Below are 223,030 nucleotides of genomic sequence, written 5' to 3'. Positions count from 1 at the left end.
TCTCCCGCAGGAAGCCGCACAGGACATCAAGGCGGTCCTGGCCCTGCAACTCCCACAGGTCGACATCGAAGTCGACTTCATCGTCAGCAAGGAAACGGAAGATCGCCAGCACATCGGCCGTCGGCCAGACCCGCAACTCCGGGAACTCGGCATCCGCCGGACGGGACAGCACAGCCTCCGCCCGGGGAACCGGAAGCACCGTTTCCCCTTCGGAGTACTGGCACGTCCAGCCCTTCTCCGCGACCAGGTCGAGGACCTCCTGCCACTCCCCCACCGAGGCGTTCGGGACACGCACGTCCGGCAACGACCCCACCAAGTCAACGTCGAAGAAGCACTTCACGTCATCCCACAGCAGATCAGCCACCCCGCCATGCTCCCCGGTTCCCCGACCCAACGCACCCCGTTTCCCCGCACCTCCGGCCTCTTCGGGCCCTTCGAGCTCTTCCACGATCGCAGGCGGGCGAAGAGTCAGAACGCGAGGAGAGAGATCACCACGCGGACATCCAGGTTGAGCAAGGCGTCCACCAGTCGCGGTCGGCTCGCCGCTGACCGGCAGACACGTCGAACCGCTTCGGCACCGTATCGCTGATCGTCACCTCGATGACCTCCTCGCCCCTCGGTTACCTCTGGTTCGTGGCCTGATCCTCCTCGGCGGCGGCTTCGCTCGGGTACAGCGCGATCATGGCCCAGGCCACCGCGGGCATCGACGAGTCAGGGCAAGGCCTTTTGTCCGGCCTGGTACAGATCTCCGGCCAGGTGGCCGCCGCCGACTTCACGCCCGGCCGGCCCGGCCTGGACCTGGTCACGGGTGTCGCGGTGGTCGGGCTGCTGCTGAACCTGATCCCCGTACTGCGGCCGCGGCGACGCCGAGACCCGTCAGCTGTGGGGTACGCCAGTGTCTGCTTCGCGGCGTCGTGGGCGAGCTGCACGGCTCCTCGGCAGTGCACCGGCTGTCGTATGCGTGCTGATGCATCGTCCCGTCCTCGGTGGGAGGGTCAGTCGGACGACGTACGGGCCGGTGCGGGACGGGGATCAGGCGCGGGCGGCGGGTCGTCGTCCTCCCGGATGCCGTGGCGGGCGTAGAAGCGCCGCAGGGGCGCCGGCGCCCACCAGTTCGCGTTTCCCAGCAGGCGCATCGTGGCCGGTACCAGCAGCGCCCGGACGATCGTCGCGTCCACCAGGACGGCGATGAGCATCGCCACCCCGATCAGCTTGATGAACGTGATTCCGGAGACGGAGAACAGCCCGATCACGACCAGGATGAGCAGCGCGGCGCTGGTGATGATCCGGCCGCTGCGCTGCAGCCCGACCGCGACCGCCGCGGTGTTGTCGCCGGTCCGGTCGTACTCTTCGCGGATCCGGGACATCAGGAAGACCTCGTAGTCCATCGACAGCCCGAACACGACCGCGAGGACCAGGATCGGCTGGGTCGCCTCCAGCGTCCCGGTGGAGGTGAAGTCCAACAGGCCGGACAGATGGCCGTCCTGGAAGATCAGGACCAGTGCGCCGAACGAGGCTCCGAGCGACAGGATGTTCATCACGATCGCCTTGACCGGCAGCACCACGGAGCCGAAGGCGAGGAACAGCAGGACGAAGCCGGCGCCGCCGATGATCAGCGCCATCCAGGGCAACAGGCGCCCCACGGCGTCGAGTTGGTCGGTCAGCTGGGCGGTCTGGCCACCCACCAGCGCCTCACCACCCGGTGGTGCCGGTACGGCCCGGATCCGGCTCACGAGATCCCGCGACCGGGGAGATATGGGGTCACCCTGGTACATGACCGTGACTCGGGCGACATCGCCCGACCTGCCCGTGACCTCCGCTCCGGACACCCCGTCGACCGTGCGGACGGCGGCGGCATAGCGCTCCAGACCGGCCCGGTCCGACGAGGTCACGATCGCCTCGATGGGCACCTGCCCGTTCCGGACGAAGTCCCGGTCGAGGGTCTCCGAGACCACACGGCTCTCGGTACCCGTCGGCAGCACCCTCGGGTCGATACCTCCGAACTCGACGCGCAGGAACGGTGCGGCGGCCAGCAGCAGGACCGCGAGCACCCCGGTCGCATAGCCGACCGGGCGGCGCATGATGCTGTGCGCGAGGCGGTACCAGAACCCGTGCGCGCCCGTGTCCTCGTCCCGTGGGAGAGCCGGTGGCGGGCGGCGGAGCAGCCGCCGTACCGAAAGTGCCTCGACCCGGGGTCCGAGGACGGCGAGCAGGGCGGGCAGCACGGTCAGCGCCGCCGTCATCGCCACCACGACCGCGGACAGACCGCCGAGGCCCATCGAGCGGAGGAAGGACATCGGGAAGATCAGCAGTCCGGCCAGGGAGACGGCGACGGTGACGCCGGAGACCGCGACCGTACGGCCGGCGGTGGCCATGGTGCGGGCGACGGCGTCCTCGACATCGAGCCCGCGGGCGATCTCCTCCCGGAACCGCCCGACCATGAACAGGCCGTAGTCGATGGCCAGCCCCAGCCCGAGAATCGTCACCACGTTGACCGAGAAGACCGAGACGTCGGTCAGGTAGGTCGTCACGCGCAGCGCGGTGAACGCTCCGAGGATCGCCAGCGCGCCGATCGCGAGCGGCAGGCTCGCCGCGGCCACGCTGCCGAAGACGACGACCAGGAGCACGAGCAGCACCGGTATGGAGATCGTCTCGGCGAAGGCGATGTCCGCCGCGACCCGCTCGCGGATGTCGCGGTCGACCGTGGTGGCGCCGCCGATCCGGGTGCGCAGGCCGGGCGCGGCCAGTTCGTGCTCGATCTCGTCCAGCGCTTGGCCGCGCTGTGCCTCGTCGTCGCCGGCCAGGGTCAGCACCGCGTAGGTGGCGTGCCGGTCGTGGCTGACCAGGGCCGGGTTGCCGGTGCTCCAATAGGTGACGGTCCGGGTCACCACGGCGCGGGGAAGCGCTTGGACGGTCTCCGTGACGGCTCGCCGGAACGCCGGGTCGTCGACTGTCGTGCTGCGGCTGGTGTACAGGACCACCGCGTCGTTGCCGGTCCGGCCCAACGTCGCCTCGGCACGTGCGGCCGCGCGTGAGCTCTGGCCGGCCGGATCGTCGAACCCTCCGGTGGTCAGCGAGCCGAAGACCCGCGTGCCCCAGATGCCACCGAACGCCAGGAAGACCGCGGCCAGGCCGATCACCCACCACCGTCGGCGGACCGTCGTCCGCCCCAGCCTCTCGAACATCGCCGTCTCCTCCTGGCTTCGTCGGCTCGGTGGTGTCAGCGCGCGGCGCGCTTGACGAGGGCGGCCGTCGCCGCGGGCTGCGCGATCATCGCGACATGTGAGGTGTCGGCCTCGAAGGTGTGTGCGCCGGCCCGGCGCGCCATGAACCGCTGCGCCGCCGGGGGCAGCACCTGGTCGTCGCGGCCCACGAGGTACCAGGACGGAATGGTCTTCCAGGCCGGGGCGCCGGACGGCTCCCCGAGGGTGCGCACGTCCGCCGGCCGCTGGCCGGCCCACATCAGCTCGGCGGTTCCCTTCGGCAGGTCCCCGGCGAACACGTCGTGGAAGACCTCCTTCTTGATGTAGCCGTCGACGAGGCCCTCACCGTAGGGACGGAAGTCCAGCGCCTCCTCGCTGAGCCTGCTTCCCGGGAACTTCGTCTGCAGTCCCAGCAGCGTCTCCCCCTGATCGGGCACGAACGCGGCCACGTAGACCAGCGCCTTCACGTTCGGGTTGCCGGTCGCGGCGTTCGTGACGACGATCCCGCCGTAGGAGTGCGCGACGAGGACGAGCGGGCCACTGAGCGTCGCGAGGATGCCGGCCAGGTAGGCGGAGTCGGAGGCCACGCTGCGCAGGGGGTTGGGCGGTGCGATGACCGGATAGCCGTCGCGGATGAGCCGGGAGGCGACCCCGTTCCAGCCGGAGGCGTCGGCGAACGCGCCGTGCACGAGCACCACGGTGGGCTTCTGGCCGCTGCCGCTGCGGCTTCCGGTGTGTGCCTGCGCGGCGGGCGCGTCGAGCGCGGCGCCCACCACCACCGCGGCGGATCCGGCCAACAGCCCCCGGCGAGTTGTCGTCATCAATGTGCACCCTTCGATATCCGGTGTTCTCAGTGGTGATCGCGGGTCAGCGTAGAACCGGCTACTTGACGAGCACTGAACAGAAATCCGGGCGCCCTCCAGGGGCCGCTCCACCATCAGTTCCGTTGTTGTCAAGCACGTCGAACCAGCCTGCGGACACGAAGCCGACAAAGAGCGAGGCCGCCTTCGCCCAAAGCCGGAATTCGCGTCGGGGAAACACCCGTCGGCGAATTGAGCGGCAGGCATACCGCTCGATTCGTGCCTGCACATGGGGCTGTCGGTCACGAGCGGTACCGGGACGGGTCGACGCCCTGCCCTCCCGCTTCGCGGCCCAGACCCAGTCGCACACCGCGGCGGATCCGCGCACTGGCGAAGACGGCAGGCACGCGACCCCGTCGTCGAGGCCCTGCCACGGCTGCGCCGATGCCTGGCCGATCGCCTCGGCCGGCAGAGCCTCAGGCGAGGGGATGCCACCCAGCAGGCTGATCGTTGCGGGGGCAGGGGCGGTCAGGTCGGTGTCGACGCAGCCCTTCGGGGCCGAGAGCCCACGGGCCAGGGCTGTCAGGCCGCGCCGCCCCTCAGTGCCTGCGGTCAGGCGTGGTCTCCGGGCCCTGAGAGGAGTCGTTCGGCGCGTCGCGCGAACAGGTGCGCCCCGCACGCGGTGGAGTGCGTGCGGGCCCTTTGAGCGGCGGCCCGGACAGCGGTGAGGGGTGCACCGCGGGCCTGCAGCAGGCGCGCCCTGAGCAGCAGGAGCAGCCCTTCGGCGTAACGCTGGCCGTAGTCCCGCATTGTCTGCTCGGCTCGGTCGAGAGCGGCGTCGGCTCGATCGGGCGACCCGGCTGCCAGCCACATCTCGGCGATCAGTGCGTAGTGGTAGGTGATGCCCCACTGCGGCGGACGGAGCAGGTTGGCGGCCAGGAGTTCCTCGGCCTCGGCTGCGGCCTCGGCCGGATCCTCGCCGGTGAGGGCGCGTGCCCAGCACCAGTTCTGCCGGATGTAGTGGTCCCGCTGGGTGCGGAGTCGGGCGAGGCCTTCGGCGGCCCACCGCTCGCCGGCCCGCCGTGCCGCTTCGGCGTCCCCGGCCATGGAAGCGATCATGGTCGTGTAGTAGACCCGGACCGAGGCCGCGTACGGGTCTCCCGGGGAGTCCCAGGTGTTGACGAAAGCCAGCGCCGCGTCGACATCACCGTGCAGGGCGGTCATGACCGCCCGCATGAAGGGCCCTTCCCTGATGGTGCTGCCGTCCCGCCGGAGCGGTGTCTCTTCGTCCGGGGCGACGGTGCTGTCGGCAGGGGCGACGTCCGCCTCGGTGAAGGACCGGTACGCCTCGCCTATGTTGCCGATGTCCCACTGATGCAGGCCCCAGGCCAGCCGGCCGTTGCGTCGGACGACCGGATCGGAGGACACCTGACCGAGCTCGTGCATGCGGCGGGCCAGCTGCCTACGGCCGTTCTCGATGGAGGTGTGGGCACCGATCAGACGGATGAAGAGGAAGTCGGCGGCCTCCGCCTCCCGGCCGAGGGTGCGGGCCAGGTGTTCGGCCCGCTCCAGCAGATCGAAGGTCGAGGCGTCGTACCCCGCCTCTCGTCTGACGACGATGGCGAGCAGTGTGAGGGCGGAGAACTCCAGCTCCATGAGTCCTGAAGCCCGGGTGACCTGTACGGCCGAGCGCAGCTGCCGACTGGCGGACTCGAACGCGAGTTTGGCCGCCGCGCGGCGCCCGGCGCGGATGAGTGCCTTGGCGGTGCGATCGGGCTCGGCGAGGGGGCCTGCGGCCCACAGGTGGTAGGCGAGGCGTTCCGCGACGTCCTCGTCGTCGGCATGGATCCGTTCGAGCGCGTCCGCGAGGCGCAGATGCAGCTGAGTGACCTGCTGTTTCGTCGCGGTCTCGGAGACCGACTCGCGCACCAGGTCGTGCGCGAAGCGGAGCGAGGACGGGTCCTGCGGCCCGGGTTCGAGCAGCCCGAGAGTATGCAGCGGTTCCAGGCGATGGAGACAGTCCGCGACGGCTACGCCGGTGGCACGGGACAGCAGCCTGACGTCGACGTCGCGGCCGATGAGCGCGGCCACCCGCAGGAGGTCTCGGGCGTGGTCGTCGAGCCCGGCCATCCGGTCGCGGACGACGTCATGGACGGTGGACGGGACCCTGGTCGATGCGGGCGGGTCTCCGTCGCCGATCGCGCCGACCCCGCTGAGGAGCCGGGAGAGTTCGCGGACGAAGAACGGATTGCCGGAGGTACGGGCGTGGATGGCGCGGGCTACGTCGTCGCCGGGATCCTGGCCGGCCTCGTGGCGGATGAGTTCGGCCACGTCGGCCGGACCGAGCGGGCCGAGCCGGAACCTCCGGTGACCGGGCCGTCGGCTGGCGGCGGCCAGCACCCGGGAGAGGTCCGGGCCGAGTGTGGGTGCGCGGTCACGCAGCGCGCCGATGATCGCGGTGCCGTGGGGCAGCCGCCCCGCCAGGTGCTGCAGCAACCGCAGGGAGGTGGCGTCGGCCCACTGGAGATCGTCAAGCAACAGAAGTGTCGGCCGCCGCGCAGAAGCCTGTCCGACGAGGGCGACGACCTGTTCGAACAGCCGGAACTGAGCGTGCCCGTCGGGAAGTTCCCGGGTTGCGTCGTCCCGCGCCGCGAGGAGGCTTCCCAGCTCGCCGGTGAGCCACTGGTCACTCGCCGGAGCGGGCAGGCTGCGGACGATCTGGCCCAGTGCCTGCTCCCATGGCCACATCGCCGGTGTCCCGTCACCCTCCAGGCAGGAGCCCCAGACGGTGAGTGCGCCAAGCCGACCCGCCACCCCGGCGGCCTCCTCCAGCAGCCGGGTCTTGCCTGCGCCCGGTTCACCCTCGACGATGCCGATCGCGGTGTCGCCGGCGAGTGCGCGCTCCAGGATGCGCCGCAGCTTGGCGAGTTCCTCGGTCCGGCCGATCAAGGTGGCCGCCGTGGTCCGCCCGACCCCTTCGTCCGCCTCCCCTACAGGCGGCGACGCCAGGGACTGGGTGAGAATCCGCCGCTGTGCGTCCTCCAGCGCCGGACCCGGGTCGATGCCGAGCTCGTCGGCGAGCCGGTCGCGGACCTGACGAAACACCGACAGCGCCTCCGCCTGGCGGCCGGCAGCGCCGAGAACGCCGACGAGACAGGCCAGCACGGGTTCGTTGAACGGTGCCGTCGATGCGGCCAGTTGCAGAGCCGCGAGCACCCGCTCCGGTCGGCCCGTCGACAGGGCAAGCTCCGCCGCCGCCGTGCACGCGTCGTAGAACTCGTTGTCGAGTGCGGCGAAGACCGTCCTGGCGCTGGTCCCGTCGGCGATGCCGCCGCCCGCCGGGCCGTGCCAGAGCCCGAGCGCTCCGACGTAGTGATCGAGGGCCGCCTCGCGATCGTGCCCAGTCAGCGCTGCCCTGGCGGCGTCGACGCGTTCTCGGAAGGCGACGAGGTCCAGCGTGGCGGGGCCGGCGGCGAAAAGGTAGGAATTGCCGCGCCGGTGGAGGAAGGATCCTGCTTCACGGACGGGCAGTTGAGGTTCGAGCAGCCGTCGCAAGGCGCCGATGTACTTCTGAAGTACGTTCAAGGCGCTGGAGGGGGCGCTTTCGCCCCAGATCAGGTCGATCAGCTCGCTCGTGCTGGTCGGCCTGCCGGCGCGGGTCAGCAACAGAGCCAGGAGGTACGCCTGTTGCCGTGGCCCGGCCCCCAGTTCGACACCGTCGCGCCAGATCCGTAACGGACCCAGGATCTGCAGATACGGCGAGCCGCTCCCGGCCGGCTGATCTCCATCGCCGTACCGGGCTGCAAGGACTGGCACCGCTACCCTCCTCGATCCCGGGACGCACACGACCCGGTCTTCGCCAGTGCGGGCTTTGTGTGAGTGTACGTGAACTGGCCTAATTCCACGGCGGGGTGCGGCAAGGCTCGGCCGCCCGCCCCCCCTACGACCGCCCCCCACGATCGCCGGGTGGGCGTAGCGAAACGGACTTGACGCACGGTGGAGCACCCCCCGCAGACGGTTCACTCCGCGTCAAGTGGAGGGCGCCAGTCTTGCGGTGTGCGGCGGCGCCCATGCCTGCCGCGTCGCTCACCTCGCTGACGCGGCGACCTCGCATGCCCAAATACGCTGGAAGCAGGAGAACTTACCACATGAGCCCAGTGCAACCGTTCCGGAGAATCGTGACCGGCCATGACGCGTCCGACCGGGCGGTGATCACACAGGACGCACCGCCGACTCGCGTGGTGGAGATCGGCGGACCTGGTGGGCCGACCTTCTACGAGGTGTGGAACACACGCCAGACGCCGGCCGTCATCGACCGGCAGTCGGGTGAGCCGGCGGAGGAGGGTCTGGTGCTCGGACCTCCCGAGCGCGGCACTCGCATCCGGGTGATCGACTTCCCTCCGGAGGACGACCGGATCCGGAACCTGACGGGGGCCGAGGCGGCCGAGAAGTTCGGGGAGATGGGCGGTGCCGACGCCGCGCGGTCCGCTGTCGGCGCCCCGCATCCGTTGATGCACCGCACGCAGACGATCGACTACGGGATCGTCGTCGAGGGCGAGCTCACGCTGGTCCTCGACGATGGCGAGACCGTCGTCCGCACCGGGGACATCGTGATTCAGCGCGGCACCAACCACGCATGGGCGAACCGGTCGGCTGCGAACTGCCGGGTCGCCTTCGTGCTCATCGACGGCCAGTACACCGACGGACTCTGAGGAGGAGCATCACATGCGTATTCGACCCATCCCGCCCGGTGAGCTCAACCCTCGACTCCGCGAGGTGCATGACGGCATCGCCGGTCTCGTCAACAAGGAGCAGGACCGTGTCGTCATCCTCGACGACGACGGCGCGCTGGTCGGGCCGTTCGCGGCGATGCTGCACTTCCCCACGTTCGGGGTTCCGGCTCTGTTCCTGCAACGGGCGGTCGCGGCCGAGGCTCGCCTCGATCCCCTCGTTCGCGAGGTGGCGATCCTCACCGTCGGCGGCGCCTACGGCGCCCGGTACCTGCTGTACGCGCACGAGCAGACGGCGGACGAGGTCGGCCTTCCGGCGGCACAGATCGCGACCTTGGCGGCGGGCGGACGGCCCTTTGGGCTGAGTGACGAACAGGCCGTCGCCCACGACGTCGCGATGGCGTTGACGTCCGGGCGCATACTGCCGGACTCCACATACGACCGGGCCACGCAGTTGCTGGGCCATGACGGGGTCGGCGAGCTCGTGTTCCTCATCGGCAGCTACTGCCTCATCGCGATGGTGCTGAACTGCTTCGACGTGCCGGTCCCCGATGAGGATCCGTCAACTGCCCGGCCGTGACGACGACAAGGGGTCTGCCCACGATTGCGGCTTTGCGTGCGTCGTCGTGGGACACCCCCCCGGCTCCGTCGAGCGGATCGGGTCGAGCCGCGGGGCGTCCGCCGACGTCCGGGGGTGCAGCCGCGCAGATGTCGCGGTACCGGTGTGGGTGGGGACTGTCCCACGGGTTGATCGCCGCATCAGCGTGTGACTCGGCCGCACCTGTTCGGGCAGCGGCGCCGGCCGGGCGGGCGGCCGAAGCGGCCGGAGCACATGTTCAGGCCGCCCACCGGCCGTGGACGTGGATGTCAGCGGGATGTGCTGTCGGCAAGCTCGGCCATCAGTTCCTCGGCACGACGGGCGAACAGATGGGCCTCGCGGTCGACGGACAGTGCGTGCGCCCGCTCGGCGACGGCCCGGAGGGTGGCGACCGGCTCGCCGCGCGCCCGCAGCACCCGTGCCCGGAGCAGGAGCAGCAGGCTTTCGGCGTAGCGCTGGCCGTACGTCTCGATGGCCGAGTCCGCCCGGTCGAGCGCCGCGTCGGCCTCGTCCAGCTTTCCCGCTGCCAGCCACATCTCGCCGAGGAACCCGTACCAGGTGGCCAGACCCGAGCGTGGCGGGTCGGAAAGCGAGGCGACGATCAGGTCCTGCGCCTCCGCGGCCGCACCGGCCGGGTCCTCGCCGGTCACGGCGGTCGCCCAGCACCGGGCCAGCCGTTGGTAACTGCCGAGGAAGCCGAACGAGAACACGGGATCCACGGCGATCCCGCGCTCAGCCGCGCGCCGTGCCCGCACCGGGTCGCCGATCAACGCGGCGACCCGTGCGGAGTAGGTCGCCCAGACCGTGATCACGTAGGGGTCGTCTCCTGCGGCGGCCTCCATCGTGTCGAGCTGGGCCAGCGCCGCGTCGGTGTCACCGTGCAGCGCGGTCATCATCGCGAGCATCCCGGCCGCCATCAGCCGCAGATCACGCCGGAGCGGGTCCTCCTCCTGATGGGCCAGGTCGTCCAGCACGGTCCAGTCGGTCCGGCTCAGGTATTGGTACGCCTCGCCGATGTTGCCTACACCCCACTGATGGATGCCCCAGGCGTACCTGCCGTAGGCGCGCACGACCAGGTCGTCGGACGTCTCGCCCTGCTCCAGCAGCCGGCGGGCCAAACGGCCGGCGTGGTCCAGTCGCATGCCTTGGGCGTACGCGGCCCAGCGGGAGAAGAGGAAGTCGGCGGCCTCCCGTTCCCGGCCGAGTCCGCGGGAAAGGAGTTCGGCCCGTTCCAGCAGGTCCACGGCCGACCCCACGTATCCCGCCCGCATGCCGTCCACCGCGGTGAACAGTGACAGGGCAGCCAGCTCCAGCTCCGCCAGGCCCGCTGTCCGTGCCACCTGCGCGGCCGAGTGAAGCTGGCGCGCGGCTGCCTCAAGAGCCAGTTTGGCCGCCGCGCAGCGGCCGGCGCGGACGAGCGCGGTGGCGGTCCGGGCCGGATCGGCGAGCGGGCCGGCGGACCACAGATGGTGGGCGAGGCGCTCGGCCACCAGTTCGGTGTCCGTGGCCCGGTGCTCCAGGGCGTCGGCAATCAGCAGGTGCAGTCGGGCCGCGCGCGGCGGCGGTATGTCCTCGGCCACCGATTCGCGGACCAGGTCGTGCGGAAATCCGAACGAGTAGGGGTCCCCGGGCGAGGGTTCGAGCAGGGCGAACCCTTCGCACGACTCCAGGCGGTCCAGACACGTCTGGTGGTCCAGGCCGGCGGTGCGGGCGAGGAGGGCGAGGTCGACGGTACGGCCGATCAGCGCGGCGATCTGCAACAGGCTCCTGGCGTCGGCTCCCAGTCCGGTCATCCGGTCGCGGACGACATCCCGGACAGTGGCCGGTACCGCGGTCCGGGCCGCGGTGGCCTCCGTGAGGACATCGCCGTCGGCGAGCAGCCGGGACAGCTCGCGGGCGAAGAAGGGGTTGCCGGCGCTGCGCGTGTGGATGAGGCGGGTGGCACCCGGGCCCGGGTCCTGCCCCGTCTCGCGGCGGACAAGTTCGGCCACCTCGACCGGGCCGAGCGGGCCGAGCGGGATCCTGCGGTGACCGGGCAGCCGACTCGCCGCGGCGAGCATCCGCCCCAGCTCCGGGCTCGGCGCGGGCGCACGGTCGCGGAGCGCCCCGATCACGGCGGTGCCGCCCGGCACCCGAGCCATCAGGTGACGGAGCAGATCCAGCGAGGTGGCATCGGCCCACTGGAGGTCGTCTATGACGAGCACCACGGGTCGCCGCGCGGATGCCTGGCGGACGAGCGCGACAGCCTGCTCGAAGAAGCGGAACCGGACGCCGCTGTCCGGCAGCACCGACACCGTCTGACCGCTGTCGCGCGGTGTCACGAGACGTCCGAGTCCGCCCGCCTGCCAGTTCCCCCGGGCCACGACCGGCACGTCGTCCAGGAGCACGCTGACGATCTGCGCCCACGGCCACATCGACGGTGTGCCGTCCCCCGGCAGGCAACGGCCCCAGACGACGAGCGCGCCACGCCGGTTCGCCTCGGCACCGGCCTCCTCAAGAAGGCGGGTCTTGCCCACTCCGGGCTCTCCTTCGACGAGCACGAGCCCCGTCGCTCCGGCGAGGGCCGATTCCACCGCTTGCCGTACCACCGCCAGTTCCTCTGCCCGGCCGACCAGACAGTCGGCAGTCGGCGCTCCGGTGCCGGGCGCCGCCGACGGTTCACGGGGCTCTTCCTCGGCCGGTACCCGTTCCAGCACACGCAGGTGAGCGGCCACCAGTGCCGGGCCGGGGTCGACGCCCAGTTCCTCGGCCAGCCGGGCGCGGACGGTCCGGAACACCGACAGCGCCTCGGCCGGTCGGCCGGCGGCAGCCAGGGCGGCGACGAGACTCGCCTGCACACTCTCGTCCAACGGTGCCATCCGGGCGGCCATGTGCAGGGACTGGAGCACACGTTCGGGCCGGCCGAGGCTTGTCGCCAACTCGGCCGCCGCGACGCAGGCGTGGTGGAACTCGTTGTCCAGCCCGGCGAAGATCGCCATACCGGTGGAGCCGTAGGCGACCCCGTCACCGGCCGAGCCCTGCCAGAGCCCCACCGCTTCCAGGTACCCGTCGAGTGCCGCGACGGGCCGCTGCTCCGCGACGGCGCCCTCGGCCGCGTCGACCAGCTCACGGAACCTGACGACGTCCAGCGTCCCGGGGGCGGCCACGAACAGGTAGGCGCTACCGCGGCGCTGGAGGTACGAGCCGGGTTCACGCGCGGGCAACGCCGGTTCCAGCAGCCGCCGCAGCGCGCCGACGTACTTCTGGAGAATGTTGACCGCCGAGGCCGGAACATCCTCGGCCCAGATCAGGTCGACCAGCTCGCTGATGCTGACCGGCTCGCCCGCACGGGTGAGGAGCACGGCGAGCAGATACGCCTGCTGCGGAGGACCGGCGTCCAGTTCCACATCGTCCCGCCAGACCCGCAACGGGCCGAGAACCTGCAGACGCAGGGACGCGTCGGAAGAGGCCATTCCTTTTTCCATTCCCAGTACCGGCGCGCCCTCGCTGCTATCCGCCGCACGTGGCGACCGAAGTCACGCGACAGGGCAGCGCCTACTGCTAGTCACCGGCCGGAAGGGCGGAGCGAACGACCAGGCTGAGCCGGACAGGCCGGAGTCGGAAGCGGCCGCGCGTCGTGCTGCCGACGGGACGACGCGGACGCCGACCGCGGCCGGCCCGTCCTGGAACATCCCCCGGTCGTCGGTCTCTTGGGCGCCGGAGAGCACCCGCACCCGGCAGGTACCGCAAGCGCCTTCGCCGCACGACTGGGGCAGGGCGCCGCCGACCGTGCCGATCATGACGAACCGGGCGATCGTGCGCGCCGCCGCGAGACCGCGCATACCCGACCCGGTCACCACCACGTCGGCTTCCTCGTCCGACACCATCTGCCACCCCCAGTCATGCGTCCCCCGCGGGCTCAGACTGACCGAACCGGCTTGACGGCGACTGAATGACCAGTGAAGGCCATCCGCAACCAGGCCCCGGACTCGTTCCATTCCCGTCCAGTGCGACCTCATAGCTTTGCGCCGAGCGTGAGGGTGTGGAGACGTGTCGTCCTTCGCTGCATTCAGGAGAGGCGGGTCCATGGCGAGCGGGAATCCGACGATCGTGCTCGTACACAGAACCTTGCAGACAGCAGCGGCTCCAACGCCGTCGCCAAACGGCTTGTCGCCGATGGTCATCCGGTGGTCGCCGCGCCGAATCCCCTTCCAGGGCTCACCTTTGACGCGACCGAAGTCAAGACGCTGCCGGACAGCAACAAGGGACCGATCGTGCTGGTCGGTCCCTCGTACGGCGGTGCGGTCATCGTTCGGGGCGATTCGCTAGAAGTCCCGATCACTCGTCCGCCCATGACCTGAACCATCACAACGAGGACCAGAGGAGGATCATGCCCGAGAAAGTGCTTCCGGGTCGCAACACCGCCGCCGCCGAAGGCGACGTCGTAGTCTTCCACATCGGGCTGCGGATCAACCGGCTGCGAGCACTCTCCAGCTGGCTGCCGGCATTCATGTCGATGCCGCGAATGCTCCGCGAGCTGTCACAGGAAAAGGGCAGCGGACTCCTCGGCTTCAAGGTGCTTTACGGCAGCCTCCGAGACTTCTACGTCGTCCAGTACTGGTCCGACAAGGAACGGCTCCTCGCCTACGCCCACCAGCAGGACAAGCAGCACCGGCCCGCATGGACGGCGTTCAACCGACGGGCACGCGCCGCGAAGGGTCATGTGGGCATCTGGCACGAGACGTTCATCGTCCCGGCAGGCTCCTACGAATCGGTGTACGTCGACATGCCCGCGTACGGTCTCGGCGCCGCGACAGGAGTCGTACCGGTCGGCCGGCGCGGCGACACCGCGGCCCAGCGGCTGAAGGCGGCGAAGAGGTAGGCGCCGGTTCGGCGAGGACCGCGCGGGCGCGCGGGCGCCTTCGGGTCTCTCCGGGCAGACCTGCTCGACGAGGTCGCGGTTCTCCGGCCGACGCTTGGACACCCCTGTCGCGTCCGCTGCACTTTGGGCAGCCACTTCTCCTGTCCGAAGCCCCACTCGACCGGCGTCAGGACGTCCTCGATGCCGTACAGGCAGATGCCCGGGACGTCGAACTTGTCGAGACGGCCCTTCGTCGAGAGCCGCGCCTGGAGGCTCGCGCCCTCCCACGGGGCAAACCCGCTGTACTGCAGCAGCGACGGCCAGAACGACACGTGCCCGGCCTTGCCGCGCTCGGCGGCCCGGTAGCGCATCGCGACCAGGTCGTCGCTGCTGGCCTCGACCCGGTGGCTGATCGACTCCATCATCCGGCGCATGCCTTCCGGTGTCCCGTCGCACCGGGTCAGTTCGACGTCGGTCTTCGGCTTGCCCGTCGCCTGCACGACATCGCCGATGGCGCCGGCGATGAGCACGAAACCGATGACCCGGTCCGGGTGGGCGACGGTGTAGTTGGCGGTGTTCATGCAGCCCATCGAGTTCCCGGTGAGGTGGAACCGGTCGAGGCAGAGCGCCGAGGTGAACTCGTGGACGAAGTCGACGAAGTCGACAAAGTCGTGGATGACCCGGGGGCGGTGCTCCTCCCGATCGTCGGACAGCCCGAACGCCGGCATGTCCTGGCAGCACACGCGGAGGCCGTTCTCACCGAGGAACGGTGCCAGGAAACGCCATCCCGCCATCCCGCCGTACCGGACGAACCGGGCAGCGCGTCGTGGAGCAGCACCACGGCGGGGCCCTTCGCTGCCGGAACGGTGAAGAGGTCGTCGCTTGGCCAAGGGCATAGAGGCTCCCACACACATCGTCGACATGGTGGGGTTCACACGTTGAAGAACGTCCACCACGAAGCTCCCGCCACCGGGGCGGCGCCGCGTCACAGCCTCAGCGTGAACCAGGTCGTCTTGCCCTCGTCGGTAGGACGCACGCCCCAGGTGTCGGCAAGGGTGCGGACCAGGAACAGGCCGCGGCCCGACTCCTCGTCCCCCGAGGCGTTGCGGGGCTGGGGCAGGTGCGGGCTGCGGTCGCTGACCTCGACGGTGAGGTCGGTGGGGGTACGGCACAGGTGCAGACCGATGGGGCCCTCGGCGTGCTGCACGGCGTTCGTAAGGGTCTCGGACAGCAGCAGAAGCGCCTCGTCCACCGGACCCGCGCAGTCCCAGGAGAGCAGCGCCTTGCTGAGGAACGCGCGGCCCTCGGGCACGGATGCGGCGACGGCCGGGAGGTCGGTCGTGACGGCCGCCGGAGGTGAGGCCGGCAGTTGGGCGAGCAGGAGCGTCACGTCGTCGTCATGGCTGTCGGCCTCCGGCAGCAGCCGCGTCAGAACGTGGTCCGCGGCGGTCTCCAGACACGTCGGGGTGGTGAAGAACCCGCCCAGCACCGAGGTGAGTTCGGAGATCCGGACCTCGATGTCGCTGCCGGGCGTCTCCACCAGGCCGTCGGTGTAGAGGATGAGCGTGGCGCCGGGCGGTACGGACGTCGACGACTGCTCGTAGAGGACGTCACCGACCCCGAGCGGTGCGTTCACCTGCGCCGGAAGCCTGCGGACGGCGTCGCCGGGGGCGGCCACCAGGATCGGCAGGTGACCGGCGGAGCAGACGGTCACCGTGCCCGTGTCCGGGGCGATCGTGAGATAGCAGCAGGTCACCAACTGGTCGGGCACGTCGAGGTCCTCGACACAGGTGTCGAGGGCCTGCATCAACTGTCGGGGCTGCATGCCCGTCTTGGCCAGCGCGTGCGCCGCCGAGCGCAACTGGCCCATGACCGCGGCGGCGTCGAGGCCCCGGCCCATCACATCCCCGATGAGGACACCGACCCGGCCTGCCCCCAGCGGTATGAGGTCGAACCAGTCGCCGCCCACGCCCGCGCCCTGCGTGGCCGGCCGGTAGCGGCTCGCGGTGGCCAGGCCCGGGATCGCGGGCGGCGTGCCCATGAGACTGCGCTGAAGGGTGAGCGCGATGTGCCGCTGCTGCTCGTACAGCGCGGTCAGTTCGGCCTCCGCGCGCTTCCGGTCGCTGATGTCCCGCACGATGGCGCACGCCCCGACGACCGTGCCGCCGGTGTCCCGGGTCGGCCAGAGCGTGACGTCCACGTCCAGCAGACGGCCGTCCTTGGTCACCCGAAGCGTCTCGAAGTGCTCGACCTTCTCGCCGTGCAGCAGCCGCTCCAGGAGCACGCTGATGTCGCCGCGCAGTTCCGACGGGGAGAGCAGCGACACGTGCCGGCCGATGACCTCCTCGGCCGTGTAGCCGTACAGCCGTTGCGCGGCCGCGTTCCAGTAGGTGATGTAGCCGTCGAGGGTCTTCGCGAGGATCGCGTCCTGGGACGACTCGACGAGCGCGGCGAGTTCGTTGATGCGGGCCTCGGCCGCCTTGCGATCGCTGACGTCACGGACGGCGGCCGAGACCAGCAGTCCGTCCGCGGTCTCCAGCGGGCTGAGACTGATCTCGACGGGAAACTCGGTGCCGTCCTTGCGCAGCCCGTGCAGATCGAGCCCGGCGCCCATCGGACGGACCTGCCGATTCGCGGCGTACCCGTCGCGGTGCACCGTGTGCTGGCCACGGAAGCGGTGTGGCATCAGCAACTCGACAGGACGGCCCAGGAGTTCTTCGCGACCGTAGCCGAAGAGGGCCTCGGTCTGGGCGTTGACGAGTCTGATGGTTCCGGTGTCGTCCACGATCACCATGGCGTCGGGTGCGGCCTCCAGCAGGCCACGGAACCTTTCTTCAGCGGCCTTCGGCCCGTCCACGCCGACAGCCTCGCCACACCGGCAGGCCTTCTGGTCCGCTCCGGTCGCCGAACAAGCCAGACCTGACCCGGCAAACGTGTCCATGTCCGCCCCCTCCCGCCGATTGCGATGAATCAGGTCATCTGAGCACATCGGGACGACGAGCAAGGTGGCATGTCGGTTACTGCCCGACGTACGGCCGAACCTGTCCGCCAAGGGCTCACTGCGGCGCGGTTCCATGAGAGGACACGAAACAACAACGCTGCCGTGCGTGCCCGGCAGCGTCGCACACCCCCGCATCGCGCTGGACGCCGTCCCGCCCTGATCGCCGCACTGCGGGCCCGGCTCGCCGCCTCAATCGTTTTCAGTGCGGCCAGGGCACACGAACCCCGGCCGTGTCCTCGTCCCGGAAGGCCTGGCCGACGACCGGGCTACCACACCACGGGCCAGTACCGACTCCGAAAGAGCTCAGCGCCGGCAACGGGGGAAACGAGCCGACAGACCTCGCGGGCCGCCCCCTGGTGGGAAACGGCCCGCAGCCAGGGGCGGTGGTGTCTGCGCTCATCCCAATTGCTGGGCGTTCAGGCTCTTGAGGTGTTCGTTGGCAGGACTTTCCTTCGCGTAGAGGACCTGGATGTCGATCGCGAGGTCGGTGCCGGGGTCGATGCTGTGTCCGCCGCCCGCCGGGGAGCCGAGCAGGACGCTGCCATCGGTGCCGTCCCGCAGAATCTGGCCCCAGAAGACATCCGTGAACCCCTTGTACAAGGAGGTCCCCTCGGGCAGGTCACCGAAGCCGAGCGCCCATTTCACGACGCGTTCCTCGGCGGCGCGCACCGTGATCCGGTAGGAGTAGATCCACTTCTGGGTCTCCCAGTCCTGCCACTTGCTCAGGAAGTCCTGATCGACGATCAGGTTTCCCAGGAAGGGAGCCGCCAGCGCCGATCGGGCCTGGTCGTTCCAACTGCCGTTCGGACTGTCGGCCATGGCGATCTTGGCCAGGTTGCCGACCGAGGACCTGCGGCCCACCGGCAACGAATGCCCCTGCTGGTCGGCGGCCGAGAAGAGCGCGTTGTCCTCGTCGGTACGGTTGACAACGCTGCTCACCCCGTCGGCACTGTGGTCGAAGCCGTACACGGAGAAGTCCTTGACGGACGTGCCCACCGGAATGGCCAGGATCTTGTCACCGACCCCCGGGGTCTGGCCGCTGTTGAAGTTGACGGCGCGGTAGAGGCAGAAGTTCCCCTCGGGGCACGCCGCCTCTCCCTGACCGTAGATCAGCTGGGCGCTCTCGTCGCTCACGTATGTGCCTTCCTGATTGACGGCTGACGGGCCCGGACAGGAGGCGGCCGGGCCTCCCGCATCTGCTGAAGCCCCTCACGCCGTGCTGTATGGCCTGCCGGCCGGGCCGATGCCTGCCGACCCGGAACATGGTGCGGTCACGTAGACCCGTTCGATACAGTGAGCGATCGTAGCGTCACTATTCGTAGTCGAATGATTCGACTCGCGCGGCAGATAGCACTGCGCCCCACCGGACGACGTCCGATGGGGAGGAGTGGCATGAAGGCCCCTACTGACCTTGAGCGCGCAACGCGTGCCCGGCATCACTCCGCGGCGCTGCCATCGCTTGGTGTCCCGGATCAGGATCCGGACCCGAGCACCAGTTCTGTAGTTGAATCGGCTGATGGACATGTCCTCCCGAGAGATCCGCATGCCCCTCGACGAGGTCGTCGCGATGCTGCGGGACCTGAACGAGTTCGTCGTTTCCCTCGACCGACTTGGCTCCCGCCAAGCATCCGGAACCGCCGACGAGTACACCGTCGGCAAGTTCGTCGCAGACTGGGACGTCGCCCGGCGATTGGCCCGCGCTCGACGCATCATCAGCGTCGCGCTGGATGCACAACTGAATGAGGATGACAACGCCGAGATCGACGCCCTGTGCGACCGAGGCCGCTTCTACGGCACGGACGACGCCACCGGCCCGCACTGACCAGTCCAGCTGAGACGGCAAGAGCCCGATCATGTGCTGGAAAGCCCTCCTGCGCCTCCGGTCAGCTTCGGCAGATGCAGAAGGGATGGCCAGCCGGATCGGTGAGAACCCGCGCCCTGGTTGCCTCATGAGGTTGGTGGCCAGGCTTTCCCGCGCCCAGCTCCAGCAGCCGGGCCTCGGCCTCGTCCAGATCCACGACGTCGAAGCAGAGGTGCAACTGCTGGGGAACGGTCTGGTCAGGCCAGCACGGAGCCCGGTAGCCGTCAACCCGTTGAAAACCGATGAAGAGGCCGTCCTCACGGCTGAGGCCCGCGAAGTCAGCGTCCGACTTCGGGTGGGGTTCCAGGCCAGTGGCCTGCTGATAGAACGCCGCCAGGGCCAACGGATCAGGGCAGTCGAGTGTTATCGCGCTCAGCTTCATTTGCAGGGGCATGACACCTCCGGAGTGATCACTGGACTTGCGCAATGCGCATCCTAAGTGGCGCATCCGGCAACGTTCGCCCTGTAAAACCCGTGGTTGTCGGTAGGCTGTGGCCTGCCGCCGCGGGCAAAGGCGTGATGGGAAATCCGCTTCAATTTTCGAGATTGTGACCGCAAGGTCTGAGCCGGTTCGAGTCCGGTAGCCCGCGACGGTACGCCTTTCACCCGGGCCGATGCCACGGCGTGGGGTGGCTGTGCCCGGCACCTCGTCACCGTCAGGCTGCGCCCGTGGCAGAGCGAGTACGCGTACCTGAGATCGGCGGTGCCGAGGGCGGGCTGCTGCTGCGGATCATCCGCAGCGGCAGCGGGTGGTGGTGACCCGGCGTGGGCCCCAGATGGTGCTGTTGTCCGCACAGGGCAGGCCCGTGGCGAAGATCGCCGAGGTGACGTTCAGCAGCCCGGACCAAGTCCGAGGCGTCCTGCACCACTTCAACACCGACGGCTTGGACTCGCTCCACCCCAAGTACAAGGGCGGCCGGCCGAGAACCGTCACCCTTCCGGAACGCCAGGAGATCAGGAAGACCGCCAAGCCCGGGCCGACCGAGCGCGGCCTGCCGATGTCGTACCCGAGGAAGGTGAGCCCCAAGTCGTCCTCCATCTGGACGAGTTCGGGCCGCTCAACCTCCAGCCCGCCCCGGCCGGCAGCAGGCCGAACGGGGCGGGAAGCTCCAGGTCCTCGCCGTAGACGTCCAGGGAGGTACTCGTCGTCGTCTCGCCGCGCATGAGATCGCCCCCGGCCGCGAGACGCAGCTGCGCGAACTCCTGCTCGCCCAACTGCGCGCCCCGCGGCCAGGTCATCGGCGCCGTGGTCCCAGAGGTGCCCGCCGCCGCTGCCCTCCAGGTCCCTCACCTGCGCGAACGCGACCCAACTGAGTACTTACAGCCCGCAGGTGGCCTGCGGCGCACGGGCACCTGTCTCACCTCCCTTGCGTCTCCCGCCCCTCAAGTTCTCGCCTCGCGGCAAACGCCTTCGCCAACACCTTGGTTCGGTAGGGATTTGCGGCAGCCAGGGCCGACGCCACCGCAATCGCCTCGTCCAGCAGCGCCAGCCGCTGCTCGGGCAGCTCTCGCACCAGCGACGACGCGCTGGCTTCCACCAGGACGTACGCCAGCTTCGACCCGTACACTTCCGGCTCGACCTGTGTCAGCAGGCGGTAGATCCGCAACCCCTCGACGCCGCGTACCACCCGCTGGTTGGCACTGAGCAACTGGACCCTCGCCCGCAAGACCATGTCCTGATCCATCGATCCCCCTCCGTTCGCTCACCCCCCACCTGCACCCGTCCCACGACGAGACAGCACGACGAACGTGTCGACACCCGAGAACGGATGCCGACACGGACGTCGGAGAGTGGATGACGACGAGTCTGCGGGCAGGCCGGCACCTGGGACAAGCTTGAACGGACGTGCGCTCCGTCCTACCGCAAACCACGTCCGAGCAGGCATGATGGACCTGACACTCGCTCACACCCCTGCCACCTCGGCACGATGCCGAACGATGACGTCCCGCTGCTTGGAGGGAACTGCAACCAGCCGGTGGTCCGTCTCAGCGCAGAACACCGCGGACGGCACATGCGTTGCGCTCTTCCGGCTGTTCGGCCAGGTGGAAAGCGGTGTACGCATAATCGACCGCGCCCCGTTGCGGGTGGCGTAGCCGTTTGCGACCGCTGTGCCGGGCCCGCACCTCGTACTACGGCCACCAGTCCTGCACCTCTGGGCTGCCCTCGTTCAGGTCCTCGATCAGCCGGGTGTACCGCGGGGCGCCGGAGTGGCGTGCCGCCAGCGTCCGAAGTCGACCGAGCAGGCCGCGTGCTTCGGGTTCCCAGTCGACCAGGATGTCCCGGGCCAGCGGTTCGAGGAACACCCAGCGGGCGAAGCCGGCGGGCCGGTCCACCTCAGTGATGAGCCTCGGGAACAACTCGTGGGCTGTCTGGTTGTGACTGAGGACGTCGTAGTTGCCGCCGATGATGTACGCCGGGTTCGGCTGGAGCAACAGGGGGACGGCACCCGCCGCGGCAGAGAGCGGCTCGCGTTCCTCGGCTTCGGCCGCAGGTGTGTGACCGGCGAACTGGAGAAGATGATCGCGCTCGTGCCGGTCGAGCCGCAGCACCGCGGCCAGGGCGTTGAGCACCTGTTCGGAGACGCGGATCTTTCGCCCCTGCTCCAGGTACGTGTACCAGGTGGCGCTGATCCCGGCCAGCAGTGCAGTTCCTCTCGGCGGAGTCCCGGAGTCCGACGGCGGCCGGTCTGGGGCAGGCCCACCTGGTCAGGAGTCAGGCGCTGTCTTCAGCTGCGCAGGAATTCACTGCTCAACAGGGCCCGCCGCCGAGGTCGGACTGGCCTGTTCGTCCAGGTTGACCTGCGTGACCCTATCCGCAGCATGTCACCCAAGTGGTGCTCGGTGTCCGTCAGGGAAGGTGACCGCATGCTCTGCAGCGTGGACCGTACCGACCTCAGAAGGATTCGTTTCGTCCCTCTTCCTCCGGGCCCGCACTTGCTGCGACTTGAGACCCTTCGGAGCCGCAAGCGACGCTCCACACACGCCGAGCGCGGACGGTCATGCTCGTCCGCAGAAACATTCTGCTGGTGACATGTGACCCGGTTCAACCGAACGCCTTCTACCGGCGCAGTCCAGAGGCCGACACCTGGAGTCTGCAGATCCTTCAGTAACATCGCGTTGGCCGGATACGTCACGCTCCCTGTCGCCACCTGCCTCGACGGCCAGCCGCTGACGGGCGGCTGGCCGTCCCGCGTTCAGGGACTCGACGGTGCCGTCACTTCTCCGGCGGGTCAGGTCAAGCCCGTTGGCCGACCCCAGGTGAGCGTTATTCCGGCATGGTCGCCCGTGGAGGCGGCGCGGTAGCGTTCTGGGCATGGTGGGTGGTCCTGACGTGCCGGTGGCGCCAGAGGACGGGGGGAACCGACCGCTCGCAGGCCTGGGGCTTTGTACGCTGGTTCGGTGGTGAGTGGATCGGCCGCCCTCTGCGGTCCGGGGACGGTTGTGCTGCGGACTGGATGACAGCCGCGGAGAGTGTTCTCGGCTTCGAACTCCCTGCGGCCTTGCGCAAGGGGTACGCACGGTTGGGCCGCCGAGACGACCTGCTCCGACGGCAGGACCCCTTGGTCCCGTCGGCCGGGCTCTCTGCCGACGACGCCCATGTCGCACAGTCCTGGTTCTCCGCCGCGAGAACCAGGACTGTGCGACATGGGCGACTCCCCTCACCGCGATCGAGCAGGACGACCCTCCGGTGGCGGAGTCGCGCCGGGGCTGGATTCCGTTCCTCGACCGGATGTCCCTGGCGTGGGTCGAGTTGGTGCCGAGCGAATCGAATCGTTCTTCGCCGTCGGCAGCCTGTACGACGCCCGCGAGCTGCCGGACCCGCTGGTGCCCCGCCTCCAGGCTCGCTGCGCCCGCATCGATCTGACTGACCATCCGAGGGGGCCGAGCGAAGAGGACTCACCTGTTCGCTGGCATGCGGCTCCTGGCGGGTCACCGCCGGGAGCGTCGGCGCCAAGACCCTTCACCATCGGGTCGCCGGCGACAGCGCCCGCGACTGGGACACCGTCACCGCCGGCACCGACCCCGACCGGCACCTCACCGTCTGGAACGCCGAACACGGCTCCCCGAGCCACGACGCACTCCGCCTGCCGGCCTCGTGTGCTGCCAGGACCCACATCAGCGCCTCCACCGCGATCAGGGGAGCCCCTCAAGGCGCTCCCCGACGTGGTGGCCGACCTGGGCGCCGACCCAGATGTCACAGTGCGCATACGAGAACAGTCGGCGGACGGGAAGCAGACGGCCAAGAAGTCGGCCTCCCGCGAGCCCAGGCGCAGCGCGTAGCCACACGCGGCCACTTCACTCTGCGCGCGGTATGTGAGATCGGCCGCGTGGACGTGTTGTCAGTGGCTCGGGATACGGTCCGAGGCGATGGGCCGGACGGAGATCGTGAGGGACTCGCGGCCATGGGGGGTGGGCCGTACAGGCCCCGGCAGCCAGCTCGGGACTGGAGATGATTTGCCGTGTCCCACCCCCCACCCCCGCCCCCCTCCGTGCCTCCCTGGAGAAGCGAGGCTGGTCGAGCCTGCGCCCGGCGGATGTGACGCCCGTCCCCGGGCGCCCTCGCGGGCGGCCGGGGCTGGGCGTGCGGAGTGGGTTACCTGGTGATCTCGTTGGTGAGGCGTCCGGTCCAGGGGCACCAGTACAGGCCGGGGAGGAAGGCACCGCCGGCTTCGTCGAGGTGGTCTTCGACGTAGGGGATGGTGGCGTCGCAGACCTCGATGGTGTGGTCGGCGAAGTTGACGGTGTCGGGGTTGTAGTGGAAGTCCCACTGGGGGTTGTAGCTGGCCGACGTCTTGATGATCCGGCCGATGACGATCTTGCGGTCGCCGTTGCGGATGATGTCGCGGGCTTCCTTGATCAGCTCCGGGCGGGTGATCTCGATGACGAAGTTGTGGCCGGTGATGTCGCGCAGGTTGAAGTACGCCGCGTCGGCGGCGGCTCCGGCCTGGGCGCCCGAGCCGGCGGTGAGGGCGAGCAGCGTGGTGGCCGCGAGGGCGCTGATCTTGGCGGTGATGCGTCGCATGAAGGCAGCTCCGTGCCTCGGGTCATGATGACCATGACCGTTCGATCACAGAATGTAACCGTATAATTACTTAAAGTGAACAACTGGATTGGGCGTGGCGCCCCCAGCGCAGTCGCCGACCGCGCAAGTCGCCAGTCGCAAGCCAGTGAACAGGGAGAACGGCTCGGCACACCGGAGTTCCGCACCCGCCCCGCCAGGCCCCCGGACCGACGCCCTGTTCGCGATGCTCCACAACGGAACCTTCCACGAACCGCAGCCGTCGGCCATCGTCGGGCCGCCACGGACGTCCACCGCGACCAGCACGCACCCCCCTCTCCTCACCCGAGCGCAAACACGGCATGATCAAGGGATGGATGCCGTGCAAGACCTGACAGGCGGTGGGGACGTGGACGAGCGAGCGGAGATCACGTCGCCGACGGAGGCCGCGAACGACCCACTGGTACTGGCCTTCGGGAGACTGCAGGGCGCGGCGAACCGACTCGGGTACATCCTGGGCCGCGACCTGGAGCAGCAGTGCGGCATCACGCACCTCACGTTCGAGGTGCTGCTCATCCTGGGCCGGGCCGGTGGCACCGGGCTCTCCATGCGGGCCATCGCCCAGGAACAGGTGCTCACGACGGGCGGCGCGACCCGGCTGGTGGACCGCATGGAGGCGGCCGGGCTGGTCGAACGCGTCGAGGATCCCGACGACCGGCGCGGGAAGCTGGTGTCCCTCACCGAGTTGGGAGCACAGACCAGCGTCCGCGCCGCGCGGCTCCACTCGGAGAACATCCGCCGATACTTCCTGGAGCCGTTGCCCGCCGAGGACCGGGAGCGGTTCGCGGAGGATCTGCGCATCCTGAGCCACTCGGCCCGGGACATGCTGCCTCGGCTGCCCTGAGGGCCAGGACTCCCGGACTACCGGACTCCCAGGCTCCCGGACGATCAAGTATGTGGCCGGCGTCACACAAACAACGAAATACCTGACTAGTCAGTTACTGTTCTCTCAGGCGAGCTGCTCGCATCCGGCGGGCGCAGCACCACTTGCCGAGGTTCTCCGATGAAGCTGGTCTATGTCTTCGACGCCTACTGCGGCTGGTCGCACGGGTTCTCCGGAACTCTGCGCGAAGTCGTCTCCCGCCACCCCGAGCTGCCGGTCGAGGTGGTCTCCGGTGGCCTGTTCACCGGGTCACGCCGGGTGCCGATCCGGGAGTTCGGGTACGTCCAGGGTGCGAACGCCGACATCTCCGAGCTCACCGGAGCGGAGTTCGGCGAGGCGTACGAGCAGCTGATCGCCGACGGCTCGTTCGTGATGGACTCCGAGGCCGCCGCCCGCGGTGTCGCCGGCCTGCGCCAGGCCGCCCCCGACCGTGCGGCACACCTGGCCACCGCTGTTCAGGACGCCTTCTACATCGACGGACTGAGCCTGTCCGACCCCGCGACCTACCGCAAGGTCGCAGAAGAGGCCGGACTGGACGCCGACGCGGTGGTCACCGCCTACCACTCCCCCGAGGCGCAGGCAGCCGCCGACACCGACTTCAACTGGGCCGCCGGTGCCGGTGTCCGAGGCTTCCCCACCCTGCTCGCCGTCGACGACGGCCGCGTCACCCTCGTGGCCCAGGGTCGCGCCACCCCCGACGAGATCGACCGCCGACTCGCCGCTCTGCACAGTCACTGATCGCACCGATCCCCTCCCTCGCCCCCAACCAGCCAACTCCCGTCAAGGAGCCATCGTGAGCACCCTCTCCTTCAAGGTCCTCGACCTGGACTTCCCGGTCGGCAGCAAGAACAAGACCGCCACCCTCGTCACCGGCGAGACCGAGGCCCTTCTCATCGACGCCGCCTTCACCCGCGCCGACGGCCACCGTCTGGTCGCCGAGATCATCGACTCCGGCAAGACCCTCACCACCGTCTTCGTCTCCCACGGCGACCCCGACTTCTACTTCGGCGCCGAAGTCATAGCCGACGCCTTCCCCGACGCCGTCTTCGTCGCCACTCCCCTCGTCATCGAACACATCAGGCATTCCTACGAGGGAAAGCTCAAGGCATGGGCGGCCCTCGGCCCCAACCTCCCCACCCGCCTCGTCGATCTCGAACCGCTCACCGGCCACCTCACCCTCGAAGGCCACCGCTTCGAACTCAAGGGCGGTCCCGCGGCGCTGCCCGACCGTCACTACCTCTGGCAGGCCGAACACCGCGCGCTCCTCGGCGGCGTCCTGCTCTTCCAGCAGGAACACGTCTGGGTCGCCGACACCCCCACCCCGGGCGACCGCGCCGCCTGGATCGACCTCCTCGACGAAATGGCCGCACTCGACCCGGAACTGGTCGTCGCGGGACACCGGCTGCCGGGTACCGCGGCCGATGCCTCCGCCATCACCGCCACCCGGGACTACCTGCTCGCCTTCGAGGAAGAGCTGGCCAAGGCCGCCGACGGCGCGGCGCTCAACAACGCACTCGTCAAGCGCTACCCGGACAACGGCATGTTGATCGCCGCCCAGATCGGCGCGAAGGTCGCCAAGGGCGAGATGAAGTGGGGCTGACCATGACCGACTTCGCCACGTCGACCGCACCCGCCGACGTCGTCCGCCGCCAGTACCTCGCCTCCGCGGCCGGTGACCTGGCGGCGCTGCGGGCCACTCTCGCCCCCGACGTGGAGTGGACGGAGATGGCCGGCTTCCCACTGGCCGGCACCTACCGCACTCCCGACGGCGTCACCGCCAACGTGATGGAGCGGCTGGACCAGGACTGGGACGGGTGGACCGCCCACGACGACACCTATGTCGTCGACGGCGACAACGTCGTCGTGCTGGCCCGCTACACCGCCGCCAACAAGGACACCGGCAAGCCGATCGACGTCAGGGTCGCGCACCACTTCGTCGTACGCGGCGGACTCATCGTCCGCTTCGAGCAGTTCGTCGACACCGCCCTCGTACGCGAGGCCATGCCCGACTGAGACAGCTCCGCGTCGCCCCGCACCGACCGGTGCAACCGCGGTGACCGCGTCCGGCCCGGCCCCGTCCCCTACGACGTCCAGACCCTGCCGAGCCGAACGCGGCCGTCACGCTCGGGTCCACGCCGAACCCGCCCATGAGCGCCTCGAACTCGCTTGTCGCTGTATCCAGGCCTTGTCCGGAGTGACGGCCGAGCATGGCTTTCATCGTGGCAGCATGTGGTCGGGGTCAGTCCTGCGGCTCGGGGTTTGTCAAGAGCCACTCTTGGAGTTCTCGGTGCCGGAACTGGTAGGCGATACCGGAGATGCGTAGCAGGCCACCTGTGTAGGCCCAGTTCAAGAACAACCCCAGACGTAAGGGCAACATGCCGCGGCTCCGGGCGCAGCATACGAAGACGACATACCGTCGGCCCGCCCCCGTGAACATGTAGAGACCTCCTACGACACCGCCGGCCAGCCCGACGCTGAGTCCGGTCGAAAGACCAGTCACCAGGCTGACCGCGAGGCCTGTTCCGAGACCGGCCGCCAGTCCGTAGGCGAGACCGGCCGCGAGGCCGTAAGCGAGGGCTCCGGACAGCCCAGCGGTGATCCCGCCGGCCAGCCCACCGACGATGCCGTGTGTGAGCCCGATGGTGAGTCCGGTGGCAAGTCCCGCCAGGAGCCCGGCTACGAGCCCGATCACAAGGTCCTCGTGCACGGGTCTGCGGGGGTCAACGAGAAGGGGTTGCTCGTTCCAGTCGAAGGCATGCGATGGTCGGTACAGGCTCACTGCCAGACCCGCTGCAAGGCCATAGGCGAGTGCCGTTCCGATCCCGTAGGTGAGTCCGCCTGTAGGCGCGATCGCGATTCCTCCGGCGAACCCTCCTACCAGAGCGACCGCGATATTGCGGGCGAGCCGGCGTCTGCGCGCAGGGGTACGAGCACCGGGGCGACGCAGCCTCGCCAGGATCGGTGGGGCCACATGGGCGGACATGGCTCGCAGGATGACAAGCACTGCCACCGTCGTGAACCCTGCCGTTCCGAGTAACAGCCGGAGAGAGATTTCCATGGGAGTTTGCGCGAGGAGCACTACGCCGAAGATCAGTGTCACCAGAGCAGCGAGCGTGGCATCGACCACGCGGACGAGGCGTGCTCCGGCCAGCGGCCACAGACGGTGTGGGACCAGATCGGTGCTCGGCACCGAGCTTGAGGTGGCGGAGGGCATGGCGGCGAGAGCGGCAAGCCAGTGATGGACGTCGGCAGGTTGGTAGCGGTCCGGGCGGATGGGATGTCGGTGGGTGACAGCAGAGACATGCAGAGCCAGGAGGTGGTCACGAACCTGGTGGGGGGTAGCGAGACCGAGTAGGCGTGCGGGGTCACGCAGGTAGTTGTGAGTGCGGCCGTGGCGTTCCTCGTAGGCGGTGGCAGCCAGGTTGAGGCGCCAGGGCACGGCCAGAGCCGACGCGAGCGGATGTCGGGGCAGGTGGTCCGGTTGCCGGAAGGTTTCCAGGACGGGGCGCCAGCGCGCCAGATTGGCACCCCGAGCGGTCAGATATTCGCCGGCCTGCTCGGTGGTGACGCTGTCGAGAGCGATATGCGCGGCACGGCGCATGCGGTGGTCCAGGACTCCGAGCTGTGCGTATTCGGCGGTGCGGCACGTGAGGATCAGTGGAGCGCTGCCTGCCTTGTCCTGGTAGATGTTGAGGGCTTGCAGGATGCGGACAGCGCGAGGTCGGCGGTCCACTGTCGTGTCGGCATCCGTCTCGTCCAAGCCGTCCAGCACGGGCAGGATCCGACGCTCGGCAACCAGTCCGCGAGCGTAGGCGAGATTGGCGCCTCGGGGGCGTAGGTGATCGTGGACACGGTTCGCCAGCCAGACCTCGAAGGGCGTTGACGTGTCCCACGAGGAAAGGGAGGCGCGGAGGGGCACCGGCTGACCTTCCTGGGCATCGTGAAGCAGTCCCAGAAGCAGTTCCAGAGCCAGCATCGTCTTGCCGGCTCCTGCCGGACCGGTGATGACTAGACGGGCCGGTCGGAGGGCTCGGTAGTAGTCGACGATGCCAGTCAGGCAGCCGGTAGAGCTTGCCCCTTCGGCGTCATCGCCGCCGGGCAGGTAGCGATAGGTGAGGTCGATACGATGGGCGCCTTCACCGATCAGCTGAGTACGCTGGGCGGTTTCGCTCACGCCGACCGCATTGGCCAGCGCCTCGGCCCAGGGCCCGAGGTCGGGTGCAGCCACTTCAGGCTCTCTGTGGATGGCTCGCCAGGACTGGTACGCGGCCGGTATGCCGGAGAGCAGGGCGACAGCAGTGCCAGCCAGCCAAGCGGCGTGGAAATGCCTGGACAGCCAGAGCGCACCTCCCCCACAGCCCACCGAGAGCAGCAGATACACCAAGCCAGACCAGCGGGTGCGCGATCCCATCACGAGAAGAGTCTTGGCGAACGCGGCTACGGTACGCGAGATAATTCCTCTTGTGCACGAAAACGCCAGACCCCGCTTCCTTCTGGCCGCCGTTCAGCCTGTCGCCTGTCCACTGTCCGTTCTCAGCTTGGCGTTCATGCAGCTTTGCTGCTGGTGCGAGGCGGCGAAGTCCGCGACGTCCGGCCGCGACCAGTTGCTGGCATCGACGACCAGGACCGGGAGGCCACGGTTCGACCCGCCGTGCAACGGCACTGTGCCGACGCTGATGCTCAGACGAGGAGGACAGCTCGACCAGCGTCGTCACCGGGACGCCGGACCACGGCAAGGCGTCCCTCAGCTCGAACAAGGCGCCGGGGCGCCGGGGCAGGCAGAGGGGGAACTCCGCCCGGGAGCACGCGAGTTCAGCGAACGCACCTCGCGGGGCATCTCGCTGCGGCGAACTCATCGCGACGACCTTCGTGCTGGTCAGGTGTCAGGAATGCCTGTGGAGGGCAGCGGGCGGTCAGGCGTCGACTTCGGGGTGCGTGAACCGCACGGGCTTGCCCAGCGACCGGGCGTAGGCGATTTCGGCTCGGGTGCTGTCTCCGATGTAGTCGCCGACGACGAGCACCTCATCAGCGAGCCGGATCTTCGCTCGGTGCAGATCGTCGAGTCGAGCCTTAAGCGCCACGGCCTCGACAGGATCGGACCAGAGTTCGTGCGGCGACTTCAAGTCACAGCCCGGCTTGACAACAATCCTTCCGGCTTCGGTCTCCCGCAGATCGGCCTCGGTCATCTCGGTCATGAAGCGGGTGGAGCCGCAGATCACGACGATACGCGGGAGGCTCAGCTGCTTCTTCGCGTCGGCGAGTCTCTCCTCAGGGGTGAGCAGGTGCGGGTACGACACTGATTCCTCCTGGTGGTGTGGTCCAAGGGGTGCCTGCGGAGACGAGGACGAGGGCATCCAGGATCGTTTTGTTACGAACGACGTGGACACCCTCGTGACGGCACTCTATGCGGCGACCGACGGCTTGCTGAAGAAGCATCCCGAGCCGGCGCCGTCTCTTCCCTGCCTGCCCCAACAGCTCGGCTACGACCAGCGGCTGCGCAAAGCCGCCGGTCTGATGCGAAGCGTCAACCGGATCGGCGCAGCGGCGCCACCGAATACCGGGGGCGTACGGCTACTACTGCCGGCCGTGGAGGGACACCTGCGGGCCGCACGTGAGGTAGCGCCGCAGGGCACTGGCGGTGGCGTCGACGAAGTCTTCGGCGATGGTAGCCGTGCCGACCCAGCGGCCCTGGGCGTGTTTGCGGGGTTCGATATGGGCGGCTGTGAAGGACTCGGGTGTCACGGTCAGGCCGGTTTCTTCGTGCAGCTCCCGTACCGCGGTCTCGGTGATGGGCTCGCCGGGTTCACTCCTGCCGACAGGGAGGTCCCACATGCCCTGGGCGAACTTGGCGTGCTGGCTGCGCTGGAGGAGGACGACGCGCTGGGTGGCCGTGTCGTGGACGATGACGGCGGCGGCCGACAGGGTCATGGAGTCGACTGCCGGGGACAGGGCTCTGGGCTGGTCGTCGATGCTCCGCTGAACCACGCCTGGGGTGCCTCCGTCGGCCGGTCGGTGGGCGGCATGCGCCAGTGTCTGACGTGCGTGGTGGGCGAGGGGTGAGTTCGGCGGGGGGGCCACCTCGTTCGGCGAGGGCCCATCACGCCGCCCCGGCTGCCTGACACCTCCGTGCCGGTTCCGGGGTGGGCGTTGATCGAGCCCGTCACCGCCTCCTGGAAGGCTCAGCATCCCTCCGCCAGCCCCGCACCGGATGCCAGTGGGGCCTCCTCCTCTCCCCCCCACGGCCTGCCTGCACTCGGTCGGAGCTAGGTGGGAGCATCGAGCCGCGCCCTCCGCACGGTCGTGCGGCTTTCCCGGGCCTGTCGCGCCTTCCAGCAGCCGCTGGGTTCAGCAGCCGCTGGATGTGGACCACGTGGACTGCCCTCGGCGCCCGTCGTTGCCGGCGCGGTCCCGGATGCCGAGCGGCGCCCCAGGCCGGACGGGTGGGCCGCCTGCCGCGGTGGCGTGCCTGGGGACCGGCGCGGTGGGTCCGGATCGGCTCAGGGGTTCCAGAAGAACGAGACGTGCGCACCGTCGAAGCGACGCTCGGCCAGGTCCTGCCTCGGGATCACCCAATGCAGGGTGGAACACTCCCGTCCTCGGAGACCGATGTCCCACTGGGCGAGCGGCATCCAGTCCTCGGAGGACGGCAGTTCCACGGCGTGGCCGGGCTTGTCCGACCCCGTGATGCTCACCGGCCCGCTCCACCTGTACGTCAGCCGCGGCCTGCACCCCTTCACCACTTCACCCGCACCGAGGCGGAAAGGATCACGGATGTGGTCCTGGCCGGACTGCGGCACACAGCCGGATAGCTGGGGTCGACCGTGCCGACCGTGGTCATCGACAAGTGGTGGCGACCCGTTCGAGACCTGCCCTAGACCAGCCACTTCCCGTCTCGCATCAGGGTTCGTCCGGCCATCTCGGGAACCGTTCCCCATGCCTGCAGCACCTGCGGGGTGACCTGGAAGAAGACGTACGAGGGATGGTCCTCGCGAGGGTCCCAACCGTCCTTGGCGGCGAACGCGTCGCCAACCTCGGCCGGAAGCTCCTCGCGAGTCAGCATGCGCGCGGTGCCGTGGATCAGGACCACGTCGCGGCTATGGCCGAAGCTGAGCCGGACCCGGCCCGAGGAGCACAGGTTGCGCCCGGTCGGGTTGGTGTCGCGGGTGGACAGCCACACCGCCTCGCCGTCCCACCAGAACGCCAGCGGAACGAGACACGGCTCGCCGACAGCGTCGGCCGTGGCGACCCATGCGTCGTTGTCCCGCGCCAGCCGTCCAAGCGCCTCGCGCTTGCGCTGTTCCGAGTTACGCGGGCCGCTGGAATGAGAGTCAACTGTCGTCATGTGTGGTGAGGTTATGGCGTGCGACGCCCTGCCGCATCCGGCGGCGGACCTAGGCCGCATGACGGAGGGCCACCCTCGTACGGGGCAGGCTGCGTCAGGTTGTGGTGCGGCTCAGCCACTCCTTCGCTTCGCCGGGTTCGGGCAGTACGCGGCCGCCTTCGACGGCGGACCGGGCCGGGCCGTCCTGGAGCACGACCATGGTCCGGCTCTCGTCGAGTCCGGAGAATCGGGCGGGGTCCGAGGCCCCGCAGAGTCCCCGGGTGCCGCCGGTGACGACGTACACCAGGCCCTTCAGTCCGAAGTCCATTGCTGCCGTTGTCGAGGCCGGGGATACCGGGTGTCTCCTCCAGCACCGCGAACGACTTGAGGATCGAGTACTTCTGGATGTGCATGACCGCGTAGACCGGTCGCCGAGCGCGACACCGACGGCGGTGGGGTGTCCCAGCCGATGCCGCCGCTGGCCGTGGCGAAGAAGGTCCCGGTGCGGGTGGTGGGCAGCCACTGAACGTCAGACTTGCTACCGGACAGGCTCCGTTGGCAGCCCGCGCCGTCATCCGCCGGCTGCTCACCGCCCCAACGCCCTTCATCACCACCTCTCCGGTTGCGATTTACTATTCCCGCTGTACAAGGGGCATGTTCGTCAGGGCCCTTGGGTGATGTGTCGTCAGATGGCGGGAGTTCGCGACTTCGGGTGCGGCGACGGTAGTGGCAGCGGCGTGCGGTGGCCTGGTGACGGCGGCGCCAGTGGGACCAGTCCAGTGCGTACGTCAGCGTGGGGCCGCCAGTTGGCCGGTGTCGCCGCATCTCTACGACCCTGAGTCGGTGCGAGATCGCCGGCACCGACTCACTCTGCTCACCACCGGCCGTGGCCGGTACCGTCCATCCGGCTACCGGGGCAGAGGCGGCACGGTCCGTCCCCCATTCCGAGGCCGGTGGCGGAACTTGTCCGTCGAGTACCAGGCTGTCAATCGGTCCCACGCGAAGATCCGTGCACTGGTCGAACGAGCCATCGCCACCCGCAAGTCCGGGCGGCCCCCGTACACCGCGCTGCTCAACGACCCGAATCACGGTCAGGGATGTTGTTCGAAGTCTGCGTCATGAGGCGCCTGCGATTGGCTCGGCGTCCCAGTTGATCTGGTTCACCAGGACTGTCAGCAGGTGTCGGATCCAGGCAGTTCCATGAGGTGCGCGGCATGGGAGTCGCTTCGCTTGGAACGTGCCAAATCGGAGACGTGTCGTGCCTGTTCAGCGGAGAGACGCCGCATCTCCCAGAGCAGCGCCGCGGCATCCACGGCCCGCGGGGGCTGAGGCGGTGGCACCTCGCTCAGGACGACCCCCGTCAGGGCGGCCAGTTCGCGGGTGTCGATCCCCAGCAGGGCCGCGAAGTCCGTCACCAGGCGCGGGGTCAACTCCTTGCGGCCAGAGCCGATCACCCCGTAAGTGGCGGCAGACAGGTACGTCGGCGTCACGAGCGCAAGCGTCATCGCCATGCCGCTCCAGTTCAGATTGCGGTACTGGAGCATGCGGACGACCCAAGCGCCCGGACCGCCGGTGAGAGGCATGAGCGGCTTCGGGGCGAAGCTGGAACACCGTTCCTCCTGCGGCAGTGAGCGGACCAGCCGCAGAAGTTCGTGGCGCCCCGCTGCGGGGAGATGTACCGCATTCGTCACCGTGCTCCTCACCCAGGTCGCGGCTGTGGCGTCCAAGGGCGCCATGTCGTCCGGGACCGCCAGCCTCGCGAGGATGAACAGGTCGACGGCGTGGAAGCCCAGCGCGGGACCAAGCCGTCGAAGGAGTTCCTCGCCCGGGCTGTCCCCTGCGAGCACCGCGCGGACCTCGTCTGCGTTCGACCCAGCGCGGTCGGCCAGTTCCTGCGCGCCGAGGTCTCTGTGGTCCAACAGCCACGCCAGCATCGCCCCGAACCCTAGATCCTCCGTCATGCCCGCAGACTAGTCAGAAGTGCGAGTGGGACACAGCCGTCGTCGATGAGCGCAGGCATCTGGGGCTCGCGTGCGAAGTTGCCGCTTGGTGCCGCCCACGCCCCGCGGCAGTCCGGGGTCCGCGAGGCTCAGGCCGTCTGGGACGAACTTCCGCCCGTCTCCTGGTCTCCTGCGTCCTGGCGGCCGTACTCGGCGCGCGCCGACTCCAGTAGCAGGCGCCATGAGGTCACCGTCGGCCGGCGGCGCAGCAGCGCGCGCCGTTCCCGCTCGGTCATGCCGCCCCAAATGCCGTACTCGATACGGTGGTCAAGGGCGTACGCAAGGCATTCGGTGCGCACCGGACAGCCACGGCACACGGCCTTGGCCCGGTTCTGTGCCGCTCCCTCGACGAACAACTCCTCCGGATCAGCACTCCGGCAGACCGCCCGCGCACCCCACTCCTGATCATCCCCGGCCACCCCGACGCCGTCCTCTCCCCGGTACCGCCCGCCGCACTCCCCCGGGCAGGCGCAGTGCGAGAACGCTACGACAGACGCGCGGTACATGGCACATCGTGGCGCGACAGCAATCCCTATGAGTGAACGAAGACCTGACGACACCCCCCACCGAGCCCGGCGGCCGGGCATGGACGGCAGCGGCGCCTTGCCCGTCATCGCACCGGCGTGCTGACGGATCGCTGCGAACAAGCCGGCGTGGGACTTCTCGATGGGGTCGTCGATCCTGCCGGTGATCTCGTCGCCGTTGACGAAGGCGTGAGCGATCCACAGGTCGTCGTTTGTGTGGAGTCACCCGCACTCGCCGTCGAGATCCGCCGCCACCTCGTCGAGGCCCCGGCCGGCCCAGTTCGTACGCGAAGCGCGTCGGCTCGGTGTTGCGAGTCAGCGGTGGTCGACGTAGGCGACGAGTCCGCCGACGGTCAGACCCACCGCGCATCCGTGGCGGAAGGACTCGTAGCGCATGCCCGGGGTGTGCTGCGCGTCGGACATCGCGTACGGTGCGCGGATCCCCAGTTCCACGCCGCACAGGCACACGACGTATCCGTGGCGCAGGGCGGCGGTCGCCCACTCGGGGTCGTGCGGGACCCAGGTCCGGGAGTAGATCTCACCGTCGGGCGTCCGCAGTTCCAGCCGGGAGTAGGTGTATCCGAGGCGTCGCGCCAGTTTTGGCTGTTCATCGGGAATCTCGTGCAGCTCCCATCCGGGGATCGAGCGCAGGTCGACGTAGCCGGGCGGCCTGCGTCTCATGCCGAAGCTGACCTCGTCGGGGTCGCGTCGCAGTGGCTCGCGCATGCGCAGTTCGTCGAATATGGTGGGCCGCTTCTCGTCGAGGTGGACCCCGTCATCGCCGGATCCTGGCCGGTCGGGCAGGCGCAGGTCGGAGAACTCGGGCGGTAGGCGCCTCATGCCGAACAGGATGGCGCTTTCGATCTGCGGTTCCTCGGGTATCCCGTCGAGCGAGGCCCCCTCCGGCACGACGTACCCGAACTCGCCCACGCCCAGGGCATGCCTGAACTCGAAGAGCGCAGTGGGCATGTGACGTGTCTGTGCGGGATCGAGGGTGATCGTGCCTTCCGCGGTCTCCAGAACCATCAGCACGCACTCAAGCCGCAGCGCGGGGTCGTCGCTGAACAGGATCCGCCCGTTGTCGTCGACCTGTTCGAACTGATGCCAGCTCATCTCCTCCAGCCCTCCGGTTGGTTACCGTTCCGCGTCCGCGAAGCAGACGCCCGAGCGTTGAACCATCCTATTGAAGGATCGTTGAACAATCCATAGATTGGAACGCGTGCACCACCAGGCCGGAGGTTTCATCGAGATCATCGAGATCAGGGGTGAGGTTGAGCGTGGAGGAAGTACGCGCAGGGCGGGTACGCGTGGGCCGGCGGGTACTGGTGGGCGCCACGAGCATCGGCGCGGCATTGGCGCTGTGGGCGATCGTGCGTCTGGTCGTGCGCACGGCCTTCGTCACGCACGCCCAGTGGATCGACGTGCTGGTGACACTGGTGATCCTCCTCGGCTGCGTGATCTTCTGCTCCTGCTGGTACTCGGACATCCGGTGGCTGCTGTGCGCGCTGTGCCTCCTCGGGGTCCTGATCCTGCAGAACCTGGAGCTGGATCAGCAGGTACTGCACCAGTACGGGCGTACCGAACACGTCAGGGTCCGACAGATTCAGTGGTCCGCCGGCGACGGCATGGGGGACAGCGCCCACCTCTACACGGTCACCGTCGTCGACGGCCCGCCGCTGGCTCCGTTCGAGGAGAACGGGCTCATGGGCTGGAAGTGGGTGGTAGGCGGCACCTACACGGTGACCGTCGATCCGCTGGGCAGTGTCCCGCTCAGGCGGGGGGACAAACCCGGGCCTCCGGTGATCCAGCGGCTCCTGCAGATCCCGCTCGCCCTCGGCCTGGCCTTCGCACTGTGGCGGCCCGCATGCCTGCTCGTACGCCGCCAAGGCGTCCCGTCAGCCCGCCCCGCCCAGCCAGAGGGGTGGTGATCGAGCGGCGCCCTGCCGCCGACGAGCGCACCCGCGCCGGTTCCGGGAGGGTGGATGGTCGGCGTCGGTTCGGTTCATCTGGTCCCGCGACCGGTATGTGCTCTACAGCGATATCGGGATCGGGATCGCCCTGCTGCCGGGCGCTGCGCAGCTCACGCTGATCCCGACGGGAGAGCGCGTGGAGTTCGTGCTGGGCGGTGCTGAGCTGCCTCTCGGCTGCGGTGCCGGCCGGCCGGTGTTCTCGCCGCCCCGCGCACCGGCCAACCTGCCGCGTGCGTACGCTCCGGAGAAGGTACCGGGCCCGACGCTAGGACTGCTGAGCCCTGGTGGGGAGTTCATCCAGCCCTGAGGCGAACGCCCCGCATCCTCGGAGCTCCGCCGGGCGCCCGCTGATTCAGCACGGAATCCGGTCCGCGTGGCCGGTCCCGCGCCGCCGGCCGAAGCGGCGGCGGCACAGGCCAACCGTGTTCACCGTCCTGGGCGAGTGATGAGGGCAGCGGTCAGCGAGTGGCCGGGGTCGTGCGTCTCACTGCTCAACTTCCTTGAGGATTCGGGCGGTCGTCGGGAAGTCTCTGTCCACGTGAAGGGCGGTGTGCCCACGGTGTGCGGCAGTCGCACACACCGCCAGGTCGATGACTCCGTGGCGCCCAGAGGGTGTGCCGCAGGGCGACCGGGTCAGGGAACTGATCGACTCAGCCACCGCTCTTGCGCCGGAACGACCGCTGGCTCGCGGCCGGGCCGTTCGCCCTACGGACCTTCGACGCGTCGACGTTCGAGGCGAGGTCGGCGGAGTCCGCCTGCTCACCGCGCTTGCGCGCCAGGGCTTCCCGGAACTTGCGCTTCAGGTCGTAGTGGCCGTCGTCGTCGGGCGCCAGAGCGGGCGTCTCGGGGGCAGCAGGCTCCGAACCTTCTTCGGATGCGGACTCTACGGTCATGGTGGCCTCCTGGGTTCGAGCGGTGGGAAGCACAGCTTGTCATGCCGGGCGCGCTGCGGGGCGCCAGCAACATCGTCTTGGCCTGGCTTCGGCGGGTATCGCCTCCTGGCCGGGCATCCCGTGAGGGCGTTCGTCTTGTAGGCGCACGGCCGAGCAGGGCTTCGAGCCGTGCCGGATGTTCCGCACCGCGTGGTCAGGAACATTCGGCCGGCAGGGAACGGCTCTCAGCCGCCGCGACGCACCATGGCCGCCTTGCGGGCCTCCGCGAGCTTGCGGGCCTCGCCGGCCTTTCGGGACCTGCCGCCGGCACCGCGGGAGGTGTCCTTGCTGGTGCCCAGCCCGCGGAAGGGAGCATTGGTGTTCTTGGGCCGGGGCGCGGCGGGACCGCCGTCGAGGGGGGTACCGGAGGGGGCCTTGGCCCCGGTGATCCGGCTCAGTTCCGCCTCGCCCGAGCGCACCTTGGTGACGGTCGGCTCGATGCCGGCCTCTGTCAGCAGTCGGCTCATCTCCCGGCGCTGGCCCGCCAGTACCAACGTGACCACGCTGCCGGACTCGCCGGCTCGGGCGGTACGGCCCGCACGGTGCACGTAATCCTTGAGGTCGGTGGGCGGATCGACGTTGACCACGAGATCGAGGTCGTCGACGTGCAGGCCACGGGCCGCGACATTGGTCGCCACCAGAACGCCGAGCTGGCCGCTCTTGAACTGTGCCAGGGTCCGTGTGCGCTGCGGCTGGGACTTGCCGCTGTGCAGGGCCGTGGCGTCCACTCCGCTGGCCCGCAGGTGCCGGGTGAGCTGGTCGACGGCGTGCTTGGTGTCCAGGAACAGCAGTACGCGGCCGTCGCGGGCGGCGATCTCCGTGGCGACGGCGTACCGGTCGGGGCCGTGGACGAGCAGGAGATGGTGGTCCATCGTCGTGACCGCGCCCGCGGACGGGTCGACCGAGTGGACGACGGGCGCGTGGAGGTAGCGGCGGACCAGCTGGTCGACGTCGCGGTCCAGAGTGGCCGAGAACAGCATCCGCTGGCCCTCGGGGTGCACCTGGTCGAGCGCCTCGGTGACTTGCGGCAGGAAGCCCATGTCGCACATCTGATCGGCCTCGTCCAGGACGGTGATCCGTACTCGTCCCAGGCGGCAGGCCTTGCGCTCGATGAGGTCGTGCAGACGGCCGGGGGTGGCTACGACGACCTCGGCGCCCTCGCGCAGCGCAGCGGCCTGTCGGCCGATCGACATGCCGCCCACGACCGTGGCCATCCGCAGCCGGAGCGCGGCGGCGTACGGCGCGAGCGCCTCGGTGACCTGTTGGGCCAGCTCCCGGGTGGGCACCAGGATCAGCGCGAAGGGCTGCTTCGGTTCCGCGCGCCGCCCGGCCGTCCGTGCGAGCAACGGCAGGCCGAAGGCGAGCGTCTTGCCCGATCCGGTGCGCCCGCACCCCAGGACGTCGCGTCCCGCGAGGGAGTCGGGCAGCGTGGCCGCCTGGATCGGGAAGAGCTCGCGCACACCGCGTTCGCCCAGCGTTCGCAACACCGCGGGCGGCAGCTCCAGACCGGCGAAGGAGGCGACCGAGGGCACCATGGGAGCGGTGGTCACGGGCGGGGCGACATCGCCGTTGGCGGTGCCGGGACGGTCGGGGTGATTCATGGAGAGCCTTCCGCATGGGGGACGTACCGAGGAAGGCCCGGTAGGAATGAGCAGCCGGCGAACAAGGGAAACCGAACAGCCGGAATCGCCGACCGCCACGAGCACGCAAAGATACGAGGGTAACACAAAGTGACAGCCCCGCGTCGTGGGGCTGATCGCCGGTCGATGAACGCGGTACCCAGCGTGGGCCACGACCAGTGCATGAGATGCGCCCGCCGGTCCACGAGGACATCGTCCGGAGCGAGGTCGGTGTGCGGCAGGGCCGCTCCAGCGAACGTCCGGGCGGTGCCCTCGTTCGTGCAGGCCGCCCACCTCCGCTCGGCCTGCTCTTCACCTCCGCCGGGACGGGTGGTGATCTCTCGGTCCTGGGCGACGACCTGCGGGTGCTCCCTTGGGATGCCGTTACCGAAGGCCCGGCGCCTCTCGGACTCCGCTACGTCGTCGGGCAGGCCTCCGCCCTGCTCCACCAGTTCGGACGCCTGGCCGTGTGCCGGGAACACCACCACGAACGTGGCGACGCCTTCGCCTCGTCGGACCGCAGCCTCATCCGCTGGCGACGACTCAAGAAGGCCGGGTCGTGGGCACGTCACGAGCTCATAGGATGACCGCGGTGTTCCCGGGTGATCCGTTCTGTCTCCAAGTGATCGGGCGGCGGCGGTCTTTCGGATGCGCTGGAGAGAAGAAGACAGACGCAACGACTGGCATGGCGGTGATTCTTTGCCCTCGCGTGTAGCCCTCGTCGGTGCAGGGCGCATGGGGACACCTCTGTGTGGACGCCTCGTTTCGGCGGGCCACAGGGTGACCGTTTCCGATCTGCGTCCCGAACGGGAAGAAGCGGTGCGCTCGTTGGGCGCGGAGTGGGCACCGGACGTCACGTCCGCCGCGGCCGGGGCGGACGTACTGGTCACCGTGGTTCCTGGGCCCGACGAGGCTGCGGCAGCGCTTCCGGACGCCGTGTTCGCCGCCCTGGCTCCTGGGGCGGTGTGGATCGACATGACGAGCAACGCCCCTGCGGTCGCACGGGAGTTGCGGGAACGGGCCGGTACCCACGGCGTCGAGGTCCTCGAAGCGCCCATGGGCGGCAGTCCGGACGACGCCGAACACGGGCGTCTGCGCCTGTTCGTGGGCGGTTCTGCTGAAGCCCTCGACCGATGCAGGCCGCTGTTGGAGGCGGTGGCGACATCGGACCGGATCCACCATATGGGCGGCCCGGGAACCGGCTACACGACGAAACTCCTCATCAACCTCCTCTGGTTCGGGCAGGCCGTGGCAACCGCCGAGGCTCTGCTTCTCGGACAGCGAGCGGGCATCGGCCTCGCTGCCCTGCGCGACACGCTGGCCGGCAGCGCGGCGGGGAGCGACTTCATCCGCCGTGACCTGCCCGCTCTGTTCACCGGGGACTACCTTCGCTCCTACGGGCTCGACCGCATCCACGACCAGCTCAAGGTCATCACCGATGAGGCCCAAGACCTCGGCACCCCACACGAGATGGCCGACACGGTGTTGCGCATCCACCGGCTGGCCCTGGAGCGCTTCGGCCCCGTGGACGGCGAACTGCTGGCCGTAGCCCTCCTGGAGGAGAACGCCGGTAGCCTGCTGCGCCCCTGACCGGCCCGATACCGGCTTCGGCCCTGCTGCCCGCTCGGGCGACCGCCACTGTCATCGAAAAAACGGCGACGGATCCTACGGCAGCCGGTTTCCCTCGTCTGCCCAGTGCCGAGAAGAGATCACCGGGACGGTGGTGCTCCCTCAAGGATCCGCTGCACCGCAGGTTGTAGCCCTTCCTGACCTGGACGGACGAGGATTCCGGGGATTCCGACGGCTTGCGCCCCGCAATATCGGCCACCGGATTGTCACCGACCATCCAGACATGTTCGGGACGACCGACCCGTTCAAGGGCCGTCTCGAAGATCCGGCGGTGAGGCTTTTCCCAGCCGACCAGCGGAGAGTTGACCACGGCCAGGAAATGCCGGTGAAGACCGAGACACTGAAGGAGGATGTCGAGTTCCGGCACGTGGTTGCTGACGATGACATGACGCGAATCAATGTGGGGCGCGATGACGGCTGCCCGCAGCCCCGTAAAACCAGTGGAGCCATCGGAGCATGTGTCCGTACCGTCCATGAGGTGACCTATCTGAGCCCCCTGGGATATCTGCTGGGAATCGAGGGGGCCGCCCTGCTGCGCGGCCTCAGGGAAGGAAGCGCCGACCAGGCGTTCGTCGAGGCCCGGATCACGGAGATCCGCACCCTGCTGGACACACCCTCCCTCGCGCACGCCGAGGGCGTCACGGCGAATCCGGGCACGATCACCACGGGCGATGTCTACCGCGACTGGGCGCCGCACTATGACTCCCCCGGCAACCAGATGATCGACATCGAACAGCCCCTTGTCCGACGCATCCTGGACGGTCTGCCCGTCGGCACGGCACTGGACGCGGCCTGCGGCACCGGCCGACACACCACCTACCTACAGGAACTCGGCCACCACGTGATCGGCGTCGACGCCTCGCCGGACATGCTCGCCCAGGCCCGTAAGCGCCTGCCGGACGTCGAATTCCACGAGGCCGACCTGCACCGGCTGCCTCTTGCCGACAACGCGGTCGACACCGTCGTCTGTACGCTCGCTCTGGCACATGTTCCCGAACTGGCCCCCGTGCTGGCGGAGTTCGCGCGCGTCCTGCGCCCCGGTGGAAACCTCGTCGTCTCGGATGCCCACCTGCTGGTGTCCTACCTCCGGCCGACCCTGGCCCGCCGCCCCGGCCCGGACGGCCTCCCCTCCCTCCTCGCCGAGTACCACCGCCCGCTCAGCGCCTACCTCGCAGAGGCCCTCCCCCTGGGCTTCCAGGTGCGGCACTGCGAGGAACCCCGCCGTCCGCGCAACTCCCTCAACCCCGCCACCGCCCCGGACCCACTCCCGACCTATCCGTCCTGGGACCTGCTGCACTGGTGCCCGGAAGCGTCGGCTGCGGCCCTGGACGATTCCCCGATCGTGGTCATCTGGCACTTCCAACTCGAAGGCGTCCAGGAGGGCTGAGCCACCGGACCAGATCACGTGAGACGGGACAGCAGGGTTCGATCGCGGAGGGTCGCTCCTGTGCGAGACCGCGTACACCGTGCCGTCGAACGGTGCTCGCTGACGCTCCATCAAGTAGTGCGAGTGCACCGCGCTCCGCGGCGCCCGCCCCTGACGGTACCGACAGTGAAAGCCGAGCCCGGAGCCAGGGGCGCTGACGCGTGACGCCTGGCGCAGGGTGCTGTCTCGGCCCGTCTGGTTCGGCTCCGCCGTTTCGCACAGGCAGGTCTCGTGAGGATTTCCTGATCATGGAGCCAATTACGGGGATCGAGATGATCGCCATCCCGCCGGGGCTGGTGACGCTGTCGGACCGGCGGACACAGCGCAGTTGGTCGGTCGAGCTTGCGCCCTACCAACTCGGCGCATTCCCGGTCACGCAGGCGTTGTACACACAGATCACAGGCCAGGGGCCGAGCACCTCCCAGGGTGACCAGCTGCCCGTCGAGTCCGTCTCCTGGTGGGACGCAGCGCGGTTCTGCAACGCCCTGTCCCAGCAAGACGGGTTCACGCCCGCGTACCAACTCCGCGCCGATGACGAGGGCGTCGAGTGGGACGCTTCCGCCGACGGCTACCGGCTGCCGACCGAAGCCGAGTGGGAGCACGCCTGCCGTGCCGGTACGGCGGGACCGCGTTACGGAGAGCTCGACGACATCGCCTGGTACCGCGGCAACTCGCACGGTCGCATCCACGACGTGGGCGGAAAACGCCCCAACGCGTGGGGGCTCCACGACATGCTCGGCAACGTCTGGGACTGGTGCTGGGACGTCTACGACGCCGAGGTCTACGGCACCTATCGGGTGCTCCGTGGCGGTGGCTGGTTTGATGAGCACTGGAGTTGCCGAGCCTCCGCGCGGCGCCGCAGCCACCCGACCTTCCAGGTCGACGACGTCGGATTCCGCGTCGCGCGTTCCCTCGTGTGACGACCGGTTCGTGTCCGTCCCCGGACGCAGTTCGCCGATCGAACAGCCCGGCGGATTCGATCACCTGAGACGTCGAGCGAATCGGACCCGTTCGCTTGAGACACGGCCCCGGTCGCCGGTACCGGAACAGTGCCCCTCCACGATGGATCTACAAGATCTCCGCGGGCCGGGTGGGCCCCTGCCGAGTCGACAGGGGCCCACGGTACGAACAGCGGAGGAGCGCCGGGACCTGCCCTCGACTGGCAGCGCAGCGTCCTGGCCGGCATGGCCTACCGTCCGATGATGTCCTGGGGGCCGGGCCTCACTTCAGGTGCCGGGTGAAGAACTGGGCCGCGGCGTCCCCGGCGTACTGCGGGACGCCGGTGTGCCCGCCCATATTGGCGTGCAGGGACTTCTCCTTGGAGCCGAAGGCGTCGAACAGGTCCAGGGCTGCCTGCCGGTCGTTCCCCTCGTCGTCCCACTGCAGCAGGACGTGCAGCGGAATGGTCACATGACGAGCTTCCTCGAACATGGTTCGAGGCACGAAACTCCCGGCGAAGAGACCGGCTGCCACGATGCGCGGCTCGACCACCGCGAGCCGGATGCCGATGGAGATCACTCCTCCCGAGTACCCGACCGGGCCGCCGATCTCGGGCAACGACAGGAGCGCGTCCAGGGCGGCCTGCCATTCCGGGACCGCCTGGTCGACGAGCGGGAGGACGAGGGCGTCGATGATCTCGTCGCTGACCGGCTCGCCGGCTTCCGTAACCCGGCGCAGGTCGACGCGGGCCTGCTCGGTGGCGGCCAGGCGGGGCCTGTCACCGCTCCCGGGGAGTTCGATGGTGGCCGCGGCGAAGCCGTCCGCCGCGGCGTGCCGGGCCCGCGTCACCAGCCGGGGGTGCATCTTGCGCAGTCCGAGCGGGGGGTGGCCGAGCAGGATCAGCGGCACCGGTGCGGATGCGGTTGCGGATCCGGGCGTCCACAGGATGCCGGGGATCTCACCGAGAGTGAAGTCGCGCTCGACGACGTCGTCGAGGCGTTGCTCGGAAGTGAAGTGAAGGGCCATGGTCGTGCCTTTCGGGAGTGCGTTTGAACGGCGCTCCCGGACGACCTATCGCCCGACCGTGACCCCGGAGGAGAGCACCCATGTCGATACGTTCACGGGTACCACCTCCTCGTTCTCTCGCACGGCCTCCGCGAAAGTAGCAGCGGCCACCGTGGTCCGCCAAACGGTTTTGGCGCGCGGACCGGTCGGGCAGCGATGCAAGTTGTCGCCGCCATGCCCGGAGAGAATGGCCGACTGCTTCGAGGAGGGGTCGGCCGCGCATGGCCGGGACCAGGACCAGGTCTGGACCGGCGTGCGGGTGGCGACGCTGATCGGCCGGAAGTTCCACCTCTCCTACGGCGTCTCGGGAGCCACCCGGCTGATGTGCCGGCTCGGCTTCAACCCGCAGGTTCCCGCGCGACGGGCCGCGGCACGCGACGAGCAGGCCGTCGCCGCCTGGAAGGAGGCGACCTGGGCGCAGGTAGAACCACGGGGCGGCCTGCCGGGGATGGTTCTGCTTCGAAGACCGAGCCGGGTTCACCCGTAGGCCGCCGACCGGACGCACCGGGGGACGGCGCGGGATCACCCCGGTCGTGAGAGTCTGCGGCCGCGGCTCCGGCCGGATCTCGGCCCGCCGGGATCATCGCGATGCGGCCCGGCTCGCGGACCTCTACGGCTTCCTCGCCGGAACCGGACTCCCCTCGGCCTCCCACCACCATCACCATGAGGTGCCGAAGTCAGTGGCTCCGGCCGGCCTCGCGCAGCAACTCGCGGAAGCCTGCCGTGGTCCTGGCGCGGAAACCGACGAAGAACTTGTTGGCCAGGGGGACGGCCCACCTGCTGCCCCGGCTCGCCACGTTGAAGACCCGATACGTGACCCGGGTGCGCCCGGCCTCCTCGGTGACCTCGTACTCTCCGCGGTACCACCAGCCGCCCTGACAGGCGAACCGACCGTGCTCCCGGTCGATCTCGACCCGTGCCGGATCCAGTCCCACGACTCCGCCGAACCTGCGTCCAATGAGGTCCAACACACGGTCGGCTGAAGCGTCCACCGTGTCGGTGAGCACGATCATCAGCTTCCTCGTCATGGTGCCAGTTTGCCAGGACCGCATGTCCAGGCCTGGCCCCACTGACAGGCCAATGAAGATCACCACACGTCAGCGGAACAGCTGCCCCCACCCCAAAAAGCTCATGTCAGTAATCAGGTGGCCGCTTCATCCGCAACGTCCCTAGGGTCACTGGGATGACGCACAACACTGTCGACCCGGCGGCGGTCACACCGGAGATGGCTGTTCAGATCCGGACGTGGCGATGCGATGAGGACTACTCCTGGCGCGCTGTGGCCCAGGCCGCGTCCGACCTGTGGGGTTCTGAATGGGGCAGCAACCAGCTCTTCGGCGAAGACCTCTGCGTGGCCGCAGCGAAACTGCTGGGGGAAGACCCCTACCGGGAACCCTGGAATTGACGCTCGCAGGATGATCCAGACGCCGCTCTGCTGGCCAACCACCGCGCTCAGAGGCCAACGAGCGTGCTCAATGACCAACTGTCCCGTCGGGCGTGGCCGGCGGCGTGGGCCCCAGGGACGAAGGAGCCTGACGGCAGGCGGTCGGCGTCCTGGCTCTTCCGCTTCGTACAGCGGCGTGCTCGGTGGCCGGACCCGGCGACGGGCGCGGGTCCGTCGAGTTGTCAGGGCATCGCCGATCATCCCGCACCGCCCGTGCCGCCCGCACCACCCGTGCCGCCGCTCTCGCAGCCGAGCCCCAGGCAGATCCCGCCGCGGCCGCCCGTGCCGCCGCGGCCCCCGTCGCCGGTGCCCACCGCGGCTCCGCCCGTGCCGCCCGTGCCGCCGTCGGCACTGCCGCTGCAGATTCCGGCGCAGATCCCGCCCGTTCCACCGGTGCCGCCCTCGCGTCCGGGTGCGCCGGCCGTGCCGGTGCCGCCGTTGGCGCTGCCGTTGCACAGTCCGGCGCAGATACCCCCCTGGCTGCCGTTGCTCCCGTTGACGGTCGCGTTGCAGCTGCCGGCACAGAGCCGGTCGCCGATCCGCACACTTCCGTCGCTCACCTTGACAGTGCCGAACTGGCCGCCGCCCGGCCGGGCGCTGTCGGCGGGGAGCTGCCGAGCGGCCGCCGTACGGTGCTGCTGCGCCGGCGCGGCCATCGCGGCCGGTGCCAGTGCGCCGGCCGCCATACCGACGGTGAGAGCGGTCGATACGGTGAGACCGAGGCGGATCTTCCACGAACGTATAGCCATGACATTCCTCTTTCCAAAGAATTATTTTTTGTTCGGTGGCTTCTCGTATGGGAACTCGGGGCTTGACAAGGACGCCCCGGCCCGCACCGGGCCGAGGCGTCAGGGAAATTCCTCAGGAGCCGAAGAGGGAATTCACGCCCAGCAGCGCGGCCCAGTCCCCGTCACGGAACTGCTTGTCCCAGGCGTCGAACTCCTTCTCGGAGATCTTGTACTTCTTGACGACGTCGGCCTTCTTCGCCTGCCCCGACTCGACGATCAGCACGATCCGTATCTTGTCCAGGCCCGTGAGGTCCGCCTTGGGCTTGTCGGGCAGGTCCCGGAACGTGAGGCAGCCGGGCTGGCCGGGCTTGCCGGGCTCTCCCGGCCGGCCGGGCGCGCCGCCCTGCCCTCCCGCTCCGCCCTTCCCGCCTTCCCCGCCCCGGCCGCAGTAGGACGGGGCGGTGGGGGCCGTCTGGGTGGTGCCCGTGGTGAGACCCGGCGCCGCCTGGGCGGCGCAGGCGGTGCCCGTGGCGAGGGCCAGCGAGGCCACCGCCAGGACGAGCGGACGCTGCCAGCGAGTTCTGGACATGGGGTTCTCCGTTCTCCTTGATCGGGGTGGTGGTTCTGCGTGCGCAGCGCCGGCCGTCCGGCGCTACGCGCTGGTCAATGGGGGGGGTGGGGGCATCGGCCGTTCGGGCCGTCGCCCCCACCGGGCGAGAGGGTCAGAAGATGCTGCCGCCGCCCGCACCGCCGGCTCCGCCCAGGCCACCGAAGAGGACGCCGAGCCCGCCCGCGCCGCCCTTGCCTCCGTTGCCGCCCTGGAAGACACCGAAGCCGCCGTTGCCGCCCCTGCCTCCGTTGCCGCCCTTCAGGATTCCGGAGCCGCCGGAGCCGCCGGAGCCCGCGCTGCCGCCGAACAGGCCGGTGCCACCGTTGCCGCCCGCACCGCCGTTGCCGCCGACGACACCGTCGCCACCGCCGCCACCGCCACCGCCACCACCGCCGGACAGGATGCCTGCGCCGCCGTTGCCGCCCTTGCCCCCGTCACCGCCGGTACCCAGGACGCTGCCGCCGCCGGAGCCGCCGGAGCCCCCACCGCCGCCGATCAGCCCACCGCCACCGGCACCGCCATCACCGCCGGCACCCCCGCCCTGCACGAGACCCACCACATGCGCGGGCATCGGGGCGGCCACCGCGGCGGACGCCGGAAGGACGACACCCCCTGCGATCACCGCCGCCGAGGCCGCGAGTGCCGCAAGGCCGAGGCCCCGCCGCCCGGAACGGACACTGCCACTGTTGCGAGACATACGAGTCATGATTTCTCTCCTGTCGATGAACGGGTTTTTCCTGGCTGCCCCGAAGAACTCGGACGATGAAACCGGCGAACCGTCTCCATCGGGTCATCCGAACGGGGCAATCTGCGGTTCCAGCAGTAGAAGAAAACTCCGCCGGAATTTCCTTTCCACCGCTCTGCCTCATTCAAGTTCCGGATTTCCTTTCCGGTGAGGCCCGCACTTCAAGTAAGCCCCGGGGACAGCAGAGGGTCACGTTCCGACAGGTCGTGACTTGACCCAGCCGGATGAATCGGGTAAAACGCGCAAATCGCCGCCGGGCGTCGTGCTCACCGGGCCGCGGCCGGACCGCGCCGGTCCCAGCGCGCCTCCGTCACGGTGGTCAGCGGCCGGCAGGGGCCGGGCGGTCCGGGGCGGGGTCGAGGCCGGTCATGAGCTCCGCGAAGGCCTGGGCGGCCGTCGGGGAGGTGAAGAGACGGTCGAGACGGGCGCGGGCCAGGCGGCGCAGGAAGGGGCCGCAGCGGGTGTCGTCGCCGGCGTCGTGGACGGTGCGGGTCAGCCAGTGGGAGAACTCCTGGTCGCTCCACACGCGCCGCAGACAGCGTTCGGAGTAGGTGCGCAGTGCGGTGTCGTCGCGGTCGCGGACGTGGTCGCGGACGGCCCGAGCGAACAGATCGGCGTCGTACAGAGCGAGGTTCATGCCCTTGCCGCCCATCGGGGACACGATGTGGGCGGCGTCCCCGACCAGGAACAGCCGGCCGTACCGCATCGGGTCGCTGACGAGGCTGCGCAGCCGGAAGGTCTCGCGGTCGGTGATCGGGCCGGCGGGGAGAGCAGGGTCGGCGAGACGGGTGCGCAGGGCGTCCCAGATGCGGTCCTCCGGCCAGGCGGCGGGCTGGTCGTCGGGCGGGCACTGCAGGTAGTAACGGCTGCTGTGCGGGCCGCGGGGGAAGTGCGCGGCGAAGCCCTGCGGACTGACGGCCAGCAGAGGACGGGGAGGGGGCGGGGCATCGGCCAGGACGGTCAGCCAGCCGATGCCGTGATCGAAGGTGTGGGCGGTCAGGACGCCGTCGGGGACGGAGCCACGGGACACGCCGTGCTCGCCGTCGCAGCCGGCCACGAAGGCGCAGCCGATCGCATACCGGGTGCCGTCGGCGGAACGGTAACGGACGGTGGCGCGGTCGCCGGTCAGACCATGCACAGTGACATCGGCCGCCTCGTAGCGCAGGTCTCCGCCGTCGGCGAGGTAGGCGTCGGTGAGATTGCGCACCAGGACCTGTTGGGGGCACAGACGCGCCCCCGAGCCCGCGGAACCGTCACGGTCGGCGACGAGGTGGCTCTCACCGTCGACCCGGAACTCCAGGATGCCGTCGTGCGGCGGACCGTCCAGCACCCGGTCGGCCAGCCCCCAGGACTCGAACATCCGCACGGCACGGGCCTCCACGATGCCGGCCCGTTGACGCTGTGCCACGTGCGCGCGGCTGCGGCGCTCCAGGACGACACAGTCGATACCGCACCGGCGCAGCAGCGTGGCAACGGTCAGACCGGCCGGACCCGCGCCGATCACCACAACGGTCACGGATTCCGGCACGTCATCCAACTGCCGCTCCACACCGGCCACTTGGCACCTCCCCAGGCAGCCTAGCCGAGCGCCGCCGGAACGGACACGACCCACTCCGGGCCGCGACCGCACAGCCGGAAGACGGGGAACGGGACACAGGATGTGCGGCTCTCCGCGTGTGTCCGCCGCCCGCCGGCTCCCGCGCTGCCGAGCGCGGCAGTCGAGTACAGCCGCGAGGTCCAGCCAAGTACAGCCGCGAGGTCGGCGCATGCTCCGCGCTGTAATTCGTTTGACCAGGGCACGGGTCGGCGCTGCACTGTGGCCGGACACCGCGAGTCGTGGTGCCGGTATCCCGAGGAGGCCCACGGCTATGGAGATCCGTCCCACGACCGACAAGGATCTCGACGTCTTCGTCGACACGGTCCATGCCGCGTTCGGGCGCTTCCCGGAGACCCCGGTCGAGGGCGGTGGGCTCTGGTGGTCGGCGCTCGAAATAGACCGCTGCCTGCTCGCCGTGACGGCGGACGGACGGGCCGTCGGGACCGCCGCCGCGTACTCCTTCGAGCTCACCCTGCCCGGTGAGACCCCCGTCCCGGCCGCCGGGGTGACCGCCGTCGGCGTGCTGCCCTCCCACCGGCGCCAGGGCGTACTCAGCGCGATGATGCGGCATCAGCTCACCGAGTTGCGCGACCGCGGGGAGTTCCTCTCCGTGCTGCTGGCCTCCGAGGCCACGATCTACGGCAGGTTCGGCTACGGACCGGCCACCTATACGGGGCGGCTGACGGTCCCGCGCCACCGGGCCGCCCTCGCCCTCCCCCGGGCACGCGGAGTCGCCCAGGGACCGACGACCGGCTCGGTCGAGGTGCTGCGCCGGAGCGAGTGCGGCGAGATCCTGGAAGAGGTCTACGACCGGTATCGCCGCGCCCAGCCCGGCGCGCTGTCCCGGCCGCACCGCTGGTGGGCCCTGCGCGCGGGGCAGCCCCCGATCGCGCCGGCACCGCGCCACGTCGCCGTCCACCGGGACGCCGGCGGTGTCCCGGACGGGTACGCCAGTTACTCGGTCGACGCCGGCACCTTGACGGTCGACGAGACGATCGCCTGCGACGACTCCGTCTTCACGGCCCTGGCCCGGTTCGTGCTCGGTCACGACCTGGTCGGTCAGGTCGTGTTCCACCACGTCCCGCCCCGGCATCCGTTGCGCTGGCAGCTGGCGGACTTCCGCGCCGGCGAGGTGGCCGGCGACATGGACTGGCTCCGGGTGCGGCTGCTGGATGTCCCGCGTGCGCTGACCGCGCGTGGCTGGTTCGCGGAAGGCGAGCTCGTCCTCGACGTCGCGGACCCGTTCCTCGGCGAGCACGGCCGCTATCTGCTGACCGTCCGGGACGGCAAGGCCGACTGCGTCCCGACGGACCTGCAGCCCGACCTGTCCTTGGACGTGCGCGACCTGGGCTCGGTCTACCTCGGCGGCACCACCCCGAGCACACTCGTACGTGCCGGACACGTCCGTGCCCACCACTCGGACGCGGCCGCCCTCGCCGACGCCCTCTTCCACACCGACCGCTCGCCGCACTGCCTGCACTGGTTCTGACCGTGTGGTGGCCGTGGCCAGGAGCGGGGGGACGGCGGTGACGGCGACCGGGCTGGAGCCGGCCCATGGCCGGCACCGTCACGGCTTGCTGTCGCAGGTGTGATCACAGCGTCGGAGTGCGGACAGAAAACTCCTGTGCGCCGGTTCTCGTGCCTCTGCGATCATCCCCGAATGGCGCACAGTTTCGAATCGCTGGTCATCCGGCACACCCACCGCCTTCCCTCCCCTCAGGGTTCCGCCGGAGAAGGAGCCATCGCCGCACGGCAGTTCGACGCGGCGCTGGCAACCGTGGGCTTCAAGCTCTCGGCGGAGCTGCTGGAGCGGCTGTCGGGGCTGTCCGAGGCCGCGGTCGTGCACACCGCCAGGCGGACGCTGCGCACCGTGAGCGAGATGGTGGGCGACCACGTACGGCACAACTCGTACTTCATCGACTTTCCGGCGAACGTGCCGGACACCGAGGAGTTCTGGATGCGGTGCGTGGCCAAGGCGCTCGGCGACGAGAAGTCACGCAAGGGCGTGCTGACGCAGCTGGGGCACGGGGTGCTGGACCTGCTCAGCCTTCCCACGTACGGCCGTTACCAGCACACCTACGAGGACATGCTCGCCGCGCAGGACGAACTGATCGCCTCGGCGGGCGACCGGGTCACCGTCCTGCGTCTCGGCCGCGACCTGGAGGACGAACTCACCGACCTGTACCTGGCCCTGGCCGGCAGCACGACCCCGCTGGGCGAGGACGACCTGCGCGACCTCAAGGCCCTCGCCGAACGGTGTGCGCTCGGCCCCCAGCCGGAGGCGATCCCGGTCCGGGAGAACCGGGCGGTCGTCAACGAGGGCCGCCTCGGCGTCGGGGCGGACCTCCTCCTCGACACCGTCACCGATGTGCTGCGGCTGGCCTGCGCGTTGTCGGGCGGCGACGTGACGCTGCAGGAGCCGACCCGGTTCCGGGCGTTGTCGCGACCGCGGCGACGGGCACTGCTCGCGGGTCTCGACGCCGTGGTCGCGGCGAACCCCGCGAAGCTCGCCGACGTGCACGCGCACCGCGAGCCCTTCAAGCGGCTCGGCGAGCGTCTCCACCCGCACGAGTATCCGGGCCGGCCGCACGCCGCCGAGGTGTTCGCGGTCGCGCGGGGCGAGAAGGAGGCCCGGTCCTTCGGCAGCCGGATCGAGCAGCTGCTCGACGCCTCCGACGTCCTCGGTGCGGTGAAGCTGCTGACGTCCGCGCCCGGCAGGCTGTTCCGCACCCTGGACCTCCTGCTGCGCATCGCCGCCGACCAGGACGAACGGGACGCGGTGGTGGCCGCCGCGGTGCAGGTCGCTCCCGAGGTCTCCGGCCGGGTCGTGCTCTCGGTGCGCGAGCATCTCCACAACCGGGCACGTCAGAGCGGCGAACCCCGGGTCTTCGTCAACCGCCGGGGCCGCGCCTGGGTGACCCCCGACTCCCGGCCGCCGGTACCTGCCGCCGACCGCGATCGCCTGATCGCCGCCCTCGACACCGAGCTGCGTCGTCGGCTCCCGGCACCGGGCCGGCTGTTGCTCGACCCCGATGTCCTCGACGTGGCGCTTCCGCTCAGCGGCCGGGCGACCGCGGCCGGGTTCGGCGTACTGCCGCGAGGCTCGGTCTCCGTGGTCGACGGCGAACGGCTGCGCTTCTTCGTGTACTGGAAGGAGACCAGGCACCGGACCGACTACGACCTGTCGGCACTGCTTCTCCACGCCGACTACAGCACCGACACCTGGCTCTCCTACACGTCGCTCAAGACCGTCGGGGGCAGGCACTCGGGCGACGTCACCGAGGCGCCCGACGGGGCCTCGGAGTTCATCGACCTGACCCTGGACCGCGTGCCCAGCACCTTCATCGTCCCGCAGGTCAACATCTACGCCGGCGAGGGCTTCGAGGAGGTCGAGGAGTCGTTCTTCGGCTTCATGCTGCGCGACGGCGAGCGCAAGGGCCGGCCGTTCGAGCCGCGCACGGTGCGGATGAAGTCGGAGCTGCGTGGGGTGGGCCGGGTGGCGCTGCCGCTGGTGTTCCGGCGCGGGGACGACGGCCGGTGGCGTGCGAAGTGGCTGCATGTGTACCTGAGGGGACTCTCGTCGGCCAACCGGATCGAGGAGAACCAGGCATCGGCGGCGAAGCTGGTACGCGCCGTCGTGGAGCGCGAGCAGTTGACGGTGCGGTACCTGACCGGCCTGATGGCCGACGACTCCACCACCGTGGACCTGTGGGACGGCGAACACGTCCCGGACGAGCCCGTGACGTACATCGGCCTCGCACGTCCCGAGGGACTGCATCCGGGCTCACGGGTCATCACCCTCGAAAACCTGCGCGACCTGATCCCCGGCTGAGTGCTAGCGTTGCCCGCGGCGAGGCCATGAAGGGGCTTCCTTCTCAACTCCTTTACTGAAACGAGTCCCTTCGCTTTCCTCGCCGTCGACCTCGACCGGGAGGCGCCCGTTCGGCGCCTCCCGGTTCTTCGTGTGCGCCGGTACCCGCGGACGCGGCAGCCGGTGGCTGTTCGCCTCAGGATCGGGCGGCCGGGAACTACAGCTTCCAGCCTCGCAGTTGGTGGGCGACGTCCTGGACGCTGATGCGGCTGTCGCGGACCTTGCGGACCAGGTCGGGCAGCGCACCGTAGGGGGGATCGATGCCCTCGCCGGCCTGCGCCATGTACTGGGCGGCGATGAAGGCGGCGTACAGGCTGTTGCGGTGCGGGAGCGGCTCCAGGCGCACGATCGTGTGCAGCAGGGCCGCGGCACGCCAGGCGGTGTCCGGGTCGGCGGCCGCGAGGGTGGGCAGCCGGGTCTTGTGGCGAGCGACGGCGGCCACCAGCGCCGAGTAGTCCGAGACGGACAGGTCGTCGTGACCGAGCGCGTTCTCCTGGACGTCGAGCAGCCAGGAGACGTCGATGTAGAAAGGCGGCATCAGGCGGCAGCGGCCCCGGTGCCGCGCTCGGCCGGTGGCATTTCGTCGGGGAAGGCCTCGTCGAACTCGCCGCGCAGCCGCTCGGCCCACTCGGTCGCGCCGGCGACGAACTGCTTGCGCTGCATCTCGCGGATGCCGAGGTCGTGCAGATACTGCTTGAGGCTCTTGCCCTCGGCGGCGGCCGCGGCCCGCACGCCTTCGAGTTCCTCGTCGGTGAAGGACACGTTCAGGGATGGCATACCCATGATGGTACCTACTAGGTGCCGGCGAGTGAAACCCTGCTCGGTGAAGTAGGTGCACCAGGCGCGGGACCGCAGTCGTCCCGGACACCTCCCAGCCGTCGGAGCCGCGAGTCCCGCGAGTCCGCGAGGGTTGATCACGCTGCCGCGGCGGCGGATTCCCGGTTCGGCGGCCTGGGCTCCCGGGGCAACGGGGCGGCCAGCTACCGGATGTCGGGGCCCGACACCGTCCCGTGCGCCCCGTGGTTCGCGGCGGGCCACCTCGACGGCCTGCACGAAGGCCTGTGGATCACGGTCGCCGGGCAAGTTGTGTGCCTGCCGCCGCCAGGGCGTCGATGAGCGAAGCAGGGCTGTCGTCGGCGTGCAGGTCGACCCATTCCTGGTTCGTGCGGTGGATGAACGCCTCGACCGTCTCGCCGACGGCGAAGTCGTTCCGGTGGTGGTGGCCCAGGCGGCCGTGGTGGTCGCCCAGGAGGTGGACGGTAACGGCATGCACCGTCCAGTGCCCGGCTGCCGTCCTGCTCCAGTCGGAGGCGGACAGACCGCGCAGCGTGTCGAGCAGCGACCTGAGTTCCGGACCGAACAGGGCACGCGCGTCGATCGGGTCGCCCAGCCAGGACGTGGCGGACAAGCCGTTGGACTCGGAACTCATGGCCACAGCCTGTCAGCCAGGAACCGTGGGTCGGCCATCGAATACCCTCACCGGGAGCCTGCCGGCAACCCACCGCACGTCAGCCGTCCGCGATCGGACCGGAGGGAGCCGGGCGGGCGTCCACCGGATCGGGGCGGTAACGGATCCGCTCGGCACGGCGCTCGACGGCCCTGCCGATCCGGGCGCGGACGATCGACCGGGCCCGCGAGGAGTCCGCCGGCGCCGGTCGATCGCCGGCCTTCTCGCGGACGGACCGCCCTCCATGGCGGACGAGGGTGCCAGGCGAGGCCGGTGAAGCCTTGCGCCCTGCCGCCGGTGCCGTGATGGCGGGACCGGCGCCGCAGGTGGTCGCGGTCGTGGCTCTTGCCGACGTGGGGATTGTCCGGCCGGCGGCACCGTCGGCCGCGCCAGGACCGGATCGGCGGCATGCCGCGCGGCAGCGGGTGGCACGTCGGCGAGGCCGGCGGGCGTCACTCCAGCCTCGACCCGTCGCGCACGATGGCTCTGCCGGTCGCCGGGAAATCCCCGCCGCCGCCCACGCGCCCGTATACGCAAGGGAAAATTCAGTTCATCGGTACGCAAACCGATCGCTGAATCGGTGCAATCGGCACACATGTCGCACCGCGCGGCGATCTAGCGTCGAAAGCGCACGGGGGCCACACGGACCAGAAAGCACCGAGGCACACATGCCCATCCCGGATACCGACGTCGTCTTCGCGACCGACTTCGACACCCTCGCCCCGCCCGCCGCCACCGACCTCCTCGTACCGCTCGACGAACTGCCCGAGTCGGCCTCGTCGCCGGATCTGGTGCTGCGGCGGGTGCGCGACGAGCTGATGCTCGACGGCAACGCCCGGCTCAACCTCGCCACCTTCGTGACGACCTGGATGGAACCGCAGGCACGGCAGCTGATGGCCGACACCGCGGAGAAGAACCTCGCCGACCGCGCCGAGTACCCGCAGATCACCGCCATGGAGGAGCGCTGCGTGCGGATGCTCGCCCGGCTGTGGCACGCACCGCGCCCGGAGCAGGTCCGCGGCTGCTCCACCACCGGCTCCAGCGAGGCCGCCATGCTCGGCGGCCTCGCGCTCAAGCGCCGCTGGCAGGCGCGCCGGCGCGCGCAGGGCAAGGACACCGCCCGCCCCAACCTGGTGATGGGCGCCAACGTCCAGGTCTGCTGGAAGAAGTTCGCCAACTACTTCGAGGTCGAGCCGCGTTACGTCCCCACCGAGCCCGGCTGCTACCACCTCACCCCGGACACCCTCACCGCCTACTGCGACGACAACACCATCGGCGTCGTCACCGTCCTGGGCTCCACCTTCGACGGCTCCTACGACCCCGTCGCCGACATCTGCATGGCCCTGGACGGCTACCAGGCCGCCACCGGCACCGACATCCCCGTGCACGTCGACGGCGCCTCCGGCGCGATGGTGGCCCCCTTCCTCGATCCTCACCTGATGTGGGACTTCCAGCTGGAACGCGTCGCCTCCATCAACACCTCGGGCCACAAGTACGGGCACGTCTTCCCCGGCCTGGGCTGGGCCCTGTGGCGGGACGCCGAGGCCCTCCCCGACGAACTGGTCTTCGAGGTCGACTACCTCGGCGGCCGCTCCCCCAGCTTCACGCTCAACTTCTCCCGTCCGGGCGCCCACGTCGTCGCGCAGTACTACAGCTTCCTGCGGTACGGCTTCGAGGGTCTGCGCACCCTTGCGATCCAGAGCCGTACGACGGCCCGTGCCCTCGCCACCCGCATCCGGGCCATCCCGCCCTACGAACTCGTCACCGACGGATCCGAACTGCCCGCCTTCGCCTTCCGGCTGGCTCACGGCACCCACGGCTTCACGGTCTTCGACGTCTCCCACGCCATGCGCGCACGCGGCTGGCACCTGCCCGCCTATCCGCTCCCCTCCCCCTGCCAGGACGTCTGCGTCCTGCGCCTGGTCGTCCGCACCGGATTCACCGCCGAACTCGCGGGCATGTTCATCGCCGACCTCACAGAGGTCACCCGCCAGCTCCATCCGGGCCGGTCCATGCCCGCGCCGATCGTCAAACCCCTCACCACCGCCTGAGAGTCGGCACACCCGGGACCACGTCCACACCCGCGCCGGCCGGGGGCGCGGCGGTCCGCGAGGAAGGCCTCCGGGGCAGGTCGGGCCCCCTCTTCCGGAAACGGTGTGTGGGAGGTCACAGTTGAGCGGGTCGTGGTGGGGCGTCTGGCCAGGTGGACTGTGGGGGTTGGTACGGTCAGTGGCTCAATCGGTGTGGGTGCGGGGGGTGGGGGCGTCATGTCCGAGCGCATTCGGTTCGCCGTCCTGGGGCAGATACGGGCCGTCCGGGCGGAGCAGTCGGTCAGGGTCGGCTCGCCGCAGCAGCAGGCGATGCTCGCGGTCCTGCTGCTGCGCTCAGGGCGGTCCGCCTCGATGCAGGAACTCGTCGACGCCGTGTGGGGCGACGAACCGCCCCACTCGGCAGCGGCCACCATCCGTACGTACGCCTGGCGGCTGCGGCAGACCTTCACGGAGTCGCGGTCGCAGCAGCGCACCCTGCTCTCCGTCGGAGACGGTTACCGGATGGCGCTGCCGCCGGAAGCCGTGGACGCGGTGTCGGCGGAGCAACTGGCCGTCCAGGCGGTCGAACACCGCAACGCCGGGCGGCTGACGGTGGCGGGCGAGCGGATCGGACAGGCCCTCGCGCTGTGGCGGGGCGAGCCGCTGGCCGGTGTGCCGGGGCCGCACGCGGAGCAACAGCGGCACCGGCTCGACGAGTTGCGGCTGACGTTGCTGGAGGAGCATTTCGACGTGCTGATACGGCAGGGCATGCACCTGCTGGCGGTGCCCGAACTCGGCGCCCTGGTCAGCGCCCATCCGCTGCGCGAGCGCTTCCACGCGCTGTACATGCGGGCCCTGCACGCCGCCAGCCGGCAGGCCGACGCGCTGGCCGTCTACCACCGGCTGCGCCGTCACCTCGCCGACGAGCTCGGCGTCGATCCCAGCCGTGAACTGCGCGAACTCCACCAGGAGTTGCTCGCCGACGATCCCGCCCACCCCTCGGACCGGGGGAACCGCGCCGAAGTCACGCTCCGGACGGGGACCGGGACGGGCGGCGGCGGTGGCCTGGACCGCTTATCGGCCACCGCCAACACCCCCGCCCACGCCCCCGCCCGGACCGCCGTGAGCCCTCCGGACACCGTCACGCGCCAGCCCCGGCCCTCGGTCGTCCCGACGGCCACGCTGCCCCTGTCGCCCGCACCGGCCCCGGCCCTGGTGGTTCCGGGGACGGCTACCACCCCACCTTTCGAAGACCGCCGACAGCCCGTGCTGCCCCGGGAGACCGGCGGCACTCCGGTCGGCGCCCACCCGGTCCCGGCCCAACTTCCTCCCGACATCGCGGACTTCACCGGACGGATCGCCGCCCTCGACCGGCTCATGGACACGCTGGACCCGGACCGGGCGGATCAGTCGTGCCTGGTGGGCATCGCGCGGCGGCACGGGGTGCCGCCGGTCGCCGTGATCACCGGGATGGGCGGGGCCGGCAAGACCGCCCTGGCGGTACGGGCCGCCCACCAGGTGCGGGACGGCTACCCGGACGGTCAGCTCTACGCCGACATGCGCGGCGCCCAGCACGATCCGGCCGACCCCGGTGTGGTCCTCACCGGCTTCATCACCGCACTCGGTGTGGCAGCCCAGTTCGTGCCGGACAGTCTCGACAACCGGGCCGCCCTGCTGCGCTCCCTGCTCAACGGCCGCCGGACCCTGATCCTCCTGGACAACGTCCGCGACCCGGCCCAGATCACCCCGCTGCTGCCCGGCTCCGCCACCTGCGCGGTCCTCATCACCAGCAGGTCCCGGCTGTGGGGACTGCCCACCTCCGTCCGGGTCGACCTGCCCGGATTCGACACCGACGAGGCACTCGAACTCCTGGAACGCATCATCGGCCCCGCCCGGCCGGCCGAAGACCCGGCGGCAGCACGCGAACTCGTCCGCAGCTGCGGCCTGCTGCCCCTCGCCGTACGGATCGCGGCGGCCCGGCTCGCGTCCCGCCCCACCTGGAGCGCCGCCTCACTGACAGCACGGCTGACCGACGAACGCCGCCGGATCACCGAACTGCGCGCCGGCGACCTCACCGTGGCCGCCGTCTTCGAGATCGGCTACCAGCAGCTGCCGGAGCCGCACGCCAGGACGTTCCGGCAGATCGCCATGGTCTGCGACCCGGAAATCGGGCTCCCCGCCGCGGCCGCCGTACTGGAACTCAGCGAAAGCAGCGCCGAGGAGCACCTCGAATCCCTCGTCGACGCCTCTCTCCTGGAGACCACCCACCCCGGCCGCTACCGCTACCACGACCTGCTCCGCGCCTTCGCACACCAGCACACCACCCCGGCCGAACGGCTGCTCGCGCTCGACCGGCAGCTCGACTTCCTCCTGGCCACCGCGGCCGGAGCGTTCCAGCGAGCCGTCCCCGGCGACGCGGTCGCCGCCACGCTCAGCGCCACCCGCTCGGCCGGTACCCGGCTCGAGGACGTGCGCGCGGCCCGGATCTGGGCGGCCACCGAGTCGGAAGGTGCCTTCTCCGCCGTGCTCGCGGCCGCCCGGGAAGCGCGGTCCGCACCCGCGGCCGGGCAGGGCGCCGCCGCGCTGCTGCCGGCCGCCGTCGACCTGCTGATCGCCCTGACGGCCTTCGGGCCGTATGTGCAGCGGGAGCAACTCGTGCAGGCCGCCGTGGCGGTGGCCGAGGCGGCCGAGGCGCAGGGTGACCGCCGCACCGTGGGCCGGGCCCGCTTCCTGTGCGGCAACATCGCCGTGCAGAGCACGAGGCTCGCCAACGCCAGGGAGCATCTGCGGGTGGCCGAGAGCCACTGCCGGGAGACGGGGGACGCGGCGATCCTCTGCCAGACGCTCAACGACCTCGGTCTGATCGCGCTGTTCGAGCACCGCTACGAGGAGGCCGTCGAGCGGCTGGACGAGGCGGCCGCGCTCGCCCGTGAGCTGGGCCAGCGCTCCGGTGAACTGGTGACGACGGTGAACGCGGCGCTGGCCCGGCTGCGCGGCGGGCGCGCCGAGGAGGCCGTGGTGGCCTGCGAGGCCGCCCTGGAGGCGCTGCGTGCCACGGCCGACCATCAGGGTGTGGCGTACGCGCTGTCCGTGCTGGGCCAGGCCATGCACGAACTCGGCCGGTACGAGGACGCGGTGGTCCAGTACACGGAGTGCCTGGGGGTGTGCCGGGCGATGGAACTGCACAGCCGGGAGGCACAGGCCCACTACCGGCTCGCCGACACCCTGCGGGCCATGGGCAGGGCCGTCGAGGCGGTGGCGATCGCGGAGCGGGCGGTCGCCCGGAGCTCGGACGGCCGGTCCGAGCGCGACCACGGTCATGCCCTGGTCGCGCTCGGCCGGGCCCTGGCCGAGGCCGGCCGCACCGAGGAGGCCGCACTGCGGCTCGCCGAGGCCGTCACCGTGTTCACCGGGCTGGGCCTGCCCGACGCGGCCGACGCCCGCAGGCTGCTGGACGGGTTGGGGGTCCGATAGGGACTGTCCGGCGGCCGGGCCGGGGATCAACTCGTCGGTGTCGGGACCGATCCGGTGTTGTTCCAGTCGTCCGAGCGGGGCGTCGCGTTGGACTGGATCCGGCTCGTCCCGGGGTCGCCGGTGGCGTGGGCCGGGGTCGACAGTTCCCACGCGCCCCCCAGCAGCAGGGCGACGGCCGCGCCGGCCAGGGCCACCGCCCGGACCGAGCGCCGTACCGGTCGCCGTACGTCCGCGAGCAACGCGTCTCTGGTGTGCATGCCGAATCCTCTCCGTGTCCCCGGGTGTGTCGGGGCGCCCTGGTGTGCCTGGGTGCGGCCTTGGGCTGATCACCACCGTGGCAGGACGCGCTCTACGGCGGATATACGTTTCGGATCTTTCGGATCTACGGCACCGAACCGACCCCCGTGTCGTGGAAGGTCACCTCTCCGGTAGCCGTGGAGAAGTGCAGGGTGAGCAGCCGGAAGGGCAGCCGCAGCAGGGTCGTCAGCTCCCGGACCCGCTGCCGCTGGGCCGTGTAGTAGGCGTCGAGGACGTCGAGGTGGACCGCGCCGTCGGCGGCGTCCGCGAGCACCTGACCGACGAGCGTGCGGACGCCCGGGTCCGGGGACGCCAGGTCGGTGAGTGCGGCGAACGACCCCGCCGGGCCGACCGCCGGGCCCGTCCCGGTCAGGTGCCCGCCGCTCTCGTCCAGGGCGTCGGCGATGGTCCGGTGGAGGTCCACGGGCAGTCCGAAGCGGTCCTGGAGGTAGGCGTCGAAGCGGGCGGGGGCGGTGCGATAGGTCAACAGGGCCGCCTCCAGGAGCAGTCCGCCGCCGCGGGCCGCGGCGGCGGTGTCCGCCACCAGCTCCGGGAGGGCTCCGTTGCCGAGGTCGATGAAGAGGCTGCCGCCGTGCCGCTGCACCCGCTCCCCGAGGCCCAGGGCGAGCAGCCGCCGGTAGAGGACCGCCGCGATCGCGTACAGCAGTGGGCTGGACCGGGGGACCACGCGCAGCGGCGACCGGGGCGAGCGGGGCAGCCGTAGCCGCAGGTAGGCCCGGTAGTCCCGGGGTGGCAGCCGGACCGGTGCGGAGTCGTCGTCCATCGGGGCCGTGAGCAGGGGTGCCGTCCGCTGTGCGGTGAGCAGGCGGCGCAGTACGGCAGCGCCGATCGCGACGCCGGTCTCCTGCTCCGGGCCCAGCGCGCGGTCCAGGCGTACCTGGCCGCAGGCGACGCTCGTGACGTCCGGTCCGCGGTATCCGCCGAGGAGGGTCAGGGCCCGTGCCGCCGCCCGTCGTGGCGCGGGCGGGTGGTGCCGGGAGGGGGTGGCGCACACGAGTGCGCTCACGGGCCGGCCGGTCCGGTGCTCGACGGTGACCTCGGTGATGGTCGCGGCGGCCGCCCGTACGGTGACCAGGTTGTCGTCGCCGCCGAGCAGGATCTCGCCGCCCGGGTGGATCGGCGCCACCGCGGGCAGCCGGTCACGGCACAGCCCTAGCGGATCGGCGCGTCCTGGCCAGGGGCGGTAGCGCCATCGCAGGCTCAGCGCCGTGTCGTCGTGGGTGACCAGCAGGAAGTCGACCGGGTGCGGGGGACGTTGGTGATGGATGTACGCCCACAGCGCCCAGGCCGCCTCCGACGGGGTGAGTCGCGGTCGCAGGCGGTGCAGCAGGGCGGCGAGCTCCGGGGCGTGGCCGTACCGGTCGCGGGCCAGGACCAGTGCGTAGCCGCGGTCCGGCGGGCTGACCAGGATCGTCGAGCCGCCGACCGGCTGCTCGACCGGGCGGCCCGCGCCGACGACGGGCCCCGGGCCGGCCGGGCCGCCGCCGGGCAGCCGGGCGCGGGCGAGGACGATCAGGTCCCGCAGTGATTCCAGGGCGGGTGGCAGCCGGGGCGGGTGGACGATGTCGTACGGCGGCGCCGCCGGACGGTGGGCGAGCAGCTCGCGCACCAGGCCGCCGGTGCCCTGGGCGGCCGGTCGGCCGGTGGCCAGGAAGGAGCGGGCGGTGCCGACGGCGGCCGCGGGTTCGGCCGCCAGCGCGGTCAGCAACTCCCTTGGGGCGTCGGGTCCGTGCAGCGCGGTCAGGGCCGCGAGCCGGAACAGTACTTCGGTGAGCGAGCCCCGGCCGCCCAGCCCCGCGTACGCCGCCTGGAACCGGCGCGCCGTGACGAGATCCATGACGGCGATCGTGACGGCGTGCATTCAACTCTGTCTCTACGGCGGTGAACACCATGCCTTCCGGCCGTACAGCGGACGTAGATCCCGCGTAGACCGGGGCACCGCACGATCGGTCCGTAACCACAGCGGATGAACGCCAGGAGGCTCTCCATGATCATGTCCCGGTTCCGTTCGGCCCGGTCCGTGTCCCGCTTCTCGCTCGCCGCCGTCGCCCTGCTGGCACTGCTGACCCTGCAGCCCGGCACCGGGGAGACCGGCCACCCGGCGCGGACGCCGGATGCCGTGGCGGCGGCGCCCAGCGCGGACTTCCCGCCCTGCTGCTGATGTCACTTGACTAGGCGTTGGACAGTCTGGTTACCTTCCCAGTGACATATGGGAAGGTTGACCTCTGTGTCCGACATGGTGGAACTGGGTTCGCGTATTCGAAAGCAGCGCCGACTCAAGAAAATGTCGCAGAGCGATCTCGCGGGCGACGATCTGTCGCACAGCTATATCTCGCTCCTGGAGAGCGGAAAGCGCACCCCCTCCGAGGATGTGCTGCGCCGTATCGCCGTGCGCCTGGAGTGCGAGCCCGCATATCTGCTGGAGTGCCTGGCTCCCGATCCCTCCGGCAGCCTGGAGATGGAGCTGTCGTACGCGGAGATGTCGCTGGCCGACGGCGCGCCGCAGGTGGCGCTGGACGCCTTCGTCGCGGTCCGGGAGCGGTCCGGCGAGGAGGGGCCCGCCGAGGTCCGCTCCGCCGCGGGCTTCGGTGTCGCGCGCTCGCTGGAGGCGCTGGGCCGCCTGGAGGAGGCCCTCGTCGAGTACGAGCGGCTGCGCGACGGCGACACCGACGGACCCGGATCGGTCTCCGACCTGGCCGTCGTCATCGCCCTGTGCCGCTGCTACCGCGAGCTGGGCGACCTCGCGCACGCCGTGGAACTGGCCGAGTCGAAACTGGCCGACCTGCAGCGGCTCGGCATCGCGGCGTCCGTCACCGCCGTCGAACTGACCTCGACCCTGGTGGGCCTCTACACCGAGCGTGGTGACCTGCACCGCGCCGGATACCTCGCGTCGCGCGCGATCGAGCAGGCCGAGCGGCTGACCGACGACCGGGCCCGCGGCGCCGCCTACTGGAACGCCAGCCTGGTCGCGCACCGGGCCGGCCGCGCGACCGACGCTCTGGCCTTCGTCCGCCGGGCGCTCGCCCTGTACGCGGAGGGCGAGGACCAGCGCGCCATGGCCCGGCTGCGCAACGCCTATGCGGTCGTGCTGCTGGACGCGGAGACCCCGGACGCCGTCGCGGCGCGGGAACAGCTGACGCTTGCCGAGCGGGAGTTGAGCCGGCACGGCAGCACCGTCGACCAGGCCTACTGCCAGACCGCGCTGGCCCGTGCCGATCTCGCCCTGGACGACAGCGCCGGCGCCGCGGACCGGGCCCGCTCCGCCCTCGCCCTGCTGGGAACGGGTCACCGGCTGCAGACCGCGCGGACGCTGCTGGTGCTGGCCAGGGCCGAGTTGCGGCAGGGCCGGCCGGAGCAGGCCAGGGAGGCCTGCGAGCGGGCCGCGCTCACTCTGGAGGCCTCCGAGGCCACCCGTCAGGCCGGGTTCGCCTGGGCGGAACTGGCGGAGATCCAGCAGGACGCCGGTGATGTCCCGGGCAGCCTGGAGGCCTACCGGGAGAGCCTGCGCTGTCTCGGCTACCGCTCCGGCGGGATCCCCGCGACCGCGACGGAGCCGCGCGGCGGTACGGCCGCCGCCGGCTGACCTCCGCCCTCCGGCCGTACCCTTCATCCGCCCCGTGGACCGACAGGTCCGCGGGGCTTTCGCGTTTCCGTGTGACGCACTCCCGCGTACTGTTTCCCGAACCTCTCAAAGAAATGTGACTCCAATATTGACTCCTAAGTCACGAACATGTGACCATGGTTGGGCAGGCAGACATCGGCACCACACACGGAAGGACGGGCCCGGCGTGGAGAGAACGGAATCCATATCGTTCGGCGGGCATGGCCTCACGGTCCTCGGAATGGGTGCCGGCGTGGGCAAGACCGGTGTTTCGATCGGAATTCTGCGCACTCTCCTGCGGCGCGGAACGGCGTGCGCCCCGTTCAAGGCGGTCGCCGTCGTCGCCCCGGACGAACCGGCCGGCCGGTCGCTGCCGCCCTGGCGGCGCGGCGTCGTGCAGAGCTGTGCGGCCGCCGGCGTGGTCCCCGAGTGGTGGCACAACCCGGTCCTGGTCGACCTGGCCACCCCCGGCGCCCCCGACGGCGACCTCTACGTACGGGGACGACTACTGGGACGGGCCGCGGTGACCGGGGCGGACAGCCTCGATCTCACGAGCCTGCCGGACCGGCTGCGGCGCCTGTGCCAGGAGGCGGTCGAGGACGGCTTCCAGCGCCTGACCGCTCGCCGCGCCGGGCCATGGCTGCTGGTGGAGGGAGCCGCCGGAGCCGGTGACCTGCCGGCCGCCGCCGACCTCGCCAACCAGCTCCTGCCCGAGCGGGCCGGACTGCCGGTGCTGGTCGTCGCCGACGCCCGCAACGCCGACCCCGTCGCCCTGACCCGGTTACGGGACCGGCTCACCCCCGGCCTGCGGCGGTTGCTGCTCGGCCTCGTCCTCAACCGGGTCGCCGACGGCCCCGCGGCCGACGCCCTCACCGTCCGGCTCGCCGGGGCCACCGGTCTGCCCGTTCTCGCCCGGATCGCCGAGACACCGGCGCCCACCGGATACGACGGATCACCGGAGCGACTCGACGTGATGTGCGACTACCGGGCCGACGGCGTCGGGGCATCGGGCCTGACCCGGCTGCTCGACGTCCCGCCCCTCGCGAAGGCGCCGCGATGAACGCCGTGGAGGTCCTCGGACTGCGTCGCCACTTCCCGTCGTCGTCCCGCGGCGGCCGCGGGACCCCGCGTACCGCCCTCGACGGCATCGACCTCACCGTGGGCATCGGCGAGGTGCACGCCCTGCTCGGCCCCAACGGGGCCGGGAAGACCACCCTCTGCAAGATCCTGGCCACCGTCCTGGTGCCCGACGCCGGCACCGCCCGGGTCCTCGGCCACGACGTCGTCACCGAACTCGCCGCCGTCCGCCCGCTGATCGGCTGCGTCTTCGGCGGCGACCGGGGACTGTACGGCCGGCTCTCCGCGCGCCGCAACCTCCTGTACTGGGGCGCCCTGTACGGCGTGCCGGGCCGTGAACTCCGTGGCAGGGCAGCCGGGTTGCTGGAGCGGTTCGGGCTCACCGGGCACGCCGACGAACGGGTGGAGACGTTCTCCCGGGGCATGAAGCAGCGCCTGCACCTGGCCCGCGGCCTGATGCACGACCCCCGGGTCCTGCTGCTCGACGAACCGACCACCGGCATGGACCCCGTCTCCGCCCGCGACTTCCGCACCCTGATCGGCGAACTGCGCGGCGAGGGCCGGTCCGTCCTGCTCACCACCCACGACATGGCGGAGGCCGAGACGGTCTGCGACCGCGCCACCCTCATCGACGGCGGGCGCATCCTGCACACCGCCACCCCCAGGCAGCTGGGCGCCCTGCTGTCCCGGCACGAACGCATCGAGGCGACCGGGGTGCCCGCGCGGCTGGCCGACGCGCTCCGCGCCCGCCCCGACGTCACCTCGGTACACGACGGCGCCGACGGCACCACCACCCTGATCGAGGTCACCGACCGGGAGGCGCTCGCGCCCGTCCTGCGGCTGCTGATCGACGCCGGGGTCACCGAACTGGCCACCGCCCGGCCCGGCCTCGAAGAGGTCTACCTCAGGCTGATCGGGGACCGAGGCATGGAGGTCGTCCGGTGAACGCCTTCCGCGCCGGCCTGGGTCTGCAGGCCGCCCTGCTCCGCCGTTCCCCCGGCGACCTGCACATCCTGGCGACCGTGCCGCTGTACACGCTCATCCTGCTGGCCATGACCGACGCCCCGCACCGGCCCGGCCTCGCCCCCGACGCGATCATCGCCCCGACGCTGATGGCCCTGTGGTCGACGGCCCTGTTCACCGCCGGGGACCTGATCGACCGCGACCGCTACAACGGCACGCTGGAACCCACGGTCGCGGCCCCCGCCGGCCTCGCCCAGGTCGTGGCCGGCCGCATCTCCGCGGTGACCGCGACCGGCCTGCTCGCCTTCGCCGAGGCCTGGGCGGTCGGCCGCTGCTTCGGTGTCCACCTGACCGTGCGTCATCCGCTCCCCCTGGTCCTCGGCATCCTCGCGACCTCCCTCACCACCGCCTGCACGGCGGCCGTCATCGCCGCCCTGCTGGTACTGACCCGGGGCGGGCGGCCGTACCAGAACTCGCTGAGCTTCCCCCTCTACCTGCTGTCCGGGATCGTGGTGCCCATCGGCGAACTGCCGCACTGGCTGCACCCGGTCAGCCGGCTCGTCTACCTGTCCTGGTCGGCGGATCTGCTGCGGTCCGCCTTCCGCGCCGGGCCGCCCCGCGACCTGCCGGTGCAGCTGCTGGCCCTGGGGCTGCTCGCCGCGGCCGGGCTGGCCTGCGCCGGAGTGCTGCTGCGCCGGGTGCTGGCCCGGGTCCGGGTCCTCGGCACCCTGGGGCACGCGTGAACACCCGCCCGCGCCCCGAGGCGCTCACCCTGCTGCGGCACGGCAGCGCCATCGCCGTCGCCGACCTCGCCGCCGTGTACACCTGGCGGACCTGGCTGTTCGGCTGGCTCGTCCGGATGCTCAGCCAGGTCGTGTTCTTCACCCTGATCGGCCGTCTCACCGGCGGCGACGAGCGGTTCCTCGTCACCGGCAACGCGCTGATGGTCTGCGCCGTCGAGGCCACCATGGTCGTCGCCTCCAGCGCCTGGGAACGGTCGCTCGGCACCCTGCCCCTGCTCGTCGCCGCGCCCGCCCGGCTCGCCTGGACGTTCGTGGTGCGCAGCCTCCAGTGGGTGATCAGCGGCACGGCGACCTCGCTCGTCGCGCTGTTCGCCCTGGGCCCCGTCTTCGGCCTGCGCTGGACTGCCGGCAGCGCCTGCGCGGCGGTACCGCTGGTGCTGCTCACCTCGCTCGGCACCTACTGCGTCGGGCTCGCCCTCGCCGCGTTCGTCGCCGACCGGCCGGGCCTGCGCAACGTCGTCTCCAACGTGGCCTATCTCGGCATGATGGCCGTCTGCGGAGTCCAGGTGCCCGTCCACTACTGGCCCCCGCCGGTCCGGGCCGTCGCCCAGGCCCTTCCGCTCACCCACGAACTCGACGCGCTGCGCGGTGTCCTCGACGGCGCCCCACCGGTCCACGTGCTCCTCCAGGCCCTGCTCGGCGCGGTCACCGGCGCCGGCTGGCTGGCCGTGGCGGTGCTCGGCTTCGGGTGGGTCGCACGGCGCGGCCGACGGACCGGAGCGATCGAGTTCGGTACCTGAAGCCGCCCCACCCCTGAACTGCCGGTACGCGACCGTGCTCGCCATGGAGCGTCACCGGTGGCCGACTCCGGAGGCCCCGCGCCCCCGGTCGGCCGTCCCTCGGCCCCGAACCCCGGAAGGAGGTGCACCACCATGGAGCGCAACCACGCCACCGCTCTTCGTCCCCGCCTGGACAAGGTCAAGGTGAAGCCGGTCAAGTAACGACCGCCCAGCTGCCGGGAAGCGACGCGACGCGACTGCTTCCCGGCAGCGACGCGCCCGCGGGACGGACCGCGGGTCGCACGCGCGGGACGGACCGCCGCACCGTTCGGGCCCGTCCGGCGGACCAGGTCACAGGGCGACGGTGCGCCGTGGACGCAGATCTCTTCCGAACGAAGGTGTATGGAGCGCGATGACCAGTGATCTGCCGGTCGAAGTGGTCGGTGACGGTGGCGGTGACCAGCGCTGGCGCACCAGCGTGCTGTGCCTGGCCGTCGGATTCGGGTCGCGTGACGACCCGGAGGGACAGGGCGGGGTGGCGCATCTGCTGGAGCATCTGCTGATGTCGGCGCCGCTGGACGGCGGGAGTTCGCTGAGCGAGCGGGTCGAGCGACTGGGCGGGCAGGCCAACGCCATCACCGGGCTCGACCGGATGTTCTTCCAGGTGCAGGTGCTGGGCTCCCAGGTGCCCGAGGTCGCCGGACTGCTGACCCGGGCCGTGCTGGAACCGTGCCTCGACGACGGCGTGCTCGACACCGAACGGCAGGCCGTCCTCCAGGAACTGGCCGCGGCCGCCGCCGATCCGAGCGACACCGTCCAGGACGCCTTCCTGGCGGCCCTCTTCCCGGGGCATCCGCTCGGCCGACCGGTCGGCGGCACGGCCGAGGAGGTACGACGGCTGCGGCTGCCGGATGTGCTCGCCGTCCACCGCGAGGTGTTCCTCGACCGCCGTACGGCCCTGGTGTGCACCGGCGGCACCGGACCGGAGGAGGTCGCGAAGCACCTCGCCGGCACCGCCACCACCCCGACGACCGGGTCCGTCCCGGCCGCGGTGCCGCTGTCCGAGCCCGCTGTCGAGGCCTGGCGCCCGCGGACCGGTGGCTCCGACGGGTTCTCGTGGTTCGCGACCGGCGGCCGCGCCCCCGCCGTGGACGATCCCCGCCGGCACGCCTACACCGTGCTCGCCCAGCTGCTCGGTCCCTCCCCGGCCTCCGTGCTCTACCGCACCCTGCGTGGCCGGGAGGGACTCGTCTACGCCTTCCACACCTGGGAGCGCAGCTACACCGAGAGCGGGGCGTGGCGGGTGCTGGCCGGGGTCGAGGACGGCAATCTGGTGCGGGCCCAGGAAGTCGTACGGGACCTGCTGCTGACGGTCGCCGACCGTGGTCCGGATCCGGAGGATCTCGCGGTGGCCCGGCGCCAGGCGGTCATGGACCTGGTGACACGGGCCGAGCGGCCCTGGGACCACGCGCTGACGCTCAGTCAGGAGACCGTGCTGGGCACCCGCTCCTGGAGCGTGTCGGACGGCATCCGCGACCTGGAGCAGGTGACGGCCGAGGAGGTCCGGCTGGCCGCCGCCGCGATCGCCGAGCACCAGACCACCGTGGTGCGGCCGGCACCGGAGTCGGCATGACCGGCCCGCACGCCGACCCCGCGTACCTGGCCGCCTGCCGTGACGCCGGGCTGCTGGTGCGGGTCGGCGGCGTGGACTGTGTGCTGGGCCGTACCGAGGACGCGCTCACCGGACGGGACTTCTGTCTCGTCGAGTACGCCGATCCCGCCCCCGAGTCGCAGGACGCGGCCGAGGCGCTGCGCACGCACGCCGTCGCGGCCCACCCCGGGGTCTCCGGTGTGCTGCTGCGCACCGGGCCCGGGGTGCGGCTGCGGGCTCCCTGGACGGAACACCTCACCTATCTGCGCCACAGCACCGACGGCGCCGCCTCCGGGGACCGCCCCGCGGACGTCGCCGTGGTGCCGGCCCGGCCCGAGCACGGGGAGCGGGTCCGCGGCTGGATCGCCGACGCGTTCCAGACCGGGGTGGCCGAGGGAGGCCTGACGGTGCCGCGCCCGGACGCCGAGGCGCAGGCCGACGCGGTGCTGGCCGCTCCCGGGCGGCACACCCTGGTGGCGCTGACCGCGGGCGGCGAGCCCGCCGGGCACGCCACGCTGCTGCCCTTCACCGACGAGGTGACCGGCACCGAGTACCTCGAACTCTTCGACATCCTGGTCCCCGTCCCCTTCGAGACGCGGGCCCTGACCGGGCTGCTGGCGGACGCTGCGCTCGCGCGGGCCGAGCGGGCCGGGCTTCCGCTGCTCGGCAATGTCGTGCACCGCACGGCAGGCCGGGGCCCGGACCACGGAGCCCGTGTCGTCTCCTCCCTGCACCGGCGGGGCTGGCGGACCGACCACGTCTACTGGCATGCCCCGACCGACCGCTGAGGAGCACGACATGACCACACCCGCCGTCGACCTTGCCTTCTTCCGGGGCCTGCTCGGACTCGACGAGGACGCGCCGCCGTACGACGTGGTGACCGCGGCCGGCCGGGTCTCGCAGGCCCTGCGGGTGCTGGTGATGACGGTGGCCGCCCGGGACGGCGTGGTCGGCACCGGCTCCTCCGACGAGCTGCGCCGGCGGGCCTGGCGGCTCGCGTTCTACGCCCGGGTCCAGCGCACGGCCGAGCCGCTGGGCGCGCGGCCGATGAAGGGGTTCACGCTCGCCGCCCGGTATCCCGAGGACCTGCCCCGGCCGATGAACGACCTCGACCTGGTGGTCCCGGATCCCGAGGCCCTGTGGCGGGTGGTCGGCGCGCTCGCCGCCGCGTACGGCCCGAGCGAGATGGACGTGACGATGTTCGGGGCGCGGGGCCGGCACTTCCTGGTGACCCTGGCCTGGCCGGGCCCGGATCCGCTGCTCGACTACGAGTCCCGGGTGGAGATCCTGACCTGTGCGCTCACCGGCGACCAGGGCGCGGTCCCGCTCCGGCCGCGGCTGCCGGAGGACCCGCTCGCCGCCGGTCTGCTGGCCGTGGCCGAGGAGCGCTTCCAGCGTCCGTTCAACGGCAAGGACGTGGTCGACGTGATGATGTCGCTGGCGCCGGGGCGCGACGTCGATCTGCCGCGGCTCGTCCGGTACGCCGAGGAGTTCCGGCTGGCCCCCGAACTGCTGGAGCTGCTCGGGCTGTGGGCGGGCACGGACCCTGAGCGGGCCCGTGCCCTCGGCGCGCCGCCCGCGGGCCTCGACGCCGCCGCGAAGAGCGAGTTGGAGCGGCGTGCGCAGTGGTTGCGGGAGGACACCGGGCCGGCCGGCCCGGAGGATCCGCGCACCCTGTTCTACGGCATGCGGCTCACCCCGTTGACCTGCGGCGGGCGTTCGGACCGGGCCCAGGACACCGCCGAGCTGCGTGCTTTCGCGGGTGGCACCCTGTTGCTGACCCCGGTCGCCGACTTTCTGCTGGTGACCGGGGAGCTGGTCGATCCCGAACGGTACGACGCGGCACTCGCCGCGCTCGCGGACCTCAGGCCAGAACGCTCAGACCGCTGAGGAGCGCGGCCAGGGCGTCCGCGTCGGCGGTGGTGAACGGCCGGACGGGCAGGTCGTCGCGGCGTTCGTGGGCGATGCCGCTCTTGCGCTCCGCGAACGCCGTCAGATCGCGGTTGAGGCGCACCGCGTACGCCCCGACGGACGGGCCCCGCAGCAGGAGCGACACGGTGCCCGCCGCGGCCGTCGCGGAGTGCACGGCCTCCGGGGCCAGGACGTAGAGGCTGCCCACCGACTCGGTCCGCTCCGTCAGCGGCAGGGCGGGACCGTGCGCCAGCCGTCGCTCCACGTCGGGGACGTCGCCGTAGAGCCGGTGGACGTAGCTGCCGTGCAGGATGGTGGAGGCGAAGGCCCAGCGGTGGTTGTGCGGGCGGCCGTGCGGGTCCTGGTCGCCGCCCGCCCAGTGCTGGAGCCGCAGCCGGGCGCCGGACCGGGGGTCCTCGTGGAGCACCATGCGATTGCCCCAGGGGCGGACCTCCGAGAGGCCGAGCAGCCGGGGATCGGTACGGGCGGTGCGCAGCAGCCCGGCGAGGCGGTCGGGGCGGGCGAACCGGCGCAGCGCCTCGGGCAGGGCGCGCGCGGTCTGCCCGGGGTCGTGCCAGTCGGTGTCGGCGAGGACGGTCTCGGGCGGGTCGGTGGGCAGCTGGGCTCGCGGTTCAGACATGGGCGGGCTGCCGGGGCGGTTCGAGGCGGCGGGCGATGCCCCGGGCGTAGGCGGCGGTGAGGCGGCGGCCGTCCGGGACAGTGAGCCACATGCGCATCAGGTGGCGCTGTTGGTCGGGGGTGGTGCCGTTCTCGAAGCCGTCGCGGGCGTGCAGCACGGTGTGGTTGTTGACGTACTGGATGTCGCCGGGAGCCAGGTCCATGGACAGGGCGACACCGGGTTCGGCGGCGATGGTGTCCATCAGTTCCAGGGCGGCGAGTTGTGCCTCGCTCGGCTCGGGCGGGGTGTTGCCGTCGGTCTGCTGGAGGTAGTCGCGCCGGCCGCTCGCCGCGGCCCGGCGGCGCCAGGAGGGGCGGCGGCGGAAGGAGAGCTTGCCGTCGAGCCAGGAGACGTGCGAGGCGGCGTAGTAGGGGACGCGGTCGCCGTCCTTCTCGTCCCGGTTGTTCATCCAGAACGGTTCGTACAGCGCCTCGACGAGGTCGGGGCGGCGGCCGAGCAGCTCGTTGTAGAGGGTGACCGAGCTGGCCACGCGCGAGGCCCCGCCGGCGCGGGAGGTGGTGACGCAGAGCAGGGAGACGATGTCGCACCAGTCGGTGTGGAAGGGGAGCTCCACGTTGGTCTGGTAGGCGAAGCGGTCGGGCCGAGGGGCGCCGTCCTCGCGGACGTGGGCGAGGTACAGCTCCCGCTTGTCCTGCGGGGTCGGCAGGCCGATCGCGCTGGACAGTGCCCAGTACATGAGTGCCACCCGGTCCTGCGGCACCCCGGCCACCGGCATGCCGCGCACCAGCAGCACGCCCGGCCCGTCCTCCAGATGGGCCCGCCAGGCCGCCGCCTTCGCGGCGAGCCGGGGCAGGCGCAGCTCGTCGGCGGGGATGCCGTGCAGCGGACGGGAGTTGTCGGACGGATCGGCCAGCCGGTCGGCCAGGGCGGCGAGTTCGGCGATGTCCTGGTCGTCGAGGCGGACCTGCCAGTCCCCGGGGCGGGAGGCCATCCGGGCCCCGCGCCAGGCGGCCGGGGAGTCGAGCGGGGTACGCAGGACCGCGCCTGCCTGAAGTTCGGATTCCATGACTCGAAGCTAGCCGCCAGGAAGGTTTGTGACAAGCAAATGTGACTCTCTTGTCACTAGCCCTTGATGGCCCAGTCAATGCTCTGTCATGATGAAACTCCCCGACGCATCGACGCCACCTCAGGAGCAACGTGAACGTTCGCATCCCGCTTGCGGAGCCCGTAGTCCGCCGGTCGAGTCCGGCCGTCATCGATCCGCTGGATCCCGTGGATGTCGTCGTGCGCCACGAGTTCTGTGGACCGCTCCTGTGGAGCAATCGGCGGCACGCCTTCTTCCTGCCTCGCGAAAGCCATGAGAACGCCCTGGTCACCCGGGCCGTGGAGCGCAAGCGGGAGGGACTCGACTGGGACGACGGGACACTGCCGGAGAGCCTCGCCGCCGACCTGCGCGCCCTCGGACTCGACGGCCGGATCCGGGAGATCCACTCCCCCTACAAGGACCGGCTCAGCGGACCGCTGGAAATTTATTTCGACTACACCTGGCTGTGCAATCTCGCGAAACACAAATGCGGCCAGGATTCCTTCTGCTACGCCGCCGAGTTCCTCGGTCCCACCACCATGCGCGAGCAGCGGGTACGGGAACTCATGGCGGAACTCGCCCAGTGGGGCGTCATGCGGGTCCACCTGGCCGGCGGCGAGCCGACGATCAACAAGCGCGCCCTGGCCAACTACCTGGACAGCGCGAGCGAGCAGGGTCTCTACACCTCGATGGCCACCAACGGCCTCCTCATCAACGACGAGACCCTGGACATCATCTTCCGCAACGAGCTCAAGTCCGTCAGCTTCAGCATCGACGGCGCCTCCGAGGAGACGTTCGCGGCGGTGCGCGGTCCCGGCCTCTTCGACAAGGTCGTCGCCGCCCTGCGGTACACCGTGCGGCGCAAGCGCGAGGTCGGCTCCGACATGCGGGTGTGCGTCAAGCCGACATACGAACCCGCCACGCCCTACTCGGAGTTGGAGGCGCTGGTGGAGCTGGCCATCGACGCCGGCGCCGACGTGGTCAAGTTCGCCAACCCCGAGCGCTGCCTCCACCACGAGCAGGGCTTCTACGCCAAGCAGGTCGACGACTACTACGCGACCATCGAGTACATACGCACCTTGCAGCGCGCCTACGGCTCGCAGATCGCCATCACCAACGTCAGCAATCCGATGGCCGGTTGCGGCGACATCGGCATCCCTGGGCTGACCGGCTGCATCGGCGGCCAGGAGCTGATCGCGCTCAACCCGGACGGCAGCGTCACGCCGTGCCTGATGCATCCGCGCAAACTCGGCAACATCGACGACCAGTTCAACGGGCTGCGGGACTTCTGGAACGGCTCGACACAGCTCACCGACTTCTGGAAGGCCCTCCAGAAGCCCGCCGGCTGCGACGGCTGCGACATCTACAGCTCCTGCCGCTCCGGCAGCACCACCCGCCGCATCGTGCAGATAGGCCGCTTCGACCCGGAGCGCTCCACCGGGGAGTTCAGCGCGGTCAAGGACCCGCTCTGCACCCGCGACTACCTCGCCCGGCACCCCGAGAAGAAGCTGCCGGAGCTGCCCGAGGACCCGTCGGAACTGCGGCACTTCCGCGAGATCGCCGTACGGCACTCGCTGTGACCGCCGACGCGGCCGCCCTGGGAGAAGCACCGGCGGACGGCCCCGAAAACGCGACCGCAGAAGTACCCGGAGGACCCCCCGTGAGAGTCGCGCTCGTCAGTTTCTTCGACTCGTCGCGCTTCGCCGAGTTCCCCATCACGCACGCCCTCAGCGCCATGCGGCTCGGCGCCTTCCTGCGTCAGCGCCACCCCGAGTGGCAGGTCCGGCTGCGGGCCTTCGACGAGCGGGACTGGTCGGCGCCGGCGGCCGCGGCCGCGCTGCGGGCCGAGGGGTTCGACGTGGTGGGCCTGCCGGCGTACATCTGGACGCTGGAGCGGACCCGGCAGCTCACCGCCGAGCTGTCGGGCGGCCCGCGCCCACCGCTGGTGGTGGTCGGCGGCCCCGAGACGCGCGCCATGCCGTACCCGCAGGGCTGGCCCGAGCAGACCGTCTTCGCCATGGGCCAGGGCGAGGAACCGCTGACCTGGCTGTGCGAACAACGCGTCGCCGACCCCTCCTTCACCGGTCTGAACCTGGCGAACGGCCTGGCCCAGCCCCTCTACTCGGCCATCCGCGAACGCCGGGACGCCTACCGGCACGCCGTCCCGGACCGCCGCGACCGCCGACTCCCCCACGGCGTCGAGCTGTTCGGCCCGGCCTTCGACGAGATGCTGGTGGGCGACCCGGTGGACACCGACTTCACCTGGTACGAGACGGCCCGCGGCTGCATCTACGACTGCAGCTTCTGCGGGCACAACACCCTGCCGTTCTTCGCCACCTTCGACACCGACTTCGTCCGCAACGAGATCGCCAACATGCGGGCCCGCGGCATCCGCCGCCTCTTCCTGATCGATCCGATCCTCGGCGGCAAGGCGGCCCGGGGCAAGGAGATCCTGCGCATGTTCCGCGACCTCGCCCCCGAGATCGCGCTCAACGCCTACATGCGCCCGGAGTTCCTCGACGACGAGTTCGTCGACCTGCTCGTGGAGTCCCACATCGAGGAACTCCTGATGGGTCTGCAGACGACCAACCCGAGCGTGCCCAAGCATGTGCGCGGCAACCACTTCGGCAAGATCATGAAGTACGTCCCGTATCTCACCGCCAGAGGCATCCCGTGGCGGGCCGAGCTGATCGTCGGGCTGCCCGGCGACGACATGGCGGGCCTGCGGGAGTCCCTGCGCTTCACGGTCGAGGAGCTGCGCCCCTGGTCGGTGCACTCCTACCACCTCACGGCCATCCCGGAGACCAAGCTCTTCGACCTGCTCGACCGCACCGACGACGACATCTGGATCAAGGCCGACGAGAAGCTCCGCGTCGTCTCCGCCAGCAGCTACAACGAGCGCGAGCTGCGCGACATGCTGGTCTACGCCGGTGCCGTCACCTCGCTCCACGCCCATCTGCGTGAACAGGGCGTCTTCGACACGCCGTTCGAGGAGCTGGACGACCGGGTCGCCCGCATCCTGTCCGATCCCGCGAACCGCGCCGCCCGCTCCACCTTCCTGCGCATGGGGCAGGACGCCGGACGCGCGGTCTGGGCCGCGTACGGCGCCCCGGCGAGCTGAGGAGGGACGGCGTTCGTGCACGCACACCAGAGCGGGAACGACGGCGGCACCGGGCGCACCGCCCCGGAGAGCGGGACGCGGGACCACTCGGCGGTACGGCTGCTGGTACGCCGGCACGCCGAGTCCGAGTGGAACGCCCAGGCCCGTATCCAGGGCGGCAACACGGCGCCCCCGCTGACCGGGGCCGGTGCCGCCGAGGCCGCCCGCTGGGCCGCCGGGCTCCCGGACGACGCCGCCGGACCGCGGACGATCTGGAGCAGCGACGCGGTGCGCGCCCACGCGACCGCGGGTGCCGTCGCCCGCCGGTTCGGTCTGCCGGTCGTCAGCACCGCGCTGCTCGGGGAGGTCGGGGCCGGGGTCCTGGAGGGGCTCACGCACACCGAGGCCGCCGACCGGTTCCCCGCACACCACCGGGTGTGGACGGCCCGCGGCGACCTCGACGCCATCCCCGGGGCCGAGCCGGGCGACCGGTTGCAGGCGAGGGTGATCGCCTTCCTCGCCGCCGCGACCGGTCCCGGTGGCGCGGACCTCTACGGCACCAGCCAACTGGTCGTCACCCATGCCGCGTTCCTGCGCTGCCTGGTCAACACCGCGCACCGGTGGCCGCGTTCCACCCCCGTGGCCGTCGCCCACGACGCCGTACACCATCTGGACGACCCCTGGCGCGCGTTGTCGCCCGGCAGGCTGGGGCGGACCTGGCGGCCCGCCGTCCACCGCGTCGACACGGCGGACAACACCGGGTACGTGGTCAAGGTGATGCCCGGCTTCGGCACGGGCGGCGGACTGCGCCGCTACCGCGACCTCCAGCGGACCGTCTGCGCCGCGACCGGCACTCCCCCGCTCCTGGCCGCCGCCGCCCGCGCCGACGGCTCGGCCGTCACGGTCCGCCGGTTCGTCCCCGGTGCCGCACTCGGCCACCGTCTCGGGCCGGACGCCGAATGGGAACTCCTGCGCTTCTACGACGACTTCAACGCCCGGCTCGCCGCCGCGCCGGTCGCCGACCCGGTCATGGGGCTGCGCTCCCTCGGCGACCGCGTCGACCTCGCGCTGCGCGGACCGGACGACGAAGCGGTGCGGCAGCTGCGCGCGCTCGCCGCCGACAGCAGGCTGGACGCGCTGTTCCACGAGCGCACCCACCTCACGGACTTCGACCTGCACCGCGACAACACCCTGCGCACCGACGGCGGACGGCTGGTGCGGATCGACCTCGACTCGCTGTGCCCCGGCCCCCGCCTGTGGGCGCGGGCCTGTGCCCTCGTCGGTGCCTCCGCCCTCTATCCCGCCGGTCCCGGTGATCCGGCCGGCCGCCCGCACGTCCGGCTGCTCGGCGGCGGCTCCGACCGCGCCCGCGAACTGCGGCACCTGGTCCGGGCCCGGTTGCTGCTGGGCCTGCGGTTCTTCCTCGCCCTGCCCGGCGGCGGCGAAGGGTACGCCGCGCTCTACCGCGCGGCCCTGGCGGAGCTGACCGCCCTCGACCAGCCGGACCAGTCAGACCAGCCGGACCGGTTCGACCGGCTCGATCGGTTCCACCAGCTTGACCAGCAGAAAGGCGGTCACGCCCGATGACACCCCTTGGCGGATCCCGGGAGACGGCGGAGACGGCGGAGGCGGCCGCATGAGGGCGCATCTGGAGGTCGAACGGCGGTTCCTGGTCCGCGAACCGTCGGTCGTGCACGGCACCGAAGGCATCGAGATCGCCCAGGTCTACCTGTTCGCCGACGAGCACACGGTGCTGCGGGTGGGCCGCAGACACGGCGGCTGGCGGCTCACCGTCAAGGACAGCGGCAGCGGTCTGGTGCGCCGTGAGTACCACGCCGAACTGCCCGAGGAGTTCGGCACGGCGCTGTTCGCCTCGTCGTCCGCCCGCCGTTCGGTCAAGCGCCGGTACCTGGTCCCGTACGCCGGCCGGGAGTGGCTCGTCGACGTGTACCGCGACGGCCCGGTGCTCGCCGAGGTCGAACTGCCCGCGGCGGACGCGGAGCTGGCCGTGCCCGCGTGGTGCGGCGCGGAGGTCACCGGCGATCCCGCCTACGCCGACCACGCCCTGGCCCGGAAGGCGGCCGAATGAGCGCCCGGCAGCGGTCGTTGCTGCTGTTCAAACCGGACGCGGTCGCGCACGGCATGGCCGACCAGGGGGTCGCCGACGTGTGCGCGGCCGGGCTGCGGCTCGTCAGCCGCCGCCGGTTCGAGATGACCGAGGGCCAGCTGGCCGGCATGTACTACCGGATCTTTCCCGACGAACGCGCGCTCACCGCGGGGCTGTTGCGCCGCTACCTGGTCGGCCGGCCGATCGAGACGGCGGTGGTCGAGGGACCGGAGGCGCTGGCCCGGCTGCTGGAGTACAAGGCAGCGGCCCGCGCCCGGCTCGGCGCGTTCATCTACGGCAACTTCGTGCACTGCCCCGACAGTGTCGAGGAGGCCGAGCGGCAGATCGAGGTCTTCTCCGGTGACGGGCTCGGCGGCGGTTTCCGGCCGACGACCACGCGGTGGCGGGACTGGTCGGTGGCCGGCTGCGAACGGGCCCTGGACGGCGTGTGGGCGGATGCGGCCGAACGCGGCCGGGCCCGCCCGGCCGCCTGGACACCCTGGCCGCGGGCGGCCGGGCTGCGCATCACCGTGCCGGCCCGCTGGGAGATCGCCTTCGACGACATCGCGGTCTTCCTCGCCCGCCTGCTCGGCACCGACGAACCGGGGTTCGGCGTACGGGCGACGCTGGCCGCCCTCTACGACCCGGGCGGCCTGGCGACCCCCGTCACCGGGGAACGCGCCACCGAACTGGCTGCCCAGGTGCGGGAGTTCGGGCTGCTCGCGGCGGTACCGGCCCAGGACCGCGCACTCGTCCCGGGGGAGCCACGATGACCACGGCGTTCCTGTGCCAGGGCTGGCCGCGCGGCCTGGCCGCGGTGGTGCGGAAGGTCCGCGCGGCGCGTCGGGAGCCGGGGCCGCTGGTGCTGCCCACGGAACTGGCCGGGCGCTGGCAGGAGCAGAACCCTGCCGCGGGCCGCGCCGTGCTCGGGGTGCCGTGGGCCGAGCTCGACACCGGTGCGCTGTCGGCACGGTCGGTGCGCCGGATCCGGGCCGCCGGCGTCACCGGATTCGCCGCGTTCCGGGGGGACGGCACCAGGCTCGACCGGGCCGCGGCCGTACGCGCCGCGGCCCGCGCCGGAGCACGGGAGCTGCTGCTGCCGGACGGGCGGCGGGTCGGGCGCGGGGCGCTGCTGGCGGCGCTGCTGGGCCGGACCTGGCCCGTGACCCGGCCGCCGGAGCTGTTCGACCCGGTGACCGGGCGGGCGCTGCCCCGCGGCGGCGCCTTCGCGGGGGTGGACGCCCTCGGCACGCTCGACGTCGGCCCGCTGGGCTTCCTGCGCATCCCCGGCATGGTGGAACCGGCGTCGCTGGAGCCGGGCGCCCGGCACCGGGTGGTGCTGCTCGGCGGCAGTGTCCTGTACGGGCTCGGGCAGCCGGACAACTCCCGTACCATCCCCGCCGCGTTGCACCGGCGGATGCCGGACAGCGAGGTGCTCTGCTTCGCCGCTCCCGGCGAGTGGTCTCGGGGCGAGTCAGCCCTGCTGCTCTACCGGCTGCGGCACTGCCGTCCCGATGTGGCCGTCAGTCTCTCCGGCTGGAACGACTTCAACAACCTCTTCGCCATGCGCCTGGTGAACGGGCCCGGCGCGGAGATGCTGAACTGGACCTTCCACGACCACCAGCACTTTCTGCGCCTGCACGCCCCCCGGGAGGCGCGGAACGTCGGCCTGCCGTTCGCCCGCAAACCGTCCGTCGTCCGCCGGCTGCCCCTGGACTCGCTGGCCTTCCCCTCCTCGGGTGCCGGACTGCGCGCCGGGGTCTGGCTGGAGAACCAGGCGCTGATGGCCACGGCCTGCGCCCGGGACGGCATCCGGTTCGTGTGCGCGCTGCAGCCGCACTCCCTTCTCCACCCGGCCCTGGGCGAGGAGTTCACCCGGGCCTGGGTGCAGCGCCACTACGACCACCCGTTCACCGATCGCGCCACCGTCTTCGACGACTACGCACAGACGATCGACGCGGTGTACGACACCTACCGGGATGGGCTGAAGCGGCTCGCGAAGGAGTTCCCCGGCGCCGTCTTCCTCGATCTCTCGACGGTGTTCGAGAAGGAGACGCGGCCCTGCATGATCGACGGGGTGCACCCGACCGCACATGGAGCGGCCCTGCTGGGCGACGCGCTCGCCGACGCCGTGGCGCCGGACCGGACCCGGTAGGTCCGGGCCCGGGTCAGCACGCCGTGGGCGGCGGCGGGACGGCCCCCGACACGCTGGACGCGGCCGAGGCGGCCCGGCGGATGCGGCGCGGGTGCAGTCAGGTCCCGCGCCTGTTCGGTCGCCTTCCTGTGGAGCCGGGTGTCGGTGGGTGGGCCTGCGCGTCACGCGGCCGGATCGGAGCCGACCGCGGATGCCCACGGGCGGTCCGACCAGCCGCCGGACGATCCGGGGTGCGCCGTGTCCGGGGTACGGCACGGGCTCGGCGTGGTCGGCCGATGCGGCAGGCCGGGGGTCACAGGGTCGCTTCGTAGGGGTTCCGGTTCTCGGGGACGAGGGGTGTGGTGGGGGCGGTGCTGGAGACGGAAACGGTTTCGCCGCAGGAGACGGCCTCGTCGATGGACGCCATGATGTCCAGGACGTGGTAGCCGAGGTCTCCGGTGGCGATGTGCGGGTGTCCGGCACGGATGGCCCGGGCCATGTCCAGGACGCCCAGACCCCGGCCGGCCTCGATGCCGACCGGAGTGACGGTCTCCCACTCCGGTTCGCCGCCCCGTCGCGGGACGCGGGTGATCCTGACCTGGCCGGCGAAGGTGTTGGGATCGGGCAGGACCAGTGTGCCCTCGGTGCCGGTGACCTCGACGAATCCGGTGCGGGTGAGCGGGGAGTCGAAACTGAACACGCTCTGGGCGACCGCGCCGCCCGCGAACCGGGCGAGTGCGGAGACGTGGGTGGGGACGCCCACGGTGAACTCGGCGCCGGCCCGTCCGCCGCTGCGCACGGTACGGACCGGGCGGGCGGTGGAACCGAGCGCGGCGACCCGGGCGACCGAACCGAACAGGCAGACCAGGGTGGTGAGGTAGTAGGGCCCCATGTCGAAGAGGGGGCCGGCGCCCCTGGCGAACAGGAACTCGGGGTCGGGGTGCCACAGATCCGGTCCCGCGTACTGCATGACCGTCTGCGCGGACAGCGGGGTGCCGATGTCGCCGCGGGCGACCGCCCGCAGGGCCGTCTGGAGCCCGGGGCCCAGAATCGTGTCGGGGGCGACTCCGGTCCTGAGACCGGCCTCGGCCGCCTGGTCGAGCAGGGCCCGCGCGTCGGCCCGGTCGGTGGCGATGGGCTTCTCGGACCAGACGTGCTTGCCGGCGGCCAGGATCGCCGAGCTGACCTCGGCGTGGACGGCGGGGATCGTCAGGTTGACGACGATCTCGGTGTCCGGGTGGGCGAGGACGTCCGCGGCCGTCCCCCACTCCTCGACGCCGTACTTGCGGGCCTGGGTCTCGGCACGCACGGTGTCGAGGTCGCCCACGACGGTCACCCGTATGTCGGGAAACCCGGTGAGGTTGGTCAGGTACTGGTCGCTGATGTTCCCGGCGCCGATGACACCGACACCGACCGGGCGCTGTGCCGCCATCAGACGATGCCCTTCCCGTTCAGGTAGGAGACGCCCGCCGCGACGCCCTCGAAGATGTCGCCGTCGTAGTGGTCGAACTCGATGACGGCGTACTCGGCGTGCGAAGCCGCGGCCAGTGACTCGTCCAGCCGTATCCGTCCGCGGCCGGCGGCGACCTGGCGGGTGTCGGCCGGGTCGAAGGGGGCGCCCGAGGTGAACGGGTCGTCGATGACGGGACCGTCCTTGACGTGCAGGGCACGTACCCGCGAGCCGAGGCGATCCAGCAGGGAGACGACGTCGTTGCCGCCGGCCGAGGCCCAGAACAGGTCGATCTCCAGGACGACTTCGGGGCTCAGCCGGTCGGCGAAGAAGTCGAAGGCGTTGAGGCCGGCGACCGTGTGGACGAACTCCTGCGAGTGGTTGTGGTAGCCGACGCGCAGCCCGTGGTCGGCGGCCCGTTCGGCGGCCTCGTTCAGAAGATCGGCGGTGCGGGCGATCTCCTCCTCGTCGGCCCACCGGGCCGCGGGGACGAACGGGTCGAACAGGATCTCCACGCCCAGCCGCCGAGCGGCCCGGAACGTCTCGTCCAGGGAGGCCGCGGACGCTCCGTCGGCCGACAGGAAGCCGGCGTGGCCGGTGGGCGCGGACAGGCCGTGCCGGGCGAGTGCGTCGGCGAGTTCGCCTGCGCGGTGCACGAAGGCGAAGGCCTCTACGTTGCGCAGGCCCAGGGCGGCCAGGCGGCCCAGGGTCGCGTCCTGGTCGGCCTCCAGGGCATGGCGTACGGAGTAGAGCTGGACCGACATCCGCGGTGTCGACATGGGACTCCTCTCGGGGTGGACTGCCGGGGAACAGAATACCGACAGGGGTGATGGTTTCTATAGGTCGTTAGCATCTCGTTCATGGCACGGGACACGGCGCGGCAGGGAACGGCCCCACGGAACTACCCCAAAGGGCAACGGCGGCGCGCCCAGATCATCGAGGCCGCGTTCACCGCGTTCGGGCAGGTGGGCTACCGCAACGCCAGCATGGTGCAGCTCGCCGCCGCCTGCGGGGTCTCACGCGCGGGCCTGCTGCATCACTTCCCGACCAAGGAGTCGCTGCTGGAGGCGGTCCTGGAGGAGCGCGAGCGCCAGGACGACGAGCACTTCTTCCAGTCCGGTGCGGTCACCCAGGACGGCCTGGAGTACTTCGCCAGCATGATCCGGCTCGTCGCGCACAACCAGGCCAACCCGCTGATCGTGAGCCTGTTCGCGGTGCTGTCCAGTGAGGCCACCGCGGCCGACCATCCGGCGCGCCCGTACTTCGTGACCCGCTACGAACGTGCCCGCCGGCAGATGCAGTCGGCCGTCGACGACCTGGCACGTCGCGGTCTGCTGCGTCCGCACGTGCAGGCGCCGGGGCTGGCGGCGGACCTGATCGCGTTCATCGACGGTCTCCAGATCCAGTGGCTGCTCAGCCCCGACGCCATCGACATGCCGGGGCACCTGCGCACGCTGCTGCGCAGTCTCGTCAGGGTCGAACTCGCTTAGGTCCACGGCCCGTCGGGGCCGTGATGAGAGGACGGGTGGGCGTGGACGTGTACGAGGCCGTGGACAGCCGGCGGGCGGTGCGCGCGTTCAGCGACGAGCCGGTGCCCCGGGCGGTGCTCGAACGGGTGCTGGCCGCGGCGCGGCGGGCGCCGTCGAGCGGGAACCTCCAGCCCTGGCAGGTGTACGTCGTCACCGGCGAGCCGTTGGCCGGACTGAAGCGGGAGGCGACGGCCAGGGCGCGGGCCGGCGACCCGGGCGACGAACGGGAGTACCCGATGTACCCGGCGGAGCTGGCCACGCCGTATCTGGACCGCTTCGCCGAGGCGGCGGCCCAGCGGTACGCGGCGCTGGGCATCGACCGCCAGGACCCGGAACGCCCCGTGAAGATCACCGCGTTGAACACGGAGGCGTTCGGGGCGCCGGTCGTGCTGTTCTGCTACCTCGACCGCGCGATGGGCCCCGGCCAGTGGGCGGACGCCGGGATGTACCTCCAGACGGTCATGCTGCTGCTGAGGGCGGAGGGGCTGCACAGCTGCCCCCAGGTGATGTGGACGACGTACCGCGAGACCGTGGGCCGGCTGGTCGGCGCCGATGACCGGCTCGTCCTGCTGTGCGGTCTCGCCGTGGGCTTCGAGAGGGAGGGCGCGCCACGGGTCCGGACCGGACGGGCCGAGGTGACCGAGACGGTACGGTTCATCGGGACCTGAGCGGACCCGCGGGTCCGCGGGTCCGGGTGGGGCGATGTGCTTGAATGCCGGGCATGGACGGCTCCGCCCGCATGTGGATCAGCGCGATCCCCTCGCTCGACCCGGACACCCGGGAAGTGATCCTCGACCTCGACCACACGTCCGACGATCCTGCCGAGCGGATGGTCTGCACGCTGCTGAACCGCGGCCACGAGGGCGAGGCCGGAGTGTTCTACCTGCTGCCGGAGGATCTCTCGGCCCGGTACGAGCGGACGGGGAACCGGCTCTCGGTGTCCCTGCTGGCCCGTCGGGACGTTCTCGCCCAGGACCTGGCCTCGCGTCCGGCCGCGTCGGGTGCGCACCTCGACCGGCTCCCCCGCGACCCGCTGCACGACGGCCGTGTCGTCCTCGTGCGCCGGGAGACCGTCACCGACTTCGTGCCCGCCGAGCGGGACGGTTTCCAGCAGCCCGTGGTGCTGATCGACCACGACGTCGCTCACGACACCGACCGCGGCGACGGACCGGTCACCCTGGCCGAGTTGCTGAGTCTGTTCGAGAAGCAGGAGGTGGGCGTCGCGGTCGTCGCCGCGCCCCAGGCACCGCCGGCCTGACCTGGTCGGCCGGCGTCCCGCCGTCCGGTGGGCGGGCGCCGGTCAGAGCGGGGACGTGCCGGTCACAGGTGGAACAGGCGGGCCGCGTTGTCGTGGCACACCGCCCGCAGCCACTCCTCGCCGAGGTCCAGCCTCTCCAGGGCGTGGAGCTGGTGCACGTAGGGGTAGGGGATGTTCGGGAAGTCGGAGCCGAGCAGGACACGGTCGCCCAGCGCGGCGATCCGGGGCAGGGCCCGGGCCGGGAACGGCATGAACCGCTCGGTGAAGTCGGTGAAGGCCATCGTGGTGTCCAGCCGCACCTCCTCGTACCGCTCGGCGAGGTCGAGGAACTCCTCGTACTCGGGCATCCCCATGTGCGCGATGATCAGCCGCAGCCTGGGGTGCCGCGCCAGCACCCGCGCGGTCGGACCGGGGCCGGCGTGCTTGCCGGGGACGGGACCGGAGCCGCAGTGGATCACGACCGGAATCCCGGCTTCGGCCAGCAACCCCCAAGCCTGGTCGAGGAGTTCGTCGGCCGGGTCGTACGCGCCGACCTGGACGTGCGCCTTGAACACCCGGGCGCCCGCCTCGACGGCCGCACCGACGTACGCCTCGACGCCGGGCTCGGGGAAGAGGGTCGCCGTGTGCAGGCAGTCGGGGGTGCGGCGGGCGAAGCCGACGGCCCAGTCGTTCAGCCAGGTCGCCATGCCGGGCTTGTGCGGGTAGAGCATCGCGGTGAAGGCCCGCACGCAGAACTCCCTGAGAACTGCGGTGCGTTCGGCCTCCTCCCGCCGGTAGGTGATGGGCCATTCCAGGTCGCCGATCAGCGGTCCGTTCGAGTCGAAGTAGTTCCAGACCTTGTGCAGGACACGCTCGGGCATGAAGTGGGTGTGGACGTCGATCAGCCCGGGAAGGCCGAGCCGTTCCCGGAACCGGCGAACCTCGCCGGGCTCGTCCGTCCCGCCGGGCGCCGGTGAGCCCGCACCGCGGGCGGGGCCGTGGTCGGAGCCGTGGGCGCAGGGCGGTTCGTCGGGGGCGGCGGGTTCCGTGCGGTGATCGTTCATACCTCCCACGATCGGTGCCGGTGAGCGCCGAGTCCAGTCCCTGCCGGCCGTCGCGGCGTGCGCGGCCGCCGTACCTCCCGGGGGCGGCCCTCAGGACAGGTAGCCCTCCACCTGGGACGCGGGGCGGACGTTCGCCTCGCCGGGGTCCTGCCCCACCGCGGCCCTGGCCCGGCGCTGCCGGAGCAGGTCCCAGCACTGGTCGAGTTCCGTCTCCAGACGGGCCAGGAGGGCGTGCTCGGTGGTCCCGTCGATCTCCTGCTGTGCCATGCGATCACGCAGGTCCTTCTCCTGGCTGATCATTTCCGTGATGCGGCCGAGGATCTCCTTCTCGGCCTCGGACTCTGGTCCTGTCATGACTGCCTCTTTCCGGACGGCGGACTGGATCACGGCTACGACGGGGGCGTGCACCGGTACGGCGACATCCGCCCCGGCCCCACCACACCTCTACCTTCTCTCACCCGGCCCCCGGCCGCATCGGCGGGGGGAAAGCCGTTGCGCGGGTCCCGGCCGGTGCGTTTCTGGCCTGTCGCACCGGTGACGGAAAGTCAAATTCCGTTGTGTGACGTGGAATTCAGGTGGGACGACTGGCGCTGCACGCCTACTGGCGGGTAAGTCATGGCTCTGTCATCTTCGGCAACTCGTGTCACAGCGAAGGGATATCCCGTGCGTCTGCGCCCCATGCGCATCCTGTGCTGTTCCGCCGTCCTCGCCCTGTCGGCGCCCGTGTTCCTCCCGGGCACCGCGTCGGCCGCGGTCCCGGCCTCCGCGGTCTACCTCCAGAACTACGTCACCGGCCTCGACGCCGCCGACAGCAGCGGTACCGTCGCCGCGCACAACCCCAAGGGCAACGAAGACCACCAGCAGTGGACCGCCGTCGCGGTCAGCGGTGGCTACCAGCTCCAGAACGCCGACGAGTCCGGCACCTGTCTGGGCCGCAGCGGCACCGCCGCGGTCACCGCCGCCTGCGGTGCGGACGGCACCACCTGGACGATCACCGCCGGCGCGGACAGCACCTACTCGGTCACCGTCCCCGGTACCTCCCAGTACCTCACCGGCTCCTCCTCGGACTCCGCCGCCGTACAGGTCGGCTCCTCCGGCGACCTCGCGCGCTGGTACCTCACCCCGGTGTCCTACGCCACCACGGCGATGCCCTCCGCGGACACCCGCACCCTCGACCAGGTGACCTTCCTGACCGCCCACAACGCCTTCGCCAACAGCTCCGACGGCAACTTCGCGTCCTTCCCGGTCAGCCTGTTCCCCAACCAGAACTACGGCATCAGCCGGCAACTCTCCGACGGCGTGCGCGGCTTCATGCTCGACGACTACACGGTCTCCGGTCAGGCCGTGCTCTGCCACAACAGCTGCGACGGTGTCAGCAGCCCCGTTCCGCTGGCCACCGACATCCAGCGCATCGTCGACTTCCTCAAGGCCAACCCGGGCCAGTTCGCCACCGTCTTCCTGGAGGACTACGCCTCCTCCGACGTGCTGAAGTCCTCGCTCGCCTCCGTGAGCGGCCTGTCCGACGTGCTGTACCGGCCCGATCAGGAGGGCGTGGCCGCCAAGGGCTGGCCCACCATGGCCGATCTCGCGGCCCGCGGCAAGCAGTTGCTGATCTTCAGTGACCGGACCCGGGCGAGCGACACCGCCAACGGCTGGACCACCCGGGACACGTTCGGGGTGATGTACCAGCGCGAGTGGACCGTGGAGAACTACTGGTCCATGGGCGGCGGCCTCGGTTCCTCCGACTGGTCCTGCTACAGCCGGTGGGGCACCGACAGGCCGCTCACCACGGACTCGTCCGCCTTCCACCCGCTGTACGTGATGAACCACTTCCGCGACTACCCCATCGCCTCCACCGCCGCCACCGACAACGGCAAGGTCCTCAACCGGGCGCAGAACTTCTGCACCCCCGCCGCCCGGAAGAAGCCCAACTACCTGGCCGTGGACCGCTACGACACCGGGTCGCCCACCCCGCTGGCCGCGGTGGGCACCCTGAACACGTACATCCTCACGCCGGGGCAGTGAACGACGGCCGTCCGGGGCGGCGGACCACCGCCCCGGACGGTACGGCCCCTTCGAGAGCCCACGCGACCACGCGACCACGTGCCCACGCGACCGCTCCGACGGTCGGTGGCCGTGGCGGAGCCGGCTGCGGGTCAGCCCCGGTCGGCCTCGGGCAGGACCGGGGCGACCGCGGCGCTCCGGCCCGACTCCGGCTCCGACTCCGACTCCGACTCCGTGATGCCCTGCCCGGTGATCACCTTCGAGGGGCGGTCGCCTCGGTCCATGAGGCCGCCGGTGACGGCCAGCCCCAGCCCGGCCGCCGCGAGGACCGCGCCGACCAGGTTGGGCGCGGCCCAGCCCCAGCCCGCCGAGATGACCAGGCCGCCGAGCCAGGCGCCGGCCGCGTTCGCCATGTTGAAGGCGGAGTGGTTGGAGGCCGCCGCCATCGTCGGGGCGTCCTTGGCGTTGATCATCAGCAGCATCTGGACGGGCGTGGTGATGAGCGCGCCCATCGCTCCGATGAAGGTGACCGTGACCAGGGCCGGCACCGTGCTGTGGACGGTGAAGTAGAAGGTCACCAGCGCGGCCCCCAGCAGGACGATCCCGGCGTACAGCGTCGGGCGCAGGGCGCGGTCGGTGAGCGGGCCGGCGAGCAGGGTGCCGACGGTCATGCCGACGCCGTAGAGGGCGAGGACCCAGGTGGTCGAGGCGTCGGAGATGCCCGTCAGGTGCGTGAGCATGGGGACGAGGTAGCTGTAGACGGCGAAGAAGCCGCCGAAGCCGACGACGGCGGTGGCCAGACCGATGAAGACCTGCCGGTTGCCCATGGCCCGCAGTTCCTGCCGGATGCCCGCCTGCGGACCGCGCGGCTGGTGGGGAACGAGGAGGGCGAGCGCGAGGAGCGCCACGAGGCCGATGACGGCGACCGCGCAGTAGGCGTACCGCCAGCCAAGATGCTGGCCGAGGGCGGTGCCGGCGGGGACGCCGACGATGTTCGCGATGGTGAGGCCGAGGAAGATCCGGGAGACGGCGCGTGCCGCACGGTCCGGGGCCACCAGCCGGGAGGCGACGACGGCGCCCACGCCGAACAGGGCGCCGTGCGGCAGTCCCGCCAGGAAGCGGGCGGCGAACAGCAGGCCGAAGTTCGGGGCGAGCGCGGAGGCCGTGTTGCCCACCACGAACAGCCCGGTGAGCAGGAGCAGCAGCCGCTTGTGCGGGACGCGCGCACCGATGCCGGTCAGCAGGGGGGCGCCGACGACGACGCCGAGGGCGTAGGCCGAGACGAGATTGCCGGCGTGCGGGACCGACACCCCGACGCCGTCCGCTATCTGGGGCAGCAGGCCCATGGTGGCGAACTCGGTGGTGCCGATACCGAACGTGACGACGGCAAGGGCCAGCAGAGCCAGAGGCATGGTGAGCGGGGGAACCTTTCGGGGACAGCGGGTCCGGGCAGGGGGGAAGCCGGTCGGCACGCAAGAGCGTCTCCGTCTTCCGTGGCCGGCCGCACCGAGCGCCCTTGCCCAGCCGAGCCCCAAGAACGTTGCAGCGGGATGCGGCGAGCGCGCATTCCCGGATCGGCTCGCCCAAGGGTATGACCTGCGTCACACGCAGACGGCGGGACCTACTGCTCCACGGTGGCCCGGCGGCACTCCGCGCACAGTCCCCACCAGGTGATCTCGGCCTCGTCGACGACGAAGCCCCGGTCGTCGCCGGGGGTGAGGCACGGTGCCGCGCCGACGGAGCAGTCGACGTCCTCGATCAGACCGCACCGGCGGCAGACGAGGTGGTGATGGTTGTCCCCGACGCGCAGTTCGTACCGGGCGGGCGAGCCCGCGGGCTCGATGCAGCGGACGAGCTGTGCCTTCGCCAGGTCCTCCAGCACGTTGTACAGGCCCTGCCGGGAGAGTCCGCCGGCCTCGGCCCGGTCCGCGCCGATCCGCGTCTCCAGGTCGGCCGCCGTGGAGTGCGGATGACCTTGCAGCGCGGTCAGGACGGCCCTGCGCTGGGCCGTGCTGCGCAGGCCCGTGCGCTTGAGCAGGTCACCCGCCGGCTGCTCCATGGTCATGTCGTTCTCCTACGGCATACCGACCGTTCCGCCCCCTGAGGGCACGATACAGCCAGAGTTGACTCAGTCAGCTCTACGCGGCCTCCGCCGTGCGGCAGGTGCCGCAGACCAGGCGCCGGGACGGGAGGGCGCTCGTCATGGGGATCACCCCGATGGGGCGCTGGACGGTGGTCCGCACGACCCGGGAGTGGTCGGCGCAGGCGAAGAGGCCGCAGCGGGTGCAGGCGCCGATTCCGTCGCGGTCGTGACGCCCCGCCTGGGCGCAGTCGTAACAGTGCATGTGGCTTCCCGATGAGAGGGCCCACCCGCTGGTGCGGTGGGGGTGCGTGATGGCCGTGCGCCGACGGGTCTCGCCACCTCGGCACGCATCGAACATAACCGGCCAGTTTTGACAGAGTCAAGTTTAGAGAGCGGGTCGGAGCCTCTGGACCACCCGGACTTGTTCACGCCGCGGACGACAGCGGCGAAGCCGTCGCGGCCCGGCTCCAGGGAGCCGACCGATGAGCCGCCGGCTCGTGCTCGCCGGGAACGTGATCGCCGACGTGGTCATCGAGATCCCCGCGCTGCCGGGCGCTCGGGCAGCGGCTGGCGCCCGGGGCCGGGGTGCTCGTCCGGGCCGACAAGGGCGGCTGCCGGCTGGCCGCCCCCGGTCGGGCTCCCGTGCACGTACCGGGTTTCCCGGTCACCGCCGTGGACAGCAACGGTGCGGGCGACGCCCACGTGGGTGCGTTCCCCGCCCTGCCGGGCGAGGAGTTCGACCCACTGACGGCGGCGCGCGGCGCCCACGCGGCGACGCCCACGCGGCGGCGGCCTGTGCGGTGACCCGGCGCGGTCCGGCCACGGCGCCCGGCCGGACGGAACTGGCCGCGTTCCTGGCCGGCGACCCGCCGGCCGACCGGCTTTCCTGACGTACCCGCGGATCTCGACGACGTCGTCGGCGGGACCGGGAAGAGACCGTCGCCGTCAGGTCGTTGAACGCCAGGCCGCGGTCGGTGTGTGACCGGCCGGCGGCTCGTCGGCGAAGGCCTGTCCCAGTGAGGAAGAGCGGTGATCACGCGATGAAGGCGGTCCGGTTCCACACGTACGGCGAGATCGACGTGCTGCGGGTGGAGGAGGTCGAACGGCCGGTGCCCGGGCCCGGGCAGGTGCTGGTCGAGGTGCGCGCGGCCGGGATCCAGCCCGGCGAGGTGATGATCCGCAGGGGTGCCCGGCACGGCCGCTGGCCCGCGACGTTCCCCTCCGGGCAGGGCAGCGACCTGGCCGGCGTCGTGGTGGAGACCGGGCCCGAGGTACGCGGCTTCGCGGTGGGCGACGAGGTGCTCGGCTTCACCCACGGCAGGGCGAGCCACGCCGAGTACGTCGTGGCCGAGGACGTGAACCTGGTGGTCCGTCCGGACGGGCTGCCCTGGGAGGTGGCCGGATCGCTGTACGTGGCCGGCACCACGGCGTACGCGACCGTGTTCGCGGTGGACCCCCGGCCGGACGAGACCGTCGTGGTGTCCGGGGCGGCCGGCGGCGTGGGATCGCTCGCCGTACAGCTCGCGCGGCGACGCGGTGCCATCGTCATCGGACTGGCGAGCGAGCCGAACCACGCGTGGCTGGCGGCCCACGGCGTGGTCCCGGTCGGCTACGGGGAGGGCGTGGCCGACCGGATCCGGAAAGCCGCCGGCGACAGGCCGGTCGACGCGTTCATCGACACCTTCGGCGACGGCTACGTGGACCTGGCCGTGGACCTGGGCGTGCCGCCCGAACGGATCAACACCATCCGCGACTGGCAGGCCGCCGCCAGAGTCGGGGCCCGGACGTACGGGGAGGGCTCGGCCGCGTCGGCGGTGGTGGTCGGTGAACTCGCGCGGCTCGCCGCACGGGGCGGGCTGGAGGTCCCGATCGCCCGCGTCTACCCGCTGGCACAGGTGCGGGACGCGTTCACCGAGCTGGAGCAGGGGCACGCCCACGGCAAGATCGTGCTCCGGCCGTAGTCCCGGCTGAGCGGGCGGGGCGCAGCAGGCATGCTGGAACCATGGTGCTCGCCGTGCTCTTCGCCGTCCTGGGTGCCGTCAGCAATGCGGCGGGCACGGCCTTCCAGCGCAAGGCCGCGTCCACCGTGCCCGGCCGCAGCGGGCTGCGCCTGCTGCTGGTGCTGGTACGGCGGCCCGCCTGGGCCATCGGTATCGCAGGGGTGACGGGGGCCGCGGTGTTCCAGGCGCTGGCCCTGGTCAACGGGCCGATGGCCTTGGTCCAGCCGCTGTTCATGCTGGAGCTGCCGTTCGCGCTGCTGATCGCCGTACCGCTGATGCATCGCCGGCCGAGTCCGGAGGGCTGGCGGACGATCGCGGTGGTGGTGGCCGGACTGGCCCTGCTGCTCGCCGCGGCGGCCCCGTCCGGCGGCCGTCAGCAGGCCTCCATGCAGCGCTGGATCCCGGTTCTCGCCCTCGTCCTCGGCGCCATCGCGGTCGCGGTGCTGCTCGTACGGTCGTCCTCGTCGCCGCTGTTCCGCGCGGCGGCCCTGGCCTCGGGAGCCGCGCTCGGCAACGCGCTGACCGCCGCCCTCATGAAGTCGGCCACCGGCCGCCTCGCGGACGGCGGGCTCACCGCGTTCCTCACCACCTGGCAGACCTACGGCTTCGCGGTCACCGGGATCGCGGCGCTGATGCTGCTGGAGAACGCGTTGCAGGCCGGTCCGCTCGTGGCCTCCCAGCCCGCGCTGACGATCGGCGACGCGGCGGTGAGCCTGCTGCTGGGCGTCGCCCTGTTCGACGAGTCGGTCCGCACCGGGTGGTGGCTGCTGCCCGAGGTGGCCGGTGCCGGTCTGATCCTGTGGGGCGTGACCCGGCTGACCCGGGTGGTCCCGCACCTCGTCGACGTCATGCGGTGAGGCTGCCACCGGGAGGCGGCCACCGGACGGCCGGGGGCAGTTCAGTGGCCGTTACACAGGCCGCCGTCCGCCACACCGACCGCCAGTGCGATGATCATAGGAGTGGGGCTGGAAGAACTCGTTCGGCGCCGGACGCGCCGACCCGTCACGCCGTGATCCGGCGTCCCTGACCACCGAGTCGACTTTCCACGCCTCCGGAAGGGGAAACAGAGTGTCCGTGTTCCAGCGCATCCTCGTCGCCGTCGATCCCGGCCCCGCCCGCCACTCCGCCGTACGGCTGGCCGGCGAGCTGGCACAGCTGACGAACGCCGAGGTCCGCGTCGTACACGTCATCGCCACCGCCGCCTCCATCGCCGCGGTCGTGCCCCTGGAGGAGGACACCGAGGCCAGGGCCGTGCTCGACGAGGCACTGACGGTGCTGCGCGACCAGGGCGTCAAGGCCGAGGGGACTCTCGTCAGGGGGCTGACCACGCAGGTCGCGTCCGCCATCGCCGAGACGGCCGAGGAGTTCGCGGCCGATCTCATCGTCCTGAGCCCGCACCACCGCGGCTCCGTCGAGGCGCTGTTCGACCCGCGGGTCAGCGACGCCGTCGCACACCGCACCAACACGGCGATCCTGCTGGCCCCGGAGGCGCGGGACGAGGCCTGACCACACCCCGGCCGTGCGCCGTGCCGGTGCGGTGGGCGCTGCCCGCTAGCGGCGTCGCCAGGGCAGCGCCTCCTGCCGGTCGCTGTCGGCGTCCATGCGCTGGAGGGCGGTGTTGACGGCCTCGCCGATCGCGGCGAACTGGGTCACCTGCTCCGGGGTGAGGGCGTCGAAGACGGCCCGGCGGACCGCCTCGACGTGGCCGGGGGCCGCGCGCTCCAGGAGGCTGATGCCCGCCGGGGTGAGGACGGCGTGCTGGTTGCGGCGGTTGACGGGGTCCTCGCGGCGGTCGACGTAGCCGGCCTCCTGGAGTCGGGTCACGGCGTGGGTGAGACGGCTCCGGGTGATCTTCAGGCGTTCGGCCAGCTCGGACATGGTCAGGCTGTGGTCCTTCACCGAGGACAGGTGGGCGAGCAGGGTGTAGTCGGCGTGGGTCATCCCCGCGTCGCGCCGCAGCTGGCGGTTCAGGTGGTCGGACAGGTGCGTGGAGAACTGGACGTAGGCGAGCCACGCCCGTCGTTCTTCGGGGTTCAGCCAGCGCGGCGTCGTGGTCATGGCCGCAGCCTAGCGAGGTACGTTTGAATATTCACGCGGCCGGCTTCCCGCCCCTGCCCGTGGCCCTGCTCCTGCCCCGGGGAGCGGCACATCGCCCACGACCGCCTGCCGCGCCCGGCCCGGGGCAACATGCCGACGGCGCTGCGCGCTACCCGCCGCCTCCGGGGCGTCGGGCGGGCGCTCGGCCGGGACGCGGGTTCCGGCCGCGGCCGCGGGAACGTTCGTCGCCCATGCTCCCGTCAACCCACCGGCCAGGCCGACGCGCCGGCCCGGTCGGCGTGTCCGACCGTCGCCGGGCGGGCTCGCTCAGGCGCCGACGTACTGTGCGAGGTGCTCGGCGGTGAGGGTCGAGCGGGCGGCCACCAGGTCGGCCGGGGTGCCCTCGAAGACGATCCGGCCGCCGTCGTGGCCGGCGCCGGGGCCGAGGTCGATGATCCAGTCGGCGTGGGCCATGACCGCCTGATGGTGCTCGACGACGATGACCGACTTGCCGGAGTCGACCAACCGGTCCAGCAGGCCGAGGAGCTGCTCGACATCGGCGAGGTGCAGACCCGCGGTCGGCTCGTCGAGGACGTAGACGCCGCCCTTGTCGGCCATGTGCGTGGCCAGCTTGAGGCGCTGACGCTCTCCGCCGGACAGCGTGGTGAGCGGCTGGCCGATCGTGAGGTAGCCGAGGCCGACGTCCTTGAGCCGCTGGAGGATGCGGTGGGCGGCCGGGGTGTGCGCCTCGCCCGCGGCGAAGAACGCCTCGGCCTCGGTCACCGGCATCGCCAGCACCTCGCTGATGTCCCGGCCGCCGAGGTGGTAGTCGAGGACCGACGCCTCGAACCGCTTCCCGTCGCACTCCTCGCAGGTGCTGGCGACGCTCGCCATCATCGCCAGGTCGGTGTAGACGACCCCGGCGCCGTTGCAGGTGGGGCAGGCGCCCTCGGAGTTGGAGCTGAACAGGGTGGGCTTGACGCCGTTCTGCTTGGCGAAGGCCTTGCGGATCGGGTCGAGCAGTCCGGTGTAGGTCGCCGGGTTGCTGCGCCGGGAGCCGCGGATCGCGCCCTGGTCGACGGAGACCACCCCGGCGCCGGCCGGGATCGAGCCGTGCACCAGGGAGCTCTTGCCGGAGCCCGCGACCCCGGTCACGACGGCCAGCACGCCGAGCGGGATGTCGACGTCGACGCCCTGGAGGTTGTGGGCGGACGCGCCGCGGATCTCCAGGGCGCCGGTGGGCTTGCGGACCGAGTCCTTGAGGGCGGCCCGGTCGTCGAAGTGGCGGCCGGTGATGGTGCCGCCGGTCCGCAGCGCCTCGACGGTGCCCTCGAAGCAGATGGTGCCGCCGCCCGCGCCCGCGCCGGGGCCGAGGTCGACGACGTGGTCGGCGATGGCGATGACCTCCGGCTTGTGCTCCACGACGAGCACGGTGTTGCCCTTGTCGCGCAGCCGCAGCAGCAGGCCGTTCATCCGCTGGATGTCGTGCGGGTGCAGGCCGGTGGTGGGCTCGTCGAAGACGTAGGTGACATCGGTGAGCGAGGAGCCGAGGTGGCGGATCATCTTGGTGCGCTGCGCCTCCCCGCCGGAGAGGGTGCCGGCCGGCCGGTCGAGCGAGAGATAGCCGAGGCCGATCTCCACGAACGACTCCAGGGTGTGGTGGAGCGTGGCGAGAAGGGGTGCCACCGAGGCTTCGTCGAGGCCCCTGACCCACTCGGCCAGGTCGCTGATCTGCATCGCGCAGGCGTCGGCGATGCTGATCCCGTCGATCTTCGAGGAGCGGGCGCCCTCGCTCAGCCGGGTGCCGTCGCACTCGGGGCAGGTGGCGAAGGTGACCGCACGCTCCACGAACTCGCGGATGTGCGGCTGCATCGACTCCTTGTCCTTGGAGAGCATCGACTTCTGGATGCGCGGGATCAGACCTTCGTAGGTCATGTTGATGCCCGCGATCTTCATCCGGGTCGGCTCCCGGTGCAGGAAGTCCTGCAACTCCCTCTTGGTGAACTTGCTGACCGGCTTGTCCGGGTCGAAGAAGCCGGACTCGGCGTAGAGGCGGGAGTTCCAGCCGCCGCCCTTGTAGCCGGGGACGGTGATCGCGCCCTCGTTGAGGGACAGGTTCTCGTCGTAGAGCTGGGCCAGGTCGAGGTCGGTGACGGCGCCCCGGCCCTCGCAGCGAGGACACATGCCGCCGGTGATGCTGAAGCTGCGCCGCTCCTTCACCTTCTGCCCGGCACGTTCGACGGTGACGGCGCCCGCCCCGCTGATCGAGGCGATGTTGAAGGAGAACGCCTTGGGCGAGCCGATGTACGGCCTGCCGAGGCGGCTGAAGAGGATGCGCAGCAGGGCGTTGGCGTCGGTGGCGGTACCGACGGTGGAGCGGGGGGCACCGCCCATCCGCTGCTGGTCCACGATGATCGCGGTGGTCAGTCCGTCGAGGACGTCGACCTCGGGGCGGGCCAGGTTCGGCATGAAGCCCTGGACGAAGGCGGGGTAGGTCTCGTTGATCAGCCGCTGCGACTCGGCGGCGATGGTGTCGAACACCAGCGAGCTCTTGCCCGAACCGGAGACTCCGGTGAAGACCGTCAGCCGGCGCTTCGGGATCTCGATGCTGACGTCCTTGAGGTTGTTCTCCCGCGCGCCGTGCACACGGATCAGGCCGTGACTGTCGGCCACGTGCGGTGTGGACGTGGTGGTCCCGGTCTCTGTGGCCATGCTCAAACCCCGTCTTCGTGTGCTGCGCGGCGCCCTGGTCGATGGCCGCCACGCTAGCCGGGGAGGAACAGCGGCGCTTCTCCGTTCCTGACCTGTCCTGCCACCCGGACGGTCGTCCACCGGGTCCCGGACGCCGGGCTACGAAGATTTTGCGTTCTCGCGGGCTGCCCATGAACCGGTCCCCACCTGCGCCGAGTCCGCTATGTCCGGCCGCACGCCGCACAGGTAACGGTGAGTTCACCCGGCTTCCCTTCCTCGGCAGTCTACGCGCGTGGTGTCATGCCCACGCTCACCCACCCCCCACGTGAGCGTCTATTCGACTAGGAGTCACGCACATGCTGTCGAAGCTTCTCGTTCGCGCGGGTGTCGCCCTGGCGGCCAGCGCAGCCGTGGTCGCCACCGCGGTCCCCGCGAACGCCGCGAGCTACACCGCGTTCGCCTTCTCGCTCAGCAGCAGCGAGCCGACGATCTACGACTTCATCAACTCGGCCACCAGCTCGCTGGACATGACGATGTACGAGCTGGAGGACACCACGGCCGTCAACGACCTCATCGCCCTCGAGAAAAAGGGCGTCACCGTGCGGGTCGTCCTGGACCAGGCGCACAAGAGCGCCAACAACTCCGCCTACACCTCCCTCACGAACGCGGGCGTGGGCGTGGCGTGGTCGTCGACCAGCTTCGTCTACACGCACCAGAAGACCATCACGGTCGACGCCGCCAAGTCCCTGGTCCTGACCGGCAACCTGACCTCCCAGTACTACTCGACCGGCCGGGACTACGGCGTCTTCACCGACGACACCCGGGATGTCGCGGCGATCGAGAAGGTCTTCAACGCCGACTACGCGGGCACCTCGATCACCCCCACCGACGGCGACCACCTGCTCTGGTCCCCCACCGACTCGCGCAGCCGCCTGCTGACCGTGGTCAACGCCGCCACCACGACGCTCGACGTCGAGGAGCTGGAGTTCAGCGACAGCACGGTGGTCAACGCGATCGTCGCCAGAGCCAAGGCGGGGGTGAAGGTGCGGGTGGTCCTGGAGACGCCGGGCGACTACTCCAGCGAGGTCTCCGCGATCAAGGCCGCGGGCGGCACGGTCGTCGGCTACTCCGACCCCGACGGCTTCTACATCCACGCCAAGGCCATGGTCGCCGACTACGGCCTGTCCACCCAGGAGGTGGAGGCCGGCTCCATGAACATCAGCAGCAACTCCCTCTCCAACAACCGTGAGCTGGGCATCATCCTCACGGGCACCGGGGTGGCGCAGTCGGTGGCCACGACCGTCGAGACCACGTTCAACAGCGACTACTCGGGCGGCACCGCCGCATAGCGGTCCGCGTCCGCGGGCCCGCCCGGTTCCGCGGGCCCGCCCCGGCCGCGCTTCGGCCCGCCCCGGCCGCGCTCAGGCCCGGCCGGGGCGGGTGCTCGCCACCGGGGCGGGTGTCGCCGGTCGGCGCGGCACCCGCCGGGGCGTCGCCCGGCAGGCCGTGGAGCCGCCGCGCAGACCCGATGCCGAGGCAGCCGCAGGGCACCGTGTGACCGGCCGAGCCGGTGACCGCCGGCCGCCGCCCGGGGCACGACCCGCACCTCCGGCGGGCGCCACCTGGCCGTAACCTTGCGCACGTGAACGCCGAGATCGTCCCGGAGCCCCCGGACACCCCGCAGCCCCGGCCGCAGTCGCTCCTGCTCGCCTTCTTCGGCAACCACGTACTGGAGCAGGGGCCGCTGGCCGTCTACTCGGGCAGCATCATCACGGTCCTGGGCCGGGCGGGCGTCGGCGAGCAGGCCGTCCGCTCCACGCTCACCCGCATGGTCAACCGGAACCTGCTGCAACGGCAACGGCAGGGCCGCCGGATGTACTTTGGCCTGACTCCGCTCGCCACCCAGATCCTGCACGACGGCGGGCGCCGTGTCTGGGAGACCGGCGCCGTCAACGACGACTGGGACGGCTCCTGGACCCTGCTCGGCTTCTCGCTGCCGGAGTCCTGGCAGCGCCAGCGGCACGATCTGCGCTCCCAGCTCGGCTGGTCGGGTTTCGGACCGCTCTACAGCGGGCTGTGGATCGCACCCGGCCGGGTGGACGTCTCCGCCGTCGTCGCCGAACTCGGGCTCTCCGCCCATGTGAAGATCTTCCACGCGCTGGCCGACGGGGCGACGGACATCGACCTCATGATCCGCGACACCTGGGACCTGGAGTCGATCGCGGCCCGCTACGAGGACTTCCACAGCCGCTGGGAGGCATGGCGGGCCGGTCCCGACGACGACGCCGTCGTCACCCGGCTGCGGCTGGTCAGCGAGTGGCTGGACATCATCCGCACCGATCCGCGGCTTCCCGTCCGGCACCTGCCCGCCGACTGGCCGGCCCACGAGGCGGAGACGACGTTCCACCGCGTCGCGGCCGAGACCGAGGCCCCCGCCCGCCGGATGGCCGCGGCCCTGCTGGAGACCACGCCCCTGTGACCCGTCGCGCCCCGGCAGACCGCCCCTCGGCCCGCACGGAATCCCTGGTCAGCCGAGATCATCGGGCGATCTATGCTGCTTGGAGCAAGGGGTTCGCCCGACCGTCGAAGGAGAGGGTGCTCGTGCAAGGCGACGCTCCCTGTCCGGCATCCGCACCGTGTCCGTCTCTCCCGAGGAAGTCCCGTTGAACTTCTGGTCGATCTATGAGCACGGCTTCGCGCGCGTCGCCTCGTGCACGGGCCACACCGTCATCGCCGACCCGCGTGCCAACGCCGAGGCGGTCCTGCGCCAGGCCCGCAGCTGCGCCGAGGAGGGCGTCGCGGTGGCGGTCTTCCCGGAGCTCGGCCTGACCGGCTACTCGATCGAGGACCTGCTGCTCCAGGACGCGGTGCTCGACCAGGTCGAGGAGGCCGTCGCGACGGTGACGGCCGGTTCGGCCGGACTGCTGCCGGTCCTCGTGGTCGGCGCCCCGCTGCGCCACCGCAACCGGGTCTACAACTGCGCGGTGTTCGTGCACCGCGGCCGGATCCTCGGGGTCGCCCCCAAGTCGTACCCGCCGAACTACCGGGAGTTCTACGAGCGGCGCCAGATCGCCGCGGGCGACGACGAGCGCGGCGGCACCATCCGGATCGGCGGCGAGAGCGTGCCGTTCGGGGTGGACCTTCTCTTCGAGGCGGAGGACGTCCCGGGTCTCGTGCTGCACGCCGAGATCTGCGAGGACATGTGGGTGCCGGTGCCGCCCAGCGCGGAGGCCGCGCTCGCCGGGGCGACCGTCCTGGTCAACCTCTCGGGCAGCCCGATCACGGTCGGCCGCGCGGAGGACCGGAAGCTGCTCTGCCGCTCCGCGTCGCAGCGCTGTCTCGCCGCGTACGTCTACGCGGCGGCCGGGCTCGGTGAGTCGTCCACGGACCTGTCCTGGGACGGCCAGACCATGATCTACGAGAACGGCGCGCTGCTGGCCGAGACGGACCGGTTCCCGCTGGGCGACCAGTACGCGGTGGCCGACGTGGACCTGGACCTGCTGCGGCAGGAGCGGGCCCGGATGGGTTCGTTCGACGACAACCGCCGTACCCACGCGGCCCGCACCGGGGACTTCCGGACCGTCCCCTTCCGGCTCGACCCGCCGCCGGCCGACCTGGGCCTGCGCCGCAGGGTCGAGCGCTTCCCGTTCGTACCGGCCGACGCCGAGCGGCTGGCCCAGGACTGCTACGAGGCCTACAACATCCAGGTCGCCGCGCTCCAGCAGCGGCTGGCCGCGATCGGCGGCCCGAAGGTGGTCATCGGGGTGTCCGGCGGCCTCGACTCCACGCACGCACTGATCGTGGCCGCGCGGGCGATGGACCGCGCCGGCCGTCCGCGCGGCGACATCCTGGCCTTCACCCTGCCGGGCTTCGCGACGGGCGAGCACACCAAGGGCAACGCCCACCGCCTGATGAACTCGCTCGGCGTGACCGCGGCCGAGCTGGACATCACGCCGACCGCGCGGCTGATGCTCCAGGAGATGGGCCACCCGTTCGCCTCCGGGGAGCCGGTCTACGACGTGACTTTCGAGAACGTCCAGGCCGGGCTGCGCACCGACTACCTCTTCCGGCTGGCCAACCAGCGCGGCGGCATCGTCCTCGGCACCGGGGACCTGTCGGAGCTGGCGCTCGGCTGGTCGACGTACGGTGTCGGCGACCAGATGAGTCACTACAACGTCAACTCCGGGGTGCCGAAGACGCTGATCCAGCACCTGATCCGCTGGGTGATCAGCAGCGAGCAGTTCGACGCGGAGACCGGCAGCACGCTGGCCGCGATCCTCGACACGGAGATCAGCCCGGAGCTGGTGCCGGGCGAGGAGCTCCAGTCCACCGAGTCCAAGATCGGCCCGTACGCGCTGCACGACTTCACCCTCTACCAGGTGCTGCGGCACGGGTTCCGCCCGTCGAAGATCGCCTTCCTGGCCTGGCACGCCTGGCACGACCGGAACGCGGGCGCCTGGCCGCCCGGCTTCCCCGAGGCCGATCGCAAGGAGTACGACCTCGCCGAGATCCGGCACTGGCTCGACTACTTCTGCCGCCGCTTCTTCGCCTTCGCCCAGTTCAAGCGCTCGGCGATGCCGAACGGACCGAAGGTCTCGGCGGGCGGCTCGCTCTCCCCGCGCGGCGACTGGCGTGCCCCGTCGGACAGTTCGGCGAAGGCCTGGCTGCAGGACCTGGCCCGCGTTCCGGAGTAGCCGCCCGCCCGCCGGGGGGGCGACGCGTCCCGCGTCAGTTGCCGCCCGGCCGCATGACGAGGCAGGTGGTCGTCGCGTGGGCGATCAGCTTCCCCTGCTCGTCCAGCACCTTGCCCTCGGCCGTGGCGGTGGAGCGGCCGACGTGGATGACGGTGCCCTCGGCCGTGAGGGTCTGGCCTCCGGTGTGGGCGGCGCGGATGTAGTTCACCTTGAGTTCGAGGGTGGTGTAGCCGACGCCGGCGGGCAGGGTGGTGTGGACGGCACAGCCCATCACGGAGTCGAGGAGGGTGGCCGCGATGCCGCCGTGGACGATGCCGAGGGGGTTGGCGAAGTCGGGGCGGGTGTCGAGCGAGATGACCATACGACCGTGCTCCACCTCGTCGAAGCGCATGCCGAGCAGCCGGCCGATGGAGGGAGTCACGGCGTCGGTCGGCCGCGCGGACTGTATCCAGCGCATCAGTTCGAGACCGGACAGGGCGGCGAGGTCGGTGGTGGACACGGGTGGCTCCTAGGTGTGCTGGTGTGGTGGTACGGGACGGCCCGCCGTCCGGGCAGCGGGCCACGCCGATCGTCAGGTCGTCAGGTCGTCAGGTCGTCAATGAGCGTCGATGGTCGCCGCGGATCGCCGCGGGTCGTCATCGGTCCGGGAACGCGTGAGTCAGTAGTTCGCGCAGCTCGGCGGCGGCCGCGTCCAGCGGGGCGGTGCTCTGTTCGGCACGGCACATGATCACTGCGCCTTCGAGGGCGGCGATGACGAAGGCCGCCAGCCGGGTGCTGCGTGCCTCCGGGAGGCCGTGTCGGCGGAAGTGCGCGGCGAGCGCCTCCTGCCAGCGGGCGAAGACGACGGCGGCGGAGCGGGCGAGCTGAGGTGCTTCGTCGTTGGTCTCCGCGGCCACGGCCACGACCGGGCAGCCGACGCGGTAGCCGCTCTGCGCCAGCCGCTCCCGCCACAGCGCGAAGAAGGAGTCCACCGCCTCCAGCGGGTCCTGGGCCGCCATGGCGACGTCGATCCGCCTCAGCATGCCGTCACCGGACCGGATCACCGCCTCCTCGACCAACTGGGCGCGCCCGCCGGGGAAGTGGTGGTAGACGGAGCCCCGGGGCGCGCCGGTGCGGGCGAGGACCCGGTCGATGCTGGTGGCACCGGCACCGTACTCGCGCAGCAGCTCCGCCGCACCGCGGAGCATCCGTTCCCGGCTGTCGCTGGTGCGCGGGCTCATCAGCCCACCGCCCTTCCCTCGAAGACACGGTCATGTCCTTACCGAAGGGTAAATTATGGTGTGTGCCATAGAACATGCAAGAGGGAAGCTGCGGGAGTCCAGGACGGGTCCCCGGCCGGGTTTGTGGCCGACGCCCTCGCCAGGGTAAGCTCGATCTTGAGCGAGGCACCCAACTCCGGGTGACACGCGATGCGTTGGTGGTCCAAGGAAAGACGCTCCGCTTCCTGCGGGGAAATGCAGGTGCAAGGCCTGCCCGGCGCTCCACCCGAGGAGCCCCGTCCCTGATCCGTCAGGGACGGGGCTCCTCGCATGTGCGGACCGCGCCGACGGCCGGCGTGCCGCACGCCCGGTGACCGGTTGCGGGGCCTCCCTCCGCTTTCCACGGTGGGCGCAGGACAGCACCTCTCGAAAGGAAACCCATGCGCTCCCTGGTCTCCCGCGGCCTCCCCTTCTCCCGTCCTCGACGCGGTGACCGGCCTCCTCGGCACCCTGCCCGCGCTGCCGGCGCCGCTCTCGGCGCACGGCCTCGCCTTCACAACAGCGGTCACCCCGTAGAGAGCTGACGCGGCGTCGGACCGGTCCCCGGCCGCCGGGCCAGACGAAGACCCGCTCGACCCACGGCGCTCCGGGTGCCGCCCGGGGCCGTCAGTCGCCCGTTGCCGCCCGGTCCCGCCCGGGGCCGTCAGTGGCCGTCAGTGGCCGTTCCAGCCCGGGACGGTCGGCAGCACCTGTTCCGCCACCCGCACCAGGGCCATGTCGTCAGGCGGTACGTCGTCCTGTCGCCACAGTGCGACTTCGAACGTGCCCTTGCCGTCGTCCTTGCCCTGCTTGGAGACCAGGACACAGCGCGCGGTCCCGCCGGGGCCCGTGCTCGCCTTGCCGCCGCCGAGGTCGAAGCCGATGGAGAAGGTCGGGCTGGAGTAGAGGACGGCGGGGTGTCCGAGGACGGTCGTCCTGCGGGCGTCGGTGAGCAGGCCGGCCGCCTCGGAGACGGTCATGTCGTCGTACGACGCCGTCAGCTTCACGGAATACGTCTTCAGGGTCACCGTCGCCTCGGGTTCGGCGAGCTTCTTGCCCCCGGCGAGCGTGAGCCACTCCCCGCTGCCGTCGGCGGTCTGGGCCACCTCACGCGAAGTCCCCAGCAGTACCGGCAGATCCGGGCGGTTGAGCGCCTTGCACAGCCGGGCGCCGGACACATAGCGGGCCGGCAGGTGGTCGTCCGGCTTCGAACAGGCCGCCGGTTCACCGGAGGTGTCCTTCTGGTGGACGAACTCCTTCTGCGCCCACAGGGCGCCCACGACGACCGCGAACAAGGCCACCGCCGCGATCGCCTGAAGCCCCGGTCTGCCGTCCTTTTCGGGCTCGGCGAAGCCTTCGGTCATGTCCCCCACCCCCGTTGTGCGTCCCCTGTGCGCGGTGGAGCCTAACCGATGTCCACGGGGGAAGGCACACGTCGCACATGCGTCTCGGTGGCAGGGAGATCCTCCGGGAGTGTTTGATGGCGACAGGACGCTTCGAACCGGAGAGAACAGGGGTGGACGCGGTGGCCGACGGACGGGTCGTCGAGGCGGACGGGAGCGCCCTGGTGGTGCGTCGCAGGCCGCGGGACCGCACGCGCGCCGCGGTGCTCGTCCTGCACGGCGGGCAGGAGAACGGCCATCGTCCGGCGCACCCCTGGCAGCCGGCCGCGCTGCGCATGCGCCCCTTCCTGACCGCCGCCGCCTCGGTCTCCTCGCCCCGCGACGTGCTGATCGGCCAGGTGCGCTACCGCTACCAGGGCTGGAACGACGCGGCCGACGCGCTCCAGGACACCCTGCGCGCCCTCGACGAGCTGCGCGGTCTGGCCGGCGACGCGTCCGTGGTGTTGGTCGGCCACTCGATGGGCGGCCGGGCGGCGCTGCGCGCGGCGTCCGATCCCTCGGTGTGCGGTGTGCTCGCGCTGGCCCCCTGGTGCCCGCCCGGCGACCCCGTGGACGATCTCACCGGGACGCGGATCGTCGTCCTGCACGGGGACCACGACCGGACCACCGGCCCCGCCGACTCGGCCGCGTACGTACGGCAGGCGCGTACGGCCGGCGCACAGGCCGGAATGGTGCTGCTCAGGGGCGGCGATCACGCGATGCTCCGCCGCAGCCGCGACTGGCACCGCGCCTCCGCCGCCGCCATCAGGCGGTTGCTGCGCCCCGAACGCGACCTCGACGGGTGGACGGCGCAGGCCTGCGCGTCGGACGGACCGCTTCTGCGCTGAACCGCGCCCTGGTAGGGTGCCTCGCCCCCACGGGACATCCATCCAGAGGACTGCCGATGCCGGTCGCACGATCGTTCAGGTTTGTCACGTACCTGACAGTCACGTTCCTGGTTCTCACCCTGTTCGGCACCGCCCCGGCCAGCGCCGGGCCACGGTCCGCGCCGCCCGCCACGCCGACGCCGGCTCTGTCGGCCACCGGCACCTGGCAGCCCCCGCTCTCCACCCGCGGCCGCTACATCGTCGACGCCGCCGGCAACCGCTTCCGTCTGAAGGCCGCCAACTGGGACGGCGCACAAGGCTCCTGGACCGGAAGCGGCAGCATCACCGACCCCGCCAACCACCACGCCGGCCAGGACTCCTACGGCATCCCCCTCGGCCTGGACCGCGCCCCGCTGTCCCAACTCGTCTCGGACTTCCTGGCACTCGGCATCAACAGCATCCGGCTGCCGTTCTCGAACGAGATGATCCACACGACGACTCCGGTGCCGGACGCGGCGGTCACCGCCAATCCGCAGTTGCGCGGGAAGACACCGCTGGAGGTCTACGACGCCGTCGTGTCCGCCCTCACCGGCGCGGGCCTCGCCGTCATCCTCAACAACCACACCAACACCTCCCGTTGGTGCTGCGGCGTCGACGGCAACGAGCGCTGGAACACCGGCCAGTCGACGCAGCAGTGGGCCGACGACTGGGTCTTCATGGCCCGCCGCTACGCCGCCGACTCCCGTGTGGTGGGCGCCGATCTCTACAACGAGGTGCGGCGGAACGTGCTCGACGACCCCAACTGGGGCCTGGGCGACGACCACGACTGGTACGCGGCGGCCCAGCTCGCCGCCGACCGCATCCTGACGGAGGCGAACCCGAACCTCCTCATCGTCATCGAGGGCATCAACTGGACCGGCCTGCCGGTCGACGGACTCCCCCACGGCCGTCCCGTCCTCACCCCCGTGCGCACCCTGTCCAACACCCTCGTCGACGCGCACAAGCTGGTCTACTCGGCCCACTTCTACGGCTACACCGGCCCCCACCACAGCGGCGCCACCGGCATCGGCGAGACCAGCGACCCCCGCTACCAGGACCTGACCCGCGACGAGCTGTACCAGGCCCTCGCCGACGAGGCCTTCTTCGTCACCACCGAGGGCAAGCACTACACCGCGCCGGTCTGGATCAGCGAGTTCGGCATCGGCGCCAACGAGACCGGCACGGCCGCCCGCACCTGGTTCGGCAACATCACCGACTACTTCGCCGACCACGACACCGACTTCGCCTACTGGCCGCTGGTCGGCTGGGCGGGCCACGACGACTGGGCACTGCTGAGCTACGACACCTCCGGGCACCGGTCCGGCATCCTCGACGGCGGCGACTGGCGGGCCACGGCCTGGGGCCACCTCATGAACTCCGCCGGCCGCACGGGATACATCGCACCGGGCACGACCTGGCGGATGCTGGCCACGGATCACGGTGACGCGGTCGAGTCCCTGCGCGTACGGGCGGGCGGCGACTGGGACTCCGGCGCCTACAAGGCGACCTGCCCGGACGGGCTGCGGCTGATCGGCCTCGCGCACTCCGGCGGACGCGGCCTGTGCACCGACGCGACCGCCGGCGACCTGCGCGCCACGGGCAACGCCCAGACGGTGGTCACGGACGAGCGGTACGTCCCGGCGGGCGGCGACTGGGCCTCCGGGTACACCAAACTCCAGTGCCCGGCAGGCCAGTTCGTCATCGGCTACAGCCGTCGCGGGGAGCGGGTGTCGGCGGTCCTGTGCGCACCGGCGCGTACCACGTCGAGCGCGAGCGGCCGCACGCTGTGGTTCGACCGCTCCGACAACCGCCCCGCCGACGGGGCGGGCGACGACTTCGCGTACGGCGCCTACAAGGGCCAGTGCGAAGCCGGCGAGTACATCGCGGGCGTCGCCTTCACCACCCGTGTGGGCAGCACGCAGGGGCCCGCCGCCATGCTGTGTGTCCCCCTGCCGTCCTGACCGGGCCGCGTCCGTACCGACGGCTTCACAACCGCTCGTTCACCCGTGACCCACCTGACAGGCGGGCCCCTGAGGACTCAGGGCACGCCTGTCAGTCCCCCGCCGGATGCCGGTACGGCCAGGCCGTCGTGGTGCTCGGCGGTGGCCGTGAGGACGGCCTGCTGGAGGCGGCGCAGTCGTGCCGACGGCTCCAGGCCCAGGTCCCGGACGAGCAGGGTACGCAACCGCTGGTAGACGAGCAGGGCCTCGCCGCGCCGGCCCGAGCGGTAGAGGGCGAGCATGAACTGCGCGTGCAGGTTCTCGTGGGAGGGGTAGCGGCTGGTCAGGACCGTGAGTTCGGCGAGCAGTTCGCGGTGTCGGCCGAGTCGGAGATCGGCCTCGATGCGCTGGTCCAGTGCGCACAGCCGGCTCTCCTCCAGCCGCCGTGCCTCCATGCCCAGGTGGGCGCCGGTGGGTACGTCGGCGAAGGGCGGACCGCTCCACAGGTCCAGGGCCCGGCGCAGGATGCCGGCGGCGGCGGTGAGGTTCCCGTCGTCCATGGCGCGGCAGCCCTGTTCGCGCAGTCGCTCGAACTCCTGGATGTCGCTGCCGCCGCCTCCGGTGGCGAGGAGGTAGCCGCCCGGCAGGGTCGCCAGCACGTCCTTCGCGGACCGGGCGGCCCCACCCTCGGGACCGGCACCCGGACGCAGTGCCGTCGCGATGAGCTCCCTCAGCTGGAGCACATAGGTCTGCAGGGTGGTGCGGGCGCTGCGCGGTGGAGTGCCCGCCCAGAGTTCCTCGGTCAGGGTCGGGACGGGCACCACCTGGTCGGCGCGCAGTGCCAGCAGGGCCAGTACCTGGCGGGGCTTCGGTGCGGTCGGGGCGATGGACACCCCGTTCTCCCGCACGTTCAGCGCGCCCAGCAGCCCGATGTCCACACGCGTCTCCCCGGTCCTCTCAGCTGACACTCCGCCAGTAGAAAACAGCTTAGACGGTCTGTCAACAGGCCCTTGGCCAGACCAATTCCAGCAAGCCGCCGGAGACCGGCCACGGGGCCGCACCCCTTCCCCGCCGGCCGCCGAATCAGCAGCCCAAGGGCACTTCTTCGACGACCGGCAAAGCCGGCAGGGCGGTCCGCGCCCTGGCCGGCCATGCGAATCGGTCATCGGATCAGGCGAGATCTCATCCCCGAAGAGCGCTCGAAAGAAACCATGTGGTCGGTTACTTGACGGTGGCCCGAGCCGGGTGTTCCGTCCGCGGGTGCCGGCGGGGAGAGACGGCGAGGAGCACGATGCCGAGCGCCAGCACCGCCAGTCCGCACCAGGAGACGCCCGGCAGACGCTCACCCAGGGCGGCGACTCCCAGGACCGCGGCCACGGCCGGCTCGGCCAGTGTCAGGGTCGTCGCGGTCTGGGGGGCGGTGTGGCGGAGGCCGTGCCCGAACAGGCGGTAGCAGAGGAAGGTGGTGACCGTCCCGAGGTACCCGACGACCAGCACACCCCGCACCGTCAGCAACTGGCCGCCACCGCCCCACAGCACCACGGGCAGTACGAGCAGCGCCGCCCCTGCGAACATCACGCCCATCACGGCACCGGAGGCATGCCCGCGAGCGATGAGCTGCCCACCGGCCAGGGCGTACACGGCGTACGACAGGCCCGCGAGCCCCGCCGACAGGACACCGAGGACATCGACGGCGGCGCCGTCACCGGCGAGTCCGGGCCCGAGGACGAGCAGCGTGCAGCCGAGCACGGCCGCCGCCGTCGCGGTGATCCAGCGGGCCGAGGGCCGGGACCGGCGGGTGAGCCAGGCCAGGAGGCCGGCGAAGACGGGGGCGCCGCCGAGCGCGATCACGGTGGCCACGGCCACGCCCGTGCGGGCCACGGCGGGATAGAAGGTGAGCGGGTATCCGGCCACCGCGAGGACGCCCAGGGCGAGCAGCCGGCGCTCGCCGCCGGTGCAGGCCCGGGGCAGGGAGCGGCTGCCGGGCGCGGTCAGGAGGAGGAGCAGGCCGCCGAGGACCAGACCGGCGGCGCCGATGGCGGCGGCCGGCGCTCCGGCGGGAGCGAGCGAGGCGGCGGTCCCGGTGGTGCCCCACAGCACGGCGGCCGTGAGGATCGGGAGCGGCCCGGCGAACGGGCCGGCACGGCGGGGACGCGGGCACGCGGCGGCTTCGTCCTGCGCGCGGGAGGCGGAGGCGGGGTGGGATGAGGTGTCGTTCGGCACAGTCGTGAACTTCCGTCGTCGAATACCGTCTCTGGACTGGTCTCGATGCGGGCGCACGACACGAGCCCCGGGCCGCCTCGAAGGCAGGGCCGGGAGCATTGGTCCGATCCGTCAGCGGGTGCGCCCGGTCAGGCGCAGAGCGGCGGCAGAACGACGTGCCAGTAGGTGTTCACGCAGCGATCGTACCGGAGGCACCGCGGCGGCCGCCGACCGGTCCTGTCGGATCCGTGATCATCGGAATCCGCCCGCCGCACACCGATGACATCATCGATGCCACTTGTCATATAGTTCGACCAACTTTTGGCCAACGTGCGCCGATATCGTTTTCCGGCCCCTGCCCGTGGGAGAGACTCACCCGCGGAGGGGGGACGTGCACGTCTGTTTCACGCCGGACGTGCCATCCCGCAGTGTCGCGTCGCCCAGGGGAGGGCGGCGAGCGGACCAGCGGAGGAATGCATGACGCAGTCGCTTCCGGGGCAACGCCCTGCCCAGGAGCAGACGTTCACCGGTGACGGGCGACCGCCCGTCGTCGTGATCGGCGCCGGGCCGTACGGACTGTCGGTGGCCGCCCACTTACGGGCGGCGGGGGCACCGGTCCGTGTCTTCGGTGACGTGATGGGCAGTTGGCGGCACGCCATGGCCACCGGGATGTACCTGAAGTCGACGCCGGACGCGACCGATCTGTCGGCGCCGGAGCCCGGCGGCCGGCTGGCCGACTTCCGGCGCGCGCAGAGCGAGCCGGAGCTGACGGAACTGACACCGATCCCGTGCGACGTCTTCGTACGGTACGGACAGTGGTTCCAGAAGCGGTATGTCGGTGAGGTCGAGCCGGCCCGGGTGACGGCGGTCGGGCGGCCAGCGGCCGGACCCGGCTTCGTCGTCGGGCTGGACGACGGGAAGGAGATGGCGGCCTCGGCCGTCGTGGTCGCGACCGGGCTGAACGGTCTGGCCCATGTACCGGACGAGTTGCGGCAGCTCGCCCCCGAGGGGCCGGGCCCGCGGGCGCGGGTGTCGCACACCAGTCACCACACGGATCTGTCCGTGTACGCGGGGCGGCGGGTGGCCGTGATCGGCGGTGGCCAGTCCGCGTTGGAGAGCGCCGCGCTGCTGCACGAGGCAGGTGCCGAGGCGCAGGTCCTGGTGCGCGAGCGGACGGTGCTGTGGGGCATGACGCCCGACCTGGCCCGGCCCTGGACGCAGCGGGTGGCCAAGCCGGCCTCGCCGCTCGGCACGGGCTGGATCCTGGCCTCGGTGTGCGCGGCACCCGGTGGCGTGCGCTGGTTGCCCTCGGCGGCCCGGCTGCTGCTGTTCCGGCGGGCACTCGGGCCCTCGGGCGGCTGGTGGCTGCGGGACCGGGTGGAGGGTGTCGTACCAGTGCACACCGAGCGCCGGGTCACGGGTGCCGTGGTCAGCGGGGCGGAGGTGCGCCTGGACGTCGCCGGTCCCGGGGGCGAGCACACGTCCCTCGCCGTCGACCACGTACTGGCGGCCACCGGTTACCGGCTGGACCTGGACGCCCTGCCCTTCCTGTCCGCGGCGGTGCGCGGTGCCGTGGCGTGCGTGCCCGGTTCGAGGGCGCCGGTGCTGCGGGGGACGTTCGAGTCGTCGGTGCCCGGCCTGTACTTCACCGGTTCGCTCGCGGCGCCGATGTTCGGTCCGATGATGCGGTTCGTGGCGGGCACGGAGTTCGCCGCCGTCCGTATCGCCCGGCACGTCGCGGCCGGCTGACGAGCCGGTCGGCCGCTTCTGGCGGGCCCGTCAGCCGGTTCTGGCGAGCGGGTCCGCCCTGCCCGGCGCCGGGGCGTCGTCGGCCGGGGCCGCCAGCACCGACTGCCGTATCCTGCCCAGCGCGGCCGAGGGCTCCAGGCCCTGGTCGCGTACCAGGGTGGTGTGCAGTCGCCGGTAGGCGTCCAGGGCGTCGCTCCGGCGGCCCGAGCGGTGCAGGGCGAGCATGAGCTGGCCGCACAGGCTCTCGTGAGTGGGGTGCCGGGCGGCCAACACGGTGAGTTCGGCGATCAGTTCGCGGTGCCGGCCGAGTTCCAGGTCGGCCTTGATGCGCTGGTCCAGCGCGCACAGCCGGCTCTCCGACAGTGCCCGGATCCAGGTGTTCAGGTACTCCCCGGGGGAGATGTCGGCCAGGGCCGGCCCTCGCCACAGGCCGAGCGCGGCGCGCAGCAGCCGGGCGGCCTCGGGCTGGTCCCCGGCCTCCCTCGCCCGGTATCCGGAGTCGGCGATCCGCTCGAACTCCCGGACGTCGCTGGTCCCTTCACCTCCGTCCAGGAGATAGCCGCCGGGTACGGTGCGCAGGACCTGCTTGGCGGTGCGCGCACCCGCCCCGCCACCGGCCCCTTCCAGCGCGGCGGCGATGAGGTCGCGCAGGTGCATGATGTACGTCTGGAGGGTGGGGCGTGCGCTGCGCGGCGGATGTCGCCCCCAGAGTTCCTCGGTCAGCGTGCCGACGGCCACCGCCCGGTCCGCGTGCAGCGCGAGCACGGCGAGCACCCGACGCGGCTTGGGCGCGGTCGGGGTGATGGAGACCTCGTTCTGACGTACGTCGAGAGCGCCGAGTATGCCGATGTCCATGCCGTACCCCTGCTCGTCGGCCACCGTGGGTGGCACGGGGCGATTCCTGGGCCCCCGAGTCAAAAACGGCGCGGACGGTTTGTCAAACCCGACTCCGGCCGGTTGGCGCGTCCCTGACCACGGATCAGGAGTCGGAGAGCGCGACACCCGCGAACTGGTGGCCGTGCGCCGCCAGTTGCGGGAGTACCAGGGACCAGAACTGCTCCACGTGCCGGGGTGGGATGCGATCGCGGTCCTGCGCGCCGAGCACCTCGAAGCCGACCGTGGCGGCGACTATCACCGCGGCCACCCGGTCGGGGGACACCCCGTCGGCCAGCTCCCCCGCCCGCTGGGCACGGAGCAGTTCCTCGCACACCCAGGCACGCCACCAGCAGCCGAAGCCCGCACCGTTCTTGCGGGAGGGGTCCACGCTCAGCTTGAAGCCCGCGCGGACGACGACGTCGACCGCGACCTCGGCCAGGACCTCCCGGGTCACCGTGACCAGCAGGTGCAGTGCGGAGGGGGCCGACGGCCGCCGGTCGGCGACCAGTTGCTCCACGGACCGCCGGGCTGCGCTCTCCACCTCGATGGCGAGGGCGTCCTTGCTGGGAAAATGGAAGTGCAGCGCCCCGGTGCTCACCCCCGCCCGCCGGCAGATCGCGGGCAGCGAGGCCAGTGCGTATCCGTCGGCGGCGAAGACCTCGGCCGCGGCAAGAACGAGGGCCTGGCGGGTTCGGGCCGCCCGGAGCTGCTTGACCATCGCGTCCCCCTGTTGATCCGGGCGAATCCGGAACGCGGACGGCCCGGTTCGCGCCGGGCCTGCGACCTTCCGAATTCGAGAACCATAGAAAACAGCACGATTGGTAGGTTCGTCGGTGTCTGGCTGGGTCAGGGCTGCTCGGACAGCCCCTGCACGCCGACCGGTTCGCGGCCTCCGGGAGGTGAACAAACCAGGCAGGCGGTTTGGTACGAGGCTGGTCAGGCCTCGGTGGGCACGGGCGATTCCCGCTGCTGACGTTCGACTTCCTCGACGACCCGGGCGCCCCGGTCGGGGGCGGTGTCCAGCCGGATCAGGGCGGCGGGAGTGGCTATGGCCGGCAGGACGTGGTTGTAGAGGACGGAGATGCGGTCGTTGAGATCGGTCCAGTCGGAGACCACCTCGGACATGAACTGGGTCCCGATCCAGGCCCCGAGGAAGCATTCGGCGGTCTCGCGCGGCGTGACGTGCGGCAGCACCTCGCCGCGCGCCTTGGCCTCCACGAGCTTGTCCGTCACCAACTGGGTCCAGGCCGGCCACGCGCTGCCGAACAGGGAGCGCCCCTGGATGTCGGCGGACAGCCGTATACCGGCGAGGAGGATGACCTCCTTGGGGATCCGGTGGGCCAGCGTCATGCCGATGTCCACCCACTCCTGGAGCTTCAGCTCGCGCGGCACCCAGTAGTCGTCGCTGATCTGGGCGTTGATCACGCCGCGCGCGAGCGCTTCCTTGGAGTCGAAGTGGAAGTACAGGGCTCCCTTGGTGACTCCGGCCCGCTCGAGGATCTCGGCGATCGTCGCCGCCGTGTATCCGCGCTCGGCGAAGACGGCCGCCGCGGCCTCGACAACAGCGCGTCGGGTCCGAATCGCACGCTCCTGACGCACCATGGGGACCCCTCCTCGGTCAAAACAAAACCGGACGTGACGTACCTTACCCCAATCGGGGGTCGGTATTTCGGCTGCGCAGAACCGATTCCCGGCCGGTCCCACCGCCCTTCCGCCCCCGTCCCACTCCCCTCTCCCGCACCGGTGTCCGGTGCCGGAGCCGGGGCGTCGGTGCGGGTCCTGCCGGGCAGTTCACCAGGCGGTGCGCCCACCGTCCACGGTAAGTGTGGCACCCGTGACGAAGCTCGCCTTGTCACTGCACAGCCAGGCGGCGGCCTCCGCGACCTCCTCCGGATCGGCGGCGCGGGCCTGCGGGGCGGAGCGGTGGGCGCGCGCCTCGTTCTCCGGCGACCTGGCGAACCAGTCGTCGATCATCTCGGAGCGGGTCAGACCCGGGGCGATGGCGTTCACGCGGATGCGGTGCGGGGCGTACTCGACGGCGGCGGCCTTGGTCAGTCCGATCACCGCGTGCTTGGAGGCGATGTAGGGAGCGGCCGTGGAGGACGCGACCAGGCCGCCGACACTGCTGGTGTTGACGATGGCGCCGCCGGTCTCCAGCATGGCCGTGATCTCGTGTCGCAGACAGTTCCACACGCCGCGCAGGTTGGTCTCGGTGACCCGGTCGTAGTCGGTGTCGTCGATGAGGTGCATCGGGGTCCTCGGAAGGGCGACGCCGGCGTTGTTGAAGGCGGCGTCGAGGCGGCCGTACCGCTCGACGGTGAACTCGACGGTCCGCCGCACCTGTTCGCCGTCACGGACGTCCAGGGTGCGGTGGCTCGCCTCGGCGCCCCGGGCGCGCAGTTCGGCGGCGAGCTCGCTGAGCCTGTCCTCGCGGCGGGCGGCGAGCACGACGGTGGCCCCCTGCCGGGCGAACACCCGGGCCGCGGCGGCCCCGATGCCGCTGCTGGCGCCGGTGATGAGAGCCACCCGGCCCGCCAGTGCGGCTCCCTCCCCCACGGTCACCCGGTCACCTCACGCGGGCCGGAAAGCGGGCCGGAAAGCGAGCCGGCGGGCTGCCAGACGGTGCCCGACCCGGCCTCGCGGTCGAGGGCGCGCAGGCGCTCCTCGTCGATCTCGGCGAGGCCACCGACCAGGTGCCGGACGCCGAGTTCGCGCATCAGCACCGGCTGGAAGCCGTGTTCGAAGGTACTGGGCCGACCGACGAAGGGCACGTCCAGGTCACGGGCGTGAGCGGCGAAACGGGCGACGTCGTCGATGAAGAGCACCTGGTGGTAGTCGAGGCCGAAGCGGTCCCGGACGATCTCCCGGATGCCGGGGCGGATCTCGTCGGTGCAGATGTAGTGGGGTGCGGTGAACAGGTGCTCCCAGGCGCCGAGATGGCGCTGGAAGTGGTCCTCGCCGAGGCCGCCGTAGCAGATGACGTCCAGACCCAGGGCGCGCAGCCGGTGCAGGAGTTCCTCGGCGCCGTCGAGGGTGTGGACGGGGTGGTCGCGCAGGTAGTGCTCGCGCTCGGCGAAGTAGTCGGCGACGGCCTCCTGCTCGCTCACCCCGGCCCCCGTCTCCTCCAGCAGCACCTTCGCGGCCGCGAGCCGGGACTGCGAGAAGAGCCGCTGTTCCAGTTCCCGGGTGTACGTGCCGCCGTACTTGAGGACGAGGCGGTGCAGGACGGGACTGAAACTGTCGTCGAGCAGGACGCCGTCGATGTTGACGGCGGCGAGGCGCAGGGTGCGCAGTGGTTCCATCGGGTCTCCCTCTCGCAGTCCGTTCGACAATCATGCAGGGGCTGTCGAGGAGGGGCAGGGTTCTGGCACCGCGTCAGACGGGCTCCCTGCCGGGGAATCTGGCCGAAAGAGACCGTCGCACTGGTTTCCGCCAGGGCGGTCCGGATCCCGGTGCCGTCGACAAGACGCCGTCGACATCTGCCACTTGGTCCGTTTTTCGCCGTGCATTCCGCATCGTCGAGCGCAAAAATACGTGTCCGGGCAACCACTGAGCGGAGTCATGCATGGATCGAGTCGCACCACGCTTGGTGAATCCTTTACCCGGTGGCCGACCCGAGAAAACCGGTAGGTCCGTATCTTATAGGCGTCGAACAGAGCTTCAAGCCAACGAAGAGCTTTCCGACGGGGGTTGCCGATGAGCCTGTCCGCCAGCGCGATCGGAGTCGGTCTGCCCGCACTGTCCCGGCTGACCACCACGGTCCCCAAGGAGTACGTCCACCGGGCGTCCCTGGCCGAGGTCTTCCTCAGCGGCTGCACCGCCCAGGACGACGGACTGCACTTCTCCCTCACCGGACAGTGGCCCCGCGCCCACACGTTCTTCAACAGCGCCGACGGTTCGAGCCATGACCCGCTGCAGGCCGCAGAGACGTTTCGACAGGCCGGCATGTTCGTCACGCACGCGGAACACGGCGTACCCCTCGGCCATCACTTCGTGCTCTGGTCGCTCAGCTGCCACACCGATCTGGACCGGCTGCGGATCGCCTCCCGCCCCACCGACTTCGCACTCGACGTGGCCTGCCCGGACTCCGCACCGCACGGCCGGGCGTCCACGCGCCGGATGGGCATCGGGTTCGTCCTGCGCCGGGACGGCCTGACCGTGGCCCACGGGGAGGGCCGGTACTCCATCGTCTCGCCGCCCGTCTACGTCCGGCTGCGCGCCAACCGGACCGGAAGACGGGGGACTTCGGCCGGCCCGATCGTCGAGGCCGACCCGATGCCGCCGGCCGCCGTGGGCCGCACCTCCCCCGCCGACGTGGTACTGACCGCCACCGACGCACCGGACCGGTGGCTGCTCACTCCGGACCTGGACCACCCGATCCTCTTCGACCACGACGGCGACCACCTGCCCGGCATGGTCCTGATGGAGGGCGCCCGGCAGGCCGCCTGCGCCCGCCTGGCGCCTCGCGGACTGATCCCCGCGAGCACGTCCACGTCGTTCCACCGCTATGCCGAGCTCGACAGCCCCTGCTGGATCGACGTCACCGGGGTGACGGCCGGAAACGACGGCACCGCGACCGTCGACGTCACCGGCGTGCAGGACGGCGAGACCGTCTTCACGTCCACGGTGAGCGGACCCGTCGTCCGGGGCTGACACCCGCGCCGCTCCGGCACGCCTCCGCCGCCAGACCCCCCGAGGGAGCCTGACGGCGGACGTCCCACGTGTCAGCGACGGTGCCCGGAGGTGTTCCGCTCGTCCCCGTCACGGTGCCCGGAGGTGTTGCGGTCGCCGCCGTCACGGTGCCCAGGGGCGTTCCGCTGGTCCCCGTCACGGTGCCCGGGGACGTTCCGCTGGTCCCCGTCACGGTGCCCGGGGACGTTCCGCTGGTCCCCGTCACGGTGGCCGGGGACGTTCCGGTCGCCGCCGTCGCGGTGGCCGACGGCGTGCCGGTCGTCCATGTCACGGTGGTGGTTCAGGCCCCAGGAGGCGGAGTCGACGTAACGCCCGCGGTCGTTGCGCAGGGTGGCGGTGTCGGCGTCGTGGTTCCACACGGAGGAGCGGCGGTCCTGGTACAGGTCCGTCGCGGTGTCCCGGCCCTCCCCGGTGTGGACCCGGACCGTGGCGCCACCCTCCAGCCGGTAGTGGCGGAAGGTGTAGCTGTGGCCGTCGGCGTCCGACAGCGTCCAACCGCTGAGGTTCACGTCCCGGCGCGCGTTGTTGGTGACGTCCACCCACTCCCGGTTCAGCGCGCGGCCGGAGAAGATCCCGCGGCCCTGTACGTCGTGCCGCACGGCGCTGATGACGACCCCGTCCCGGTGCGACGGCGACGGGTGCGCCGCGGCCGCCACGGCCGGCAGGGCCGCGGCACCCACCAGGGCGGCCGCCACGGCGGCGGCGGAACCGAGACGACGGGCGGTGACGGAAACGGAAACGGACACGTGGTCCCCCTTCACAGGGTTCGAGCACACTCCAGCCGCGTGCGACACGAAGCCGCAGGCCGCGAGGGGTGTGTCGGTCTGAGTGGCGGCCGGGTGGCCGCGCATCCACACCTTGCAACCCGGCCGTGCGACGTTCGGGACATACACGGCTCCTATTACGCATCCTTCGCTTTCCTATGACTCTCGGTTGTAACGTCCATTTATTAGGTGAATGCACGATATTGACGCCGTACCGGGCTTGCCGGCCCCGCAGGGAAAGGCCTGCGGCACCCCTCCCGCCCCACCGGCCGCGCACGCAACGAAGCACGGCTCACCCGAAAGTGAGTAACAGTCAACGGCCGATCGGACCCGCCGGCAGAAGTCGATCTTCTGGGCGTCATCCGGAATTTCCAAACTGGTTAGTAACAAGAGGGGGTCCGAAGAAAGCGTTTGCCGCTACGTTTTGCCATGCCTCATTGGCATGCCCACAACTCTCAGCGCACACCTCCCCGTAGGAGACACCCCCATGCGCAGACTCGTTGCCTGTCTGGCGGCCGCCGTCGCCGCTCTCGGCGGGCTCACGGCGACGGCCACCCCGGCCGCAGCGGCCGCCTCGGGCACGTTCAGCGTGCTCACGTACAACGTCGCCGGGCTCCCGGCGGCACTGTCCAGCGCCTCCACCCCGCGTGACACCAGCACCACGGCGATCGGCACACGCATCGCGCCGTACGACATCGTCAACGTCCAGGAGGACTTCAACTACCACGCGTACCTGTACGCCACCGACACCCACCCCTACCGCACCGCGACCAGCGGTGGCGCGGGCATCGGCAGCGGACTCAACACCGTTTCCAACTACGCCTGGGACACGGACGACTTCGAGCGGGACGGCTGGAACTCCTGCCAGATCGACTCCGGGGACTGCCTCACGCCGAAGGGCTTCACCTTCATGCGCGAGCGGCTCGCCGAGGGCGTCTACGTCGACTTCTACAACCTGCACACCAACGCGGGCACGAACGACGGCGACGAGGCCTCCCGGGCCGACAACCTCAGCCAGCTGACCTCCTTCATCAGCACTCACTCGGCAGGCAACGCCGTCGTGGTGATGGGTGACACCAACACCCGCTACACCCGCACCGCCGACACCATCGCCGAGTTCGCCTCGAACAACGGGCTCACCGACGCCTGGGTGCAGCTGATCCGCGGCGGCAGCGCGCCCGCCAAGGGCAGCGACGCGCTCGTCTGCGACCAGTCCGGGGCGACCGTGCCCAACACCTGCGAGGTCGTGGACAAGGTCCTGTACCGCAGCAGCAAGCTGGTGAACCTCAACGCGACCTCGTACAACAACGAGCACGCCAAGTTCCTGACGAGCGACGGCCTGATGCTCTCCGACCACGACCCGATCACGGTCGGCTTCTCCTGGTCGCAGAACGCGAACTTCCAGCTCAGCGACCAGTTCGGCGGCCCGCACGGCGACTACTACCAGGACATCGACAAGGTGGCCGCCGGTGCCCGCGCCACCAGCATCTCGCTGCGCAGCGGCTCGCGTGTCGACCAGGTCGGCATCACCCTCAACGACGGTACGACGCTCACCCACGGCGGTACCGGCGGCACCGCGTCCTCACTGACGCTGGGCAGCAGCGAGTACGTGACGACGGCGTACCTGTGCGAGGGCGTCAAGGACAGCCACACGCGGATCTTCTACGCCAAGTTCACGACCAACCTGGGCAACACCCTCGCGGGCGGTACCACGACCTCGGACTGCGTGACCCGGACCGCACCCTCGGGCTGGCAGATCGCCGGCTTCCACGGCCGCGCCGGTGACGAGCTCGACAAGGTCGGCTTCATCTACACCAAGCGCTGACCGCGCCACGGTCGGCCGGCGGACGTCACGAACGGTCCGCCGGCCGACCGGACGGGGGCGAGCGGCACATCGGCGATGATGACCGTATGGCCGCCATGGAGCTCCGCCTCGAAGCCACCGACCTGCCCGGACGCACCTGCCCGGCGCCCGCGGACAGCGGTCTGTCCGGGTACTGCGGCATCCACGTCGCCGTGCAGCGCCGCGACCGCCCCGCCGAGCTGCTCGACCCGCAGCCCGGCGACGCCGACTCCGCGGCCTGGACCCTGCCGTGCTCGACGGCGGTCTCGGCCGCCGGCGTCGACTTCACGGGGCCCTATGTCCAGGGCGGTCCCGGTGGCAGGTTCGTCTACCTGTCCTGGGGGACGGTGACCGCCGGATCCGGCTTCACGATGTTCCGCCGGGCCAAGCTGATGCTCGACGCCGTCCCCGGCGCCGTGGCCGAGGCGGCGGCGCGGAACGGGCTGCTGGTCGGCCGGCTCGGGCTGACCGACGCCCGGGGCATGCCACTGTGCGCACGGGTGGTACCGCCGGCCGTCCTCTGGAGTGCCGGGAGCGGCCCCCGCCCGAGCGCCTCGCGGTAGTCGGCCCGTGCGGTCCCGGCCAGCGCGGTCTCGGTGCCTCCAGGCCCATCCGGTCCCGGAGCTCGCCGGTGCGCGGCTGGATGCCGACGGCCTCGGCGTACGGCAGCCGGGCCGGCGCCCGCCATCAGGACACCGGTCGGGTGCGTCACGGGTGTCTCCCGGCAGGTGACCCGGACCGGTTCCGTCCCTCCATGGTCGCCCCGGCACGGGCGGCAGGCGGCAGGCGGCAGGCGGCAGGCGGCAGGCGGCAGGCGGAGCACCGGTATCGGGCACTCGGCGCGGGCGGCCTGGTTGCTACGCGTGGCTGCCGTAGGTGCGCAGCTTGCGGTAGAGCGTCGCGCGGCCGATGCCCAGGGCGGCGGCCGTCCGGGCCTTGTTCCCGCCGTGGCGGCGCAGGGCCTCCAGGATCGCGGTGCGCTCGGCGTGTTCCATGGGGCTCAGTGGCCGCCCGGCGGGTCCCTCGCGTACAGGGTCGGGCAGTTCGGTACGTCTGACCGGGCCCACCGCCCGGCGCTGCCGCGCCAACGACCGTACGACATGGGCGAGTTCAGTGACGTTTCCGGGCCACGGGTACCGTTCCAGGGCGCGCCGCGCATCGAGTGACCAGGTGAGCGTGGGCTGCCCGGGTTGCGGGGCCGGCGCCAGGGCGGTGAGCAACTCCCCGATGTCCTCGGGGCGTTCGCGGAGCGCGGGCAGGGTGACCGAGCGGGCGGCCAGGGTGTCGAGGAGCCGTTGGAGGCAGGGGCCGGGCGGCGCTCCGGGGGTGTAGGTGACCAACAGGGTCGCGGTGGGCCGGGCTTCGAGCAGGGCGACGATCGCCGCCACGTCCGGCTGTGCCAGGCGTTCGGCGTGGCGGAGCACGAGCCAGCCGCGGGGGTCGGCCGGCAGGGCCTCGGGCACGTCGCCTTCGGCCGCGTCGACGACGAGCGGCTCGCTCCCGTCGAGCAACGCGCGGGCCAGGGAGGTCTTTCCGGTGCCGCGTTCGCCGACGAGCAGCAAGGGGGCGCGGGTGACGGCCAGTTCGGCGGCGCGCTCGGTGGCGTGCCGCCACGGCACCGAGCGCCCGGCCAGCGTGGTGGGCGGACGTCCGGCGGGAACGGCGGGGGCCGTGCCGGACGCCGGTTCCAGCGAGATGACGGCGCCTGCGGTCTCGCCCAGGTGGCGGACGACGTGGAGCGCGGCGCCGTACGGGAGCCGGGCGCCGGTCGTGTCCTCGCGCAGCGCGGTGTGCGCGGCGCGTTCCAGGTCCTCGATGTCCCGGGGCGACAGCAGCCTGCCCGCGGCCTCGCTCACCAGTCTGCTGTGGCCGGCGAACGCCACCACCGGCCGGTCCGGACCCTCGCACGCCGTGAGGTAGGCGTCCAGCAGGGCCCGCTCCGGCGGACTGGCGCGCGCCCGCAGTTCCGCCTCCACCCCCGCGGCCGTCGCCTCGGCCAGGGCCGCCTGCGGGTGCGGTGCGCAGCCGCCGCACAGGGCCGACGCCACGGTGACCGTGCCGACCGGCCTGTCGTCGCCGGGGGCCCGCAGCGGCACGCTCACCGCGGAGATCTCCTGCCACACGTCGAGGAAGTGCTCGGGGCCGTGCAGCTCGGCGCGGTGGCCGGTGCGCAGGGCGAGGGCAGCGCTGTTGGGGCCGACGCTCTGCTCGGAGAGGTCGGCGCAGAGCGTCTCCCGCGGGGCGTGCCCGGCGGACCAGAGCACGCGGAGCCGGGCGTCGGTGAGCAGGAGGGTGACGCGCTCGTGGTCGAGTACCGGGCCGAGTCGCTCCAGGACCGGCCGGGCCGCCGCCAGCAGCGCGGGGTCGGGCGAGCGCCGGGCGCCGCCTTCGAAGGGGGCCGCGGAGTCGTGCCGTACGCCGTGGAAACGGGCGCGCCGCCAGGCGGCCGCGACCTCGTCCGGCACGTCCGCCGACAGCGGGTACCCGGCGAGGAAGCGAGCGCGGGCCCGGCGCAGTTGGCCGAGCGCGGGGCGGCCCGAGGACTGCCGGCCGGCCGGGGAGGGATGCTCTGCGGTGGTCATGGCGCCCCTCACCGTACCGCGAACAGTTGAAGGAGCAACGACTGATGTGCCTCGCCCGGTTCGGCCGTGCACCGGGTGTCTCGGATTGAGACACCCACGGCCGTCCGGCGCGATTCATGATCTCGGACGGTCGGTTTCCGTCCTTCCCCCTCCGGAGCGTTCCCCGTGCACACCGATGTCGTGACCGATGTCCTGATCGTGGGCAGCGGCCCCGCGGGCGCCTCGGCCGCCCTGGCCCTGAGCACCTACGGCGTACCGAACATGGTCGTCACCCGCGGTGCGCGTCTCGCGGACACCCCGCGCGCCCACATCACCAACCAGCGCACGATGGAGGTGCTGCGCGACCTCGGGGTCGAACAGGAGGCGCTCGCCCGGGCCACCCCGCAGCGTCTGATGGGGAACACCACCTTCTGCACCAGCCTGGCCGGCGAGGAGTTGGGGCGGGTGCGGTCCTGGGGGAACGAGCCGCTGGTGCAGGCCGCGCACGAGTTGGCGAGCCCTACGGTGATGTGTGACATTCCACAGCACCTCATGGAGCCGGTCCTGGTGGACGCCGCCATCGCCCGCGGCACCCTCTTCCGCTACAGCACCGTCTACAAGTCGTTCACGCAGGACGCGGACGGGGTGACCGTCACCGTCGAGGACCGGGTGCGCGGCGACGAGTACACCATCCGCGCGAAGTACCTCATCGGCGCGGACGGCGGGCGTTCGAAGGTGGCCGAGCACGCCGGACTGCCGATGGGCGGTCAGATGGGCGTGGCCGGCAGCATCAACATCGTCTTCGACGCCGACCTGAGCAGGTACACCGCCCACCGCCCGTCCACCCTCTACTGGGTGCTGGCCCCCGGCGCGACCGTCGGCGGCATCGGCGCGGGCCTGGTGCGCTGCGTGCGCCCCTGGACGGAGTGGCTGATCGTGTGGGGGTACGACGTCACGGCGGGCGCCCCCGACCTGACCACCGAGTACGCGGAGTCGGTCGTCCGCCGGCTGGTCGGCGACGACGACATCCCGGTGACCGTCAGGTCGTCCTCGGCGTGGACGGTGAACGAGATGTACGCCGAGACGTACTCCGACGGCCGGGTCTTCTGTGCCGGTGACGCCGTGCACCGGCACCCGCCGTCCAACGGGCTCGGCTCGAACACCTCCATCCAGGACTCCTACAACCTGGCCTGGAAGCTGAAGCTGGTCCTCGACGGCACCGCCGGTCCGAGCCTTCTGGACACCTACACCGCCGAACGCGCGCCCGTGGGACGGCAGATCGTCACCCGCGCCAACAAGTCGATCGGCGAGACGGCCCCGGTCTTCGAGGCGCTCGACGGTCTCGCCCCGCAGACTCCCGAGCAGCTCTGGGCCAACATCGCGGCCCGCAAGGAGCCCACCGAGGCGGCCGAGAGGCAGCGGGCCCGGCTGCGGGACGCGATCGCCCACAAGGCGTACGAGTTCAACGCGCACGGCGTCGACCTCAACCAGCGCTACTCCGCCGGGAGTTCCACCGCAGTGGTCGCCGACGGCACCCCCGACCCGGGTTTCGCCCGTGACCCGGAGCTGTACCACCAGCCCAGCTCCCGCCCGGGCGCCAAGGTCCCGCACGCCTGGATCACGTCGGGCACCCGCACCCTGTCCACCCTGGACACCGTCGGCAAGGGCCGGTTCACCCTGCTCACCGGCATCGGCGGCGCGGGCTGGGTGCGGGCGGCGGCCGCCCAGGACCTCGACATCGCCACGGTCGTCATCGGCCCCGGCCAGGAGTACGAGGACCCGTACGGCGACTGGGCCCGGCTGAGCGAGGTGTCCGACACGGGCGCGCTGCTGGTACGGCCGGACGGGTACGTCGCCTTCCGGCACCGGGCAGCCGCCGAGAACGCGACGGAGCTGCTGGGCGAGGCGCTGCGCCGGATCCTGGGGCACGGCTGACGGTATCGATGGGAGACCATGTATCTGATGGGGAGATAACCTCGTTTAAAGGTATGGTACGGAATTTTCTGCTCATGCTGGCGGGCCTTCGCGAGGCCGGCGTCCAGCGTTACTCCGAGCTGCAGCGGACGCTTGGCGGCATCAGCCGCAAGTTGCTCTCCCGGACCCTGCGCACGCTCGAACGGGACGGCCTCGTCCTGCGCACCGTCGACCCCAGGATGACCCCGCCGCTGGTGCAGTACCGGCTCACCGAACTCGGCAGCGAGATCGCCGAGGAGACCAGGGCGCTGTGCGCCTGGACCGAGAAGCGGGCCGCCACGGTGCACGAAGCGCGCGCCGCCTACGACCGCCGCCAGGCCACCGGCCAGGAGGACTGACGCCCTCCCCGACAGGACGACCGCCTTGCGCGTGCCGGCGGCGGCGCCGACGCCCCCACCTGTGCGAACTCCCTCACACACTCGGACTCCATCAGGGGGTTGGTCTCCTTCGGAAACCACATCTCAGCCGTCGAGGCACACCGCCGTCCTCGCGGAGGCGGTCCGGCGCGGTGCCGAGAAAGCCGGTGCGCGCGTCGCGTTCATCCCGGTCAGCACCATCACCGGCGAGCAGTGGAGCGAACTCGACAGCACCGACGCCGTGATCTTCGGGACCCCCACCTACATGGGCGGCGCATGGGCCGACAAGATCGCGGGCGGCTTCACGAACTCGGCCTCCAGGAGCGGCGGCAAGTCGAACACGCCGGCCTTCCTGGCCGCTTTCGCCGCCCAGCACCGCATACGGCTCGGACATCGCCACGGCCGAACACCACGGGGCGCGCATCGCGACGCGGGCCGCGGTCTTCCTCGCGGGGCGCACCGCCCTGGCCGACCGCCCGGCCGCCGCCTGAGCCACCGCAGATCGCCGACTCACCGGTCCCGTCGGCACGGCAGCGCATCGATCGGCCAAACAGCGCCACGGAGCAGTAACGTCGTCCCGTACGCAATCAGCGCGGGGGTGTGGTGAAGCTTCTCCTTACCGATTCCGGTGTCAGGAACGCGAGCATCCTGGCGGCGCTGGTCGACCTCCTGGGCAAGCCGATCGCCGAGGCCGGCGCCCTCTGCATCCCGACCGCGGGATACGGGGGCCCGTACGGGGATCCGGGCGGGCCATGGCGTTTCAGCAGCGGACGGTCCCCCAGTCCCATGACCGGGTTGGGGTGGAAGTCGGTGGGCATGCTGGAGCTCACCGCACTGCCCGGCATCGACAGGGAACGCTGGGTCTCCTGGGTCCGAGAGGCGGACGCCCTGCTGGTGAACGGCGGCGACGCGCTGTACCTGTGCCACTGGATGCGGGAGTCGGGCCTGGCCGACCTCTTCCCGTCGCTGCGCGACACGGTCTACGTGGGGCTCAGTGCCGGGAGCATGGTGCTGACACCCCGGGTCGGGAGGTTCTTCGTCGGCTGGAAGCCGCCCACCGGCGACGACAGCGCCCTGGGAGTAGTCGACTTCTCCCTTTTCCCGCACCTCGGCAGTCCGGACAACACGATGGCCGAGGCGGAACGATGGGCCGCCGAGATAGGCGGTCCGGCGTACGCCACCGACGCGCAGACCGCCGTCAAGGTGACCGACGGCGGCGTCGAGGTCGTCTCCGAGGGGTACTGGAAGCTGCTCAACCCGCCATCGCCACGCCCCGGCGGGAGACGCGGACGACGTCCTGCTCGATGAAGTGCCCCGACCTGACCGTCCGGACCGTGCCTCGCCGCCGACGGTCCGCCATGCCGGGGAAATGGGCTGCCCGTTCGTCCCATCGAACGGACCGAACGGTCCAGGCCACCTGCCCCCGCATCCGTGCGTTGACCATCGATGGTTTTGATTGAGCTTTGTACCATTTTAGAGAAACCGCTTCACCCAAACACCGGCCGATAGCGATCGCTGGGTGTTAGAACTTGGCCACATAACGTCGGGCTACGCACAGCCCTGCACGCCATCCCTGTTGTGAAATGGGACGATCTTGTCCAAGTCCAGACCACTGACCGGCAATTGGCGCGTCGCAAGACGCCTCCAGGCCATTCTGCTCATCCCCGTGCTCGTGGCCCTCGGCCTCGGCGGTGTTCGGGTGAAGAACTCGATCGACACGCTCCAGGACGCCAACGACGCGGTGCGCGTGGCGGAGTTGGTGCAGGCGGCGAACGCCTACGCCAGTGACGCGATCAATGAGCGCGACGTGTCGGTCATCCCGCTGCTCCAAGGCAAACGCAACGCGCCCGTCGTGGTGGCGGCGCGCAAGGTCACCGACGCCGACGCGAAGGCGTTCGACGCGGCGGTGGCCCGGGCGCCGAAGACAGCGGGCCTCGCACGGCGGATCGAGCTGGTGCGGGCGGGCGAGAAGCAGCTGCCGGCGGTGCGGGCCAGCGCCTTCACGTCGAAGGTGTCGGGGGTGCAGACGGAGGAGAGCTACCACGCCGTCCAGCACCCTCTGATGGAGATCTCGAACGAACTGGGCTTCGGCAGCAACAACCAGGCGAGCTTCGGGCGCACCCTCTACGCCATCTCCCTGACCCAGGCGGCCGAGTCCCTGGTGCGCGCCATCGGCACGCACCTGCTGGTCGAGGACCGCGACGCGCTCGCCGAAGGCGAACTCCAGACCCAGCTGGGCTCGTTCAGCTCCTACGTCTACCTGGAGCAGGTCGGCCTCCAGGAGTACGCGGGCGCCGGTACCGCCGGGGACATGACCCGGCTGCAGGCGGCGCTGGCGGACGCGCAGAAGAAGGGGGAACAGCAGACGGCCAAGGCCGCCGAGGACGCCAAGGCTGCCGGACAGACCTTCGTGGCACCCCCGACCCTGACGAAGATGCTCAAGGCGATCGCGGCCGGCACCCCGACCGAGCAGCTGGCCGCCCAGGGCATCACGCCCGAGTCGTTCTTCGCGGCGTCCGCGCTCTCCTTCGACGCCTACCGGAGTATCGAGGTCCATCTGACCGACACCGCTCTGGCCAGTGCCCGGAGCATCGCCGCCGACGCCCGACGGGACGCGATCATCAACGGTTCCGTCGCGCTCGGCGCCGTGCTCGTGGCCTTCCTGCTCGCGGCCTGGGTGGCGCGCTCGATGAGCCGGGGCATGCGCAGGCTGAGCGCCTCGGCGATGGAGATCGCCGAGCAGCGGCTGCCGGCGGTGATCACCCAGTTGTCGCAGGCCGTGCCCGGCCAGGTGGACACCAGGGTCGCGCCGATCCCGATCACCACCACCGACGAGATCGGCGAGGTGGCCCGCGCCTTCGACCATGTGCACCGGGAGGCGGTCCGGCTGGCCGCCGAGCAGGCCTCGCTGCGCGGCAACGTCAACACGATCTTCACCAACCTCTCCCGCCGCAACCAGTCGCTGATCGAACGCCAGCTCGCCCTGATCACCGACCTGGAGGAGCGCGAGGCGGACCCCGACCAGCTCTCGAACCTGTTCAAGCTGGACCACCTGGCCACGCGGGTGCGCCGCAACGGCGAGAACCTGCTGGTGCTCGGCGGCGAGCGGCCCACCCAGCAGTGGGACCACCCGCTCCCGCTGGTCGACGTCATCCGGGCGGCGGCCTCCGAGGTGGAGCAGTACGAGCGGATCGAGCTGGAGGGCATCCCGGAGGCCGAGATCCACGGCCGCGCCGTCACCGACCTGGTGCATCTGCTCGCCGAGCTCCTGGAGAACGCCACCTCGTTCTCCTCCCCGCGCTCGGCGGTCCGGGTCACGGCGACCCGGCTGCCGGACACCCGGATCATGGTCGAGATCCATGACAAGGGCATCGGTCTGGTGCCCGAGGACTTCGCGCTGATCAACCACAAGCTGGCGAATCCGCCGACCGCCGACGCCGACGTCTACCAGTACATGGGCCTGTTCGTGGTGGGCAGGCTCGCCGACCGGCACGGCATCCGGGTCCAGCTGCGGCCGGCCGGCGGGGAGTCCGGGACGACCTCGCTCGTCATGCTCCCGGGCACCATCACCTGGCGCAGCGGCGACGAGTCCGACTCCGACACACTGGCCCTCGCCGCCTTCAAGGCGCGGGCCACGCCGGGGCTGGCGGCGCTGCTCGCGCACGGCCCCGCCGACCCGTTCGGTGCGCACGAGGCGTGGGACGACGGCATCCCGGCACCCGGCCCCACGGCGCCGTCGGGCTTCGCGGGGCCGTCGGGCTTCGCGGGGCCGTCGGGCCCTGCGGCGCCGCCCGGTGCTCCTGCCCCGGCGGGCATGCCCGACGCCGCGTCCGACGTGCCCGGGGGTGGTCGGCGCAGGCGGGCGCAGAAGGGCAGCCGTCGCCCTGCCAAGGACGGCTGAGCCCCCCGACGCCCGAATCAGGGCGGCGGTACCGGGCGCAGGGCCCGGACCACCGCCCACACGACCGAGATGAACGGCACGGCCACGACGGCGCCGATCACCCCCGCGACGATGCTGCCAGCGATGACCGAGACGGCGACGACGAGGGGGTGCAGCCGTACCGCCCAGCTCATCACCAGCGGGTGCAGCACATGCCCCTCCAGCTGGCCGATGACGACGATGAGCACGAGGACGGCGGCGGCCGTGAGCGGACCGCGCCCGGCCAGCGCCACCACCGTGGCCACGCCGAGCGCGACCGGTGAGCCCACCAGCGGGACGAACGCGGCGAAGAACTCCAGCAGGGTGAGCGGCAGCGCGAGCGGCACCCGCAGCACGACCAGGGCGATACCGACGAGGACGGCGTTGACGGCGGCCACGATGATGATGCCCCGGGTGTATCCGGCGAACGTCCGCCAGGCCGCGTGCCCCGCCCGGTCCCAGGCGTTCCGGGCGCCGGCGGGCAGCAGTTCACGGCTCGTCCAGGTCCACAGCCGTTCGCCGGAGTGGATGAAGAAGACCGAGGTGAAGAGCGCGAGCGCGCCGCCGGTGATCAGTTCGACGAGGGTGCCGAAACCGCTGAGCGCCCTGCTCGCCAGGTTGGAGCGGTGGGACTGGACGTAGTTCACGATCTGCTGCTGGAGGTTCGACAGGGCGCCCGGTCCGAGCCGGAAGGGCGGGCGCTGGAGCCAGACCTCGATGCGGTGGATGCCGCCGCGGAACTCGTCGGCCAGGGTCGCCGACTCCTGCGCGACCGCGTTGCCCACCAGGGCCAGCAGACCGAAGAAGAGGCAGATGCTGCCGACCAGGCTCACCGCCACGGAGAGCGGTCTGGGCAGCCACCGGGCCAGCAGGTCGGCGAGCGGGCGCAGGACCGAGGTGATGACCAGGGCGAGGAACACGGCGACGGCGATGAGCTGGAAGCGGCCGAGGACGACGAAGACTCCGTAGACGACGATGCCGACCACGATGAGCCGCCAGGCGTAGGCGGCGGCGACGCGCAGGGCGGGGACGACGATGACACTGACGGAGGCGCCGACGGCGGCGGCACGCGGGGCGCGGGGCCCTCTCGGGATCCGGCCGGCGCGTGCGGTCCGGGTGTCCGGTGCCGCGCCCCGAGGACGGTGCGCGGCACGGCCTCGTCCGGCCGCCGGCCCGCCCGCACCCGCCACCGTGCCTCCCGTTGCCGGCCCACGTCGCCTCTAGAGCACGTTATGGGCATTTCGGGCGGGAGGCGGGCCGCAGTGGGCCAAGGGGGTCAGCCGGCCCCGGTCTCGGAGACGGCGGTGCGGACGGCTCGTTCCACCAGGTTCACACCGTCCGGCATGGACGCGTTGCCGTCGGAGAGGACCGCGACGAGGTAGTGGTGGCCGCCGCTCGTGATGCGTCCGATGCTGTTGATGTCCCACAGGTCGGTCGTGGTGCGCATGAGCCAGCCGTTCTTCAGCGCCCACCCGGAGTCGGCGGCGGCCGAGACACCCCAGGACTGGTCGGTGGCGATCTCGCTCATCAGGGTGCCGATACGGTTTCGGGACGCCGCGTCCAGGGGCGTGGGACCGGTGCCGAAGACCGCGCCCAGCAGGCGTATCTGATCGGCCGCGGTGGTCCGGGTGAGGCCCCAGAGGCCGCCGGGGCCGCCCTGGGTCGAGGTCAGGCCGAGCCGCTTGTTGGCCGACTCCAGGCCGGGCGCCTCGCCGATGGCCCGCCACAGGGCGGTGGCCGCGGTGTTGTCGCTGTCGCGGATCATGACCTCCGCCTCGGCGCTCTCCCGTGCGGTCAGGGCGCGCCGGTGGTCCCGGGCGTGGAGCAGCATGGCGGCGAGGATGTCGACCTTGACGATGCTCGCCGTGTCGTACGGCGTGTCGTCGCCGTAGACGACGGGCTCCCGGCCGGTGCCGTCCAGGTCGAGGACGGCGGCGGTGACCCGCGCCCGGTGCGGCGCCGCCACGACGGTGCGGAAGTCGGCGGGGCCGGAGCCCGTGTCGGCCGCCAGGGCCGCCGGGGCGGCCCCGACGAGCAGGGTCGCCACCGCGGCCACCAGGGACAGAGATCGGTTGAGCATGGCGGGAGCCTTCGCAGTTCGGGTCGGAGGGACACGGCGCCGGAGGGACACAGAACTGCGAACGTAGACAAAATGCCCGGTCCGCGACATGACGTGCGCCACGAAGCGGCCGGTTCGGGGCCGTTTGTGAGCAGAACGACAGCACCGTTCGCGAGCCGGGCGACAAGGCCGCACGCGAGGCGCGGCTTCCGGTGTGCGGAAGGTGAATTCCGCATGCCTCATCCGTCTCCATCCGGGGGAAGAATGTGGTCAGAGTGACGGCCCGGCCTCTGGGAGGTGCCATGAGCACATCGGCGGAACCGCGGGTGAGCGGTCTGGAGGTCCGGTCCATCGACTACGTGCCGCTGGACGAGCGGCACGGCAAGCTGTGGCATCTGGGACCGCTGTGGTTCATGTCCAACGCGCAGATCGCCACCCTGGCCGTGGGGCTGATCAGCATCACGGAGGGCGGCAACCTGATCTGGTCGCTCCTGGCGATCGTCGCGGGCACCCTGATCGGCACCTTCTTCATGGCGTTCCACTCGGCGCAGGGGCCGCAGCTCGGGCTGCCGCAGATGATCCAGTCCCGCCCGCAGTTCGGCTATGTCGGGGCGCTGCTGGTGTGGCTGTTCGCCTACGTGCAGTACGCGGGCTTCAACGTGTTCAACACCGTGCTGGCCGGCCAGGCGCTGGACACCACGATCCACGGCGGGGTGCAGCTCTGGGTGATCGTGGTCACCGTCGTCGCACTGGTCGTGGCGCTGGTGGGGTACGACATCATCCACAAGGCCGAGCGGTTCCTGACCTACACGTTCCTGGTCATCTTCGGGATCTTCACCGTCGGCATCCTGGTCACCCTGCACTACCCGGCGGGCTCCTTCGACCTCGGGGCCTTCAAGGTCACCCCGTTCCTGGCACAGTTCGGCGTGGTCGCCGGCTACCAGATCAGCTGGGCCATCTACGTCTCGGACTACTCGCGCTACCTGCCGCCGGACGTCACCGTCCGCAAGACGTTCTACTGGACCTACTTCGGCTCGGCGCTCGGCGGCATCTGGCTGATGGTGCTCGGGACACTGCTGGCCGCCTGGGCGGGCGACAGCTTCGACACCATCCCGTCGATCAACGCCGCCGGCGACAAGGTCTTCGACGGCTTCGGCGCGATCGTCCTGCTGTTCTCGGCGCTGGGTCTGGTCTCCGTCACCGCGCTGAACATGTACGGCGGCTCGCTGACCCTGATCAGCGCCATCGACTCGTTCAAACGGGTCCGGCCGACCCTGGCCGTGCGCCTGGTCACCCTCGTGGTGACCGCGGCGCTCTCGCTGATCGGCGCACTGGCGGCGACGTCCGACTTCCTGACGAACTTCAACAACTTCCTGCTGCTGGTGCTGTACCTGTTCATCCCGTGGACGTCCGTGAACCTGATGGACTACTACGTGGTGCGCCGGGGGCACTACGCCATCGCCGAGATCTTCAAGCCGAACGGCATCTACGGCCGCTGGGGCTGGCAGGGGATCATCTCGTACCTGGTCGGGTTCGCGGTCATGATCCCGTTCTTCTCGGTCGGCACGCTCTTCGTCGGCCCCGCCGCCAAGGCCCTGGACGGGGCGGACATCTCGCTGTTCATCGGCCTGCCGGTGTCGGCGCTGCTGTACTGGCTGCTGACCCGGTCGATCGACGTCGAGGCGGAGACCCGTGTCGCCGAGGCGGAGGCCGCGGCCCTGGAGCAGGCGGCGCACGAGCACCGCGAGCCGTAGGACCGCGCTCCGGTCCGGCCGGTCGACGTCAGGTCAGTAGGCCGAGTTGACGTTGTCGATGGAGCCGTACCGGTGGGCGGCGTAGTTGGCGGCGGCGGTGATGTTGGCCACCGGGTCGGTGACGCTGTGGGCGGTGCCGCCCACGTGGTACGCGTTGAAGGTGGGGTCGATGACCTGGAGCAGGCCCTTGGACGGGGTGCCCTTCTGCGCGTTGACGTCCCAGTTGTTCTGGGCGCTCGGGTTGCCGCCGGACTCGCGCATGATGTTGCGCTTGAGGCCGTCGTAGCTGCCCGGGATGCCCTTGGCCTTCATGATCTGGAGGGACTGCTTGATCCAGCCGTCGAGGTTGTTGGCGTAGCCGGACTTGGCAGCGGTGTGGCTGTTGTCGCCGGTGGCCGTGACCGCGGTCGAGGTGTGCGCCTGCGTCATTTCGGCAGCCTGTGCGTTCGCCGGCATCAGGGTGAGGGCGGCGGCAGCGGCACCCGTGGTGGCGAGGCCGGTGAGGCCGAGGGTGCGCAGGCGGGCGATGCGGGTGCGAGTGGTCATGGTCATGCGAATGCAACTCTCCGGTGGGGGACGGCGTCGGCGCCGGCCGCGGTGCGCGGCGGCGGTGGGCGGAGCCCGTACTACCGGCGGGAGTGGGCGGGTCCGGCGGAGTTCCGCTCGGCCCGTCGCCCGTCTCCCGGCGACGAGAGCAATGGTTAGCGGCGGCCGGACCCGAGCGCAATGATGTGACGTACTACCCGAGTTCGTAATGAATGACCGAAATGCTCACTAATAGGTGCTTTCTATCCAGTTCACGGCGTTCCGTTCCTACGATGCCGGATAGGATGTGATGTGGCTCCTATGGGGGGCGTCACGCGTTCAGGGCCCTTTTCGGGGCCCACGGCCGAGGTCGGGGCACGCTCCACAGCTCACGTACAGACCGCCGCGAGAGCATCCGTCCATGGCCGACTCCCCCACACCGGCACCCAGTGCGATCCGGGTGCTGATCGTCGACGACGAGCCCGAACTGACCGAACTGCTCTCGGTGGCCGTCAGCGCTGCGGGCTGGCAGCCGTTCGTGGCGCACAACGGGTACGGCGCGCTGCGCGCCGCCCGTGCCTGCGGGCCGCACGCCGTCGTACTGGACGGCATGCTCCCCGACCTGGACGGGATCCAGGTGCTGCGCCGGATGCGGTACGAGAACGCCAGGATGCCGGTGCTGATGCTGACCGCCCGGGACGCGGTGGAGCACCGGCTCGACGGGCTCTCCACCGGCGCCGACGACTACGTGACCAAGCCCTTCTCCCTGGAGGAGGTGATGCTCAGGCTGCGCGGGCTGCTGCGCCGCGCCGGGGCCGGCGAGGACACCGCACAGGAGGGGGTGAGGGTCCTCGGCGACCTGGTGCTGGGCGAGCGGACCCGGGAGGTGCACCGGGGTGGTACACCGATCTCGCTCACCGCGAAGGAGTTCGACCTGCTCCGGTACCTGATGGACCACCCCCGCCAGGTGCTCAGCAAGACGCAGATCCTCGACCACGTCTGGAACAGCTCGTTCGACGGCGGGGGCAACCTGGTGGAGGTGTACGTCTACGGGCTGCGCGCGAAGATCGACAAGGAGCGCCGGCCGATGATCCACACCGTGCGCGGCGCCGGGTATGTCATCAGGCCGGCGGACGACGAGGCATGACGGCCGTCCGGCGGGCCCTCACCCGGCTCCGCGGGCGCTCGCTGCGGGCCCGGATGGTCCTCGTCCACTCCCTCACCCTGGCCGCCGTCTGCACGGCGATGGCCCTGGCCACCGTGCTCGTCCAGCGCTACTACCTGATCCGGGACCTGGACCAGCGGGTCACCGACGCCGCGGAGCACAGCCAGGGCGGCCGGCAGCACGGGCCGCCCGGCGCGAGTCTCGGCTTCCTCAACGAGCGCGGCCAGCACACCGGCACCCTCGCCGCCCTCATGGACAGCGACGGGATCACCACGGCCGAGGTGGTGACGGACGAGGGCCCGCGCTCCCTGACCGCGGCCCAGTGCGCCGCCCTCGACGGCATCCCGGCCGACGGGACCCTGCACACCCGGACGATCCCGGGGCTGGGCGACTACCGGCTGACGGCCGTCAGCGAGGGCGGCACCGCCATGCTGGCCGGGCTGCCGGTGGACGGCGTGCGGCAGATGATCGACTCCCTGGTGGTGATCGAGGCCTGTATCGCCGGGATCGGGCTGGTCCTGGCGGGGTCGGTGTCGGCGGTGGCGATCCGGCGCCAGCTGCGGCCGCTGGGGCGGGTCGCCGCCACCGCCGTCGAGGTCTCGCACGCGCCGCTGGACCGGGGCGAGGTCAGCGGGCTCACCCGGGTGCCGGCGCCGGACACCGATCCGGGCACCGAGGTCGGCCAGGTCGGCGTCGCGCTGAACCGGCTGATCGACCACGTGGAGTGGTCCCTGTCCGAGCGCCAGCGTGCCGAGGAGCACATGCGGCGCTTCCTGACCGACGCCAGCCACGAGCTGCGCACCCCGCTCGCCTCGATCGCCGGGTACGCCGAGCTGATGCTGATGGGCGTGGACACCCGGAAGATCGAACCGGAGCTGGCCTGGCGCCGGGTCTCCGACCAGTCGGCGCGGATGACGGGACTGGTCGAGGACCTGCTGCTGCTCGCCAGGCTGGAGGAGGGCCGACCGCTGGAGGCCGCCGAGGTGAACCTGGCGACCCTGGTCGGGGACGCGGTCTGGGACGCCCGGGCGGCGGGGGCGGACCACCACTGGCAGCTGGTGCTGCGCCTCGACGCGCCCGCCACGGTGACCGGCGACCCGTCCCGGCTGCACCAGGTGGTGGCCAACCTGCTGGCCAACGCCCGGGTGCACACCCCCGCCGGGACGCGGATCACCGTCACGGTGCGGGCCGCGGACGGGCACTGCGCGATCCGCGTGCACGACGACGGTCCGGGCATCCCGGCCGACCTCCTGCCGACCGTCTTCGACCGCTTCACCCGGGGGGACGCCTCCCGCTCCCGCGTCCCCGGCGCCGGGGGCGGTGCGGGCGGTGCGGGTCTCGGGCTGGCCATCACGGCCGCGATCACCCAGGCGCACGGCGGCCGGGTCGAGGTGGACAGCGCACCCGGCGACACCCGGTTCACCGTCACCCTGCCGCTCGCCGACGCCACCGCCCCGCCGCCGACGCCGGCCTGACCCACCGCGCCCGCCGCCGACACGGGCACCGCTCCGGGCGGCGTCCTTGTCGCGGGCCCGGCAGCCGGGGACGCCGTGAGACGGATCGTCACACCCACCAGGTCCGACGGCTCCCTGCCGGGCGCCGTCGGCGGGGTGTGGCGGGGGTCGTCAGATCGGCCGGGGGTCGGCAGGCCGGATGGCCTGGCCGGGGTGCATGACCGCCTGGGCGTGGGCGCGGGCCGGTTCCCGGAGTGACTTGTCGAGTTCCTCGAAGAGCGCGCCGGCGGTTTCGCCCATCCAGCCCGGCGGCAGCAGGGACAGCGGCAGCCCGGGGTCGCGGTACGGGAGCCGGCGCCACTCGGTGAGCATCGGCAGGTAGATCCCGAAGGCCTCGCGGGCGGGGATCGCGCCCGCCGCCGCGCGCTCGCTCACCGGCCGGTACCGCTCCAGGAAGTCCGCGTAGAGCGCGCTGAGCTCCTCCAGGTCCCACCATTCGCGGACCTTCGCCGAGAGGTCACCGAAGGCGAAGTGGTCGCCGGTGAAGATGTCCACGTACGGCGTCAGGCCGAGGCGTTGCAGGGTGCGGCGGGTCTCGTCGGCCAGGATGCCGGGCGCCACCCACACACCGGGCGCCGCGGTGCCGAAGCCCAGCCGGGTCAGGGCGGTGCGCAGGGCGTGCCGCTTGTCGCGTTCGGACTCCGGCACGGAGAACACCACGACGAGCCAGCCGTCGCCGGCCGCGGCCCGGTTCCGCTCGAAGATGCGCACGTCGCCGTCCTCCAGCACCTCCAGCGTGCCGCCGGAGACGGCGTACCCGGCGGCACCCTCGTGGCGCTCGCCGTGCAGCACCCCGCGCCGCTTCAGCCGGGAGACCGCCGAGCGCACGGCCTGCGCCTCCACACCGAGGTCGGCCATGAGGCGTATCACGGAGGCGACGGAGAGCCAGTTGCGCTCACCGCGCGCGTACAGCGCGAAGAGGGTGATGATCAGCGGGCCCAGCCGGCTGTCCCGGCCGCCCGCGCCGACGGCGGACGACGGCTCGACGTGCGCTGTCATGCCCATCCGCCTCCGGCCGAAGTCGCCCCACTGATCGCGGAGCAGCCTATCGCGCGCGTGGGAGCCCCACCGACGGCGCGGATCAAGGCTCGGAGGCCCCGTCCGGCCGAAGGGCGGGAGACTGCCGGACGCGCGACGCGGGCGCCGTATTCATCTGCGCCACCGTTGTCCCCCATACGTCTGATACCCCTATACCGCTGGTGCCTCTTTCGTCTCTGTTGGGGAGTCCGACATGACCACACCCCGGGACCTGTTCCTCGTCACCGTGTACGACGCCGCCGGCCGGCCCGTCGAACAGGGCGACCTCTCGCTGGCGCTCGCGGGAGCGGAACTGGTCGATCTCCTCGACGCCGGGGCGGCCACGCTCGACGGCGACCTCATCGTGCCCGCCACCGCGGGCGGGACGGATGACCGACTGCTCGACGAGGCGATGGCGGCACTGCGGCGGGAGACGCCGTACGAGTCGGTCGAGGACTGGCTGTGGCGGCGCGGGCGCGGCCTGGGCGCCGTCTATCTCGACGCCCTGGAGACGGACGGGACCGTCACCCGGCAGCGGCGGCGCTGGCTGTCGCTGCCGACCGGACGGACGGAGCCGGCCGACTCGCCCGAGCGGGTCCGGGCGCACGAACGCTGGGCGACGGGCGAGCCCGTGCTGGCCGCCCTCGCGGCCGCCGTGGGGATCCACGACGAGCCGGCCAGGGACCTCACGGGTACGGCTCCCGAGGCGACCGTGACTGTGGTGGCCGCGGTGGGCGACGCCGTGACGGAGCTCGCCGCGGTACGGCAGCGCCGGGAGATCGAGGACGCGGCCTTCGACAACGTCTGGCGCGGCCTGTGACGGTCGCCGCACGCGGCTGATCCACCCACCGGCCGGCCGTACCGAGCCGTTCGCAGGGGCCCGCGCCGGACGATCCGCGCGGGCCTCATGCCCGTCCCGCGCGCCGGTGCCCAGGTCAGCGCACCCGGACGTACTGGTCGCCCTTTGAGGACGTACAGATCGCCGGTGCCGCCGGGGACCCGGCAGGCGTCGCCGACTCCCTCGGCGAAGACGCCGTCGATCCCCCGGGCCGATGTCCGGCTGTCGGGCCCGGAGGTGGTCTTCTCCTGGCCGGTGCGGCGGAGCACGTCCTGGTCGTCCTTGAACAGGTACGGACCGGTCGGCTCGTCCGGCACGCTGCAGGCCGCGCTGACACCGACGGCGAAGGCGGTGTTCTTCAGGCCGTACCAGGGTCCGCCGGCGTCTTCGTCCGGAGAGCCGCAGGGGCTGTCCGGCCGCTCCCGCGCATGACGTGGGCGGCCCTCACTTGAGGCCGCTGAGCATGACGCCCCTGATGTAGTGCTTCTGCAGCAGCAGGAAGAGGACCAGGACCGGCAGGACGCTCAGGACCAGGCCGGCCATGACGATGGGCAGGGTCCGGGTCGGATCGACGTGGTCCTGGAGGAACTGGATGCCGACGGGCAGGGTCATCACGTCCGGGTCGGCGGTCGAGACCAGCAGCGCCCAGATGTACTCGTTCCAGGCGTCGACGAAGGTCAGCAGGCCGAGGGTGACCAGGACCGGCCTGGTCTGCGGGACGACGATCCGCCACCACACGGTGAACTCGCCGGCGCCGTCGATGCGCGCGGCCTCCAGGACCTCGTCGGGGATCGAGACCATGAACTGGCGGGTCAGGAAGACCCCGAAGCTGCTGACGAGGAACGGCATGGCGAGCGCCACGATGCTGACGGTCAGTCCCGCCCCGCCACGCCCGAGCAGGTCGTTGCCGCCCGCCAGCGGCCAGTGCACCAGGATCAGGAAGTGCGGGACGAAGAAGAGGAACGGCGGGAACATCATCGTCGACAGCACGAGACGGAAGACGAAGTCCCGGCCGGGGAAGCGGAGTTTGGCGAGCGCGTAGCCGGCGAGCGACGAAGTGAGCAGCACCGAACCGGTGATCATGGCGGTGGCGACGACACTGTTGCGGAAGAGCACCGGCAGATCGAGCTGCTGGATCGCGGCCCGGTAGTTGGACAGGTCGAAGGCCCTCGGCAGGAACCGGTACGGCAGCGTGCCGGCCTCGTCCGGTCCCTTGAAGGACGTCATCAGCATGTCGGCGAACGGCACCACCGTGAGCACCGCGCCGGTGCCGACCAGCAGATACGACAGCCACGGGAAACGGCGGCGGATCATGCGTCCTCCCCCTTGCGCCGGAAGAGCCACAACTGGACCAGCGTGACCGCGAGGACCACCGCGAACAGCACGAAGGCGGCGGCGCTGGCGGCGCCCCAGTCGCCGTAGGAGAAGGCCTGCCGGTACATCTCGAGGGCGGCCACGTTCGTGGCGTCCCCCGGTCCGCCCTTGGTCATCACGATGATCAGCGCGAAGGACTGCAGCCCGGTGAGGAACTGGGTGACGCAGACGAACAGCAGGGACGGCCGCAGCAGCGGCAGCGTGATCCGCCAGAAGACGGTCCCGGGTCCGGCGCCGTCGAGGGCGGCGGCCTCGTAGTACGACTCGGGGATGGACTTCAGCCCGGCGGTCAGGACCAGGATCGCCGAACCGACGGAGGCCCAGGCCTGGACGACCACCACCGAGGGCAGGGCGGTGTCCGGGTCCTGGAGGAACGCCACCGAGCCGAGCCCGACGGCGTTGAGGACGCCGTTGACGAGGCCGCCCGGCTGGTACATGTACTTCCACACGTTGCCGACGGCCACGACGGTGGTGACGATCGGCAGGAAGTACAGGGTGCGCCACAGGCCCTGGAACCGCAGCTTGTCGATGCAGGTGGCGACGAGCACGGAGCCGGCGAGCGCGAGGACCAGGGTGCCCAGGGCGAACAGCAGCGTGTTGGTGAGGATCGGCGCCAGGAACGTCGAGCCGTCGGCGAACAGGCCGGCGAAGTTGTCCAGGCCGACCGGGTGGATGTCGCCGAGGTCGAACCCGGCCCAGCGGGACGTGGACAGCAGCACCGCGAAGCCGAGCGGCAGGACGAGGAAGACGGCGTAGAACAGCAGCGTCGGAGCCAGGAAGAGGTAGGCCACGACGGCCTGGCGGCGCCGGTGCCGGGCGCGGACGCGGATTCCGACGGCGGCGGACGTGTCGGGCGCCGCCCGCTCGGTGGGCTCCGGTGCCAGGGTGGCGTTCACCATGACCGCGACACCTCCTGGTCGACCTGGCGGCGGGTACTGCGCAGGGCCTCGTCGACCGACTGCTGACCGGTCCACAGGGCCTCGATGTTCTTGCGCAGCAGCGATTTGGCCTGCTGCGCGCCCGGCGTGTTCGGTTCGGGCACGGCATACGCCAGCGCGTCCAGGAACGGGTGCAGGTTCGGGTCGCCGCCCGCGCCCAGGAGCGTTCGCATGTCGTCGGCGCGCCCGGTCAGGGAGCCGACCGACGCCTGCACGGCGCTCATCCGGGTCGCGCCGCGCACCTTCTCGGAGTTGAGCCAGCGCAGGAACTCCCAGGCTTCGCGCGGGTGTCGGCTGGCGGTGTTGACGCCGAGCATGAAGCCGGTGGAGAGGGTGGCGCGCCTGCCGTCGGCCTCGGGGAGGGGCACGGGGGCGACGCCGACCTCCCGGTAGGCCGTGCCCATCAGCGCCTTGAGGTTCGCGGTCCACCACCCGGCGCTGATCACCATGGCGACCTGTCCGGAGGCGAACGCCTGGTAGACGTTGACGCCGGGGGCGCTCGCGCCCTTGTCGACGAGGCGGCGCTCCAGGTCGAGGACGGCGCGGCCGGCCGGCGAGTCGATGGCGGTGCTCCTGCCGTCCGCCGAGACGAACCGTCCGCCGGCGGCGCTGAGCAGCGCGAGGGTCTGGCCGACGGTCGTGGAGTCGTCGAAGGTCGACAGGCCGAACCCCTGCACCAGGGTGTTGCCGTACCGGTCCCGGCGGAGGGTGCGGTACGCGGTGTCCTCCAGTTCCCGCCAGGTGCGCGGCGGGCCCTCGACGCCGGCCTCGCGCAGCAGCCGTCTGTTGTAGTAGAGGGCGTACGTCTGCATCTCGGTGGGGTAGCCGTAGACCCTGCCCTCGACCGACGCGGAGCCGACCGCGGCGGTGCCGTAGCCGCGGCCGATCTCCTCGGCGTGCTCGGGCGGTGCCGGGCGCAGTACTCCGGCCCGGACGAGCTGGCCGTTCCACAGGCAGTACGGGTGCAGGATGTCGGTGCCCTGGCCCGCGGCCTGCCGGACCATGAAGGTGGTCAGCAGGTCGGTGAACTCGACGGCCTTCGTCTGCACCTTGACCCGGTCGTGCAGGGCGTTCCACTCGTCCACCGGCCCCTGGAGAGCCTTCTTCAGCTCCCCGCTCGCGTAGTGGGAGAGCAGGGTGAGGACGACCGGATCGCCGGGCCGTCCGGTCCCCCGGTGCGGGGCGGCGCAGCCGGTGGCGAGGAGCGCCGCGGGCAGCGCGAGCGCGAAGTGACGGCGGCTCAGCGACCGGCTCGGTGACGGTGTCACCGGGCGGTCTCCCGGCGCATCACCTTGAACACCCGGGTCGTGGTGAAGCCGCTCTTGCGGTAGAGGTGGCCCGCCGGGGACTGCGCGCCGGTCCACAGGAACCACGCGGAGTGCGCGCGCAGCGCCCGCATCCGCTCCAGGACCAGGTGGAGCAGGACTTCGCCGAGTCCGGTGCCGCGCATCTCCTCCAGGACGCCGATCGGGCCGAACCGCTCGTCCACGGAGTCGAACGCGCCGTGCATCGCCCAGCCGACCATGCGGCCGCCGGGGTCGCGGGCCACGACGATCCGGTCGAGCGGGGTGCCCGCGGTCAGACACGCCCGGATCGTGCCCGCCCAGTCCGGCCCGAAGTGGCCCCCGGCGAGGGCGAGGAGGTCCACCAGGTCGTCGTCGGACGGGGTGGTGAACCGGTAGCCCCGTGCGGTCAGTTCGGCCACCCGGAGCGCGATGTCCTCCGGGAGGCGGTAGCCGACCAGGACGCGGTCCATCGCCGCGGCCTCGTACAGCGTGCGAAAGCCCAGGGAGTCGAGAAGCCCGGCCGCCTCCGGGTAGGCCTCGGCGTCCAGGCCGGGGAAGACGTAGTTCGGGGTGTACGAGGAGAAGTCCACCCGGGTACGGCCGTGGCCGTGCAGCCAGTCGAGGGCCTCGGTCAGCAGTCGGCGGCCGAGGCCGCGTCCGCGGGCGTCCGGGGCGACGAAGAAGAACGGGATCCAGCCCTGCTCCGGTTCCAGGTCGGTGCCGGCCAGCGGGGTCAGCCGGCGTACCGCGTGGGCGGCGCCGACGACCCGCCCGCCGTCTACGGCGACCCGCAGCCCCGCCGGGTCGAAGTTGGGGTCGAGCAGCACCAGGGAGCGGAAGCGGCCGGAGGTGATCGGGTCGGCCGGGGCACTTTGCCGCCATGCCTCCACCACCTGCGGTCCGTCGCCCGCGCGGAAGCCGCGGATCCCGGCCCGAGCCGTCGTCGTGCGAGTCGTGAGATCGGTCATCGACGGGGTGTCCTTCCGATCGGGGCGGCGGGTCTCAAGAACAGAACACTCATGAGCGGAGCACTCAGGGGCAGAGCTCTCAGGGGTAGAGCACTCAGGGGCAGAGCGCTCAGGGGTAGAGCGCTCAGGGGTAGAGCAGCGCGTCGTCGCCGGCCCATCGGGCGGGCGGCGCCGGCGGTCCGCACAGCGGCAGCGGGTCGTCGCCTGCGTCGACGGCGCGCCGCAGCCGGTCCGACCCCCACAGCAGGTCGACGAAGTGCCGGTGGCCGGTCCCCTCGGTGCCACCGTCCGTGGTGATCCAGGCGAAGTCGTCCGGGTACAGCCGGCGCAGCACGGCGAGCATCGCGACGGCGGTGCGTACGGGTGCGAACGCCGCGCGGTCGGTGACATGGAGCTGGACCCCGCGCAGCGGCCGTCCGGCATGCTTGTCGAAGGCCGGTACGAATCTGACGTCGCGGAAGTGCACGCCGGGCAGGGCGAGTTCGGCGAGCGCGGGGGCGAACCGGGCGTCGAGGTAGGGGGCGCCGACGATCTCGAAGGGCTGGGTGGTGCCGCGGCCCTCGGAGAGGTTGGTGCCCTCGAAGAGGCTGGTGCCGGGGTACACGGTGGCGGTGGCCGGGGTCGGGATGTTCGGCGAGGGTGCGATCCAGGGCAGGCCGGTGGCGGTGGCGTCCATGGCGCGCCGCCAGCCGAGGGTCTCGATGACCGTCAGGTCGGCCGCGCGGCCCGCCGCCCGGGGCACGGCCGCGGCGTTGAGATGCCGGGCCAGTTCGCCGCAGGTGAGGCCGTGCCGGACGGGGATCGGGGCTCGGCCGACGAAGCTGGCCCACGCCGGTTCGAGCAGCGGGCCCTCGCTGACGAGTCCGCCGAGCGGGTTGGGCCGGTCGGCGACCACGAACCGGATGCCGGTGCGGGCCGCCGAAACCATCAGGTCGAACATGGTCCACACGTAGGTGTAGCACCGGGCCCCGATGTCCTGGAGGTCGTGGACCAGGGCGTCGACGCCGCTGTCGATCAGCAGCTTGTCGAGCCGCTCGCCGTCGCACCGGTAGGTGTCGTGGACCGGCAGCCCGGTGTCGGGGTCGGTCCGGGCGGTCTCGCTGTGGCCGGCCTGGGCGGTCCCGTGCAGTCCGTGCTCGGGGCCGAACAGGGCGACCAGCGGCGCACCGGCCGCGAGCAGCGCGGGCGCGGCCGGGCGCGGGCCGGGCAGGACACCGGTGTGGTTGGTCACCAGCCCGAAGCGGCCGGGACCGGCGAGTCCGGGCGCCGCGTGCAGCCGTGCGATCCCGGTCGTCACCGTGCCGCGGTCGTCCGTGCTCATCCCTTGCCCCGTCCGCCGGTGACACCTCTCTCAACCAACGGTCGGGAATTTACCCCCATGTCTGGCAATTCCGGCACTGAATCGCCGACGGCGCAGGCGCCCGGCGCCGCCGGTCATCCGCCTCCGGCCGCGGCCACGACCCGCCGAACGTTCCTCAGTCCTTCCAGTCGAGCTGATGCTCCGGCACACCCACACTCGCCCCATGCGCGACGGCCTCCAGGCGACGAGGGTCGTCGGCACCCGAGTAGCGGAACACACGCCCGGCGAAGACCACCACTCGCTCCCTGTCGCCCACCCGGTAGTCGGCGTACCAGCCGCCGTCGGGGGAAAGGCCGTCCGAGAGCGCCTGAGCCAACGGCGTGTCGTCCTCCGCGTCGCTCTCGAACTCCAGAATCGTCCACACCGGCGGCTGGCTCCCGCGCGCCGACCCGGCCAGGTCCACCCGGCTCACCCGGCACATCCGCAGACCGGCCAGCTCCAGCACCGCGCCCGGCCGGAGGCTCTCCGCGACGACGCAGCCCGTGATCACTGTGCCCCTCCCCATCACCGATGTGCCGACTGCCACCGTACCCAGCGGATCCGACCGCACGAGGGCGGTCCGCGTGATCCGCCGGACAGGTCCAGGGCACGAGCACCGGGACTCTGCCGGCACGCCGCCGGCACGCCGGACAACGCGTGCGCCGGGACCGGCTACCGGGGACCCTGCTCCGAGCCGTCTTCCCGCGGCCCCTAGCGGAACAGCAGCGGGATCAGCACGGGGACCGCGGGGGCGAGGAGGTAGAGGAAGATGCCGGTCATGGCCTTGCGGGTGGTGACCGGCAGCACCGGCTTCGACCAGACCTGCGCGATGGCCGCGTTGCGCGGGTCGCCCGGGGGCTCGCTGTCGTACAGGTGCCGCACGTGGTCCTTCTTCACGGTCAGGGCGGAGTGGTAGCCGATCGAGGACGGGTACACGATCACGAGCATGTCGACCAGCATCACGACCAGCACGATGAAGACCATCCACGGTCGCGCCGGCAGCCAGATCATGAAGAGGACCAGCAGGCCGGTCATGTGGGCGAGGGCGGATCCGTAGGTCCACAGCATGAACTGGCGCAGCGGGCGCAGCCCCTGGAAGCCGTCGCTGTCGTATCTCATGTTCGGGGTCACCCCGAAGCCGAGCAGGTCGGACCGGTACAGGTAGACGGTGAAGACGACACCCATGACGAGTTGCTTCGACAGGACGTAGAAGGCGTGGGTGCCGGCCACGCACAGGGCCACCGCGAGTTCCGGGTGCCGGTGCCAGTTGCCCCACCAGCCGTCGTACACCGCGGTCCGCCAGGCCGTGTCGGAGACGTCCGTGGGGTTCCAGGTCTCCATCAGGCCGTGGGCGTCGACGTAGCGGTAGAGCAGGAAGGTGCCGAGCGCCATGGCCAGCAGGAGGGTGAGGGACACCCACCAGCGGCCCAGCACCCGGAACCACTGGTTGGTCTTCCGCGCCAGCTCGTTCAGGCGCCGGACCTCCTCGTCGAGCAGCTTCTCGGTACCGCCGTTGCGTTCGTTCATCTGCACGAAGGCGGCGATGGCCTGCACCTGCTGGCAGCAGAAGACGGGGGTGACGAAGACGACGGCCAGGATGACGAGTCCGGCCGGGTCCTGGAGCAACGCCAGGCCGGCGCCGCCGAGTTCGGTGCGGCCGGAGAAGAGGTAGTCCAGGGCCCACCGCCGGCCGTCCCCGGACGACGGCCCGAGCGCTCCGGCGGCCTCGGCCAGCCCCAGCAGGGTGAGGCAGGACCCCAGGCCGATCAGCAGGATCTTGGTCTTGGCGGTGAGGGACCAGGCCCGCTCGCCGGCCGGTGTCCGGGTGGTCCGGCGCCGGACCACGGGCAGCCGGGCCGCGAGCCGCAGGGCGAGGCGGATCCCGGCGGGCACGGACTCCTGGAACACGCCCCCGATCCGCTGCGGTTCCAAGGGTTCCAACCGCGCCATCCCCCGCCCCCCAAGGTGAAACGCGCAATACCACCTTTATAACCATCGCCGCGGCCGCTGCCCAGCCCGCGGGGGTCCGGGGAGCCGATTGCCCCGATGGTGTGACGCCACCGGCCACGCCGACTCCCGCGCGCGTCAAGGACGTTGGAACAGGCATGGGTCCCAGCGACACTCCCTCCTTCGCCCGGCTGTCGGACGCCTACTGGCTGGACAGTCCCCACCTGGACGGGCACGTCCCCGATCCGGTACCCCCGGGGCCGCCCCCGCGCTTCGGATGGCGGACCGCGATGGTCGGCCTGTCGGCGCTCACCGTGGCGGTCGCCCTGGTGGTGGCCCTCGTGTGAGCCGTCCCCGCCACGCCCGCGCCGGCCGGACCCGGCGCAACGACACGCCGACGCGGGTCCCCCGGACGTGGGACGTTTCCGTGTCGTCGAGGCATTCGGGTGCGGTGACGGTGTGTGATGACGTCGGGCCTCGGTGTTGCCGTAGCCCCTTGTCACCCTTGTCACTGTTCTCGCACTTCACGAAGGACTTCACGATGCGCCTGCTCCGTCCGCTCGCCGTCGCTCTCGGCGGGCTCGCCCTCTCCGTCATCACCATGGGCCCGGCGGCCGCCGCCCAGGGGACGTTCGTCTGGGTGGGGCCCAAGGGCAAGGCGTACGCCATCCAGAACCCGCCGGACCGCAAGTGCCTCGAAATGGCACAGGAGGCGCGTGGGCCGCAGAACGCCACGAAGAAGGCGCTCGTCGTCTACAGCAAGCCCAAGTGCAAGGGCGCCACGCACCGGATCGCCCCCGGGCACTCGGCGGCCGGCAGCGTCCACTTCGCCAGCGTGGTCTTCAACCCCCGCTAGGCCGCGTTCCGTTCGACCCTCCGGTGGCGCCGATCACGTCGTGGTGAGCGGCGCCACCGGCCTGCCGGGCACCCGGACGCCACAGGGCCGAGCAGGCGACCGGCATCACACCCGGACCCCCTTGATCGATCATTGACCGGCCGGTTTACCATATGAGCGCCACCCAGCTCGATCGAGAGATTCAGGTCTGTGACTGTCAACGACGACTCGTTCACCAACTGGAAGAACCGCGAGGAGATAGCGGAGTCGATGATCCCGCTCATCGGGAAGCTGCACCGGGAGCAGGACGTGACGGTCCTCCTCCACAGCCGCTCCCTGGTGAACAAGTCGGTCGTCAGCATCCTCAAGACGCACCGCTTCGCCCGCCAGATCGACGGTGCCGAGCTCTCGGTCACCGAGACGATGCCGTTCCTGCGGGCGCTCACCACGCTCGACCTCGGCCCTTCCCAGATCGACATCGGCATGCTCGCCGCGACCCACAAGGCCGACGACCGGGGCCTGAGCGTCGAGGCGTTCACCGCGGAGGCGGTCGCCGGTGCCACCGGCGCCAACAAGATCGACCGCCGGGAACCGCGGGACGTCGTCCTGTACGGTTTCGGCCGCATCGGCCGCCTGGTCGCCCGGCTGCTCATCGAGAAGGCCGGTTCGGGCAACGGCCTCAGACTGCGGGCCATCGTGGTGCGCGGCGCCGGCGGCGAGGACATCGTCAAGCGCGCCTCGCTGCTGCGCCGGGACTCCATCCACGGCCAGTTCCAGGGCACGATCACCGTGGACGAGGAGAACAGCACGATCCTCGCCAACGGCAACGAGATCAAGGTGATCTACGCCGACGACCCGTCCGCCGTGGACTACACGGAGTACGGCATCCGGGACGCCATCCTCATCGACAACACGGGCAAGTGGCGCGACCGCGAGGGCCTGTCGAACCACCTGCGCCCGGGCATCGAGAAGGTCGTCCTGACCGCGCCCGGCAAGGGCGACGTCCCGAACATCGTGCACGGCGTCAACCACGACACGATCAAGCCGGACGAGCAGATCCTGTCCTGCGCGTCCTGCACCACCAACGCGATCGTGCCGCCGCTGAAGGCGATGGCCGACGAGTACGGGGTGCTGCGCGGGCACGTGGAGACGGTGCACTCGTTCACCAACGACCAGAACCTGCTGGACAACTACCACAAGTCGGAGCGCCGCGGCCGGTCCGCGCCGCTCAACATGGTGATCACCGAGACCGGCGCCGCCTCCGCCGTGGCGAAGGCGCTGCCGGACCTGAAGGCGCGGATCACCGGCAGCTCGATCCGGGTCCCGGTGCCGGACGTGTCGATCGCGATCCTCAACCTCCAGCTGGCCCGCGAGGCCTCCCGCGAGGAGGTCCTCGACTACCTCCGCGAGGTGTCGCTGACCTCGCCGCTGAAGCGCCAGATCGACTTCATCACCGCCCCGGACGCGGTCTCCAGCGACTTCATCGGCTCGCGCCACGCGTCGATCGTCGACGCCGGCGCGCTGAAGGTGGAGGGCGACAACGCGATCCTCTACCTCTGGTACGACAACGAGTTCGGCTACTCCTGCCAGGTGGTCCGGGTCGTCCAGCACGTCTCGGGCGTGGAGTACCCGACGTTCCCGTCCCCGGCGGTCTGACACCCCTCACCTGCGACAGCCCGGCTCCCTGTGCCCGCAGGGAGCCGGGCTGTCCGCGCTCTTGACGCGCCCACGGCCGGATGGCAGCTTTTTATCGATACAAACGGAGAGACGAACGACGTTCTGCATATCGAACAGAAGCGTCCCGAACAACGGCCTTCCTGGACAGGAGTACCCGCGTGCCCACCGCCACCGCGATCATCAACCTCGACATCGAGGGCCCGACGATCAGCCGCCACCTCTACGGCCACTTCGCCGAGCACCTCGGCCGCTGCGTGTACGGCGGCTTCTGGGTCGGCGAGGACTCCCCCATCCCCAACGAGGGCGGTATCCGCCTGGACGTCGTCGAGGCGCTGCGCGCGCTGGACATCCCCAACCTGCGCTGGCCCGGCGGCTGTTTCGCCGACGAGTACCACTGGCAGGACGGCATCGGCCCGCGCGAGCAGCGCCCCCGGATGGTCAACACGCACTGGGGCAACGTCGAGGAGAACAACCACTTCGGCACCCACGAGTTCATGGCCCTGTGCGAACTGCTGGGCGCCGAGCCCTACATCAGCGGCAACGTCGGCTCGGGCACCGTCCGCGAGATGAGCGAGTGGGTCGAGTACCTCACCCGCGACGGCGACAGCCCGATGGTACGGCTGCGCAAGGCCAACGGGCGCGAGGAGCCCTGGCGGGTGAGGTACTGGGGCATCGGCAACGAGACCTGGGGCTGCGGCGGCAACATGCGCGCCGAGTACTCCGCCGACCTGGCCCGCCAGTACGCCACCTACTGCCGCGACCACGGCGACAACAAGCTCTACCGGATCGCCTCCGGCGCCTCCGAGGCCGACTACAAGTGGACCGAGACGCTGATGCAGCAGATCAGCTGCTTCGGCTGCGAGGCCACCCCGAAGAACTTCTTCCAGGGCCTGTCCGTCCACTACTACACGCTCTCCGGCCCCTGGGAGGCCAAGGGCAGCGCCACCGAGTTCACGGCCGACGACCACTACCGGACCATGCTGTCGGCCCGCCGCATCGACCGCATCCTCACCGGCCACTCCACGGTCATGGACGTCTACGACCCCGGGCGCACCGTCGGTCTGGTGCTGGACGAGTGGGGCACCTGGTGGGACGTGGAGCCCGGCACCAACCCCGGCTTCCTCTTCCAGCAGAACACCCTGCGCGACGCGCTGGTGGCGAGCACCCACTTCGACATCTTCCACAAGCACGCCGCCCGTCTGCACATGGCCAACATCGCCCAGACCGTCAACGTCCTCCAGGCCATGCTGCTCACCGACGGCGACGCCCTGGTGCTGACCCCGACGTACCACGTCTTCGAGATGAACAAGGGCCACCAGGACGCCACTTCACTCGCCGTGCACCTCAGCGCGGACGACGCCCGCCGCACGGTGGACGGCGCCGAACTCGACACCCTGTCCGCCTCCGCCAGCGTCAAGGACGGCACGGTCCTGATCTCGCTGAGCAACCTGCACGCCGAGGAACCCACCGAGGTCACCCTCGACCTGCGCGGCGGGACGCTCGGCGAACCGGCCGCCCGGATCCTGACCGCCGACAAGCTCCAGGCCCACAACACCCCCGAGGCGTCGGCTGCCGTCTCCCCCCGGGCGTTCGACGGCGTGTCCGTGACCGGCGGCGGACTGCGGCTCGCCCTCCCGCCGCACTCGTTCATGACCGTCCAGGCCCCCCTGAACCAGCGCTGACCCGCAGGAGTGCGCACATGACCCGACCCGCACGTCCGCTGCCCGCCCGCCGTCTGCGACCGCCCATGGGCTGGAACAGCTGGGACTGCTACGGCACCACCGTCACCGAGCAAGAGGTCCTCGCCAACGCGGAGTTCATGCGCGAGCACCTGCTCCCGCACGGCTGGGACACCGTCGTCGTCGACATCCAGTGGTACGAGCCCACCGCCCGCGCCCATGGCTACAACCCGGACGCCCCGCTCGTCCTGGACGGCCACGGCCGTCAGCTCCCGGCCCCCAACAGGTTCCCCTCGGCCACGGCCGGGGCGGGGTTCGGGCCGCTGGCCGCACGGGTGCACGCCATGGGCCTGCGGTTCGGGCTGCACATCATGCGGGGCATCCCACGGCGCGCGGTCGAGGCGGAACTGCCCGTGCTCGGGACGGAGTTCACGGCGGCGGACGTGGCCGACACCGACTCCGTGTGCGCCTGGAACTCGGACAACCACGGCCTGGACCACGACCACCCGGGCGCCCAGGCCTACTACGACTCCCAGGTGGCCCAGTTCGCCGCCTGGGGCGTCGACTTCGTCAAGGCCGACGACATGCTCTTCCCGTACCACGAGCGGGAGATCGCGGCCTACGCGCGGGCGATCGAGCGCAGCGGGCGGGACATCGAGCTGAGCCTCTCCCCCGGCACCGACATGTCCCTCGCCCGCCTGGACCACCTGCGGGAGCACGCCACCATGTGGCGGGTCTGCGACGACCTGTGGGACCGCTGGGAGGACGTCGAGGCGCAGTTCGCGCGGATGGCCCGCTGGGCCCCCTCGCAGGGCCCGCGGGGCTGGGCGGACGCCGACATGCTGCCGCTCGGCCACATCGGGATCCGCGCCGAACGCGGCACGGACCGCCAGTCGGCCCTCACCCTTCCCGAGCAGGTCAGCCTGCTCACGCTCTGGCTGGTCTCCCGCTCCCCGCTGATGATGGGCGGCGACCTGCCCACCTCCCCGCCCGAGACCATCGAACTCCTCAGCAACGACGAGGCGCTCGACGTCCTGTGGCACAGCACCGGCAACCAGGAGGTGCTGCGGGAGCGGGACCTGGTGCTGTGGACCGCCCGGGACACCGACGGGCACGCCCGGTACGCGGCGGTGTTCTCGCTGGCCGACGAGGAGCGGCGCGTCGAGGTGCCGCTGGGCGCGATCGGCGCCACGCCCCGCGACGGCGTCCGGGAGCTGTGGACCCGCACCGACACCGCCCACGACGGCCGGCACCTGGTGGCCGTGCTGCCCGCCCACGGCGCCGCCCTCTATCGTCTTGCCGAGGACGATCGGCGGGAGTGACCGTGGCGACGATCCAGGACGTGGCGAAGGCCGCCGGGGTGTCGGCGATGACCGTCTCCAACGTGATCAACGGACACCCCAACGTCCGCCCGGCCACCCGGGAACGCGTCCTGGAGGCGGTGGACCGGCTCGGCTACCGGGTCAACGTGGCCGCCCGCACCCTGCGCAGGGGCCGTACCGGGACCATCGGCCTGGCCGTCCCCGAGATCAACCGCCCGTACTACGGCCGGCTGGCCGCCTCGATCATCGCGGCGGCCGCCCGGCACGGCCTGCGGGTGAGCATCGAACAGACCGACGCCCGCCGCGAGAACGAGCTCGCGGCGCTCTCCCTGTCCCGCAACCGGCTCTACGACGGGCTCATCCTCAGCACGGTCGGCATGGGACCCGCCGACGTCGGGGCGCTCGACGTCGACCATCCGGTGGTGATCCTCGGCGAGCGGATCTTCGGCGGGCCCGTCGGCCATGTCGCCATGCCGAACGAGGCGGCCTCCGAGGCCGCGACCCGCCATCTCGTCGAGCGGGGCTGCCGGCGGATCGCGATCGTGTGCGGGCGGCTGGGCGGTGAGGCCGACGTGTCGAGCCTGCGACACGCCGGATACCTGCGGGCGCTGGCCGCCGCGGGGCTGCCGGCGGACCCGGAGCTGGTGGTGACCACCGAGTCGCTCACCATGCGGGAGGCCGCCCGCGGCGTCCGGGAGCGGATGGCGTACGGACTCGGCTTCGACGGGGTGTTCTGCGTGACCGACACGGTGGCGATGGGCGTGCTGCGGGCCCTCGCCGACGCCGGGGTCCGGGTGCCGGAGCAGGTCAGGGTGATCGGCTTCGACAACGTCGACGAGAGCGCGTACCTCGTCCCCTCCCTGTCCACCGTCGACCCGGACCACGACCTGATGGCCGAACGCGCGGTCGCCCTGCTGACGGCCCGCATCGACCAGGGCGGCCCGGGGCCGGAACGGGAGGAGTTCACCGGTCCGTTCCGCCTGGTGGTGCGGGAGTCCACGGGCGGCTGAGGCGGGCTCCGTGGCGTGCCGCCGGATCGGGTCCGTCAGATCAGGTGGCCGAAGACCACCAGGTTCTCCGTGTAGTCCTTGACGTCGTGGTCGTAGTCGCCGGCGCAGGTGATCAGGCGTACCTCGGGGCGGCGGGTGTCCGCGTAGACGCGGTCGCTGGGGAAGTCGTCCTTCGCGAAGGTGTCGGCGGCGTCGACCACGAAGTTCGCGTCGGTGCCGTCGGCCCGGCTCACCGTGAAGCGGTCGCCGCGCTCCAGTTCGTCCAGCCTGACGAAGACGGCCGGCCCCGTCTTGGTGTCGACGTGGCCCGCGATGATCGAGGTGCCCGCCTCGCCCGGCGCCGCGCCCCTGGAGTACCAGCCGACGAGGTTGGTGTTGTCGGCCGGCGGGGGCTCCAGCTGACCCGTGGAGCCCATGGTGAGGGCGGTGAAGGGGGCGTCGACGGCGATCTTCGGGATGAGCAGGCGGGTCGGCGTGGACCGGGGTAGCGCCTCGCCGGACCGGAGCGGATCGGCCGAGGGAAGGGCGTCCGTGATCCCGGCCGGGCTGCTGCCCGCGGCGGCGGAGCCTTTGCTGTGTCCGCCGATCAGCGTCACGGCCAGGAGCAGGACGGCGATGCCCCACACGGGCAGCCGTCCGCCGCGCGGGGAGCCGGCGGGGCCGCCCTGACCGTCCGGGCCTTCGCGGTCGTCGGGGTTCGGGGTGGTGGGGCCAGCCGCCATCGGAGGTCACCTTTCTGGGTCACGGCAGCGGGAGGGCGGGACACGGGGGTCGCGGTGCCGTCGGCGTGTGGAGCGCCGACGGCAGCGCGGCCCCCGTATGCGCGGGCCCGTCAGGACGCCGGTCCGGGGACCCTCCTGCGCCGCAGCGCGTAGGCACCGGTGGCCGCGACTCCGAGGACGGCCAGCCCGCCGCCGGTGACGCCGGAGGTGGCGAGACCGCCGCCGCCGGTGTGCATGCCACCGTGCGGCCGGTCGCTCTCCTCGTCGCCGCCCCACGACGAGCCGCCCTCGTCCTTCCCCTTGCCCCCCTGGTCCTGCTTGCCCCCTTGGTCCTGCTTGCCTCCCTGGTCCCCCTTCTCCTCGTCGTCCTGGCCTTTGTAGGACTCGGGGTCGAACTTGCTGTTGCTGCTGCTGTAGGAGGAGTCGTCACGGCCTCCGTCGTCACCGTTCCCCGAGCCCGAGGCCTGGGCCGCGGGAGCGGAGAACGCGAGGGCCGCGGTGGCGGCCGTCGTCGCGAGGATCATGCGGGCAGAACGCATCTCGATGTCCTTCCGCCGTGGCCAGGCGCCGATACTCCATCAGCTGTAACGACCCGGCCCCGACATGAACCACCGTCAGCCCACCCCTCTCCTCGCACCATCCAGGCCGCCCATCCGTGGTGCCGACACGCCCAACACCGCCCGGCTGGGTCAATCCCGAGCCGGGACACGCCGCCATTCGGGCGGTCCTGGGCCCGTCATCGGCGTGTCGCCGCATGGCGGGCCCGCCGTGGTGTCAGTAGCCGACGTAGAAGGTGGCGTCGGCCTGGTCCGTGCTCGTGGAGATCGGGTCGATGCGCAGCACGTAGTTCGAGTGCCGGATGTAGCGCGTCGGGTTGTTGTACGAGCGGAACGAGGACCAGGAGGAGTCGGCGAGGCCGGCCGTCCGGTAGAACGTGGCGTCCTGCGCGAACGCGGTGGTGCTGTCGTTCTCGTCGAGTTCGAGCTGGTAGTTGTAGTGGCGCAGATAGCGGGTCGGGTAGTTCACCGACTGGAAGGACACCCCGCTGCTGTCCGCGAGGCCGGGGACCAGCGTCCACATGCCGTCGGTGTACGGGTCGAAGGCGTACGGGTCGATCCGGCCGACGAAGTTGCTGTGCCGGACGTAGCGGGCCGGGTAGTTGTAGGACTTGAGCCGGTTCCAGGTGGGGGTGCCCCACTTGGCGACCAGGTTGGCGTACTCGGTCGAGGTGATGGGCTGGATGCCGCAGTGCTTGGAGTTGAGCGGCTGGGTGTAGGTCTTCTGGTCCAGGGCGGTCCAGGTGCCGGCGGACAGGGCGCTGGTCTGCCAGGCGTAGAAGACGCCGTTGGGGTCCCAGGTGTCACCCCAGAGGTACCAGGTCGAGCTGGACGTGAGGGACTTGACCAGGGTCGGGGCCTCGGTGCCGTTGTGCGAGACGGCCGTGGAGAACTCGGTGAAGCTGCCGGGGTCCAGTGAGGTGGAACGGGCCCCGACGAGCGTCGAGTTCTTCTTGAAGTACAGGTAGTTGACGCCGCTGACGCCGACCGCCAGGTCGCCGTCGATGACGTCGTAGCCGGGGTCGAAGAAGACCTGGGGGTCGCCGGCGGTGATGAAGTCAGCGGTGTAGTTGATCATGATGACGTTGTGGCCGCTGTCGTTGACGGCGGAGTAGATGACGCCGTACGTGCCGCGCCCCGCGTCCCAGAAGGCCTCGGGCGCCCAGGCGTGGGTGTCCATGTCGTGCAGCTTCATCCGCCGGTACCCGGTGAAGGTGCGCAGGTCGGTGGAGTCCCAGACGTGGATGTACTGGCTGACGTAGGTCCAGTCGGTGCCGTACAGGTCGGTGGCGAGGACGACGAAGGTGCCGTCCTGCTTGCGCAGGATGAACGGGTCGCGCAGGCCGAGGGAGCCCGCGGTGGGGGTGGCGACGGGGGCGTTCTGGTTGAGCGGGGTCCACTGGAGGCCGTCCGTGCTGACGGCCAGGTGCAGGCCGTAGTTGGCGGCCAGCATGTTCGGGGACTCGGTGAAGTAGCACATCACATAGGCCGAGTCGGTCGCGGCCCGGGCCGTTCCGGCGCCGAGGGCGAGGGCGCCGGTGGCGGCGAGGGGGACGGTCGCGGCCGCACCGAGGAAGTGACGGCGCGACAGGGGGGTGCCGTTCATGTGCGCTCCAGACGAGGGGGATTGTCCGGGATTTCGGACACGGTTCGGGAAACCGATCAGAAACTAGAGGGGCGCGTGGGGCGCGTCAATGCTTGCGTAACAAGGGAGTTACTCAGAATTCGCTGTGCGCACCGGGAGCACGAGGGTCGCCGGCCGCAGACCGGCCGCCGTGGCGGTGAGCGCGAGACGGCCCGGCCGCTTCGCGGGGCGCAGCACGGCCAGGGCCCGGCCGTGCCAGGTGTGGCGGCGGGGCCGCTTGAAGCTGTCCACGTTGTGCGGATTGCCGTTGGCCACGCCGACGAGCTCCCCGGCACCGCGCACGCCGAAGTCGACCCGGAGCGTGGCGTCCGGGACCGGCAGCCCGTCCTCGTCGGTCACCTCCACCAGGACGTGGGCGAGATCGTCGCGTCCGGTGGTCAGGGACCGTACGTCGGGGACGAGCCGCAGGGCGGCCGGGGCACCCGCGGTGCGCAGGGTGGTACGGCCGATCTCCCTGCCGTCGCGGTGGGCGACCGCCGTCAACTCGCCCGGCCGGTAGGGCACGGTGAAGGTGGCCATGGCCCGCTCGGGTACGGCCGTCGCGAGTTCCTCGCCGTCGAGCAGGATTCGGGCGCTGTCGCCCGCCGTGTAGACGTGCACGGTCATCGGGTGGCCGGCGTCCACGTCCCAGGTCCAGCCGGCGAGTTCGTCGAAGTAGCCCCACCAGACGGCGACCTGCTCGGTGCCGGGCAGCACCGGGCGCTCCACCAGCAGTTCGACCGGGCTGCGCCCGGTGACCGCGGCCCGCCAGTGGTTCTGCGGCTTGCGCTGCCCGATCAGGTCCAGGTCGCCGCAGTTGCCCTGGAAGTAGGGGTACGGGTAGCCGAATCCGCCCCAGGAGTGGTGGAGGGTGCGGGCGAGGGACCAGCCAGGCATGACGCTCTGGTCGCCGATGGACGCGGCCGTGCCCGCGGGGGCCATGGGCGTCTTGCCGATGCCGGACTCGCCGAGGTAGTCCCAGGCGGCCCAGACCCAGTTGCCCACGGCCCAGTCGTTCTCCGCCACGAACCTGGTGTCCTGGTGGATGGTCGCCGGGAAGCCCTCGCTCTGGGTCATCGCCCGTTCCGGGTGGGCGGCGTGCATCGGGCCGTACGTCCGGCCGTTGGCGTTGTAGTGGACGTCGCCGACGTCGACGTAGCTCCAGGAGGGGTCGTCGGCGCTGAAGGTGGAGCCGCCGCCGAGGGTGACCGGCCGGGTCGGGTCGAGGGCGCGGAGGGCTGCGGCGAGCTGGGTGCCGCGCTCGCCGTTCGTCGTGTCGGTGATCTCGTTGCCCAGGGACCAGATCACCACGCTGGGGTGGTTGCGGTCGCGCAGGACGGTGCCGGTCAGGTCGCGTTCCCACCACTCGGCGAAGTACCGGGAGTAGTCCTGCGGGTTCTTGCCGGTGTCCCAGACGTCGAAGAACTCGTCCATCACCAGCATGCCGAGCCGGTCGCAGGCGTCGAGGAGGGCGGGGGTCGGCGGGTTGTGGGCGGTACGGAGGGCGTTGAAGCCGGCCGCCTTCAGGAGTTCGACCCGGCGTTCCTCGGAGCGGCCGAGGGCGACGGCGCCCATCGGTCCGTGGTCGTGGTGGACACAGCCGCCGGTGATCTTGACGCGCTCGCCGTTGAGCCGGAAGCCGGCCTCGCCGTTCCAGAGCAGGGAGCGGATGCCGAACGGGGTGGTGACCGTGTCGACGACCCGGTCGTGGACCAGCACCTCGGCGCGGGCGGTGTAGAGGCTGGGCGAGTCCGGGGACCACAGGGCGGCGGAGCGGACCGGCAGGTCGAGTGCGGCCGTGCCGTGGACGTCGGCGGCGGTCCGCCCCGTCGACACCGGGGCGCCGTGCGGGTCGAGGACGGTGACGCGTACGTCCGCCGGGCCGCCCTCGACCGTCACCTCGACATGGGCCACGGAGCGGTGGACGGCCACCTCGGGGGTGGTGACATGGACGCCCCACAGGGGGATGCGGACCGGGCCGGTCACGGTGAGCCAGGTGTGGCGGTAGATGCCCGAGCCCGAGTACCAGCGGCTGTTGCGGCCGCTGTTGTCGACCCGTACGGCGAGCACGTTCGGGCCGGTGCGGTCCAGATACGGGGTCAGGTCGTACGCGAACGACGTGTAGCCGTAGGGGTGGAAGCCGAGGTGGACGCCGTTGAGCCAGACGTCGGCGTTCTCGTAGACGCCGTCGAAGCGCAGCTCGGCGTGTCCGTGGGGCGGGGCGAAGTGCTTGCGGTACCAGCCGATGCCGCCGACGGTGTAGCCGGTCGACCCGCCGTTCTCGCTGCGCGCGGTGTCGAACGGACCGATCACCTGCGGCGCCGGCGGCTGGTCCGGGTCGGGGTCCTTGAGGACCAGCAGGGACGGATCGCTGGTGGCGGAGCCGTCCGTGGAGGGGGCGTAGGGCAGGTCCTCGATGCTCCAGTCGTGCGGCAGGTCCAGCGGGCGCCAGGCGCTGTCGTCGTACGAGGGTTGCGGTGCGCCGTCGGCGTCGCCGCGCAGGAACAGCCAGCCCTCGTCGAAGGACCGCTCACGCGGGCCGCCGCCCCCGCTCGCCGTCGCCGGCGACGGCAGCAGACCGCCTTCCAGCCCCGCGGCCGCTGCCGCGGCCAGCCCGAGGGCCTGACGCCGGGTCACTCCGCCGTTTCGCTGCTCGCTCATCGTCGGCTCTCCGTGGTGGCGGGGATCGAGGACGTGGGGCGAGGAGGTCCCGTTCCACGCCCCACGGAGTGTCGTTCGAGATACCGAAAGCAGTACGACGTGCTGTGCGGGAGTCCACGCTAGGGGACGGCCCGGCGCTGTCAATGACGCCTCCTCAGCCACTCCGGCCCCGCCGGGACCGGGCCGGACCGTACCCTGGTGGCCGTGGTCGACTGCGGCGAAGGGCCGGACGCGGTGGCCGCCCGGCTCACCGGGCGGCCGGTCTCCGCCGCGCGGGCGCGGTCGGGCGGCCTGGCGGAGGTGACGCTCGCGGGCGGCCGGGCGGTCGTGGTCAAGCGCGGTGACGGCCCCGGGGCGGTACGCGCCGAGGTGGCCGGGCTGCGCTGGCTGGCCGCCGCCGGGGCGGTGCCGGTACCGGAGGTGCTCGGGCACGACGAGCGGTGGCTGGTGACCGAGCTGGTGCCCACCGGGCGGCCGAGTGCCGGGGCGGCGACGCGTTTCGGCCGCGCCCTGGCCGCCCTGCACGCCGCAGGGGCCCCGGCCTTCGGGGCGGCGCCGCCGGACGGCCCGCGGGACGCCTGGATCGGCCGCGCCCCGATGCGCAACGAGCCCGGTACCGACTGGCCGCGGTGGTATGCCGAGCACCGGGTGCTGCCGTATCTGCGGGCAGCGGTCGACCGTGGGACCCTGCGGCCGGGCGAGGCCGCCGTGGTCGAGCGGGTCTGCGAGCGGCTGCCGGAACTCGCGGGGCCGCCCGAGCAGCCCGCCCGGCTGCACGGCGACCTGTGGAGCGGCAACGTCCTGTGGGGCGCCGACGACGCGGTCCGGCTGATCGATCCGGCCGCGCACGGCGGGCACCGCGAGAGCGACCTCGCGATGCTCCGTCTCTTCGGCTGCCCGTATCTGGACCGGATCGTGGCGGGCTATCAGGAGGCGGCCGCACTGTCCGACGGCTGGGCGGAGCGGATCGGCCTGCACCAGCTGTTCCCGCTGCTGGTACATGCCGCGCTCTTCGGACGTAGCTATGCCGAACAGGCTTTGACGACATCACGGAATTTCGCTGACATGTGACACCGTCATGTGCCGCACGGGAATGTGAAATCGGCCACGTGCAGGAGCGATTCGCCGTTTCTCCCTTAACAAGCTCTTAATTCGGGCTGAGATTACGCAGAGTAAGGAAACCAACCACGCGTTCGAATCGTATAAGTGCATGGAAGAACGAAACAGGGAGAGACCATGCAACCGTTCGCGCTCAACTATGCACGCCCCGCAGTGCAGTTGGACGTCACCACTCCGTACGCGTATGACTCCGGACTGCAGTTGAACGTTCTCCACGATGGCCGGATCGCAGCCACCGATCACGCAACGCTGAGAGCCCTGGGGACCACGACCTCCACCGCGGGCTCCAAGACACACTTCGACGACTGATCGCGGATCCTCACGATGACCGTGCTCATCCTGACCAGTGACGAGGACGTGACGGCGGACATGGTGGTCCTCCGGCTGCACGAGGCCGGAGTGCCCGTCGTCCGCCTCGATCCTGCCGATCTGACCAGTGGTGTGGCCCTGTCGGGCGAGTATGTGCAGGGCGTCAGCCGCGGACACCTGTCCGTGAACGGACGCCTGGTGAGCATGAACGGCCTGCGTTCCATCTGGCTGCGCAGGCCGGGGGTGGCGGCCTCCCGGGCGGCACAGCCGTCCAGCTGGCTCACCGAGGAGTCCGAACAGGCGCTGTACGGCATGCTGCGCGGGACCGAGGCGCGCTGGATGAACCATCCGGACGCGGCCCGCCGGGCCCGCCACAAGCCGTGGCAGCTGCGGCTGGCGCAGCGCAGCGGGCTCGCCGTGCCCGCGACGCTGATCACCACGTTTCCGCAGGCGGCCCGGGAGTTCGCGGAGCGGTTCCCGGACCTCGTGGTCAAGCCGGTGTCGGGCGCGCATCCGCAGGAGCCGCCGCGGGCGGTGCCGACCAGCCGGGTGGCGCCGGACACCGACTTCGCGGCGGTGGCGTTCGGTCCGACCCTGTTGCAGCGGCGGGTCACCAAGCGGGCCGACATCCGGCTGACGGTGGTCGGCGAGCGGCTGCTGGCCGCCCGCAAGCCGGTGAGTCCGGACGCCCACCCGGACGACGTGGACGTACGGTTCGCACCGTCCGACTCTCCCTGGCAGGAAGCGGAGGTACCGCCGCGAGTCGCCGAGGCCGTCCGTACGTATATGAAGGACGCCGAGCTGGCCTACGGTGCCTTCGACTTCGCGGAGGACGCCGACGGCATCTGGTGGTTCCTGGAGTGCAACCAGTCGGGCCAGTTCGGTTTCGTCGAGATGGACACCGGTCAGCCGATCGCCGAGACGATCGCCGGATGGCTGGCGCACGGCACCGACCGGTGCCGGACGCCCGTCGGCGGGGGGCGGGGCACGGCGCCGTGACGGGCTGGGCGACGATGTGGGACCGGGTACGGAGAAAGGAACGGGAGATGCGCATCGGACTGCTGGGGACGGGGCCCTGGGCACGGGCGGCGTACGCCCCCGCGCTCGCGGGGCACGGTTCGCTCGACTTCGTCGGGGTGTGGGGCCGTCGCCCCGAGGCCGCCGCGGAACTGGCGGCGGAGCACGACGTCCGGGCGTACGACGACGTGGACGCGCTGCTCGGCGACGTGGACGCGGTGGCGGTGGCGCTGCCGCCGGTCATCCAGGCGGAACTGGCGGTGCGGGCCGCGGCGGCCGGCCGGCATCTGCTGCTGGACAAGCCGCTCGCGATCGGCGTGGCCGAGGGGCGGGCGGTGGCGGAGGCGGCCGAGCGGGCCCGGGTCGCCTCCGTGGTGTTCTTCACCACCCGGTTCCAGCCGGAGCCGGAGGCGTGGATCGGTGAACACGCCGCCACGCCGGGGTGGTTCACGGCCCGGGCGCAGTGGCTGGGCTCGCTGTTCGCCGGTGCCGGCCCGCTCACCGACTCGCCGTGGCGGCGGGAGAAGGGCGCGCTGTGGGACGTGGGGCCGCACGCCCTGTCCGTGCTGCTGCCGGTCCTGGGCGACGTACGGCGGGTGGCGGCCGCCGTGCACGGGCCCGCGGACACCGTGCATCTGGTGCTCGAACACGCCGGCGGGGCGTCGAGCACGGTGACGCTGAGCCTCACCGCGCCCTCGGCGGCGGCCGGGGCCGATGTGGAGCTGCGGGGCGAGGCGGGGGTCACGCTTCTGCCGAGGAGTGCGGACGGAGCGGTCCCGGCCCTGACCCGGGCCGCCGACGCCCTGCTCACCGCCGTGCGCACGGGCCGGGCGCACCCCTGCGACGCGGCGTTCGCGCTGCGGGTCACCGAGATCCTCGCGGAGGCGGAGACCGTGCTGGGCAAGGACGTCGGCTAGGCGCTCCGCCGGGATTGCCGCGATGTGCCGTCGTTCGTCCGCGGCTCCGTCGTGGCTGGTCGCGCAGTTCCCCGCGCCCCTTCGGGGCGCTGCTCAGCTACTCCTTGTCGAACGGTTCGTCGCTCCATCTGAACCAGGCCCGGTCCCCCTCGATGTGCAGCAGGAACTCGGGGACCGGGCCGTCGGGCGAGACCAGGGACACCTGGCGGCAGATCTCGTCCTGGACCTCCCCCCAGGCGTCCCAGTCCTCGTCCTCGGCGAGCACCAGCTCCCGGGCGAACAGGTCCCGTACGCCGGCGAAGCCGGGGCCGGGGGTGAAGGTGCCGTGCAGCCAGGGGAAGTCGGCCTCGTCGACGAGGATCTCGCCGACCGGTTCCCGCCCGCCCCGCACTTGCCACACGTCACCCTCGAACCCCATGCCGGCCCCTTCCGTCAGCTGTCGGTCACCGCGCTCTCAGCATGTCACCCGGCACTGACAGCGGCCGTCGCCCAGAAGTTCACCCGCTCCCGGACGACGGGGTATCCGGCCCTGGCGAAGTGCGCGGCCATGGGCGTGTTGCCCTGGTCGGTGGCGGCGGCGACGAACTCGGCGCCCTGCTCGACGAGGAAGTGCGTGCACTCCACGAGCAGGTCGTAGGCGTACCCGTGCCCGCGCCGCTCGGGCAGCACGCCGATGAACCCGACACAGGGTCCGCCCGGATTGCGCCCGGGGATGTGGATGCCGACCGGCTCGCCGTCGGGGGTGCGGGCGATCTGCCACCACGCGCGGGGCGAGGGCATCCAGTGGAAGAAGTCCATCTCCTCCTGGGCCGCCTGGTCCACTCCGCCCTGTTCGATGGCGCGGCGGGCGTGGGCGTCCAGGGTGACGGAGTGGATCCGGCGCAGGGCGTCGAAGAACACCCCGTCGTCGGGCTCGGGGGTGAAGACGAGCCGGCCGGGTCGTTCGGGCAGGCCGCACTCGGGCGTCCAGCGGTAGTTGTACCGCTCCACCAGGAGTTCGAAGCCTGCCTTGCGGGCGGCGGCGAAGCTGGTCTCGGCGGCGGTGCGCACGGCGGCGGCCTCGCGCCAGCCCGTGGGCAGGTCGAGTTCCAGTTCCTCGACCCGCCAGGGCGCGCCGCGCAGCAGCTCTGCGCCGGCCTCCTCCTCGCCCTCGGCCACGTCGAACCAGTTGATCAGGATCGGCTCGGTGGCTCCGGGAGCCGCCCACCAGGCGGCGCGGGCGACCACGCGACCGTCGCGCAGGGCGACGCGCTTCCAGTCGGCGCGGAACCCGGCCGTCTGGTGCCTCTCCCGCATGCGCAACGGGTCGGGCAGGGTGTCGAAAAGATGGCCGGTGTTGTCGTCGAGCGTACGGATGACCGAATCGGTCACGAATTCCTCCGGGATGCGTGCTACGGGCAGCGCTCCCGGGTCAGGTCCGACCTGTCACGCCCGGGAAACGGGGAGGGAGCGCTGGATGGGTGTCATGCACATCGCACTCGCCTCCTTCCGTCCGGTCTCGGGCGTGCGCTCACACGTTAGGGGCCCGGCCGGGTGGCGTCCACGGGTTTTCCGCCCGCGCCTCCAAGATCGGGGCGGGTCCGGCGACCGGACACGGGCGTAGCTTAGGGATGTGACTTCGGTGCGCGGCTGGTCGCCGCGTGGCTACCGGGACGGTCGTGGCTGGTTGCAGGGTGCGCCGCCGCCACGCTGGGTCCGGGTGCTGCCCGTCGTCCTGCTGGCGATCGTGACCGCGGCGACGCTGATCAGCCCCGACGGGCACGACTTCGGCTTCCTCCTCGGGGCCATCCCGCCGCTGGCCGTTCTCTCCTACGGCCCGCTGGCCACGGCCGTGCTCAGCTGCCTGGTGGTGCTCCTGCTCAACGTGCCCGCCACCCATCTGAACCATCCCGGCGACACCGATCTCCTCACGGTCACGTTCGTCGCGGTGCTGAGTGTGTTCGTGTCCTATGTGCGCAGTCACCGCGACGCCCAGCTGCTCACGGAGCGGGCGGTGGGCGAGGCGGTGCAGCGGGCCGTGCTGCCACCGCTGCCGGAGCGGGTCGGTGCGGTGGGGTGCGTGGGGCTGTACCGGGCCGCGCAGCACGGGACGCTGGTCGGCGGGGACTTCTTCGACGTGCGCGACGGCCCGTACGGGGTCCGGGCGGTGATGGGAGACGTCCGGGGGCACGGACTGGCCGCCGTGGCCACGGTGGTGTCCCTGCTGGGGGCTTTCCGGGAGGCGGTCCTCGACCTGCCGGACCTGGAGTCGGTGGCGGCGCGGATGGACCGCAGACTGACGGTGGACTCGGCGGACATCCCGCACGCGGAGCTGTTCGCCACGGCCCTGCTGCTGGAGTTCTCCGCCGATCTGCGGTCGGTGCGGATGGTCGCCTGCGGTCATCCGGCGCCCGTGCTGCTGCGGGACGGGCAGGCCCAGGAGGTGGGCGTCACGCCGGGGGCTCCGCTGGGCCTCGGGCTGGTGGGGGTGGACCCGGCGAAGGAGATCACGGTCGAGCTGGGGACCGGCGACCGGCTGTTCCTGGCCTCGGACGGGGTCTGGGAGGCGCGCGACCGGGCCGGGGGCTTCTATCCGCTCCCGGAGCGGCTCGCCGGGTTCGCGGGCGTGGACGCGGTCGCGCTCACCGAACTGGTGTGGAAGGAGCTGACCGGGCGCTACGAGGTGCGTGACGACGCCACCATGCTCGTGCTGACCCCGGCCGTCCGCTGAGCCGCCGGCACCGCCGAGGGCCCGCCGCTCAGCCCACCTCCCACAGGAAGCGGTGGGTGTGGATGCCGAAGTACGGGAAGGGCCGGACCTCGCGTACGCCCTCGATCGGCCGGACCACGTCGTTGACGAGGTCGAGGAGGTCCTTCGGACCGGGCGTGACCACCTCGGCGAACAGGTCGAAGCCGCCCGAGGTGAACACGGAGTACACCACCTCGGGGTGTCCGGCGAGCTCGTCGGCGACGGCGCGGGGGTCGCCGTCCACGCCGATGCCGAGCAGGGCCATCGCCTGGCCGCCCATGGCCATCGGGTCGGTGACGCCGACGACCTGCACGGTCCGCGAGTCCAGCAGGCGCTGCAGCCGCTGCCGGGCCGCGGAGGCGGACAGGCCGACCTTCGGGCCCAGGTCGGCGTAGGCGATACGGCCGTCCGCCTGGAGCTCGCGCAGGATGGCCCGGTCGATGTCGTCCATGTGCACCGCGTCCTCCCCTCCCCTCCCCTTTCCTGTGCTCAGCCGGCGAGTTCGAGCAGGGCGGCGCCGAACACCGCGGTGTGGGTGTCGACGTCCTGCTCGGTGGTGTCGGGGCACATCAGCGCCATGTTGTGGAACGGGGTGAGGAGGATGCCCCGGTTGGCGAGGTAGAGGTGCAGGAAGTCCTCCAGCTCGGGGTCGGCGGCGGCCTCGGACGCGGTGCCGGTGCGCGGGGCCGGGTCGGCGAAGCGGTACTCGGTGCGGGCGCCGAGGCGGCTGACCGACCAGGGCAGGCCGTGCTCCTGGACGGCGGACCGTACGCCGGTCTCGAAGCGTGCGGAGAGCCGGTCCATGTGGGCGAACGCCTCGTCGGTGAGCACGTGCTCCAGGGTGGCCCGGGTCGCGGCCACCGAGAGCGCGTTGCCCGCGAGGGTGCCGCCGACCCCGCCCATGTCCACCAGGTCCAGGTCGGCACGGGCGAGGAGCCGCTCGGCGAGGTCGGCGGAGAGGCCGTAGGCGCCGGCCGGGATGCCGCCGCCGATGGCCTTGCCGATGGTGAGCAGGTCGGGTTCCAGGCCCCAGGCGGCGGTGCAGCCGCCGGGACCGGCGGAGAAGGTGTGCGTCTCGTCGTTGACGAGCAGCGTGCCGTACTGCCGGGTGAGGGCACGCACGCCGGCCAGGTAGCCGGGCTCGGGCAGGACGATGCCGATGTTGGTGAGGGCGGGTTCCATCAGGACGGCCGCCACGTCGCCGTGGGCGAGTTCGCGGGCCAGCTGGTCCAGGTCGTTGAACTCGGCGACCCGGCTGGTCAGGGTGACGTCGCAGGGGGCGCCGACGTTGCCGGGGCGGGGCGCGCCCTTGCCGTCGGGACCGACGACGATGAGGGACTCGTCGACGCTGCCGTGGTAGCTGTAGCTGTTCACCAGGATCTTCGGGCGTCCGGTGACGGCGCGGGCGAGCCGGATCGCCCACCGGTTGGCGTCGGTCGCGGTCAGCGAGAAGCTCCAGCGGGCGAGCCCGAAGCGGCGGGTCAGCTCGGCGCCGACCCACTCCGCGTCCTCCGTCGGCAGCATCGCGGTGGCCCCGCCGAGCTCGGCGAACCGGCGCTGCACCGCCTCGGTCACGGGGGCCGGCGAGTGACCGGCCATCGCACCGGTGTCGCCGAGGCAGAAGTCGATGTACCTCTGCCCGTCGACGTCGGTGACCCGGGCACCGCGGGCGCTCGCCAGGTACCGGGGGAACGCGCCGGCGGTCTTGTTCATCCACGTCATCGGGACCCGGCCGAAGAGATGGCCGGCGTCGGCATACGCCGCCCGGGAGCGCGGGTTTCGCCGCTCGGCCTCGGCGCTCTCGCGGGCCAGGAGGGCGTGCAGTCGGGTGCGGTCCATGGAGTACCCCTGGTCGAGTGCGGGCGACGACGGAACGGGCCGAGACTACGACCGAAATCGCATGCACTTCAAGATGTGACGCTCGAATCGACTGCCGTGGCGATGGAATCGAGCGTGGCCGACCACCGGGAAGAATCCAATGACCTGTACAGGATCAGCACCAATGTGCAGTGTTCGAACATTCACCCTGAAACGCCAGGGTTCGCCACCCCTTCCGCCACTTAGAAATATCTACCAGCATGCATATGCCGGGTAGGCGGGCGGCGGCGCCGAGTGCCCGGCGTCGGTCGTTCCCTGCGTCCGAAACAGGTGAGCGGAGATCCCCGGAGCGGTGCATGACGAACACGATGTGGATGCAGGGTGTGGAATGGCTCGCGGCGGCGTCTGCGGACCCCCGGACGTGCAAGTGGGAGTGGGACCACGGAGAAGGCGTCTCGCTGCTGGAGGCGGGCCGGTTCTGGGACCTGTTGAGCGTGCCGGACCGGCTCGGTCTGCTCACGCTGGACCTGCTGTGGCGGCCGTCCCTGCCGGTACCAGGGCCGACCCTGGTGGACACCGCGGCGCGCCGGGTCGGCTTCTTCCTGCCTCCCGACCCGGACGGCGGCTGGATCGGGGCCGGGCTGCGGTACGCGAACAAGGGGGCATGGGTCGCCGTACCGCCGCCGTACCGGCCCGCGCGTTTCCTGGAGTGGCTGGTGCCGCCCGACGGCAGTGGCACCCTGCACGCGCCGGGCACCCTGGAGCTGGCGTTGCGGGAGGCCAACGGCACGCTGGCGGTGCTGCGGCCGGTGTGCGAGGAACAGTGAGGCCGTGACGAGCCGGGCGCGGCTCCGGCTGCGGGGGCGCAGGGCGCTCGGCTCCGGGGGTCGTGGCCGACGGGCGGCGCCGGGCGGGCGCCCGTACCCTGTGAAGTCAGGGATCTGACGTCCGACCCCACCGCACGTTCGCTCTCACGTGCTTGGAGTCAGCCCATGCCGCACACGTCCGCCATGCTGCGCCGGGGGGCCGCGGTCGCCGTCCTGCTGGGGACGCTCACCGTGCCTCTGGTCGCGCCGCCCGCCGTCGCGCCGGCCGCGCTCGCCGCGCCTTCGGCCACCCCCTCGCCGTCCGGCAGCCCGGACGTCCGTGCCATGACCCCGGCGACGGCCCGCCGGCTCGACGCGGCCGTGCAGCACGTGATGCGCGAGGCGAACGTACCCGGTGTGACCGTCGGCGTCTGGACACCCGGCCAGAGCGACTACGTTCGCTCCTTCGGGGTCGCGAACAAGGCGACCGGGCAGCCGATGTCGCCCGACCTGTACATGCGGATCGGCAGCGAGACCAAGACGTTCACCGTGACCGCGGTGCTCCAGCTGGCCGACCAGGGCAGGGTGAGCCTGGACGACCCCATCGGCAAGTACCTCGACGGCGTGCCGAACGGTGACCGGATCACGTTGCGGGACCTCGCCGGGATGCGCAGCGGACTGTTCAACTACTCCGAGGACCCGGGCTTCTTCAAGGCGCTGACCTCGGATCCGCAGCGCCCCTTCACCCCGCAGCAGCTGCTCGCCTACTCGTTCCGGCACCCGGTGATGTTCCGGCCCGGGGAGAGGTTCTACTACTCGAACACCAACCTCATCGTGCTCGGCCTGCTCGTCGAGAAGGAGAGCGGGCAGCGGCTCGGCGACTACCTCGAACAGCATGTGCTGGGTCCGGCGGGCATGCACCACACGCTGTTCCCGACCGGAAACGAGTTCCCCACCCCGCACGCGCAGGGCTACACGGACCAGACGGCGACCGGGAAGGTCGAGGAGACTGCGGGCTGGAACCCGTCCTGGGGCTGGGCCGCCGGCGCGATGATCTCGAACCTGGACGATCTGCGCACCTGGGCGCGCACGGTGGCCACCGGCGTCTTTCCCGACGGCACGACCATGGTCGGCCCCGCCGTCCAGAAGCAGCGGCTGACCACTCCTTCGACGGGCATCCAGGGCGCCGGGTACGGCCTCGGCATCTTCGACGTCCAGGGCTGGATCGGGCACAACGGCTCGCTGCCGGGTTACCAGTCCCTGACCGTCTTTCTGCCGTCGACGGGAACGACCGTGGTCGTGCTGCTCAACACGGACATCAGCTACAAGGGCGACATCGAGCCCAGCACCCTGTTCGGGCAGGCGGTCACCCAGATCATCTCCCCGGCCCACGTCTTCGACCTGCCGGCACCGGCCTCCGCCACACGGTGACGTCACGGACCGCACGCGGTCCCCGTCCCATCCCAAATCCTCAGCCCCGCACGGCATTTCCGACACTTGCAGCAGAAGCGAACAGTCACCGGGCGGATTCGAAGCGATGTAACGATTCACCGTGCGAGGCCGGTCAATGACGGTGTGTACTGTGCTGCGAGCGCCACATGGGAGGGCCCCGGGCTCCCCCCTGCCCACTGCTGCCCTACTCCCCCTGGAAACCGATTCCATGATCGAATTGCCGGAACTGGTAGCCGGTGGTCTCGCCGCCGGAACGCTCTCCGCGCTCGCCCTCGGCGGCAGCCTGCTCAGGTCCCGGCACCAGAAGGCGGCGCTGCGGGCCGAGGTCACCGAACTGCGCGCCCAACTGGACGGCGCCGAGGGCACGTTCGTCACCGAGGTCGAACATCTCGCCGCCCGCCGGATGCCCGCGGCCGCGGCCCAGCTCGCCCATCCGCACCTGCGGGTGCCGGGCCCGGCCAGGCAGCACACGCCCGGGACCCCCACCGGGATCGCGCTGGAGTACGTGCTCACCGCGCTGCGCGAGGAGCTGACCGCGCAGCGCACCCGGATCGACGCGGCCGCGCAGGCCGGTCTCCGGGGCGCCACCCGGGAGATCCAGGCCGCCCTGTACCGCCTCCAGGACGCCCTGCGGGGGCTCCAACAGCGCTACGACGACCCCGAGCTGGCGCAGACGCTGTTCGCGCTGGACCACGAGAACGAGCAGTCGCTGCGGCGGGCGCAGGTCGCGGCCGTGGTGTGCGGGGCCTGGGTGGGACTGGCCCGCGAGGAGTCGCACGTGGTGGACGCCGTCACCGGCGGCCAGGCCCGGCTCTCGGGCTACCACCGGGTCCAGGTCCACAATCATCTGGAGCCGGGCACCGCCCTGGTGTCGCACGCGGTGGAGCCGGTCGCCATCATCGTCGCCGAGCTCCTCGACAACGCGCTGCGCCACTCGGCGCCGGACACCGACGTCGTGGTCAATCTGGAGCACGTCCACCACGGGGTGTGCGTGACCGTCGACGACGCGGGCCTCGGCATGACGCAGGACGAACGGGCCCGCGCCCAGCGGCTGGTGGCGGGCAGCGACCCGATCCTGCTGACCGACCTCGGTGACCCGCCGCGCATGGGCCTGGCGGCGATCGGCCAGCTCACCCGCCAGTTCGACCTGAACGTCGACGTCTCCTCCCCCTCGCCCTACGGCGGGGTGCGCGCGGTGCTGCGGGTGGACAGCCATCTGCTCGCCCGGATCGACCCGGAGGAACGGCCCCCGTCGGTCAGCGCGCCGCGCTCGACCCGGGAGCACGTGGTGCGCAGGGAACCGGCACGTGAGACCGCGACGCACGGGATACCGGAGCGTGCGGCGGCCGGGTCCGAGCCTGCCGTGCCCGAGCCGGCGCGGCCCGGGACCGCGGTGTCCGTCACCGCGCCGGGCGAGTCCCCGGCGCCCGCCCTGGCGCTGCCCGCCGCGGCGGCCGGCTCCGGGGCGGGAGCCGAGCACGAACGCGTCCCCGCCCCCGCCTCCGACGGCGAGGAGCCCGGTGGCCTGGGCCCGCTGCCGCAGCGGCGCCGTCGGCACCGTACCGCCGCCCCCGGCGCGCCCGAGCCGCAGCCGGCCGCGCGCCGCCCCGAGGAGGCGGCCGCCGCACTCGCGGCCCTCCAGTACGGCACCGCGGCCGCGCGGGCCCCCAAGCGGGCGAACGCGCCCGAACCCCACCGGACCGACGACGAAGGAGGAGCGGCCAGATGACCAGCCGCGATGCGGGCGAGACGGCATGGGTGCTGGACCCCGTCCTACAGGTACCGCATGTACTGGCCGCCGTCCTGCTCACCCGGGACGGCCTGGCGACCGGATACACCGACCGCCTGTCACAGGCGAGTGCCGAGCGGGTGGCCGCGATCACCAGCACCGTGCAGGGTGCCTGCCGGGCCGCGGCGGCCGCGTTCGCGGACCGGGAGCGGGCCGAGGTGCGGCAGGTGGTCATCGAGTCGGACCACGGATACGTGCTGATCGTGCCCACCGACCACGGCACCTGTGTGGCCGCCTACGGCGACCCGGAGGTGCGTCTGGACCTGCTGGCGCACCGGGTGCACTCGCAGGTGGCCCGGCTGGGCGAGAAGGCGATGGCGGCCGCGCCCAGAGGCTCCGACGGCGGCGCGCCGGCATGACCGGCCGCCGTGGCGGCCGTCCTCTGGTCCCCGCGTATCTGTCGACCGGCGGGGTGGCCCGGCCCAGCCGTCCGCATCTGGAACGGCTGACGGTGCTCACCCGCGACGGGACCCCGCTGCCGGCCGGTCTGCCGGCCGCCGAACTGGCCCTGCTGGAGCTGCTGTCCGGCGGCGCGCTGACGGTGGTGGAGGCGGCGGCGCTGCTGCGGCTGCCGTTCTCCGCCGTCCGGGTGCTGGCCGCCGACCTCGTCGACCGGGACCTGGCCCGGGCCCGCGCGCCGATCCCGCCCGCCGAACGGTTCGACCCCGACCTGCTGAAGAGAGTGGCCGATGGCCTCCGCGCCCTCAAGCACCAGTGAGCTGCCCCGCGCGGGCGGCAACCATCTCCCCGACGGGGCCCGCGACCTGGTGAAGATCCTGGTCACCGGGCCGTTCGGGGTGGGCAAGACGACCCTGATCGACTCGGTGTCGGAGATCCGCCCGCTGCACACCGAGGAGCACCTCACCGAGGCCTCCGTCCATGTCGACGACCTCGACGGGGTGCGGGAGAAGCAGACGACGACCGTCGCCATCGACTTCGGGCGGATCAGCCTCTCCGGCGGGGTCGTGCTGTACCTGTTCGGGACGCCGGGGCAGGACCGGTTCCGGACGCTGTGGGACGACATCTCCTACGGCGCGCTGGGCGCGCTGGTCCTCGTCGACAGCCGCCGCATCGACGCCTCCTTCGACGTGCTCGGCCTGGTGGAGGAGGCGGGGCTGCCGTACGCGGTCGCCTTCAACACGTTCCCCGACGCGCCGAGCCACTACACGGGCGAACAGCTGCGCGCCGCCCTGGACCTGGAGCCGGGCACCCCGCTGGTGACCTGTGACGCCCGGGACGCGCACTCCTCGGTCGACGCGCTGCTCGCGCTCGTCCAGCACCTGATCGACGACCGGCCGGCGGAGGCCCGATGACCGCCCAGCAGTCCTTCACCGTCTCCGGCCCGGTACGGCTGTGGGAGGACGGGTTCGCCCGCAACCCGCACGGCTACTACGCGGCCCTGCGCGCCCAGGGCCCGGTGGGCTGGGCGGAACTCGCGCCGGGCACACCCGCCTACGTGGTCACCGAGCGGCGCGCCGCCCTCGACGTGCTGCGGGACGTCGAGACCTTCTCGCACGACCCGCGGGGCTGGGAGGCGACCGTCCCGGAGGACTCGCCGCTGCTCGGCATGATGCGCTGGCGGCCCAACGCCCTGTTCTCCGACGCCGACGCGCACCTGCGCTACCGGACCACCCTCATCGACGTGTTCGACCTGATCGAGCCGCACGACCTGCGCCAGCTGGTGCACCGGGCGGTCCGGCTGCTGGTCGACCGCTTCGGCCCCAAGGGCGAGGCGGATCTGGTCACCGACTTCACCCGGCCGCTGATGGCCCTGGTGTTCAACAACCTCTTCGGGCTGCCGGACAGCCAGGGCGACCGGCTCAACGAGGGCCTCCTGAAGATGATGGAGGGCGGTGCGCAGGCGGCCGCGGGCGAGGCGGACTTCGTCGAGTACGTGCTGCGGCTGATCGCCGCCAAGGTCGAGGAGCGCGGCGAGGACCTGCCGAGCATGCTCCTGGACCATCCCGCGCAGCTGACCCCGGAGGAGGTCACCTGGCAGGTGTTCCTCACCCTGGGCGCCGGCTACGAGCCGACCACCAACCTCGTCTCCAACGCGCTCTCCCGGATCCTCGGCAACCCGCTCTACTACTCGACGCTCACCAGCGGCGCCCGCCCGGTCATGGACGCGGTGATCGAGGTGCTGCACCACGAGACCCCGCTGGCCAACTACGGCATCTACTACGCCCGTCGGCCGGTCTCCTTCCACGGGGCGTGGATCAGGCCGGCGATCCCGGTGGTGGTCTCCTTCGGTGCCGTGGGGCTGTTCGCCGAGCGGGAGGACACCGGCGGCCGGCGGGCCGCGGACGCCTCGCACCTGTCGTGGGGTGCCGGCCCGCACGCCTGCCCGGTCCGGCACCACGCGCTGCTCATCGCGACCGAGGCGATCGAACAGCTCACCCTGTGGCTGCCCGACCTCGACCCCGTCCTGCCCCGCGAGAGGCTCAGCTGGCGGCCCGGCCCGTTCCACCGCTCGCTGACCTCGCTGCCCGTCCGGTTCAGCCCCCGCTCCCCCGACCAGCCTGGAGAGACGTCGTGACCGTCACCGACCGTATCGCTCTCGACCCGTTCGGCTCCGACATCCCGGCGGAGAGCGCGCGGTTACGCGCCCTCGGCCCCGTCGTGCCGGTCGAACTGCCCGGCGGCATACCCGCCTGGGCGCCCACCGGCTACGACGTGCTCAAGGAGCTCATCCTCGATCCCCAGGTCAGCAAGGATCCGGGCCAGCACTGGCGGCTCTGGCCGGAGATCGGCGAACACCCCTCCTGGGGCTGGGTGCTGGGCTGGATCGGCGTGGTGAACATGCTCTCCGCGTACGGCCCCGACCACACCCGGCTGCGCAAGCTGGTGGCGCCGAGCTTCACGCACCGGCGCACCGAGGCGATGCGCCCGCGCGTCACGGCGATCGCCGGGGAGCTGCTCGACGCGCTGGCGCGGGCGGGTGCCGACGGCTCGGTGGTGGACTTGCGAGCCGGGCTGGCGCAGCCGCTGCCCATGCGGATGATCTGCGAACTGTTCGGGGTGCCCGACGAGATGCGGGACGACACCGGTGCGCTGATCGCGGCCATCATGGACACCTCCGACCCGACGCCCGAGCACGCGGCGTTCGTGCAGGAGCGGATCGGTACGGTCCTCGGCGGGCTGATCGCGTACAAGGTGGAGCAGCCGGGCGACGACATGACCACGGAGCTGATCCGGGTCCGCGACGAGGACGGTGACCGGCTCAGCGACGAGGAACTGCTGTACACGCTGCTGCTGGTGATCGGCGCCGGCTTCGAGACCACGGTCAACCTGATCGGCAACGCGGTGGTCGCGCTGCTGACGGACCCGGCGCAGCTGGCGGCGGTGCGCACCGGGAAGACCGGCTGGGACGCGGTGATCGACGAGACGCTGCGCGTGCATCCGTCGATCGCCTCGCTGCCGCTGCGGTTCGCGGTGAGCGACCTGAAGGTCGGGGACGTCACGATCCCGGCCGGGGACGCGATCATCACGACGTACGCGGCCGCGGGTGTGGACCCGGCGCACTACGGGCCGGACGCGGCCGTGTTCGACGCGGGGCGGGGCGCCGACGACCATCTGGCGTTCGGGGTCGGGGTGCACCGCTGCATCGGCGCGCCGCTCGCCCGGGCGGAGGCGCTGGCCGCGCTGCCCGCGCTGTTCGAGCGGTTCCCGGAGCTGCGGCTCGCGGTCGGGGAGGACGAGCTGCGCCAGGTGCCGTCGTTCATCGCGTTCGGCTGGCAGGAGATCCCGGTGCGCCTGGAGGCGTGAGCCGGGCCGCGGGCAGGGCGACCGGGACGGCGGGGGCCCCGACCGGTCCCCCGTTCCGGTCGTGCCCCCGCGCAACGTGAACATACGTCCGGATCAGGTCGTTGGGTATCGCGCCGGTGCCCGTTCGCGCACGCCGAGGACTCACCCGTGCACAGGTGAGTCCGGTTGGCCCGGATTCGGCCCGAGCAGGGTGGGTACGGCGAGGTCCCCGAGGACGAGGTGGGCCAGGACGACCTCGTACAGGTCGGTGCCGGCGGCCAGCAGCTGGCGTTCCAGGACGGGTTCGGCGCCCCGAACGTGCTCGCGGACGGTCTGCGCGTGTACGCCCAGGTCCTGGGCGGCGCGTTCGGCGTTCCCGCCGGCCGCGATCCAGGCCCGCAGGGTGCCGCGCAGGTCGCGGCCGTCGCGGATCAGACGGTCCAGGAGGTCGCGCGCCCAGGTCCGCAGCGCCGGACTCGCCAGCAGGTCGTACAGGCGGACTCCGGTCGGCTGCGGGACCGTGCCGGCGACGTCGTCCGTCAGGGCCGCCTGGGTGTTGAGGGCCAGATGGGCGGTGGCGCGCACGGTGAGGTCGGAGAAGTCGGCGCCCAGCAGCGTCTCGACGCGGTCCATGCGGGCGCGCACGGTGTTGCGGCTGACACCGAGGACCTTGGCCGCGCTGACGGCGGTGAACTCCAGGCCGAGCCGGGTGGTGGCGAGGAGTTCCGCGCGGGTGTGGTGGGGCAGGGTGTCCAGCGGCCGGAGCACGGTGGAGGACCAGGCGTGCAGCGCGCCGGGGTCCATCAGCCGTTCCGGGTGGGTGCGTTCGGCGTAGACGGCGGCCTGGTCGGGGCGGAAGCGGGCGACGGCGAGGGCGCTGACGGCCTGCCCGTAGGCGGTGGCCGTCTGCGCCAGGCTCTGCTGGACGCTGCCGCCGAGGAAGGTGCCGGGGCGGCCGTCGACGAGGGAGCGCAGCCGGTCCGCCGTGGCGGGCGCCGGGCTGAGGACGATGACGTGGCCGTCCATGGCGGGGCAGCGCACGACCAGGGCCTGACCGCGGGTCACGTCCAGGCAGTCCTCGGCGAGTCCGTCGCGTTCCGCCGGCCGCCCCTCGACGATGTACACACAGGCGCTGTCGGTGTCGAGCAGGCCGGGCCACAGGCCGGCGGCCACCCGGCGGGCGGAGACCGTGTCCTCCACCATCAGGAGCTGCAGGATGGCGAGGCGCAGGTCGGCGGCCGCCCGCCGGAGCCGGTGCCCGGCGGCCGTCAGTTCCCGTTCGCGCAGCAGGAGTTCGACGACTCCGGCGGTGTGGGTGACGATCTCGGCGGCGCGCCGGTCGAAGGGGGCCGCGCGGGCCACGGCCAGCAGTCCGGTGGCCGCCGGACGGGTGTCGGGGGCGCGGACCGCGACCAGCCGCAGGTGGCGGTCACCGTCCTGGACGGCGGCGGCGGAGATCCGCCCGGCCACCACATCGGTCACGAGTCCGGCGTCGAGGGGGATTCTCGTCCCGGCGAGCAGGATGCCGTCGGCGTCCTGGAGGCAGACGGTTCCCGCCACGGCGCCGGCGAGCCAGGCGACGACCCGGCGCGGGTCGCGGGCGCCGGGGCGCAGGTGGTCGAGGAGCCGCGCGGCCCAGTCGTCGCCCTGGGATACCGGGGGCCGCGGGCCCCCGCCTGCTCGGCCTGCCATCTCGCCCTGCCCCTCGTCCCTCGCGTCGGCCTCGGTCCACGGACGTTACCCGATGCGCAGGACCTGCTCCCGGCCACCGGGCACGGCTCCGCCGGCGGCCCACGGGGGACGGGCCGCCGGCGGAGAAGCCTCACCCGGGACCGGGGGGAGGGACCCGGGGTGGCCTGATCGTCGGCTGCCCCGGATTCCACCGGTCATGCCGGCCCGTTCCCGAAGCCGCCGGATCCATGATCGGCGAGGGCCGCGGCGGGGCCGCCGAACCGTGCCGCGACCGATCGCTCCGCCGGAAGTGCCACGCTGTGCCGTCTGCCGGCTGCGGCACCGTCGTGGCTGGTCGCGCAGTTCCCCGCGCCCCTTCAGGGCGCCACCGAACCGCAGCGGACCCGGCCCGGTCGGCCGACAGCCGCCGAACGGCATAAGCTCGGCGGATGGCGAAGTACTTCGACGTGCACCCCGACAACCCGCAGGCGCGCAGCATCTCCCAGATCGCCGACTCGGTGCGGTCGGGGTCGCTCATCGCATACCCGACCGACTCCTGCTACGCGCTGGGCTGCCAGCTCGGCAGCCGGGACGGCATCGACCGGATCCGTGGCATCCGGCATCTGGACGACCGGCACCACTTCACCCTGATGTGCCGTGACTTCGCGCAGCTCGGCCAGTTCGTGCGGGTGGACAACGACGTGTTCCGGGCCGTGAAGGCGTCGACGCCCGGCAGCTACACGTTCATCCTCCCCGCGACCCGGGAGGTGCCGCGCAAGCTGCTGCATCCGAAGAAGAAGACCGTCGGCGTCCGTATCCCCGACCACGTGGTCACCCAGGCTCTGCTGGCGGAGCTGGGCGAGCCGCTGCTCTCCAGCACCCTGCTGCTGCCGGACGAGGAGGAGCCGCTGACCCAGGGCTGGGAGATCAAGGACCGGCTGGACCACCAGGTGGACGCGGTGGTCGACTCCGGTGAGTGCGGTACCGAGCCGACCACGGTCATCGACTTCTCCGGCGGGGAGGCCGAGATCGTCCGCCGGGGCGCGGGCGACACCTCCCGCTTCGAGTGAGCTCGAAGGTCCCGTCCGGAGCTCTTCCGCCCCGTCGTGCCACGATGATCAGGACATGCCGCGCCGGGTGTCCCACCCCCCGACGCCGACTCCACAGAGAGGCACTTGCGCCATGACCGCCGTACAGGGAACCGACGTGGACATCACCACCGAGGACGGCGTCGCCGACGCCTACCTGGCCCATCCCGCCGACGGGCTCCCCCACCCGGGCGTGCTGCTGTACCAGGACGCCTTCGGGATCCGTCCGCACCTGAGGTCGATGGCGGACCGGCTCGCCGGCGCGGGCTACACGGTGCTGCTTCCCAACGTCTTCTACCGCCACGGCCGTACGCCGGTCATCGACCTCCCCGAGTTCATCGACCCCGCGGTGGACCCGACGATCTGGCAGCGCATCATGCCGATCATGATGTCGCTGACGCCCGAGCTCAGCGACCGGGACTCGGCCGCCTACCTGGACTGGCTGGCCGGGAGCCCGCTGGTGGCCGACGGGCCGGTGGCGATCACCGGTTACTGCATGGGTGCCCGGCTGGCCGTGCGGACCGCCGCGGCGTTCCCGGACCGGGTCGCGGCCGCGGGCGGCTTCCACGGCGGCCGGATGGTCACCGACGCCCCGGACAGCCTGCACCTGCTGGCCGGCCGCATCACCGCGGAGCTCTACTTCGGCTTCGCCGACCAGGACCAGTCGATGACCGAGGAACAGATCCACACCTTCCGGGAGGCGCTCGACTCCGCCGGGGTCCGCAACACCTGCGAGATCTACCGGGGCGCCGACCACGGCTACACGCAGGCCGACACCCCGGCCTACTCCGCCGAGGCCGACGAGCGGCACTGGGCGGCGCTGCTGGACCTGCTGAAGCGCACGTTCTGATCCCCGTCCGCCCGTGAGTCCGGGGCCCGTCGCGTCGAGCGACGGGCCCCGTTTTCGTCCCGCTCATTGACATGAACCCGCCCCACCGAGACCCTGAGAGCGCTCTCAGACTGGTACGGACCAATGTCCGTACGACGACCCCGACCCCACACGGAGGTGGAGAGTGCACACAGGACTCGCACGCCGGACGCTGCCCCTGACGGCCGCGGCGGCACTGATCGGCGGGGTGCTCACCCTGGGCACCCCGCACCCGGCCGACGCGGCGGTGCCGGACACGATCCCGCTGAAGATCACCAACAACTCCGGCCGCGCCGACCAGGTGTACGTCTACGACCTCGGCACCCAGCTCGCCACGGGACGGCAGGGCTGGGCCGACGCGGGCGGCACCTTCCACGCCTGGCCGGCCGGCGGCACCCCGCCGACCCCGGCACCGGACGCCTCGATCACGGGCCCGGCGGCGGGTCAGTCGAAGACGATCCGGATTCCGAAGTTTTCCGGCCGGATCTACTTCTCCTACGGCCAGAAGCTGGACTTCCGGCTGACCACCGGCGGCCTGGTGCAGCCCGCGGTGCAGAACCCGACCGACCCCAACCGCGACATCCTCTTCAACTGGTCCGAGTACACGCTGAACGACTCGGGTCTGTGGCTCAACAGCACCCAGGTGGACATGTTCTCGGCGCCGTACGCGGTCGGGGTGCAACGCGCCGACGGCAGCGTGAGCAGCACCGGGCATCTCAGGTCCGGCGGCTACAACGGTGTCTTCAGCGCCCTGCGCGGGCAGTCGGGCGGCTGGGCGAACCTGGTCCAGACCCGGTCCGACGGCACCGTGCTCCGGGCGCTCTCCCCGCTGTACGGGGTGGAGACCGGGGCGTTGGCGTCGACCGTCATGAGCGACTACGTGAACCGGGTCTGGTCGAAGTACTCGACGTCGACCCTGACCGTCACACCGTTCGCCGACCAGCCGAACACCCGGTACTACGGCCGGGTCTCCGGGAACGTCATGAACTTCACCGACTCCGCCGGAGCGGTGGTGACGAGCTTCCAGAAGCCGGACGCGGGCAGCGTCTTCGGCTGCCACAACCTGCTCGACGCCCCCAACGACCTGGTGCGCGGCCCGATTTCGCGCACGCTCTGCGCGGGCTTCAACCGGTCCACGCTGCTGACGAGTTCGAGTCAGCCGGACACCGACCCGGCCGACTTCTACAAGGACGCGGTGACCAACCAGTACGCGCGCGCCGTGCACGCCCAGATGGCCGACGGCAAGGCGTACGCCTTCGCCTTCGACGACGTCGGCAACCAGGAGTCGCTGGTCAACGACGGCAGTCCGCAGCAGGCGTACCTCACGCTGGACCCGCTGAGCTGACCCGCACGAGCGTCCCGCACCCGGTTCGCGGATGCGGGACGCCCGACTTCAGGCGCGGTGCGTCAGCCGGTCGTGACGGCGGTGTCGTCGACGACGAAGCTGGTCTGGAGCGAGGAGTCCTCGACACCGCTGAACTTCAGGGTGACGGTCGAGCCCGCGTAGGAGCCGAGGCTGAAGGACTTCTGCACGTACCCGGAGGCCGCGTTGAGGTTCGAGTAGGTGGCCAGGGTGGTCGAACCGGCGGTGACCGTCAGCTTGTCGTACTGGGTGCTGGTGGTGGTCTCGGCGGTGTCGATGTGCAGGTAGAAGGTGAACGTGGTGGCGGTGCAGCCGGACGGGATCGTCACCGACTGGGAGAGCGTGTCGGTGTGGGTGGAGCCGTAGCCGTCGAGCCACGCCTTGTAGGAACCGGTACGGGCGGCCTCGCTGCTGGAGTTGGTGATGACTCCGCTGCTCGCGGTCCAGGTGGTGTTGCCCGACTCGAAGCCGGGGTTGCCCAGCAGCTGCGACGAGGTGCAGGTGCCGCCCCCGCCACTGGAACTGACCGTCCAGGTGAAGGAGGCCGTGCCGGTGGCACCGGTCGAGTCGGTCACCGTGACGGTCGTGCTGTAGGTGCCCGCCGTCGTCGGGGTGCCGGTGATGGCACCGGTGGAGCTGCTGATCGACAGGCCGGTCGGCAGGCCGGTCGCCGCGTAGGTCAGCGAGCCGCTGTTGGTGCTGCTCGCCGATATCTGCAGGCTCACCGCGGTGCCGACGGTCGAGGACTGGCTGCCCGGGTTGGTGACCGTGACGCCCGAGGTGGGCACGGTGATGTGGCTGCCGACGTTGATGCCGGCGAACGCGTTGCCGACACCCGCGTACTGGGTGGAGCTGGTGCCGTACAGCGCGGCGGCGGCGCTCAGGGCGGCGGTGCGGGCACCCGCGTAGGTGGTGCTCGACGTCATGTACGACGTCAGCGCCTTGTACCAGATCTGCAGGGCGGCGTCCCGGCCGATGCCGGCGACGGCGACGCCGTCGGAGGTGGTGCTGGTGTAGGTGACGCCGTTGATGGTCTTGGTGCCGCTGCCCTCCGAGAGCAGGTAGAACATGTGGTTCGCCGGGCCGGAGGAGTAGTGCACGTCGAGGTTGCCGACCCCGGAGTACCAACTGTCCGCCGACGAGCCGTCCTTGCTCGGCTTGTCCATGTAACGCAGCGGCGTACCGTCGCCGTTGATGTCGATCTTCTCGCCGATGAGGTAGTCACCGACGTCGGAGGAGTTGTTCGCGTAGAACTCCACGCCGGTGCCGAAGATGTCGGAGGTCGCCTCGTTCAACCCGCCCGACTCACCGGTGTAGTTGAGCCCGGCGGTGTTCGACGTGACGCCGTGGCTCATCTCGTGGCCGGCCACGTCCAGCGAGGTCAGCGCGTGGGTGCTGCTGGTGCCGTCGCCGTAGGTCATGCAGAAGCAGTCGTCGTCCCAGAAGGCGTTGACGTACGCCGTGCTGTAGTGGACGCGCGAGTAGGCGGCGACTCCGTCGTTCTTGATGCCGCTGCGGCCGAAGGTGTTCTTGTAGAAGTCCCAGGTCATCTGGGCGCCGTAGGCCGCGTCGGCGCCGGCGGTCTGGGTGTTGGAGCCGGATCCGGTGCCCCAGACGTCGTCGGAGTCGGTCATCAGGGTGCCGGTGCCCGACGTGCCGTTGTTGAGGGTGTACGTCTTGTGGCCGCCGCGCGTGGTGTCGTACAGCTGGTACGTCGAACCCGACAGCGTGGTGTTGAGCGTGACCGTGCCGCTGTACTGGGTGTTGCCCGTGCCCGTCTGGACGGCCTGGTAGCGGTAGAGCTCCTTGCCGCTGGTGGCGTCCGTGACGACGTGCAGCTTGCTGGGCGTGCCGTCGTCCTGGAAGCCGCCGATCACGGTCTCCCAGGCGAGCTTCGGGGTGCCGTTGCCGGCCCAGATCACCTTGCGGGCACTGTCGGCGACGGGCTTCTGGGCGTCGAGGGCCCTGGCCGCCTTGAGCGCCTTGGTCTGGGCGGCGGACTTGCTGTAGGCCGCGCTGACCGTGGGGACGGCGATGGTGCGCTTGTTGTTGAAGGTGGTGCTCACCGTTCCGGCCGCGAGGGAGGCGGGCGGGGTGTGCACGACCAGGTCGCCGCCGAGGACCGGCAGACCGGCGTAGGTGCGCTCGTAACGGGTGTGCACGGTGCCGTCGTTGTCCTTGACGACGTCCTTGACGACCAGCTTCTCCTTGGCACCGAGACCGATGGTGCGGGCGGTCGTGGCGGTCTTCTGCTGCGCGCTCTTGAGCAGCGCGGAGTGCTGGGCGGGGCTGAGCTTCGCCTCCAGAGCGCCGGTGCGGACGGGGCTGGGGTGGGGGGCGGCGGGCTTGGCGTTCGCCGGTACCGACTGGATGCCGACGGCGAGGAAGGCGGCGGTGGAGACCAGTGCGGCTCCGACCGTGGCCCGTCTGTGGGGAAGACGTCTCACTCGTACTCCTCCTGCTGCGGCCGCCGGGTCGCGGCCGATGACAGACCGGGCAGACGGGGATGTGCTGTCCGGGAAGAGCTGAGCTGTGCGGGGACCGGGATCCGGGACCGTCGTGCATGGCCCGGGATCCGGGGACACGCCGTGGAGAAAGCGTGTGCTGAGCGAGGATTCCAGATTTGACCCGCGCATGTCATTCACGTCGAGGCCAGTCGAGGGTTTTCCCTATGCGCCGTGGGGTGACGGAGCGCACCCGCGCTCAGCGGGAGGGCAGACGCGGCGGGGCCGGTGGGCGCACCATGAACACGTCCACCGGATCCTCGCTCTCGACCAGGAATCCGTGCCGCCGGTACAGCCGCCGGGCCGCGCTGCCCTGAAGGACGTTCAGCCGGACGGGGACTCCGTCGCGGTCGCACCGCTCCAGCAGCTCGCGCAGCACGGCCGAGCCGATGCCGCCGCCCTGAACGTGCGGGGCCAGATAGAAGTGCTCCAGCCATCGGGCGCCCTCGGCCGGCCGCAGCGCCACGCACCCGGCGAAGGCACCGTCGACCTCGATCACCCTGGTGTGGGCCGCGTCGAACCCGTCCCTCAGCCGCTGCCGGACCCGCCGCGCGTCGTACCGCCCGAGCCGCTCCAGGTCGCCCCGGAGCACGACGGCACGCAGCTCGGCCACCGCGTCGACGTCCGCGTCCGACGCCGGCCGCGTCCTCCAGTCCGCCATGATCGCCACGCTATCCCCCATGGCCGGCCGCCAAGGGACCGGGGCGAGGAGCCCGGCCCGGCCGACCGGCCGTCGACGCACGAAGACGGACTGCCCCCCGGACCACCAGCCCGAGCCATGCCGAGCCGACCGTTTTATCCTTGTTCAGCCGGAATATGGCAGCTCCCACCCCACGGAAAGGGCTCACCCATGCGGGTCTTCATCGTCGGCACAGGCAACATGGCGGGCGCCATCGCCACCCGGGCCCTCGCGGGCGGGCACCTGGTCCGGCTGATCGGCACGGATCCCGTCAAGGCCGCCGCACTCGCCGACGCCCTGAGCGAGCGGACGCCGGGGGCGGATGTGGCGCCTGCCGTGCCGGACGCGGTCGGGTCGGCGGACGTCGTGGTGCTGGCCGTGCCGTTCGACAGGGCCAGGCAGGTCGTGACCGAGTACGGGGACCAGCTCACCGGGAAGACCGTCGTCGACATCTCGAACCCCGTGGACTTCTCGACCTTCGACTCGCTCACGGTGCCGGCGGACAGCTCCGCCGCCCAGCAGCTCGCCGAGGCCGCCGCGCCGGGCACGCACCTGGTCAAGGCCTTCAACACCACGTTCGCGGGCTCGCTGGTCGCGGGTGAGGTGGGCGGGCTGCCGCTGGACGTGTTCATCGCGGGCGACGACGCGGCGGCCCGCGACCAGGTGGCCGAGCTGGTCTCCTCCGGCGGACTCAACCCGGTGGTCGTCGGCGCACTGCGTCACGCCCGGGAACTGGAGGGCATCCAGCTGCTGCACATGGCCCTCCAGACGCGGCCCGAGGGACACGGCTGGATGAGCGCGATCAAGATCGTCGCCCCTTGATCCCCGCCCCGCCCGTACCCCGGCCGAGGACCGCCCCGGCGGCGGCCGTACCGGCCCGTGCCGCCCCCAGGCGGCCGAAGTCCCGGCGGCCCGCCCCCGGCGCGTAGTACCTTCCCCCACAACAGCCGTGGCTCTGGGGGGAGTTGCATACATGCACGGCACGACGGACGGTTTCCACTACGGCGCGGTGACTCCGGTCGCGGCCTATCTGATGGCCTGTCTGGGCGGGGCGCTGGGGCTGCGCTGCATCGTCAGGTCGCTGTACCACCACGGGCAGTCGTGGCGGCCCGGCTGGCTCGCCCTGGGGGCGGCCTCGATCGGCTGCGGCATCTGGACGATGCACTTCATCGCGATGATCGGCTTCCATGTCCAGGACACCACGATCCGCTACGACACGGGGCTGACCCTGCTCAGTCTGGCGGTGGCGATCCTCGTGGTCGGCATCGGCGTCTTCGCGGTCGGCTACCGGGGAGCGGGCGCGGGAACACTCTGGACGGCGGGCGTCATCACCGGCCTCGGCGTGGCCGCCATGCACTACCTGGGCATGGCGGCGCTCCGCTTTGACGGAACGATTCACTACGACCCGGTGACGGTCGGCCTCTCCGTGCTGATCGCGATCGCGGCGGCCACGGCGGCGCTGTGGGCGGCCGTGTCGGTGCGGGGCTTCACGGCGAGTCTGGGCGCCAGCCTGGTGATGGGCCTGGCGGTGTCGGGCATGCACTACACCGCCATGGCGGCCGTGAGCGTCGATGTGCACCAGGCCTCCACCTCCTCCTGGTCGAGCGCGTCACCGACCTCGCTGCTGCTGCCCATGCTGCTCGGCCCGGCCGTGTTCCTGCTGCTGGCCGGGGTGGTGGTGATGTTCGACCCGCTGCTGGTCCTGGGCGACGGGGACTGGGACCGCCGGGCACCCGCGGAGAACGGTCCGCCGTCGACGGCGCCCTGGGCGGCGCGCCCCCGTCCACCGGTACGGCGCGGCGGGCGCCCTCCGCAGAACCGTTACGCCCGCCCGGCACCCGGCGGCACGGACCGGTACGGCGCGGCGACGCACCCCACGCCGTCCGCCACCGACCGGTACGGCACCCGGAACCGCCCGGTACCCGGCGCGACCGGCCAGTTCGGCATCCCCACCCAGCCGCCACCGCGCCCGCCCGGCCGGCCAGGCACCCCTCATCGCCCGGTGCGCCCTCCGCAGGATCCGTACGGCGCCCCCTCGAACCCCTACGAGTGGTGACCGGCCCGGCAAAGGAGGCACGGGGAGCGGGCGGGGACCGCCGGCTCCGTGCCCGCACCGGCGGCGAGGACCCGACCGGCTGCGGGTTCGCCCATCCCGCGGCGGGCGGGACGGCGAAGACGGGTCGGCCGCGGGGGGAGGTTCTCGTGGAGCGAGGTGACGCCGATGCGCCGGTCCACGATCCTTGAGCCATGCGTGCCGCCCGTCTGATCCGTATGGCGCTTCTCGTCCAGTCGAGCCCTGGTCTGACCGCCGTCGCCCTGGCCCGCGAACTGGACGTCTCCAGACGTACGGTGATCCGCGACGCCCAGGCCTTGCAGGAGGCCGGCGTTCCCATCCGGTCCGAGCGCGGCCGCGCGGGCGGCTACCACCTGGCGCCGGGCCACCGGACCCGGCTCACCACGCTCCATACCACCGAGGCGGAGACGCTCTACCTCTCCGGACTCCCCACGGCCCTGAGCGACCTCGGTCTGTCGGGCGCGGCGGACACGGCCCGGCTGAAGCTGTCGGCCACCCTGCTGCCTTCGCTGCGTGCCGCGGCCGAGTCCTCGGTGCGCCGCTTCCACCTGGACGCCCCGGCCTGGTTCCGTGAACCGTCGGCGCCGGAGCTGCTCCCGGAGCTGGCCCGCGCCGTGTGGTCCGACCGCACCGTCGAGCTGGACTATGCGCGGCCCGGCCGGGACGGCTCGCCGTCCCGCACGGTGACGCGCCTGCTGGAACCGTACGGACTCGTCCTGAAGGCAGGCGTCTGGTACGTCGTGGGCCACGTCCCCGCCGAGCGCACGACGGGCCGGGACGGCGCCTGGCGCACCTACCGGGTCGACCGTGTCACGGCGCTCCGCCCCGCCCCGGGCGCCGACGAACCCTTCGTCCGCGCCCCCTCCTTCGACCTGGCCGCGCACTGGCGGGACCAGGCCGCCGGGTTCGCCCGCGCGCTGCTGCGCGAGACCGTCACCGTGCGTCTGACCGAGTGCGGCCTGCGGCGCCTGCCCTCCGTGGTGGACCCGGCCGGCGTCGCCGAGGCGCTGGCGTCCGCGGCCGCGCCGGACGCCGCCGGGCAGGTCACGCTCGACCTGCCGGTGGAGTCGCAGGACGTCGCCTTCGGGCAGCTGACCGGGCTGGGCGCGGACGTCGAGGTGCTCGCCCCGGCGGGCCTGCGCGCCCGCTTCCGGGAGCATGCGCGGGCCCTGGCGGCCGTGTACGGGGCGGAGCCGGAGGATCAGCGGTAGTCCTCCGGCGAGCCGGCCTTCCCTCCGTACGTGACCTCCTCGAAGTACGCCAAGGCGTCCGGCCGGCTGCCGTCCACGTCCCGTACGTCGTAAGCCCTGGCGAGGTCCGCGCTGGAGACGGACCTTCCGTTCCAGCGGGCGGCCCGGTCCGGGTCGGCGGCGAGCGCGGCGACCCCGCGGGCGAGGTAGTGCGGCGACTCGGCGATGGCGAAGTCCGGTTCCCGGGCGACGGCGTCGCGCCAGTTCTCCTCGGTCACGCCGAAATGGGTGAGCATCTGCTCCGAGCGCAGGAAGCCCGGCGTGACGGCGACCGCCGCGCCCCCGTACTCGGCCAGTTCCTCGCCCAGCCCGAAGGCGATGCGGATCGGGGCGTTCTTCGCGAGGTCGTAGTAGAGGTTCCCGCGGTACCGGCGGTTGAAGGCCGCCGTGCCGTCGGTGACCTCCACGTGCAGCGGCGCGTCCGAGCGGACCAGGAGCGGCAGGGCGAGCGCCGCGGTGATCACGTGCGAGCGCACCCCGAGGTCCAGGATGCGCAGACCGTCGGCGAGCGGCGTCTCCCAGCTCTTCCTGCCGAAGACGGAGCCGACGAGCAGGTGCTCGCCGCCCCAGAGGTCGTTGACGAGGATGTCGAGCCGCCCCTGTTCGCGGCCGATCCGCTCGACGAGGACACGGACCTGGTCGGCGTCCAGATGGTCGGTGGGAACGGCGATGCCGGTGCCGCCGGCCGCGGTGACCAGCTCCGCGGTCTCCTCGATCGTCTCCGTGGTCCGGCCGACCTCGCTGGCGTGCCCGCGGGTGGTGCGGCCGGTGACGTGGACGGTGGCGCCCGCGCGGCCGAGTTCGACGGCCAGGGCACGGCCGGCGCCGCGGGTGGCCCCGGCCACGAGGGCGATGCGGCCGGCGAGGGAGCGTTCCCGGCCCGTGTCCTGGGTGGTGATGTCCTTGTCCATGGCACCACGGTGCCCGCCAAAGGTGACAGATTGCGTCACCTTTCTCCAGGGATCTTCCCGGGCGTCCCGTCGAGTCGGCCGCCGCGCCGGGCGAACCCGGTTCCGCATGGCGGAAGTCGGAAGACGATCAAGGCGATACCGTCCTGATCTACCGGCCGTCACCCCGAACAGGCACAATCGGCGCCATGGCGATCATCGACGGCGCACCGCTGCCCGCGCGCGGTGCTCCCCCGGCTCTCGCCCGGAGGTTCCTGACGGGCGGTGTGATCGGGCGTCCCTGGCCGCGTTCGTCGTCGGTGTCGTCATCGAGAACGTGTCCCTGGTCGTCACAGGGACGGCACTGCCCGTGGGGTACGGCCTGTCGCTCCTCCTCGCCGGTGCGCCGAGGCCGGCCCGGGAGGCGGCCGTCGCCCCCGTGAGCGTCGTCGTGCAGGAAAGCCAGTTGTGGGTCGTGTTCGCCCCGACCGGCGTACCCGCGGACCTGGCAGCTCACCGGCGGACGGACGGGGCGAGGTGGTGCGCACCGCCCCGGCGAGCTGACCCACCGAGGACGAACAGGAGCAGGAGGAGGACACATGGGGCTGCACGGGTATCTGGCGCTGTGGTGTGCGGTGTTCGGGGCGGCGGCGCTGTTCGGCTACGGATGGTCGCTGGCCGGAATGACCCGGGCCCGGCGCACGGTCCGGGTCACGGGACGGATCGAGCGGGTCCGCGAGCCCGGACACGGCGGATCCCGCAGGGGCGGGATTCCGGTGGTCGTCTCCTACCGGGACCCGGCCACCGGGCAGGACGTCACCGTGACGAACGACGGTGACCGCGGCGAGGCGATCACCACCGCCTGGGAGGGCCGGGAGATCGGCGTCCACTACCCACGCGGAAGGCCGCACGCCTTCCGGTTCACCGGCCGCCCCGAGGACGGCGGCCGTGGACTCGGCCGGCCGAACTTCGCGGTCTTCCTGGTCTACGCCGGGGTGGTGGTCGTCGCCGCGATCGACCGGGGCTGGCCCTGGGCGCTGGTCGGCTTCTGCGGGCCGTGGGCCGTCGTCGGCGCCCTGTACCTCCCGGGCAACATACGCGACACGCGCCGCCGTCGGGAGACGCTGGCCTCGATGATCGCCGTCCGGGGCCGTTTCGTCGCGGTGCTCAGGGACGTCGACACCGACGGGGAAGGCAGTCCCTTCACCACCCTCACACCGGTCGTGGCGTTCACGACCCCTGAAGGGACGGCCGTCCTCGCCCACTGCACGACAGGGGTGCCGGATCCCGCAGACGCGCGGGGCCGGGACGTCACGGTCCACTACGCACCCGGCGACCCGACCACCTTCACCCTGAACCGCGCGGCCGAACAGCGTTCCCTGAGATCGGACGTCGCGGTCAACGTCGTGGCCCTTCTCGTCGTCGCGGGGGCAGCCCTAGTGGGAGCCGTCCTGCTCTGACGCCGAGCGGGTGCCGGCGGTCGGGCAGCGCACCCCCGGACCGGCGCGCGGGCCGCGGTCGCCCGGCCCGCGCGCCGGGAGCGGGCCGGGCGCCTGCGGCGGGGTCTCCTAACCCGCGTTCGCGGGCTGTGGTGTCAGGGCGGTGGTGGTCGGCACGTGGGTGAGGTCGTAGGCGTTCTCCGCGTGCAGGTGGGCGTCCACGCCCTCCTGTTCGACCTCGGGGCGGACTCGCAGGCCCATCGTCCTGTCGAGTGCCTTGGCGATCAGCCAGGTCATGGCGAAGGAGTACGCGAGGACGGCGAAGGCTCCGACCGCCTGCTTGCCGAGGAGGGAGAGTCCACCGCCGTACAGGAGGCCGTCCACTCCGTTCGGGGCCTCGGACGTGCCGAGGACGCCGACCAGCAGGGTGCCGGTGATGCCGCCGACGAGGTGGATGCCGACCACGTCGAGCGAGTCGTCGTAGCCGAGCCGGTACTTGAGGCCCACGGCAAGGGCGCAGACGGCTCCGCCGATGGCGCCGAGCAGGAGGGCGCCGGACGGGGAGACGGCACCGCAGGACGGGGTGATGGCGACGAGGCCGGCGATCGCGCCGGAGGCGGCGCCGAGGCTGGTGGAGTGGCCGTCGCGGAGCTTCTCGACCAGCAGCCAGCCGAGCATCGCGGAGCAGGTCGCGACGAAGGTGTTGAGGACGACGACGGAGGCGGCGTTGCTCGACGTCAGCGCCGATCCGCCGTTGAAGCCGAACCAGCCGAACCACAGCAGGCCCGCGCCGAGCATGACCAGCGGAAGGTTGTGGGGGCGTTCGGTGCCGCCGTCCTTCTGCCAGCCGATGCGCTTGCCGAGGACGAGGATCACGGCCAGGGCCGCCGCGCCGGAGTTGATGTGGACGGCCGTACCGCCCGCGAAGTCGATGGCGCCGAGTCTGTTGACGATCCACCCGCCGACCACGCCCTTGCCGTCGAAGGCGAACACCCAGTGCGCGACGGGCAGGTAGACCAGGGTCACCCAGATGCCCGTGAAGGTCATCCAGGAGCCGAACTTGATGCGGTCCGAGATCGCGCCGCAGATGAGGGCGGCGGTGAGGGCGGCGAACAGGGCCTGGAAGGCGGCGAAGACGGAGAGCGGGATGACGGCCTTCGGGTCGTCCTTCATGACACCGCTCATCCCGAAGTACTCGGTGACGTCACCGAGCAGTCCGGCGCCGCCGATCGAGTCGCCGAACGAGGCCGAGAAGCCGTAGACGACCCAGATGCAGCCGACCAGGGCGACGGCCCCGAACGTCATCATGATCATGTTGAGGACGCTCTTGGCGGCGACCATGCCGCCGTAGAAGAGGGCCAGTCCCGGCACCATCAGACAGACGAGTGCCGTACTCGCGAGCATCCAGGCGGTACTTCCGGTGTCCATGCGCACACTCCACGGAGAAGTCCAACAGAGAGAAACTTTGTTTCACCTCAGTAGACTTGGTGTGCGTTACAAGACCCGTCCGGGTCCGATTAAGGCCGGGTTTCAGTGCTGGGGGCTGTCCCCGAAGGCCGTCACCGTGAGGAAGCGGATCGGCAACTCGACGAGCGTTTCGGGGCCGTGCGGGGCCTCGCCGTCGAACTGGAGGGCGTCGCCGGGGCGCAGGGTGTAGCTGGACCTGCCGTGGCCGTAGACCATGACGCCCTCCAGCATGTAGAGGAGTTCGGTGCCGGCGTGCTGGAAGAGCGGGAACACCTCGCTCTGTTCGGTGAGGGTGACCAGCAGGGCGTCCATCCGCTTGTGGGCGCCCCGCAACGAGCCGAGCTGCGCGTACTCGTGGCCGACCCGGGTGCCGCGCCGGACGATCCGGGCGCCGTGCCCGGCCGGGACGAAGACCGCCTCGCGCTCGTCGTCCAGCCCCCGGAACAGGGCCGTGACCGGGACGTCGAGGCCGCGCGCGAGGCGCGAGAGGGTGGTGAGGCTGCACGCCGTCTGGGCGTTCTCGATCTTCGACAGCATGGCCTTGGAGATGCCGACGCGCTGCGCCATCTCGCCGACCGAGAGCCCGGCCGCCTGCCGGAACTCACGGGTACGGACCGCGATGACGCGCTCCAGCGCCTTGTCGTCGGTGTCGGCGGTGTCGGCGGTGTCCGCTGCGGGTTCGGGGTGCTCGGTCACCGGCGCATCCTATGCCGAGCGGTCCAGACGGAAGCGGGGGTGGGGCTCGGCCCGCCCGGTGGCGAGGTCCGCGGCCATCGCGCCGATGAGCGGGGCGAACTTGGCCCCGTGTCCCGAGCACGGCGAGGCGATGACGAGCGGGCCGTGCCGGTCGAGGACGAAGTCCTCGTCGGGCGTGGTGGTGTAGAGGCAGGTCGCCTCGGCGACCGGTTCGGGTTCGAGGCCCGGGAGCCGGTCGCGGACGAACTCGCTCACCCGGGTGCGTGAGGACGGGTCGACGACGCCGCTGCGGGTGGCCGCCGTGGTGGGGGTGCCGCGGTCGTGTTCGGCGACCTTCATCGCGGGGAACGGGCCGCCGTCGCTGCCCGACGGCAGGCCGTAGGTCTGCATCCGCGCGTCCTTGGTGACCAGGACCGGCCACCGCTCGTCCGGTTCGCGCTGCCGGAAGTGGAAGACCTGCTGCTGGGTCACCGTCAACCGCGGAAGGGCGACGGGCAGTCCGAGTTCGGGCAGCCAGGCTCCGGCGGCGATCACGGCCGTGTCGGCGGCCAGCTCGCGGCCGTCGGCCGTGCGCAGCAGCACCTTGTCCCGTACGTCCACGCCGGTGACCCGCACCCCGCTCCACACGTCCGCCCCGTGCTCGACGGCCCTGCGCACACAGGCGGCGACCGTGGCGTCGGCATCGAGCACACCGGCGCCCGGATGGTAGAGGGCAGGTCCGGTGAAGCGGAGGTACGGCCAGCGCTCGCGGGCCGCCTCGGCGCCGAGCAGTTCGTACGGCACTCCGGCCGCAGCCAGCACCTCGGCGAGCCCCTCGGGGTCGCGCCCCTCACCCAGGTCGAGCCCACCGGTCGTACGCAGCAGGGGAGTCGAGGCGTCCGCCTCCAACTCCCGCCACTCCTCGGACGCACGGCCCGTGAGCCGGACGTAGAAGGGGTCGGCGTAGGCATGCCGGAAGATCCGCGAACTGCCGTGCGAGCTGCCCCGCTTGTGGCCCATGTCGTACGCCTCGATCAGCGTCACCCGGTGGCCGCGCCGGGCGAGCTGCCAGGCGGTGGCGGCGCCCATGAGTCCGGCGCCGACGACCGCGATCACAGCCCGGCTCCCGGGATCCAGTCCGTGCCGGCGAGCGGGACACGGGCCATGGCGGCGGACTCGATGGTGAGGGCGACCAGGTCCTCGGGTTCGAGGTGCAGAAGGTGGGACTTGCCGCAGGCGCGGGCGAGGGTCTGGGCCTCCATGGTCATCACCCGAAGGAAGTTGGCGAGCCGCCGGCCGCCCTCGACGGGGTCGAGCCGGGCGGCGAGATCGGGGTCCTGGGTGGAGATACCGGCCGGGTCGCGCCCGTCCTGGTAGTCGTCGAAGTAGCCTGCGGCGGAGCCCAGTCGCCGGTACTCGGCGTCGTACCGGGGGTGGTTGTCGCCGAGCGCGATGAGCGCCGCCGTGCCGACGGCCACCGCGTCCGCCCCGAGGGCGAGGGCCTTGGCCATGTCGGCGCCGGAGCGGATGCCGCCGGAGACGATCAGCTGCACCTCGCGGTGGACGCCCAGTTCCCGGAGCGCCCGGACCGCCTGGGGCAGGGCCGCCAGGGTCGGGATGCCGACATGCTCGATGAAGACGTCCTGGGTGGCTGCCGTACCGCCCTGCATGCCGTCGACCACCACGACGTCCGCACCCGCGTGCACGGCCAGCTTCACGTCGTAGTACGTCCGGGTCGCGCCGACCTTCACATAGACCGGCTTCTCCCAGTCGGTGATCTCCCGCAGTTCGAGGATCTTGATGGCGAGGTCGTCCGGCCCGGTCCAGTCGGGGTGCCGGCAGGCGCTGCGCTGGTCGACGCCGACGGGCAACGTCCGCATCCCGGCGACCCGTTCGGTGACCTTCTGCCCGAGCAGCATGCCCCCGCCGCCCGGCTTGGCGCCCTGCCCGAGGACGACCTCGATGGCGTCGGCGGCGCGCAGGTCGTCGGGGTTCATACCGTAACGGGACGGCAGGTACTGGTAGACGAGGTGCTTGGAGTGCCCGCGCTCCTCGGGGGTCATGCCGCCGTCTCCGGTGGTGGTGGACGTGCCGACCTCGCTGGCACCCCGGCCGAGTGCCTCCTTGGCCTGCGCGGAGAGCGCGCCGAAGCTCATGCCGGCGATGGTCACGGGGGTGGCGAGCCGCAGCGGGTTCCGGGCGTGCCGGGCGCCGAGCACGACGTCCGTGTCGCAGCGCTCGCGATAACCCTCCAGGGGATAGCGGGACATGGAGGCGCCGAGCAGCAACAGATCGTCGAAGTGCGGAAGCCTCCGCTTGGCCCCCCACCCCCGGATGTCGTAGATCCCGGTGTCGGCGGCGCGCTGAATGGCATGGATGGTGGCACGGTCGAAGGTGGCGGACTCACGCAGGCCATGGGATGCGGGTTCCAACGTTCAGCTCCTCACAGGGCAGAGTGGTAGCGCCCCGTCAGGGGCGCGGGGAACTGCGCGACCAGCCACGACGGTCCCGCAGCCGACAACGGCGCTAGTAGGCCGTCGAATTGTCGACCTTGAAGTGATAAAGCGTCCGCGCCGATCCGTACCGGCGAAACTCACCCGGATCCTCGTCCCGCTCCGCCGCCTTCAACAGCTCGGCCAGTTCGGCGAGATGCTCGCCCCGCATCTCCTTCTCCACGCAGTCCGCCCCCAGCGATCTCACCGCCCCCCGTACGTAGATCCGCGCCTCGTACAGCGAGTCCCCCAGCGCGTCCCCGGCGTCACCGCAGACGACCAGCCGCCCGGCCTGCCCCATGAACGCGCTCATGTGACCGACGTTCCCGCCCACCACGATGTCCACGCCCTTCATGGAGATCCCGCACCGCGCCGCGGCGTCACCGTCGATCACCAGCAGCCCGCCGTGGGCGGTGGCCCCCGCCGACTGGGAGGCGTTCCCCCGCACCCGGACCGTGCCGGACATCATGTTCTCGGCGACCCCGGTCCCCGCGTTGCCGTGCACGGTGACGGTGGCGCGCTGGTTCATCCCGGCGCAGTAGTAGCCGACATGGCCCTCGATGTCGACGCCGAGGTCGTCCCGGATGCCGCAGGCGACGGCATGCGCACCGCGCGGGTTCAGCACCCGCCACGCGCCGGCTTCGGCGTCCGGCGCGTGCAGCGCCGCGTTCAGCTCCCGGACCGGCGTCGTGGCCAGGTCGATCAGCGTCGCCATACGTATACCTCTTCCGGCTCGGGCTCGAAGATGCGGGCGTGGTCGATGCCCGGCAGGACGTCCAGCGCCCGGTACTCGGAGGCCATCGCCACCCAGTCGGCGGTCTCCGCGACCAGCGCGGGTTTGCAGGCGATGGCGTCCCGGACCACCGCGAAGGAGTCGCCGGTGGACACCAGCAGCGTGTAGAAGCCGTCGAACCGCTCACACAGCAGCTTCAGCGCCTTCTCCGGGTCTGCGCCCTGGGCGAGTTGGTGGGCGACGAAGCGGGCGCCGACCTCGGAGTCGTTCTCGCTGTCGAACTCCACGCCCTGGGCGCGCAGTTCGCGGCGGATGGTGGCGTGGTTGGCGAAGGAGCCGTTGTGCACCAGGCACTGGCCGGGCCCCACGGAGAAGGGGTGGGCGCCCTCGGGGGTGACCGCCGACTCGGTGGCCATCCGGGTGTGTCCGACGCCCTGCCAGCCGGTCACGCCGGCGAGCCCGAAGGAGTCCGCCAACTCCACCGGGTTCCCGGTGCCCTTGAGTACGGCCATGCCGGTGCCGGAGCCGATGACGGTGGCGTGCGGCAGCCCGTCGGCGACGGCCGCGAGCAGACCGGCGACGGAACGATCCGCGTGCACGACCGTCGTGACGTCGGCGGTGACGGCGACCGCGCCCGGCAGCGCGGCCTCCGCCTCGGCCGCGGTGACCCCGAGCAGCGAGACGACGGCCCGTCCCGGCGGGGACAGCCGGGGGTCGCCGTAGACGGCGACCCCCGCCGAGTCCGGCCCCCGCTCGACGACCTGTCCGAGCATCGCGGTGAGCAGTTCGCCCAGCCGTGGTTCCAGGGCGGGCTCGCGTAGATGGAGCCCGACGATTCCGCACATGGCAAGTCCCTTCCCGAGTCCGTTCAGAAGGCGGTCAGAAGGCGGTCAGATAGCGGTCCAGCTCCCAGGCGCCGACCGTGGCGTGCCAGTCGAAGAACTCCTCGCGCTTGAGATCGGCGAAGTAGCGGCTCACCCCCGGTCCGGCCGCATCGAGGGTGCCGCTGATCACGTCGTCGGCCTGGAGCGCCTCGACGGCGTGCAGAAGGGTGGGCGGGAGTTCCGGTCCCTTGCCGCCGGCCCCCGGTTCGCCGGGGTCCAGGCCGCGTCCGATGCCGTCGAGACCGGCGGCCAGGGCGGCGGCAGCGGCGAGGTAGGGGTTGGCGGAGCCGTCGCCGCCGCGCAGTTCGATCCGGTTGCCGTCGGGGACGCGGACGAAGTGGGTGCGGTCGTTGCCGCCGTAGCCGGCGACGCGCGGCGACCAGGTGGCGCCCGAGCGGGTGGAGACGGCGCCGGTCCGCTTGTACGAGTTGACGGTGGGCGCGATGACCGCCTGCAGGGCCCGCGCGTGCTCGATGATCCCGGCGACGAAGGAGTAGGCGAGCGGGGAGAGTCCGAGGCCGCGGGTGTCGGTGGGATCGGGGAAGGCCGGCTCGCTCCCCCGCCACAGGGACATGTGCAGATGCATGCCGGTGCCGGTGCGGTCGGTGAACGGCTTCGGCATGAACGTGGCGGTCATGCCCCGCTGTTCGGCGAGGACCGACACCAGGTACCGCATGGTGATGACCCGGTCGGCGGTGGTGAGGGCGTCGGCGTGCCGGAAGTTCTGCTCGAACTGGCCGTTGCCGTCCTCGTGGTCATTGGCGTAGTTGCCCCAGCCGAGGCTGTTCATGGCGCTGGAGACGGCGGTGAGGTGGTCGTACATCCGGGTCAGGCCGCGGGCGTCGTAACAGGGCTGTGCGGCGTTGTCCCTGCGGTCGGCGACGCTGAGCACGCCGTGTTCGTCCCGGTTGACCAGGAAGTACTCGACCTCGGCACCGACCGCCAGGGAGAGGCCCTGCGCGGCGGCCCGCTCCAGCAGGGTGCGCAGGACCACGCGCGGGGCGTACGGCCAGGGCTTCCCCTCGACGTACGGGTCGCAGTGGACGAGGGCGAGGCCGGGTTTCACGAACGGAAGGGGGGTGTACGAGGAGGCGTCGGGCCGGGCCACGACGTCCGGGTCGCTGGGCTGCTGGCCCAGGGCGCCGGCCGCGTATCCGGCGAAACCGACGCCCTCGTCCCGCAGTTCCCCGACGGCCTGGGCGGGGACGAGCTTGGCGCACGGCTTGCCGGTCAGGTCGACGAAGACGGCGAGGACGAACTCGACGCCGTCGGCCCGCACCGCTTCGGCGAGATCGGGGGCGGCTGCTTCGGGTTCGGTCGTCATGGGGCCCTCCCTGCTCACTACAGGATGTCCACTGTTATGAATCGTTGTTGCCTATGAGTAGACGCGCTTGGCGTTACGGGACGATTTCCACCGTGGAAGGACCTCGTAAGCCGGGCCCCGCGTCGCTGCCCGAACCCCTGCGCCGGAACCGCCCGTTGATCGATGTACGGTTCCCGCGTGTCTGACTCCTCACGCGAAACCGCAGAAGGCGCCGGCTGGGGCGAGGCCGAGCCTGGCGCCTACCGGCAACTGATGCCGGACCATGTCGAGAAGCTGTTCTGGTTCAACCCGAAGACCCTGTGGGCGGCCCGCAACGGGGTGCTGGCGTCCTGGTTCGGCGACCCGACCGGCCGTACCCGCAGCCGCTGGGTGGCGCAGCAGGCGGCGGCCGGGGCGCCCGCCGACAAGGTGGTCCGGCGTCACGAGGCGGACCGGTTCTCGTTCATGGTGATCGGCGACACGGGTGAGGGCGACGCCTCGCAGTACGCCGTCGTGCCCGGGTTCCTGAAGGCGGGCCAGGACACCGACTTCGCGGTGATCGCGAGCGACGTGATCTATCCGGTCGGGGCCGCCGACGACTACGGCACCAAGTTCTTCCGTCCGTACCAGGACTATCCGGCGCCGATATACGCGATACCCGGCAACCACGACTGGTACGAGGACCTCGGCGCGTTCATGCGCGTCTTCTGCGGCGACGCCCCGCCGCTGCCGGCCGGGCCGGGGCCGCGTCCGCTCACCCGTGCCTGGTGGCGCGCCCTGCTCTGGCACCGGCCGGGCCCGGCGGACGAGCGACTCCTGGCGGAGGCGCGGAAGCTGCGGTCGGCGCAGCGGCAACTGGCCGAACAGCCGGGACCGTACTGGGCCATCGACGCCGGGCCGGTCCGGATCGTCGGCATCGACACCGGTCTGCTCGGCACCGTCGACGCCGAACAGGGCGCCTGGCTGCGCGAGGTGTCCAAGGGGCCGCGTCCGAAGATCCTCGTCACCGGCTCCCCGCTGTACGTGGACGGCGAGCACCACCCGTGCCCGATCGAGGGCGGCGGCACGGTCGACGACATCGTCCGCGACCCGGCCCACCGGTATGTGGCGGCGATCGGCGGCGACATCCACAACTACCAGCGCTACCCCGTCGACGTGCACGGCCGCACCATCCAGTACGTGGTCGCGGGCGGCGGCGGTGCCTTCATGCACGCCACCCACACCATCCCCCCGGTGTCGGTCGCGAACGTCACCGAGGACGACTTCCGCTGCTATCCGCTGCGCGGCGACTCCCTCGCCTTCTACAGCCGGCTGTACGGCCGCCGGCTGCGCCTGCCCCGGTTCTTCGCCCTCACCGAGGCGGAGGCGACGGCCGTGATCGCCGAGCGGCTCGGCATCAGGACCGGCCGTGCCCCCGGCCCGGACACCCGGGTCACCCGGCGTACCCGGCTGGTCGCGAGTCTGCTCGGCGCCGGCAGCCGGCCGGACCGCGGCGCCCGCTTCCGGCTGCCGGTGAAGAAGATCTACACCCAGCTGTTCTCCCCGGGCTCGCCCACCTACAGCCCGCCCTTCTTCAAGTGCTTCCTGCGTCTGGACGTCAGCCCCGAGGCGGTCCGGCTGCGCTGCTTCGCCGCCACCGGGAACCGTCCGCAGGAGCTGGACCCGCCGGTCGAGGACGAGATCACCATCCCCCTGACCTGATCAGAAGCCGATCACACTGCCGCAATGTTCGGGTGCCACAATCGGGGCAGAACTGACGTACGACCGCTGGAGGACCCGTGCCGTCCACCCCCCGCCCGCTGCGCAGACTGGGCTTCCTCACCATCGGCCTGTTCGACGGCGCGGATCCGGGCCGGGGGCACGAGTCCACGCTGGAGATCATCGAACTGGGCGAGCGGCTCGGCTTCGACAGCGCCTGGGTGCGCCACCGGCACCTCCAGTACGGCATCTCCTCGCCGGTGGCCGTGCTCGCGGCGGCCTCGCAGCGCACCAGCCGGATCGAGCTGGGCACCGCGGTGATCCCGCTGGGCTGGGAGAACCCGCTGCGGCTGGCCGAGGACCTGGCGACCGTCGACCTGCTGTCCGGCGGCCGGCTCAACCCCGGCGTGAGCGTGGGCCCGCCCATGCACTACGAGCAGGTCAAGGAGGCCCTCTACCCGGACACCGCCGACGTCGAGGACTTCGGCTACGAACGGGTCCGGCGGCTCCTGGACTTCGTCCGGGGCAAGGCGGCCACCGACTTCAGCGGGGTCGAGGGCTTCGAGGTGTTCTCCGACGTCGTCCAGCCGCACTCGCCCGGCCTCGGACAGCGGCTCTGGTACGGCGGCGGCAGCCTGAGCTCGGCTCGCTGGGCGGGCGAGCACGGCATGAACTTCCTGACCAGCAGTGTCGTACGGGCCGGTGGCCCCGAGGACGCGCACGACTTCGCGCAGATCCAGCTCTCGCACATCCGCGAGTTCCGCGCCCACCACCCGGACGGCGCGGCGGCCCGGGTCTCCCAGGGCCTGGTCGTCATCCCCACCGACTCCGCCACACCCGAACAGCGCGCCAAGTACGAGGCGTACGCGGCCAAGCGCCTGCCCCGTACCACGGCACCGCAGGGCCCGGCGCGTCTGCTGTTCGCGCCGGACCTGGTGGGCACCTCGGCGGAACTGGTCGAGCAACTGCACGCGCACGCCGGGTTCCGCGAGGTCGACGAGGTGGCCTTCGCCCTGCCGTTCACGTTCGAGCACGAGGACTACGTCCAGATCCTCACGGACCTGGCGACCCGGCTGGGACCGGCGCTCGGCTGGCGCCCGGGAACCACCGGCTGAGTCACCAGCGGCCCGCCTGCGTGCCGGTCACCGGCTCCGACGGCCTGCCGTCCACCCCGACCGGGACCTCGCCGTGCAGCATCACCCGGTGCATGACGCGAGGCAGGCCCAGGTGGGCGTTGTCGCTGGGCGCGAGGTGGATGGTGGCCCGGTTGTCCCAGAAGGCGACGCTGCCGGGCTCCCAGCGGAAGCGGACCGTGTACTCGGGCCGTACGGCCTGTTCGAGGAGCATCTCCAGCAGAGCGGCGCTCTCCGGGCGGGAGACGTCGGCGATCTGCTCGACGTAGTAGCCGTTGACGTACAGCACCCGCTCCCCGCTCTCCGGGTGGACGCGCACCAGCGGGTGGACCGAGGCGACCTGGTGGTCCAGCAGGTGGCGCAGGTAGGAGTCGTCGCCGGGGCGGGGCTGGTAGCCGACGCCGAGGCGGTGCTCGGCGCGCAGGCCGTCCACGAAGGCGCGCACCGGCGCGGAGAGCCCGGCGTAGGCGGCGGCGAGGTTCGCCCAGGTGGTGTCGCCGCCGTAGGGCGGTACGGTCTCGGCGCGCAGGACGGTCGCGGCCGGCGGGTCGATCCGCGCCCCGTGATCGCAGTGCCAGCCGCGCAGCAGGGTGTGCCGGCGCCGCTGGAGCCACTCCTCGTGCTCCATCCCGAACCGGCCGCCCAGTTCCAGCCGGTCGGCGGTGGTCTCCACCTCGGGGAAGCCGGCGGGTGAGGCGCTGCCGCGCCGGCCGAGCACGACCGGTTCGCCGAACCGCCGGGCGAAGGCGACGTGCCCGGCGTGGTCCAGACGCTGGTCCCGGAAGAAGACGACCTTCCAGCGCAGCACGGCCTCCCGGATCAGCCCGACCACGGCCTCGTCGAGTTCCCCGGTGAGGTCGACGCCGGTGATCTCGGCTCCGATGTGCCCGGCGACGGGTCTCACCTCGGGCTCGGCGACGCCCGTCACCCGTCCTGCCGTACCCCGGTCCGTCGTCATGCGTGCTCCGAGTGGTCGTCGGTACCCATCCAGCAAGGATCTTGGCAGCCCGGTGCGCACCGCGGAAGGGAGCACCCGGGCCCGACGGCGCCCCGGGCGGCCACCGGGAGTTGTGAGCCGCTGCCGGATCGGGCCGTTCCGGCCCCGGGACGCCCTGCGGGGGCCTATGTTCGCGACGGTATCCGATCTTCGGTTCAGGAGGCCCCACATGCGTACCGCGCTCCGTACCGCCCTGACCGGGGCGGTGGCCGCCGGCACTCTGCTGACCTGCGGCACCGCCTACGCCACCCCCGCCGGACCCGGTGTCACCGGCAGGGTGATCAGCCAGACCACCGTCGGCGACACGGACTACGTCCTGCGGGAGATCACCGTCCCGCCCGGCCAGACCACCGGCTGGCACTACCACGACGGCCCGGTCTACGGGTACGTCCAGAAGGGCACCCTCAGCCACTTCCACTCCGACTGCCGGGAGGACGGCGTCTACCGGCGGGGCGGCACCGTCTACGAGTCGGGCGGGCCGGGCGATGTGCACCTGGGCGCCAACCTCGGCGACACCGACCTGGTGCTGGACGTGCTGTACGTCCTGCCGCACGGCTCGCCGTACGCGGAGTCGGTGCCGAACCCGGGCTGCGACTTCGAGTAGACCGTCGTGCCTCGTACCGGTCAGGCGCCGGTGACCGGCAACGGGCCTTCGGGCAGCGGCTGTTCGGCCCAGATGATCTTGCCGCTGCCCGTCTGCCGGCTGCCCCAGCGCTGGGTGAGCTGGGCGACCAGGAGCAGGCCGCGGCCGCCCTCGTCGTAGGCGTGCGCCCGGCGCAGGTGCGGTGAGGTCGAACTGCCGTCCGCGACCTCGCAGATGAGCGCGCGGTCGCGGATCAGGCGCAGCTGGATGGGCGGTTCGCCGTAGCGGATCGCGTTGGTGACGAGCTCGCTGACGACGAGTTCGGTGACGAAGGCGGCGTCGTCCAGGCCCCATTCGCCGAGCTGCTCGGTGGCCGCCTGCCGGAAGTGCGCCACCTGGGCCGGGTCGGGCGGCACGTCCCAGGTGGCGACCCGGTCGCCGCCGAGGACGCGGGTGCGGACCAGCAGCAGGGCGACGTCGTCGGAGGGCTGTTCCGGCAGGACGGCCTTGAGCACGTTGTCACTGAGCGCCTCCAGCGAGTCGGCGGGTGCGCTCAGGGCACGGCACATCTCCTCGGTGGCGCGGTCCACGTCCCGGTCCCGGTCCTCGACCAGACCGTCCGTGTAGAGGGCGACGACGGCCCCCTCGGGCAGTTCGAGCTCCGTCGCCTCGAAGGGCAGACCGCCGACGCCGAGCGGCGGACCCGCGGTCATCCCGATGACCTCGGCCGCGCCGCCCGGCAGCACGACCGCGGGCGCCAGGTGCCCGGCGGCGGCCAGGCTGAGCCGGCGCGAGACCGGGTCGTAGACGGCGTACAGGCAGGTGGCGCCCAGCTCGGCGACCTCCTCGCCGGAGCCGTCGGCGGCGAGGTGGGTGACCAGGTCGTCGAGGTGGGTGAGGAGTTCGTCGGGGGGCAGGTCCACGTCCGCGAGGGTGCGTACGGCGGTGCGCAGGCGGCCCATGGTGGCGGAGGAGCGGATGCCGTGGCCGACCACGTCGCCGACGACCAGGCCGACCCGGCTGCCGGAGAGCGGGATCACGTCGAACCAGTCGCCGCCGATGCCGGCCAGCGATCCGCAGGGCAGATAGCGGTGGGCGACCTCGACGGCGGCCTGGGGAAGGCCGCGGGGCAGCAGGCTGTGCTGGAGGGCGAGCGCGGTGGAGCGCTCACGGGCGAAGCGGCGGGCGTTGTCGATGCAGACGGCGGCGCGGCTGGCGAGTTCCTCGGCGAAGACGGTGTCGTCGATGACGTAGTCGTCGGGGTGGCGCATGCGCACGCCCACCACGACGCCGAGCAGGACGCCCCGGGCCTGCAGGGGTACGGCGATCATGGAGTGGACGCCCCGGCGATGGGCCCGGCCGGCGGGCGAGCGGGCGTTGCGCTCCTCGACCCAGCGGCGGAACTCGGGCTCACCGGCCTGGCCGACCACGGCCCGTCGCTCCCGCAGCGCCCGCGCCGGCGGGGAGGCGGCCAGGTGCACCTCGGCGTCGCCGAGGCGTACGGCGGCCTCGGGGGTGCCCTCGGTCGCCGAGCCGTGGGCGACGCGGCGCAGCGAGATGTCGCCCTCCGGCACGGTGGGCAGTTCCTCGGCGCCGAGGACCCAGTCGAGGAGGTCGACGCTGGCGAAGTCGGCGTACCGGGGGACGAGGAGTTCGACGAGTTCCTCTGCGGTGCGCACCACGTCCAGGGTGGTGCCGATGGCGGTGGCCGCCTCGTTGAGAAGGGCGAGCCGGAGCCGGGCCAGGTACTGCTCGGTGTTGTCGAAGGCGGCCAGGGCGACGGCCGTCAGCTCGCCGGCGGGGTCGCGCAGGGGCCACATCTCGATGCTCCAGGCGTGGTCCCGGTTCAGGGCCGGGGCTCCGGTGAAGCTCTCGTAGCGGACCGGCCGGCCGGTCTCGACGACCTGGCGCAGATGGCTCAGGAAGCCCTCGCTGTGCGGGGCCTCCTCGACGGTGTCCAGGAAGAAACGGCCGAGCAGTGCCTCTTCGGGGACGCCCATGACGTGGCAGGCGGCGGCATTGGAGCGGAGGTAGTGCTGGCGGACGTCGAAGACCGACATGGACATGGAGGCCTGCTGGAAGGCCTGGCCGGCCAGGGTGGGGTCGGCCGGCCGGGGCGGGTCGACGGTGAGCACGTAGCCGGTGGTCCCGCCGTCGGGGCCGAGCACCGGGCAGGCGGTCAGGGCGATCTCCATGCGGCGTCCGTCGGCGTGCCGCAGTGCGACGGTCCCGGAGCGGGCGGCCAGCGCACGGGCGGGGACCGCCTCGGCGAGGAGGTCGGCGGCCGGCCTGCCCACCACCTCCTCGGCCCGGTGGCCGGTGAGCGCCCGCGCACCCTCGCTCCACCCCGTCACCCTGCCCAGGGCGTCGATGACCGCCGCGGCAGCGACACGCTCCATACGCCCCAGGATGAGACCTGTGCCCGAGTGCATCAAGCGCGGGGCCGCGGCGTCCGCTCAGCCCCGGTGGGCGCGCAGGGCCTCCAGTGCCCGGTCGGCGTGGGTGTTCATCCGCAGCTCGCTGCGGACGACCTCCAGGACGGTGCGGTCCTGGGCGATGACGAACGTGGCCCGCTTGGTGGGAGCGAGCGAGAAGCCCCGCTTCACACCGAACAGCTCCCGCACGGCACCGTCCGCGTCGGAGAGCAGCGGCATGCCGAGCGTGTGCTTGCCGGAGAACTCCTGCTGGCGGTCCACGCTGTCCCCGCTGATCCCGACGGGCCGGGCGCCGACGGCCGCGAACTCGGCGGCGAGGTCCCGGAAGTGGCAGGCCTCCGCGGTGCAGCCGGCCGACAGGGCGGCGGGATAGAAGAACAGCACGACCGGCCCGTCGGCCAGCAGATCCGTGAGGGTCCGCGTCGTACCGGTCTCGTCCGGCAGCGCGAAGTCCTCGATCCTGCTTCCCACCTCGACAGTTGCCGCCATCTATCGGCCCTCCTCGTTGCGTGCGACACCGCGCGCCCACAGCACCAGGGGAACCTGGAGCGGCAGCCGGGCGAGGGCCGCGGTCCTGAGCGGCTCGGGCCGCTTCTGCCAGTCGACGGCCATCTGGACATTGGCCGGGAACACGCCCACGAAGAAGGCGGTGGCCGCCCGGGCCGCCACCGCGCGGGTGCGCGGCAGGGCGATCCCCGCCGCCAGTGCCAGCTCCACGGCCCCGCTGGCGTACGTCCACGTTCTCGGCGACCCCGGCAGCGCCTTCGGGATCGTCGCGTCGAACGACTTCGGCACCGCGAAGTGCGCGACGCCGGCCGCGGCCAGCAGTCCCGCCAGCAGCAGGGGTGAACGTTCGGAACGGCCCACGAAGCCTCCTCAGACGACCTGCCGCCGGATATTACCGGGCGGTACCGCTCCGCCCCCCGTCGGGTCCCGCTCCGGGCGGCGCGTGCGAGGGGTCCCCCGCACCGACCCTCGTGGCGGGCCGCCGCCGATCGCGCGGCGCGGCCTCGCGGACGGCCTCACCCCGCCCGTGAGGCCGGGGGTGCCGTCTCGGCCGGTTCCTGGCCGGGCTCGTCCTCGACCGCGTAGGTCAGGAAGTCGTCGACCATGCGATGGAAGAGCGTGGCCAGCTGCCGCAGCTCCTCGGGCTCCCAGCCGTTCAGGGCCAGCTGCATGCCGCGCGCCCCGGCGTCCCGGACGCGGTCGACGGCCGCCCGGCCGACGTCGGTGAGCTCGATCCGCTGGGCACGGCGGTCGTCGGGGTCGGGGACCCGGGTGACGTATCCCGACCTCTGGAGCTGCTGCACGGTACGCGTCACGTGGGACGCCTCGACTCCGAGCCGCTGCGCCAGCTCCCCCGGGCGCAGCGGCTCGGAGTCGGCGATCTGGCGCAGCAGGGCCACCGCGGCGCGGTCGAGCGGGACACCGGCGAGGGCCATCAGCCGCTCGTGCTGCCGGGCCCGGGTGCTCAGGTAGGTGATACGGGTCAGGGCGCGCTCGATCTCCACGACCTCCGAGGTGGCGGCGGGGACGGCTGGCAGCGGTTCTGTGGGCATACCGGCCAGTTTACCATATCGTTGCGTAACTCAAGTAAATTACTGCGCGGGTTTACCCCCGTACTGCGGTCAGCGTATGCGCCGGCCGTCGGACTCCGTGGTCACGCAACGGCGGGCCGCGGTGGCGCGCCCGGTAGGCTGTGGCGTCGAGCAGGGGCTGAAGGACGGTGAACGGTGCGCGACCGTAAGATCGGGGAGAGCGGCGAGACCTCCGGCCGGCGGGCGCGCGGCGAGTTGGAGAGCGGCGTACTGGCGGCACTCTGGGCCGCTTCCGGACCGCTGACCGCCCGGCAGGTCCAGGAACGGCTCCCGGGGGACCTCGCCTACACGACGGTGCTGACGATCCTGTCCCGGCTCCACGACAAGAACACGCTCGTACGGCACCGGGCGGGCCGCGGCCACGTGTACGCGCCGGTGCGCGACGAGGCCTCCGACACCGCCCAGCGCATGCACACCCTGCTGGAGCGCGGTTCCGACCGGGAGGCCGTGCTCACCCGGTTCGTCTCCGAACTCTCCGAGCAGGACGAGCAGTTGCTGTACCGCCTGCTCGGGGAGCACGACGGCCACCCCGCCGACGAAGGACCGTGAGCCGATGACCGTCAGCGTCTACGTCCCCTTCGTGGTCACCGTGGTCCTCGCGGCCCTGGCGCCCCGGCTCGCCGGGCGGTTCGCGCCGCGGCCGGCGGCCTGGGCGCTGGCCGGCGGCTCGCTGGTGACGGCGCTCGGCTGGCTGGGTTCGCTGGCGCTGCTGGCGTTCACCGGGCTCGCACAGATCCCGGAGGTCGCCAGGGAGGGCCGCTGGTCGGTGACGGCGGTGCGCGCGGACGACCCGGTGTACCTCACCGTGTCCGCGATCGCGGCGGTCACCTTGCTCGCCTCCCTCACCGGCCTCGCGGTCTCCGCCGCACGGCAGGTACGGCATCTGCTCTGGGCGCGCCGGGAGTGCGCACGGCTGCCCGGGGACCTGGAGCTGGCCGTGCTCGACGACGCGTCGCCGCACGCCTTCGCGCTTCCGGGGGCGCCGGGCCGGATCGTGGTCTCGCACGGGATGCTGCGCTGTCTCGGCGACGCCGAACGAGAGGCGCTGCTCGCGCACGAGCGGGCCCATCTGCGCGCCCGCCATCACCTCTTCCAGACCGCCTGGCGGCTCACCGCGGCGGTCTGTCCGCTGCTGCGGCCCGTCGCCGAGACCGGCGGCTTCGTGCTGGAGCGCTGGGCCGACGAGGAGGCCGCGGCACGCCTCGGGGACCGACGGGTCGTGGCCCGCGCGGTGGGCCGGGCGGCCCTCGCCTCGGCCAAGGCCCCGGAGCGGGCCACACTCGCGGCGACCGGAGGCGCGGTGCCGCAACGGGTCCGGGCGCTGCTCGCCCCGCCGCCACCGCGCCGCGCGCTGCCGCTGGTCGCCGGTGCCGCGCTGCTGGCGGTGTCCTGCGCGAGTCTCGCCGAGGCCGCCTCCGACAGCGAGCACATGATCGACGGCGCCCAGTTCGTCGCGTGCGTGACCGCCCTCCGGGACACCGGGACGCCGGTTCCACCGCCCCCCGGCCACGCCCCCTGCGGCCACCCGCCGCGCGACCACCACGGGCCGGGTCCGCACCGCCACTGATCGGCGCGGGGGCTTGACACCACGTTCGGAACGCGGGTTATCGTCACCCGACGATCAGCAGGAATCCTGATGGTTGATCCGTCGTCCGGCCGGCGCCGCCCCGCAGCGCACGCCCCTCCCGATCGGAGCCGTATGTCCCTCCTGGCCCGCCCTTCGGTCGCCGCACTCGCCGCGAAGACCATGCAGCGGCTGACCCTGCTCGCGAGCCGACGCCCGAGCGGCCCGGGCTCGGATGCCGCCTCGCACGCCCGGTTCCCCGAACTTCCTCGCACGGTGAGGTCGTTGACGATCCCGACGGCGGTCGGACCGGCCCGTGCCACGGTGTACCTGCCGGCGGCCACGGACCCCGCTCCCCCGGTGCACGTCAACTTCCACGGCGGCGGTTACGTCATGTCGCTGACCGAACTCGACGACCCGCTCTGCCGGTTCCTGGCCGCCGAGGCCGAGGTCGCCGTGGTCAACGTCGACTACGTCGTCGCCCCGCAGCATCCCTTCCCGGCTCCGCCGCACCAGGCCTACGAGGTGGTCCGCTGGGTCGCCGAGCACGCGGCCGAGCAGGGCTGGGACGGCACGCGGCTGACCGTGGGCGGGCAGAGCGCCGGCGGCGGGCTCGCGGCGGCGGTGGCCCGGCAGGCGCTGGCCGGGGGCGGCCCCTCGATAGCCCTCCAGGTCCTGCACTATCCCCCGCTGGACCTGGCGACGAGCGCGGGCGACAAGCGGGCCGCCGTCGCCAAGCCGCTGCTGCGGCCCTGGATGGCCGAGGTCTTCGACACGGCGTACGTCCCGGAGCCGAAGGAGCGCACCGACCCGCTGGTCTCCCCCGCCCATCCGTCCGACACCGCCGACCTCACGGGCATCGCCCCGGCACTGGTGATCACCGCCGAGTACGACCTGCTCAGGGCGGAGGGCGAGCGGTACGCCTCGCGGCTGGGGGCCGTGGGGGCACTGGTCGAGCACCACGAAGTGGCGGGGGCCGATCACGGCTACGACGGCAAGGACGACGTGCGGGCACGCGAGGTCTATGCGCTCATCGCGCGCCATGTGCGGGGCGTTCGGGAGCCGGGCGCCTGAGAGCTCGGGGGGCTGCCGGTGGGCGACCGACGGTTGTCGGGGGCTGGTCGCGCAGTTCCCCGCGCCCCTAAAAGAAAGGGCGCTCATGCAGCGCCCCGTCAGGGGCGCGGGGAACTGCGCGACCAGCCACGACGGCGCCGCAGTCGACAGATCAGCGCCTCCAGCGGAGCGCCTAGCCTTCGAGTTGCGGCGCGACAACGCCCAACTGCTCAGCACGCTCGGTCAGTTCGCGCCACACCTTCGGAGCGACCGGGATCCCCTTCGCCGCCCGCTCCGCCGCCACCGCCGCGCTGCGCTCACCGGGATAGAACACCCCGTCCGCGCCGTCCGCGACCGGCAGGCCCTTCAGCGTGCTCAGGGTGTCGTCGACGTTCGCGGTGAAGGCCTCCGGGTCGCCGAAGGCGGCCGGGTCCACGGCGATGAGCAGGGCGTTCTGGCGGTGCTTGCGGTCGCCCGCGTGGAAGGCCGCGAAGATCGGCGCGCCGACCAGGACGCTGGTCAGGAGCTCGAAGGCGAGCGACATGCCGGAGCCCTTGGCGCCGCCCAGCGGCAGGGGCATGACCGCCAGTTCCGGGTCGGTCGTCGGCGTGCCGTCCTCCGTGGCGGCCGCGCCCGCCGGCAGCGGCGTGCCGCTCGCCTTCGCCTGGCGGATCTTCCCGAGGGCGATGGTGGCGGTGGCCATGTCCAGCAGCAGCGGGGCGTGGCCACGGGCCGGTACGGCGATGGCGAGCGGGCTGGTGGCGACGGCCGCGCCCCTGACGCCGGTGTAGCCCATGTTGGGCATACCGGCCACGAACCCGAGCCCGACCAGTCCCTGTTCGGCGATCCGGGACACGTAGTAGCCGATGGCGCCGGTGTGCACCGTGCGGCGGACGCCGACCGAGGCGATGCCGGTCGCGCGGGCCCGTCGTACCGCCTCGTCGGCGGCGGCGGTCAGGGCCACCGGGCCCGGGGCCCGGTCGGCGTCGAGGACCGCGGCGGCCGGAACCGACGACTCGACGGTCATCCGCGGCTGTGCGTTGGCGACGCCCTTGGCGAGCAGGTCCAGGTAGGCGGGGACGCGGGCGGTGCCGTGCGAGTCGACGCCGCGCTGCGCGGCCCAGACGAACACGTCGGCGGTGGTCCGGGCGTGCTCGGCGCTCAGGCCGCCCTTCTCCAGCAGGGCGGCGGAGAAGTCGCGCAGGTCGTCGGCGGGCACCACGATCTTGGTGGGGGTGTTGGACATGGCGGTGGTGTGTCTCCTGGCTAGCGGGTGACTAGGACGTCCACGACGGCGGTCGTGCCCTCGGCCACGGCCTTGAGGGCGCGCTCCAGCGCCGGCGCGAGCGCCTCCGAGGTGTCGACCGTCTCGGTGTGCATGCCGAACGGCTCGGCGAACGCGGCGAGCCGGGGCAGCCGGTGCAGATCGGTGCCGAGCCATTCGCCGGTCTCGGCGGCCGCGCCGTCGGGGTAGAAGCGCCGGTGGTTCAGGTTCATCGACTTGTAGACACGGTTGTTGAACACCACGATCAGCAGCGGGAGTTCGTAGGCGTTCGAGGCGTCGTACGAGGGGATCACCGGGTTGTAGGTGAAGGCGCCGTCGCCGATGGTGAGGACCACCGGCCGTTCCCCGGCGGCGAGTTTGACGCCGAGGGCGACCGCGATGCCCTGGCCGAGTCCGCCCTGGACGTAGAAGTAGGAGTCCGGGTCGGCGGTCCGGAGATGGCGTTTGACGACCCGGCTGTGGGTGATGGTCTCGTCGACGACGATCGCGTCCTGACCGTGCACCAGCCTGCGCAGGGTGGCAGCGACCAGCACCGGGTCGACGCCCTTGGCCTCGGCCGCCTTCGTCTCCGCCGCCGCGATCGCGGACTCCTCCGCGGCGTGCCGTTCCTCCTGCGCCGCCCGGCGTACCTCGACCGCCCGCTCGTCGAGGTCCCGCGCCCGTTTGGTCAGCTGGCGCAGGGTGTTGGCGACGTTGCCCTCCAGGTAGGTGTCGGCGAAGAGCACCTGGTAGACGACGTGCGGACGCTGGGGGACCTCGTCGATGACGACGATCCTGGCCTTGGACGGGCGGCGGGATGGCGGGTAGAAGGGCGCCCGGCAGTTCACCAGCAGGACGAGGTCGGCCGTGTCCATCCACGGGCCGATGTCACTGCCCGCGTGCAGCGGGTGGGTGCGCGGGAAGTTGCCGCACACCGCCGAGTCCGGCTCCACGACCGGGATGTTCCAGGCCTCGGCGAAGGCGACCAGAGCCTCGAAGCCGCCCGCCTCGCGCCCCGCCGTCTCGGTGACGATCACGGGGTTGGCCGCCTCCCGGATCAGCTGCGCGACCGGGTCGACCTCCTCCGGCGAACTGTGCGTGGAGCCCGGCGGGACGACGGGCTTGGCCGCACGGCCGTCCCACTCCTCCAGGAGGATCTCCAGCGGGATGTTCAGGTACGCCGGTCCGGCCGGGGCCCGCCGGGCCAGCTCGGCCGCCCGGGTGATCATGACCGGGAGCGTGTGCACACTGGCGGCCTCGGTGGACCACTTGGTGAACGGCTGGGCGATGCCGTGCGGCCCGCCCACGATCGACAGGTTGCGGTACCACTGGCCGCCCGGATCGTGCCCGGGTGCGTCGCCGTACGTCGTCGACTCCGACGAGGCGACGACCATCGGCACGCCGGCCAGCAGCGCGCCGTGCACGGCCATCGAGCCCTGCAGCAGGCCCGGCGCCGCGTGCAGCAGTACGCCCTGCGGGCGGCGCTCGATCAGCCCGTACCCGGTCGCCATGCCCACGGCGACCGTCTCGTGGGTCAGGTCGAGGTACCGCGGGGCGGGCTCGCCGTCGCGGTGGCGGCGGGCCAGCGCCTCCCACACCGGGGCCCATTCGGACCCCGAGGAGCAGAAGACGTAGTCGGCGCCCGCCGCGTTGAAGGCGGAGACGACGGCGTCCCCGCCGTCGGTCCGTGGGTTGTTGGTCATCGCCGGAGTTTCCTCAGCCCTCGATCGGCCAGTTCAGGACCTCGGAGATACCGCGGCCCATGATCCATTCAAGCTCCTCGGGCGTGAAGTCCCAGTGCTTGGTGAACTGCTCGATCGTGTCGGTGTAGGTGATGCCGTGGCCGAGCAGCCGGGTGATGTCGGTGCCGTAGAAGCAGCGCTGCGGTCCCATCTTGTCGACCATCTCGCGCACGTACTTCTGGATGTTGCCGTTCGGGAAGGGCTGGGTGGAGTAGCCCGGCAGCGCCGACACCTTGACGTAGATGTTCGGGTGGACGTGCAGGTCGGCGGTCTCCGAGACCCAGTAGCCGATCGCGTCGTCGACGCAGCGGGCCATGATGCCCATGTGATCGATGATGATCTTCAGCTCGGGGTGCTTGGCGGCGATCTCGCCCAGCTCCCGCTTCCAGATCGGCGCGTGGACCATGGTCGGGATGCCCAGTTCCTCGGCGATCGGCCAGTACCAGTCGTTGGTGCCGTCGATCATCCAGTTGCGGTCCTGCGGCCGGTGGAAGGTGAGCCGGGTGCCCTTCACATGCGGGTTCTGCGCGAAGTCCCGGAGCATCGCCTTGCCCTCTTCGGGCTTGTTCTGCGGGATGCGGGCCATGATGCCGAACCGGTCCGGGTGGGCCTCGCAGGCCTCCAGGGCGTAGTCGATGCGGTCGCCCTCCCAGGACGGCGGCAGGATCAGCGCCCGGTTCACGCCGGCCTCGTCCATCAGCTCCAGGGCCTCCTCGTAGGAGAAGGGGTCCTCGCGGTGGCCGTTGAGCCGGATCCGCTCCCGGGCGCCGGGCACCCAGGGGCGGTCCGGGGTCTCTTCCTTCCAGATGTGGATCTGCGTGTCGACGACGAACATGTCCGGACTCTTTCTCTCGGAGGGGGGTGGTGGAGCGGTATGGAAGGAACGCTAGGCGGCCGGTGCGCTCTTGCGGAGATCCCGGAGCGCAAGCTGTTGTTGCGCGGAAGTGCGCTGTTCGCGGGGTGTGCGGCCGCTGTCTCAGGCGTCGTCGAAGACGGCCGAGGTGATGTGTTCGGCGATCGCCATGGAGGCCGTGGCGGCCGGCGAGGGGGCGTTGCGTACGGCCGTGATCCGGCCGACCCGGTGGACACGGAAGTCGTCGACGAGCGTGCCGTCCCGGTCCAGCGCCTGGGCGCGCACGCCCGCGCCCCCGCGCACCACGTCGCGGACGCCGACGCCCGGCACGTACAGCTCGGCGTCCTTCATGAAGGCGGCCCTGGAGAACGAGCCGCGGTACTCCTTGATGCCGGTGCGCCAGTGCTGTGCGGCCATCCGCCAGGCACCGGGGTAGGCGGCGAGAGCCAGCAGGTCCCGGGGCGAGACCCGGCTGCGCCGATAGCCCTCCTTGGCGAGGGCGAGGACGGCGTTGGGTCCGACCTCCACCGAGCCGTCGACGCGCGGGGTGAAGTGCACGCCGAGGAAGGGATAGCGCGGGTCGGGTACCGGGTAGACGAGGCCGCGCACGAGATGCGCCCGGTCCGGCCTGAGCAGCATGTACTCGCCGCGGAAGGGGATGATCCGGGGCTCCGGTCCGTCCTGCGCCAGCCGGGCGACGGTGTCGGACTGGAGGCCGGCACAGAGGATCAGCCGGTCCACCCGGACCCGGTCCGCTCCGCAGGCCACCTCGACGCCGCCGGGCACGGTGGTGATCGAGGTGACCGGGAAGCCGAGTCGCACCTCGCCGCCCGCGTCCACGACGTCCTGGGCGAACGCACGGGCTATCGCCGGGTAGTCGGTGATCGCGGTGCGCGGGGAGTGCAGGGCCGCGATACCGCCGACATGCGGCTCCAGCTCCTTGATCTCCGCCCGCGAGATCCTCCGCAGCTCCGGTACGTGGTTGTTCCGCGCCCGCTGGTACAGGTTCTCCATCCGGCCCAGCTCGTCCTCGCGGACCGCCACGACCAGCTTGCCGATCTCGTCGTACGGCAGCTGCCGGTCCCGGCAGTACTCGCGCAGCAGGGACACGCCCCGCACGCACAGGTCGGCCTTGAGACTGCCGGGTGTGTAGTAGATGCCGGCGTGCACCACACCGGAGTTGTGGCCGGTCTGGTGCCGGGAGACCTCCTGCTCCTTCTCGAACACCACGACCTGGGTGCCGGGGCGGCGCAGGGCGATCTCACGGGCCGTGGCCAGGCCCACGATGCCGGCCCCGACGACGCCGACCGTCTCGTCAGCCATGGGTCCGCTCCGGTGCGCCGATGTGGACGGCCACCGTCTTGACGCGGGTGGAGAACCTCAGGACTTCCTCGCCCTGCTCCTTGTAGCCGGTACCGGAGTCGTGGAAGCCGCCGAAGGGCAGGTGGACGTCCCAGCCGGTGGTCGTCGTGTTGACCGCGACCTGCCCGCACTCGGCCTCGTCGGCGAAGCGGTACGCCGAGCCGAGGTCGCGGGTGAAGACGGCGGCGGCGAGCCCGAAGCCGGAGTCGTTGACCGCCGCCACGGCCGCGGTGAAGTCGTCGACCGCGCGGACGGCGAGGACGGGCCCGAAGACCTCCTCCCGCCAGACGGCCATGTCCGGGGTGACGCCGGTGAGGACGGTGGGTTCCACGTAGCAGCCGTGCGGCCGCCCGGTGTCCGCCCCGCCCCCCGTGAGCACGGTCGCGCCCTGCTCCACCGCCCTGTTCAGGTCGGCGAGGACGCCGTCCCGCTGCTTGGGACTCGACAGGGGGCACAGGGTGGTGGCCGGGTCGGTGCCGGGGCCGACGGTGAGCGCCCGCACCTCCGCGGCCAGCAGCGTGACGAACCCGTCGTACACCGGCTGCTCCACGATCACCCGGCTGGTGGCCGTGCAGCGCTGCCCGGCCTGGCCGAAGGAGGCGGCCACGACGGCCTTCGCGGCGGCCGGCAGATCGGCGTCGCGCAGCACCACCGAGGCGTTCTTGCCGCCCAGTTCGCCCTGGAAGCGGACGTTGCGGTCGACGAGGCGGCGCCGGATGCGGTTGCCCACGGCGTTGGAGCCGGTGAAGGTGATGCCGACGATCCGGGGGTCGTCGAGGAGCGCCTCCTCGATCTCGGCGGTCCGGCCGGTGACGACGTTGAGGACGCCCGCGGGCAGGCCCGCGTCGTACAGGGCACGGGCGAGGTGCAGTCCGGCCAGAGGCGTCTCGGTGGCCGGCTTGAAGACGGCCGCGTTGCCGGTGGCGAGCAGCGGGGCGAGCTTGCGGGCCGGGGTGATCAGCGGGTCGTTCCAGGGGCTGATCACGAGGATCACGCCGATCGGCTCGCGCTGGGTGTGCGTACGGTGGTCGGGACGTACGTCGTGCAGCAGGGTGCCGTAGCCCTGGCGGGCGAGGCCCGCGTAGTACTCCAGGAAGTCGGCGGCCTTCAGGGTCTCGCCGGTCGACTCGGCCAGGGTCTTGCCGTTCTCGGCGGTGACGTCGGCGGCGATCTCCCCGGCCCGCTCCCGGATCAGCCTGGCCGCCTCGGTGAAGACCCGGGCCCGTTCGAAGGGGCTGGTGCGCTTCCAGCCGGCGAAGCCGCGCTCGGCGTGGTCGTAGGCCCGGGTGACGTCCTTGGCGGACAGGGCCGGAACGCGGGCGAAGGGGGTACGGACGTCGGCGGGGTCGTGGACGTCGATCCATTCGCCGGTCCTCACCCACTCCCCGCCCAAGAGGGTTTCCACAGTGCGCATGGAGATCACTTCCTTCGTCGTCCGCGCTGCCGCCCGTGCGGGCCGTCTGCGACAACACACCATGTGGGAGGGGGTCCACCAGCCCCGCGGGGGCAGGCATTGGTTGCGCTGTGCGCGGGCCGTCGGGCGAATGATCCATGCTGGAATCGGCGGACCGGACAAGTACCGAGGAGAAGACGGATGGCATACACAGTCGTCGCCCACTATCGATGCGCGCCCGCCGACGAGGCCGTGGTGCGCGCGGCGCTGCTGAAGGCGCGGGAGGCCACGCGGACGGAGCCCGCGAACCTGATGTACGAGGTGCACGTCGTGGAGGGCGAGCCGGGTGGGTTTCTGTTGTACGAGCGGTATGTCGACCGGGAGGGGTTCGAGGCGCACAAGGCGGCCGAGCACTTCAAGGAGGTCGTCGTGGGGGTGGTGTGGCCGTTGCTGACCGAACGCACGGTGACCTTCGCCGAGGTCATCTAGCGTCTGCCGGGCTCAGGTGCGTTCCGGGGCGCGGGTTGTGTGTGGTTGCTCGCGCAGTTCCCCGCGCCCCGCAAAGCAAAAGAAGGGGCGCACTGCAGCGCCCCTTTCTTTCAGGGGCGCGGGGAACTGCGCGAGCAACCACGACGGCGCCGCAGTCGGCCGATCAGCGGTCAGAACTCGTTGCCCCAGCAGTACCGGGCGATGGTCTCGACCAGCACCAGCTTGCGGCGTTGGTCCTCCGCGGTCAGCAGGGGCCGCGATGCCACATCCGCGAAGCCCCGCGACGGCGACACCGCGCCGTCCTCCAGGTCCTTGAACTCGCCGACCGCGTCCATACGGGACATCACGGTGTCGATGTCCTCCAGCTCCGGCGCCGTCGCGTCGACCACGCCCAGGCAGAAGTCCCGGTCGTCCGGGAGCGCCTTGACCAGGTCGAGTTCCGCCTGCGTGCCCTGGTCGAACGGGAGGATCCAGCGGTCGGCGCCGATGCCGGCGTACAACTGCTCGGCGCGGGCCCGGTCCACCTCGTGCGGGGCCGACCAGCCGGGGGCGAGGCCGATACGGACGCCGTCCGGGCGCTCGTCCGGTCCTACCGCCAGGGCGTCCACGGCCAGCGCGTCCGCGAAGGACAGGGCGCCCGGGTCGGCCGGGTCGGTGCCGAGCTGGGCGAGCAGCAGCGGGTTGTCGAGCTGGATCAGGCGGACGCCCTTCGCTATCAGGAGCTCGATCTCGGCCCGGACGATCTCCGCGAGGGCCTCCCCCAGCTCCCGGGCCGAGGAGACGCCGAGGCCCGGCCGATAGGTGGTGGCCGCCAGGTACGCCGGGGACGGCAGCGTGGCCTTCGGGGCGATCACCGTCAGTTCGGCGAGCTGGGCGGCCCGGTCGGCGAGCAGCGGGCCGTTGGCCTTGGGGAGGGACTCGGCGATCCAGCGGACCAGGCCGTCCGGGGCCGCCTCGTCGGTACGGCGGAAGCCCGACACGCCGTCGAGGACCGCACTGCGGAAGTCCTCGCGCGGGAAGTCGCCGTCGGTGACGACGGTGGAGCGCAGCTTGCGCTGGTAGGCGACCGCCTCCCGGACCGCCGTGTCGACGGCCTCCGGGTCGGCGGTGGACAGGCCTGCCGGGCGGACCAGGCTGCCGTGGTGGTCGATGCGGTAGTTGAACGTGTCCGCCATGATGTCAGTCCTTTCCGCCGGCGACGCCCCAGGCGGCGAACTCCAGCTCGTAGCCGAGGGCCTTCAGGACCTCCTCGGCGATCCGCTGGTCCTCGTCCGCGGTGCCCCCGGCGATGCCGAGTCCGCCGATGATCTCGCCGTCCTTCTTGATGGTGAGGCTGCCCTCGGTGGCCATGATCGGCAGCGCGGCGCCGGGGAGCTGGGAGAGCTGGGAGAAGAAGACCGGCTGGGACTCCTGCCACTTCTTCAGCATCGTGCCGGGGCGCTGCATGATCGCCGCGGTGTAGGCCTTGGCGCGGGCGATGTCGGGGGTGAGCGGGCGGGCGCCGTCGGGGCGGCGGATCGCGATCGGGAAGCCGCCGGCGTCCACGACGGCGACGCTCACCGCCTTGCCGATCTCCTGGGCGCGCTGGTGGGCGGCGCCGATGATCTCCTCGGCGGCGGCCAGGGTGAGGCTGGTCATGCTGAATCCTTCGGTGCGGTGAGGGTGCGGCGGAGCCGGGCGACGGCGGCGTTGTACCGCCCGGGTGTCTCCCAGTACATGGAGTGCGGGGCGTCCGGGACGATCTCCAGGTGCGAGCCGGCCAGCAGTTCGTGGGCGCGGGTGACCGTCTTGACGCTGAGGACGGCGTCCTTCTCGCCCGCGAGGAAGGCGACCTTGACGCCGCAGGCCTCGATCTCCTCCAGGGAGGGGCCGTTGGTGTCGAGGTTGCGGAGGTCCTGCATCCTGGCGACGTTGAAGGTGCCCATCTGCTGGAACAGGAAGGTGAGGTCGGCCCGTTCGCGCTGGAACGACCTGGTCAGCAGCCGGTCGATGACGGGCAGCTTCACGGCCTCGGCGCGGTCGGCGGCGGCCAGCTCCTTCAGCTCGGGGTGGCTGATGCCGCCCAGGGAGTGGCCGAGGACGACCGAGGAGACCCGCTCGGGGCGCAGCAGCCCGGCGCGCAGGGCGGCGACGGAGCCGATGGACTGGCCGACCAGCATGGCGTCGGTGATGTCCTCCCGGTCGAGGACGGCGACCACGTCTCCGGGGAAGTCCTGGCCGTCGAACTCCGCCATGGACGAGTCGGACTTGCCGAAGCCGCGCAGGTCCACGGTGAGGACCGTGAACTCCTCGCGCAGTGCGGCGACCTGCTGCCACCAGGCGGCGTGGTGGCCGCCGCTGCCGTGCACGAACAGGATCGCCGGGCCGCTGCCGTGGCGCTCGTAATAGATGGATGTGCCGTCGGAGTCGGCGATGGGCATGTGATGAACTCCCGTACTGATGCGCCTAGTTGGGGCGACGGCCGTGGTAGACGAGCTCGATCATGGTGTGGTCGGGGTCGTGGATGTAGCAGAACTTGGACTGGTTCTCGGGGCGTTCGATCGTCCGGGTGTGCCGGATGCCCAGTTCCTCGAGATGGGCGAGGAAGTCGTCCCAGTCGTCCACTTCGACGGCGAAGTGGTAGGGCGCCATGCGCTCCATCTCCTCGACGGGGGTGAAGTGCAGGTCGAAGTTGCCACGGGTCATCAGCACCACACGGGTGTTGGACTTGGGCATGATCCGCTTCATCCCGAAGACCTTGGTGTACCAGGCCGCGGTGCGATCGGGGTCGGTGGTGGGGAAGTTGACGTGGTGGATGTAGCGGGGTTCCGCGCTCATGAGTGGTTCCCTTCCAGATGTACGGGGTTGGACAGCACGCCGATGCCGCTGATCGCGACCTCGACGGTGTCGCCGGGGTCGATCTGGCAGGTGGACTCGGCTCCCATCCACAGCACGTCGCCGGGGTGCAGGGTGATGTGCCGGGTGATCTCGACGATGTGGTCGAAGGGGTCGAAGACCATGTCCCCGGTCGGGAACGTGGCGCGCACCTCGTCGTTGACGCTCAGGGTGGTCGTCTGGGCCAGTGCGTCGACCTCGGTCTCGATCCACGGCCCCATCGGCTTGAACGTGTCGCTGTTCTTGCTGCGCCAGAACGTGCGGTCCTGGTGCTGCCAGGTGCGGGCGCTGACGTCGTTGCCGATGGTCCAGCCGAAGACCGCCTTCCGGGCGTCGTCGTACGTCGCGTGCCGGACCGTACGCCCGATGACGGCGACGAGTTCCGGCTCGGCCTCGAAGCGTCCGGTCACCTCGGCCGGTCTGACGATCGGTGAACGGTGGCCGGTGAGCGCGTTGTTGGCCCGGTAGCCGACCTCGGGACGCTCGGGGGTCGCGGCGCCGGCGTGCTCGATGTGCCGGGGGTAGTTGTAGCCGACGGCGTAGAACACGCCCGGCACGACGGGCGGCAGCCAGACGGCACCGGCGACCGGGATCGTGCCGAGCACGCCGGGTTCGCCCTCCAGCGGTGACCCGGAGAGCAGTTCGACCCGGGTCTCCCCCACCCGGCCCCAGACCGCCCGGCCGTCCACCGAGACTCGCGCGTACCTCATGGCGTCAGCAGGTGGGAGACACGCTTGGTGACCAGGTAGGCGTCCAGCGCCTCCGGCCCGCCCTCCCGGCCGTACCCGCTGTCCTTGACCCCGCCGGAGGGCGCCTCGTGCACCGAGCCGCCGCAGTGGTTGAGCGAGAGGATGCCCGCCTCCAGCGCGTCCGAGAGCTTCTCGGCGGTGGCGGCCGACCTGGTGAAGCCGTAGGCGGCCAGGCCGTAGGGCAGCGAGTTGGCGGTGGCCAGGGCGTCGTCGAGATCGCTGAAGGGCACGATGGGCGCGAGCGGCCCGAACGGTTCTTCGGACATCAGGTCGGCGTCCGCCGGCACGTCGGTGAGCACGGTCGGCGCGAAGAAGTAGCCGGGCCGGTCGAGCCGTTCGCCGCCGGTGAGGACGGTGGCTCCCCTGCCGACCGCGTCCGCCGTCAGCCGTTCGGCCGACCGCAGCCGGCGCTCGTTCGAGAGCGGGCCCATGGTGGTGCCCTGGACCAGTCCGTCGCCGACGACGACGGCCTCGGCGGCCTTCACGAACTCGGCGGTGAAGTCCTCGACGAGGCTCTCGTGGACCAGGAAGCGGCTGGGCGAGGTGCACACCTGGCCGGCGTTGAAGAACTTGGCCTGGGCGGCTCGGCGGGCGGCCTGTCCGGGGTCGGCGTCGGCGCAGACGATGACCGGGGCGTGGCCGCCCAGCTCCATCAGGGAGGGCTTCATGACCTTGCCGGTCTCGGCGGCGAGGAGCTTGCCGACGGGCACCGAGCCGGTGAAGGCGATCATGCGGGTGACCGGGGAGGCGATGAGGTGGGCGGAGACCTCCGCGGGCTCGCCGAAGACGAGGTTGAGCACTCCGGCCGGCAGTCCCGCGTCCGCGTAGCACTCCACCAGGGCGGCGGCCGTCGCCGGGGTCTCCTCGGAGGCCTTGATGACGATGGAGCAGCCCGCGGAGAGGGCCGAGGAGATCTTGCGGTTGGGGCCGCCGACCGGAAAGTTCCAGGGCACGAAGGCGGCCACCGGGCCGATGGGTTCGCGGCGGACGGTGAGCACCGTGCCGGGCGCGGACGGGATGATACGGCCGTACGCGCGGCGGGCGTCCTCGGTGTGCCAGCGCAGGGTGTCGGCGGTACGCCTGGCCTCGCCCGTCGACTCGGCGAGCGTCTTGCCCTGCTCCAGGGTCATCACGCGGCCGATGCCGGCGGCGCGTTCGGAGATCAGGTCGGCGGCCCGGTCCAGGATCGCGCTGCGCTTCGCCACGGAGGTCGCGCGCCACACCCGGAACCCGTGCTCGGCGGCTTCGAGCGCGCGGTCGAGGTCGGCCGGGGTGGCGAGCGGGACCTCGCCGATCGTCTCCTCGGTGGCGGGGTTGACGACGGGGGCGGTCCGTCCGGAGCCGCCCTGGCACCACTCGCCCGCTATGTACATGCGGACGGCGGGATAGCCGTGGTCGGTGGTCATGAAGGGTGCCCTCTCAGGGTCAGGACGCGGTGGGGGCTTCCTGGTCGCGGTTGGTGCGCAGGGCCCAGATGTGGTGCGGCGGGGTCGTCTCGTGGACCCGGGTGCCGTACTTCTCGTCGGCCCGGTCCATGTCGGCGGCGTACTCGACGCGGCCGCCGCACGGGGCGTGCAGGAAGCGGAAGACGTTGGAGCCGATGGTGTGCCGGCCGAGCCTGCGGGCCTCCCGCCAGCCGTGCTCGATCATGTGGTTGCCGCCTTCGATGACGTCGTCGAAACCGGGTACCTCGTAGGCGATGTGGTTGACGCCCGCCTTGTCGGGGCGGTGGCACAGCAGCATGGTGTGCTGGTCGTCGTCGCCGGGGGCCTGCATGAAGACGCCCATCGGCTCGACCACGTCGGTCGGGCGGAACCCGAGCCGGTCGGTGTAGAAGCCGACGGCCGCCTCGCGGCCCTCCTTGGGGATGTTCAGGGCGACATGGCACATGCGCAGCGGCCGGACCCGGGTGATCGGTTCCAGGGCGGTGTTCCAGCGGGTGACGCTGCCGAGGGTGTTGGCCGGGCGGGGGGCCACCGGGGCCGGTGCGGGGCGGGCCATGGTCAGCCCGACGCCGAAGCCGGTCTCGTCGACGGTGTGGTGGACGCCGTCGGCGCTCTCCCGGACCTCGCGGTCCCGGCCCGCCGCCGTCACCAGGCGCTCCAGCTCCTGGGGGGTGTCGACGCCCCAGACGACCTCGCGCAGCGTCGGCCCGTCCTCGACGGGGGCCGGCAGCGACGGCGACGGCACGGTGTCGAGGTGCAGGGTCTGGGCGGTCCGGGTCACGAACACCGCGTGCTCGTCGGACCGTTCCACCAGCGACAGCCCGAAGTCGTCGAAGAACCGGACACAGACGCCGAGGTCGTCGATGGCGTAGGTGACCGATTCGATTCTCTGGATTCCCATGGATTCCTCGTTTCCGGGTCGCCTCGCGAGCGTAGGTTTCGGCTCGCGAGGGGCTCAATGGCCTGAGCTCTACGGAATGCGCAAGCGTTTCTTGCGGCCTGGGCCACTCGGCCGCGGGCCGCCCGGCCTACGACCGGATCGCGGGAATCGGGTTCTGCGCGAACCACCCGGCGAGGAAGTCCAGGAAGACGCTGATCTTGCGCGGGGTGTCCTGTCCGGGGCCGTAGATCGCGTAGAGCGGGCGGTCGGGTACGGCGAGGCCGGGCAGCAGCACCTGGAGGGCGCCGGAGACGAGGTCGTCGTAGACCGGGCGCTGGGGCAGCAGGGCGATGCCGCGGCCGTGCACCGCCGCCTTCTGCAGGGCGATGTAGGAGTTGGACGAGAACGCGATGTTGCGGATCTTGTGCAGGGTGCTGGCGTGCCCGTGGCCGATCCGCCAGACCGGGTCGTTGAGGTGGACCAGGCAGTCGTGGGCGGCGAGGTCGTTCGGGTGGGCGAGGGTGCCGCACCGCTCGATGTACTCGGCGGAGGCGCACAGCACGAACGGCAGTGAGGCGATCTTCTTCAGCCGGACGCTGGAGTCCCTGAGGTCCCGGGTGTGGAAGGCGACGTCGAATCCGCTGTCCAGGAAGTCGTAGGTACGGTCGGACATCCCGCCGAGCTCGAACCGGACCTGGATCTTCGGATGGGTCGCCGAGAACGCGGCGATGGCGTCCCCTAGGTCGAGGCTGCCTATCCACTTGGGACAGATGACGCTGAGGGTGCCCTCGGGCCGGTCGTGGAGCTGGGCGATGCCGGCGTCCTCGGCCTCGATCTCGTCGAGAATGCGGGCGGCGAACTCGGCGTACCGCTGGCCCGGCTCGGTGAGGCTCACGGAGCGGGCGGTGCGGTTGACCAGGCGTACGCCGATCTGCCGCTCCAGCTCCGCCACGTGCCGGGACACGAGCGAGCCGGAGGAGCCGAGCTTCTTGGCGGCTCCGCTGAAACTGCCGACCTGGGCGACGGTCACGAAGCTGTGCATGAGGAGCAAGCGATCCATTTTTCCTCCGAACGCGCGTGCGGCTCGCCCGCGCTGGTCACCCACACAAATCGAATGTCGGCAATCCTGTCAACGGCTACCTGCTTAAAAGATCCGCCGCGTTTCTCATGGTCAAGCCCTGCTCTGCGCCTCGTCCGGGGCGATCCGGCCATAGCCGCGGACGTCCGGGAACGGCGGCTCACGGTCGGCCTGGAGGTCCACCTGGAAGGTGTTGAGGCACATGCCGAGCATGGTGAAGTTGCCGAGCGCGCCGATCGTGTCGACCAGCCCCTTGGGGCCGAAGTGCGCCAGGGCGCGGGCGAAGGTCTCGTCGCAGACGAAGTGCTCCTCCAGGACCTCCCGGCAGAACTGGTAGAAGGCCTGGTCGGCCTCCGCCTCGAAGACCGCCTCGCGCTTCTCGGCGATGGCCTGCACGGCGGACTCCGGGACGCCGGCCTCGACGGCCTGGCGGACGTGGGCGTTCCAGGAGTACTGGGCGTCCCAGTTGCGGGCGGCCATCAGCAGGGTCAGTTCGCGCAGGTGCTCGGGAAGGCTGCAGTCGAAGCGGGCGAAGGCGCCGAGGGACTCCGCGCGCTCGCACATCTCCGGACTGTGCAGCCAGACCCGGAACGGGCCGCGGACGGCGCCGCGGCGGCCCGCGATCCGGGCGGCCAGCTCCTGCTGGCGCGGGTCCATGTCGTCTTCGCTGAGTACGGGGAGCCTCATGGGGCCGGTACCTGCCTTGTCTCTCCGGCGGCCGTGGATTGCGAGGTGACGCTACAGCCGCTTCGCGGGCCCTCACACCTCCCGGAGCGCAAGGTAAAACTGCACGCCAGGGGGCACCCGTTCGCGCGCCCGCGGCCTACCGTCGGTCCGCGTGTCAGGTACGTCGTACTGGAGAGGAACCCCCCGGATGACCACGATCATCAAGGCCGCGTCCGTGCCCCTGCTGGACCGCGGCGGCGCGGTCGTGACGACACCGCTCGTCACCACGCCGTCGGCGGGCGGGGAGAACCTCATCACCAGCGGCATGAGCGTCTACCCGGTGGGCTCGGGGGCGCCGCTGCACTCGCACAACTGCGACGAGCACGTCACCGTCCTGGAGGGCGAGGCGGAGGTGTGGGTGGACGGCGAGGTGACCCGGCTGGAGCGGTTCGACACCACGTACGTCCCGTCCCCCGTCCCCCACCTGTTCCGCAACGTCGGCGACACGCCGCTGCGGATCCTGTGGGTGTACTCGTCGGGGTACGTCACGCGGACCTTCACGGCCACCGGGAAGACGGTCGAGCACCTGTCGGCCGAGGACCAGATGGGCTGAGCCCGTGTGCCCTGGGACGTCCCAGCCGTCCCAGGGCACGCGGGGACGACATGGTGACGGCCCGGCCCGGAAACGCTCCGACTCGTGATCACCCTTCGTGGTCACCGGCACGACAGCACGGAGGTTTCCATGTCCCGTCGGATCCTGAAGAACGGCCTGCTGGCCACGGTCGCGGTGTTCGCGTTCCTGCCCACGGCCGGGGCCGCCACCGCGAGCGCCGCCACCCCGGTCCCCGCGCCCCAGGGAATCGTGCAGTACTACAACTACACCACCCTGCCCGCGCCGGCCGCCCACCATCCCCACCACCGGCACTACACGTACCGGACCGTGGGCCGCGTGACCACCCACCGGGTCGGGCTCAACGTCCGCTCCGGCCCGGGCACCCGCTACCGCGTGGTGAGCCACCGCCACAGCAACCGCCTCGTCCCGCTGACCTGCAGGACGTACGGCGGTTCGGTGCGCGGCACCCACACCTGGTACCGGCTCCCGCACCACAGGGGGTACGTCTCCGCCCACTACGTCCGGGTCGGCCACGCCGTCCCGTGGTGCTGACGGGCCCGCACCGCCGTACGCCCTGACCCCAGAGGCCTGTTCGGGAGCCCCGCGTTCCCGAACAGGCCTTCGACATGCACCTCTCGATTCACCGTCTTCACACCTGTTCGCCGATTGCGGGCCCGGTCCCGATGGGAAGCCATCCCGACAACAGGGGCGAAACGCCCATAGCGTAATGAAGTCGAGGCACGCCACATGCCGCACCCCGAAGGAGCGAGTACCACCCCGTCGGAAGAGTCGCCGGCGGCGAGGCTGCGCGAACTCAAGGAGCGTACGGGACTGAGCCTGGCGGCGCTGGCCGCCCGCACCCCGTACAGCAAGTCCGCCTGGCACCGCTATCTCTCCGGCGACAAACGGCCGCCGCGCCCGGCCGTGGAGGCCCTGGCCCGGCTGGCGGGCGCCGACCCCGCGGCCGTACTGGCGCTGTGCGAGGTCCCCGAGGGGCCGCCGGCCGCCGAGGCGGTCCAGGAGCGGCGGCCGGCGCGGCGGTGGTGGCGGCTGCCCCTGACCGCGCTGGCGCTGCTCACCGTGGCCGGGGTGACCGCCACCGCCGTGACCGTCTCGGACCGGCGGGGCGTGCAGGGCACCCAGCCGGTGTCGGGGGCGCCGCGCTGTCACGGCCGGTCCTGCCAGGGCGAGCTGCCGGACGCCTCGGCCTGCGCCCGGGACGCGCAGACCAAGAGCACCGTCACCGACGCCGCCTACGACGTCCGGCTGCGCTGGTCCCCCGCCTGCGGCACCGCCTGGTCCGAGGTACGGCTGCACACCCCGTACGCCCGGGAGGTCTCGGTCCGGGCCGGACAGGACGTGCTCTCCGCGAGCTATCCGGCCGAGGACTCCGTCGGCTACACCAGCCCGATGCTCGCGGTGCCGGCGCCCCGGGGCGTGGAGGCGTGTGCCGAGGTGGCGGGGCGGCTGGCCTGCACCGGGCTGGACGCGGAGCCCGCCGGCGAGCAGTAGGAAGGCGCCGCGCCCGTGGAAGGGGCGCGGCGCCGGACCGGTCCGGGGCGAACCGGTCAGTGGGCGGCGAGCAGCTTCTCCTGGTCGTCGCTGGCCTGCGGCTGCCGGGCCGAGCGCAGGGCGGCGATGCCGATGAACACCATCGAGGAGACACCGGCCAGCGCGAAGGCGGTGAAGCCCCAGTCGCCGTTGCCCGACGCGAGCAGCTGGCCGCCGAGCCAGGGGCCGAAGACGGCGCCGAAGCGGCCCATGCCGGAGGTCCAGCCGACGGCGGTGGCGCGGTTGTCCGGGGTGGAGCGGATGGAGACGGTCGCGTAGATCATCGTCTGGGCGCTGTTGAGGAAGACGCCGGTGAGGAAGACGACGAGGGTGGTCACGCCCATCGGCATGTGGGCGCTGAGCAGGTAGACACCGGCGGCGGTGAGGGCGAACCAGATCGCCGCGATGCGCGGGGCGCCGAACCGGTCGGCCGCCCGCCCCGCGACCAGCATGCCCACGATGCCGCCGAGGTTGAAGACGACGACGAAGGTCAGGGCGTTGGCGAGCTCGTAGCCCTCGGTGCGCATCAGGGTCGGCAGCCAGGTGGCGACGCCGTAGACCAGCAGCAGACCGCCGAAGGAGGCCAGCCAGTACAGCAGGGTCTGGAGCCACTCGCCGCCGCGGAACAGACCGAGCAGCGCGTCCCAGCGGTCGGCGGCGGTCTTCCTGGCGGTGACGGCCGGCAGTTCGACCTCGTAGCGGTCGGCCAGTGCGGTCGCCTCCTCGGTGCGGCCCTTGGCGACCAGGAAGCTCAGCGACTCGGGCAGCAGCTTCAGCAGGACCGGGACGAAGAGCAGCGGAAGGACGCAGACCCAGAACGCGGAGCGCCAGCCGTAGGGGTCGACCAGCCACTTGGCGACGTAGGCGGAGAGGATGCCGCCCGCGTGGTGGGCGGTCATCAGCACACCGATGGTGATCGCGATCCGGCCGCCCTTGGCGTAGTCGGAGACCATGCTGATCGCGGTCGGCAGCAGGCCGCCGAGGCCGACGCCGGCCAGGGTGCGGCCGAGGCCGAAGACCGCGAGGCTGCCGGAGATCGCGCAGACGGCGGAGGCGAGCGAGAACAGCGTGACGCAGGCGGTCATCAGCTGCTTGCGGCCGATGCGGTCCGCGACCGTGCCCGCGGTCAGGGCGCCCACCAGCATGCCGAAGGTGGCGTAGGAGCCGAGGTCGCCGGCCTTGTCCGGGGTGATGCCGAAGGTCTTGGTCTCCAGCAGGTGGGGCAGCACCGAGCCGTAGATGAACATGTCGAGGCCGTCGAAGAGCACGGCCAGCCAGCACAGTCCGATGACCAGCAGGGCCAGTCTGCTGCCGCGAGCGGACAGGGCGGTTGAGGAGGACATCTTTGTTTTCCTCTCGTCCAGGATGCGTTCCCTGGAGGGGAAGCGGTAGAGGGGGTCGACGCGGCTCGTGCAGCTGACCCGTGGTGCGTAGACGCTAAGGATCGGCGAGCAAAAACGTCAACAGTTTTGTCAACAATCACAGCAACAATCCGGACACCCGAGCGGCAAAGGGGGG

General features: G+C 71.6%; 204 protein-coding genes and 6 pseudogenes (1 of these 210 cut by a window edge). 101 read left to right on the top strand and 109 right to left on the bottom strand.

Features of this window, described 5'->3' with window-relative positions; genetic code table 11:
• The 4 genes from IEZ11_RS26475 to IEZ11_RS26460 all read right to left on the bottom strand — a co-directional run.
• Positions 1 to 364, bottom strand: partial view of a hypothetical protein gene (locus tag IEZ11_RS26475; protein ID WP_189265373.1) — the 5' portion only. It extends 122 nt beyond the left edge of the window; the window shows 364 of its 486 coding nt (coding positions 1-364); it begins with the start codon at positions 362 to 364; its stop codon lies beyond the left edge, outside the window.
• Positions 365 to 995: 631 nt separating this feature from the next.
• The gene (locus IEZ11_RS26470) at positions 996 to 3,185 is read right to left on the bottom strand and encodes an MMPL family transporter (RefSeq protein ID WP_189265372.1); all 2,190 of its coding nucleotides are present in this window, start codon (positions 3,183 to 3,185) and stop codon (positions 996 to 998) included.
• Positions 3,186 to 3,220: 35 nt separating this feature from the next.
• A complete protein-coding gene (locus IEZ11_RS26465; RefSeq protein WP_189265371.1) occupies positions 3,221 to 4,024 on the bottom strand; it encodes an alpha/beta fold hydrolase in 804 nt (267 codons plus the stop codon).
• A 591-nt stretch (positions 4,025 to 4,615) separates the two neighbouring features.
• Positions 4,616 to 7,819, bottom strand: a complete 3,204-nt coding sequence (locus tag IEZ11_RS26460) for a BTAD domain-containing putative transcriptional regulator (RefSeq protein ID WP_189265370.1) — start codon at positions 7,817 to 7,819, stop codon at positions 4,616 to 4,618.
• Between the two features lie 332 nt (positions 7,820 to 8,151).
• On the opposite strand from IEZ11_RS26460, the gene IEZ11_RS26455 reads away from it, so the two are divergent.
• Together IEZ11_RS26455 and IEZ11_RS26450 are read left to right on the top strand one after the other, a co-directional pair.
• Positions 8,152 to 8,715: a cupin domain-containing protein gene (locus IEZ11_RS26455; protein WP_189265369.1), complete on the top strand. Its 564-nt coding sequence runs from the start codon at positions 8,152 to 8,154 to the stop codon at positions 8,713 to 8,715.
• A 13-nt stretch (positions 8,716 to 8,728) separates the two neighbouring features.
• Positions 8,729 to 9,313 (top strand): carboxymuconolactone decarboxylase family protein, encoded by a 585-nt coding sequence (locus IEZ11_RS26450; protein ID WP_189265368.1) that lies wholly within the window; start codon positions 8,729 to 8,731, stop codon positions 9,311 to 9,313.
• A 287-nt stretch (positions 9,314 to 9,600) separates the two neighbouring features.
• Here IEZ11_RS26450 and IEZ11_RS26445 read toward each other — a convergent pair whose 3' ends face one another.
• Entirely contained in the window at positions 9,601 to 12,783 is a 3,183-nt protein-coding gene (locus tag IEZ11_RS26445; RefSeq protein WP_189265367.1) for an ATP-binding protein, read from the bottom strand.
• Between the two features lie 63 nt (positions 12,784 to 12,846).
• Complete coding sequence (locus IEZ11_RS26440) at positions 12,847 to 13,194, bottom strand: 2Fe-2S iron-sulfur cluster-binding protein (RefSeq protein ID WP_189265366.1); 348 nt, start codon at positions 13,192 to 13,194, stop codon at positions 12,847 to 12,849.
• Positions 13,195 to 13,344: 150 nt separating this feature from the next.
• Between IEZ11_RS26440 and IEZ11_RS26435 the strand changes: the two genes are divergently transcribed.
• Positions 13,345 to 13,671, top strand: coding sequence for a hypothetical protein (locus tag IEZ11_RS26435; protein WP_189265365.1), 327 nt, complete (start codon positions 13,345 to 13,347; stop codon positions 13,669 to 13,671).
• 29 nt (positions 13,672 to 13,700) lie between these two features.
• Entirely contained in the window at positions 13,701 to 14,192 is a 492-nt protein-coding gene (locus tag IEZ11_RS26430; protein WP_189265364.1) for a DUF4188 domain-containing protein, read from the top strand.
• Here the strand turns inward: IEZ11_RS26430 and IEZ11_RS26425 are convergent.
• The 3 genes from IEZ11_RS26425 to IEZ11_RS26415 form a co-directional block, all read right to left on the bottom strand.
• The gene (locus tag IEZ11_RS26425; protein ID WP_189265363.1) at positions 14,075 to 14,965 is read right to left on the bottom strand and encodes an alpha/beta fold hydrolase; all 891 of its coding nucleotides are present in this window, start codon (positions 14,963 to 14,965) and stop codon (positions 14,075 to 14,077) included. The genes IEZ11_RS26430 and IEZ11_RS26425 overlap by 118 nt on opposite strands.
• A gap of 191 nt (positions 14,966 to 15,156) precedes the next feature.
• Complete coding sequence (locus IEZ11_RS26420; RefSeq protein WP_189265362.1) at positions 15,157 to 17,112, bottom strand: PAS domain S-box protein; 1,956 nt, start codon at positions 17,110 to 17,112, stop codon at positions 15,157 to 15,159.
• A 456-nt stretch (positions 17,113 to 17,568) separates the two neighbouring features.
• The gene (locus tag IEZ11_RS26415; protein WP_229713369.1) at positions 17,569 to 18,306 is read right to left on the bottom strand and encodes a peptidase inhibitor family I36 protein; all 738 of its coding nucleotides are present in this window, start codon (positions 18,304 to 18,306) and stop codon (positions 17,569 to 17,571) included.
• Between the two features lie 382 nt (positions 18,307 to 18,688).
• On the opposite strand from IEZ11_RS26415, the gene IEZ11_RS26410 reads away from it, so the two are divergent.
• On the top strand, positions 18,689 to 18,994 hold the full coding sequence (locus IEZ11_RS26410) for a hypothetical protein (protein ID WP_189265361.1): 306 nt from the start codon (positions 18,689 to 18,691) through the stop codon (positions 18,992 to 18,994).
• Positions 18,995 to 19,055: 61 nt separating this feature from the next.
• On the opposite strand, the gene IEZ11_RS26405 is transcribed toward IEZ11_RS26410, so the two are convergent.
• On the bottom strand, positions 19,056 to 19,427 hold the full coding sequence (locus IEZ11_RS26405) for a VOC family protein (protein WP_189265360.1): 372 nt from the start codon (positions 19,425 to 19,427) through the stop codon (positions 19,056 to 19,058).
• A 275-nt stretch (positions 19,428 to 19,702) separates the two neighbouring features.
• On the opposite strand from IEZ11_RS26405, the pseudogene IEZ11_RS26400 reads away from it, so the two are divergent.
• Positions 19,703 to 20,140 (top strand): annotated as a pseudogene (locus tag IEZ11_RS26400) (helix-turn-helix domain-containing protein); the annotation flags it as partial.
• Between the two features lie 251 nt (positions 20,141 to 20,391).
• Here IEZ11_RS26400 and IEZ11_RS26395 read toward each other — a convergent pair.
• From IEZ11_RS26395 to IEZ11_RS26385, 3 genes and pseudogenes are all read right to left on the bottom strand, one after another.
• Complete coding sequence (locus tag IEZ11_RS26395) at positions 20,392 to 20,718, bottom strand: hypothetical protein (protein WP_189265359.1); 327 nt, start codon at positions 20,716 to 20,718, stop codon at positions 20,392 to 20,394.
• A gap of 301 nt (positions 20,719 to 21,019) precedes the next feature.
• Positions 21,020 to 21,855, bottom strand: a pseudogene (locus IEZ11_RS26390) (helix-turn-helix transcriptional regulator).
• 1,772 nt (positions 21,856 to 23,627) lie between these two features.
• Positions 23,628 to 24,056 (bottom strand): BP74-related protein, encoded by a 429-nt coding sequence (locus tag IEZ11_RS26385; protein WP_189265358.1) that lies wholly within the window; start codon positions 24,054 to 24,056, stop codon positions 23,628 to 23,630.
• Between the two features lie 349 nt (positions 24,057 to 24,405).
• Between IEZ11_RS26385 and IEZ11_RS26380 the strand changes: the two genes are divergently transcribed.
• From IEZ11_RS26380 to IEZ11_RS26365, 4 genes are all read left to right on the top strand, one after another.
• Positions 24,406 to 24,936 carry a MarR family winged helix-turn-helix transcriptional regulator gene (locus tag IEZ11_RS26380; protein WP_373294975.1) on the top strand — a complete coding sequence of 177 codons (531 nt, stop codon included), beginning with the start codon at positions 24,406 to 24,408 and terminating at the stop codon, positions 24,934 to 24,936.
• A gap of 159 nt (positions 24,937 to 25,095) precedes the next feature.
• On the top strand, positions 25,096 to 25,713 hold the full coding sequence (locus IEZ11_RS26375) for a DsbA family protein (protein WP_189265357.1): 618 nt from the start codon (positions 25,096 to 25,098) through the stop codon (positions 25,711 to 25,713).
• A gap of 55 nt (positions 25,714 to 25,768) precedes the next feature.
• Complete coding sequence (locus tag IEZ11_RS26370; protein WP_189265356.1) at positions 25,769 to 26,575, top strand: MBL fold metallo-hydrolase; 807 nt, start codon at positions 25,769 to 25,771, stop codon at positions 26,573 to 26,575.
• A 2-nt stretch (positions 26,576 to 26,577) separates the two neighbouring features.
• A complete protein-coding gene (locus tag IEZ11_RS26365; RefSeq protein WP_189265355.1) occupies positions 26,578 to 26,988 on the top strand; it encodes a nuclear transport factor 2 family protein in 411 nt (136 codons plus the stop codon).
• Between the two features lie 226 nt (positions 26,989 to 27,214).
• Here IEZ11_RS26365 and IEZ11_RS26360 read toward each other — a convergent pair whose 3' ends face one another.
• Both IEZ11_RS26360 and IEZ11_RS26355 read right to left on the bottom strand, forming a co-directional pair.
• Positions 27,215 to 29,356 (bottom strand): NACHT domain-containing protein, encoded by a 2,142-nt coding sequence (locus tag IEZ11_RS26360; RefSeq protein ID WP_189265354.1) that lies wholly within the window; start codon positions 29,354 to 29,356, stop codon positions 27,215 to 27,217.
• Positions 29,357 to 29,888: 532 nt separating this feature from the next.
• Entirely contained in the window at positions 29,889 to 30,272 is a 384-nt protein-coding gene (locus IEZ11_RS26355; RefSeq protein WP_189265353.1) for a hypothetical protein, read from the bottom strand.
• Between the two features lie 82 nt (positions 30,273 to 30,354).
• Between IEZ11_RS26355 and IEZ11_RS52765 the strand changes: the two are divergent.
• Positions 30,355 to 30,519: pseudogene (locus IEZ11_RS52765) on the top strand (IS982 family transposase); the annotation flags it as partial.
• Positions 30,520 to 30,549: 30 nt separating this feature from the next.
• Here the strand turns inward: IEZ11_RS52765 and IEZ11_RS26350 are convergent.
• The 4 genes from IEZ11_RS26350 to IEZ11_RS26335 form a co-directional block, all read right to left on the bottom strand.
• Positions 30,550 to 30,960, bottom strand: a complete 411-nt coding sequence (locus IEZ11_RS26350; RefSeq protein ID WP_229713367.1) for an NUDIX domain-containing protein — start codon at positions 30,958 to 30,960, stop codon at positions 30,550 to 30,552.
• Positions 30,961 to 31,472: 512 nt separating this feature from the next.
• On the bottom strand, positions 31,473 to 31,667 hold the full coding sequence (locus IEZ11_RS26345; RefSeq protein ID WP_189265352.1) for a hypothetical protein: 195 nt from the start codon (positions 31,665 to 31,667) through the stop codon (positions 31,473 to 31,475).
• A 179-nt stretch (positions 31,668 to 31,846) separates the two neighbouring features.
• The gene (locus tag IEZ11_RS26340) at positions 31,847 to 32,317 is read right to left on the bottom strand and encodes a pyridoxamine 5'-phosphate oxidase family protein (protein WP_189265351.1); all 471 of its coding nucleotides are present in this window, start codon (positions 32,315 to 32,317) and stop codon (positions 31,847 to 31,849) included.
• 94 nt (positions 32,318 to 32,411) lie between these two features.
• Entirely contained in the window at positions 32,412 to 32,624 is a 213-nt protein-coding gene (locus IEZ11_RS26335; RefSeq protein ID WP_189265350.1) for a hypothetical protein, read from the bottom strand.
• Positions 32,625 to 33,202: 578 nt separating this feature from the next.
• Here IEZ11_RS26335 and IEZ11_RS26330 point away from each other — a divergent pair.
• A pseudogene (locus IEZ11_RS26330) lies at positions 33,203 to 33,386 on the top strand (IS5/IS1182 family transposase); the annotation flags it as partial.
• Positions 33,387 to 33,468: 82 nt separating this feature from the next.
• Here IEZ11_RS26330 and IEZ11_RS26325 read toward each other — a convergent pair.
• From IEZ11_RS26325 to IEZ11_RS51085, 3 genes are all read right to left on the bottom strand, one after another.
• Positions 33,469 to 34,230, bottom strand: coding sequence for a hypothetical protein (locus IEZ11_RS26325; protein ID WP_189265349.1), 762 nt, complete (start codon positions 34,228 to 34,230; stop codon positions 33,469 to 33,471).
• Between the two features lie 155 nt (positions 34,231 to 34,385).
• Positions 34,386 to 34,715, bottom strand: coding sequence for a WhiB family transcriptional regulator (locus IEZ11_RS26320; RefSeq protein WP_229713366.1), 330 nt, complete (start codon positions 34,713 to 34,715; stop codon positions 34,386 to 34,388).
• 420 nt (positions 34,716 to 35,135) lie between these two features.
• Entirely contained in the window at positions 35,136 to 35,933 is a 798-nt protein-coding gene (locus IEZ11_RS51085) for a hypothetical protein (RefSeq protein ID WP_229713365.1), read from the bottom strand.
• A 164-nt stretch (positions 35,934 to 36,097) separates the two neighbouring features.
• Here IEZ11_RS51085 and IEZ11_RS26305 point away from each other — a divergent pair, with 164 nt between their 5' ends.
• Together IEZ11_RS26305 and IEZ11_RS26300 are read left to right on the top strand one after the other, a co-directional pair.
• Positions 36,098 to 36,748 carry a hypothetical protein gene (locus IEZ11_RS26305; RefSeq protein WP_189265347.1) on the top strand — a complete coding sequence of 217 codons (651 nt, stop codon included), beginning with the start codon at positions 36,098 to 36,100 and terminating at the stop codon, positions 36,746 to 36,748.
• A 97-nt stretch (positions 36,749 to 36,845) separates the two neighbouring features.
• Positions 36,846 to 37,097: a hypothetical protein gene (locus IEZ11_RS26300; protein ID WP_189265346.1), complete on the top strand. Its 252-nt coding sequence runs from the start codon at positions 36,846 to 36,848 to the stop codon at positions 37,095 to 37,097.
• A 343-nt stretch (positions 37,098 to 37,440) separates the two neighbouring features.
• Here IEZ11_RS26300 and IEZ11_RS26295 read toward each other — a convergent pair whose 3' ends face one another.
• Together IEZ11_RS26295 and IEZ11_RS26290 are read right to left on the bottom strand one after the other, a co-directional pair.
• Positions 37,441 to 37,683 carry a DUF5302 domain-containing protein gene (locus IEZ11_RS26295; RefSeq protein ID WP_189265345.1) on the bottom strand — a complete coding sequence of 81 codons (243 nt, stop codon included), beginning with the start codon at positions 37,681 to 37,683 and terminating at the stop codon, positions 37,441 to 37,443.
• Between the two features lie 224 nt (positions 37,684 to 37,907).
• On the bottom strand, positions 37,908 to 39,323 hold the full coding sequence (locus tag IEZ11_RS26290) for a DEAD/DEAH box helicase (protein ID WP_189265344.1): 1,416 nt from the start codon (positions 39,321 to 39,323) through the stop codon (positions 37,908 to 37,910).
• A gap of 206 nt (positions 39,324 to 39,529) precedes the next feature.
• On the opposite strand from IEZ11_RS26290, the gene IEZ11_RS26285 reads away from it, so the two are divergent.
• Together IEZ11_RS26285 and IEZ11_RS26280 are read left to right on the top strand one after the other, a co-directional pair.
• A complete protein-coding gene (locus IEZ11_RS26285; protein WP_189265343.1) occupies positions 39,530 to 39,928 on the top strand; it encodes a hypothetical protein in 399 nt (132 codons plus the stop codon).
• A gap of 61 nt (positions 39,929 to 39,989) precedes the next feature.
• Positions 39,990 to 40,853 (top strand): annotated as a pseudogene (locus tag IEZ11_RS26280) (NAD(P)-dependent oxidoreductase); the annotation flags it as partial.
• Here IEZ11_RS26280 and IEZ11_RS52520 read toward each other — a convergent pair.
• Positions 40,774 to 41,445, bottom strand: coding sequence for an HAD-IA family hydrolase (locus IEZ11_RS52520; RefSeq protein ID WP_373294972.1), 672 nt, complete (start codon positions 41,443 to 41,445; stop codon positions 40,774 to 40,776). The pseudogene IEZ11_RS26280 and the gene IEZ11_RS52520 sit on opposite strands and share 80 nt — an antisense overlap.
• A gap of 3 nt (positions 41,446 to 41,448) precedes the next feature.
• Here IEZ11_RS52520 and IEZ11_RS26275 point away from each other — a divergent pair, with 3 nt between their 5' ends.
• Together IEZ11_RS26275 and IEZ11_RS26270 are read left to right on the top strand one after the other, a co-directional pair.
• A complete protein-coding gene (locus tag IEZ11_RS26275; protein ID WP_189265341.1) occupies positions 41,449 to 42,357 on the top strand; it encodes a class I SAM-dependent methyltransferase in 909 nt (302 codons plus the stop codon).
• Between the two features lie 287 nt (positions 42,358 to 42,644).
• A complete protein-coding gene (locus tag IEZ11_RS26270) occupies positions 42,645 to 43,316 on the top strand; it encodes a formylglycine-generating enzyme family protein (protein WP_189265340.1) in 672 nt (223 codons plus the stop codon).
• A 301-nt stretch (positions 43,317 to 43,617) separates the two neighbouring features.
• Here the strand turns inward: IEZ11_RS26270 and IEZ11_RS26265 are convergent, their stop codons facing one another.
• Positions 43,618 to 44,361 carry an alpha/beta hydrolase gene (locus IEZ11_RS26265; protein ID WP_189265339.1) on the bottom strand — a complete coding sequence of 248 codons (744 nt, stop codon included), beginning with the start codon at positions 44,359 to 44,361 and terminating at the stop codon, positions 43,618 to 43,620.
• Positions 44,362 to 44,521: 160 nt separating this feature from the next.
• Here IEZ11_RS26265 and IEZ11_RS52760 point away from each other — a divergent pair.
• Positions 44,522 to 45,009, top strand: a pseudogene (locus tag IEZ11_RS52760) (transposase); the annotation flags it as partial.
• Between the two features lie 68 nt (positions 45,010 to 45,077).
• Here the strand turns inward: IEZ11_RS52760 and IEZ11_RS26255 are convergent.
• A complete protein-coding gene (locus IEZ11_RS26255; protein ID WP_189265337.1) occupies positions 45,078 to 45,428 on the bottom strand; it encodes a hypothetical protein in 351 nt (116 codons plus the stop codon).
• Positions 45,429 to 45,583: 155 nt separating this feature from the next.
• Here IEZ11_RS26255 and IEZ11_RS26250 point away from each other — a divergent pair, with 155 nt between their 5' ends.
• Complete coding sequence (locus IEZ11_RS26250) at positions 45,584 to 45,805, top strand: hypothetical protein (RefSeq protein ID WP_189265336.1); 222 nt, start codon at positions 45,584 to 45,586, stop codon at positions 45,803 to 45,805.
• Between the two features lie 236 nt (positions 45,806 to 46,041).
• On the opposite strand, the gene IEZ11_RS51080 is transcribed toward IEZ11_RS26250, so the two are convergent.
• The 4 genes from IEZ11_RS51080 to IEZ11_RS26230 form a co-directional block, all read right to left on the bottom strand.
• The gene (locus tag IEZ11_RS51080) at positions 46,042 to 46,593 is read right to left on the bottom strand and encodes a hypothetical protein (RefSeq protein WP_229713364.1); all 552 of its coding nucleotides are present in this window, start codon (positions 46,591 to 46,593) and stop codon (positions 46,042 to 46,044) included.
• 112 nt (positions 46,594 to 46,705) lie between these two features.
• Positions 46,706 to 47,161: a DUF1153 domain-containing protein gene (locus IEZ11_RS26240; protein ID WP_189265335.1), complete on the bottom strand. Its 456-nt coding sequence runs from the start codon at positions 47,159 to 47,161 to the stop codon at positions 46,706 to 46,708.
• Positions 47,162 to 47,294: 133 nt separating this feature from the next.
• Positions 47,295 to 47,879, bottom strand: a complete 585-nt coding sequence (locus IEZ11_RS26235) for a hypothetical protein (protein ID WP_189265334.1) — start codon at positions 47,877 to 47,879, stop codon at positions 47,295 to 47,297.
• Positions 47,880 to 48,246: 367 nt separating this feature from the next.
• Positions 48,247 to 49,485: a 4-hydroxybenzoate 3-monooxygenase gene (locus IEZ11_RS26230; RefSeq protein ID WP_229713363.1), complete on the bottom strand. Its 1,239-nt coding sequence runs from the start codon at positions 49,483 to 49,485 to the stop codon at positions 48,247 to 48,249.
• Between the two features lie 310 nt (positions 49,486 to 49,795).
• Between IEZ11_RS26230 and IEZ11_RS26225 the strand changes: the two genes are divergently transcribed.
• On the top strand, positions 49,796 to 51,013 hold the full coding sequence (locus tag IEZ11_RS26225) for a GNAT family N-acetyltransferase (RefSeq protein WP_189265332.1): 1,218 nt from the start codon (positions 49,796 to 49,798) through the stop codon (positions 51,011 to 51,013).
• Between the two features lie 171 nt (positions 51,014 to 51,184).
• Entirely contained in the window at positions 51,185 to 53,356 is a 2,172-nt protein-coding gene (locus IEZ11_RS26220; protein ID WP_189265331.1) for a TerD family protein, read from the top strand.
• Between the two features lie 196 nt (positions 53,357 to 53,552).
• On the opposite strand, the gene IEZ11_RS26215 is transcribed toward IEZ11_RS26220, so the two are convergent.
• The 3 genes from IEZ11_RS26215 to IEZ11_RS26205 all read right to left on the bottom strand — a co-directional run bounded on the left by IEZ11_RS26215 (position 53,553) and on the right by IEZ11_RS26205 (position 54,824).
• Positions 53,553 to 53,933, bottom strand: coding sequence for a toxin Doc (locus IEZ11_RS26215; protein WP_189265330.1), 381 nt, complete (start codon positions 53,931 to 53,933; stop codon positions 53,553 to 53,555).
• Positions 53,933 to 54,172, bottom strand: coding sequence for a hypothetical protein (locus IEZ11_RS26210; RefSeq protein WP_189265329.1), 240 nt, complete (start codon positions 54,170 to 54,172; stop codon positions 53,933 to 53,935). Before IEZ11_RS26210 ends, IEZ11_RS26215 begins: the two co-directional genes overlap by 1 nt.
• 289 nt (positions 54,173 to 54,461) lie before the next feature.
• Complete coding sequence (locus tag IEZ11_RS26205; RefSeq protein WP_189265328.1) at positions 54,462 to 54,824, bottom strand: maleylpyruvate isomerase N-terminal domain-containing protein; 363 nt, start codon at positions 54,822 to 54,824, stop codon at positions 54,462 to 54,464.
• A gap of 686 nt (positions 54,825 to 55,510) precedes the next feature.
• Here IEZ11_RS26205 and gad point away from each other — a divergent pair.
• Positions 55,511 to 56,893, top strand: a complete 1,383-nt coding sequence (gene gad, locus IEZ11_RS26200; RefSeq protein ID WP_189265327.1) for a glutamate decarboxylase — start codon at positions 55,511 to 55,513, stop codon at positions 56,891 to 56,893.
• 216 nt (positions 56,894 to 57,109) lie between these two features.
• Complete coding sequence (locus IEZ11_RS26195; RefSeq protein ID WP_189265326.1) at positions 57,110 to 60,346, top strand: AfsR/SARP family transcriptional regulator; 3,237 nt, start codon at positions 57,110 to 57,112, stop codon at positions 60,344 to 60,346.
• A 26-nt stretch (positions 60,347 to 60,372) separates the two neighbouring features.
• Here the strand turns inward: IEZ11_RS26195 and IEZ11_RS26190 are convergent, their stop codons facing one another.
• On the bottom strand, positions 60,373 to 60,603 hold the full coding sequence (locus tag IEZ11_RS26190) for a hypothetical protein (RefSeq protein ID WP_189265325.1): 231 nt from the start codon (positions 60,601 to 60,603) through the stop codon (positions 60,373 to 60,375).
• 125 nt (positions 60,604 to 60,728) lie between these two features.
• Positions 60,729 to 62,501 (bottom strand): hypothetical protein, encoded by a 1,773-nt coding sequence (locus IEZ11_RS26185; RefSeq protein WP_189265324.1) that lies wholly within the window; start codon positions 62,499 to 62,501, stop codon positions 60,729 to 60,731.
• A gap of 129 nt (positions 62,502 to 62,630) precedes the next feature.
• On the opposite strand from IEZ11_RS26185, the gene IEZ11_RS26180 reads away from it, so the two are divergent.
• The 10 genes from IEZ11_RS26180 (at position 62,631) to IEZ11_RS26135 (ending at position 71,368) form a co-directional block, all read left to right on the top strand.
• A complete protein-coding gene (locus IEZ11_RS26180) occupies positions 62,631 to 62,825 on the top strand; it encodes a hypothetical protein (RefSeq protein WP_189265323.1) in 195 nt (64 codons plus the stop codon).
• Between the two features lie 48 nt (positions 62,826 to 62,873).
• Positions 62,874 to 64,247 carry a helix-turn-helix domain-containing protein gene (locus IEZ11_RS26175; protein WP_268239926.1) on the top strand — a complete coding sequence of 458 codons (1,374 nt, stop codon included), beginning with the start codon at positions 62,874 to 62,876 and terminating at the stop codon, positions 64,245 to 64,247.
• Positions 64,248 to 64,506: 259 nt separating this feature from the next.
• Positions 64,507 to 65,325, top strand: coding sequence for a P-loop NTPase family protein (locus tag IEZ11_RS26170; protein ID WP_189265321.1), 819 nt, complete (start codon positions 64,507 to 64,509; stop codon positions 65,323 to 65,325).
• A complete protein-coding gene (locus IEZ11_RS26165) occupies positions 65,322 to 66,287 on the top strand; it encodes an ABC transporter ATP-binding protein (protein WP_189265320.1) in 966 nt (321 codons plus the stop codon). The genes IEZ11_RS26170 and IEZ11_RS26165 overlap by 4 nt, the downstream gene beginning before the upstream one ends.
• Positions 66,284 to 67,048 carry an ABC transporter permease gene (locus IEZ11_RS26160; protein ID WP_189265319.1) on the top strand — a complete coding sequence of 255 codons (765 nt, stop codon included), beginning with the start codon at positions 66,284 to 66,286 and terminating at the stop codon, positions 67,046 to 67,048. Before IEZ11_RS26165 ends, IEZ11_RS26160 begins: the two co-directional genes overlap by 4 nt.
• A complete protein-coding gene (locus IEZ11_RS26155; RefSeq protein WP_189265318.1) occupies positions 67,045 to 67,848 on the top strand; it encodes an ABC transporter permease in 804 nt (267 codons plus the stop codon). The genes IEZ11_RS26160 and IEZ11_RS26155 overlap by 4 nt, the downstream gene beginning before the upstream one ends.
• Positions 67,849 to 67,905: 57 nt before the next feature.
• The gene (locus IEZ11_RS26150) at positions 67,906 to 68,049 is read left to right on the top strand and encodes a hypothetical protein (RefSeq protein ID WP_189265317.1); all 144 of its coding nucleotides are present in this window, start codon (positions 67,906 to 67,908) and stop codon (positions 68,047 to 68,049) included.
• A 190-nt stretch (positions 68,050 to 68,239) separates the two neighbouring features.
• On the top strand, positions 68,240 to 69,460 hold the full coding sequence (locus IEZ11_RS26145; RefSeq protein ID WP_189265316.1) for a M16 family metallopeptidase: 1,221 nt from the start codon (positions 68,240 to 68,242) through the stop codon (positions 69,458 to 69,460).
• On the top strand, positions 69,457 to 70,266 hold the full coding sequence (locus IEZ11_RS26140) for a hypothetical protein (protein WP_189265315.1): 810 nt from the start codon (positions 69,457 to 69,459) through the stop codon (positions 70,264 to 70,266). Before IEZ11_RS26145 ends, IEZ11_RS26140 begins: the two co-directional genes overlap by 4 nt.
• A gap of 10 nt (positions 70,267 to 70,276) precedes the next feature.
• A complete protein-coding gene (locus IEZ11_RS26135; RefSeq protein WP_189265314.1) occupies positions 70,277 to 71,368 on the top strand; it encodes a nucleotidyltransferase family protein in 1,092 nt (363 codons plus the stop codon).
• Here IEZ11_RS26135 and IEZ11_RS26130 read toward each other — a convergent pair.
• Complete coding sequence (locus IEZ11_RS26130; RefSeq protein WP_189265313.1) at positions 71,343 to 72,029, bottom strand: hypothetical protein; 687 nt, start codon at positions 72,027 to 72,029, stop codon at positions 71,343 to 71,345. The two genes, IEZ11_RS26135 and IEZ11_RS26130, sit on opposite strands and share 26 nt — an antisense overlap.
• Positions 72,022 to 73,095: a TauD/TfdA family dioxygenase gene (locus IEZ11_RS26125; RefSeq protein ID WP_189265312.1), complete on the bottom strand. Its 1,074-nt coding sequence runs from the start codon at positions 73,093 to 73,095 to the stop codon at positions 72,022 to 72,024. The genes IEZ11_RS26130 and IEZ11_RS26125 overlap by 8 nt, the downstream gene beginning before the upstream one ends.
• 206 nt (positions 73,096 to 73,301) lie before the next feature.
• Here IEZ11_RS26125 and IEZ11_RS26120 point away from each other — a divergent pair, with 206 nt between their 5' ends.
• The 6 genes from IEZ11_RS26120 to IEZ11_RS26095 all read left to right on the top strand — a co-directional run bounded on the left by IEZ11_RS26120 (position 73,302) and on the right by IEZ11_RS26095 (position 80,475).
• Positions 73,302 to 74,693, top strand: a complete 1,392-nt coding sequence (locus tag IEZ11_RS26120; RefSeq protein WP_189265311.1) for a radical SAM/SPASM domain-containing protein — start codon at positions 73,302 to 73,304, stop codon at positions 74,691 to 74,693.
• A gap of 80 nt (positions 74,694 to 74,773) precedes the next feature.
• Positions 74,774 to 76,234, top strand: a complete 1,461-nt coding sequence (locus IEZ11_RS26115) for a B12-binding domain-containing radical SAM protein (RefSeq protein ID WP_189265310.1) — start codon at positions 74,774 to 74,776, stop codon at positions 76,232 to 76,234.
• A gap of 15 nt (positions 76,235 to 76,249) precedes the next feature.
• Positions 76,250 to 77,800: a histidine phosphatase family protein gene (locus IEZ11_RS26110; protein WP_189265309.1), complete on the top strand. Its 1,551-nt coding sequence runs from the start codon at positions 76,250 to 76,252 to the stop codon at positions 77,798 to 77,800.
• A 49-nt stretch (positions 77,801 to 77,849) separates the two neighbouring features.
• On the top strand, positions 77,850 to 78,302 hold the full coding sequence (locus tag IEZ11_RS26105; RefSeq protein WP_189265308.1) for a CYTH domain-containing protein: 453 nt from the start codon (positions 77,850 to 77,852) through the stop codon (positions 78,300 to 78,302).
• Positions 78,299 to 79,093 (top strand): nucleoside-diphosphate kinase, encoded by a 795-nt coding sequence (locus tag IEZ11_RS26100; RefSeq protein ID WP_189265307.1) that lies wholly within the window; start codon positions 78,299 to 78,301, stop codon positions 79,091 to 79,093. The genes IEZ11_RS26105 and IEZ11_RS26100 overlap by 4 nt, the downstream gene beginning before the upstream one ends.
• A complete protein-coding gene (locus IEZ11_RS26095) occupies positions 79,090 to 80,475 on the top strand; it encodes an SGNH/GDSL hydrolase family protein (protein ID WP_189265306.1) in 1,386 nt (461 codons plus the stop codon). Before IEZ11_RS26100 ends, IEZ11_RS26095 begins: the two co-directional genes overlap by 4 nt.
• 292 nt (positions 80,476 to 80,767) lie before the next feature.
• Here the strand turns inward: IEZ11_RS26095 and IEZ11_RS26090 are convergent, their stop codons facing one another.
• Positions 80,768 to 81,886 carry a Gfo/Idh/MocA family protein gene (locus IEZ11_RS26090; protein WP_189265305.1) on the bottom strand — a complete coding sequence of 373 codons (1,119 nt, stop codon included), beginning with the start codon at positions 81,884 to 81,886 and terminating at the stop codon, positions 80,768 to 80,770.
• Positions 81,886 to 82,683, bottom strand: coding sequence for a sugar phosphate isomerase/epimerase family protein (locus IEZ11_RS26085; protein ID WP_189265304.1), 798 nt, complete (start codon positions 82,681 to 82,683; stop codon positions 81,886 to 81,888). Before IEZ11_RS26085 ends, IEZ11_RS26090 begins: the two co-directional genes overlap by 1 nt.
• 81 nt (positions 82,684 to 82,764) lie before the next feature.
• Here IEZ11_RS26085 and IEZ11_RS26080 point away from each other — a divergent pair, with 81 nt between their 5' ends.
• The 3 genes from IEZ11_RS26080 to IEZ11_RS26070 are packed head-to-tail and all read left to right on the top strand — an operon-like array spanning position 82,765 to position 84,691.
• Positions 82,765 to 83,394 (top strand): TetR/AcrR family transcriptional regulator, encoded by a 630-nt coding sequence (locus IEZ11_RS26080; RefSeq protein WP_189265303.1) that lies wholly within the window; start codon positions 82,765 to 82,767, stop codon positions 83,392 to 83,394.
• A gap of 41 nt (positions 83,395 to 83,435) precedes the next feature.
• Positions 83,436 to 84,101, top strand: coding sequence for a nitroreductase (locus IEZ11_RS26075; protein WP_189265302.1), 666 nt, complete (start codon positions 83,436 to 83,438; stop codon positions 84,099 to 84,101).
• Positions 84,102 to 84,154: 53 nt separating this feature from the next.
• On the top strand, positions 84,155 to 84,691 hold the full coding sequence (locus IEZ11_RS26070) for a hypothetical protein (RefSeq protein ID WP_189265301.1): 537 nt from the start codon (positions 84,155 to 84,157) through the stop codon (positions 84,689 to 84,691).
• Positions 84,692 to 84,753: 62 nt separating this feature from the next.
• On the opposite strand, the gene IEZ11_RS26065 is transcribed toward IEZ11_RS26070, so the two are convergent.
• Both IEZ11_RS26065 and IEZ11_RS26060 read right to left on the bottom strand, forming a co-directional pair.
• Positions 84,754 to 85,734 carry an amidohydrolase family protein gene (locus IEZ11_RS26065; RefSeq protein WP_189265300.1) on the bottom strand — a complete coding sequence of 327 codons (981 nt, stop codon included), beginning with the start codon at positions 85,732 to 85,734 and terminating at the stop codon, positions 84,754 to 84,756.
• Positions 85,735 to 85,824: 90 nt separating this feature from the next.
• Positions 85,825 to 86,088, bottom strand: a complete 264-nt coding sequence (locus tag IEZ11_RS26060; protein WP_189265299.1) for a DUF2630 family protein — start codon at positions 86,086 to 86,088, stop codon at positions 85,825 to 85,827.
• A 324-nt stretch (positions 86,089 to 86,412) separates the two neighbouring features.
• On the opposite strand from IEZ11_RS26060, the gene IEZ11_RS26055 reads away from it, so the two are divergent.
• Entirely contained in the window at positions 86,413 to 87,759 is a 1,347-nt protein-coding gene (locus tag IEZ11_RS26055) for a phosphoinositide-specific phospholipase C-related protein (protein ID WP_229713380.1), read from the top strand.
• A 131-nt stretch (positions 87,760 to 87,890) separates the two neighbouring features.
• Here the strand turns inward: IEZ11_RS26055 and IEZ11_RS26050 are convergent, their stop codons facing one another.
• The 3 genes from IEZ11_RS26050 to IEZ11_RS26040 form a co-directional block, all read right to left on the bottom strand.
• Entirely contained in the window at positions 87,891 to 89,150 is a 1,260-nt protein-coding gene (locus IEZ11_RS26050) for an MFS transporter (RefSeq protein WP_189265297.1), read from the bottom strand.
• A gap of 209 nt (positions 89,151 to 89,359) precedes the next feature.
• On the bottom strand, positions 89,360 to 89,803 hold the full coding sequence (locus tag IEZ11_RS26045) for a Fur family transcriptional regulator (protein ID WP_229713361.1): 444 nt from the start codon (positions 89,801 to 89,803) through the stop codon (positions 89,360 to 89,362).
• A gap of 73 nt (positions 89,804 to 89,876) precedes the next feature.
• A complete protein-coding gene (locus IEZ11_RS26040) occupies positions 89,877 to 90,083 on the bottom strand; it encodes a DUF2180 family protein (RefSeq protein WP_189265296.1) in 207 nt (68 codons plus the stop codon).
• 323 nt (positions 90,084 to 90,406) lie between these two features.
• Between IEZ11_RS26040 and IEZ11_RS52250 the strand changes: the two genes are divergently transcribed.
• From IEZ11_RS52250 to IEZ11_RS26020, 4 genes are all read left to right on the top strand, one after another.
• Complete coding sequence (locus tag IEZ11_RS52250) at positions 90,407 to 90,625, top strand: PfkB family carbohydrate kinase (RefSeq protein ID WP_308426499.1); 219 nt, start codon at positions 90,407 to 90,409, stop codon at positions 90,623 to 90,625.
• A gap of 236 nt (positions 90,626 to 90,861) precedes the next feature.
• Positions 90,862 to 91,782 (top strand): NADP-dependent oxidoreductase, encoded by a 921-nt coding sequence (locus IEZ11_RS26030; RefSeq protein ID WP_189265295.1) that lies wholly within the window; start codon positions 90,862 to 90,864, stop codon positions 91,780 to 91,782.
• 41 nt (positions 91,783 to 91,823) lie between these two features.
• The gene (locus tag IEZ11_RS26025; protein WP_189265294.1) at positions 91,824 to 92,678 is read left to right on the top strand and encodes a DMT family transporter; all 855 of its coding nucleotides are present in this window, start codon (positions 91,824 to 91,826) and stop codon (positions 92,676 to 92,678) included.
• Between the two features lie 211 nt (positions 92,679 to 92,889).
• Complete coding sequence (locus IEZ11_RS26020) at positions 92,890 to 93,327, top strand: universal stress protein (RefSeq protein WP_308426498.1); 438 nt, start codon at positions 92,890 to 92,892, stop codon at positions 93,325 to 93,327.
• Between the two features lie 45 nt (positions 93,328 to 93,372).
• Here IEZ11_RS26020 and IEZ11_RS26015 read toward each other — a convergent pair whose 3' ends face one another.
• Positions 93,373 to 93,879: a MarR family winged helix-turn-helix transcriptional regulator gene (locus IEZ11_RS26015; protein ID WP_189265293.1), complete on the bottom strand. Its 507-nt coding sequence runs from the start codon at positions 93,877 to 93,879 to the stop codon at positions 93,373 to 93,375.
• 306 nt (positions 93,880 to 94,185) lie between these two features.
• Positions 94,186 to 96,570 (bottom strand): ATP-binding cassette domain-containing protein, encoded by a 2,385-nt coding sequence (locus IEZ11_RS26010; RefSeq protein ID WP_189265292.1) that lies wholly within the window; start codon positions 96,568 to 96,570, stop codon positions 94,186 to 94,188.
• Positions 96,571 to 96,905: 335 nt separating this feature from the next.
• On the opposite strand from IEZ11_RS26010, the gene IEZ11_RS26005 reads away from it, so the two are divergent.
• The 3 genes from IEZ11_RS26005 to IEZ11_RS25995 all read left to right on the top strand — a co-directional run bounded on the left by IEZ11_RS26005 (position 96,906) and on the right by IEZ11_RS25995 (position 101,243).
• On the top strand, positions 96,906 to 97,898 hold the full coding sequence (locus tag IEZ11_RS26005; RefSeq protein WP_189265291.1) for a phospholipase D-like domain-containing protein: 993 nt from the start codon (positions 96,906 to 96,908) through the stop codon (positions 97,896 to 97,898).
• Between the two features lie 293 nt (positions 97,899 to 98,191).
• On the top strand, positions 98,192 to 99,028 hold the full coding sequence (locus IEZ11_RS26000; RefSeq protein WP_189265290.1) for a PaaX family transcriptional regulator: 837 nt from the start codon (positions 98,192 to 98,194) through the stop codon (positions 99,026 to 99,028).
• Between the two features lie 184 nt (positions 99,029 to 99,212).
• Complete coding sequence (locus IEZ11_RS25995) at positions 99,213 to 101,243, top strand: NAD(+) synthase (protein ID WP_189265418.1); 2,031 nt, start codon at positions 99,213 to 99,215, stop codon at positions 101,241 to 101,243.
• 34 nt (positions 101,244 to 101,277) lie between these two features.
• Here the strand turns inward: IEZ11_RS25995 and IEZ11_RS25990 are convergent, their stop codons facing one another.
• From IEZ11_RS25990 to IEZ11_RS25980, 3 genes are all read right to left on the bottom strand, one after another.
• Positions 101,278 to 101,742, bottom strand: a complete 465-nt coding sequence (locus IEZ11_RS25990) for a PaaI family thioesterase (RefSeq protein ID WP_189265289.1) — start codon at positions 101,740 to 101,742, stop codon at positions 101,278 to 101,280.
• A gap of 136 nt (positions 101,743 to 101,878) precedes the next feature.
• Positions 101,879 to 102,463, bottom strand: a complete 585-nt coding sequence (locus IEZ11_RS25985; protein WP_229713360.1) for a TetR/AcrR family transcriptional regulator — start codon at positions 102,461 to 102,463, stop codon at positions 101,879 to 101,881.
• 692 nt (positions 102,464 to 103,155) lie between these two features.
• Positions 103,156 to 103,845: a DUF6215 domain-containing protein gene (locus tag IEZ11_RS25980; protein WP_189265288.1), complete on the bottom strand. Its 690-nt coding sequence runs from the start codon at positions 103,843 to 103,845 to the stop codon at positions 103,156 to 103,158.
• A 116-nt stretch (positions 103,846 to 103,961) separates the two neighbouring features.
• Between IEZ11_RS25980 and IEZ11_RS25975 the strand changes: the two genes are divergently transcribed.
• Positions 103,962 to 104,711 carry a dienelactone hydrolase family protein gene (locus tag IEZ11_RS25975; protein WP_189265287.1) on the top strand — a complete coding sequence of 250 codons (750 nt, stop codon included), beginning with the start codon at positions 103,962 to 103,964 and terminating at the stop codon, positions 104,709 to 104,711.
• A 56-nt stretch (positions 104,712 to 104,767) separates the two neighbouring features.
• Positions 104,768 to 106,690 carry a glycoside hydrolase family 5 protein gene (locus IEZ11_RS25970; protein WP_189265286.1) on the top strand — a complete coding sequence of 641 codons (1,923 nt, stop codon included), beginning with the start codon at positions 104,768 to 104,770 and terminating at the stop codon, positions 106,688 to 106,690.
• Between the two features lie 77 nt (positions 106,691 to 106,767).
• On the opposite strand, the gene IEZ11_RS25965 is transcribed toward IEZ11_RS25970, so the two are convergent.
• Both IEZ11_RS25965 and IEZ11_RS25960 read right to left on the bottom strand, forming a co-directional pair.
• Positions 106,768 to 107,607, bottom strand: coding sequence for an AfsR/SARP family transcriptional regulator (locus tag IEZ11_RS25965; RefSeq protein WP_189265285.1), 840 nt, complete (start codon positions 107,605 to 107,607; stop codon positions 106,768 to 106,770).
• A 283-nt stretch (positions 107,608 to 107,890) separates the two neighbouring features.
• A complete protein-coding gene (locus tag IEZ11_RS25960; protein ID WP_229713359.1) occupies positions 107,891 to 108,892 on the bottom strand; it encodes a DMT family transporter in 1,002 nt (333 codons plus the stop codon).
• 456 nt (positions 108,893 to 109,348) lie between these two features.
• On the opposite strand from IEZ11_RS25960, the gene IEZ11_RS25955 reads away from it, so the two are divergent.
• On the top strand, positions 109,349 to 110,620 hold the full coding sequence (locus IEZ11_RS25955) for an FAD-dependent oxidoreductase (protein ID WP_189265283.1): 1,272 nt from the start codon (positions 109,349 to 109,351) through the stop codon (positions 110,618 to 110,620).
• 30 nt (positions 110,621 to 110,650) lie between these two features.
• Here the strand turns inward: IEZ11_RS25955 and IEZ11_RS25950 are convergent, their stop codons facing one another.
• The 5 genes from IEZ11_RS25950 to IEZ11_RS25930 form a co-directional block, all read right to left on the bottom strand.
• Positions 110,651 to 111,475 (bottom strand): AfsR/SARP family transcriptional regulator, encoded by an 825-nt coding sequence (locus IEZ11_RS25950; RefSeq protein WP_189265416.1) that lies wholly within the window; start codon positions 111,473 to 111,475, stop codon positions 110,651 to 110,653.
• 124 nt (positions 111,476 to 111,599) lie between these two features.
• The gene (locus tag IEZ11_RS25945) at positions 111,600 to 112,214 is read right to left on the bottom strand and encodes a ScbR family autoregulator-binding transcription factor (protein ID WP_189265282.1); all 615 of its coding nucleotides are present in this window, start codon (positions 112,212 to 112,214) and stop codon (positions 111,600 to 111,602) included.
• Between the two features lie 218 nt (positions 112,215 to 112,432).
• Complete coding sequence (locus IEZ11_RS25940) at positions 112,433 to 113,098, bottom strand: ScbR family autoregulator-binding transcription factor (RefSeq protein ID WP_189265281.1); 666 nt, start codon at positions 113,096 to 113,098, stop codon at positions 112,433 to 112,435.
• Positions 113,099 to 113,287: 189 nt separating this feature from the next.
• Entirely contained in the window at positions 113,288 to 114,058 is a 771-nt protein-coding gene (locus tag IEZ11_RS25935; protein WP_229713358.1) for an SDR family NAD(P)-dependent oxidoreductase, read from the bottom strand.
• Entirely contained in the window at positions 114,055 to 114,798 is a 744-nt protein-coding gene (locus tag IEZ11_RS25930; protein WP_189265280.1) for an HAD family hydrolase, read from the bottom strand. The genes IEZ11_RS25935 and IEZ11_RS25930 overlap by 4 nt, the downstream gene beginning before the upstream one ends.
• 394 nt (positions 114,799 to 115,192) lie before the next feature.
• Here IEZ11_RS25930 and IEZ11_RS25925 point away from each other — a divergent pair, with 394 nt between their 5' ends.
• On the top strand, positions 115,193 to 116,149 hold the full coding sequence (locus tag IEZ11_RS25925; protein ID WP_189265279.1) for a ScbA/BarX family gamma-butyrolactone biosynthesis protein: 957 nt from the start codon (positions 115,193 to 115,195) through the stop codon (positions 116,147 to 116,149).
• Between the two features lie 71 nt (positions 116,150 to 116,220).
• Here the strand turns inward: IEZ11_RS25925 and IEZ11_RS51070 are convergent, their stop codons facing one another.
• Complete coding sequence (locus IEZ11_RS51070) at positions 116,221 to 116,934, bottom strand: lamin tail domain-containing protein (RefSeq protein WP_308426497.1); 714 nt, start codon at positions 116,932 to 116,934, stop codon at positions 116,221 to 116,223.
• 505 nt (positions 116,935 to 117,439) lie between these two features.
• Here IEZ11_RS51070 and IEZ11_RS25915 point away from each other — a divergent pair.
• Both IEZ11_RS25915 and IEZ11_RS25910 read left to right on the top strand, forming a co-directional pair.
• Complete coding sequence (locus IEZ11_RS25915) at positions 117,440 to 118,777, top strand: jacalin-like lectin (RefSeq protein ID WP_189265277.1); 1,338 nt, start codon at positions 117,440 to 117,442, stop codon at positions 118,775 to 118,777.
• A 95-nt stretch (positions 118,778 to 118,872) separates the two neighbouring features.
• Positions 118,873 to 119,358, top strand: coding sequence for a DUF5990 family protein (locus tag IEZ11_RS25910; RefSeq protein WP_189265414.1), 486 nt, complete (start codon positions 118,873 to 118,875; stop codon positions 119,356 to 119,358).
• 294 nt (positions 119,359 to 119,652) lie between these two features.
• On the opposite strand, the gene IEZ11_RS25905 is transcribed toward IEZ11_RS25910, so the two are convergent.
• A complete protein-coding gene (locus tag IEZ11_RS25905; protein ID WP_189265276.1) occupies positions 119,653 to 121,377 on the bottom strand; it encodes a sigma-54-dependent Fis family transcriptional regulator in 1,725 nt (574 codons plus the stop codon).
• 165 nt (positions 121,378 to 121,542) lie between these two features.
• On the opposite strand from IEZ11_RS25905, the gene IEZ11_RS25900 reads away from it, so the two are divergent.
• The 4 genes from IEZ11_RS25900 (at position 121,543) to IEZ11_RS25885 (ending at position 127,587) form a co-directional block, all read left to right on the top strand.
• Positions 121,543 to 123,291 (top strand): FAD-dependent oxidoreductase, encoded by a 1,749-nt coding sequence (locus IEZ11_RS25900; RefSeq protein WP_189265275.1) that lies wholly within the window; start codon positions 121,543 to 121,545, stop codon positions 123,289 to 123,291.
• Between the two features lie 74 nt (positions 123,292 to 123,365).
• Positions 123,366 to 123,668, top strand: coding sequence for a winged helix-turn-helix transcriptional regulator (locus IEZ11_RS25895; RefSeq protein ID WP_229713357.1), 303 nt, complete (start codon positions 123,366 to 123,368; stop codon positions 123,666 to 123,668).
• A gap of 621 nt (positions 123,669 to 124,289) precedes the next feature.
• A complete protein-coding gene (locus IEZ11_RS25890) occupies positions 124,290 to 124,994 on the top strand; it encodes a Type 1 glutamine amidotransferase-like domain-containing protein (RefSeq protein ID WP_189265273.1) in 705 nt (234 codons plus the stop codon).
• A 358-nt stretch (positions 124,995 to 125,352) separates the two neighbouring features.
• Positions 125,353 to 127,587 (top strand): sensor histidine kinase, encoded by a 2,235-nt coding sequence (locus IEZ11_RS25885; protein WP_229713356.1) that lies wholly within the window; start codon positions 125,353 to 125,355, stop codon positions 127,585 to 127,587.
• A gap of 17 nt (positions 127,588 to 127,604) precedes the next feature.
• Here the strand turns inward: IEZ11_RS25885 and IEZ11_RS25880 are convergent, their stop codons facing one another.
• Both IEZ11_RS25880 and IEZ11_RS25875 read right to left on the bottom strand, forming a co-directional pair.
• Positions 127,605 to 128,795, bottom strand: a complete 1,191-nt coding sequence (locus IEZ11_RS25880) for an AI-2E family transporter (RefSeq protein ID WP_189265272.1) — start codon at positions 128,793 to 128,795, stop codon at positions 127,605 to 127,607.
• 86 nt (positions 128,796 to 128,881) lie between these two features.
• On the bottom strand, positions 128,882 to 129,685 hold the full coding sequence (locus IEZ11_RS25875; protein WP_189265271.1) for a serine hydrolase: 804 nt from the start codon (positions 129,683 to 129,685) through the stop codon (positions 128,882 to 128,884).
• Positions 129,686 to 129,966: 281 nt separating this feature from the next.
• Between IEZ11_RS25875 and IEZ11_RS25870 the strand changes: the two genes are divergently transcribed.
• Positions 129,967 to 131,418 (top strand): purine-cytosine permease family protein, encoded by a 1,452-nt coding sequence (locus IEZ11_RS25870; RefSeq protein ID WP_189265270.1) that lies wholly within the window; start codon positions 129,967 to 129,969, stop codon positions 131,416 to 131,418.
• Positions 131,419 to 131,451: 33 nt separating this feature from the next.
• Here IEZ11_RS25870 and IEZ11_RS25865 read toward each other — a convergent pair whose 3' ends face one another.
• Positions 131,452 to 131,970, bottom strand: coding sequence for a transglycosylase SLT domain-containing protein (locus tag IEZ11_RS25865; RefSeq protein ID WP_229713355.1), 519 nt, complete (start codon positions 131,968 to 131,970; stop codon positions 131,452 to 131,454).
• A gap of 394 nt (positions 131,971 to 132,364) precedes the next feature.
• Here IEZ11_RS25865 and IEZ11_RS25860 point away from each other — a divergent pair, with 394 nt between their 5' ends.
• Together IEZ11_RS25860 and IEZ11_RS25855 are read left to right on the top strand one after the other, a co-directional pair.
• Positions 132,365 to 133,090 (top strand): response regulator transcription factor, encoded by a 726-nt coding sequence (locus tag IEZ11_RS25860; RefSeq protein ID WP_189265269.1) that lies wholly within the window; start codon positions 132,365 to 132,367, stop codon positions 133,088 to 133,090.
• Positions 133,087 to 134,583 (top strand): sensor histidine kinase, encoded by a 1,497-nt coding sequence (locus tag IEZ11_RS25855; protein WP_189265268.1) that lies wholly within the window; start codon positions 133,087 to 133,089, stop codon positions 134,581 to 134,583. Before IEZ11_RS25860 ends, IEZ11_RS25855 begins: the two co-directional genes overlap by 4 nt.
• A gap of 150 nt (positions 134,584 to 134,733) precedes the next feature.
• Here IEZ11_RS25855 and IEZ11_RS25850 read toward each other — a convergent pair whose 3' ends face one another.
• On the bottom strand, positions 134,734 to 135,621 hold the full coding sequence (locus IEZ11_RS25850; protein WP_189265267.1) for a PaaX family transcriptional regulator: 888 nt from the start codon (positions 135,619 to 135,621) through the stop codon (positions 134,734 to 134,736).
• A 232-nt stretch (positions 135,622 to 135,853) separates the two neighbouring features.
• Here IEZ11_RS25850 and IEZ11_RS25845 point away from each other — a divergent pair, with 232 nt between their 5' ends.
• The gene (locus IEZ11_RS25845) at positions 135,854 to 136,459 is read left to right on the top strand and encodes a GOLPH3/VPS74 family protein (protein ID WP_189265266.1); all 606 of its coding nucleotides are present in this window, start codon (positions 135,854 to 135,856) and stop codon (positions 136,457 to 136,459) included.
• A gap of 462 nt (positions 136,460 to 136,921) precedes the next feature.
• On the opposite strand, the gene IEZ11_RS25840 is transcribed toward IEZ11_RS25845, so the two are convergent.
• The 7 genes from IEZ11_RS25840 to IEZ11_RS25810 form a co-directional block, all read right to left on the bottom strand.
• A complete protein-coding gene (locus IEZ11_RS25840) occupies positions 136,922 to 137,791 on the bottom strand; it encodes a carbohydrate ABC transporter permease (RefSeq protein ID WP_189265265.1) in 870 nt (289 codons plus the stop codon).
• The gene (locus tag IEZ11_RS25835; protein ID WP_189265264.1) at positions 137,788 to 138,750 is read right to left on the bottom strand and encodes a carbohydrate ABC transporter permease; all 963 of its coding nucleotides are present in this window, start codon (positions 138,748 to 138,750) and stop codon (positions 137,788 to 137,790) included. Before IEZ11_RS25835 ends, IEZ11_RS25840 begins: the two co-directional genes overlap by 4 nt.
• Entirely contained in the window at positions 138,744 to 140,057 is a 1,314-nt protein-coding gene (locus IEZ11_RS25830; protein ID WP_229713354.1) for an ABC transporter substrate-binding protein, read from the bottom strand. Before IEZ11_RS25830 ends, IEZ11_RS25835 begins: the two co-directional genes overlap by 7 nt.
• The gene (locus IEZ11_RS25825; RefSeq protein ID WP_189265263.1) at positions 140,054 to 141,043 is read right to left on the bottom strand and encodes a GNAT family N-acetyltransferase; all 990 of its coding nucleotides are present in this window, start codon (positions 141,041 to 141,043) and stop codon (positions 140,054 to 140,056) included. The genes IEZ11_RS25830 and IEZ11_RS25825 overlap by 4 nt, the downstream gene beginning before the upstream one ends.
• Before the next feature lie 124 nt (positions 141,044 to 141,167).
• Positions 141,168 to 142,364, bottom strand: coding sequence for an exo-beta-N-acetylmuramidase NamZ family protein (locus tag IEZ11_RS25820; protein ID WP_189265262.1), 1,197 nt, complete (start codon positions 142,362 to 142,364; stop codon positions 141,168 to 141,170).
• 154 nt (positions 142,365 to 142,518) lie between these two features.
• Positions 142,519 to 142,893: a hypothetical protein gene (locus tag IEZ11_RS25815; protein WP_189265261.1), complete on the bottom strand. Its 375-nt coding sequence runs from the start codon at positions 142,891 to 142,893 to the stop codon at positions 142,519 to 142,521.
• 200 nt (positions 142,894 to 143,093) lie between these two features.
• The gene (locus IEZ11_RS25810) at positions 143,094 to 144,323 is read right to left on the bottom strand and encodes a hypothetical protein (protein ID WP_189265260.1); all 1,230 of its coding nucleotides are present in this window, start codon (positions 144,321 to 144,323) and stop codon (positions 143,094 to 143,096) included.
• A 164-nt stretch (positions 144,324 to 144,487) separates the two neighbouring features.
• Here IEZ11_RS25810 and IEZ11_RS25805 point away from each other — a divergent pair, with 164 nt between their 5' ends.
• The 6 genes from IEZ11_RS25805 (at position 144,488) to IEZ11_RS25780 (ending at position 150,852) form a co-directional block, all read left to right on the top strand.
• Positions 144,488 to 144,676: a hypothetical protein gene (locus IEZ11_RS25805; protein ID WP_189265259.1), complete on the top strand. Its 189-nt coding sequence runs from the start codon at positions 144,488 to 144,490 to the stop codon at positions 144,674 to 144,676.
• Positions 144,677 to 144,870: 194 nt separating this feature from the next.
• Positions 144,871 to 145,185 carry a hypothetical protein gene (locus IEZ11_RS25800; RefSeq protein ID WP_189265258.1) on the top strand — a complete coding sequence of 105 codons (315 nt, stop codon included), beginning with the start codon at positions 144,871 to 144,873 and terminating at the stop codon, positions 145,183 to 145,185.
• Between the two features lie 189 nt (positions 145,186 to 145,374).
• Positions 145,375 to 146,820, top strand: a complete 1,446-nt coding sequence (locus tag IEZ11_RS25795; RefSeq protein WP_189265257.1) for a glyceraldehyde-3-phosphate dehydrogenase — start codon at positions 145,375 to 145,377, stop codon at positions 146,818 to 146,820.
• 179 nt (positions 146,821 to 146,999) lie between these two features.
• A complete protein-coding gene (locus IEZ11_RS25790) occupies positions 147,000 to 148,523 on the top strand; it encodes an alpha-N-arabinofuranosidase (RefSeq protein WP_229713353.1) in 1,524 nt (507 codons plus the stop codon).
• Between the two features lie 17 nt (positions 148,524 to 148,540).
• A complete protein-coding gene (locus IEZ11_RS25785; RefSeq protein ID WP_229713352.1) occupies positions 148,541 to 149,842 on the top strand; it encodes a glycoside hydrolase family 27 protein in 1,302 nt (433 codons plus the stop codon).
• A 2-nt stretch (positions 149,843 to 149,844) separates the two neighbouring features.
• Positions 149,845 to 150,852, top strand: coding sequence for a LacI family DNA-binding transcriptional regulator (locus tag IEZ11_RS25780; protein ID WP_189265255.1), 1,008 nt, complete (start codon positions 149,845 to 149,847; stop codon positions 150,850 to 150,852).
• Positions 150,853 to 150,887: 35 nt separating this feature from the next.
• On the opposite strand, the gene IEZ11_RS25775 is transcribed toward IEZ11_RS25780, so the two are convergent.
• The 4 genes from IEZ11_RS25775 to IEZ11_RS25760 all read right to left on the bottom strand — a co-directional run bounded on the left by IEZ11_RS25775 (position 150,888) and on the right by IEZ11_RS25760 (position 156,416).
• Positions 150,888 to 151,574, bottom strand: coding sequence for a class F sortase (locus tag IEZ11_RS25775; RefSeq protein ID WP_189265254.1), 687 nt, complete (start codon positions 151,572 to 151,574; stop codon positions 150,888 to 150,890).
• Positions 151,575 to 151,684: 110 nt separating this feature from the next.
• Positions 151,685 to 152,113 (bottom strand): hypothetical protein, encoded by a 429-nt coding sequence (locus tag IEZ11_RS25770; protein WP_189265253.1) that lies wholly within the window; start codon positions 152,111 to 152,113, stop codon positions 151,685 to 151,687.
• Between the two features lie 235 nt (positions 152,114 to 152,348).
• The gene (locus tag IEZ11_RS25765) at positions 152,349 to 153,737 is read right to left on the bottom strand and encodes a glycoside hydrolase family 43 protein (RefSeq protein WP_189265252.1); all 1,389 of its coding nucleotides are present in this window, start codon (positions 153,735 to 153,737) and stop codon (positions 152,349 to 152,351) included.
• A 108-nt stretch (positions 153,738 to 153,845) separates the two neighbouring features.
• A complete protein-coding gene (locus tag IEZ11_RS25760; RefSeq protein ID WP_189265251.1) occupies positions 153,846 to 156,416 on the bottom strand; it encodes a glycoside hydrolase family 2 TIM barrel-domain containing protein in 2,571 nt (856 codons plus the stop codon).
• Positions 156,417 to 156,614: 198 nt separating this feature from the next.
• Between IEZ11_RS25760 and IEZ11_RS25755 the strand changes: the two genes are divergently transcribed.
• The 4 genes from IEZ11_RS25755 (at position 156,615) to IEZ11_RS25740 (ending at position 159,778) form a co-directional block, all read left to right on the top strand.
• Entirely contained in the window at positions 156,615 to 157,487 is an 873-nt protein-coding gene (locus IEZ11_RS25755; RefSeq protein WP_373294971.1) for a fructosamine kinase family protein, read from the top strand.
• A 165-nt stretch (positions 157,488 to 157,652) separates the two neighbouring features.
• Positions 157,653 to 157,844 carry a putative ATP-grasp-modified RiPP gene (gene tgmA, locus IEZ11_RS25750; RefSeq protein ID WP_089102565.1) on the top strand — a complete coding sequence of 64 codons (192 nt, stop codon included), beginning with the start codon at positions 157,653 to 157,655 and terminating at the stop codon, positions 157,842 to 157,844.
• Positions 157,845 to 157,859: 15 nt separating this feature from the next.
• On the top strand, positions 157,860 to 158,843 hold the full coding sequence (tgmB, locus tag IEZ11_RS25745) for an ATP-grasp ribosomal peptide maturase (RefSeq protein ID WP_189265250.1): 984 nt from the start codon (positions 157,860 to 157,862) through the stop codon (positions 158,841 to 158,843).
• A 47-nt stretch (positions 158,844 to 158,890) separates the two neighbouring features.
• Positions 158,891 to 159,778 carry a Gfo/Idh/MocA family protein gene (locus IEZ11_RS25740; protein ID WP_189265249.1) on the top strand — a complete coding sequence of 296 codons (888 nt, stop codon included), beginning with the start codon at positions 158,891 to 158,893 and terminating at the stop codon, positions 159,776 to 159,778.
• A gap of 97 nt (positions 159,779 to 159,875) precedes the next feature.
• Here the strand turns inward: IEZ11_RS25740 and IEZ11_RS25735 are convergent, their stop codons facing one another.
• Together IEZ11_RS25735 and IEZ11_RS25730 are read right to left on the bottom strand one after the other, a co-directional pair.
• Positions 159,876 to 160,196, bottom strand: coding sequence for a hypothetical protein (locus IEZ11_RS25735; protein ID WP_189265248.1), 321 nt, complete (start codon positions 160,194 to 160,196; stop codon positions 159,876 to 159,878).
• 44 nt (positions 160,197 to 160,240) lie between these two features.
• The gene (locus IEZ11_RS25730) at positions 160,241 to 161,149 is read right to left on the bottom strand and encodes a GNAT family N-acetyltransferase (RefSeq protein ID WP_189265247.1); all 909 of its coding nucleotides are present in this window, start codon (positions 161,147 to 161,149) and stop codon (positions 160,241 to 160,243) included.
• Positions 161,150 to 161,390: 241 nt separating this feature from the next.
• Here IEZ11_RS25730 and IEZ11_RS25725 point away from each other — a divergent pair, with 241 nt between their 5' ends.
• Positions 161,391 to 162,488 (top strand): PP2C family protein-serine/threonine phosphatase, encoded by a 1,098-nt coding sequence (locus tag IEZ11_RS25725; protein WP_189265246.1) that lies wholly within the window; start codon positions 161,391 to 161,393, stop codon positions 162,486 to 162,488.
• A gap of 28 nt (positions 162,489 to 162,516) precedes the next feature.
• Here IEZ11_RS25725 and IEZ11_RS25720 read toward each other — a convergent pair whose 3' ends face one another.
• Both IEZ11_RS25720 and IEZ11_RS25715 read right to left on the bottom strand, forming a co-directional pair.
• On the bottom strand, positions 162,517 to 162,957 hold the full coding sequence (locus tag IEZ11_RS25720; RefSeq protein ID WP_189265245.1) for an Lrp/AsnC family transcriptional regulator: 441 nt from the start codon (positions 162,955 to 162,957) through the stop codon (positions 162,517 to 162,519).
• Positions 162,958 to 162,995: 38 nt separating this feature from the next.
• Positions 162,996 to 164,345, bottom strand: coding sequence for a transaminase (locus IEZ11_RS25715; RefSeq protein WP_189265244.1), 1,350 nt, complete (start codon positions 164,343 to 164,345; stop codon positions 162,996 to 162,998).
• Between the two features lie 335 nt (positions 164,346 to 164,680).
• Between IEZ11_RS25715 and IEZ11_RS25710 the strand changes: the two genes are divergently transcribed.
• From IEZ11_RS25710 to IEZ11_RS25675, 8 genes are all read left to right on the top strand, one after another.
• A complete protein-coding gene (locus IEZ11_RS25710) occupies positions 164,681 to 165,151 on the top strand; it encodes a hypothetical protein (RefSeq protein WP_189265243.1) in 471 nt (156 codons plus the stop codon).
• A 165-nt stretch (positions 165,152 to 165,316) separates the two neighbouring features.
• The gene (locus tag IEZ11_RS25705) at positions 165,317 to 166,561 is read left to right on the top strand and encodes a serine hydrolase domain-containing protein (RefSeq protein ID WP_189265242.1); all 1,245 of its coding nucleotides are present in this window, start codon (positions 165,317 to 165,319) and stop codon (positions 166,559 to 166,561) included.
• Between the two features lie 229 nt (positions 166,562 to 166,790).
• Positions 166,791 to 168,311 (top strand): ATP-binding protein, encoded by a 1,521-nt coding sequence (locus IEZ11_RS25700; RefSeq protein WP_189265241.1) that lies wholly within the window; start codon positions 166,791 to 166,793, stop codon positions 168,309 to 168,311.
• A complete protein-coding gene (locus tag IEZ11_RS25695; RefSeq protein WP_189265240.1) occupies positions 168,308 to 168,730 on the top strand; it encodes a roadblock/LC7 domain-containing protein in 423 nt (140 codons plus the stop codon). The genes IEZ11_RS25700 and IEZ11_RS25695 overlap by 4 nt, the downstream gene beginning before the upstream one ends.
• On the top strand, positions 168,727 to 169,089 hold the full coding sequence (locus IEZ11_RS25690; RefSeq protein WP_189265239.1) for a DUF742 domain-containing protein: 363 nt from the start codon (positions 168,727 to 168,729) through the stop codon (positions 169,087 to 169,089). Before IEZ11_RS25695 ends, IEZ11_RS25690 begins: the two co-directional genes overlap by 4 nt.
• Positions 169,061 to 169,684: a GTP-binding protein gene (locus IEZ11_RS25685; protein WP_189265238.1), complete on the top strand. Its 624-nt coding sequence runs from the start codon at positions 169,061 to 169,063 to the stop codon at positions 169,682 to 169,684. Before IEZ11_RS25690 ends, IEZ11_RS25685 begins: the two co-directional genes overlap by 29 nt.
• Positions 169,681 to 170,907 (top strand): cytochrome P450 family protein, encoded by a 1,227-nt coding sequence (locus IEZ11_RS25680; RefSeq protein WP_189265237.1) that lies wholly within the window; start codon positions 169,681 to 169,683, stop codon positions 170,905 to 170,907. The genes IEZ11_RS25685 and IEZ11_RS25680 overlap by 4 nt, the downstream gene beginning before the upstream one ends.
• Positions 170,904 to 172,136, top strand: coding sequence for a cytochrome P450 family protein (locus tag IEZ11_RS25675; RefSeq protein WP_189265236.1), 1,233 nt, complete (start codon positions 170,904 to 170,906; stop codon positions 172,134 to 172,136). Before IEZ11_RS25680 ends, IEZ11_RS25675 begins: the two co-directional genes overlap by 4 nt.
• A 141-nt stretch (positions 172,137 to 172,277) precedes the next feature.
• Here the strand turns inward: IEZ11_RS25675 and IEZ11_RS25670 are convergent, their stop codons facing one another.
• Positions 172,278 to 173,807, bottom strand: a complete 1,530-nt coding sequence (locus IEZ11_RS25670) for a helix-turn-helix domain-containing protein (protein WP_189265235.1) — start codon at positions 173,805 to 173,807, stop codon at positions 172,278 to 172,280.
• 428 nt (positions 173,808 to 174,235) lie between these two features.
• Here IEZ11_RS25670 and IEZ11_RS25665 point away from each other — a divergent pair, with 428 nt between their 5' ends.
• The 3 genes from IEZ11_RS25665 (at position 174,236) to IEZ11_RS25655 (ending at position 177,087) form a co-directional block, all read left to right on the top strand.
• Positions 174,236 to 174,856, top strand: a complete 621-nt coding sequence (locus IEZ11_RS25665) for an L-threonylcarbamoyladenylate synthase (RefSeq protein WP_189265234.1) — start codon at positions 174,236 to 174,238, stop codon at positions 174,854 to 174,856.
• A 112-nt stretch (positions 174,857 to 174,968) separates the two neighbouring features.
• Positions 174,969 to 175,724 (top strand): dienelactone hydrolase family protein, encoded by a 756-nt coding sequence (locus tag IEZ11_RS25660; protein WP_189265233.1) that lies wholly within the window; start codon positions 174,969 to 174,971, stop codon positions 175,722 to 175,724.
• A gap of 163 nt (positions 175,725 to 175,887) precedes the next feature.
• Positions 175,888 to 177,087, top strand: coding sequence for a glycoside hydrolase family 64 protein (locus IEZ11_RS25655; protein WP_189265232.1), 1,200 nt, complete (start codon positions 175,888 to 175,890; stop codon positions 177,085 to 177,087).
• A 62-nt stretch (positions 177,088 to 177,149) separates the two neighbouring features.
• On the opposite strand, the gene IEZ11_RS25650 is transcribed toward IEZ11_RS25655, so the two are convergent.
• Together IEZ11_RS25650 and IEZ11_RS25645 are read right to left on the bottom strand one after the other, a co-directional pair.
• Entirely contained in the window at positions 177,150 to 179,552 is a 2,403-nt protein-coding gene (locus tag IEZ11_RS25650; RefSeq protein WP_189265231.1) for a M4 family metallopeptidase, read from the bottom strand.
• A gap of 256 nt (positions 179,553 to 179,808) precedes the next feature.
• A complete protein-coding gene (locus IEZ11_RS25645; protein ID WP_189265230.1) occupies positions 179,809 to 180,270 on the bottom strand; it encodes a GNAT family N-acetyltransferase in 462 nt (153 codons plus the stop codon).
• A gap of 189 nt (positions 180,271 to 180,459) precedes the next feature.
• Between IEZ11_RS25645 and IEZ11_RS25640 the strand changes: the two genes are divergently transcribed.
• The 3 genes from IEZ11_RS25640 to IEZ11_RS25630 all read left to right on the top strand — a co-directional run bounded on the left by IEZ11_RS25640 (position 180,460) and on the right by IEZ11_RS25630 (position 183,573).
• A complete protein-coding gene (locus tag IEZ11_RS25640; protein WP_189265229.1) occupies positions 180,460 to 181,110 on the top strand; it encodes an NADPH-dependent F420 reductase in 651 nt (216 codons plus the stop codon).
• Positions 181,111 to 181,261: 151 nt separating this feature from the next.
• Positions 181,262 to 182,344, top strand: a complete 1,083-nt coding sequence (locus IEZ11_RS25635; RefSeq protein WP_229713351.1) for an MHYT domain-containing protein — start codon at positions 181,262 to 181,264, stop codon at positions 182,342 to 182,344.
• A 191-nt stretch (positions 182,345 to 182,535) separates the two neighbouring features.
• Positions 182,536 to 183,573 carry a helix-turn-helix transcriptional regulator gene (locus tag IEZ11_RS25630; RefSeq protein ID WP_189265228.1) on the top strand — a complete coding sequence of 346 codons (1,038 nt, stop codon included), beginning with the start codon at positions 182,536 to 182,538 and terminating at the stop codon, positions 183,571 to 183,573.
• On the opposite strand, the gene IEZ11_RS25625 is transcribed toward IEZ11_RS25630, so the two are convergent.
• The gene (locus IEZ11_RS25625; protein WP_189265227.1) at positions 183,564 to 184,523 is read right to left on the bottom strand and encodes an SDR family oxidoreductase; all 960 of its coding nucleotides are present in this window, start codon (positions 184,521 to 184,523) and stop codon (positions 183,564 to 183,566) included. The two genes, IEZ11_RS25630 and IEZ11_RS25625, sit on opposite strands and share 10 nt — an antisense overlap.
• 575 nt (positions 184,524 to 185,098) lie before the next feature.
• On the opposite strand from IEZ11_RS25625, the gene IEZ11_RS25620 reads away from it, so the two are divergent.
• A complete protein-coding gene (locus IEZ11_RS25620) occupies positions 185,099 to 185,959 on the top strand; it encodes a DUF3592 domain-containing protein (protein WP_189265226.1) in 861 nt (286 codons plus the stop codon).
• Positions 185,960 to 186,067: 108 nt separating this feature from the next.
• Here IEZ11_RS25620 and IEZ11_RS25615 read toward each other — a convergent pair whose 3' ends face one another.
• From IEZ11_RS25615 to glnT, 7 genes are all read right to left on the bottom strand, one after another.
• Positions 186,068 to 187,366: an ammonium transporter gene (locus IEZ11_RS25615; RefSeq protein WP_189265225.1), complete on the bottom strand. Its 1,299-nt coding sequence runs from the start codon at positions 187,364 to 187,366 to the stop codon at positions 186,068 to 186,070.
• Positions 187,367 to 187,468: 102 nt separating this feature from the next.
• Positions 187,469 to 188,101: a helix-turn-helix domain-containing protein gene (locus tag IEZ11_RS25610; protein WP_189265224.1), complete on the bottom strand. Its 633-nt coding sequence runs from the start codon at positions 188,099 to 188,101 to the stop codon at positions 187,469 to 187,471.
• A gap of 9 nt (positions 188,102 to 188,110) precedes the next feature.
• Positions 188,111 to 189,196, bottom strand: a complete 1,086-nt coding sequence (gene solA, locus IEZ11_RS25605) for an N-methyl-L-tryptophan oxidase (protein ID WP_189265223.1) — start codon at positions 189,194 to 189,196, stop codon at positions 188,111 to 188,113.
• Positions 189,193 to 190,512, bottom strand: coding sequence for an FMN-binding glutamate synthase family protein (locus IEZ11_RS25600; RefSeq protein ID WP_189265222.1), 1,320 nt, complete (start codon positions 190,510 to 190,512; stop codon positions 189,193 to 189,195). Before IEZ11_RS25600 ends, solA begins: the two co-directional genes overlap by 4 nt.
• 94 nt (positions 190,513 to 190,606) lie before the next feature.
• A complete protein-coding gene (locus tag IEZ11_RS25595) occupies positions 190,607 to 191,287 on the bottom strand; it encodes a GltB/FmdC/FwdC-like GXGXG domain-containing protein (RefSeq protein ID WP_189265221.1) in 681 nt (226 codons plus the stop codon).
• Positions 191,275 to 192,150 (bottom strand): class II glutamine amidotransferase domain-containing protein, encoded by an 876-nt coding sequence (locus tag IEZ11_RS25590; protein WP_189265220.1) that lies wholly within the window; start codon positions 192,148 to 192,150, stop codon positions 191,275 to 191,277. The genes IEZ11_RS25595 and IEZ11_RS25590 overlap by 13 nt, the downstream gene beginning before the upstream one ends.
• A 34-nt stretch (positions 192,151 to 192,184) precedes the next feature.
• Positions 192,185 to 193,513, bottom strand: a complete 1,329-nt coding sequence (gene glnT / locus IEZ11_RS25585) for a type III glutamate--ammonia ligase (RefSeq protein ID WP_189265219.1) — start codon at positions 193,511 to 193,513, stop codon at positions 192,185 to 192,187.
• 177 nt (positions 193,514 to 193,690) lie between these two features.
• Here glnT and IEZ11_RS25580 point away from each other — a divergent pair, with 177 nt between their 5' ends.
• Positions 193,691 to 195,193, top strand: coding sequence for a metallophosphoesterase family protein (locus tag IEZ11_RS25580; protein ID WP_189265218.1), 1,503 nt, complete (start codon positions 193,691 to 193,693; stop codon positions 195,191 to 195,193).
• Positions 195,194 to 195,270: 77 nt separating this feature from the next.
• Complete coding sequence (locus IEZ11_RS25575; protein WP_189265217.1) at positions 195,271 to 196,305, top strand: LLM class flavin-dependent oxidoreductase; 1,035 nt, start codon at positions 195,271 to 195,273, stop codon at positions 196,303 to 196,305.
• A 1-nt stretch (position 196,306) separates the two neighbouring features.
• On the opposite strand, the gene IEZ11_RS25570 is transcribed toward IEZ11_RS25575, so the two are convergent.
• On the bottom strand, positions 196,307 to 197,281 hold the full coding sequence (locus tag IEZ11_RS25570; RefSeq protein ID WP_189265216.1) for a TauD/TfdA dioxygenase family protein: 975 nt from the start codon (positions 197,279 to 197,281) through the stop codon (positions 196,307 to 196,309).
• Between the two features lie 208 nt (positions 197,282 to 197,489).
• On the opposite strand from IEZ11_RS25570, the gene IEZ11_RS25565 reads away from it, so the two are divergent.
• Positions 197,490 to 197,924: a cupin domain-containing protein gene (locus tag IEZ11_RS25565; protein ID WP_189265215.1), complete on the top strand. Its 435-nt coding sequence runs from the start codon at positions 197,490 to 197,492 to the stop codon at positions 197,922 to 197,924.
• A 20-nt stretch (positions 197,925 to 197,944) separates the two neighbouring features.
• Here the strand turns inward: IEZ11_RS25565 and IEZ11_RS25560 are convergent, their stop codons facing one another.
• The 4 genes from IEZ11_RS25560 to IEZ11_RS25545 form a co-directional block, all read right to left on the bottom strand.
• On the bottom strand, positions 197,945 to 200,302 hold the full coding sequence (locus IEZ11_RS25560) for an ATP-binding SpoIIE family protein phosphatase (RefSeq protein WP_189265214.1): 2,358 nt from the start codon (positions 200,300 to 200,302) through the stop codon (positions 197,945 to 197,947).
• Positions 200,303 to 200,359: 57 nt separating this feature from the next.
• Positions 200,360 to 200,827 carry a peroxiredoxin gene (locus IEZ11_RS25555; protein ID WP_189265213.1) on the bottom strand — a complete coding sequence of 156 codons (468 nt, stop codon included), beginning with the start codon at positions 200,825 to 200,827 and terminating at the stop codon, positions 200,360 to 200,362.
• On the bottom strand, positions 200,828 to 201,205 hold the full coding sequence (locus tag IEZ11_RS25550) for a DoxX family protein (protein WP_189265212.1): 378 nt from the start codon (positions 201,203 to 201,205) through the stop codon (positions 200,828 to 200,830).
• 155 nt (positions 201,206 to 201,360) lie between these two features.
• On the bottom strand, positions 201,361 to 201,897 hold the full coding sequence (locus tag IEZ11_RS25545; RefSeq protein WP_189265211.1) for a MarR family winged helix-turn-helix transcriptional regulator: 537 nt from the start codon (positions 201,895 to 201,897) through the stop codon (positions 201,361 to 201,363).
• 174 nt (positions 201,898 to 202,071) lie between these two features.
• Between IEZ11_RS25545 and IEZ11_RS25540 the strand changes: the two genes are divergently transcribed.
• From IEZ11_RS25540 to IEZ11_RS25530, 3 genes are all read left to right on the top strand, one after another.
• Positions 202,072 to 202,485, top strand: a complete 414-nt coding sequence (locus IEZ11_RS25540) for a BlaI/MecI/CopY family transcriptional regulator (protein ID WP_189265210.1) — start codon at positions 202,072 to 202,074, stop codon at positions 202,483 to 202,485.
• Positions 202,486 to 202,489: 4 nt separating this feature from the next.
• Positions 202,490 to 203,503: a M56 family metallopeptidase gene (locus IEZ11_RS25535; protein ID WP_189265209.1), complete on the top strand. Its 1,014-nt coding sequence runs from the start codon at positions 202,490 to 202,492 to the stop codon at positions 203,501 to 203,503.
• 132 nt (positions 203,504 to 203,635) lie between these two features.
• Positions 203,636 to 204,574, top strand: coding sequence for an alpha/beta hydrolase fold domain-containing protein (locus IEZ11_RS25530; protein ID WP_189265208.1), 939 nt, complete (start codon positions 203,636 to 203,638; stop codon positions 204,572 to 204,574).
• Between the two features lie 172 nt (positions 204,575 to 204,746).
• Here the strand turns inward: IEZ11_RS25530 and IEZ11_RS25525 are convergent, their stop codons facing one another.
• The 5 genes from IEZ11_RS25525 to IEZ11_RS25505 all read right to left on the bottom strand — a co-directional run bounded on the left by IEZ11_RS25525 (position 204,747) and on the right by IEZ11_RS25505 (position 211,188).
• Positions 204,747 to 205,799 (bottom strand): Ldh family oxidoreductase, encoded by a 1,053-nt coding sequence (locus tag IEZ11_RS25525; RefSeq protein WP_189265207.1) that lies wholly within the window; start codon positions 205,797 to 205,799, stop codon positions 204,747 to 204,749.
• Positions 205,800 to 205,819: 20 nt separating this feature from the next.
• Complete coding sequence (locus IEZ11_RS25520; protein ID WP_189265206.1) at positions 205,820 to 207,520, bottom strand: thiamine pyrophosphate-dependent enzyme; 1,701 nt, start codon at positions 207,518 to 207,520, stop codon at positions 205,820 to 205,822.
• A gap of 13 nt (positions 207,521 to 207,533) precedes the next feature.
• Positions 207,534 to 208,394 (bottom strand): amidohydrolase family protein, encoded by an 861-nt coding sequence (locus IEZ11_RS25515; RefSeq protein ID WP_189265205.1) that lies wholly within the window; start codon positions 208,392 to 208,394, stop codon positions 207,534 to 207,536.
• A 141-nt stretch (positions 208,395 to 208,535) separates the two neighbouring features.
• Positions 208,536 to 209,735, bottom strand: a complete 1,200-nt coding sequence (lhgD, locus tag IEZ11_RS25510; RefSeq protein WP_189265204.1) for an L-2-hydroxyglutarate dehydrogenase — start codon at positions 209,733 to 209,735, stop codon at positions 208,536 to 208,538.
• The gene (locus tag IEZ11_RS25505; RefSeq protein ID WP_189265203.1) at positions 209,728 to 211,188 is read right to left on the bottom strand and encodes an aldehyde dehydrogenase family protein; all 1,461 of its coding nucleotides are present in this window, start codon (positions 211,186 to 211,188) and stop codon (positions 209,728 to 209,730) included. The genes lhgD and IEZ11_RS25505 overlap by 8 nt, the downstream gene beginning before the upstream one ends.
• Before the next feature lie 180 nt (positions 211,189 to 211,368).
• On the opposite strand from IEZ11_RS25505, the gene IEZ11_RS25500 reads away from it, so the two are divergent.
• Complete coding sequence (locus IEZ11_RS25500) at positions 211,369 to 211,656, top strand: putative quinol monooxygenase (RefSeq protein ID WP_189265202.1); 288 nt, start codon at positions 211,369 to 211,371, stop codon at positions 211,654 to 211,656.
• Positions 211,657 to 211,826: 170 nt separating this feature from the next.
• On the opposite strand, the gene IEZ11_RS25495 is transcribed toward IEZ11_RS25500, so the two are convergent.
• From IEZ11_RS25495 to IEZ11_RS25455, 9 genes are all read right to left on the bottom strand, one after another.
• A complete protein-coding gene (locus tag IEZ11_RS25495) occupies positions 211,827 to 212,831 on the bottom strand; it encodes a uroporphyrinogen decarboxylase/cobalamine-independent methonine synthase family protein (RefSeq protein ID WP_189265201.1) in 1,005 nt (334 codons plus the stop codon).
• A 4-nt stretch (positions 212,832 to 212,835) separates the two neighbouring features.
• Positions 212,836 to 213,294, bottom strand: a complete 459-nt coding sequence (locus IEZ11_RS25490) for a GlcG/HbpS family heme-binding protein (RefSeq protein ID WP_189265200.1) — start codon at positions 213,292 to 213,294, stop codon at positions 212,836 to 212,838.
• Positions 213,291 to 214,076 (bottom strand): alpha/beta fold hydrolase, encoded by a 786-nt coding sequence (locus IEZ11_RS25485; protein WP_189265199.1) that lies wholly within the window; start codon positions 214,074 to 214,076, stop codon positions 213,291 to 213,293. The genes IEZ11_RS25490 and IEZ11_RS25485 overlap by 4 nt, the downstream gene beginning before the upstream one ends.
• Before the next feature lie 25 nt (positions 214,077 to 214,101).
• On the bottom strand, positions 214,102 to 214,473 hold the full coding sequence (locus IEZ11_RS25480) for a VOC family protein (RefSeq protein WP_189265198.1): 372 nt from the start codon (positions 214,471 to 214,473) through the stop codon (positions 214,102 to 214,104).
• Positions 214,470 to 215,240 carry a fumarylacetoacetate hydrolase family protein gene (locus IEZ11_RS25475; RefSeq protein ID WP_189265197.1) on the bottom strand — a complete coding sequence of 257 codons (771 nt, stop codon included), beginning with the start codon at positions 215,238 to 215,240 and terminating at the stop codon, positions 214,470 to 214,472. Before IEZ11_RS25475 ends, IEZ11_RS25480 begins: the two co-directional genes overlap by 4 nt.
• Positions 215,237 to 216,685 carry an NAD-dependent succinate-semialdehyde dehydrogenase gene (locus IEZ11_RS25470; RefSeq protein WP_189265196.1) on the bottom strand — a complete coding sequence of 483 codons (1,449 nt, stop codon included), beginning with the start codon at positions 216,683 to 216,685 and terminating at the stop codon, positions 215,237 to 215,239. The genes IEZ11_RS25475 and IEZ11_RS25470 overlap by 4 nt, the downstream gene beginning before the upstream one ends.
• A gap of 19 nt (positions 216,686 to 216,704) precedes the next feature.
• The gene (locus tag IEZ11_RS25465; protein WP_189265195.1) at positions 216,705 to 217,625 is read right to left on the bottom strand and encodes a VOC family protein; all 921 of its coding nucleotides are present in this window, start codon (positions 217,623 to 217,625) and stop codon (positions 216,705 to 216,707) included.
• 127 nt (positions 217,626 to 217,752) lie between these two features.
• Positions 217,753 to 218,664, bottom strand: a complete 912-nt coding sequence (locus tag IEZ11_RS25460; protein WP_189265194.1) for a LysR family transcriptional regulator — start codon at positions 218,662 to 218,664, stop codon at positions 217,753 to 217,755.
• 111 nt (positions 218,665 to 218,775) lie between these two features.
• Positions 218,776 to 219,339, bottom strand: a complete 564-nt coding sequence (locus IEZ11_RS25455) for a carboxymuconolactone decarboxylase family protein (protein ID WP_189265408.1) — start codon at positions 219,337 to 219,339, stop codon at positions 218,776 to 218,778.
• 217 nt (positions 219,340 to 219,556) lie between these two features.
• On the opposite strand from IEZ11_RS25455, the gene IEZ11_RS25450 reads away from it, so the two are divergent.
• From IEZ11_RS25450 to IEZ11_RS25440, 3 genes are all read left to right on the top strand, one after another.
• On the top strand, positions 219,557 to 219,961 hold the full coding sequence (locus IEZ11_RS25450; RefSeq protein WP_189265193.1) for a cupin domain-containing protein: 405 nt from the start codon (positions 219,557 to 219,559) through the stop codon (positions 219,959 to 219,961).
• Between the two features lie 129 nt (positions 219,962 to 220,090).
• A complete protein-coding gene (locus tag IEZ11_RS25445) occupies positions 220,091 to 220,513 on the top strand; it encodes an SH3 domain-containing protein (RefSeq protein ID WP_189265192.1) in 423 nt (140 codons plus the stop codon).
• Between the two features lie 195 nt (positions 220,514 to 220,708).
• On the top strand, positions 220,709 to 221,473 hold the full coding sequence (locus tag IEZ11_RS25440) for an XRE family transcriptional regulator (RefSeq protein ID WP_189265191.1): 765 nt from the start codon (positions 220,709 to 220,711) through the stop codon (positions 221,471 to 221,473).
• Between the two features lie 56 nt (positions 221,474 to 221,529).
• On the opposite strand, the gene IEZ11_RS25435 is transcribed toward IEZ11_RS25440, so the two are convergent.
• Positions 221,530 to 222,855 (bottom strand): MFS transporter, encoded by a 1,326-nt coding sequence (locus tag IEZ11_RS25435; protein ID WP_189265190.1) that lies wholly within the window; start codon positions 222,853 to 222,855, stop codon positions 221,530 to 221,532.
• Positions 222,856 to 223,030 lie beyond the last annotated feature (175 nt).

Source organism: Streptomyces fuscichromogenes, from assembly GCF_014645815.1.
Taxonomy (GTDB): Bacteria; Actinomycetota; Actinomycetes; order Streptomycetales; family Streptomycetaceae; genus Streptomyces; species Streptomyces fuscichromogenes.
The sequence above is the reverse complement of the archived record's forward strand: the minus strand, read 5'-3'. Positions and strand labels throughout refer to the sequence as shown.

Bases quoted from the DNA above. Each gene is read 5' to 3' on its own strand.
- IEZ11_RS26470 (WP_189265372.1), bottom strand. From the start codon at position 3,185: ATGTTCGAGAGGCTGGGGCGGACGACGGTCCGCCGACGGTGGTGGGTG.
- IEZ11_RS26465 (WP_189265371.1), bottom strand. From the start codon at position 4,024: ATGACGACAACTCGCCGGGGGCTGTTGGCCGGATCCGCCGCGGTGGTG.
- IEZ11_RS26455 (WP_189265369.1), top strand. From the start codon at position 8,152: ATGAGCCCAGTGCAACCGTTCCGGAGAATCGTGACCGGCCATGACGCG.
- IEZ11_RS26450 (WP_189265368.1), top strand. From the start codon at position 8,729: ATGCGTATTCGACCCATCCCGCCCGGTGAGCTCAACCCTCGACTCCGC.
- IEZ11_RS26445 (WP_189265367.1), bottom strand. From the start codon at position 12,783: ATGGCCTCTTCCGACGCGTCCCTGCGTCTGCAGGTTCTCGGCCCGTTG.
- IEZ11_RS26430 (WP_189265364.1), top strand. From the start codon at position 13,701: ATGCCCGAGAAAGTGCTTCCGGGTCGCAACACCGCCGCCGCCGAAGGC.
- IEZ11_RS26425 (WP_189265363.1), bottom strand. From the start codon at position 14,965: ATGGCGGGATGGCGTTTCCTGGCACCGTTCCTCGGTGAGAACGGCCTC.
- IEZ11_RS26420 (WP_189265362.1), bottom strand. From the start codon at position 17,112: ATGGACACGTTTGCCGGGTCAGGTCTGGCTTGTTCGGCGACCGGAGCG.
- IEZ11_RS26410 (WP_189265361.1), top strand. From the start codon at position 18,689: ATGGACATGTCCTCCCGAGAGATCCGCATGCCCCTCGACGAGGTCGTC.
- IEZ11_RS26405 (WP_189265360.1), bottom strand. From the start codon at position 19,427: ATGCCCCTGCAAATGAAGCTGAGCGCGATAACACTCGACTGCCCTGAT.
- IEZ11_RS26395 (WP_189265359.1), bottom strand. From the start codon at position 20,718: ATGGATCAGGACATGGTCTTGCGGGCGAGGGTCCAGTTGCTCAGTGCC.
- IEZ11_RS26385 (WP_189265358.1), bottom strand. From the start codon at position 24,056: ATGCGACGCATCACCGCCAAGATCAGCGCCCTCGCGGCCACCACGCTG.
- IEZ11_RS26380 (WP_373294975.1), top strand. From the start codon at position 24,406: ATGGATGCCGTGCAAGACCTGACAGGCGGTGGGGACGTGGACGAGCGA.
- IEZ11_RS26375 (WP_189265357.1), top strand. From the start codon at position 25,096: ATGAAGCTGGTCTATGTCTTCGACGCCTACTGCGGCTGGTCGCACGGG.
- IEZ11_RS26365 (WP_189265355.1), top strand. From the start codon at position 26,578: ATGACCGACTTCGCCACGTCGACCGCACCCGCCGACGTCGTCCGCCGC.
- IEZ11_RS26340 (WP_189265351.1), bottom strand. From the start codon at position 32,317: ATGACGACAGTTGACTCTCATTCCAGCGGCCCGCGTAACTCGGAACAG.
- IEZ11_RS26335 (WP_189265350.1), bottom strand. From the start codon at position 32,624: ATGGACTTCGGACTGAAGGGCCTGGTGTACGTCGTCACCGGCGGCACC.
- IEZ11_RS26325 (WP_189265349.1), bottom strand. From the start codon at position 34,230: ATGCTGGCGTGGCTGTTGGACCACAGAGACCTCGGCGCGCAGGAACTG.
- IEZ11_RS51085 (WP_229713365.1), bottom strand. From the start codon at position 35,933: ATGAGCTGGCATCAGTTCGAACAGGTCGACGACAACGGGCGGATCCTG.
- IEZ11_RS26295 (WP_189265345.1), bottom strand. From the start codon at position 37,683: ATGACCGTAGAGTCCGCATCCGAAGAAGGTTCGGAGCCTGCTGCCCCC.
- IEZ11_RS26290 (WP_189265344.1), bottom strand. From the start codon at position 39,323: ATGAATCACCCCGACCGTCCCGGCACCGCCAACGGCGATGTCGCCCCG.
- IEZ11_RS26285 (WP_189265343.1), top strand. From the start codon at position 39,530: ATGCGCCCGCCGGTCCACGAGGACATCGTCCGGAGCGAGGTCGGTGTG.
- IEZ11_RS52520 (WP_373294972.1), bottom strand. From the start codon at position 41,445: ATGGACGGTACGGACACATGCTCCGATGGCTCCACTGGTTTTACGGGG.
- IEZ11_RS26270 (WP_189265340.1), top strand. From the start codon at position 42,645: ATGGAGCCAATTACGGGGATCGAGATGATCGCCATCCCGCCGGGGCTG.
- IEZ11_RS26265 (WP_189265339.1), bottom strand. From the start codon at position 44,361: ATGGCCCTTCACTTCACTTCCGAGCAACGCCTCGACGACGTCGTCGAG.
- IEZ11_RS26255 (WP_189265337.1), bottom strand. From the start codon at position 45,428: ATGACGAGGAAGCTGATGATCGTGCTCACCGACACGGTGGACGCTTCA.
- IEZ11_RS26250 (WP_189265336.1), top strand. From the start codon at position 45,584: ATGACGCACAACACTGTCGACCCGGCGGCGGTCACACCGGAGATGGCT.
- IEZ11_RS51080 (WP_229713364.1), bottom strand. From the start codon at position 46,593: ATGGCTATACGTTCGTGGAAGATCCGCCTCGGTCTCACCGTATCGACC.
- IEZ11_RS26240 (WP_189265335.1), bottom strand. From the start codon at position 47,161: ATGTCCAGAACTCGCTGGCAGCGTCCGCTCGTCCTGGCGGTGGCCTCG.
- IEZ11_RS26235 (WP_189265334.1), bottom strand. From the start codon at position 47,879: ATGTCTCGCAACAGTGGCAGTGTCCGTTCCGGGCGGCGGGGCCTCGGC.
- IEZ11_RS26225 (WP_189265332.1), top strand. From the start codon at position 49,796: ATGGAGATCCGTCCCACGACCGACAAGGATCTCGACGTCTTCGTCGAC.
- IEZ11_RS26220 (WP_189265331.1), top strand. From the start codon at position 51,185: ATGGCGCACAGTTTCGAATCGCTGGTCATCCGGCACACCCACCGCCTT.
- IEZ11_RS26215 (WP_189265330.1), bottom strand. From the start codon at position 53,933: ATGCCGCCTTTCTACATCGACGTCTCCTGGCTGCTCGACGTCCAGGAG.
- IEZ11_RS26210 (WP_189265329.1), bottom strand. From the start codon at position 54,172: ATGCCATCCCTGAACGTGTCCTTCACCGACGAGGAACTCGAAGGCGTG.
- IEZ11_RS26205 (WP_189265328.1), bottom strand. From the start codon at position 54,824: ATGAGTTCCGAGTCCAACGGCTTGTCCGCCACGTCCTGGCTGGGCGAC.
- gad (WP_189265327.1), top strand. From the start codon at position 55,511: ATGCCCATCCCGGATACCGACGTCGTCTTCGCGACCGACTTCGACACC.
- IEZ11_RS26195 (WP_189265326.1), top strand. From the start codon at position 57,110: ATGTCCGAGCGCATTCGGTTCGCCGTCCTGGGGCAGATACGGGCCGTC.
- IEZ11_RS26190 (WP_189265325.1), bottom strand. From the start codon at position 60,603: ATGCACACCAGAGACGCGTTGCTCGCGGACGTACGGCGACCGGTACGG.
- IEZ11_RS26185 (WP_189265324.1), bottom strand. From the start codon at position 62,501: ATGGATCTCGTCACGGCGCGCCGGTTCCAGGCGGCGTACGCGGGGCTG.
- IEZ11_RS26180 (WP_189265323.1), top strand. From the start codon at position 62,631: ATGAACGCCAGGAGGCTCTCCATGATCATGTCCCGGTTCCGTTCGGCC.
- IEZ11_RS26175 (WP_268239926.1), top strand. From the start codon at position 62,874: ATGGGAAGGTTGACCTCTGTGTCCGACATGGTGGAACTGGGTTCGCGT.
- IEZ11_RS26170 (WP_189265321.1), top strand. From the start codon at position 64,507: ATGGGTGCCGGCGTGGGCAAGACCGGTGTTTCGATCGGAATTCTGCGC.
- IEZ11_RS26165 (WP_189265320.1), top strand. From the start codon at position 65,322: ATGAACGCCGTGGAGGTCCTCGGACTGCGTCGCCACTTCCCGTCGTCG.
- IEZ11_RS26145 (WP_189265316.1), top strand. From the start codon at position 68,240: ATGACCAGTGATCTGCCGGTCGAAGTGGTCGGTGACGGTGGCGGTGAC.
- IEZ11_RS26140 (WP_189265315.1), top strand. From the start codon at position 69,457: ATGACCGGCCCGCACGCCGACCCCGCGTACCTGGCCGCCTGCCGTGAC.
- IEZ11_RS26135 (WP_189265314.1), top strand. From the start codon at position 70,277: ATGACCACACCCGCCGTCGACCTTGCCTTCTTCCGGGGCCTGCTCGGA.
- IEZ11_RS26130 (WP_189265313.1), bottom strand. From the start codon at position 72,029: ATGTCTGAACCGCGAGCCCAGCTGCCCACCGACCCGCCCGAGACCGTC.
- IEZ11_RS26125 (WP_189265312.1), bottom strand. From the start codon at position 73,095: ATGGAATCCGAACTTCAGGCAGGCGCGGTCCTGCGTACCCCGCTCGAC.
- IEZ11_RS26105 (WP_189265308.1), top strand. From the start codon at position 77,850: ATGAGGGCGCATCTGGAGGTCGAACGGCGGTTCCTGGTCCGCGAACCG.
- IEZ11_RS26100 (WP_189265307.1), top strand. From the start codon at position 78,299: ATGAGCGCCCGGCAGCGGTCGTTGCTGCTGTTCAAACCGGACGCGGTC.
- IEZ11_RS26095 (WP_189265306.1), top strand. From the start codon at position 79,090: ATGACCACGGCGTTCCTGTGCCAGGGCTGGCCGCGCGGCCTGGCCGCG.
- IEZ11_RS26090 (WP_189265305.1), bottom strand. From the start codon at position 81,886: ATGGCGGCACAGCGCCCGGTCGGTGTCGGTGTCATCGGCGCCGGGAAC.
- IEZ11_RS26085 (WP_189265304.1), bottom strand. From the start codon at position 82,683: ATGTCGACACCGCGGATGTCGGTCCAGCTCTACTCCGTACGCCATGCC.
- IEZ11_RS26080 (WP_189265303.1), top strand. From the start codon at position 82,765: ATGGCACGGGACACGGCGCGGCAGGGAACGGCCCCACGGAACTACCCC.
- IEZ11_RS26070 (WP_189265301.1), top strand. From the start codon at position 84,155: ATGGACGGCTCCGCCCGCATGTGGATCAGCGCGATCCCCTCGCTCGAC.
- IEZ11_RS26065 (WP_189265300.1), bottom strand. From the start codon at position 85,734: ATGAACGATCACCGCACGGAACCCGCCGCCCCCGACGAACCGCCCTGC.
- IEZ11_RS26060 (WP_189265299.1), bottom strand. From the start codon at position 86,088: ATGACAGGACCAGAGTCCGAGGCCGAGAAGGAGATCCTCGGCCGCATC.
- IEZ11_RS26055 (WP_229713380.1), top strand. From the start codon at position 86,413: ATGCGCATCCTGTGCTGTTCCGCCGTCCTCGCCCTGTCGGCGCCCGTG.
- IEZ11_RS26050 (WP_189265297.1), bottom strand. From the start codon at position 89,150: ATGCCTCTGGCTCTGCTGGCCCTTGCCGTCGTCACGTTCGGTATCGGC.
- IEZ11_RS26045 (WP_229713361.1), bottom strand. From the start codon at position 89,803: ATGACCATGGAGCAGCCGGCGGGTGACCTGCTCAAGCGCACGGGCCTG.
- IEZ11_RS26040 (WP_189265296.1), bottom strand. From the start codon at position 90,083: ATGCACTGTTACGACTGCGCCCAGGCGGGGCGTCACGACCGCGACGGA.
- IEZ11_RS26030 (WP_189265295.1), top strand. From the start codon at position 90,862: ATGAAGGCGGTCCGGTTCCACACGTACGGCGAGATCGACGTGCTGCGG.
- IEZ11_RS26025 (WP_189265294.1), top strand. From the start codon at position 91,824: ATGGTGCTCGCCGTGCTCTTCGCCGTCCTGGGTGCCGTCAGCAATGCG.
- IEZ11_RS26015 (WP_189265293.1), bottom strand. From the start codon at position 93,879: ATGACCACGACGCCGCGCTGGCTGAACCCCGAAGAACGACGGGCGTGG.
- IEZ11_RS26010 (WP_189265292.1), bottom strand. From the start codon at position 96,570: ATGGCCACAGAGACCGGGACCACCACGTCCACACCGCACGTGGCCGAC.
- IEZ11_RS26005 (WP_189265291.1), top strand. From the start codon at position 96,906: ATGCTGTCGAAGCTTCTCGTTCGCGCGGGTGTCGCCCTGGCGGCCAGC.
- IEZ11_RS25985 (WP_229713360.1), bottom strand. From the start codon at position 102,463: ATGAGCCCGCGCACCAGCGACAGCCGGGAACGGATGCTCCGCGGTGCG.
- IEZ11_RS25980 (WP_189265288.1), bottom strand. From the start codon at position 103,845: ATGACCGAAGGCTTCGCCGAGCCCGAAAAGGACGGCAGACCGGGGCTT.
- IEZ11_RS25975 (WP_189265287.1), top strand. From the start codon at position 103,962: ATGGCGACAGGACGCTTCGAACCGGAGAGAACAGGGGTGGACGCGGTG.
- IEZ11_RS25970 (WP_189265286.1), top strand. From the start codon at position 104,768: ATGCCGGTCGCACGATCGTTCAGGTTTGTCACGTACCTGACAGTCACG.
- IEZ11_RS25955 (WP_189265283.1), top strand. From the start codon at position 109,349: ATGACGCAGTCGCTTCCGGGGCAACGCCCTGCCCAGGAGCAGACGTTC.
- IEZ11_RS25950 (WP_189265416.1), bottom strand. From the start codon at position 111,475: ATGGACATCGGCATACTCGGCGCTCTCGACGTACGTCAGAACGAGGTC.
- IEZ11_RS25945 (WP_189265282.1), bottom strand. From the start codon at position 112,214: ATGGTCAAGCAGCTCCGGGCGGCCCGAACCCGCCAGGCCCTCGTTCTT.
- IEZ11_RS25940 (WP_189265281.1), bottom strand. From the start codon at position 113,098: ATGGTGCGTCAGGAGCGTGCGATTCGGACCCGACGCGCTGTTGTCGAG.
- IEZ11_RS25930 (WP_189265280.1), bottom strand. From the start codon at position 114,798: ATGGAACCACTGCGCACCCTGCGCCTCGCCGCCGTCAACATCGACGGC.
- IEZ11_RS25925 (WP_189265279.1), top strand. From the start codon at position 115,193: ATGAGCCTGTCCGCCAGCGCGATCGGAGTCGGTCTGCCCGCACTGTCC.
- IEZ11_RS25915 (WP_189265277.1), top strand. From the start codon at position 117,440: ATGCGCAGACTCGTTGCCTGTCTGGCGGCCGCCGTCGCCGCTCTCGGC.
- IEZ11_RS25910 (WP_189265414.1), top strand. From the start codon at position 118,873: ATGGAGCTCCGCCTCGAAGCCACCGACCTGCCCGGACGCACCTGCCCG.
- IEZ11_RS25905 (WP_189265276.1), bottom strand. From the start codon at position 121,377: ATGACCACCGCAGAGCATCCCTCCCCGGCCGGCCGGCAGTCCTCGGGC.
- IEZ11_RS25895 (WP_229713357.1), top strand. From the start codon at position 123,366: ATGCTGGCGGGCCTTCGCGAGGCCGGCGTCCAGCGTTACTCCGAGCTG.
- IEZ11_RS25875 (WP_189265271.1), bottom strand. From the start codon at position 129,685: ATGCTCAACCGATCTCTGTCCCTGGTGGCCGCGGTGGCGACCCTGCTC.
- IEZ11_RS25870 (WP_189265270.1), top strand. From the start codon at position 129,967: ATGAGCACATCGGCGGAACCGCGGGTGAGCGGTCTGGAGGTCCGGTCC.
- IEZ11_RS25865 (WP_229713355.1), bottom strand. From the start codon at position 131,970: ATGACCATGACCACTCGCACCCGCATCGCCCGCCTGCGCACCCTCGGC.
- IEZ11_RS25860 (WP_189265269.1), top strand. From the start codon at position 132,365: ATGGCCGACTCCCCCACACCGGCACCCAGTGCGATCCGGGTGCTGATC.
- IEZ11_RS25855 (WP_189265268.1), top strand. From the start codon at position 133,087: ATGACGGCCGTCCGGCGGGCCCTCACCCGGCTCCGCGGGCGCTCGCTG.
- IEZ11_RS25850 (WP_189265267.1), bottom strand. From the start codon at position 135,621: ATGACAGCGCACGTCGAGCCGTCGTCCGCCGTCGGCGCGGGCGGCCGG.
- IEZ11_RS25845 (WP_189265266.1), top strand. From the start codon at position 135,854: ATGACCACACCCCGGGACCTGTTCCTCGTCACCGTGTACGACGCCGCC.
- IEZ11_RS25840 (WP_189265265.1), bottom strand. From the start codon at position 137,791: ATGATCCGCCGCCGTTTCCCGTGGCTGTCGTATCTGCTGGTCGGCACC.
- IEZ11_RS25835 (WP_189265264.1), bottom strand. From the start codon at position 138,750: ATGGTGAACGCCACCCTGGCACCGGAGCCCACCGAGCGGGCGGCGCCC.
- IEZ11_RS25825 (WP_189265263.1), bottom strand. From the start codon at position 141,043: ATGACCGATCTCACGACTCGCACGACGACGGCTCGGGCCGGGATCCGC.
- IEZ11_RS25820 (WP_189265262.1), bottom strand. From the start codon at position 142,364: ATGAGCACGGACGACCGCGGCACGGTGACGACCGGGATCGCACGGCTG.
- IEZ11_RS25805 (WP_189265259.1), top strand. From the start codon at position 144,488: ATGGGTCCCAGCGACACTCCCTCCTTCGCCCGGCTGTCGGACGCCTAC.
- IEZ11_RS25800 (WP_189265258.1), top strand. From the start codon at position 144,871: ATGCGCCTGCTCCGTCCGCTCGCCGTCGCTCTCGGCGGGCTCGCCCTC.
- IEZ11_RS25785 (WP_229713352.1), top strand. From the start codon at position 148,541: ATGACCCGACCCGCACGTCCGCTGCCCGCCCGCCGTCTGCGACCGCCC.
- IEZ11_RS25775 (WP_189265254.1), bottom strand. From the start codon at position 151,574: ATGGCGGCTGGCCCCACCACCCCGAACCCCGACGACCGCGAAGGCCCG.
- IEZ11_RS25770 (WP_189265253.1), bottom strand. From the start codon at position 152,113: ATGCGTTCTGCCCGCATGATCCTCGCGACGACGGCCGCCACCGCGGCC.
- IEZ11_RS25765 (WP_189265252.1), bottom strand. From the start codon at position 153,737: ATGAACGGCACCCCCCTGTCGCGCCGTCACTTCCTCGGTGCGGCCGCG.
- IEZ11_RS25760 (WP_189265251.1), bottom strand. From the start codon at position 156,416: ATGAGCGAGCAGCGAAACGGCGGAGTGACCCGGCGTCAGGCCCTCGGG.
- tgmA (WP_089102565.1), top strand. From the start codon at position 157,653: ATGCAACCGTTCGCGCTCAACTATGCACGCCCCGCAGTGCAGTTGGAC.
- tgmB (WP_189265250.1), top strand. From the start codon at position 157,860: ATGACCGTGCTCATCCTGACCAGTGACGAGGACGTGACGGCGGACATG.
- IEZ11_RS25740 (WP_189265249.1), top strand. From the start codon at position 158,891: ATGCGCATCGGACTGCTGGGGACGGGGCCCTGGGCACGGGCGGCGTAC.
- IEZ11_RS25735 (WP_189265248.1), bottom strand. From the start codon at position 160,196: ATGGGGTTCGAGGGTGACGTGTGGCAAGTGCGGGGCGGGCGGGAACCG.
- IEZ11_RS25720 (WP_189265245.1), bottom strand. From the start codon at position 162,957: ATGGACGACATCGACCGGGCCATCCTGCGCGAGCTCCAGGCGGACGGC.
- IEZ11_RS25715 (WP_189265244.1), bottom strand. From the start codon at position 164,345: ATGGACCGCACCCGACTGCACGCCCTCCTGGCCCGCGAGAGCGCCGAG.
- IEZ11_RS25710 (WP_189265243.1), top strand. From the start codon at position 164,681: ATGACGAACACGATGTGGATGCAGGGTGTGGAATGGCTCGCGGCGGCG.
- IEZ11_RS25705 (WP_189265242.1), top strand. From the start codon at position 165,317: ATGCCGCACACGTCCGCCATGCTGCGCCGGGGGGCCGCGGTCGCCGTC.
- IEZ11_RS25700 (WP_189265241.1), top strand. From the start codon at position 166,791: ATGATCGAATTGCCGGAACTGGTAGCCGGTGGTCTCGCCGCCGGAACG.
- IEZ11_RS25695 (WP_189265240.1), top strand. From the start codon at position 168,308: ATGACCAGCCGCGATGCGGGCGAGACGGCATGGGTGCTGGACCCCGTC.
- IEZ11_RS25690 (WP_189265239.1), top strand. From the start codon at position 168,727: ATGACCGGCCGCCGTGGCGGCCGTCCTCTGGTCCCCGCGTATCTGTCG.
- IEZ11_RS25685 (WP_189265238.1), top strand. From the start codon at position 169,061: ATGGCCTCCGCGCCCTCAAGCACCAGTGAGCTGCCCCGCGCGGGCGGC.
- IEZ11_RS25680 (WP_189265237.1), top strand. From the start codon at position 169,681: ATGACCGCCCAGCAGTCCTTCACCGTCTCCGGCCCGGTACGGCTGTGG.
- IEZ11_RS25670 (WP_189265235.1), bottom strand. From the start codon at position 173,807: ATGGCAGGCCGAGCAGGCGGGGGCCCGCGGCCCCCGGTATCCCAGGGC.
- IEZ11_RS25665 (WP_189265234.1), top strand. From the start codon at position 174,236: ATGGCGAAGTACTTCGACGTGCACCCCGACAACCCGCAGGCGCGCAGC.
- IEZ11_RS25660 (WP_189265233.1), top strand. From the start codon at position 174,969: ATGACCGCCGTACAGGGAACCGACGTGGACATCACCACCGAGGACGGC.
- IEZ11_RS25645 (WP_189265230.1), bottom strand. From the start codon at position 180,270: ATGGCGGACTGGAGGACGCGGCCGGCGTCGGACGCGGACGTCGACGCG.
- IEZ11_RS25640 (WP_189265229.1), top strand. From the start codon at position 180,460: ATGCGGGTCTTCATCGTCGGCACAGGCAACATGGCGGGCGCCATCGCC.
- IEZ11_RS25635 (WP_229713351.1), top strand. From the start codon at position 181,262: ATGCACGGCACGACGGACGGTTTCCACTACGGCGCGGTGACTCCGGTC.
- IEZ11_RS25630 (WP_189265228.1), top strand. From the start codon at position 182,536: ATGCGTGCCGCCCGTCTGATCCGTATGGCGCTTCTCGTCCAGTCGAGC.
- IEZ11_RS25625 (WP_189265227.1), bottom strand. From the start codon at position 184,523: ATGGACAAGGACATCACCACCCAGGACACGGGCCGGGAACGCTCCCTC.
- IEZ11_RS25620 (WP_189265226.1), top strand. From the start codon at position 185,099: ATGGGGCTGCACGGGTATCTGGCGCTGTGGTGTGCGGTGTTCGGGGCG.
- IEZ11_RS25615 (WP_189265225.1), bottom strand. From the start codon at position 187,366: ATGGACACCGGAAGTACCGCCTGGATGCTCGCGAGTACGGCACTCGTC.
- IEZ11_RS25595 (WP_189265221.1), bottom strand. From the start codon at position 191,287: ATGGCGACGCTGATCGACCTGGCCACGACGCCGGTCCGGGAGCTGAAC.
- IEZ11_RS25590 (WP_189265220.1), bottom strand. From the start codon at position 192,150: ATGTGCGGAATCGTCGGGCTCCATCTACGCGAGCCCGCCCTGGAACCA.
- glnT (WP_189265219.1), bottom strand. From the start codon at position 193,513: ATGACGACCGAACCCGAAGCAGCCGCCCCCGATCTCGCCGAAGCGGTG.
- IEZ11_RS25570 (WP_189265216.1), bottom strand. From the start codon at position 197,281: ATGACGACGGACCGGGGTACGGCAGGACGGGTGACGGGCGTCGCCGAG.
- IEZ11_RS25565 (WP_189265215.1), top strand. From the start codon at position 197,490: ATGCGTACCGCGCTCCGTACCGCCCTGACCGGGGCGGTGGCCGCCGGC.
- IEZ11_RS25560 (WP_189265214.1), bottom strand. From the start codon at position 200,302: ATGGAGCGTGTCGCTGCCGCGGCGGTCATCGACGCCCTGGGCAGGGTG.
- IEZ11_RS25555 (WP_189265213.1), bottom strand. From the start codon at position 200,827: ATGGCGGCAACTGTCGAGGTGGGAAGCAGGATCGAGGACTTCGCGCTG.
- IEZ11_RS25545 (WP_189265211.1), bottom strand. From the start codon at position 201,897: ATGCCCACAGAACCGCTGCCAGCCGTCCCCGCCGCCACCTCGGAGGTC.
- IEZ11_RS25535 (WP_189265209.1), top strand. From the start codon at position 202,490: ATGACCGTCAGCGTCTACGTCCCCTTCGTGGTCACCGTGGTCCTCGCG.
- IEZ11_RS25530 (WP_189265208.1), top strand. From the start codon at position 203,636: ATGTCCCTCCTGGCCCGCCCTTCGGTCGCCGCACTCGCCGCGAAGACC.
- IEZ11_RS25525 (WP_189265207.1), bottom strand. From the start codon at position 205,799: ATGTCCAACACCCCCACCAAGATCGTGGTGCCCGCCGACGACCTGCGC.
- IEZ11_RS25520 (WP_189265206.1), bottom strand. From the start codon at position 207,520: ATGACCAACAACCCACGGACCGACGGCGGGGACGCCGTCGTCTCCGCC.
- IEZ11_RS25515 (WP_189265205.1), bottom strand. From the start codon at position 208,394: ATGTTCGTCGTCGACACGCAGATCCACATCTGGAAGGAAGAGACCCCG.
- lhgD (WP_189265204.1), bottom strand. From the start codon at position 209,735: ATGGCTGACGAGACGGTCGGCGTCGTCGGGGCCGGCATCGTGGGCCTG.
- IEZ11_RS25505 (WP_189265203.1), bottom strand. From the start codon at position 211,188: ATGCGCACTGTGGAAACCCTCTTGGGCGGGGAGTGGGTGAGGACCGGC.
- IEZ11_RS25500 (WP_189265202.1), top strand. From the start codon at position 211,369: ATGGCATACACAGTCGTCGCCCACTATCGATGCGCGCCCGCCGACGAG.
- IEZ11_RS25495 (WP_189265201.1), bottom strand. From the start codon at position 212,831: ATGGCGGACACGTTCAACTACCGCATCGACCACCACGGCAGCCTGGTC.
- IEZ11_RS25490 (WP_189265200.1), bottom strand. From the start codon at position 213,294: ATGACCAGCCTCACCCTGGCCGCCGCCGAGGAGATCATCGGCGCCGCC.
- IEZ11_RS25485 (WP_189265199.1), bottom strand. From the start codon at position 214,076: ATGCCCATCGCCGACTCCGACGGCACATCCATCTATTACGAGCGCCAC.
- IEZ11_RS25480 (WP_189265198.1), bottom strand. From the start codon at position 214,473: ATGAGCGCGGAACCCCGCTACATCCACCACGTCAACTTCCCCACCACC.
- IEZ11_RS25475 (WP_189265197.1), bottom strand. From the start codon at position 215,240: ATGAGGTACGCGCGAGTCTCGGTGGACGGCCGGGCGGTCTGGGGCCGG.
- IEZ11_RS25470 (WP_189265196.1), bottom strand. From the start codon at position 216,685: ATGACCACCGACCACGGCTATCCCGCCGTCCGCATGTACATAGCGGGC.
- IEZ11_RS25465 (WP_189265195.1), bottom strand. From the start codon at position 217,625: ATGGGAATCCAGAGAATCGAATCGGTCACCTACGCCATCGACGACCTC.
- IEZ11_RS25460 (WP_189265194.1), bottom strand. From the start codon at position 218,664: ATGGATCGCTTGCTCCTCATGCACAGCTTCGTGACCGTCGCCCAGGTC.
- IEZ11_RS25455 (WP_189265408.1), bottom strand. From the start codon at position 219,339: ATGGACCCGCGCCAGCAGGAGCTGGCCGCCCGGATCGCGGGCCGCCGC.
- IEZ11_RS25450 (WP_189265193.1), top strand. From the start codon at position 219,557: ATGACCACGATCATCAAGGCCGCGTCCGTGCCCCTGCTGGACCGCGGC.
- IEZ11_RS25445 (WP_189265192.1), top strand. From the start codon at position 220,091: ATGTCCCGTCGGATCCTGAAGAACGGCCTGCTGGCCACGGTCGCGGTG.
- IEZ11_RS25440 (WP_189265191.1), top strand. From the start codon at position 220,709: ATGCCGCACCCCGAAGGAGCGAGTACCACCCCGTCGGAAGAGTCGCCG.
- IEZ11_RS25435 (WP_189265190.1), bottom strand. From the start codon at position 222,855: ATGTCCTCCTCAACCGCCCTGTCCGCTCGCGGCAGCAGACTGGCCCTG.